The organism is Micromonospora marincola (assembly GCF_056150385.1).
This window is the reverse complement of record NZ_JAXCFT010000003.1, coordinates 332,821-560,582: the sequence shown is the minus strand read 5'-3', so window position 1 is coordinate 560,582 and position 227,762 is coordinate 332,821. Positions and strand designations below refer to the sequence as shown.

Annotated in this window: 213 protein-coding genes, 4 pseudogenes and 1 riboswitch (2 of these 218 only partly in view); of the genes and pseudogenes, 120 read left to right on the top strand and 97 right to left on the bottom strand. The window is 73.9% G+C overall.

What is annotated here, in order from left to right:
• The 6 genes in view from SM450_RS10975 to SM450_RS10950 are tightly spaced (each overlapping or abutting the next) and all read left to right on the top strand, a layout consistent with a single transcriptional unit that may run on beyond the window.
• On the top strand, positions 1–841 hold the 3' portion of the coding sequence (locus SM450_RS10975) for a carbohydrate ABC transporter permease (RefSeq protein ID WP_474619593.1). Its footprint begins 140 nt before the window's first position; only the last 841 of its 981 coding nucleotides appear in the window; the start codon falls outside the window, past its left edge; the stop codon is at positions 839–841.
• A complete protein-coding gene (locus tag SM450_RS10970; protein ID WP_474619592.1) occupies positions 838–1,710 on the top strand; it encodes a carbohydrate ABC transporter permease in 873 nt (290 codons plus the stop codon). The genes SM450_RS10975 and SM450_RS10970 overlap by 4 nt, the downstream gene beginning before the upstream one ends.
• Positions 1,707–2,351 carry a hypothetical protein gene (locus SM450_RS10965; protein WP_474619591.1) on the top strand — a complete coding sequence of 215 codons (645 nt, stop codon included), beginning with the start codon at positions 1,707–1,709 and terminating at the stop codon, positions 2,349–2,351. Before SM450_RS10970 ends, SM450_RS10965 begins: the two co-directional genes overlap by 4 nt.
• Positions 2,348–3,223, top strand: coding sequence for a DUF6807 domain-containing protein (locus SM450_RS10960; RefSeq protein ID WP_474619590.1), 876 nt, complete (start codon positions 2,348–2,350; stop codon positions 3,221–3,223). The genes SM450_RS10965 and SM450_RS10960 overlap by 4 nt, the downstream gene beginning before the upstream one ends.
• A complete protein-coding gene (locus SM450_RS10955) occupies positions 3,220–4,203 on the top strand; it encodes a sugar kinase (protein ID WP_474619589.1) in 984 nt (327 codons plus the stop codon). Before SM450_RS10960 ends, SM450_RS10955 begins: the two co-directional genes overlap by 4 nt.
• Positions 4,200–4,814: a bifunctional 4-hydroxy-2-oxoglutarate aldolase/2-dehydro-3-deoxy-phosphogluconate aldolase gene (locus tag SM450_RS10950; protein ID WP_474619588.1), complete on the top strand. Its 615-nt coding sequence runs from the start codon at positions 4,200–4,202 to the stop codon at positions 4,812–4,814. The genes SM450_RS10955 and SM450_RS10950 overlap by 4 nt, the downstream gene beginning before the upstream one ends.
• Here the strand turns inward: SM450_RS10950 and SM450_RS10945 are convergent.
• The 15 genes from SM450_RS10945 to SM450_RS10875 form a co-directional block, all read right to left on the bottom strand.
• Positions 4,807–5,571, bottom strand: a complete 765-nt coding sequence (locus SM450_RS10945; RefSeq protein ID WP_474619587.1) for a hypothetical protein — start codon at positions 5,569–5,571, stop codon at positions 4,807–4,809. The genes SM450_RS10950 and SM450_RS10945 overlap by 8 nt on opposite strands.
• 27 nt (positions 5,572–5,598) lie before the next feature.
• Complete coding sequence (locus tag SM450_RS10940) at positions 5,599–6,075, bottom strand: hypothetical protein (RefSeq protein WP_474619586.1); 477 nt, start codon at positions 6,073–6,075, stop codon at positions 5,599–5,601.
• A complete protein-coding gene (locus tag SM450_RS10935) occupies positions 6,072–6,992 on the bottom strand; it encodes a carbohydrate-binding protein (RefSeq protein WP_474619585.1) in 921 nt (306 codons plus the stop codon). Before SM450_RS10935 ends, SM450_RS10940 begins: the two co-directional genes overlap by 4 nt.
• Entirely contained in the window at positions 6,989–7,633 is a 645-nt protein-coding gene (locus tag SM450_RS10930; protein WP_474619584.1) for a phage tail protein, read from the bottom strand. Before SM450_RS10930 ends, SM450_RS10935 begins: the two co-directional genes overlap by 4 nt.
• The gene (locus SM450_RS10925) at positions 7,614–10,268 is read right to left on the bottom strand and encodes a putative baseplate assembly protein (RefSeq protein ID WP_474619583.1); all 2,655 of its coding nucleotides are present in this window, start codon (positions 10,266–10,268) and stop codon (positions 7,614–7,616) included. The genes SM450_RS10930 and SM450_RS10925 overlap by 20 nt, the downstream gene beginning before the upstream one ends.
• Positions 10,265–10,723 (bottom strand): GPW/gp25 family protein, encoded by a 459-nt coding sequence (locus tag SM450_RS10920; protein WP_474619582.1) that lies wholly within the window; start codon positions 10,721–10,723, stop codon positions 10,265–10,267. Before SM450_RS10920 ends, SM450_RS10925 begins: the two co-directional genes overlap by 4 nt.
• Positions 10,720–11,058 (bottom strand): hypothetical protein, encoded by a 339-nt coding sequence (locus tag SM450_RS10915; protein WP_474619581.1) that lies wholly within the window; start codon positions 11,056–11,058, stop codon positions 10,720–10,722. Before SM450_RS10915 ends, SM450_RS10920 begins: the two co-directional genes overlap by 4 nt.
• Positions 11,058–12,629, bottom strand: a complete 1,572-nt coding sequence (locus SM450_RS10910; RefSeq protein WP_474619580.1) for a phage baseplate assembly protein V — start codon at positions 12,627–12,629, stop codon at positions 11,058–11,060. The genes SM450_RS10915 and SM450_RS10910 overlap by 1 nt, the downstream gene beginning before the upstream one ends.
• Before the next feature lie 94 nt (positions 12,630–12,723).
• Entirely contained in the window at positions 12,724–13,482 is a 759-nt protein-coding gene (locus SM450_RS10905) for a CIS tube protein (protein ID WP_474619579.1), read from the bottom strand.
• Between the two features lie 1,755 nt (positions 13,483–15,237).
• Positions 15,238–15,720, bottom strand: a complete 483-nt coding sequence (locus SM450_RS10900) for a phage tail protein (protein WP_474619578.1) — start codon at positions 15,718–15,720, stop codon at positions 15,238–15,240.
• Between the two features lies 1 nt (position 15,721).
• Positions 15,722–16,972 carry a phage tail sheath family protein gene (locus SM450_RS10895; protein WP_474619577.1) on the bottom strand — a complete coding sequence of 417 codons (1,251 nt, stop codon included), beginning with the start codon at positions 16,970–16,972 and terminating at the stop codon, positions 15,722–15,724.
• A gap of 16 nt (positions 16,973–16,988) precedes the next feature.
• A complete protein-coding gene (locus SM450_RS10890; protein WP_474619576.1) occupies positions 16,989–17,669 on the bottom strand; it encodes a carboxypeptidase-like regulatory domain-containing protein in 681 nt (226 codons plus the stop codon).
• Positions 17,666–18,274 carry a glycine zipper family protein gene (locus SM450_RS10885; RefSeq protein ID WP_474619575.1) on the bottom strand — a complete coding sequence of 203 codons (609 nt, stop codon included), beginning with the start codon at positions 18,272–18,274 and terminating at the stop codon, positions 17,666–17,668. The genes SM450_RS10890 and SM450_RS10885 overlap by 4 nt, the downstream gene beginning before the upstream one ends.
• A gap of 15 nt (positions 18,275–18,289) precedes the next feature.
• On the bottom strand, positions 18,290–18,631 hold the full coding sequence (locus SM450_RS10880) for a hypothetical protein (RefSeq protein WP_474619574.1): 342 nt from the start codon (positions 18,629–18,631) through the stop codon (positions 18,290–18,292).
• 171 nt (positions 18,632–18,802) lie between these two features.
• On the bottom strand, positions 18,803–19,612 hold the full coding sequence (locus tag SM450_RS10875; protein WP_474619573.1) for an LppM family (lipo)protein: 810 nt from the start codon (positions 19,610–19,612) through the stop codon (positions 18,803–18,805).
• A 260-nt stretch (positions 19,613–19,872) separates the two neighbouring features.
• Between SM450_RS10875 and SM450_RS10870 the strand changes: the two genes are divergently transcribed.
• Positions 19,873–21,012, top strand: a complete 1,140-nt coding sequence (locus SM450_RS10870) for an FUSC family protein (RefSeq protein WP_474619572.1) — start codon at positions 19,873–19,875, stop codon at positions 21,010–21,012.
• A 10-nt stretch (positions 21,013–21,022) separates the two neighbouring features.
• Here the strand turns inward: SM450_RS10870 and SM450_RS10865 are convergent, their stop codons facing one another.
• Positions 21,023–22,012 (bottom strand): LacI family DNA-binding transcriptional regulator, encoded by a 990-nt coding sequence (locus tag SM450_RS10865; protein WP_474619571.1) that lies wholly within the window; start codon positions 22,010–22,012, stop codon positions 21,023–21,025.
• A 118-nt stretch (positions 22,013–22,130) separates the two neighbouring features.
• On the opposite strand from SM450_RS10865, the gene SM450_RS10860 reads away from it, so the two are divergent.
• Both SM450_RS10860 and SM450_RS10855 read left to right on the top strand, forming a co-directional pair.
• Complete coding sequence (locus SM450_RS10860; protein ID WP_474619570.1) at positions 22,131–23,366, top strand: MFS transporter; 1,236 nt, start codon at positions 22,131–22,133, stop codon at positions 23,364–23,366.
• 91 nt (positions 23,367–23,457) lie between these two features.
• Positions 23,458–23,790, top strand: coding sequence for a hypothetical protein (locus tag SM450_RS10855; protein WP_474619569.1), 333 nt, complete (start codon positions 23,458–23,460; stop codon positions 23,788–23,790).
• A 9-nt stretch (positions 23,791–23,799) separates the two neighbouring features.
• Here SM450_RS10855 and SM450_RS10850 read toward each other — a convergent pair whose 3' ends face one another.
• The 3 genes from SM450_RS10850 to SM450_RS10840 form a co-directional block, all read right to left on the bottom strand.
• Positions 23,800–24,504 carry an MBL fold metallo-hydrolase gene (locus tag SM450_RS10850; protein WP_474619568.1) on the bottom strand — a complete coding sequence of 235 codons (705 nt, stop codon included), beginning with the start codon at positions 24,502–24,504 and terminating at the stop codon, positions 23,800–23,802.
• A 72-nt stretch (positions 24,505–24,576) separates the two neighbouring features.
• Entirely contained in the window at positions 24,577–24,939 is a 363-nt protein-coding gene (crcB, locus tag SM450_RS10845) for a fluoride efflux transporter CrcB (protein ID WP_474619567.1), read from the bottom strand.
• Positions 24,936–25,427 (bottom strand): FluC/FEX family fluoride channel, encoded by a 492-nt coding sequence (locus SM450_RS10840; protein ID WP_474619652.1) that lies wholly within the window; start codon positions 25,425–25,427, stop codon positions 24,936–24,938. The genes crcB and SM450_RS10840 overlap by 4 nt, the downstream gene beginning before the upstream one ends.
• A gap of 240 nt (positions 25,428–25,667) precedes the next feature.
• On the opposite strand from SM450_RS10840, the gene paaK reads away from it, so the two are divergent.
• Complete coding sequence (gene paaK, locus SM450_RS10835) at positions 25,668–26,975, top strand: phenylacetate--CoA ligase PaaK (RefSeq protein ID WP_474619566.1); 1,308 nt, start codon at positions 25,668–25,670, stop codon at positions 26,973–26,975.
• 1 nt (position 26,976) lies between these two features.
• On the top strand, positions 26,977–27,423 hold the full coding sequence (paaI, locus tag SM450_RS10830; RefSeq protein WP_474619565.1) for a hydroxyphenylacetyl-CoA thioesterase PaaI: 447 nt from the start codon (positions 26,977–26,979) through the stop codon (positions 27,421–27,423).
• Positions 27,424–27,496: 73 nt separating this feature from the next.
• Here the strand turns inward: paaI and SM450_RS10825 are convergent, their stop codons facing one another.
• A complete protein-coding gene (locus SM450_RS10825) occupies positions 27,497–30,073 on the bottom strand; it encodes an adenylate/guanylate cyclase domain-containing protein (protein ID WP_474619564.1) in 2,577 nt (858 codons plus the stop codon).
• A 189-nt stretch (positions 30,074–30,262) separates the two neighbouring features.
• On the opposite strand from SM450_RS10825, the gene SM450_RS10820 reads away from it, so the two are divergent.
• The 3 genes from SM450_RS10820 (at position 30,263) to SM450_RS10810 (ending at position 36,303) form a co-directional block, all read left to right on the top strand.
• Positions 30,263–33,199: a helix-turn-helix transcriptional regulator gene (locus tag SM450_RS10820; RefSeq protein ID WP_474619563.1), complete on the top strand. Its 2,937-nt coding sequence runs from the start codon at positions 30,263–30,265 to the stop codon at positions 33,197–33,199.
• Positions 33,200–33,311: 112 nt separating this feature from the next.
• Positions 33,312–34,082 (top strand): DUF5995 family protein, encoded by a 771-nt coding sequence (locus SM450_RS10815; protein WP_474619562.1) that lies wholly within the window; start codon positions 33,312–33,314, stop codon positions 34,080–34,082.
• A gap of 124 nt (positions 34,083–34,206) precedes the next feature.
• Complete coding sequence (locus tag SM450_RS10810; protein WP_474619561.1) at positions 34,207–36,303, top strand: APC family permease; 2,097 nt, start codon at positions 34,207–34,209, stop codon at positions 36,301–36,303.
• Between the two features lie 188 nt (positions 36,304–36,491).
• Here the strand turns inward: SM450_RS10810 and SM450_RS10805 are convergent, their stop codons facing one another.
• From SM450_RS10805 to SM450_RS10775, 7 genes and pseudogenes are all read right to left on the bottom strand, one after another.
• The gene (locus tag SM450_RS10805) at positions 36,492–36,698 is read right to left on the bottom strand and encodes a hypothetical protein (protein WP_281588914.1); all 207 of its coding nucleotides are present in this window, start codon (positions 36,696–36,698) and stop codon (positions 36,492–36,494) included.
• A gap of 120 nt (positions 36,699–36,818) precedes the next feature.
• Complete coding sequence (locus tag SM450_RS10800; protein WP_474619658.1) at positions 36,819–37,139, bottom strand: hypothetical protein; 321 nt, start codon at positions 37,137–37,139, stop codon at positions 36,819–36,821.
• 67 nt (positions 37,140–37,206) lie between these two features.
• Positions 37,207–37,632, bottom strand: a pseudogene (locus tag SM450_RS10795) (low temperature requirement protein A); the annotation flags it as partial.
• 110 nt (positions 37,633–37,742) lie between these two features.
• Positions 37,743–37,997, bottom strand: coding sequence for a low temperature requirement protein A (locus SM450_RS10790; protein WP_474619560.1), 255 nt, complete (start codon positions 37,995–37,997; stop codon positions 37,743–37,745).
• A gap of 180 nt (positions 37,998–38,177) precedes the next feature.
• A complete protein-coding gene (locus SM450_RS10785) occupies positions 38,178–39,140 on the bottom strand; it encodes a helix-hairpin-helix domain-containing protein (RefSeq protein ID WP_474619559.1) in 963 nt (320 codons plus the stop codon).
• A 372-nt stretch (positions 39,141–39,512) separates the two neighbouring features.
• Positions 39,513–39,857, bottom strand: a complete 345-nt coding sequence (locus SM450_RS10780; RefSeq protein ID WP_474619558.1) for a TcmI family type II polyketide cyclase — start codon at positions 39,855–39,857, stop codon at positions 39,513–39,515.
• Between the two features lie 96 nt (positions 39,858–39,953).
• Complete coding sequence (locus tag SM450_RS10775; protein WP_474619557.1) at positions 39,954–40,796, bottom strand: AfsR/SARP family transcriptional regulator; 843 nt, start codon at positions 40,794–40,796, stop codon at positions 39,954–39,956.
• A gap of 352 nt (positions 40,797–41,148) precedes the next feature.
• Between SM450_RS10775 and SM450_RS10770 the strand changes: the two genes are divergently transcribed.
• From SM450_RS10770 to SM450_RS10670, 21 genes are all read left to right on the top strand, one after another.
• On the top strand, positions 41,149–41,481 hold the full coding sequence (locus tag SM450_RS10770; RefSeq protein ID WP_474619556.1) for a TcmI family type II polyketide cyclase: 333 nt from the start codon (positions 41,149–41,151) through the stop codon (positions 41,479–41,481).
• Positions 41,478–43,235, top strand: coding sequence for an acetyl-CoA carboxylase carboxyltransferase subunit alpha (locus SM450_RS10765; RefSeq protein ID WP_474619555.1), 1,758 nt, complete (start codon positions 41,478–41,480; stop codon positions 43,233–43,235). Before SM450_RS10770 ends, SM450_RS10765 begins: the two co-directional genes overlap by 4 nt.
• A complete protein-coding gene (locus SM450_RS10760; RefSeq protein ID WP_474619554.1) occupies positions 43,235–43,714 on the top strand; it encodes an acetyl-CoA carboxylase biotin carboxyl carrier protein in 480 nt (159 codons plus the stop codon). The genes SM450_RS10765 and SM450_RS10760 overlap by 1 nt, the downstream gene beginning before the upstream one ends.
• Complete coding sequence (locus tag SM450_RS10755; protein WP_474619553.1) at positions 43,714–45,231, top strand: acetyl-CoA carboxylase biotin carboxylase subunit; 1,518 nt, start codon at positions 43,714–43,716, stop codon at positions 45,229–45,231. The genes SM450_RS10760 and SM450_RS10755 overlap by 1 nt, the downstream gene beginning before the upstream one ends.
• On the top strand, positions 45,228–45,923 hold the full coding sequence (locus SM450_RS10750; RefSeq protein ID WP_474619552.1) for an SRPBCC family protein: 696 nt from the start codon (positions 45,228–45,230) through the stop codon (positions 45,921–45,923). The genes SM450_RS10755 and SM450_RS10750 overlap by 4 nt, the downstream gene beginning before the upstream one ends.
• Positions 45,920–46,330 carry a cupin domain-containing protein gene (locus tag SM450_RS10745; RefSeq protein WP_474619551.1) on the top strand — a complete coding sequence of 137 codons (411 nt, stop codon included), beginning with the start codon at positions 45,920–45,922 and terminating at the stop codon, positions 46,328–46,330. Before SM450_RS10750 ends, SM450_RS10745 begins: the two co-directional genes overlap by 4 nt.
• A complete protein-coding gene (locus SM450_RS10740) occupies positions 46,327–47,598 on the top strand; it encodes a beta-ketoacyl-[acyl-carrier-protein] synthase family protein (protein ID WP_474619550.1) in 1,272 nt (423 codons plus the stop codon). Before SM450_RS10745 ends, SM450_RS10740 begins: the two co-directional genes overlap by 4 nt.
• Positions 47,595–48,860, top strand: coding sequence for a beta-ketoacyl synthase N-terminal-like domain-containing protein (locus SM450_RS10735; protein ID WP_474619549.1), 1,266 nt, complete (start codon positions 47,595–47,597; stop codon positions 48,858–48,860). The genes SM450_RS10740 and SM450_RS10735 overlap by 4 nt, the downstream gene beginning before the upstream one ends.
• A gap of 286 nt (positions 48,861–49,146) precedes the next feature.
• A complete protein-coding gene (locus SM450_RS10730; protein ID WP_474619548.1) occupies positions 49,147–50,544 on the top strand; it encodes a class I adenylate-forming enzyme family protein in 1,398 nt (465 codons plus the stop codon).
• 213 nt (positions 50,545–50,757) lie between these two features.
• On the top strand, positions 50,758–51,021 hold the full coding sequence (locus tag SM450_RS10725; protein WP_282293718.1) for an acyl carrier protein: 264 nt from the start codon (positions 50,758–50,760) through the stop codon (positions 51,019–51,021).
• Positions 51,021–51,266, top strand: coding sequence for an acyl carrier protein (locus SM450_RS10720; protein WP_474619547.1), 246 nt, complete (start codon positions 51,021–51,023; stop codon positions 51,264–51,266). The genes SM450_RS10725 and SM450_RS10720 overlap by 1 nt, the downstream gene beginning before the upstream one ends.
• Positions 51,259–52,389 (top strand): beta-ketoacyl-[acyl-carrier-protein] synthase family protein, encoded by a 1,131-nt coding sequence (locus SM450_RS10715; RefSeq protein ID WP_474619546.1) that lies wholly within the window; start codon positions 51,259–51,261, stop codon positions 52,387–52,389. The genes SM450_RS10720 and SM450_RS10715 overlap by 8 nt, the downstream gene beginning before the upstream one ends.
• The gene (locus SM450_RS10710) at positions 52,386–52,889 is read left to right on the top strand and encodes a beta-ketoacyl synthase chain length factor (protein ID WP_474619545.1); all 504 of its coding nucleotides are present in this window, start codon (positions 52,386–52,388) and stop codon (positions 52,887–52,889) included. The genes SM450_RS10715 and SM450_RS10710 overlap by 4 nt, the downstream gene beginning before the upstream one ends.
• Entirely contained in the window at positions 52,886–54,502 is a 1,617-nt protein-coding gene (locus SM450_RS10705; protein WP_474619544.1) for a class I adenylate-forming enzyme family protein, read from the top strand. Before SM450_RS10710 ends, SM450_RS10705 begins: the two co-directional genes overlap by 4 nt.
• A complete protein-coding gene (locus SM450_RS10700) occupies positions 54,499–55,740 on the top strand; it encodes a beta-ketoacyl-[acyl-carrier-protein] synthase family protein (protein ID WP_474619543.1) in 1,242 nt (413 codons plus the stop codon). The genes SM450_RS10705 and SM450_RS10700 overlap by 4 nt, the downstream gene beginning before the upstream one ends.
• A 60-nt stretch (positions 55,741–55,800) precedes the next feature.
• Positions 55,801–56,898, top strand: a complete 1,098-nt coding sequence (gene hppD, locus SM450_RS10695; protein ID WP_474619542.1) for a 4-hydroxyphenylpyruvate dioxygenase — start codon at positions 55,801–55,803, stop codon at positions 56,896–56,898.
• A gap of 4 nt (positions 56,899–56,902) precedes the next feature.
• Positions 56,903–57,826, top strand: a complete 924-nt coding sequence (locus SM450_RS10690) for a phytanoyl-CoA dioxygenase family protein (RefSeq protein ID WP_474619541.1) — start codon at positions 56,903–56,905, stop codon at positions 57,824–57,826.
• A 3-nt stretch (positions 57,827–57,829) separates the two neighbouring features.
• Positions 57,830–58,627, top strand: coding sequence for a DUF3050 domain-containing protein (locus SM450_RS10685; protein WP_474619540.1), 798 nt, complete (start codon positions 57,830–57,832; stop codon positions 58,625–58,627).
• Entirely contained in the window at positions 58,624–59,595 is a 972-nt protein-coding gene (locus SM450_RS10680) for a thiamine pyrophosphate-dependent dehydrogenase E1 component subunit alpha (protein WP_474619539.1), read from the top strand. The genes SM450_RS10685 and SM450_RS10680 overlap by 4 nt, the downstream gene beginning before the upstream one ends.
• Positions 59,595–60,557, top strand: coding sequence for an alpha-ketoacid dehydrogenase subunit beta (locus SM450_RS10675; RefSeq protein ID WP_474619538.1), 963 nt, complete (start codon positions 59,595–59,597; stop codon positions 60,555–60,557). The genes SM450_RS10680 and SM450_RS10675 overlap by 1 nt, the downstream gene beginning before the upstream one ends.
• Positions 60,558–60,563: 6 nt before the next feature.
• Positions 60,564–61,913 (top strand): ATP-grasp domain-containing protein, encoded by a 1,350-nt coding sequence (locus SM450_RS10670; protein ID WP_474619537.1) that lies wholly within the window; start codon positions 60,564–60,566, stop codon positions 61,911–61,913.
• Here the strand turns inward: SM450_RS10670 and SM450_RS10665 are convergent.
• The gene (locus tag SM450_RS10665; protein ID WP_474619536.1) at positions 61,903–62,736 is read right to left on the bottom strand and encodes an alpha/beta fold hydrolase; all 834 of its coding nucleotides are present in this window, start codon (positions 62,734–62,736) and stop codon (positions 61,903–61,905) included. The genes SM450_RS10670 and SM450_RS10665 overlap by 11 nt on opposite strands.
• A gap of 58 nt (positions 62,737–62,794) precedes the next feature.
• Here SM450_RS10665 and SM450_RS10660 point away from each other — a divergent pair, with 58 nt between their 5' ends.
• Complete coding sequence (locus SM450_RS10660; protein ID WP_474619535.1) at positions 62,795–63,460, top strand: TetR/AcrR family transcriptional regulator; 666 nt, start codon at positions 62,795–62,797, stop codon at positions 63,458–63,460.
• A 504-nt stretch (positions 63,461–63,964) separates the two neighbouring features.
• On the opposite strand, the gene SM450_RS10655 is transcribed toward SM450_RS10660, so the two are convergent.
• The 4 genes from SM450_RS10655 to SM450_RS10640 form a co-directional block, all read right to left on the bottom strand.
• Positions 63,965–64,663, bottom strand: a complete 699-nt coding sequence (locus tag SM450_RS10655; RefSeq protein WP_474619534.1) for an SGNH/GDSL hydrolase family protein — start codon at positions 64,661–64,663, stop codon at positions 63,965–63,967.
• Between the two features lie 96 nt (positions 64,664–64,759).
• Positions 64,760–66,679, bottom strand: coding sequence for a trypsin-like serine protease (locus SM450_RS10650; RefSeq protein WP_474619533.1), 1,920 nt, complete (start codon positions 66,677–66,679; stop codon positions 64,760–64,762).
• Positions 66,680–66,940: 261 nt separating this feature from the next.
• Positions 66,941–68,164 (bottom strand): MFS transporter, encoded by a 1,224-nt coding sequence (locus tag SM450_RS10645; protein ID WP_474619532.1) that lies wholly within the window; start codon positions 68,162–68,164, stop codon positions 66,941–66,943.
• Positions 68,161–69,705 carry a class I adenylate-forming enzyme family protein gene (locus SM450_RS10640; protein WP_474619531.1) on the bottom strand — a complete coding sequence of 515 codons (1,545 nt, stop codon included), beginning with the start codon at positions 69,703–69,705 and terminating at the stop codon, positions 68,161–68,163. Before SM450_RS10640 ends, SM450_RS10645 begins: the two co-directional genes overlap by 4 nt.
• Positions 69,706–70,017: 312 nt before the next feature.
• Between SM450_RS10640 and SM450_RS10635 the strand changes: the two genes are divergently transcribed.
• The 6 genes from SM450_RS10635 (at position 70,018) to SM450_RS10610 (ending at position 76,295) form a co-directional block, all read left to right on the top strand.
• Complete coding sequence (locus SM450_RS10635) at positions 70,018–71,301, top strand: SGNH/GDSL hydrolase family protein (protein ID WP_474619651.1); 1,284 nt, start codon at positions 70,018–70,020, stop codon at positions 71,299–71,301.
• Between the two features lie 67 nt (positions 71,302–71,368).
• Positions 71,369–72,592, top strand: a complete 1,224-nt coding sequence (locus tag SM450_RS10630) for a cytochrome P450 (protein WP_474619530.1) — start codon at positions 71,369–71,371, stop codon at positions 72,590–72,592.
• Positions 72,589–73,563, top strand: a complete 975-nt coding sequence (locus tag SM450_RS10625; RefSeq protein WP_474619529.1) for an alpha/beta hydrolase — start codon at positions 72,589–72,591, stop codon at positions 73,561–73,563. The genes SM450_RS10630 and SM450_RS10625 overlap by 4 nt, the downstream gene beginning before the upstream one ends.
• Complete coding sequence (locus SM450_RS10620; protein ID WP_474619528.1) at positions 73,556–74,659, top strand: alpha-hydroxy acid oxidase; 1,104 nt, start codon at positions 73,556–73,558, stop codon at positions 74,657–74,659. Before SM450_RS10625 ends, SM450_RS10620 begins: the two co-directional genes overlap by 8 nt.
• Position 74,660: 1 nt before the next feature.
• Positions 74,661–75,974, top strand: coding sequence for an aminotransferase-like domain-containing protein (locus SM450_RS10615; protein ID WP_474619527.1), 1,314 nt, complete (start codon positions 74,661–74,663; stop codon positions 75,972–75,974).
• Between the two features lie 69 nt (positions 75,975–76,043).
• Entirely contained in the window at positions 76,044–76,295 is a 252-nt protein-coding gene (locus SM450_RS10610; RefSeq protein WP_107160278.1) for a hypothetical protein, read from the top strand.
• Between the two features lie 45 nt (positions 76,296–76,340).
• On the opposite strand, the gene SM450_RS10605 is transcribed toward SM450_RS10610, so the two are convergent.
• The 4 genes and pseudogenes from SM450_RS10605 to SM450_RS10590 all read right to left on the bottom strand — a co-directional run.
• A complete protein-coding gene (locus SM450_RS10605; protein WP_474619526.1) occupies positions 76,341–77,777 on the bottom strand; it encodes a glycine hydroxymethyltransferase in 1,437 nt (478 codons plus the stop codon).
• An 18-nt stretch (positions 77,778–77,795) separates the two neighbouring features.
• A riboswitch (ZMP/ZTP riboswitch) is annotated at positions 77,796–77,885 on the bottom strand.
• A 133-nt stretch (positions 77,886–78,018) separates the two neighbouring features.
• Positions 78,019–78,519: a hemerythrin domain-containing protein gene (locus SM450_RS10600; protein WP_474619525.1), complete on the bottom strand. Its 501-nt coding sequence runs from the start codon at positions 78,517–78,519 to the stop codon at positions 78,019–78,021.
• A gap of 68 nt (positions 78,520–78,587) precedes the next feature.
• Positions 78,588–78,941 carry an NAD(P)H-hydrate dehydratase gene (locus SM450_RS10595; RefSeq protein WP_474619524.1) on the bottom strand — a complete coding sequence of 118 codons (354 nt, stop codon included), beginning with the start codon at positions 78,939–78,941 and terminating at the stop codon, positions 78,588–78,590.
• A 41-nt stretch (positions 78,942–78,982) separates the two neighbouring features.
• Positions 78,983–79,108, bottom strand: a pseudogene (locus SM450_RS10590) (histidine phosphatase family protein); the annotation flags it as partial.
• Between the two features lie 161 nt (positions 79,109–79,269).
• Here SM450_RS10590 and SM450_RS10585 point away from each other — a divergent pair.
• The 7 genes from SM450_RS10585 (at position 79,270) to SM450_RS10555 (ending at position 90,864) form a co-directional block, all read left to right on the top strand.
• Positions 79,270–79,599: a hypothetical protein gene (locus tag SM450_RS10585; protein ID WP_474619523.1), complete on the top strand. Its 330-nt coding sequence runs from the start codon at positions 79,270–79,272 to the stop codon at positions 79,597–79,599.
• Between the two features lie 63 nt (positions 79,600–79,662).
• The gene (locus SM450_RS10580) at positions 79,663–83,271 is read left to right on the top strand and encodes a DUF4132 domain-containing protein (protein WP_474619522.1); all 3,609 of its coding nucleotides are present in this window, start codon (positions 79,663–79,665) and stop codon (positions 83,269–83,271) included.
• Positions 83,268–84,398 (top strand): ATP-binding protein, encoded by a 1,131-nt coding sequence (locus SM450_RS10575; RefSeq protein ID WP_474619521.1) that lies wholly within the window; start codon positions 83,268–83,270, stop codon positions 84,396–84,398. The genes SM450_RS10580 and SM450_RS10575 overlap by 4 nt, the downstream gene beginning before the upstream one ends.
• On the top strand, positions 84,395–86,701 hold the full coding sequence (locus SM450_RS10570; protein ID WP_474619520.1) for a DUF5682 family protein: 2,307 nt from the start codon (positions 84,395–84,397) through the stop codon (positions 86,699–86,701). Before SM450_RS10575 ends, SM450_RS10570 begins: the two co-directional genes overlap by 4 nt.
• Positions 86,698–87,810, top strand: a complete 1,113-nt coding sequence (locus tag SM450_RS10565) for a VWA domain-containing protein (RefSeq protein ID WP_474619519.1) — start codon at positions 86,698–86,700, stop codon at positions 87,808–87,810. Before SM450_RS10570 ends, SM450_RS10565 begins: the two co-directional genes overlap by 4 nt.
• Positions 87,811–87,821: 11 nt before the next feature.
• Positions 87,822–89,849 (top strand): SWIM zinc finger family protein, encoded by a 2,028-nt coding sequence (locus SM450_RS10560; RefSeq protein WP_474619518.1) that lies wholly within the window; start codon positions 87,822–87,824, stop codon positions 89,847–89,849.
• Between the two features lie 40 nt (positions 89,850–89,889).
• Positions 89,890–90,864 carry a DNA polymerase domain-containing protein gene (locus tag SM450_RS10555; RefSeq protein WP_474619517.1) on the top strand — a complete coding sequence of 325 codons (975 nt, stop codon included), beginning with the start codon at positions 89,890–89,892 and terminating at the stop codon, positions 90,862–90,864.
• A 4-nt stretch (positions 90,865–90,868) separates the two neighbouring features.
• Here SM450_RS10555 and SM450_RS10550 read toward each other — a convergent pair whose 3' ends face one another.
• Entirely contained in the window at positions 90,869–91,375 is a 507-nt protein-coding gene (locus SM450_RS10550) for an Lrp/AsnC family transcriptional regulator (protein ID WP_474619516.1), read from the bottom strand.
• A 72-nt stretch (positions 91,376–91,447) separates the two neighbouring features.
• On the opposite strand from SM450_RS10550, the gene pdhA reads away from it, so the two are divergent.
• The 5 genes from pdhA (at position 91,448) to SM450_RS10525 (ending at position 97,051) form a co-directional block, all read left to right on the top strand.
• A complete protein-coding gene (gene pdhA / locus SM450_RS10545; protein ID WP_474619650.1) occupies positions 91,448–92,653 on the top strand; it encodes a pyruvate dehydrogenase (acetyl-transferring) E1 component subunit alpha in 1,206 nt (401 codons plus the stop codon).
• Positions 92,653–93,657, top strand: coding sequence for an alpha-ketoacid dehydrogenase subunit beta (locus SM450_RS10540; protein ID WP_474619515.1), 1,005 nt, complete (start codon positions 92,653–92,655; stop codon positions 93,655–93,657). The genes pdhA and SM450_RS10540 overlap by 1 nt, the downstream gene beginning before the upstream one ends.
• A 53-nt stretch (positions 93,658–93,710) precedes the next feature.
• Positions 93,711–95,063 carry a dihydrolipoamide acetyltransferase family protein gene (locus tag SM450_RS10535; protein WP_474619649.1) on the top strand — a complete coding sequence of 451 codons (1,353 nt, stop codon included), beginning with the start codon at positions 93,711–93,713 and terminating at the stop codon, positions 95,061–95,063.
• 173 nt (positions 95,064–95,236) lie between these two features.
• Entirely contained in the window at positions 95,237–96,508 is a 1,272-nt protein-coding gene (locus tag SM450_RS10530) for a L,D-transpeptidase (protein WP_474619514.1), read from the top strand.
• A gap of 186 nt (positions 96,509–96,694) precedes the next feature.
• Positions 96,695–97,051 (top strand): anti-sigma factor antagonist, encoded by a 357-nt coding sequence (locus SM450_RS10525; protein ID WP_474619513.1) that lies wholly within the window; start codon positions 96,695–96,697, stop codon positions 97,049–97,051.
• Positions 97,052–97,102: 51 nt separating this feature from the next.
• Here SM450_RS10525 and SM450_RS10520 read toward each other — a convergent pair whose 3' ends face one another.
• The 4 genes from SM450_RS10520 to SM450_RS10505 all read right to left on the bottom strand — a co-directional run bounded on the left by SM450_RS10520 (position 97,103) and on the right by SM450_RS10505 (position 100,135).
• Entirely contained in the window at positions 97,103–97,471 is a 369-nt protein-coding gene (locus tag SM450_RS10520) for an FKBP-type peptidyl-prolyl cis-trans isomerase (protein WP_282282593.1), read from the bottom strand.
• A gap of 156 nt (positions 97,472–97,627) precedes the next feature.
• A complete protein-coding gene (locus SM450_RS10515; RefSeq protein ID WP_474619512.1) occupies positions 97,628–98,185 on the bottom strand; it encodes a DoxX family membrane protein in 558 nt (185 codons plus the stop codon).
• A 138-nt stretch (positions 98,186–98,323) separates the two neighbouring features.
• On the bottom strand, positions 98,324–99,040 hold the full coding sequence (locus tag SM450_RS10510) for a helical backbone metal receptor (RefSeq protein ID WP_474619511.1): 717 nt from the start codon (positions 99,038–99,040) through the stop codon (positions 98,324–98,326).
• A 6-nt stretch (positions 99,041–99,046) separates the two neighbouring features.
• On the bottom strand, positions 99,047–100,135 hold the full coding sequence (locus SM450_RS10505) for a DICT sensory domain-containing protein (protein WP_474619510.1): 1,089 nt from the start codon (positions 100,133–100,135) through the stop codon (positions 99,047–99,049).
• A 138-nt stretch (positions 100,136–100,273) separates the two neighbouring features.
• Between SM450_RS10505 and SM450_RS10500 the strand changes: the two genes are divergently transcribed.
• Together SM450_RS10500 and SM450_RS10495 are read left to right on the top strand one after the other, a co-directional pair.
• A complete protein-coding gene (locus tag SM450_RS10500; RefSeq protein ID WP_474619509.1) occupies positions 100,274–101,140 on the top strand; it encodes a DUF2726 domain-containing protein in 867 nt (288 codons plus the stop codon).
• Positions 101,141–101,385: 245 nt separating this feature from the next.
• Positions 101,386–102,687, top strand: coding sequence for a hypothetical protein (locus tag SM450_RS10495; protein WP_474619508.1), 1,302 nt, complete (start codon positions 101,386–101,388; stop codon positions 102,685–102,687).
• Positions 102,688–102,909: 222 nt separating this feature from the next.
• Here the strand turns inward: SM450_RS10495 and SM450_RS10490 are convergent, their stop codons facing one another.
• Positions 102,910–103,257 (bottom strand): histone-like nucleoid-structuring protein Lsr2, encoded by a 348-nt coding sequence (locus SM450_RS10490; protein WP_474619648.1) that lies wholly within the window; start codon positions 103,255–103,257, stop codon positions 102,910–102,912.
• 220 nt (positions 103,258–103,477) lie between these two features.
• Here SM450_RS10490 and lon point away from each other — a divergent pair, with 220 nt between their 5' ends.
• Positions 103,478–105,799 carry an endopeptidase La gene (gene lon / locus SM450_RS10485; RefSeq protein WP_474619507.1) on the top strand — a complete coding sequence of 774 codons (2,322 nt, stop codon included), beginning with the start codon at positions 103,478–103,480 and terminating at the stop codon, positions 105,797–105,799.
• Between the two features lie 61 nt (positions 105,800–105,860).
• On the opposite strand, the gene SM450_RS10480 is transcribed toward lon, so the two are convergent.
• Positions 105,861–107,576, bottom strand: coding sequence for a DEAD/DEAH box helicase (locus tag SM450_RS10480; RefSeq protein WP_474619506.1), 1,716 nt, complete (start codon positions 107,574–107,576; stop codon positions 105,861–105,863).
• 146 nt (positions 107,577–107,722) lie between these two features.
• Here SM450_RS10480 and SM450_RS10475 point away from each other — a divergent pair, with 146 nt between their 5' ends.
• From SM450_RS10475 to SM450_RS10460, 4 genes are all read left to right on the top strand, one after another.
• Positions 107,723–108,256 (top strand): 2'-5' RNA ligase family protein, encoded by a 534-nt coding sequence (locus SM450_RS10475; RefSeq protein ID WP_474619505.1) that lies wholly within the window; start codon positions 107,723–107,725, stop codon positions 108,254–108,256.
• Positions 108,257–108,387: 131 nt separating this feature from the next.
• A complete protein-coding gene (locus SM450_RS10470) occupies positions 108,388–109,350 on the top strand; it encodes a hypothetical protein (RefSeq protein ID WP_474619504.1) in 963 nt (320 codons plus the stop codon).
• 4 nt (positions 109,351–109,354) lie between these two features.
• Positions 109,355–110,965, top strand: a complete 1,611-nt coding sequence (locus SM450_RS10465; RefSeq protein WP_474619503.1) for an asparagine synthetase B family protein — start codon at positions 109,355–109,357, stop codon at positions 110,963–110,965.
• 118 nt (positions 110,966–111,083) lie between these two features.
• Positions 111,084–112,067: a carcinine hydrolase/isopenicillin-N N-acyltransferase family protein gene (locus SM450_RS10460; RefSeq protein ID WP_474619502.1), complete on the top strand. Its 984-nt coding sequence runs from the start codon at positions 111,084–111,086 to the stop codon at positions 112,065–112,067.
• A 34-nt stretch (positions 112,068–112,101) separates the two neighbouring features.
• Here the strand turns inward: SM450_RS10460 and SM450_RS10455 are convergent, their stop codons facing one another.
• The gene (locus tag SM450_RS10455; RefSeq protein ID WP_474619501.1) at positions 112,102–112,698 is read right to left on the bottom strand and encodes an HD domain-containing protein; all 597 of its coding nucleotides are present in this window, start codon (positions 112,696–112,698) and stop codon (positions 112,102–112,104) included.
• Positions 112,699–112,826: 128 nt separating this feature from the next.
• Positions 112,827–114,263: an LVIVD repeat-containing protein gene (locus SM450_RS10450; protein WP_474619647.1), complete on the bottom strand. Its 1,437-nt coding sequence runs from the start codon at positions 114,261–114,263 to the stop codon at positions 112,827–112,829.
• 153 nt (positions 114,264–114,416) lie between these two features.
• Here SM450_RS10450 and SM450_RS10445 point away from each other — a divergent pair, with 153 nt between their 5' ends.
• Both SM450_RS10445 and SM450_RS10440 read left to right on the top strand, forming a co-directional pair.
• On the top strand, positions 114,417–115,112 hold the full coding sequence (locus SM450_RS10445) for a DUF305 domain-containing protein (RefSeq protein ID WP_474619500.1): 696 nt from the start codon (positions 114,417–114,419) through the stop codon (positions 115,110–115,112).
• A gap of 18 nt (positions 115,113–115,130) precedes the next feature.
• Positions 115,131–116,354 carry a sensor histidine kinase gene (locus tag SM450_RS10440; protein WP_474619499.1) on the top strand — a complete coding sequence of 408 codons (1,224 nt, stop codon included), beginning with the start codon at positions 115,131–115,133 and terminating at the stop codon, positions 116,352–116,354.
• Between the two features lie 120 nt (positions 116,355–116,474).
• On the opposite strand, the gene SM450_RS10435 is transcribed toward SM450_RS10440, so the two are convergent.
• Positions 116,475–117,866 (bottom strand): serine/threonine-protein kinase, encoded by a 1,392-nt coding sequence (locus SM450_RS10435; protein ID WP_474619498.1) that lies wholly within the window; start codon positions 117,864–117,866, stop codon positions 116,475–116,477.
• A 513-nt stretch (positions 117,867–118,379) separates the two neighbouring features.
• Here SM450_RS10435 and SM450_RS10430 point away from each other — a divergent pair.
• The 8 genes from SM450_RS10430 to SM450_RS10395 all read left to right on the top strand — a co-directional run bounded on the left by SM450_RS10430 (position 118,380) and on the right by SM450_RS10395 (position 125,346).
• A complete protein-coding gene (locus SM450_RS10430) occupies positions 118,380–119,003 on the top strand; it encodes an RNA polymerase sigma factor (protein ID WP_474619497.1) in 624 nt (207 codons plus the stop codon).
• A 16-nt stretch (positions 119,004–119,019) separates the two neighbouring features.
• Positions 119,020–119,793: a hypothetical protein gene (locus SM450_RS10425; protein ID WP_474619496.1), complete on the top strand. Its 774-nt coding sequence runs from the start codon at positions 119,020–119,022 to the stop codon at positions 119,791–119,793.
• Between the two features lie 132 nt (positions 119,794–119,925).
• Positions 119,926–121,161 carry an ergothioneine biosynthesis glutamate--cysteine ligase EgtA gene (egtA, locus tag SM450_RS10420; protein WP_474619495.1) on the top strand — a complete coding sequence of 412 codons (1,236 nt, stop codon included), beginning with the start codon at positions 119,926–119,928 and terminating at the stop codon, positions 121,159–121,161.
• Positions 121,158–122,486 (top strand): ergothioneine biosynthesis protein EgtB, encoded by a 1,329-nt coding sequence (gene egtB / locus SM450_RS10415; RefSeq protein WP_474619494.1) that lies wholly within the window; start codon positions 121,158–121,160, stop codon positions 122,484–122,486. Before egtA ends, egtB begins: the two co-directional genes overlap by 4 nt.
• Before the next feature lie 9 nt (positions 122,487–122,495).
• Entirely contained in the window at positions 122,496–123,278 is a 783-nt protein-coding gene (gene egtC, locus SM450_RS10410) for an ergothioneine biosynthesis protein EgtC (protein ID WP_474619493.1), read from the top strand.
• Positions 123,278–124,243, top strand: coding sequence for an L-histidine N(alpha)-methyltransferase (gene egtD, locus SM450_RS10405; protein WP_474619492.1), 966 nt, complete (start codon positions 123,278–123,280; stop codon positions 124,241–124,243). The genes egtC and egtD overlap by 1 nt, the downstream gene beginning before the upstream one ends.
• Positions 124,244–124,471: 228 nt before the next feature.
• The gene (locus SM450_RS10400) at positions 124,472–125,059 is read left to right on the top strand and encodes a TMEM165/GDT1 family protein (protein WP_474619646.1); all 588 of its coding nucleotides are present in this window, start codon (positions 124,472–124,474) and stop codon (positions 125,057–125,059) included.
• 86 nt (positions 125,060–125,145) lie between these two features.
• On the top strand, positions 125,146–125,346 hold the full coding sequence (locus SM450_RS10395) for a hypothetical protein (RefSeq protein WP_474619491.1): 201 nt from the start codon (positions 125,146–125,148) through the stop codon (positions 125,344–125,346).
• 63 nt (positions 125,347–125,409) lie between these two features.
• Here SM450_RS10395 and nhaA read toward each other — a convergent pair whose 3' ends face one another.
• Together nhaA and SM450_RS10385 are read right to left on the bottom strand one after the other, a co-directional pair.
• Positions 125,410–126,705 (bottom strand): Na+/H+ antiporter NhaA, encoded by a 1,296-nt coding sequence (gene nhaA / locus SM450_RS10390; protein WP_474619490.1) that lies wholly within the window; start codon positions 126,703–126,705, stop codon positions 125,410–125,412.
• Between the two features lie 156 nt (positions 126,706–126,861).
• The gene (locus tag SM450_RS10385; RefSeq protein WP_474619489.1) at positions 126,862–128,715 is read right to left on the bottom strand and encodes a polysaccharide biosynthesis protein; all 1,854 of its coding nucleotides are present in this window, start codon (positions 128,713–128,715) and stop codon (positions 126,862–126,864) included.
• Positions 128,716–128,900: 185 nt separating this feature from the next.
• On the opposite strand from SM450_RS10385, the gene SM450_RS10380 reads away from it, so the two are divergent.
• Positions 128,901–130,349: a tyrosine-protein kinase domain-containing protein gene (locus SM450_RS10380; RefSeq protein WP_474619488.1), complete on the top strand. Its 1,449-nt coding sequence runs from the start codon at positions 128,901–128,903 to the stop codon at positions 130,347–130,349.
• Here the strand turns inward: SM450_RS10380 and SM450_RS10375 are convergent.
• Positions 130,330–130,875, bottom strand: a complete 546-nt coding sequence (locus SM450_RS10375) for an arsenate reductase/protein-tyrosine-phosphatase family protein (protein ID WP_474619487.1) — start codon at positions 130,873–130,875, stop codon at positions 130,330–130,332. The genes SM450_RS10380 and SM450_RS10375 overlap by 20 nt on opposite strands.
• A gap of 144 nt (positions 130,876–131,019) precedes the next feature.
• On the opposite strand from SM450_RS10375, the gene SM450_RS10370 reads away from it, so the two are divergent.
• The 8 genes from SM450_RS10370 (at position 131,020) to SM450_RS10335 (ending at position 140,143) form a co-directional block, all read left to right on the top strand.
• Positions 131,020–132,264: a glycosyltransferase family 4 protein gene (locus SM450_RS10370; RefSeq protein WP_474619486.1), complete on the top strand. Its 1,245-nt coding sequence runs from the start codon at positions 131,020–131,022 to the stop codon at positions 132,262–132,264.
• Between the two features lie 97 nt (positions 132,265–132,361).
• Positions 132,362–134,152 (top strand): DUF4012 domain-containing protein, encoded by a 1,791-nt coding sequence (locus SM450_RS10365; RefSeq protein WP_474619485.1) that lies wholly within the window; start codon positions 132,362–132,364, stop codon positions 134,150–134,152.
• A 13-nt stretch (positions 134,153–134,165) separates the two neighbouring features.
• Positions 134,166–134,798 (top strand): hypothetical protein, encoded by a 633-nt coding sequence (locus tag SM450_RS10360; RefSeq protein WP_474619484.1) that lies wholly within the window; start codon positions 134,166–134,168, stop codon positions 134,796–134,798.
• Between the two features lie 203 nt (positions 134,799–135,001).
• Complete coding sequence (locus SM450_RS10355; RefSeq protein WP_474619483.1) at positions 135,002–135,421, top strand: protein-tyrosine phosphatase family protein; 420 nt, start codon at positions 135,002–135,004, stop codon at positions 135,419–135,421.
• Between the two features lie 103 nt (positions 135,422–135,524).
• Positions 135,525–136,802, top strand: coding sequence for a D-alanyl-D-alanine carboxypeptidase family protein (locus tag SM450_RS10350; protein ID WP_474619482.1), 1,278 nt, complete (start codon positions 135,525–135,527; stop codon positions 136,800–136,802).
• A gap of 61 nt (positions 136,803–136,863) precedes the next feature.
• Positions 136,864–138,033: an MGDG synthase family glycosyltransferase gene (locus tag SM450_RS10345; RefSeq protein WP_474619481.1), complete on the top strand. Its 1,170-nt coding sequence runs from the start codon at positions 136,864–136,866 to the stop codon at positions 138,031–138,033.
• Positions 138,030–138,752, top strand: a complete 723-nt coding sequence (locus tag SM450_RS10340) for a polysaccharide deacetylase family protein (protein ID WP_474619480.1) — start codon at positions 138,030–138,032, stop codon at positions 138,750–138,752. Before SM450_RS10345 ends, SM450_RS10340 begins: the two co-directional genes overlap by 4 nt.
• 98 nt (positions 138,753–138,850) lie before the next feature.
• Positions 138,851–140,143: a D-alanyl-D-alanine carboxypeptidase family protein gene (locus SM450_RS10335; protein ID WP_474619479.1), complete on the top strand. Its 1,293-nt coding sequence runs from the start codon at positions 138,851–138,853 to the stop codon at positions 140,141–140,143.
• A gap of 15 nt (positions 140,144–140,158) precedes the next feature.
• Here the strand turns inward: SM450_RS10335 and SM450_RS10330 are convergent, their stop codons facing one another.
• The gene (locus tag SM450_RS10330) at positions 140,159–141,184 is read right to left on the bottom strand and encodes a LacI family DNA-binding transcriptional regulator (protein ID WP_474619478.1); all 1,026 of its coding nucleotides are present in this window, start codon (positions 141,182–141,184) and stop codon (positions 140,159–140,161) included.
• Between the two features lie 192 nt (positions 141,185–141,376).
• On the opposite strand from SM450_RS10330, the gene SM450_RS10325 reads away from it, so the two are divergent.
• The 5 genes and pseudogenes from SM450_RS10325 to SM450_RS10305 all read left to right on the top strand — a co-directional run bounded on the left by SM450_RS10325 (position 141,377) and on the right by SM450_RS10305 (position 144,674).
• Positions 141,377–142,342 carry an acetylxylan esterase gene (locus tag SM450_RS10325; protein WP_474619645.1) on the top strand — a complete coding sequence of 322 codons (966 nt, stop codon included), beginning with the start codon at positions 141,377–141,379 and terminating at the stop codon, positions 142,340–142,342.
• Positions 142,343–142,412: 70 nt separating this feature from the next.
• Positions 142,413–143,219 carry a M15 family metallopeptidase gene (locus SM450_RS10320; protein ID WP_474619477.1) on the top strand — a complete coding sequence of 269 codons (807 nt, stop codon included), beginning with the start codon at positions 142,413–142,415 and terminating at the stop codon, positions 143,217–143,219.
• 63 nt (positions 143,220–143,282) lie between these two features.
• Positions 143,283–143,789 carry a DinB family protein gene (locus SM450_RS10315; RefSeq protein WP_474619476.1) on the top strand — a complete coding sequence of 169 codons (507 nt, stop codon included), beginning with the start codon at positions 143,283–143,285 and terminating at the stop codon, positions 143,787–143,789.
• Between the two features lie 129 nt (positions 143,790–143,918).
• Positions 143,919–144,143 (top strand): annotated as a pseudogene (locus SM450_RS10310) (hypothetical protein); the annotation flags it as partial.
• A 183-nt stretch (positions 144,144–144,326) separates the two neighbouring features.
• Complete coding sequence (locus SM450_RS10305; RefSeq protein ID WP_474619657.1) at positions 144,327–144,674, top strand: hypothetical protein; 348 nt, start codon at positions 144,327–144,329, stop codon at positions 144,672–144,674.
• Between the two features lie 14 nt (positions 144,675–144,688).
• Here SM450_RS10305 and SM450_RS10300 read toward each other — a convergent pair whose 3' ends face one another.
• The gene (locus SM450_RS10300) at positions 144,689–145,459 is read right to left on the bottom strand and encodes an alpha/beta hydrolase (RefSeq protein WP_474619475.1); all 771 of its coding nucleotides are present in this window, start codon (positions 145,457–145,459) and stop codon (positions 144,689–144,691) included.
• Between the two features lie 153 nt (positions 145,460–145,612).
• Between SM450_RS10300 and SM450_RS10295 the strand changes: the two genes are divergently transcribed.
• A complete protein-coding gene (locus SM450_RS10295) occupies positions 145,613–146,005 on the top strand; it encodes a hypothetical protein (RefSeq protein WP_474619474.1) in 393 nt (130 codons plus the stop codon).
• On the opposite strand, the gene SM450_RS10290 is transcribed toward SM450_RS10295, so the two are convergent.
• Positions 146,002–146,310: a hypothetical protein gene (locus SM450_RS10290; RefSeq protein WP_474619473.1), complete on the bottom strand. Its 309-nt coding sequence runs from the start codon at positions 146,308–146,310 to the stop codon at positions 146,002–146,004. The genes SM450_RS10295 and SM450_RS10290 overlap by 4 nt on opposite strands.
• Before the next feature lie 179 nt (positions 146,311–146,489).
• Complete coding sequence (locus tag SM450_RS10285; protein WP_474619472.1) at positions 146,490–146,870, bottom strand: VOC family protein; 381 nt, start codon at positions 146,868–146,870, stop codon at positions 146,490–146,492.
• Positions 146,871–147,218: 348 nt separating this feature from the next.
• Here SM450_RS10285 and SM450_RS10280 point away from each other — a divergent pair, with 348 nt between their 5' ends.
• The gene (locus SM450_RS10280) at positions 147,219–148,418 is read left to right on the top strand and encodes an RtcB family protein (RefSeq protein ID WP_474619471.1); all 1,200 of its coding nucleotides are present in this window, start codon (positions 147,219–147,221) and stop codon (positions 148,416–148,418) included.
• A gap of 43 nt (positions 148,419–148,461) precedes the next feature.
• On the opposite strand, the gene SM450_RS10275 is transcribed toward SM450_RS10280, so the two are convergent.
• The 7 genes from SM450_RS10275 to SM450_RS10245 all read right to left on the bottom strand — a co-directional run bounded on the left by SM450_RS10275 (position 148,462) and on the right by SM450_RS10245 (position 154,191).
• Entirely contained in the window at positions 148,462–148,683 is a 222-nt protein-coding gene (locus SM450_RS10275) for a helix-turn-helix domain-containing protein (protein ID WP_474619470.1), read from the bottom strand.
• Positions 148,683–149,162, bottom strand: coding sequence for a DUF2975 domain-containing protein (locus tag SM450_RS10270; RefSeq protein ID WP_474619469.1), 480 nt, complete (start codon positions 149,160–149,162; stop codon positions 148,683–148,685). Before SM450_RS10270 ends, SM450_RS10275 begins: the two co-directional genes overlap by 1 nt.
• A 46-nt stretch (positions 149,163–149,208) precedes the next feature.
• Positions 149,209–150,123: a Gmad2 immunoglobulin-like domain-containing protein gene (locus SM450_RS10265; protein WP_474619468.1), complete on the bottom strand. Its 915-nt coding sequence runs from the start codon at positions 150,121–150,123 to the stop codon at positions 149,209–149,211.
• Positions 150,111–151,499, bottom strand: coding sequence for an ATP-binding protein (locus SM450_RS10260; protein WP_474619467.1), 1,389 nt, complete (start codon positions 151,497–151,499; stop codon positions 150,111–150,113). The genes SM450_RS10265 and SM450_RS10260 overlap by 13 nt, the downstream gene beginning before the upstream one ends.
• 6 nt (positions 151,500–151,505) lie before the next feature.
• On the bottom strand, positions 151,506–152,186 hold the full coding sequence (locus tag SM450_RS10255; protein WP_474619466.1) for a response regulator: 681 nt from the start codon (positions 152,184–152,186) through the stop codon (positions 151,506–151,508).
• 95 nt (positions 152,187–152,281) lie between these two features.
• Positions 152,282–152,836, bottom strand: a complete 555-nt coding sequence (locus SM450_RS10250; RefSeq protein ID WP_474619465.1) for an AMIN-like domain-containing (lipo)protein — start codon at positions 152,834–152,836, stop codon at positions 152,282–152,284.
• 113 nt (positions 152,837–152,949) lie between these two features.
• Positions 152,950–154,191 (bottom strand): MFS transporter, encoded by a 1,242-nt coding sequence (locus tag SM450_RS10245; protein ID WP_474619464.1) that lies wholly within the window; start codon positions 154,189–154,191, stop codon positions 152,950–152,952.
• A 70-nt stretch (positions 154,192–154,261) separates the two neighbouring features.
• On the opposite strand from SM450_RS10245, the gene SM450_RS10240 reads away from it, so the two are divergent.
• Positions 154,262–155,242: an ArsR/SmtB family transcription factor gene (locus tag SM450_RS10240; protein WP_474619644.1), complete on the top strand. Its 981-nt coding sequence runs from the start codon at positions 154,262–154,264 to the stop codon at positions 155,240–155,242.
• Between the two features lie 6 nt (positions 155,243–155,248).
• Here the strand turns inward: SM450_RS10240 and SM450_RS10235 are convergent, their stop codons facing one another.
• Positions 155,249–155,842 carry an HD domain-containing protein gene (locus SM450_RS10235; RefSeq protein WP_474619463.1) on the bottom strand — a complete coding sequence of 198 codons (594 nt, stop codon included), beginning with the start codon at positions 155,840–155,842 and terminating at the stop codon, positions 155,249–155,251.
• A gap of 137 nt (positions 155,843–155,979) precedes the next feature.
• Between SM450_RS10235 and SM450_RS10230 the strand changes: the two genes are divergently transcribed.
• From SM450_RS10230 to SM450_RS10210, 5 genes are all read left to right on the top strand, one after another.
• Entirely contained in the window at positions 155,980–156,936 is a 957-nt protein-coding gene (locus tag SM450_RS10230; RefSeq protein ID WP_474619462.1) for a TolB family protein, read from the top strand.
• 140 nt (positions 156,937–157,076) lie between these two features.
• Positions 157,077–157,853 (top strand): class I SAM-dependent methyltransferase, encoded by a 777-nt coding sequence (locus SM450_RS10225; protein WP_474619461.1) that lies wholly within the window; start codon positions 157,077–157,079, stop codon positions 157,851–157,853.
• A gap of 55 nt (positions 157,854–157,908) precedes the next feature.
• The gene (locus SM450_RS10220; protein ID WP_474619460.1) at positions 157,909–158,919 is read left to right on the top strand and encodes a hypothetical protein; all 1,011 of its coding nucleotides are present in this window, start codon (positions 157,909–157,911) and stop codon (positions 158,917–158,919) included.
• Positions 158,916–159,569, top strand: a complete 654-nt coding sequence (locus SM450_RS10215; protein ID WP_474619459.1) for a sulfurtransferase TusA family protein — start codon at positions 158,916–158,918, stop codon at positions 159,567–159,569. The genes SM450_RS10220 and SM450_RS10215 overlap by 4 nt, the downstream gene beginning before the upstream one ends.
• Positions 159,570–159,584: 15 nt before the next feature.
• The gene (locus SM450_RS10210; protein WP_474619458.1) at positions 159,585–160,487 is read left to right on the top strand and encodes an inositol monophosphatase family protein; all 903 of its coding nucleotides are present in this window, start codon (positions 159,585–159,587) and stop codon (positions 160,485–160,487) included.
• A gap of 31 nt (positions 160,488–160,518) precedes the next feature.
• Here the strand turns inward: SM450_RS10210 and SM450_RS10205 are convergent, their stop codons facing one another.
• A complete protein-coding gene (locus SM450_RS10205) occupies positions 160,519–161,298 on the bottom strand; it encodes an SDR family oxidoreductase (protein ID WP_474619457.1) in 780 nt (259 codons plus the stop codon).
• A gap of 135 nt (positions 161,299–161,433) precedes the next feature.
• Between SM450_RS10205 and sigJ the strand changes: the two genes are divergently transcribed.
• The gene (gene sigJ / locus SM450_RS10200) at positions 161,434–162,312 is read left to right on the top strand and encodes an RNA polymerase sigma factor SigJ (RefSeq protein WP_474619456.1); all 879 of its coding nucleotides are present in this window, start codon (positions 161,434–161,436) and stop codon (positions 162,310–162,312) included.
• 111 nt (positions 162,313–162,423) lie between these two features.
• On the opposite strand, the gene SM450_RS10195 is transcribed toward sigJ, so the two are convergent.
• The 3 genes from SM450_RS10195 to SM450_RS10185 all read right to left on the bottom strand — a co-directional run bounded on the left by SM450_RS10195 (position 162,424) and on the right by SM450_RS10185 (position 164,560).
• Positions 162,424–163,044: a methyltransferase domain-containing protein gene (locus tag SM450_RS10195; protein WP_474619455.1), complete on the bottom strand. Its 621-nt coding sequence runs from the start codon at positions 163,042–163,044 to the stop codon at positions 162,424–162,426.
• A gap of 149 nt (positions 163,045–163,193) precedes the next feature.
• Positions 163,194–163,889 (bottom strand): TIGR04282 family arsenosugar biosynthesis glycosyltransferase, encoded by a 696-nt coding sequence (locus SM450_RS10190; RefSeq protein WP_474619454.1) that lies wholly within the window; start codon positions 163,887–163,889, stop codon positions 163,194–163,196.
• Complete coding sequence (locus tag SM450_RS10185; protein WP_474619453.1) at positions 163,886–164,560, bottom strand: glycosyltransferase family 2 protein; 675 nt, start codon at positions 164,558–164,560, stop codon at positions 163,886–163,888. The genes SM450_RS10190 and SM450_RS10185 overlap by 4 nt, the downstream gene beginning before the upstream one ends.
• Before the next feature lie 145 nt (positions 164,561–164,705).
• On the opposite strand from SM450_RS10185, the gene SM450_RS10180 reads away from it, so the two are divergent.
• Positions 164,706–166,280, top strand: coding sequence for a hypothetical protein (locus tag SM450_RS10180; protein ID WP_474619452.1), 1,575 nt, complete (start codon positions 164,706–164,708; stop codon positions 166,278–166,280).
• Positions 166,281–166,377: 97 nt separating this feature from the next.
• A complete protein-coding gene (locus tag SM450_RS10175; protein WP_474619451.1) occupies positions 166,378–166,608 on the top strand; it encodes a hypothetical protein in 231 nt (76 codons plus the stop codon).
• Positions 166,609–166,802: 194 nt separating this feature from the next.
• Here the strand turns inward: SM450_RS10175 and SM450_RS10170 are convergent, their stop codons facing one another.
• Positions 166,803–167,960 carry an NAD-dependent epimerase/dehydratase family protein gene (locus SM450_RS10170; protein ID WP_474619450.1) on the bottom strand — a complete coding sequence of 386 codons (1,158 nt, stop codon included), beginning with the start codon at positions 167,958–167,960 and terminating at the stop codon, positions 166,803–166,805.
• Between the two features lie 193 nt (positions 167,961–168,153).
• Between SM450_RS10170 and SM450_RS10165 the strand changes: the two genes are divergently transcribed.
• The gene (locus SM450_RS10165) at positions 168,154–169,500 is read left to right on the top strand and encodes a molybdopterin-dependent oxidoreductase (protein ID WP_474619643.1); all 1,347 of its coding nucleotides are present in this window, start codon (positions 168,154–168,156) and stop codon (positions 169,498–169,500) included.
• Complete coding sequence (locus SM450_RS10160) at positions 169,493–169,921, top strand: hypothetical protein (RefSeq protein WP_474619449.1); 429 nt, start codon at positions 169,493–169,495, stop codon at positions 169,919–169,921. The genes SM450_RS10165 and SM450_RS10160 overlap by 8 nt, the downstream gene beginning before the upstream one ends.
• 66 nt (positions 169,922–169,987) lie before the next feature.
• On the opposite strand, the gene SM450_RS10155 is transcribed toward SM450_RS10160, so the two are convergent.
• Positions 169,988–171,316: an ArsB/NhaD family transporter gene (locus SM450_RS10155; RefSeq protein ID WP_474619448.1), complete on the bottom strand. Its 1,329-nt coding sequence runs from the start codon at positions 171,314–171,316 to the stop codon at positions 169,988–169,990.
• Between the two features lie 9 nt (positions 171,317–171,325).
• Between SM450_RS10155 and SM450_RS10150 the strand changes: the two genes are divergently transcribed.
• Entirely contained in the window at positions 171,326–177,103 is a 5,778-nt protein-coding gene (locus SM450_RS10150; RefSeq protein ID WP_474619447.1) for a WD40 domain-containing protein, read from the top strand.
• A gap of 137 nt (positions 177,104–177,240) precedes the next feature.
• Here the strand turns inward: SM450_RS10150 and SM450_RS10145 are convergent, their stop codons facing one another.
• The 3 genes from SM450_RS10145 to SM450_RS10135 are packed head-to-tail and all read right to left on the bottom strand — an operon-like array spanning position 177,241 to position 178,813.
• On the bottom strand, positions 177,241–177,858 hold the full coding sequence (locus tag SM450_RS10145) for a GNAT family N-acetyltransferase (RefSeq protein ID WP_474619446.1): 618 nt from the start codon (positions 177,856–177,858) through the stop codon (positions 177,241–177,243).
• A gap of 5 nt (positions 177,859–177,863) precedes the next feature.
• On the bottom strand, positions 177,864–178,055 hold the full coding sequence (locus tag SM450_RS10140) for a DUF397 domain-containing protein (RefSeq protein WP_474619445.1): 192 nt from the start codon (positions 178,053–178,055) through the stop codon (positions 177,864–177,866).
• Positions 178,046–178,813 (bottom strand): Scr1 family TA system antitoxin-like transcriptional regulator, encoded by a 768-nt coding sequence (locus SM450_RS10135; RefSeq protein WP_474619642.1) that lies wholly within the window; start codon positions 178,811–178,813, stop codon positions 178,046–178,048. Before SM450_RS10135 ends, SM450_RS10140 begins: the two co-directional genes overlap by 10 nt.
• Before the next feature lie 123 nt (positions 178,814–178,936).
• Here SM450_RS10135 and SM450_RS10130 point away from each other — a divergent pair, with 123 nt between their 5' ends.
• Entirely contained in the window at positions 178,937–179,284 is a 348-nt protein-coding gene (locus SM450_RS10130) for a hypothetical protein (protein WP_474619444.1), read from the top strand.
• A complete protein-coding gene (locus SM450_RS10125) occupies positions 179,281–179,532 on the top strand; it encodes a flavin reductase (protein ID WP_474619443.1) in 252 nt (83 codons plus the stop codon). Before SM450_RS10130 ends, SM450_RS10125 begins: the two co-directional genes overlap by 4 nt.
• A gap of 28 nt (positions 179,533–179,560) precedes the next feature.
• On the opposite strand, the gene SM450_RS10120 is transcribed toward SM450_RS10125, so the two are convergent.
• The 5 genes from SM450_RS10120 to smpB all read right to left on the bottom strand — a co-directional run bounded on the left by SM450_RS10120 (position 179,561) and on the right by smpB (position 183,819).
• Positions 179,561–180,796 carry an RICIN domain-containing protein gene (locus SM450_RS10120; protein WP_474619442.1) on the bottom strand — a complete coding sequence of 412 codons (1,236 nt, stop codon included), beginning with the start codon at positions 180,794–180,796 and terminating at the stop codon, positions 179,561–179,563.
• Between the two features lie 117 nt (positions 180,797–180,913).
• A complete protein-coding gene (locus SM450_RS10115; protein ID WP_474619441.1) occupies positions 180,914–182,191 on the bottom strand; it encodes an MFS transporter in 1,278 nt (425 codons plus the stop codon).
• Entirely contained in the window at positions 182,188–182,763 is a 576-nt protein-coding gene (locus SM450_RS10110) for a helix-turn-helix domain-containing protein (protein ID WP_474619440.1), read from the bottom strand. Before SM450_RS10110 ends, SM450_RS10115 begins: the two co-directional genes overlap by 4 nt.
• 48 nt (positions 182,764–182,811) lie before the next feature.
• The gene (locus SM450_RS10105; RefSeq protein ID WP_474619439.1) at positions 182,812–183,249 is read right to left on the bottom strand and encodes a VOC family protein; all 438 of its coding nucleotides are present in this window, start codon (positions 183,247–183,249) and stop codon (positions 182,812–182,814) included.
• Between the two features lie 78 nt (positions 183,250–183,327).
• Positions 183,328–183,819 (bottom strand): SsrA-binding protein SmpB, encoded by a 492-nt coding sequence (smpB, locus tag SM450_RS10100; protein WP_474619438.1) that lies wholly within the window; start codon positions 183,817–183,819, stop codon positions 183,328–183,330.
• A gap of 74 nt (positions 183,820–183,893) precedes the next feature.
• Between smpB and SM450_RS10095 the strand changes: the two genes are divergently transcribed.
• Positions 183,894–184,766 carry an NAD(P)-dependent oxidoreductase gene (locus tag SM450_RS10095; protein ID WP_474619437.1) on the top strand — a complete coding sequence of 291 codons (873 nt, stop codon included), beginning with the start codon at positions 183,894–183,896 and terminating at the stop codon, positions 184,764–184,766.
• Positions 184,767–184,842: 76 nt separating this feature from the next.
• On the opposite strand, the gene SM450_RS10090 is transcribed toward SM450_RS10095, so the two are convergent.
• Genes SM450_RS10090 through SM450_RS10080 form a run of 3 tightly spaced genes read right to left on the bottom strand, consistent with a single transcriptional unit; the run spans position 184,843 to position 187,018 of the window.
• Complete coding sequence (locus SM450_RS10090) at positions 184,843–185,478, bottom strand: lysoplasmalogenase (protein WP_474619436.1); 636 nt, start codon at positions 185,476–185,478, stop codon at positions 184,843–184,845.
• The gene (locus tag SM450_RS10085; RefSeq protein WP_474619435.1) at positions 185,475–186,302 is read right to left on the bottom strand and encodes a sterol desaturase family protein; all 828 of its coding nucleotides are present in this window, start codon (positions 186,300–186,302) and stop codon (positions 185,475–185,477) included. Before SM450_RS10085 ends, SM450_RS10090 begins: the two co-directional genes overlap by 4 nt.
• Positions 186,299–187,018 carry a FadR/GntR family transcriptional regulator gene (locus SM450_RS10080; RefSeq protein ID WP_474619434.1) on the bottom strand — a complete coding sequence of 240 codons (720 nt, stop codon included), beginning with the start codon at positions 187,016–187,018 and terminating at the stop codon, positions 186,299–186,301. The genes SM450_RS10085 and SM450_RS10080 overlap by 4 nt, the downstream gene beginning before the upstream one ends.
• Before the next feature lie 144 nt (positions 187,019–187,162).
• Here SM450_RS10080 and htpG point away from each other — a divergent pair, with 144 nt between their 5' ends.
• Positions 187,163–189,055, top strand: a complete 1,893-nt coding sequence (gene htpG, locus SM450_RS10075) for a molecular chaperone HtpG (RefSeq protein WP_474619433.1) — start codon at positions 187,163–187,165, stop codon at positions 189,053–189,055.
• A 206-nt stretch (positions 189,056–189,261) separates the two neighbouring features.
• On the opposite strand, the gene SM450_RS10070 is transcribed toward htpG, so the two are convergent.
• Complete coding sequence (locus SM450_RS10070) at positions 189,262–189,696, bottom strand: DUF6069 family protein (protein WP_474619432.1); 435 nt, start codon at positions 189,694–189,696, stop codon at positions 189,262–189,264.
• A gap of 23 nt (positions 189,697–189,719) precedes the next feature.
• On the bottom strand, positions 189,720–190,640 hold the full coding sequence (locus tag SM450_RS10065) for an NADP-dependent oxidoreductase (protein WP_474619431.1): 921 nt from the start codon (positions 190,638–190,640) through the stop codon (positions 189,720–189,722).
• A 97-nt stretch (positions 190,641–190,737) separates the two neighbouring features.
• Here SM450_RS10065 and SM450_RS10060 point away from each other — a divergent pair, with 97 nt between their 5' ends.
• Together SM450_RS10060 and SM450_RS10055 are read left to right on the top strand one after the other, a co-directional pair.
• Positions 190,738–191,736 (top strand): AraC family transcriptional regulator, encoded by a 999-nt coding sequence (locus SM450_RS10060; RefSeq protein ID WP_474619430.1) that lies wholly within the window; start codon positions 190,738–190,740, stop codon positions 191,734–191,736.
• A 42-nt stretch (positions 191,737–191,778) separates the two neighbouring features.
• A pseudogene (locus SM450_RS10055) lies at positions 191,779–191,952 on the top strand (hypothetical protein); the annotation flags it as partial.
• 53 nt (positions 191,953–192,005) lie between these two features.
• Here SM450_RS10055 and SM450_RS10050 read toward each other — a convergent pair.
• Positions 192,006–193,568 carry an LLM class flavin-dependent oxidoreductase gene (locus tag SM450_RS10050; RefSeq protein WP_474619429.1) on the bottom strand — a complete coding sequence of 521 codons (1,563 nt, stop codon included), beginning with the start codon at positions 193,566–193,568 and terminating at the stop codon, positions 192,006–192,008.
• A 196-nt stretch (positions 193,569–193,764) separates the two neighbouring features.
• Here SM450_RS10050 and SM450_RS10045 point away from each other — a divergent pair, with 196 nt between their 5' ends.
• Complete coding sequence (locus SM450_RS10045) at positions 193,765–194,205, top strand: YbaB/EbfC family nucleoid-associated protein (RefSeq protein WP_474619428.1); 441 nt, start codon at positions 193,765–193,767, stop codon at positions 194,203–194,205.
• A gap of 92 nt (positions 194,206–194,297) precedes the next feature.
• Here the strand turns inward: SM450_RS10045 and SM450_RS10040 are convergent, their stop codons facing one another.
• Both SM450_RS10040 and SM450_RS10035 read right to left on the bottom strand, forming a co-directional pair.
• Positions 194,298–196,358, bottom strand: coding sequence for a M4 family metallopeptidase (locus SM450_RS10040; protein WP_474619427.1), 2,061 nt, complete (start codon positions 196,356–196,358; stop codon positions 194,298–194,300).
• 354 nt (positions 196,359–196,712) lie between these two features.
• Positions 196,713–199,013 (bottom strand): transglycosylase domain-containing protein, encoded by a 2,301-nt coding sequence (locus tag SM450_RS10035; protein ID WP_474619426.1) that lies wholly within the window; start codon positions 199,011–199,013, stop codon positions 196,713–196,715.
• Positions 199,014–199,164: 151 nt separating this feature from the next.
• Between SM450_RS10035 and SM450_RS10030 the strand changes: the two genes are divergently transcribed.
• Together SM450_RS10030 and SM450_RS10025 are read left to right on the top strand one after the other, a co-directional pair.
• Positions 199,165–199,935: a nucleotidyltransferase domain-containing protein gene (locus SM450_RS10030; protein WP_474619425.1), complete on the top strand. Its 771-nt coding sequence runs from the start codon at positions 199,165–199,167 to the stop codon at positions 199,933–199,935.
• A 73-nt stretch (positions 199,936–200,008) separates the two neighbouring features.
• Positions 200,009–200,431 carry a glutaredoxin domain-containing protein gene (locus SM450_RS10025; protein ID WP_474619424.1) on the top strand — a complete coding sequence of 141 codons (423 nt, stop codon included), beginning with the start codon at positions 200,009–200,011 and terminating at the stop codon, positions 200,429–200,431.
• A 61-nt stretch (positions 200,432–200,492) separates the two neighbouring features.
• Here the strand turns inward: SM450_RS10025 and SM450_RS10020 are convergent, their stop codons facing one another.
• On the bottom strand, positions 200,493–203,465 hold the full coding sequence (locus tag SM450_RS10020; RefSeq protein ID WP_474619423.1) for a glycosyl hydrolase: 2,973 nt from the start codon (positions 203,463–203,465) through the stop codon (positions 200,493–200,495).
• Between the two features lie 297 nt (positions 203,466–203,762).
• Positions 203,763–204,074 (bottom strand): hypothetical protein, encoded by a 312-nt coding sequence (locus SM450_RS10015; protein ID WP_474619422.1) that lies wholly within the window; start codon positions 204,072–204,074, stop codon positions 203,763–203,765.
• Between the two features lie 96 nt (positions 204,075–204,170).
• On the opposite strand from SM450_RS10015, the gene SM450_RS10010 reads away from it, so the two are divergent.
• Together SM450_RS10010 and SM450_RS10005 are read left to right on the top strand one after the other, a co-directional pair.
• The gene (locus tag SM450_RS10010) at positions 204,171–204,791 is read left to right on the top strand and encodes an L-threonylcarbamoyladenylate synthase (RefSeq protein ID WP_474619421.1); all 621 of its coding nucleotides are present in this window, start codon (positions 204,171–204,173) and stop codon (positions 204,789–204,791) included.
• 74 nt (positions 204,792–204,865) lie between these two features.
• Positions 204,866–206,440, top strand: coding sequence for a Na+/H+ antiporter (locus tag SM450_RS10005; RefSeq protein ID WP_474619420.1), 1,575 nt, complete (start codon positions 204,866–204,868; stop codon positions 206,438–206,440).
• A gap of 98 nt (positions 206,441–206,538) precedes the next feature.
• On the opposite strand, the gene SM450_RS10000 is transcribed toward SM450_RS10005, so the two are convergent.
• Positions 206,539–207,981 (bottom strand): glycoside hydrolase family 10 protein, encoded by a 1,443-nt coding sequence (locus SM450_RS10000; protein ID WP_474619419.1) that lies wholly within the window; start codon positions 207,979–207,981, stop codon positions 206,539–206,541.
• A gap of 429 nt (positions 207,982–208,410) precedes the next feature.
• Here SM450_RS10000 and SM450_RS09995 point away from each other — a divergent pair, with 429 nt between their 5' ends.
• The 4 genes from SM450_RS09995 (at position 208,411) to SM450_RS09980 (ending at position 211,507) form a co-directional block, all read left to right on the top strand.
• Positions 208,411–209,241, top strand: coding sequence for a S1 family peptidase (locus SM450_RS09995; protein ID WP_474619418.1), 831 nt, complete (start codon positions 208,411–208,413; stop codon positions 209,239–209,241).
• 77 nt (positions 209,242–209,318) lie between these two features.
• The gene (locus SM450_RS09990; RefSeq protein ID WP_474619417.1) at positions 209,319–209,624 is read left to right on the top strand and encodes a DUF1330 domain-containing protein; all 306 of its coding nucleotides are present in this window, start codon (positions 209,319–209,321) and stop codon (positions 209,622–209,624) included.
• Positions 209,625–209,800: 176 nt separating this feature from the next.
• Entirely contained in the window at positions 209,801–210,553 is a 753-nt protein-coding gene (locus tag SM450_RS09985) for a dienelactone hydrolase family protein (protein WP_474619416.1), read from the top strand.
• A 144-nt stretch (positions 210,554–210,697) separates the two neighbouring features.
• Positions 210,698–211,507, top strand: coding sequence for a DUF981 family protein (locus tag SM450_RS09980; RefSeq protein WP_474619415.1), 810 nt, complete (start codon positions 210,698–210,700; stop codon positions 211,505–211,507).
• 15 nt (positions 211,508–211,522) lie between these two features.
• Here the strand turns inward: SM450_RS09980 and SM450_RS09975 are convergent, their stop codons facing one another.
• Positions 211,523–213,565: an amylo-alpha-1,6-glucosidase gene (locus SM450_RS09975; protein ID WP_474619414.1), complete on the bottom strand. Its 2,043-nt coding sequence runs from the start codon at positions 213,563–213,565 to the stop codon at positions 211,523–211,525.
• Positions 213,562–213,930 (bottom strand): SCP2 sterol-binding domain-containing protein, encoded by a 369-nt coding sequence (locus SM450_RS09970; RefSeq protein ID WP_474619413.1) that lies wholly within the window; start codon positions 213,928–213,930, stop codon positions 213,562–213,564. The genes SM450_RS09975 and SM450_RS09970 overlap by 4 nt, the downstream gene beginning before the upstream one ends.
• A 154-nt stretch (positions 213,931–214,084) precedes the next feature.
• Here SM450_RS09970 and SM450_RS09965 point away from each other — a divergent pair, with 154 nt between their 5' ends.
• Positions 214,085–214,798, top strand: coding sequence for an RraA family protein (locus SM450_RS09965; protein ID WP_474619412.1), 714 nt, complete (start codon positions 214,085–214,087; stop codon positions 214,796–214,798).
• Positions 214,799–214,801: 3 nt separating this feature from the next.
• Here the strand turns inward: SM450_RS09965 and SM450_RS09960 are convergent, their stop codons facing one another.
• From SM450_RS09960 to SM450_RS09920, 9 genes are all read right to left on the bottom strand, one after another.
• Entirely contained in the window at positions 214,802–215,428 is a 627-nt protein-coding gene (locus tag SM450_RS09960; RefSeq protein WP_474619411.1) for a response regulator transcription factor, read from the bottom strand.
• On the bottom strand, positions 215,425–216,609 hold the full coding sequence (locus SM450_RS09955; RefSeq protein WP_474619410.1) for a sensor histidine kinase: 1,185 nt from the start codon (positions 216,607–216,609) through the stop codon (positions 215,425–215,427). Before SM450_RS09955 ends, SM450_RS09960 begins: the two co-directional genes overlap by 4 nt.
• Before the next feature lie 9 nt (positions 216,610–216,618).
• A complete protein-coding gene (locus SM450_RS09950) occupies positions 216,619–217,101 on the bottom strand; it encodes an ABA4-like family protein (protein ID WP_474619409.1) in 483 nt (160 codons plus the stop codon).
• Positions 217,098–218,030, bottom strand: coding sequence for a hypothetical protein (locus tag SM450_RS09945; RefSeq protein WP_474619408.1), 933 nt, complete (start codon positions 218,028–218,030; stop codon positions 217,098–217,100). Before SM450_RS09945 ends, SM450_RS09950 begins: the two co-directional genes overlap by 4 nt.
• Positions 218,031–218,134: 104 nt before the next feature.
• Positions 218,135–219,322: a DNA polymerase IV gene (gene dinB, locus SM450_RS09940; protein WP_474619407.1), complete on the bottom strand. Its 1,188-nt coding sequence runs from the start codon at positions 219,320–219,322 to the stop codon at positions 218,135–218,137.
• 62 nt (positions 219,323–219,384) lie between these two features.
• Positions 219,385–222,570, bottom strand: a complete 3,186-nt coding sequence (locus SM450_RS09935; RefSeq protein WP_474619406.1) for a penicillin acylase family protein — start codon at positions 222,568–222,570, stop codon at positions 219,385–219,387.
• A gap of 202 nt (positions 222,571–222,772) precedes the next feature.
• Positions 222,773–223,288 carry a peptidoglycan-binding domain-containing protein gene (locus SM450_RS09930; RefSeq protein ID WP_474619405.1) on the bottom strand — a complete coding sequence of 172 codons (516 nt, stop codon included), beginning with the start codon at positions 223,286–223,288 and terminating at the stop codon, positions 222,773–222,775.
• Positions 223,289–223,340: 52 nt separating this feature from the next.
• Positions 223,341–224,027 carry a hypothetical protein gene (locus tag SM450_RS09925; protein WP_474619404.1) on the bottom strand — a complete coding sequence of 229 codons (687 nt, stop codon included), beginning with the start codon at positions 224,025–224,027 and terminating at the stop codon, positions 223,341–223,343.
• 92 nt (positions 224,028–224,119) lie between these two features.
• The gene (locus tag SM450_RS09920; protein ID WP_474619403.1) at positions 224,120–224,335 is read right to left on the bottom strand and encodes an Acb2/Tad1 domain-containing protein; all 216 of its coding nucleotides are present in this window, start codon (positions 224,333–224,335) and stop codon (positions 224,120–224,122) included.
• 1,171 nt (positions 224,336–225,506) lie between these two features.
• Here SM450_RS09920 and SM450_RS09915 point away from each other — a divergent pair.
• The 5 genes from SM450_RS09915 to SM450_RS09895 form a co-directional block, all read left to right on the top strand.
• Entirely contained in the window at positions 225,507–225,710 is a 204-nt protein-coding gene (locus SM450_RS09915; RefSeq protein WP_474619402.1) for a hypothetical protein, read from the top strand.
• A gap of 688 nt (positions 225,711–226,398) precedes the next feature.
• Positions 226,399–226,650, top strand: a complete 252-nt coding sequence (locus tag SM450_RS09910) for a hypothetical protein (protein ID WP_474619401.1) — start codon at positions 226,399–226,401, stop codon at positions 226,648–226,650.
• Positions 226,651–226,777: 127 nt separating this feature from the next.
• Positions 226,778–227,089, top strand: coding sequence for a hypothetical protein (locus SM450_RS09905; protein ID WP_474619400.1), 312 nt, complete (start codon positions 226,778–226,780; stop codon positions 227,087–227,089).
• A complete protein-coding gene (locus SM450_RS09900) occupies positions 227,086–227,478 on the top strand; it encodes a hypothetical protein (RefSeq protein WP_474619399.1) in 393 nt (130 codons plus the stop codon). The genes SM450_RS09905 and SM450_RS09900 overlap by 4 nt, the downstream gene beginning before the upstream one ends.
• Before the next feature lie 282 nt (positions 227,479–227,760).
• Positions 227,761–227,762: a 2-nt sliver of a hypothetical protein gene (locus tag SM450_RS09895; RefSeq protein ID WP_474619398.1), read on the top strand. Its footprint extends 322 nt past the window's final position; a 2-nt sliver of its 324-nt coding sequence is all that appears in the window; only part of the start codon is in view: it crosses the right edge, with 2 bases visible at positions 227,761–227,762; its stop codon lies beyond the right edge, outside the window.

Here is a 227,762-nt window from a genome sequence, read left to right as displayed (position 1 = left end):
GATGGGCATCACGGCGATCCCGATGCTGCTCTCGCTCTGGCTGAGCTTCACCGACTACGACATCCTCACCCCGCTGTCCGAGGTGCGCTGGGTCGGGCTGGACAACTACGAGCGGATGTTCACCGCCGACCCGTCGTACTGGCACGCGGTACGGGTCACGCTGACGTTCGCGCTGATCGCCGTACCGCTGAAGCTGGCCGCCGCGCTCGGCGTGGCGCTGCTGCTCAACCGCGCCTGGCGCGGCGTCGGGCTGTTCCGCGGCCTGTTCTACCTGCCGTCGCTGCTCGGCGGCAGCGTGGCGCTCGCCATCGTCTGGGTAAACATGTTCAACCGGGACGGCGCGTTCAACTCGTTCCTCGCGCTGTTCGGCATCGAGGGGCTGCCCTGGGTCGCCGACCCGGACTGGGCCCTGGAAACGCTCATGGTGCTTGCCATCTGGCAGTTCGGCGCGCCCATGGTGATCTTCCTGGCCGGGCTCAAGCAGGTCCCCACCGAGCTGTACGAGGCGGCGGCCGTGGACGGCGCCGGGGTGTGGCGGCGCTTCCGCGCGGTCACCCTGCCGATGCTCTCCCCGGTGATCTTCTTCAACCTGGTGCTGGAGACCATCCACGGCTTCCAGGGCTTCACCGCCGCGTTCGTGCTCAGCAACGGCACCGGCGGCCCGGTCGACTCCACCCTGATGTACACGCTCAAGCTCTACATCTCCGGCTTCACCGACCTGGAGATGGGCTACGCCTCGGCGATGGCCTGGGTGTTCCTGCTGGCCATCGCGCTCATCACGGCCGTGTTCTTCGGCACCGGCCGGTTCTGGGTGCACTACTCGGACGGAGACGACACATGACCACCGTGCCGGCCGTGACCGCCCGCCGCCGACCGGGCAACCGGCAGGCGCTGCGCCTGCTGGTGCTCGTGGCGATCGTGGCGGTGGTGCTCTACCCGCTGATCTGGATGCTCGGCACCTCGGTCAAGTCGCAGGCCGAGATCGTCAACAACATCGGCCTGCTGCCGGAGACGTTCACCCCCGGCAACTACGTCGACGGCTGGACCAACTTCGACGTCAGCTTCGGCCGGTTCTTCCTCAACAGCGCCATGGTCAGCCTGCTCACCGTGGTCGGCAACGCGCTGTCCTGCCTGCTTGCCGCGTACGCCCTCGGGCGGCTGCGGTTCCGGCTGCGCAAGGCCTGGTTCGCCGTCATGATCGGCACCCTGCTGCTGCCCGGGCACGTGCTGATCGTGCCGCAGTACATCCTGTTCCGCAGCCTCGGCCTGGTCGGCGGCGACTGGCCGTACCTGCCGCTGCTCATCCCGCACTTCCTGGCCACCGAGGCGTTCTTCGTCTTCCTCATGGTGCAGTTCATGCGCGGCATCCCGCGCGAGCTGGACGAGGCCGCCAAGATCGACGGCGCGTCACCGTACGGCGTGTTCCGGCACGTGATCCTGCCGCTGAGCCGCCCCGCGCTCGTCACCACCGCGATCTTCTCGTTCATCTGGACCTGGAACGACTTCTTCCGCCAACTGGTCTATCTGTCCACCCTGGACGACTACACCGTCCCGGTGGCGCTGACCCTGTTCATCGACTCGACGAGCCAGAGCGCGGTCGGCCCGATGTTCGCCATGTCCGTGCTGTCCCTGCTGCCGGTGTTCCTGTTCTTCCTCGCCTTCCAGCGGATGCTCGTCGAGGGCATCAACACCAGTGGGTTGAAGGGATGAGCGCCGACCGCCCCCGCCGGGACTGGCGGGACACCCTGTCCGAGGCGACAGACCTGGCGCTGCTCGGCTTCGTCGTGGCGGTGGCCGCGCTGCCGGTGCTCACGCTCGCCCCGGCCGTCGCCACCGCCGCCGCCGCGCTGCACGACCGCGCGGTCACCGGGAGCTGGCCGCCCGCGCGGACCACCCTCACCCGGTTCGGCCGCGCGCTGCCCGCCGGGCTCGCGGCGAGCGCCGTCGCGCTCACCGTCGCCGTCGCGCTCGGCGCCGACCTGCTCGCGCTCGCCACCGGCCGGGCGCCGGGCGGCGGGCCCGCCCTGGCCGTCACCGCCGTCGTGACCGCGGGCCTGCTCGGGTACGCCGGCCTGGTCGCCGTGGCGGTCGGGCGCACCGGCGGCCGGGGCTGGCGGGCCGCCGCCCGGCACGTGGCCCGCACCTGCCCGCAGCGGCCCGGCGCGTGGGCCGCCGCCGCCGGGACCTGCGGCCTGGCCGTGCTGCTCGCCACGCTCGTCACCCCGGTCGCGGTCCCGATCCTCGGCGGGTACACCCTCGCCGCGCTGCACGCGATCGACGCCCGCCGCCCGGCCGGCGGGCCGGAGCCGGCGCGGGCCCACCACCCGGCGGTCCGGCCGGAGGCGTCGTGACCGCCGATCCCCGCGCCGCCGCCGCCGGTGGTGAGGAGCGGCTGGTCGTGGCCGGGGTGGAGGTGGCCCGCTACGTGGTCCGGCCCGACGTGGACCCCCGGCACGGGCCCCGGCCCTACCTGCACCCGGTGCGGACCCGGGCCGGCGTCCCGGTCACCGACGCGCTCCCCGCCGACCACGCCTGGCACCTCGGCGCGTCCCTCGCCGTGCAGGACGTGGCCGGCGCCAACCTGTGGGGCGGCCGGACGTACGTGCGCGGCACCGGCTACACCTGGCGCGCCGACCACGGCGTCATCGCCCACGCCGGCTGGCGGGACCGGGCCGCCGACCGCCTCGACCACGACCTGGAATGGCGGGACGCCGACGGCCGGCCGCTGCTGCGCGAGCACCGCCTGCTGACCGCCGTCCCGGCCGGTGACGACGCCTGGTGGCTCGACCTGACCGCCACCCTCACGTCCGCCACCGGCGCCGACGTCCACCTGGGCAGCCCGGCCACCAACGGCCGGCCCGGCGGGGCCGGCTACGGGGGCTTCTTCTGGCGGGTCGCGGCCGGACCGGAACCCCTGGTACGGACCGTGGACGCCACCGGCGAGGAGGCGGTCAACGGCTCGGCCGCGCCCTGGCTGGCGCTGCACGGCACCGGGTCCGGCGGCGGCGCGTACACGCTCGTGTTCACCGGCCTCGGGCCGGGCGACAGGTGGTTCGTCCGGACCGCGATGTATCCGGGCGTCTGCGTCGCGTACGCCTTCGACCGGCCGGCGGTGGTCGCCGCCGGCCGTCCCCGCCGCAACCGGCACCGCGTGCTCGTCGTCGACGGTCAGCTCGACCCGGCGGACGTCCCGGCCCGGCTCGCCGCGAAGCCCACCTCGTGACCGGGCCGGAGGTCGCCTGCGTGGGCGAGACCATGGTGGTCCTCACCCCGGACGACGGCGGTCCGCTTGAACGCGCCGCCCGGCTCGCCGTCGGCGTGGGCGGCGCGGAGTCCAACGTGGCGATGGGGCTGGCCCGGCTCGGCCACCGCGCCGCCTGGCTCAGCCGGGTCGGCGACGACCCGTTCGGCCGCCGGGTGGTCGCCGAGATCGCCGCGGCCGGGGTGGACGTCTCCCTGGTCACGGTCGACCCGGCGGCGCCGACAGGCGTCTACCTCAAGGACCCCGGCCCGGCCGGCACCCGGGTCCACTACCACCGGGCCGGGTCGGCGGCCAGTCGCCTCGGCGCACCGGACCTCACCGACCCCCGGCTGGCCGGCGTCCGGCTGCTGCACCTGTCCGGGATCACCGCCGCGCTCTCCGACTCCTGCCACGGGCTGCTCGCGCACGCGCTCACCGGGCGGCCGTTGCCCGGCGCCCGGGTCGTCTTCGACGTGAACCACAGGCCCGCGCTCTGGCCCGCCGACCGGGCCGCCCCGATCCTGCGCGACCTGGCCGACCGCGCCGACGTGGTGCTCGTCGGGCTGGACGAGGCGGCGACGCTCTGGGGCAGCGCCGACCCGGCCGCCGTCCGCGACCTGCTGCCCGGACCCGACCTGGTGGTGGTCAAGGACGGGCCGGTCGGCGCGACCGCGCTGCCGCGTACCGGGCCGGCGGTCTTCGTGCCGACGCCGCAGGTGGACGTGGTGGAGCCGGTCGGCGCCGGGGACGCCTTCGCCGCCGGCTTCCTCGCCGGACTGCTGCGCGCGGTTGACCTGAGATCCTGCCTGCGGTTGGGTCACCTCACCGCGGCGCCGGTGCTCGCCGCGCCGGGCGACACCGCACCACCGCCGGACCCGGCACGGATCGCCCGGGCGCTGGCGCTGACGGACCGGGACTGGGCGACGCCGCAACGGCGACGCGACGGAGGGAGCGGCACATGAGCGCACACGACTTCGCACCGCTGTTCGGCGACGCGCGGGTGATGGTGATCCTGCGCGACCTGCCGCCGGAGGAGACGGTCCGCCTCGCCGAGCTGGCCTGGGACCTCGGCATCGACGTGGTGGAGGTGCCGATCCGTACCCCGGGGGCGGTGCCCGCGCTGCACGCCGCCGTCACGGCCGGGCGGCGCCGGGACCGGATCGTCGGCGCCGGCACGGTCCGCAGCCCGGCCCAGGTCCGCCAGGCGATGAGCGCCGGGGCGGCGTTCACCGTCGCCCCCGGCCTGGACCTGGCCGTCGCGGACACGGCCCGCGGCTACGGCATCCCGCACCTGCCCGGCGTGGCCACCCCCACCGAGGCGCAGCAGGCGCTCGACCACGGCCTGATCTGGCTCAAGGCGTTCCCGGCGGTCAGCCTGGGCCCGGCGTGGTTCCGGGCGGTCGCCGGGCCGCTGCCGGAGGCCCGGTTCGTGGCCACCGGCGGTATCGACGCCGGCAACGCGGGCGACTTCCTGGCCGCCGGGGTACGCGTGGTGGCGGTCGGCTCGGCGCTCACCGACCCGGCCCAGCTCCCGCGCCTCGCCGCGCTCGCCACCGGCGACCCGGTCAGCTGACCGTGCGGCCGGACGTGGTGGCGGTGGTGCGGACCGCCTTCACGACCGCCGGGATCGAGCCGATCAGCAGCACCAGCGCCCAGATCAGCGCCACCACGGCGAACACCACCGCGCCCAGGTCGTCGAGGATGCTGACCAGGATCACCGGCAGCAGGCCGTGCAGGAACTGCAACACCACAGTGCACAGCAGCGTGGTCAACGCCAGCAGCACCAGCCCCTTGTTGCGCAGGAACCGCGGCTGGGCGGCCAGCAGCAGCCCGAACCAGACCAGCTTGAGCAGCAGCACCAGCCCGAGCAGCACGGCCGCGTCACCGACCGGGAAGAACCCCCACACCGCCAGGTACGCGAGCGTGCCGAACGGGGGCGCCAGGAACAGCGAGACCATCACCGTCAGCTCGACGAACGCGATGATCAGCAGGACCAGCGACACCAGCAGCAACACGATCGAGAAGATGAGCGTGGCGACGCCCTGCACCCGGCCCTGCACCCGGTCCGGCAGCACCAGGCTCAACGCGAACAGCCCGGTGGTCCAGAGCGCCACCACGTCGATGAGCGCGAGATAGCCGGTGCCCCGGCCGGACGGCTCGGCCACCCCGCCCACGTCGCCCAGCTCCACGCCGAGCTGCCCGGCGCTGTCCCGCAACGCGGCACCCGCGTCGCCACCGCCGGTGAGCGCCGCCGCGCCCAGCTCCACCCCGACCACGAGCGCCACCGCCAGCAACGCCAGCAGCAGGAACGGCTTGCGTAGCTCACCCATGTCGCGCCCCCTCCCGGGCGGGCCCGGTCAGGACCGGGCGATCGTGACCGCGCACCCGCCACCTCCCGGGCACCGCAGGACCACCTCGGTCTCCCGGTCCACCGCCACCTTCGCCACCGTCGCGCCGTCCGGCCCGGGCGTGACCTCGTCGGTGACCGTGACGTCCGCGTCGCCGGGCGCGCGGGCGGTCACCTCGAACGGCGTCACGCCGCGCAGCACAAGCGTGCGCAGGGCGCCCGGGTCGGCGACCCGCAGCCGGCAGGTGGCGTCGAAGCCGACCACCACCCCGTCGGCGGTGGTGGTCGGCGCGGCAGCAGGCGGCACGCACGCCACGGTCACCGTCGCCGGGTCCACCGCGCCGGCGCCGCGCCCGAGCCGGCCCAGCGGGCCCGGCCCGGCCGCCGGATCGCCCGGACCGTCGCGCCGCCCGGCCACCGCCACCAGCCAGAGCGCCACGAGCAGCCCGGCCAGCGCGACGAGCAGCACCTTCTGCCGCCCGGTCATGGCCGGTCGACCGGGGTGAACCGGATCAGGTCCACCCCGGCGAAGTAGCCGTCGGTGCCCTGGGTCTTGCTCACCGCCACGAGCGTCAGCTTGTGCGGCCCCCGGGTCAGCTCAAGCGTGTCCACGTCCAGCTCGTCGGTGCGTACCACGGTCGGGGTGAAGCCGAAGAACGTGTCCCCGACCTGCCGCCCGTCCACGAGCCAGATGGTGTTCGCGTAGTCGTACGACGTGACGCGCACGGTGGAGAACCGCCACCTGCCGTCCGCCGGCAGGTCCACCGACACGGTCACCCGGTCGCCGACCGCCCGGCCCAGGAAGAACAGCTGCTTGTCACCGGAGAAGACCACGCCGCAGCAGTTGTCCTGCGCCACCACCTCCGCCTTCGTGGCGCTCTTCGACGTGACCTCGGCGCCGGCGACGAGCGTCTCCGCCTCCACCGCCACCGGCTGCACCCGCGGCGTGGGTGGCGTGTCCGGGCCGCGGGTCACCAGCCACACCACCACGCCCGTCACCACGAGCAGCAGCACCGCCGCGGCGGCCACCCACGGCCACGGCGAGCGCTTCGGCCGCTCGACCGCCCGCACGTCGTACGTCACCCGGCCGCTGGAGCGGGAACTCTCCTCCGGCGCGGTGTTGGCCGAGTACGCGAACCCGGTCATGTCGTAGCGCCGGGGCGGGGTGCCGGCCGGCACGGCGAGCCGCACCAGGACCGACACCGACCCCTGCCCGGGCACCACGCGCTGCGGCTCGGCCACCGTGAACCAGGCGCGTTGGCTGCCCTCGCCGGGCGCCACGTCGAACACCACGGTGTCCGGCGCCGCCCCCGGGTTCGACACGGTGAAGGTCAGTTCGCCGGCGTTGCGGGCGTCCAGGGTGAACTGTTCGGCGGCGGCGGCGACTGTCCATTCGGTGGTCATGACGGCTCCTCGGGCGGGTCGTGGGGCGGGGGAGGGGGCACGTGCGCCCGGCCGACCGCGCGCACCGGGTCGGGCGGCGCCGGTTCGGCGGACGGCGCCGGTTCGGCGGACGGCGCCGGTTCGGCGGGTGGGCCGGCCGGCGCGGCGACCACCTCGACGGTGACCGCGGCCGGCTTCTCCGCCTCGACGATCCGGGTGACGAGCGCCAGCCGGTCCGCGGCGGCCGGCGGCACCCGCACCACCAGGTGGAACGGCCGCTCCGCCGGCTCGTCGAGCACGAACCCGGTCACCCCGGTGGCCAGCTCCAACGCGGTGCGCATCCCGTACGGGGTGCCCCGCCAGCGGGCCAGCAGCGCGCCGTGCGCCACCAGGTCGCGCAGCCGGCCCAGCGGCAACGGCAGCGGCGCGTCCGCGCGCGGCGCGGCGACCACGTGGTCCATCGCCACCCACCGGGTCAGGTACGCCACGAACCCGTCCGCCGTCCGGTACGGCCCGAACAACGCGTCGACGTCCGCGAGCACCGCCTCGTCCGGGGCGTGCAGCGCCTCCATCACGTCCAGCAGCGCGCCGAGCACGCTGCCCGGGCCGGCGGCCCGCTGGTACGCGGCCGGCAGCAGCCGCTCAATCGCCGCTCGACGCATCCTGCCGCACCACCTCGATGTCGTGCTCGCCGGAGCAGAGCAGCCAGGTGCCGGGAACGGTGACCACGTCGGCGGTGGCCTGGTTGGCGCTGGCCACCCAGTCCTCGCCGTCGCCGCTGCGGTACACGCCGCGCTCGCCGCCGGCCAGGACCAGCCGCCCGGCGCCCCCGGACGGCGCGGTGGCGGCGATCGCGTCCACCGGGGAGAACCGGGTCCGGTCCCGCAGCGGCAGGCCGCAGTTGACCATCACCGGCCGCCACTGCGGCTGCCCGGCGAGGGTGTCCAGCCGGACCACGCCGCCGCTCTGCGTGGCGGCAAGCGCCAGCGGACCGCTGAACGCCAGATCCCGGCAGGTGCCGCCGATCCAGCCGGCGGACATCGACTGCCACTGCACGTCGGACTCGAACAGCCGGGTGCGGTGGGCGCCCTGGCCGGGCTTCTTTGGGTCCGGCTCGCCCGCGCCGCACCACAGCAGCGTGGCCGGTCCGTCGTACTGCACGGCGAGGACCCGGTTGTCCACGTTGGCCAGGCCCACGTGGGTGAACGTGCCGGGGCGGCCGGCCGCGGTGGACAGGTAGACCCCGAACCCGGCCTGCGCGGCGACCGCCACCCCGGGCGCGCCGCGCTCGGAGACGAACGACCGCACCGCGTAGAAACCGCGGTCGGCGTCGGCCGGATCGACCAGGATCTGCAACGGCACCGCGCCTGGCAGCAGCGGCACCTCGTAGAGGCCCGCGTCGGTGGCCAGCAGCAACGCCCCGGTGCCGTCCCGGTCGATCCAGGCCAGGTCCCGCACCCCGGCCTCCAGGTCGGTGAGCAGCGTCCAGCTCTCGCCCAGGTCGGTGCTCAGCCGCACCCGGGAGCCACCGGCGTCGCGGGCGGTCACCACCGCCACCGAGCCGGCCCGGGGCACCACGCCGGGGCGGACCGGGGCGGGCGCCGGCGCCACCCGCACCACCGTCTCGTCGTCGAACCGGCCGGCCGGCTCCCAGCCCGCGCCCGCGTCGGTCGAGCGGAACAGCACCGGGCCGCGCCCGGCGTACCAGGTGTCCGGCTGGTACTGGTCCACCGCGACGGTGCGGACCTGCGCGTCCGGCGCCTCGTCCACCACGAACCGCACCGACTCGACGTAGCGCACACCCGGCTCGGCGTGCTCAAGCATCCGGTAGACGTTCGAGGCCCGCAGCGGCTCGCCGAACGCCCAGCCGGCGGGGTTGAGCGGCGTCGGCAGCGGGCTGAGCGTCTGGTGCAGCCGGTCGTGGATGCGGCGGCGGACCGCGTCGACGTCCTCCTCGCGGCGCACCACCACCCGGGCCCGGACCGAGACCGCCTTGTAGCGCGCCCAGCCGGCGCGTACCGCCGTACCGAGCGCCCGGCGTCGCTCCAGGTCCGCCTCGACCCGCCGCCGGGCCTCCTCGACCTCGTGCTCGCGGAGCACCGCCACCGGCAGCCGGCCGCCGGGGCGGGCCGCCTCCGGCACGTACGGCACCAGCACCACCTCCACCTCGCCCGGCCGGGCGAAGCTGTAGACGGCGGCCCGGGTGAACGCGCGGGCCCGCGCCACCGCGCCGGAGCCGGTGGCGAGGATCTCGAAGTCCCGCGCGGTCACCGCGCGCTGCTGGGCGAAGAACTCGTACGGCCCGCGGGCCAGCACCGACTCCAGCGACTCCAGTTCCCGCCCGCCGGTGGCCGGCGCCGGGTTGTCCGCCCGGAGCCCCGGCAGCGGGTCCCGCAGGCTGGTCAGCACCCCGGCGGCCACGTTGCCGGCCGGCCCGCCGCCGCACCGGTACCAGAGCCGCACCTGCCGCCCGGCCGGCGGCACCGCCGCCACAGTCGTCACCCCGGCCGTCCCCTCGGCGGCCGGGACGCTCCCCGCGCCGGTCCCGGCGTCCGGTCCGGGTCCGGCGGGCGTGACCGGGCGCAGGTCCAGCGCCGGCGCGAACGTGACCACCCCGGAGGCCCGGTCGACCAGGTAGACCTTGGCCTGCGGGCCGAGGCCGGCGAAGCTGTCCACCGGCCGCCAGATCTCGTACGTGCGGCCCTCGTGCTCCCGGGCGGCGGCGCCCAGCTCCACCGAACCGGTCGGCACCTCCACCCCGAGCAGCAGGTCCAGCGCCTCGGTGGTGCGGGTAAGCGGCGCGCGGGCGGCCCGGAACGTCTGCCCGGGCTGACCGGTGCCGGTGCCCAGCAGCTCCGCCTCGACCGGCTCGCAGTGGTGTACCCGTACCGTCACCTCGGCCTCACCGGCGTTCAGCAGGGCCGGCTCGGTGGTCACGAAGACGACCGGCCGGGGGTCGGCGCCGCGGGCGGCGGCGACCCGGGTGCCGGCCGGCACCCGGACCGGGCCGCGGTCGGCGCCGGTGCGGGTGAGGCGCACGTCGGCCCAGGCCGCCGCCGGCGGGTGCCGGGTCGCGCCGAGCAGGTTCAAAAACGCGACGTACGCCTTCTCCGGCAACTGGTTCAGCCGGTAGATCATCACCTCGGTCAGGTAGGCGAACGCCTCGAGCAGCGCCATCCCCGGATCGTGCGCGGACAGGTCCGTCCAGTCCGGGCAGGAGCGGCGGATCCGCTCCCGGGCCTCGGTGACCAGGTCGAGGAAGGCGCGATCGTCCAGGTGCGGCACCGGCAGCGTCATGAGGTGGCCTCCGCACCGGTCGGGTCGGTGAGGTTGTCGAGGTCGGTGTCGGGCGGCAGCAGGTCCACGGAGAACACCAACTGGCCGGGGGAGAGGCTGGCCCGCACCCGGTAGTCCAGCCGGATCACCAGCCGCCACGGGTCGTCCGGGTCCGGCCCCGCGTCCACGTCCAGCACCTCGACCCGCGGCTCCCACCGCCGGATCGCCTGCCGGACATAGTGGATGGCCAGGCCGGCGGTGGTGTCGTCGTTCGGCGCGAAGATCAGCCGGTGCAGCCGCGACCCGTACCCCGGACGCATCAGCCGCTCGCCCGGGGTGGTGGACAGCAGCAGGCACAGCGCCTGGCGTACCGTCTCGTCCCCCTCGGTCATGGCGAGCCCGCCGGCGGCGGTGAGCGCGAGACCACCGGCGCGGCCCGCGTCGAAGCCGGCGCCCACGAAGCGGAAGGCCCTCATGCGTCCGCCCCCAGGAAACTCTGCCGCGGGTCGCGGACCTGGTGGTGCACGGCTCCCGGCGGGGTCCCGTCGGTGAGGCCGTCCAGGTTCGACAACACCACGGGTTGCCGGTCCACCCGCAGCCAGGTGCTGTAGCCGACGGTCACGGTCATGGTGTGCAGGCACGGTTTGATCGTCGGGCCGTAGTTCGGGCAGGCGGTGATGTCGCGCTCCTCGGGGTCGGGCCGCACCAGCACCGGGACGCCCCGCACGCGCACCCACTGCTGCGACGGGCGGTTCGCCACCCGCCCGTCGTGCCCGCAGGTGATCAACGAGTCGCGGTGGATCCAACGCATCAGCCACCTCCGGCGGAACGGGCGAGGGTACGGGCCTGGGCGGCGGCGGTCTCGGCGTCCTCGGCCGCCGGGGCGTGCAGGAAGTCGACCGTCTTCGCGCGCACCACCACGGCCCGACCCGGCGCGGACAGCACCAGGTCACCGGCCGCGTGCACGGTGGTCAGCTCGGGGCGCAGCTCGACGAAACTGCCCGCGTCGGTGGCCAGCCGCAGCGTGCGCCCGTCGTCGTCGATCACGATCGACTGGCCGGTGCCGGTCCGCACCGACCACCGCCGGGACCGCCCGGAGACGATCCCCGCGTCGTACGGCTCGACCGCGCCGAACAGCGAGCCGAGCACCACGCCCGACGCCGGCTCGCCACCGGGCAGTGCCACAAGCACGGTGTCGTCCGGGTCGGGCAGCGCGACGATCCCCTTGCCCCGGCCCGCCCCCGGGCAGGCCACCGCCAGCCAGCCGGCGTCCAGATCCCCGTACGCGGGCAGCGTCACCCGGGCCCGGCCCAGCCCGTCCGGATCGTCGACGTCGGTGACCGTGCCGAGGGTGACCGTCGCCGCCGGGGGCGCGGCCACCGGGAGCGGCTCCGGTGGGGCGGTGGAGAACCGGGTCAGGTGGCCGTCGGCGTCCACCGTGTGCACCACCTCGGTCAGCACGTACACGCCGGCCACCGGCTCCGGCACCCCGGCCAGCGCGATCCGCCGGCCCGGCCGCAACGCCGGATCGCCCTCGGCCGTGCCCTCGGCGGTGACAAGCGCGGCGACCCGGGCGTCCAGCCCGGCCTGGGCCAGCGCGGCCAGCTCGTCGTCGCTGCGCCCGGGCTGGTCCACCGCGGTACGCACCCCGTCCGCCCCGACGTCGCCCGGCGCGGGACGCAACGCGATCCGCCGCCCGCTGCGCGCCTCGCCGGCCGACTGGCCCAGCGGCTCGGCGCGCTGCGGATGCCAGCCCAGCGCGGCGCACTGGGCGCCGGCCCGGTCCAGGTTCTCGCTGATCCGCACCGCGTGCACGGTCTCGCCGAGGGTCAACGCCACCGGCTCGCCGTGACCGTCCAGGGTGAGCAGTCGCAGCAGGTCACCGTCCACGCTCAGGTGCAGCCCGGCCCGGCCGGCCACCTCGCACAGCAGCTCCAGATCGGTGTGCCGGTGCTGGAGCAGCCGGTCCAGGCGCGGCCCGTCCGCCTCGGCGACCACCCGCAGACCCAGCCCGGCGCACAGCTCCCCGGCCAGCTCGGCGGCGGTCACCGACTCGAACACCCGCAGCTCCTGACGCTTGCGCAGCCGGTGCAGCGGGTCGTACGCCCGGATCCGCAGCAGCGCGGCGCCGTCCCCCGCGTACTCCACCTCCACGGCTGTCACCTCGCCGGTGAACAGGGCCTCCGCTGCGCCGTCCAGGCGCACGTCGAGGGCGGCGCCGGGGCGTACCGGCGGGTCCAGGGCGCCGGCGCCGGGCGCGGCGGCCAGGGTCACCTCGCACTGCGTCGGCCGGTCCAGCCGGGCGGCGACCCGGATTCCGCGCAGCCGGGCCGGGTCGGCCGGCGGCCGGCCGTCCACGGTCACCGTCGCGGCCCGGTTCACGGCGTGCCTCCCGTCTTCCTGGCCCGGTTCACGGCGTGGCGCGCCGTCTTCCTGGCCCGGTTTACGGCGTGGCGCGCCGTCTTCCTGGCCCGGTTCACGGCGTGGCTCCGGTGGTGGTGGCGTCCGGCGGTGGTGCGGTGAGGCTGGTCGCGGGCACCGCGAGGGCGGTGCCGGCGGGCACCGCGAGCGGGTCGGTGATCCGGTTGTGCTCGGCGAGCAGCCGCCAGCGCAGCGGCGAGCCCAACGCGTCGTGGGCGAGCAGGTCGAAGCGCACCCCGGACCAGCCCGGCTCGGCCGCGCCGTCCGCGGCGGCGACCACCGCGGAACCGGGCGCCACGGTGGGCGTGCTCGCCGCCGCCAGCTCCTCCTCGAAGCCGGCGCGGGCCGCCTCGGCGGTCTCCGCCACCCGGACCAGCCGCAGGCGCAGCCAGGACCGGCGTGGCGTGCCGGCGAGCGTGAACGCGTCGAAGCGCTCCGCGATGGCCGCGATCACGCCCGGCACGTTCCAGGTCTTGCCCCACACCAGCCGGACCAACGGCGGGCGGGGCCAGCCGTGCTCGACCGCCGAGTTCTCGGCGAGCATCCAGAGCGGGCGGGTGAGCGCGCGGACGTCCTCGGGTCGGGTCGGGGACTCCACGAAGTCGATGTCGAAGAGCAGGTCCAGCACCAACTCGGTGCGCCCGCCGCCGGTGAACACCAGCGGGTCGTCGGCCAGGCCGGCGCCGGTCAGCGGCCCGCCCGGCCCGCCCCGCGGGCGTACCCCGGCCAGCCGGGTGACCTGCACGGTCTCCGGGTTGAGCAGGCAGTCGACCCGGGTGCCGGAGTCGTCCACGAGGAAGGCGACGCGCTCCATCAGCCACCCGCCTGTTCCCGGTCCAGCCGGGCCGCGTCACCCCACGGCGTCGTCGCGGTCCAGGGCGCCGACGGTGCCGCCGCGGTCCAGGGCGCCGACCGTGCCGCCGCGGTCCAGGGCGCCGGGTCGTCCGGAAGGGTCGGCCACGGATCCCGGCGTACCGCGCCGGCCGCTGTCGTCCGGCTCGCGCCGGTCGGTCCGCCCGTCGATCGGAACGTGCCGGGCTCGTCCGGCAGGGCCGGCCACGGCCGGACCCCGCCGTCCTCCGTCGGCCGTCGCTGCCACGCCGACGACGGCACCGCAAGCTCACGGGTCGCCGGGTCTGCGTGAGGCGGGCCGCCGGTCCGTCCCCGACGTGACTCGGCCGGCCACCCGGAGCCGCCGTGCCCGTCCGGCACGGCCGACCCCTGCCGTACGGCCGGGTGAACAGCCGCGAACGACAGCGGGAGTACGCCTCCCGGCGCCGTCGGCCAGTCCGCGCCAGCGGCGTCAGCTCGCCCTCGTGCGCGGCCACTGCGACGTGCGTCGATCGAAGTGCGGAGCCGTGGTACGGCCACCCGATCCGTGTTCCGGTCCAGCCACCCCTCGCGGAGCGACAACCGTCCCGGGCGGCCTGATCCGGTTGTGCCGGTCGGTCCGGTTCTGATGTTTGACCCTGTTGTGCTGCTCGAACTTGTTGTGCTGTCTGACCCGGTTGTCTCGTGCGACCCGATGGTGTGGAGTGATTCCGCTGTGCCGCCCGGCCCGGTTGAGCCGTGGCCCGCAAGCGAGGCGTCGTATGCCGTCCGACCGCCCGGTCCCGCCGAGCCGTCCGACCCTGTCGGCCCGTGGCCGGCAGCCGAACCGTCGAATATGGCCTGACCAGCCATTCCCGCCGAGCCGCCGGATCCCGTTGCGTCGAGGCGTGCCGCCGAGCCACCAGGTCCGGCCGAGCCGCCCGATCCCGTTGCGCCGAGGGGTGCCGCCGAGCCGCCAGGTCGTGTCGAGCCGCCCGATCCCGTTGCGCCGAGGCGTGCCGCCGAGCCGCCAGGTCCGGCCGAGCCACCCCGTCCTGCCGAGTTACCAGGCCCTGCCGAGCCATGCGGTCCTGCCGAGTTACCAGGCCCTGCCGAGCCTTCCGGCCTCGCCGAGCCATGCGGTCCCGTCGATGCGGAAGCACCTGCAACTCCCGAGCCGCCGTCGGCCCGCCCCCGATCCCTGCTCCGACCGAAATACGAGATCCCCATCCCATCAATCAGGAATCGGCGTAGATCTTGGTATGAAATGGCCCCCCTGGGGGCCATTTCATACCAAGATCTGAACGGCCTGCCCCGCCACACTGGCGCGATCCCGCCCCGCATCGCCCCGGCCTCTGCGGACCGTCCGGTATTCAAGGAGTTGGTGTCGGAAGGGGCGTCGGATCCGACGCCAACTCCATGATCGACGGGCCGGGGCAGGTCGTGGAGGAGGCCGGGGGCGTGGGTGGCCACCAGGCGCAGCCAGTGCTCCGGGGGCGCGCCGGGGCGGCGCGGGAGCGGTTCGGGCGGGAGCGGGTCGGCCAGGAGTGGGTCGATGGAGGCCGGGTTGGCCGGGAGCGGGGCGATGGAGAGTGGACCGGTCGGGAGCGGATTGGCCGGGAGCGGGGCGATGGAGAGCGGGCTGGTCGGGAGCGGGTCGGGCGGGAGCGGGCTGGTCGGGAGCGGGGCGGGCGGGAGCGGGGCGTTTGTGGGGGTGGCGAGGCGGTCGGCGGTGGCCCGCAGGGCGCGGGCCAGCCGGTCACGCGGTCGCCGGGGCGCCCGCACTGCCGGACTCCAGCTCCAATCCCTCGTACGCCAGGGTCAGCGCCTCGATGGCGATCTCCTGGGAGAGGGTGTTCAGGTGGGCGCCCCGCCACCGCGTGGGCCAGGCGTTGATCATGTTCCAGCGCAGCACCTCGGCGGTGCCGGCCGGGTCGAGCAGCACCACCGAGACGTTGCGCCGGTTGACCGTGCCCTTCGCCGCGGCGTTCACCCAGTCCCACAGCTCGCGGGCGTTGGTCAGGCCGAAGTGGAGGGTGACGGGGGCGTACTCGACCTGCCCGGGTACGGCGCGGATGCGCTCGTTGCCGGCCTCCCGGTAGGAGAGCGACGGTATCGCCACCTCGAATCCGCTGACCTCGGTGAAGTGCCCGTTGGTGACGCCGTTGATGAGCAGCTTGAAGTGGTACGCCCGGTACGGGTCGACGGGTGCGCCCGGCTGCGGCGTGGCCGTGGTCGGCATGTCAGCCTCCGATCGTCTCGGTCTCGGTGCCGCCGGCCCACTGGCTCAGCTTGAACACCACGAACTCCGCGGGCTTGACCACCGCGATGCCGATGTGCGCCACCACCATCCCGGCGTCGCGTACGTCGGCCGGGTTGGTCTCCTCGTCGCACTTGACGAAGAACGCCTCCTCCGGCGTGCGGCCCAGCAGCGCGCCGTCGCGCCACACCCGGGTCAGGAACGCGCCGATGTCGCGCCGGATCGAGCGCCACAGTGTGAAGTCGTTCGGCTCGAACACCATCCAGCGGGTGCCGGCCGCGATGGCCTGCTCGATGGAGATGGAGAGCCGCCGTACGTTCAGGTAGCGCCACTCGCTGGCCTCGGCGGCGAGCGTACGGGCGCCCCAGAGCCGGATGCCCTCGCCGGCGAAGAACCGGATCACGTTGACGCCCTTGGGGTTGAGCACGTCGTGCTCCGGGCGGGTGACCCGGTACGCGAGGTCGACGGCGCCGCGTACCGGCTCGTTGGCCGGCGCCTTGTGCACGCCGCGCAGCGCGTCGGTGCGGGCCCAGATGCCGGCGACGTGCCCGCTCGGCGGGGTGAGCACGAGGTCGCCGCCGAGCGGGTCGCGGACCCGGATCCAGGGGAAGTAGAAGGTGGCGAAGTCGGACTGCCGGGGCCGGTCGCCGCCGGTGCCGGGCGCGTCGTCGTCGGCGTCCTTCGGCGTACCCTCGGCGGATTTTCCGGACGACGACCCGGACGACGACCCGGACGACGGCTTGCCGGGCGTGGCGACCCGGGTGAGCCGGGAGACGTCGGCCACCTCGGGCGGTGGGTCGCAGATCGCCACCATGGTGCGCAGCCGTTCGGCGGTGCTGATCAGGGCCTCGTGCGAGACCGGGTCGTGGTAGCCGGGCGCGGCCAGGATGGAGATCTCGTCGATCGCCTCAAGCATCTGGAGGCCGCCGCGTCGCCCGCCGGTGCCGGTGAGCTGGCCGCCCTCGCCGACGTTCACCACCCAGCAGCGGGTGCCGCCGTTGTCCAGGAAGCCGAACACGGCCCGGGCCAGTGGCGTGCTCTCCAGGTGCTCGCCGTCGGCGTAGAGGCGTAGGAAGTCGGTCCAGCTGTTGACCGCCTGCGGCCGGTCGACGTGGGCGGTCCGGTTCGGTGCGACCCCGACGAAGGCGGCGGTGCTCGTGCCGACCGGCCCGATCGGGCGGGCCCCGGAGGGCACCTCCTCGACGTAGATGCCGGGGGAGAAGTAGGTGGGCATCGGTCCTCCTGGTGGGTCAGTCGGGGGCGCGGACGACGACCAGGTCGTCGCCGGCCGGGTCCAGTTCGGCGGTGTGGACCCGGCCCCGGCCGATCAGCCGGATCCGCACCGGACGGTCCGGCGCGTCGGGGTCGTGCGGCACGCCGACCAGCCGGAACCGGCCGGCGGCGTCGGTCTCGGTGGCCTGGGCGGTGCCGACCAACTCCACCCGCATCGCGGCGAGCGGCTGGTCCTGCGGCCCGACCACCCGGCCGTCGAGGGTGCGCATGTCGAGGTGGCGGAGTTGAAGCGGCTGCCGTACCGGTGGCGCGGTCGGCGCGGGCCGGTCGATCCGGACCGGCACGTCGAGCAGCAACGCCGGCCGGGGCGCCACGCCGAGCGCCCGCCACAGCGCCGGGTCGCCGGCGGCGAGCACCAGCTCCGCGCGTCCGTCCGCGGCGGCGGCGGCGAGCACCCGGTCCAGCGCCGGCAGCGCCGCCGGCCCGCCGCCGCTGACCAGCAGCCGGACCACGAACCGGTACGGCTCGCGTGCCGGGCCGCCGGACGCGGTCTGCCGGGCCGGCCGCAGGTCCAGCGGCCATACGGTGAGGCCGCCGTCCGGGTCGTCGCGCGGCGGGCCGACCGGGACGGACTCGCCCGCCGTCCCGGTAAGCCAGGTCGCGACGTCCGTGACGGCCGTCTCGATCGCGCCGGTCATCGCGGTGGCGTCCCCTGGATCCGGTACGCGATGGCCTCGTTCCAGACGTGCGGGTAGACGCCGATCTCGAAGTAGCGGGTGAACCTGTTGATCGGCGCGTTCGTGTGGTCGTGCCAGAGCAGCCACACCGGGGCGATGGTGAACAGCGCGTAGTTGAGCGCGACGAGCGGCAGGTAGAGCGGCCCGAGCAGCCGTGCCTGGAACACGTGCACGTCCTCGTGCCGCTGGATGCCGGGGCTGGACCCGGCGCAGACCGTGCCGATGGTGGTGGCGTACCGGGGCGAGACGCCCTGGACCACGTTGACCCGGCCGCTGCCGGCCGAGACGACCCGGTCGAGCTGGTGGCCGAAGACCAGGTGCAGGGCCAGGTAGAGCGCCCCGGCGAACGTGTTGAGCAGGCTCCACGTGTGGTCGACCACGAAGAGGAAGATCCCCTTGGGGCTGGTGTCGTAGGTGCCGGCGGAGACGGCCGCCCAGCCGAAGGGCGCGCCGATGAGCAGTCCGACGACGGCGCCGGCAAGCAGGCCGACGGTGCCGGCGGCGGCCTGCCCGAGCACGGCGCCGAAGACGATCTGGACGGCGGCGCTGAGGATGCCGAAGGTCATGTCCGGTCACCTCTCTCAGACCCAGGAGCGGACGAAGCGGGGCTCGTTCCCCTGGGCGAGCTGGGTGGGCGACGCCTGTGTCGCCTTCCGGTTGCCCGGGGGGAGCTGGTTGACGCCGAGCGCGGCGGAGAAGATGACCAGCCCGTTGAAGAACGCGATGATCCACTTCTCCGGGCCCGCGTCGGCGAACGCGGCGGTCAGGTAGGAGAGCAGGAGCGCGAAGCCCAGCGCGATCCACTTGCGGGCCTTGTCGCCGCCCGGTCCGATCAGGCCGCCGATGACGTTCGTGGCGAGCAGGGTGGCGGCGCTGGCTCCGGTGAGGCCGCCCAGGGCGGCCCAGGTGAAGAGATCGTTCATGACGATCCCCCTTTTCGACGGTGCGGTGGTGCGGTCGGGTGAGGTGGTGCGGCGGCCCGTGGCTGTCACCACGGTCCGCCCGGTCGGCGGTGGGGGCCGGCGGGCTGTCGCCGGTGATCGGGGGCCGGCCCGGCGACCTCCGACGGTGGTCGGGAGCCGGGCCGGCGGGACTCAGACAGGTGGGCCGGTGGGTGGCGTCGGTGCGGCCGGTGCGGCGGGGGTGGCCGGTCCGGTGGTGGGCGCGGCCGGTGTCGCGGCCGGACTGCCGCCCCGGGAGCGGCGCAGCAGCAGGACGACCACCACGGCGACGACGAGCAGCAGCACGACCACTGCGCCGACGACCGGCAGCCAGGGGAAGGAGCCACCGCTGACCACGGCGGCGGCCGGGCTGGTGGCGGGCGGTAGCGGCGCTTCGGCGACGGCCCGCAGCTCGGCCGGCTTGGGCTGGTTGGCGATCACCTTCCAGCTCACCGAGCGTCCGGTGACCGTGCCGTTGGTGTCGAGCACCCGGCCGGGGAACGTCACGGATATCTCGAACGCCATCAAGGTCATGAAAGCCGCCTGGTTCCGTGGATCCTGCTCGGCCACCTTTCCGCCGTATTTCTTCGGATCGAGCGGAAGCGTGAAACGATAGAGATCGTCATCCCGGACAAGATTCACACTCTCGCTTGTGAATTGCGCCAGCGGTGTTTTCCGGTACGTGATCTGAATGCCGTAGAAGGTGGCGTCCTCGTACCGGGTCTCGGTGCCGGCGGGAAGCGTGGGAATGTTCTGTCGCAGTTCGGCGAAGGCTACCGCGACGTCCGGGTTGCGCTGCTTGAGCACGGACTTCTGTGCGGTCAGCAGCAGTTGGCCGGAGATCGTGTCGTCGGGGTTCACGGTCAACCCGAGGTTGAGCTGCATGCAGCCGCTCAGTGCCGCCACGAGGGCGAGACACACCGCTAGGCCAACGGCCCGGCTGCGGCGGAGTCTCGTATTCATGCGCTCAGTGTGGGCGGTCGCGCCGGGCTCGGCAGTCAGCGATCGGCCGCCGCTCTGTCGCCGATCTTACCGGTTACCTATCCCATTCGGACGACCCCGGAAACGCTTTGCGTCGATATCCTGAAAGGTTGTCGCAACTCTTTTCCGGCGCCTGCCGATCCACGGTGATCCACAAGGCCGGGAGCCAGGTGCCGCCGATCACTGCCGGCCGGACCGCGAGGCCGCAGGATGGGTGCGGGCGGAAACAGGAAGGTCAGGGGATGGCGCGAACCAGGGCACGGGCCGCGACGGCCGTACGCGAGGCGGCCGGGCGGCTGCGGCGCGGCTGGCTGCCGGTGGTCGAGGCGACCCTCGCCGCCACCGTCGCCTGGACGCTCGCCACCCGCCTCGTCGGTCACCCGCAACCGTTCTTCGCCCCCGCCGCCGCGCTGATCGTGCTCGGCCAGGCGCGGGGCCAGCGGATCCGCCGGGCGGTGGAGGTGGTGCTCGGCGTGGCCGCCGGCGTGCTCGTCGCCGACCTGGTGGTGCAGGCGCTCGGCCCGCGTACCACCTGGACCGTGCTCGCCGTCATCCTGCTCACCGTCTCGCTGGCGGTGGCGGTCGGGGCCAGCTCGGTCACCGTGGTGCAGGCCGCCGTCTCCGCGCTCTACCTCGTGGTGGTGTCGCCGCCGACCGAGTCGCTGATCCCGTTCCGGTTCGTCGACGCGCTGATCGGCGGCGCGGTTGCGGTGGTCGCCAGCCAGCTCGTCGACGCCCGCCGGCCGCTCGCCCCGCTTGTCGACGAGTTCCGGCACACGTTCGCGGAGCTGGCCGAGGTGCTCGACGAGATCGCCGAGGCGCTCGACCGCGCCGACGACACCGCCGCCCTCGCCGCGCTGGACCGGGCCCGGCACGCCGACGCCGGGGTGGAGCGGCTGCGCGACGCGGTCCAGGCCGCCGGCGAGGCGCTGCGGCTCAACGTCCGCCGCCGCCGGCACCTCGGCCGGCTGCGCTCGGTGGAGGGCTCGATCCGGCAGATCGACTACGCCGTGCGCAACGTCCGCGTGCTGGCCCGGGCCGCGGTCACGTTCACCCGCAGCGCGGCGCCCGTCCCGGCCGACCTGGGCGCGACGGTACGCACGCTGGCCGGGGCCGTGCGCTCGGCCGGCGACGCGCTCGCCGCCGACCTGGGCGGGCAGGAGGAGGTCGCCGACGGCCACGCCGCCCGGGTCGACTCCGCGGCGCTGGAGGCGGTACGCGCGGCCGGGCGCCTCTTCACCGCCGGCCCGAACCTCCCGCTCGCGATGATCATCGGTCAGGTCCGGGCCACCGCCATCGACCTGCTGCGCGGCGTCGGCGTGGATGACGACGCCACAGTGCTCAGCCGGGTCGACGCCGCGGTCACCGGGCCGGAGCGCTGAGCACCGCCGCTCAGGCGCTCTCCCGGGTCACAAGCGTGGACCCGAACGCGGTCTCCGGCGCGACAGGCGCCTGCGCCAGCACCGCCGAGGCCGCGGCGGCGGCGATCCGGTCGACCGGGTGGGTCGCGGTGGTGAGTGCCGGGCTGCTCACCGCCGCGTACGGCAGGTCGTCGAAACCGGCCACCGCCACGTCGTGCGGCACCCGCAGGCCGTGCCCGCGCAGCGCGGCGATCACCCCGAACGCGGTGGCGTCGCTCGCCGCGTAGACCGCGTCCACGTCCGGCCACCGGCGTAGCGCCTCGACCGCCGCCGCGCCACCCCGGGCCGCGGTGAAGTCGCCGGTCACCAGCCGCTCCGGCGCACCCGCCGCGCGCATCAGCTCCCGGTAGGCGGTCACCGACCGTTCCGCGCAGGTCAGCCACCGCGGCCCGGTCACCATGACGATGCGGCGGCGGCCGGTGGCGTACAGGTGGCGCAGCACCGCGCCGGCGCCGGCGGCGTTGTCCACGTCGAACGAGGGCACCGTCGGCGAACCCCGGCCGATCGAGGCGACCCGGCCGTGCAACCGGGCGGGCACCGCGTCCAGCGCCGCCTGCGTGGTGTTGACCAGGATCACCCCGTGCACGCCCCGGTCCGCGCCGAGCCGGACCAGGCCGGACGGATCGTCGAGCGGCAACCACTCCAGCGCCACCCCGACCCCGTGCGGCGCGCACACCCGGGACGCGGCGCTCACCACCCGGTGCACGTACGGGTCGTCGAAGACCGAGTCGTCCCGGCCCACCACGGCCACCACCAGGCGCACCCCGGCGCCGCGCACGAGCGCCCGGGCCGTGGTGTCCGGCACGTAGCCGAGGTGATCGGCGGCGGCGCTCACCCGGGCGCGGGCGTCGGCCGAGGCGAAGCCGTAGCCGCCGAGCACCCGCGAGGCGGTGGCCCGGGACACCCCGGCTGCCCGGGCCACGTCGTCGAGCGTGGCCGGTCGTGCGGTCGGCGTACCCATGTGAAGCATCATGCCCGCTCCGGGGCGGGTGAGGTAAGGCGTGGGCGCGCTTGTGGTGATAGCGCTCTCAGGTGTGCGATGGTCGTCGGGAACCATTCGGGGAAGGGACTACCGCACCGTGAGCGACACCCTCGACGCGCCGGCCGCGCCACGGCCACCGGCGCCGCGGCCGGTGCTGGCCGCCCGCACCGGCGTCGCCGTCGTCTTCGCCCTCAACGGGCTCGCGGTGGCCAGCTGGTTCTCCCGGGTGCCGGCGGTCCGCGAGGCGCTCGGCCTCAACCCGGGTCGGCTCGGCCTGCTGCTGCTCTGCATGTCGGTGGGCGCGCTGCTGGCCATGCCCGCCGCCGGCCTGGTCACCCAGCGTCTCGGCCCGGCCCGCACGGTGGTCGTGGCGACCGTGCTCGTCGCGCTCGGCATGACGGTGGCCGGCCTGGCCACCGGCCTGGCCGGCGTGGCGGTGGGCGTCGGGCTCGGCGTCGCCGCGTTCGGCTTCGGCTCCGGCCTGTGCGACGTGGCGATGAACGTCGAGGGCGCGGCGGTGGAGAGGCGGCTCGGGCGCACCATCATGCCCCGGTTCCACGCCGCCTGGAGTCTCGGCTCGGTGGCCGGGGCGGGGCTCGGCGCCGGCGCCGCCCGGCTCGGCGTACCCATCGAGGTGCACCTGCCGGTCCTGGCGGTGTGGACCGGGGCGGGCGGGGGGGGGGGCGCCGGGGGGCTCGGGGGGGCGCGGGCGGGGGGGCCGGGCCCCGACGAGCCGGCGGCCCGCCGGCGGGCGCTGCTGGCCGCCTGGCGGGAGCCGCGCACCCTGCTTGTCGGCCTGCTGGTGCTGGTCATGGCGTTCACCGAGGGCAGCGCCAACGACTGGCTGGCGGTGGCGTTCGTGGACGGGTACGGGGTCGACGAGGCGGTCGGCGCCGCCGTGTTCGGCGTGTTCGTGGTCGGCATGACGCTCGGTCGCACCGCAGGCACGGTCGCCATCGACCGCTGGGGCCGGGTGCCGGTGCTGTTCGGCACCATCGGGATCGCCGTCGTCGGCACCGCGCTGACCGTGCTTGCCGGCTCCGGCCCGCTGGCCGTGGCCGGCGTGGCGCTGTGGGGGATCGGCGCGTCGCTCGGGTTCCCGGTCGGGATGAGCGCCGCCGCCGACGACGAGGACAAGGCCCCGGCCCGGGTCAGCGTGGTCGCGGTGATCGGCTACACCGCGTTCCTCGCCGGGCCACCGCTGCTGGGCTTCCTCGGCGACCACCTCGGGGTGCTGAACGCGCTCGGCCTGGTGCCGCTGCTCCTGCTGCCCACGCTCGCGCTGGTGCCGGTGCTCCGGCCGCCCGCGGTCGCGGAGCCGTCGGCCCGCTGAGCGCGGCCCAGCCGACTCCCACGATGCTCCCAGGCACCTGTCAGGCGGGCGTGCTGCACTGGAACTCCCACGCCGAGGAGAGGAGGCGGGCATGCGTTGGTTCAGCCGCCGGGCCGCCGACCCGACGACCCCGACGAAGCTCGACCGCGAGGCGAACCGCGAGGACCTGGCCCAGCTGGAGGCGTTCGTGACCAGCCGGAGCGGGGTCGAGTTCTATCTGGAGCCGGAGACCACCGCCACCGACACCACTGTGGTCGCCATCGCCCACGACGGGGAGTGGATCCGCCGCCGCACCGGCTCGCCCCGGGTCGCCGGCACGATCGCCAGGCGACACGCGGTGCCGCTCTACGAGGCGGCCCGCACCGGCTACCCGGAGCGGATGCGGGCCTGGAACCGGGCGCACCCGGAACGCCGCAAACGCTGAAAGGCGCGCTCAGTCGCCGAGCGCGGCGCGGGCCTCCTCGCGGCGCAACGGCTCGTCGTGCGCGGAGACGTACCACTCGACGTGGTCGTCGAGCAGGCCGCGGGCCAGCGCCAGATCCGGCCCGTCGGTGGGCGTGCGCTCGTGCAGCGGGGGCGGATACCAGCAGTCGCCGAGCAGCAGCACCCGGGAGTCCGGCACCAGCACCACAGTCGAGTCGGGGGCGTGCCGGCCACCGACGTGCCGCAGCACCACACCCGTGGGCAGCATCAGCTCGTCGGTGAACGTGCGGGTCGGCGGCAGCACCGCGAAGCCGTCCCAGTCGTCCACCGCGAGCGCCCGGGCCCGGTAGCTGGGCCCGAGCCGGGGCTCGGCGCGGGCCTGCTCCCGCAGGTGCCGGTGACTCCACGGGCGGGCCGCCTCGGCACGCAGCGGTTCGACGCCTGCCTCATGCCCGACGATCTCCACGTCCGGCCAGGCCGCGGCACCCCAGACGTGGTCCCAGTGGTGGTGGGTGTAGACCAGCCAGCGGGGCTCCGGCAGCCGGGCGGCGGCGAGCGCGGCGCGGATCTCCCGGGCGTGCGCCGGACTGTGACCGGCGTCGACGAGCACGCTGCCCCGGTCGTCGGCCACGATCGCCACGGCGGGCCGGATCGCCCCGGGGTCGGGGTCGCCGGGAGCCAACCAGACCCGGTCGGCCAGGTGGCGCAGCTCCATGACGGGCTCCTTCTCCGCGGGCGGACGAGGTCGGCCGGATGTTACCCCCGGCACACCGGAGCGGCTGCCCCGTCAGCCGGCGACCGCGGTGGCAAGCGCGTACCCGACGAAGGCCGCGCCGAGCCCCGCGACCACGCTGACCAGCACATTCGCGTACGCGTGCAGGCGCGGGCCGGTGCGCGCCAGCTTCAGCGTCTCGTAGCTGAGCGTGGACCAGGTGGTGAGCGCGCCGCAGAAACCGGTGCCGACGAGCGCCGTCACCCCCGGACCGGCCGGCACCGCCAGCACCGCGCCGAGCAGCAGCGAACCGGCCACGTTGACGGTGAGCGTGCCCCACGGGAACGCCGAGTCGTGCCGGGCCTGCACCGCCCGGTCGGTGAGGTAGCGCAGCGGGGCGCCGAGCGCCGCGCCGAGCGCGATCAGCAGGACGGTCACCGGGCCGCCCCCGGCCGGGCGGCCAGCAGCCGGCCGGTCACCACGTCCCCGGCGGCGACCGCCAGCAGCGCGCCGAGCACGGTCGCCGCCAGGTAGGCGAGCGCGGTGCCCGGCGCGCCGCCGGTCACCAGGCGCTGCGCGTCGACCACGTACGCGGAGAACGTGGTGAACCCGCCGAGCATGCCGACACCGAGGAACGGCCGCGCCAGCGGGCCGGCCGGGCGGGTGGTGAGCACCGCCATCAGCACGCCGATCAGCAGGCAACCGGTGACGTTGACGCCGAACGTGGCCCACGGGAAGCCGGTGGGCGTCCGCGGGACGACGACCTGCGCGCCGGCGCGGGCCAGCGCGCCGAGCACACCGCCGGCGGCGATCACGCCGAGCACCGCCGCCGGGTGCGCGGCCAGCTCCGCCCGGTCGGCGGGTACGCGGAGATCGACGTCGGGATCGACGCGGGACTCGGGGGGTCGTGCCACGGTGCCTCCCACCAGGACGGGCATCACTGGCAGGGACCGTTGGCGATGTCGCGGTTCTCCCGGCGTGCCCCGGGACGGCGGGCCCCACCGCCGGTCTCACCCGAGCATAACTCCGCCCCGTCCGCGTCGCCCGAGGCGGGCCCCGGCGACCGGCCGAACGGCGCTGACCTGGCAGGTCCACCGGTACGGGCGTACGGTGATCGGCATCCCGCCCGGCGCGGCGGCGTCGGGCCCGTCGCGCAGGAGGCACCCGTGCAGGACCGCACCCCTCGGCCGGACGAGTTGGATCCCGTCGAGCGGATCGCCGTGGACGAGCTGCGCGCCCTGCAACTGGACCGGCTACGCCGCTCGCTGCGCCACGCGTACGACCACGTGCCGCACTACCGCCGCGCGTTCGACGCCGCCGGCGCGCACCCCGACGACGTACGCGACCTGGCCGACCTGGCCCGCTTCCCGTTCACCGCCAAGGCCGAGCTGCGGGAGAACTACCCGTTCGGCATGTTCGCCGTGCCCCGCGAGCGGATCGCCCGGCTGCACGCCTCCTCCGGCACCACCGGACGCCCCACCGTGGTCGGCTACACCCGCGCCGACCTGGACACCTGGGCTACGCTGATGGCCCGCTCGATCCGGGCCGCCGGCGGCCGGCGCGGCGACCGGGTGCACGTCGCGTACGGCTACGGGCTGTTCACCGGCGGGCTCGGCGCGCACTACGGCGCCGAGGAACTGGGCTGCACCGTGATCCCGGTGTCCGGCGGCATGACCGAGCGCCAGGTCATGCTGATCCGCGACCTCGAACCGGAGGTCGTCATGGTCACCCCCAGCTACATGCTCGCCATCGTGGACGAGATGGAACGCCAGGGCGTCGACCCGCGCGCCACCTCGCTGCGGGTGGGCGTCTTCGGCGCCGAGCCGTGGACCGAGGACATGCGCCGGGAGTTGGAACAACGCCTCGACCTGCACGCGCTCGACATCTACGGGCTGTCCGAGGTGATGGGCCCCGGCGTGGCCGTCGAGTGCGTGGAGACCAAGGACGGCCTGCACCTGTGGGAGGACCACTTCTACCCGGAGATCATCGACCCGGTCAGCGGCGCGGTGCTGCCCGACGGCGAACGGGGCGAGCTGGTGCTGACCTCGCTCACCAAGGAGGCCACGCCGGTCATCCGCTACCGCACCCGGGACCTCACCCGGCTGCTGCCCGGCACGGCCCGCCCGATGCGGCGGATCCAGAGGATCACCGGACGCACCGACGACATGATGATCGTCCGGGGGGTGAACGTGTTCCCGACCCAGATCGAGGAGCTGATCCTGCGTACCCCCGCCCTGTCCCCGCACTTCCAGTGCGTCCTCGACCGGCAGGGGCGGCTGGACACGCTCACCGTCCTGGTGGAGCGGCGGGCCGACGCCGCAGTGGCCGACGCCGAGCGTGCCGGCGCGGCCCTGGTCGAGCAGGTCAAGAACACCATCGGGGTCTCCGTGGCGGTCCGGGTGATCGAGCCGGACGGGGTGGAACGCTCGATGGGCAAGATGCGCCGCATCGTCGACGAGCGGCGGGAGCGCTGAGATGGCGGCCGACGGCGGTCGCACCGCGGCGCACGACATGTTCGACGCCGACGTCGCCTCGAAAGGGCTCGGCATCGAGCTCGTCTCGGCCGGCGGCGGTGCGGCGGTGGCCCGGATGCGGGTCACCCCGGCCATGCTCAACGGGCACGCGATCGGCCACGGCGGCTTCGTGTTCCTGCTCGCGGACACCGCGTTCGCGCTTGCCTGCAACAGTCACGGCCCGGTCACCGTGGCCGCCGGCGGCGAGATCAGCTTCCTGCGCCCGGTGCGCGAGGGCGACGTGCTGGAGGCGTACGCCACCGAGCGGGTCCGGCACGGCCGCAGCGGCATCTACGACGTCACCGTCCGGCGCGGCGACGAGGTGGTGGCCGAGTTCCGCGGGCGCAGCCGCGTGGTTAAGGAGGGGCCCCCGCTTAACGCCTCCGGTAGAGGAGGGGCCCCCGCTTAACACCCGCACCCCGTGGCGCGGTCCCGTCCGGGTCGGAGCGGCCCCGTGCCCTCTCCGACCCGGAACCCGGCGCCTAGGCGGCGACGCCGAGCGCGACGCCGGTGGGCGTCGCGGCTCCCCGCCGGGTCCGGCCCACCCGTTCAAGCGGGCCGGTCGTCCACCCGAGCGACGCCGGGACGCTCGAATCGACCCCTGCCGGGACGCCCGGCGTCACCTGGGCCGGCCCGCTCCGCCCCCCGGTGTCGGGCGCGTCCCTTCCGGCCACGGCCATCGGCGGAGGCCCGGCCCGGGCGATGCCGGACCCGGCGTACCCCGGTCGGTCCGGCAGCGCCCGGCCCTCGCCGGACCCGGCGTACCCCCGTCGGTCCGGCAGCGCCCGGCCCTCGCCGGACCCGTCCGACCGGGACGGCGGGACGGGCGCCGGTCGGGCCCCTCCTCCCGACCGGCGCGACCGTCCCGCCCCGAGCGGGCAGGTCACCCGCTCGTCGGCGTCCCGCGAGGGGACACCGATCCCGGCGCCCGCCGCGGCCAAAGGGCGCGCGACGGGAGCATCAGCCGGCCGTCCGGCCGACCGTCGCACCACGGCGGCGGGGCCGGCCCCGCCGCCGGCTCCGGCACCTGTCCGGACGCCGGTGCCCATGCCGATGCCGGCGGCGGCACCGGCACCAATGCCGGCGCCCGGACCAATGCCGGCAGCCGCATCGATGCCGATGCCCGGTCCCGCCGCCGCGCCCGGCCCGGCGACCCGGTCGGCCACACCGGGACCCGTACCGGCGCCCGCCCGGACGGTGGCGCCCGGTCCGGCGTTGGCGCCCGCCCGGGTGCCGGCACCCCGGCGGACGAGCGCACCCGGTCCGGCGTTGACGCCGGCGCGGGCCACGGCGGGCACACCCACGCGGTCGGGGCGGACCGCCGGGACCGGCCCGACGCCGCTGAGCCGGCGGGCGAAGTCCGCCCGTACCGCGCGGGTCAGCCGGTGGGCGGCCACCCGGACCACCACCGGCTCGACGATGGTCCAGCCACGTGCGTCCGGCCCGCCCGTACCCGTGCCAGCCCCCTGGTCGGCGCGGCGGAGCAGGCCGGTCGCGGCCAGGGCGCGCAGCGCCGGCCCGGACCGTCCGGCCGGCCATCCGAGCATCCGCTCGACGCTGCCGGCGGCGAGCGTGCCGCCCAGCACGGCGCCGGCCATCAGCACCGCGCGCTGCGTGCCGTCCAGCCGGTCCAGCCGGGCGTCCACCAGCCGGCGTACCGGGGCGGGCACCCCGGCCGGCTCGTCCGCGGGGTCGATGGCGGCGTACGCGGCCGCGACGGCCGGGTTGCCGGCGACAAGCGGCAGCAGCCGGGTGGTCAACGCGGCGGGCCGGCCGGCCCGGTCGAGCAGGTGCCGCAGCAGGCGTCCGGTGTCCCGCGCGCCGAGCGGCGGCAGCCACACCCGGCGGCGGCCGGCCGGACCGGGCCCCGGGTCGGCCCAGCCGGCGCCGTGGGTGACGACCACCGCGAGCGCCAGCCGCCGGTCGCCGGCCGCGACCTGCAACTGGCGCAGGAACCGGTGCAGTGCCGGCGCGGCCCGGTCCACGTCGTCCACGGCCACCACGAGCGGGCTGCCCGCGGCGCGGTCGAGCAGGAGATCCCGGCAGGCCGCGGCGGCCCGGGCCCCCGCCGTCGCGTCGCGCGGCGCGGCGAGGAACGTGGCAAGCGCGCCGCCGCCCGTCGTCGTGCCGGACAGCGGGCGTACGGTGGCCGCCCGGCCGGTGGAGTGCGGCACGAGCAGCGCGCGTACCAGGTCGGCAAGGGGCGCCAGGTCCCCGTCGGGGTACGGCGGGCAGTGCGCCACGCACCAGCGCACCGCCGCGCCGTCCACCGTCGGCACGGCGCGGGTCAGCTCGTGCAGGAGGCGGCTGCGTCCGCTGCCCGGCGGCCCGGTCAGGGAGATCCACCGTGGCCGGCGTTCCCGCAGCGCCCGGACCACCTCGTCGGCCGCGCCGGCCAGTTCCCGCCGCCGGCCCACGAGCGGCCCGCGGTGCCGGGCCGGCGGGCGCCGGGACACCCCGGTGACCCGCCACACGTCAAGCGGCAGCGCCTTGCCGGCGATCGTCATGGTGGCGAGTGGACGCTGTTCCACAAGCCCGGCGACCGCTCGCCTGGTGGTCGGGCAGACCACCACGCCGCCGGGCGGCGCGTACTCCTGAAGTCGGGCCGCGGTGGTGATGATCGCGCCGCTTGCCGCGCCGTGCCCGCCGTCGCGGGCGCCGACCAGGTCGACGAGCACCTCGCCGGTCGCCACGCCGACCCGGACCCGCAGCCGGGCCTCGTCCGCCGTCCGGCGGTCCAGCGACGCCTGGATCTCCAGTCCGGCCCGCACCGCCCGGTACGCGTCGAAGCCGTCGCAGTCGTGCGCGCCGAACAGCGCCATCACCGCGTCGCCCACGTATTTCTCCACCACGCCCCGCCACCGGCGCAGCACCCCGGACACGGTGCCGAAGTAGACCCGTTGCAGCGTCCGGACGTCCTCCGGGTCGAGTCGTTCCATCAGACCTGTCGAGCCGACGATGTCGACGAAGAGCACGGTGACGGTGCGGCGTTCCTCCGGCACCGGCCAGCGCGCCGCACTGACGGCTTCCCGACTCCCCACGGGCGTGGTGATCAACATCGCACCCACCCTTTCCCTGGTCCGGTGCCCGACGACCTCCGGACACTTTCACCACCGGGCCCTCGGGGGATCGGTAGGACGACGTATGTCGACCACGCGCAACCGTTAGTCGTGTTGTCGACGCGAGAGGTACGAGTGGAGCCATAAGGCCGTAGAACGGTCCGGGACCCTGTGACTAGGCTGCGTTCCATGGCCAGCGACGTGGACACCGCACCGCTCGTCGGCCGGGCCGGGACCGTGGCGACGCTGCGGTCGGCGCTGCTCGACGACGTCGCGCCCGGGCACACCGCGGCGGTGTTCCTCACCGGCGAGAGCGGGGTGGGCAAGACCCGGCTGCTCACCGAGGTCGGCGACCGCTTGCGGCAGGCCGGCGCGCTCGTGCTCACCGGCACCTGCCTCGACATCGGCGACGCCTCGCCGCTGCACCCGGTGCGGCAGGCGTTGCGCCGGCTCGACGCCGACCAGGCCGAGGCGCGCACCACCTCGGCGGTCCGTGGCCTGCTCCAGGTCTTCGACGAGGAGAGCCCCGGCCCGGACGGCGCCGGCGCGCTGCTGGAACGCGTCGCCCAGGGCCTGCACCTGGTGGCCGGCGGTCGGCCGCTGGTGCTCGTCCTCGACGACCTCCAGTGGGTCGACCGGAGCACCCGCCAGCTCCTGCTCTATCTGCTCGCCGGCCTGGGCGACCTCCAACTGTCGGTGTTCGCCGCGATCCGCGCCGAGGCGCTGCGGGGCGCGCACCCGCTGCGCCGGGTGCTCACCGAGCTGCGCCGGTTGCGCTCGGTCCGGGTGGTCGACCTGCTGCCGCTGGACCGGGCCGGCACGGACGAGCTGGCCGCCGCGATCGCCGGCGCGCCCCTGCCCCCGGACGCCGCCGACCTGGTGTGGCAGCGCAGCGGCGGCAACCCGTTCGTGGTGGAGGAGCTGGCCCGCGACCGGCGCGACGGCCGCGACGGTCTCTCCGACACGCTGCGCGAGGTCTTCCTGGACCGGGTCGACGCGCTGCCCCAGCCGGCGCACGCGGTGGTGCAGGCGGTCGCCGCGGGCGTCGAACCGGTCGAGCACTGGCTGCTGGGTCAGGTGGTCCGGCTGCCCGAGGACGAGCTGCTCGACGCGGTGCGCGAGGCGGTGGCGCACCGCCTGCTTGTCGGCGCCGACGAGGGCTACCGGCTGCGGCACCGGCTGGTCGCCGAGATCCTCGCCGGTGAGCTGCTGCCCGCCGAGCGGGCCGCGCTGCACCGCCGCTACGCCGAGGCGCTCACCGCCGTACCGGCCGAGCTGCACCAGGCCCGGCTGGCCCACCACTGGCGGCAGGCCGGCGAGCCGGCCCGGGCGCTGCCGGCGGCGATGGCCGCCGCCCGTGAGGCGGAACGACTGCACGGGTACGCCGAGGCGCACCGCCACTGGTCCGCCGCGCTGACCCTGGCGGCCACCCCACCTCCGGTGCCGCCGGACGGCAGCCGCCCCGAGCCGGTCGAGGTGGACCGCGCCGAGCTGCTCAGCAACGCCGCCGAGGCCGCGCACCACAGTGGCGAGCACGCTCGGGCGCTGACCCTGCTGGCGGAGCTGTCCGCCGAGCCGACCGGCCCGCCGGCCTGCGCGCTGCACATCCGGCGGGCCCGCTACCTGGCCGCCGCCGGCCGCTCCGCCCCGGCCGAGGAGGAATACCGCCGGGTGCTCGACTCGGCCGACTGCACGCCGCGCGAGCGCTGCACCGCCGCGGCCCGGCTGGCCGAGCTGCTGTTGCACCTGGGTCGTTACGCCGAGGCCGGTGACCAGGCGCGGGAGGCGCTCGACCTCGCCGCCGGGGTGCCCGGCTCCACCTCGGAGGTGGTGCTTGCGAGCGCCGCGCTGGGCTTCAGCGAGGCGTTCCTGGAGGACCCGGCGGCGGGGTTGGCGGTGATGCGCCGGGCGCTTGGGACCGCCGAGCGTTCCGGCCGGCCGGAGGACGTGGCCTGCGCCTACCTGCACCTGGCCGAGTTGCTCACCGGGCCGCTCAACCTCTGCGAGGAGGGGGTGGTGGTGGCCCGCCGGGGCGCCGAGCGCGTTGCCGAGCTGGGGCTCGGCCGCACCTGGGAGACGCGGCTGCTGGCGGTGGCGACGAACGGGCTGTTCCGGGTGGGGCAGTGGGCGGAGGCGGAGAAGGTCGTCGCCGCCGCGCTGCGGCACCGCCCGTCCGGCGCGGACGCGGTCGAGCTGCTGCTGGCCCGGTGCCGGCTCTCCGTCGGGTACGGCGACGTCGAGGCCTCCGACCGTGACCTGGAGGCCGTCGCCACGGTGCTGGCCGGCGGCGGCGCCCGGCACGTGTTGCCGATGCTCATCCTGCGCGCCGGGCTGGCCATGTGGCAGGGCCGGCACGACCTGGCCCGGCAGGCCGTCCAGCGCGGCCTGACCGAGAGCCGCTCCGACGACGTGATCGTGCTTGCCACGCTGGCCTGGCACGGGTTGCGCGCCGAGGCCGAGGCGGCGGCCAGCCGTACGGTCGAGGTGGATCCGACGGCGGTGCGCCGGCTGCGCGAGGTGGTCGACCGGGTGGCCCGCAAGAGCGAGAAGGCGGGCGCGCCGGTGCGCTACGTCGCCGACGGTTTCCTGGCGCTCTGCGCCGCCGAGCTGAGCCGGCTGGACGACGGCCGGGGCGACCCCGAGCTGTGGGGCCGTTCCGCCACCGAGTGGGACCGGCGCAACCATCCCTACCCGGCGGCATACTCCCGCCTGCGGCAGGCCGAGGCGCTGCTGTCCCGACGCAGTCGGGTGGCCACCGCCGGCAAGCTGCTCCGCCAGGCGCACGCGACGGCGCAGTCACTCGGCGCGGTGCCGTTGAGCGCGGAGATCCGTACGATGGCCGGCCGGGCCCGGATCACCCTGGAGGACGTGCCGACCCTCGCGCCGGCGCCCCGGCAGCGGGTGGCGCCGGCGGCGCCGGCGGTGGCCGAGTTGGCGGACCTGACCGCGCGGGAGCGGGAGGTGCTCGCCGCGGTGGCCGAGGGGCTGACGAACAAGGAGATCGGCCAGCGGCTGTTCATCAGCGAGCGGACCATCGGCGTGCACGTGTCGCACATCTTCGACAAGCTCCACGTCCGTACGCGGGTGCAGGCCAGCGCGATCTTCCTGCGTAACCGGCCGGTGTAGACGTACGTCGGCAATACGTCGTTCTACTGATCCGGCGCGTGTCCGGCGGCTGGCAGGCTGTCCGACGGAATCGGGTGGCGTCGTGGGGGGCGCCGACCATCGTGGAGGAGAGATGACCGAACCGGTCTGGGGTCCCGTGCACCAGGACATCGTCGGGCTGCTCGCCGACCACCCCGCCGACGTGCCGGCGGTCGTCGACCATCTCACCAAGTTGCAGGATCTGCTGGTCCGGCTCCCGCCGTTGGAGGCGAGCTGCCCGCTTGCCGACTTCAACCGGCTCTATCTCGTCATCACCAGCACCGTGCTCGACGGCCTTTACGAGGACCGGTTCGTCGACCCGGCGTTCCTGGCCCGGCTCGACGTGGAGTTCGCCGCCCGCTACTTCGAGGCGCTGCGGTTCTGGACCGACTCCAGCCCGAGCACCCCGCGAGCCTGGTCGTGCCTGTTCAAGCGGATGCGCGGCCCGGACGCCCGGCCGCTGCCGTCGGCCGCCGCCGGGGTGAACGCGCACATCAACTACGACCTGCCGTTCGCGCTGGTGACCACGCTGGAGAGCCTGGAGTCCGAGCCGGTCGACGGCAGCGACCAGCACCGCGACTACCTCGAGATCAACAAGATCTTCGCCGAGCGGATCCCGGACCTGCGCCGCGGCTACCTGGACCACTGGCAACTCATGATCGACATGGTGAACGGCGACATCGACGACTGGTACCAGGGCGAGCTTGTGGAATACACCCGCAACGTGGCCTGGCGCAACGCGCAGAAGATCTGGCACTGCCGCCACGACCCGCACGCCCGCGAGTGTGAGCGGACGCGGCTGGACGACAACGCCGCGCTGCTCGGCCGGCTGCTGCTGTCGCCCCTCGGGGCGTTCCTGCAATAGCCGGGACGGGGGGTCCCCGCGTCCCGCCGTCCGGGCGCGGGACGCGGGGACGCCGTCTGACTCGTCCCTTTCCCGATCCGGCATTCCGGCGGGGCGTGACCCGGGCACCGCCTACCGTCGGGTCATGGCGCAGGCACGGGACGGGGAGCAGCCCCGGCGTACGCGGGACCGGCGCCGCGAGGCGCACGCCGCCGCCGCGGCCCGGGCCGGTCAGCACGCCGAGCCCGGTGAGCGGGCCGGCCGTGCCCCGGGCGCCCTGCCGGAGCGGGTGGACACGCCGGCCCGGCCCGCGGCGCCGGCCGACCGGCTGCACCGGTGGCTGTTCCAGCACCGGGTCGAGCCGGTCGGCCCGGAGGTACGGGAACACCAGGCCCGGGCCCACCCCTGGTGGCAGGTGATGTGCCTGACCGGCGTCGACTACTTCTCCACCCTGTCCTACCTGCCCGGCATCGCCGCCGTCGCGGCCGGCGCGCTCAGCCCGCTGGCGACCCTGCTGATCGTGGCGCTCACCCTCTTCGGGATGCTGCCGATGTATCGGCGGGTGGCCCGGGAGAGCCCGCACGGGCAGGGCTCGGTGGCCATGCTGGAACGGCTGCTGCCGTTCTGGCGCGGCAAGGTATTCGTGCTTGTGCTGCTCGGCTTCGTGGCCACCTCGTGGATCATCACGATCACGCTCTCCGCCGCCGACGCCACCGTGCACCTGCTGGAGAACCCGGTCCTGCCCGCGTCGTTCCCGCACGGCGCCACCGCCGCAGTGCTGGTGACCGTGGTGTTGCTGCTGGTCCTCGGCGGCGTGTTCCTGCTCGGGTTCAGCGAGGCCGTGCAGGTCGCCATCCCGCTTGTGGTGGTCTTCCTCGGGTTGAACGCGGTGGTGGTGGTCGCCGGTCTCGCCGAGATCGCCGCGGCCCCCGGGCTGCTCGCCGACTGGACCGGCCGGCTGACCCGGGTCGGCGGCGCCGGCGACGTGCTTGCCACGAGCGTGCTCGCCTTCCCGCTGCTGGTGCTGGGCCTGTCCGGCTTCGAGACCGGGGTGAGCATGATGCCGCTGGTGCGGGGCCACGGCGAGGACCCGGAGCGCCGGCTGGCCGCCCGGATCCGGAGCACCCGGCGGCTGCTCACCACCGCCGCGCTGATCATGTCGGTGTACCTGGTCACCACCACGTTCGTCACCACCGTGCTGATCCCGCCCGCGGCGTTCGCTCCCGGTGGGGCGGCGAACGGACGGGCGCTGGCGTTCCTCGCGCACCAGCACCTGGGCGAGGCGTTCGGCACCGTCTACGACATCAGCAGCGTGCTCATCCTCTGGTTCGCCGGCGCCTCGGCGATGGCCGGTCTGATCAACATCGTGCCGCGCTACCTGCCCGCGTACGGGATGGCGCCGGAGTGGGGACGCGCGGTCCGCCCGGTCGTGCTCGTCTACACCGCGATCAGCATCGCCATCACTGTCGCGTTCTCCGCCGACGTGAACGCCCAGGCCGGCGCGTACGCCACAGGCATCCTGGCGATGATGGTGTCCGGCGCGATCGCGGTGACCATCTCGGCGCTGCGCGGCCGGCACCGGGCCGCCGCGACCGGGTTCGCGGTGCTCACCGTCGTGCTGTTGTACGCGCTCGCGGAGAACGTCGTGGCGAAGCCCGACGGCATCACCATCTCCGGCTTCTTCATCGCCGGGATCATCGCGGTCTCGCTGATCTCCCGGGTCACCCGGACCACCGAGCTGCGCGCCGAGCGGATCGAGTTCGACGGGCCGGCCCGGCGGTTCGTCGACGAGTCCGTCGCCCGGGACGGGCGGCTGCACCTGATCGCCAACAAGCGGCAGGGCGGATCGGTGAAGGAGTACCGGGTCAAGGAGCGGGCGCAGCGGTCGATGAATCCGGTGCCCGGCGCCGCCGACGTGATCTTCCTGGAGATCGACGTGAGCGACCCGTCGCAGTTCAGCCAGGTGCTGCGGGTGCACGGGGTGGAGGTCGGCGGGCACCGCATCCTGCGTGCCGGCAGCCCGGCCGCGCCGAACGCGATCGCCGCCATCCTGCTCGCGCTGCGCGACGCCACCGGAGTGCGCCCGCACTGCCACTTCGAGTGGTCGGAGGGCAACCCGATCGCGCACCTGCTGCGCTACCTGATCCTGGGCCGCGGCGACACCCCGCCGGTGGTCCGCGAGATCATCCGCAAGTCCGAGCCCGATCGCACCCGGCGGCCCGGCATCCACGTCGGCGGCTGAGGTGCAAGGCGGGGGCCCCGGTTAACGCATTCGGTAGAGGAGGGGGCCCCGCTTAACACCCGGCCCACACCCGTAACCCAGCCTCCTAGGATGGCGTAGGGATGGTGACGGTGGGTGCCACAGACACAAACCGGTCCGCGCCCGCCGGGGAGGGCGGGCGCGGACCGGGGGAGCGCGGCTGAGGCGGCCTACTTGGACGGCTCGGGAAGCTTGCAGTCGATCTTCGGGTTGGCGCCGATGTAGTTGAGCGGGCCGGCCACGATGGTGACCAGGATCGTGCCGGCCTCCGCGCAGTTGGTCTCGTCATTGCCGTAGTAGCCGCGCTGCCCGGCGGCGATGGCGCCGATGATGAGCCAGATGACGACCAGGACGCCGAGTATCGAGGTGCCGCGCATCAGTTGCCTCCACTGGGGTTGTGGTGGATTCGAGGTGCAGGCCATGTACCCCGCGGGGGTTGTCCGTCAAACGGCGCGCGCCCGTGCCGCGCGGCCGATTCCGATTACCGGCGCGGTGGCTCAGTGCGGCGGCGCCGGCACCTCCGGTGGCCGGCCCCGGCTGCGCCTGTGGTCGGCGACGGCCACCCCGGCCAGCACCAGCAGGGCGCCGACGGCGGCGTACACCGGGGCGAGCCACGCCAGCGCCGGCGCGATGGTGAGCAGCGCCAGCACGCCGCCGGGGCGCGACCACGACACCCGGCTGAACACCTCGTACTCGAATGCGGCCCGACCGGCCAGGAACAGCGCCGGGCCCCCGAGGATGACCGCCAGCCAGGCCGGCGGGGTCTGCCCGGTCGGTGCCAGCAGCACCAGGTCGACGCCGGCCGCCGTGGTCACCACGCCGGCCCACCATCAGCAGATGGGTGTACGGCGCGGTGTTCAGGAACCGGCTCGGCTGGTTCGACCGCGCGATGGCGTCCGGCAGCAGTTCCCCGGACCGGTGACCGTAGATACGCCAGAGCAGCAGCGTGATGCCGAACGCGGTGGTGAACGCGGCGATGTTCTCCACCTCGGAGTGATGCGGGCTGAACACGGTGCCGGAGACCAGCACGGCGTCGCCGAGCGCGATGATGAAGAACTGCTGGTACCGCTCGGACAGATGCTCGGCGGTGACGTTGCGCTGGGCGTCCGGCACCGAGCCCAGCCCGGGCGCCGGATACGCCAGCCGGAAGCCCAGGTAGTCGATCGCCAGCGCCGCTGCCCAGAACCACATCCGGGCGATTCCGTGCGCGGCGACCGCCCCGACCAGCCAAGGCGCCGCCGACACCGCGAACCAGACGAAGATCCGGATGGCCCGGCGGCGGGTCTGCGGCTCGCGACGGACCGCCGGCATGAGGAACAGCCCGCGTCCGAGATGGATCGCGACGTAGCACCGAACGCCTCCGGGATGGCGGTGGTCATCAGCAGCGCGCCGAACATCGCCGACACCACAAGCAGCTTGATCTAGGCGCGCTGCGGATCGTAGAGGTCGGTGACCAGGGTGGTGATCGCCCAGGTCCACCAGATGGCCATCAGCATGATCAGGGACTGCGCGGCCCGTTCCCAGCCGACCTCGCCGACCAGGTAACGCGAGATCAGGGCGAGCGCCACCACGTAGACCAGGTCGAAGAAGAGTTCCAGCAGCGTCACCCGGCGTGGCGCCTCGGGATCGCGGACCGGCGGTCGCCGGCCGGCGGGCTCCGGCGTCGCGGTGGGCACGAGCTGCTCCTGCGGTGGCGGGATTCGGGCCGTCCCACCCCTTCAGCGACCGTAGCGACGCCCGTCCGCGTCCGTCGGCTTTCCGGTATTCCGCCGCGCCCGCCCTCTCGGTCGTGCCGCCTGGGAAAAGCGCCGGGCCGGTGGCGACCCCTGTCGCCACCGGCCCGGAGGCGGTACGGGCTACTCGGCGCTGGTCGGGAGCACCCGGTCGGCCTCGGATCGGGCGCCGGCCAGCACCCGCGCCTGCTGCGGCCAGGTGGCCAGGCCGGGCGCGGCGCGCAGGCCGGCGGCCTTCACGGTCTCCCGCAGCGCGGCCTCGTCCAGCTCGGCGAGCTGGTGGTAGGTGCGGATGCCGGCCTCCTGGAGGGCGGCGGCGAGCTTCGGCCCGACGCCCTGGATGCGGCGGAAGTCGTCCGGCGCGTCGTTCTCGGCCGAGGCCCGGGGCGCCGGCACGATCGGCGCGGCGGCCGGCGCGACGGCGGCCACGGTGGCCGGTGCCGGATCCGCGACCGCCGGAGACTGCGCCGGCTCGTCGACGACAGGTGCGGGCACGGCGTCCGCGGTGGCGGGCTCCGGCTCCGCGACGGCAGCGGGCTCCGGCGTGGCGGCGGCGGGCGCGGGAACGGTCTCCGGCTCCGAGGGCGTCGGCGCACCGCTGGTGCTGGCCGGATCCGCGGTCACGTCGGTCCGGCCCGGCTCCGCCGCCGCGATCGGTTCGTCCGCCAGGACCGGCTCGTTCGCCGCGATCGGTTCGTCCGCCAGCACCGGCTCGTTCGCCGCGACCGGCTCGTCCGCCGCGACCGGCTCCGTGGCGGGCGCCGGCTCGGGCTCGGCGGTGACGACGACCGGCTCGGTGTCGGCCGGGGTGGCGATGGCCGGCTCGCTGCCGGTGGCCGGGGCGGTGTCATCAGCGGTCGGGGCCGACTGGTCGGTGACGGCGGCCGGGGCCGGCGTCTCGTCGACCACCGCGGCCGGCTGCGGTTCGTCTACGGTGGCGGTTACCGCGGGGGCCGGGGCGGCGGCACCGTCCACAGTGGGGGCGGTGCCGGCGTCGGTCCGGCGTCCGCTCACCACCCAGCCGACACCCAGTCCGATGAGCAGGGCCAGGATCAAGAGCAGCCACTGCCCGAAGCTCGACGGCATGGCCAACCTCCTTCTATGTACGCGCACGACGGTCACGAGAAAGCTCGGGGCAGCTTCGCACACGTGCGCGCGGGACGACAGGCAGGTCGGCGGTGGGGCGGCGACGGTGGGACGGGCCGTGCCGGCCGGTGGTCGGAGGATGACCGTGGGTGGGGAGGGCGCCCCGGGACCTGGTCCCGTACACATTCCACCCACGCTGCCCCCAAGCCCACGACTGGAACGCCATGGGTGCATCAGCGCGCCGGAGACCCACCACGGCCGGACCAGACATCCGGCACAAGAGGCCGCCGTCGCACCAGAGGCCGCCGTCGCACCAGAGGCCGCCACTGCGCCAGAGGCCGCCGCCGCCCCGTCAGGTGACCGGGTCCCGGCTCAGCGGATCCGGTCGGGTGTGGGGGTGTCGGCGGAGTCCCAGCTGTAGAAGCAGCCGGCCACGGCGTCCCGGGGGGAGTGCCAGGTCGGCAGGTACGGCGAGGTGTGCGCGGACAGCCGCTCGTTGACACGTTCGTAGAGCGGATGGTCGCGCAGCTCGGCCGGATCGGGTACGACGTCGACGGTTTCCATCAGGTGGACACACAGGTCGTGCAGGTAGTAGAGCGACCGGTGCCGGATCCCGGTGAGCCGGGGCAACTCGGTCGCGTCGGACTCGGCGAAGATCTGCGCCACCCGGCCCTGCGCTCCCGGGACGATCCGGCTGACCACCAACAGTCGACTCATCGGAACCCCTTCCGCCGCGCTGCTGCCGCGTCGATCCCGGCCGGAGGGCGGCTGTCGTCGTGTGTCCACCGTGCCGGCGCGGGTGTCACCTCGCCGTCACGGCGTACCCCTGGGCATTGATGACGGCGGTGACGGCCGTGTCCCGCCGCGCGGGCGGGGGGTGGCGGCGGGCCGTGCGACGGGTTGCGGCGGGTCCGGGCGGCTGGCCCGGCGGATCGGCGCGAGCGTGTCGTCGAGCAGCGCGGTCATGGCCGGGGACGGTTCCAGGCGCAGCTCGCGCAGGAGGAGGTCCCGGTAGACGTAGAACGAGTGGACCGCCTCGAAGGCGTTGCCCTCGGCCAGGTGGATGCGGACGACCAGGCGGTGTGGCGTCTCGCGCAGCGGCTCGGCGGCCATCGCCTCCAGCGCGGCTTCGAGCGCCTCGCCGTGGCGGCCGGCGGCGAGGTGGTTGGCGGCGAGTTCCTCAAGCATGTGCAGGCGTAGCTGGCGCAGCCGTTCCCGTTCCAGCAGCACCCAGTCCTCGTACCAACCGGGGAGCAGGTCGTGCCGGCCGGCGCCGGTGGCGCCGCGGGGGGCCGCGCCGGCGCGGACCCGGGTGGCGGTCTCGACCAGCTCGTCGGTGTCGAGGTGGACGGTGGGGCCGAGGCGGATGGTGTCGCCGTCGGCGCGCAACGGGCAGCACGGGTCCTGGCGGAGTCGCCACAGCGCGGTACGCAGGGAGGACAGCGCCCGTTCCTCGGGCGTCTCGGGCCAGAGCAGGCCGGCGAGGTGACTGCGGGTGGCGGCCGGGCGCAGTCCGATGAGCGCGATGACCCGTTGCAGGCCGCGGGGCACCACCACCGGCACGCCGTCGTGCAGCAGTTGGAAACCGCCGAGCAGGCGTAGCGCCACCCGGGGGGCGGGATCTCCCGCCGTCGGCATTCCCGGTCCACCGGACACGGCGCACCCCCCTACGCCCCCGCCACGCCTCGCCGGACCTGCGCCGCGGTGGGGCCTACCGGAACGGAGAATATCAACGTCTGTTACTCTCAGTCAACGATCGATGACGCCGTTGGCCTTCCGTAACGGACTCGTAAGTCGCCCGTGATCTGCGAATAAGTGTCGTCAACCGGGCCGGCGGACGTGAGCCCTCACATAGCTCACGCACAGTTTGCGTCAACGCAGCGTCACCATTTTTGTGGGCCCATGGGCCCCGGTTGACGCCCGGGTGACGCCGCGAACGGCACCGTGACGTGATCCGCGCGGCGTGACCGGTCCGCCGCGCACCGGGACGTACCAGGGGAGGCCGCGGATGGACCGCTCGCTCATCGTCGCCAAGGTGGTGCCCACCGCCGAGGACCGGGTCGCCGAGATCTTCGCCGAGTCCGACGCGACCGAGCTGCCCGGCCTGGTCGGCGTGCGGCACCGGTCCCTCTACCGGCTGCACGACCTCTACGTGCACCTGCTGGAGACGGAGACGCCGGCCGAGGGCGCGGTGGAGGAGGCCCGCGGGCACCCCGAGTTCGTCCGGGTCAGCGAGCGGCTGCGCCCGTACATCTCGCCGTACCTGCCGACCTGGCGTTCGCCCCGCGACGCCATGGCCCGGTGCTTCTACCGGTACGACGCCTCCGGGCGGCGGCCATGACCACCACCGCGCCCCGGGACGAGCAACTCTGGTCGCGGTGCGACGGCTGCGCCTCGCTGCTCTACCGCAAGCGGCTGCGCCGCAACCTGGACGTCTGCCCGGAGTGCGGGGCACACGCCCGGCTGGACGCGCCGGACCGGGTGGCCCAACTTGTCGACCCGGACTCGTTCACCCCGCTGCCGGACCGGGCGGTCCGGGTCGACCCGATCGAGTTCGTCGACGCGCTGCCGTACCCGCACCGGCTCGGCGCGGCCCGTGCGAGCACCGGCCTGGACGAGGCGGTGGTCTGCGGCACCGCCCGGCTGGGCGGGCACCCGGTCGCGCTTGCGGTGATGGACTTCCGCTTCCTCGGCGGCAGCCTCGGCTGCGCGGTCGGTGAGCTGATCACCCGGACCGCCGAGCGGGCGCTCGCCGACGGCACCCCGCTGGTGCTTGTCACCGCCTCCGGCGGGGCACGGATGCAGGAGGGCGCGCTGTCGCTCATGCAGATGGCCACCGTCAGCCAGGCCCTGGCCGGGCTGCGCGAGGCGGGCCTGCTCACGGTCAGCGTGGTCACCGACCCCACGTACGGCGGGGTGGCCGCCTCGTTCGCCACCAACACCGACGTGGTGCTCGCCGAGAGCGGCGCCCGGCTGGGCTTCGCCGGCCCCCGGGTGATCCGCCAGGTCACCGGCGCGGCGTTGCCGGACGGTTTCCAGACCGCGGAGTACCTGCTCCGGCACGGGCAGGTCGACATGGTGGTGCCCCGGCACGCGTTGCGGGGGCGGTTGACCGCGCTGCTCGCCGCCGCCGAGGCCGGCCGGGCCCGGTCCACGGCCCGCCCGGCGCCGCGCCCGGCCGCCCCGCCGCCGGCCGGCCGGCCGGCAGGTGACCCCTGGGAGACGGTACGCACGGCCCGGCACCCGGGCCGACCGACCACGCTCGACTACCTGGAGACCGCGTTCGACGGCTTCGTCGAGCTGCACGGCGACCGGCTCGGCGCGGACTGTCCCGCGATCGTCGGCGGCGTCGCCCGGCTCGACGGCCGGCCGGTGATGGTGATCGGCCACCAGAAGGGCCACACCACCGCCGAGCTGGTGGCCCGCAACTTCGGCATGGCCAGCCCGGCCGGGCACCGCAAGGCGTTGCGGCTGATGCGGCTCGCGGCCCGGCTCCGGCTGCCAGTGGTGACGCTCGTGGACACGCCCGGCGCGGACCCGGGGGTGACCGCCGAGCAGCAGGGCCAGGCGACGGCGATCGCCGAGAACATCCTCGCGCTGAGCGTGCTGCCCACCCCGGTGGTCGCGGTGGTGACAGGCGAGGGCGGCAGCGGCGGCGCGCTCGCGCTCGCGGTCGCCGACCGGGTGCTCATGTTGGAGCACGCCGTCTACTCGGTGATCAGCCCGGAGGGCTGCGCCGCGATCCTCTGGCCGGACAGCTCCGCCGCCCCGCAGGCCGCCCGGGCGCTGCGGCTCACCGGCGCCGACCTGTGCCGGCTCGGCGTGGTCGACGAGCTGGTGCCGGAGCCGTACCCGGCCGCGCACGGCGACCCGGCGGGCGCGGCCGAACTGCTCGGCCGGGCGGTCGCGGCGAACCTCGCCCCGCTGCTCACGGTGCCGCCGGCCACGCTTGTGCGACGCCGCCGGCAGCGCTTCCGCCGCTTCGGCGCGGCCCGCGCCGCCGGCCCGTCCGGTGGGACCGCGCCGACCCGCGCCGCCGGCCCGTCGGGCGGGACCGATCAGGGCCGCGCCGACGGCCGGCCGGAGGTGGCGTGATGGCGGACGACGGGGCCGAACAGGTGCTGGACGGGCTGCGCCGGCAGGCCCACCAACTGGTCGCCGATCTGGCCGGGCCGGTACGCCGGCTGCGGCTGCGCAGTGGCGACGCGGCGCTGGAGGTGGAGTGGCACGACCCGGTGCCGCCCGCGCCGCGTACCGGGTCGGAACCGGCCGGCGAGCCGGTGGTGCCCGGCGGCGCGCAGGCGACGTCCACGGCGGACCGGCCGACGGTCCGGGCGCCCGTGGTGGGCACGTTCTACCGGGCCGCCGAGCCCGGGGCCGAGCCGTTCGTCTCCGTCGGTGACCTGGTCCGGCCGGGCCAGGTGATCGGCATCGTCGAGGCGATGAAGCTGATGAACGAGGTGACCGCCGGCCAGGCCGGTCGGGTGGTCGAGGTGCTGGTCTCCGACGGCAAGCCGGTCGAGTACGACCAGCCGCTGATCACCCTGGACCCGGTCACGGGACAGGACGGCTGATGTTCGACAAGGTGTTGATCGCCAACCGGGGTGAGATCGCGCTGCGGGTGCTGCGGGCGTGCCGGGAACTTGGCGTACGGACGGTGGTGGTGCACTCCAGCGCCGACGCCGACTCGCTGCCGGTGCGGCTCGCCGACGAGGCGGTGCGGATCGGCCCGGCGGCCAGCCGGCGCAGCTATCTCAACGCCGCGGCGATCGTCGAGGCGGCCCGGCAGACCGGCGCCCAGGCCGTGCACCCCGGTTACGGCTTCCTCTCCGAGGACGCCGACTTCGCCGAGATCTGCGCCGAGAACGGGCTTGTCTTCGTCGGCCCGCCGCCGCAGGTGATGGCCGCGCTCGCGGACAAGTCCACGGCCCGGGCGCTGATGAGCCGCGCCGGCCTGCCGCTGCCGCCGGGGAGCGTGCGGACGCTGCCGACCGTCACCGAGGCCCAGGAGGTGGCCGCCGAGGTCGGCTACCCGGTGATCGTCAAGGCCGCGGCCGGCGGGGGCGGGCGCGGGATGACTGTGGTGCGCTCCGCCGCCGAGCTGCCCCGCGCGTACGCCCGGACCCGTGCCGCCGCGCAGGTCGCCTTCGGCGACGACCGGGTGTACGTCGAGCGCTACCTCGCCGACGCCCGCCACGTGGAGGTGCAGGTGCTCTGCGACGGCGCGGGCAACGGCGTGCACCTGGGCACCCGGGACTGCTCGGTGCAGCGCCGGCACCAGAAGCTGGTCGAGGAGGCGCCGGCGCCCGCGCTGCGACAGGCCACCCTGGACACGCTCGCCGAGGTCGCCCTGCGCGGCGCGCTGTCGGTCGGCTTCACCGGCGTCGGCACCGTCGAGTTCCTTGTCGACGACGCGGAACGCGCCCACTTCCTGGAGATCAACTGCCGGATCCAGGTGGAGCACCCGGTCACCGAGATGGTCACCGGCGTCGACCTGGTGCGGGAGCAGTTGTACGTGGCCGCCGGCGTCCCGCTGCGCCTGCGGCAGTCCGACGTACGGCTGCACGGGGTGGCGATCGAGTGCCGGGTCAACGTGGAGGACCCGGACCGGGACTTCGCGCCCGCGCCCGGCCGGCTGGACCGGTTCCGGCCGCCCGGCGGCCCGTTCACCCGGGTCGACACGCACGGCCACGTCGGCTACCTGGTCAGCCCGCACTACGACTCCCTGCTCGCCAAGGTGGTGGCCTGGGCGCCGGACCGGGACGCCGCGCTGGACCGGCTCGACCGGGCGCTTGCCGAGTTCGACGTGGCCGGACCCGGGGTGCGCACCACCATCCCGTTCGCCCGGCGGGTGCTGCGTGACCCGGCGTTCCGGGCCGCCCGGCACACCACCGCCCTGGTCGAGCGCCTGCTCGCCCCACCCGCCGGAGCCGCCCCACCCGCCGGAGCCGCCCCGCCCGCCGACGCCGCCCCGCCCGCCGTGACGGTCCCGCCCGTGGTGCCCGATCCGCGCGCCGCGGCCGACCCGACCGGCCGTACCCCCGTTCCCGCCGTGCCCACCGCCGGCCCGACCACCTGGAGGAACCGATGACCCTCGCCCCCGACCGACCGCTTACCACCGAGATCACCGAGATCCTGGTGACGCGCTGCGGCCTGGACCCGGACGCCGCCGCCACCGCGCCGGCGGCCAGCCTGGAGGAACTGGGCATGGACTCGCTGGCGCTGCTGGAACTCGCCGCGGTGGTCGCCGACAGGTGGCGGGTGAAGATCCCCGAGCAGGCCGGCGCGCTCAGCATCGCCGGCGTCGCCGACCTGGTCGCCCGCCGCGCCGACCCGCCCGGCCACACCGAGAACGCGGTGGACATCGCCGCGCCGCTGCCGCTGGTCTGGGAGATCACCAACGACGTGGCCGGGTGGACCGACCTGTTCACCGAGTACGCGGTGGCCGAGATCCTGCACCGCGACGGCGACACGGTCCGCTTCCGGCTCACCATGCACCCGGACGAGAACGGGGTGGCGTGGAGCTGGGTCAGCGAACGCACCGCCGACCCGGTCACCCGGGAGGTGCACGCCCGGCGGGTGGAGACCGGGCCGTTCGAGTACATGCGCATCCACTGGCGCTACGAGGAGATCCCCGGCGGCACCCGGATGACCTGGACCCAGGACTTCGCCATGAAGCCCACCGCGCCGCTCGACAACGCCGGCATGACCGCGCGGATCAACACCAACAGCGCGATCCAGCTCGCCGTGATCAAGGAGAAGATCGAGGGGATCGCGCGATGACCGACACCACCACGGCCCGGGTCTCCGTCCACGACGTCCCGGCCGACCGGCGGCGCGGCGGCGAGCTGCGGGTGCTGCTCGGCCCGAAGACCGTGGGCAGCACCTCCGGCTTCATGGGGGTGGCCACGCTCGGCCCGGGGGAGCGGATCGCCGAGCACTACCACCCGTACAGCGAGGAGTTCCTCTACGTCGCCCGCGGCGCGATCACCGTGGACCTGGACGACAAGCCGGTGCCGGTGGCCGCCGGCGAGGCGCTCTACGTGCCGAAGGACGTGCGGCACCGGCTGCGCAATACCGGCGACGAGCCGGCCGAGGTGGTGTTCCACCTCGGGCCGCTGGCGCCGCGCCCGGAACTCGGCCACGTCGACACCGAGAGCGCCGCCCCACCGCCACGGGAGCCGTCGTGACCGGCCGGCGCACGGTGGTCACAGGCGTCGGCGTGGTGGCGCCCGGCGGCGCCACCCGGGACCGGTTCTGGAAGACGATCACCGAGGGGCGCACGGCCACCCGCCGGATCAGCTTCTTCGACCCGTCGCCGTTCCGCTCGCAGATCGCCGCCGAGTGCGACTTCGACCCCGACGCCGCCGGGATCACGCTCGCCGAACGGCAGCGCGCCGACAGGTACGTGCAGTTCGCGCTCGCCTGCTCCGCCGAGGCGCTCGCCGACAGCGGGCTGACCCTCACCGACGCCGAGCGGGAGCGGGCCGGCGTGGTGCTCGGCACCGCCGTCGGCGGCACCATGGCGCTGGAGCAGGAGTACGTCCGGGTCAGCGACTCCGGCCGGCACTGGCTTGTCGACCACACCCTCGGCGGGCCGTACCTCTACCAGGCGCTGGTGCCCAGCAGCCTGGCCGCGGACGTGGCCTGCCGGCACGGCCTGCACGGCCCGGCCCAGGTCGTCTCCACCGGCTGCACCTCCGGCATCGACGCGATCGGGTACGCCCACCAGCTCGTCGCCGACGGCGAGGCCGACATCGTGCTGGCCGGTGCCGCCGACTCGCCGATCTCCCCGGTCACCGTCGCCTCGTTCGACGCGATCGGGGCCACCAGCCCGGACAACGACGACCCGGAGCACGCCTCCCGGCCGTTCGACGCCGACCGGCACGGCTTCGTGCTCGCCGAGGGCGCCGCGGTGCTGGTGCTTGAGGAGGCCGAACACGCCCGCCGCCGGGGCGCGCACGTCTACTGCGAGGTCGCCGGCTACGCCAGCCGCAGCAACGGCTTCCACATGACCGGGTTGCGCCCGGACGGCGCCGAGATGGCGGTGGCCATCACCGACGCGCTGCGCCAGGCCCGGCTCGCCCCGTCGGCCGTGTCGTACGTCAGCGCGCACGGCTCCGGCACCCGGCAGAACGACAGGCACGAGACCGCGGCGTTCAAGCGTGCGCTCGGCCCGGCCGCGTACCGGGTGCCGATCAGCTCGATCAAGTCGATGGTGGGGCACTCGCTCGGCGCCATCGGCTCGATCGAGATGGCCGCCTGCGCCATGGCCATCGAGTACGGCGTCGTCCCGCCCACGGCCAACTGGGCCACCCGGGACCCGGAGTGCGACCTGGACTACGTGCCGAACGAGGCGCGGGAGGTGCCGGTGGACGTGGCGCTCTCGGTGGGCAGCGGGTTCGGCGGCTTCCAGTCCGCGATGGTGTTCCGCCGGCTGGCGGTGGCACCGGCATGACGGCGCGGGCGGTGGTGACCGGCATCGGCGTGGTCGCGCCGAGCGGCGTCGGCGCGGACGCGCACTGGGCGACAGTGCTCGCCGGCGCCCGGCGCACCGGCCCGATCACGCTGTTCGACCCGGCGTCCTACCCGACCGGGGTGGCCGGCGAGGTGGCCGACTTCGACCCGGCCGGGTTCGTCGGCGCGCGGCAGCGGGTGCAGACCGACCGCTGGACCCACCTCGGGTTCGCCGCCACCCGGCTGGCGCTCGCCGATGCCGGCCTGCCGGAGGAGTCGCCCGACCCGTACCGCTGGGCGGTGACGCTCGCCAGTTCCTCAGGTGGCAACCTGTTCGGGCAGCGGGAGCTGCAACGGCTGTGGGGCGGGCCGACCCGCACCGTCGGGGCGTACCAGTCGATCGCCTGGTTCTACGCCGCGAGCGTCGGGCAGTTGTCGATCCGCCACCAGTTCAAGGGCCCGTCCGGGGTCACCGTGTCCGAGTCGGCCGGCGGGTTGGACAGCCTCGCGCACGCGGTGCGTACCGTCCGGCGGGGCACTCCGGTGGTGGTCGCCGGGGCCACCGAGTGCCCGCTGAGCCCGTACGCGCTTGCCTGCCAGCTCCGCTCCGGGCTGCTCAGCGACGTCGCCGACCCGGCCCGCGCGTACCTGCCGTTCGACGCCGCGGCCAGCGGTTACGTGCCGGCCGAGGGCGGCGCGGTGTTCGTGGTGGAGGAGCTGGGGCACGCGCTCACGCGGGGCGCCCGGATCTACGGGGAGATCACCGGCTGGGCGGCCACCCACGACGCCGCCCCCACCGATCCGGAGGAGGGGCCGGACCCGACCCACTACGCCCGCGCGCTGCGGTTGGCCCTGGACCGGGCCGCGGTCCGCCCGCACGACGTGGACGTGATCTGGCCGGACGCGCTCGGCGTGCCGGCGTACGACCGGGCCGAGGCGACCGCGTTGCGGGCGGTGTTCGGCGACCGGACCCCGCCGGTGACCACGCAGAAGCCGCTTACCGGCCGGGCCCACCAGGGCGGGTCGGCGTTGGACGCGGCCACCGCGCTGCTCGCGTTCCAGCGGGACGTGCTGCCGGTCTCCGCCGGCCCGGACGTCCCGGCGCCCGGGTGCGAGCTGACGTTCCTGCGGGAACCCCGCCGGCCGCGCAGCCGGATCGCGCTTGTCGGGGCGCGTGGCTTCGACGGGTTCAACAGCGCGCTTGTGCTGCGCGGCGCCGCGCCCCCGCCAGCCGTCGCGCCCCCGCCGTCCGCCGAACGCTGAGTCGGCCGGCCGAAACGCCGAGCGGGGCAGCCGAAACGCCATGCCGGGCGGCCCGGCTGAACGCACCGGCGCTCGCGCAGGGCGGCGCGGCCGGCGGGCCACCAAGCCGGCGTGCGCCCGATCCTTCCTGTCCGATCGATCCTGGGCAATCCACCCAGCCGCTGTTTTGGATCTAGCCATTTGCATCTGGCGATGCTGGTGGGCCCGTCGTAGGGTTCCGTCAGCACTGCGAAGGGCGGACCTCCGGGCGGATCTCGCCCACTTCTAGGCTGGGCGGTGGCGGGTCGTGGCTGCACATCCCGTGGCGGACAATGCTGCGTCGACGACGGCGGACTGGGTGGACGACATCCTGTTGGCCGGGCGCGACACGGACGTCTGCCTGCGCCTGCCCGAACCGGTCGACCGGGGCACGCTGCGCCGGCTGGTCGGCGAGGCGCAGGACCGGCTGACCGACGCCGGGCTGCGTCGCGGCGGAGCCGCCGCGCTGCGCCTGCCGCCGTCGGTCGCGTACGTGGCGCACCTGCTTGCGACCTGGCGCGCCGGCGCGCAGGCGGTGCTGCTCGACCACCGGCTCACCGACCACGAGGTCGACCGGGCGCTGCACCGGCTCACCCCGCAGGTGGTGGTCGCGCCGGTGCGCACCGGCGGCGGCGCGCTGCGCGTCTTCGTCGACGTCACCGCCGGGGTCAGCGCCTGGTCCGACCGGCCGGCCGGCAGCCCGCACGCGGTGATCCAGCTCAGCTCCGGCTCCACCGGGCCGTCCAAGGTGATCGGCCGCACCGCCGAGGACCTGGTCGCCGAGGTGCGCCGCTACACCGAGATCGACGGGGTGGCCCGGCCCGGCGAGCGGATCATCCTGCTACCCAGCATGGTGCACGTGCTCGGCCTGGTCGGCGGCCTGCTCTACGGGCTGCACGCCGGGGTCGAGCTGTGCCCGCCGGAACGACTCACCGGCGACGCGGTGCTCGCCGCCGTGGCCGCGCAGGACACCCCGGCCACCGTGCTCGGCGTGCCGTTCCACATCGGGCTGCTCGCCTCCACCGCGCCCACCGGGCCGCTGCCCCAGCTCACGCGCATGACCACCGGCGGTGAGCTGGTGCCCGCCGCGGTCGCCCGGGCGTTCACCGACCGCTACGGCGTTCCGCTGGGAAACATGTACGGGATGACCGAGGTCGGCGTCATCGGCACCGACCTGCACGGGCGGCACCGGCCCGCCATCGCCCCCGCCCCCGGCATCCGGGTCCGGGCCCAGGACGGCGAGCTGTGGGTGAGCTGCCCGGCCAACCCGTACGTCGGGCTCGCCGACCCGACCCGCTGGGCCGACGGCTGGCTGCACACCCGCGACGCCGGCCGGGTCGACACGGACACCGGGCTGGTGACCATCGCCGGCCGGCTCGACTCGCAGGTGTCGGTGGGCGGCCTGAAGGTCGACCTGACCGAGGTGGAGGCAACCGTCGCCGGGCTGTCCGGGGTCACCGCCGCGGTGGTGGTCTGGGACGACGGGATCAGCGCCTACGTGCAGACCGACGGCACGCTCACCGAGGACACGCTTGACGCGCTGATCGCCGAGCGGCTGGCCGGTTTCAAACGGCCCCGCACGCTGCGCCTGCTCGACCGGTTGCCGCGCACCACCACCGGCAAGCTGGTCCGCTCCGCCCCGGCGCTGCGGGACGCGGCATCGTGACCGGCCCGCTGCGCGAGCACGACCGCCACCGGGCGCCCGCCGGGCGTCCGGCCCACCCCGACCCCCACCCCGGGCCGGCCGGGCGGCGCGCCACCCGCGCGCCGGATCCGCCGCCGCGTCAGCTCCCGCCGCACGCCGCGGGCACGGCCGGTCCGGAAGGACACGGTGTCCCGACCGGGCACCGGTAACTGGTACCGAAATGAGGTCACACCCATGCGCGACGAGGTCCGCACCTTCGTCATCGAGCAGCTCACCGACATGAACTACGACGTCGACGGGGTCGACGACGGCACCACCCTCGGTCCCTCCGGCGTCGACCTGGAGTCGCTGGCCCTGGCCGACCTCGCCGTCCGGGTCGAGGACCGCTACGGGCTGAAGTTCGCCGACGACGAGTCGGAGAAGCTGGCGTTGATGACGGTCGGCGAGTTCACCACGATGGTGGCCGACCGGGCGGCCACGAACAGCGACCCCTCCTGATGCCCGGTCAGCCCGACCTGGGGCGAGCTGACCTGGTGACCATGCTCGCCGAACTGACCGCGAAGCCTGTCGACGCGGTGCCGGACCGGCTCGGCTCGATGGAGCTGGCCTGGCTGGTGCACCTCGTCGAGCAACGCTACGACCGCCGGCTGGACCTGACCGACGACCAACTCGCCGGCATCCGCACCGTCGACGACGCGTTGACGGTGTTCCAGACCTCGCTCACCGCTCCCGCAGATGGCTGAGCGGGAGACCGTACGGATCACCGGCACGCACGCGGCAAGCGCCCTGGGCAGGGGCGCCGACGCGCTGCTGGCCGGGGTGCTCACCGGCGCCCCGGCGTTCAGCCCGGTGCGCCGTTTCGACACCACCGGCCGCCGGGTCACCGTGGCCGCCACCCTGCCGGAGACCGACACGCTCGCCGGGGAACTGGCCGACGCCGTCGACCACGCCGGCCGGGACGCCGGGCTGAACCGGGCCGACCGGGCGGGCACGGCGCTGTTCCTGGCCACCCACGGCGGGCCGCGCTCGCTGCCCGTACCGTCGGGGGTGGACGAGCCGACGGTGCCGGCGCTCGCCTGTCACCTGGCCGCGCGCTGCGGCCTCGGCGGGCCCACCCGGGTCTACACCACCGCCTGCGTCTCGGCGAGCACCGCCGTGGCCGACGCCGCCGCGCTGATCCGCCGGGGTGACACCGAGCGGGTCGTGGTCGCGGCCGGCTACCTGGTCGAACCCGACCAGTACGCGCTCTTCGACGCCGGCCGGGCGCTCGCCGCCGACGGCGCGGTACGCCCGTTCAGCGCCGGCCGCAAGGGTCTGCTGCTCGGCGACGGGGTCGCCGCGGTGGTGCTGGAGTCGGCAGGCGTCGCCGCCCGACGGGGCGCGGAGCCGGTGGCCACGGTCGCCGGCTGGGGCCGGGCCGGGGACGCCTACCATCCGTGCCAGCCGCACCCGGGCGGGGACGGGCTGGCCCGGGCGGTCGATGCGGCGCTGCGCCGCGCCGGGCTGCCCCCGGCCGCGGTCGGCTACGTCAACGCCAACGCCACCGGCACCCCGTTCAGCGACGCCGCCGAGGCGAAGGCGTTGACCCGGGTCTTCGGCGACCTCGCCGGGCGGCTGCCGGTCAGCTCCACCAAGTCGGTGCACGGGCACGCGCTTGAGGCGTCCGGCCTGCTCGAACTGGTGGTCACCGTGCTGGCGCTGCGGCACGGCAAGCTGCCGCCCACCGCCGGCTGGCTGGCCCCCGACCCGGACTGCCCGGTGGACGTGATCCGCGACGCCCCCCGCCCGGTGGCCACCGGCCACGCGCTGACGCTCAACGCCGCCTTCGGCGGCGCGAACACCGCACTCCTGGTCGGTGCCCCGTGACCCCGTCAGTGCTGGCCGAGGCGCGGTGGCCCGAGGACGGGGACGCGGCGGCGCCGGCCCTGCCGGGGTTCGTGCACTCGGCGTTCGCGCCGCTGGTGGCGGCCGTCGCCGAGCGGTGCCTCACCCGGCGGTACGGCGGCGGGCCGCTGCCGGCCGGCAACCGGACGGCGGTGGTGCTGGTAAGCGCGGGCGGGGACACGGCCGGCGCGGCACACGTCCGGGCCACAGTGGCGGCCGGTGGGCGGGTCGGCCCGCTGTTCTTCTTCCAGTCGGTGCCGAACAGCGTGGCCGGGCACGTCGCGGCGCGCTGGGGACTGGACGGGCCGGTGGTGTGCCTGAGCCCGACCGGCGAGCCGCGGGCCGAGGGGGAGGCCGAGGCGGACCTGCTGTGCCACGACGGCGACGCCGCGCAGGCGTTGCTGATCCTGATCGATCTGGCACCGGACGGCACGTCGGGCGAGGCGAGCGCGGTGCTGCTGGGGGAGGAGACACGTCAATGAGGACGAGGGGACTACGCGGCGCGCTTGCCGCCGACACCGAACTGGGCGCGGGCAACGTGCTCGCCCGGGTGCTGGCCCACGGCGTCGACCCGGACGGGCCGGGGATCACGTTCGACACCGAGGTCGACGGCCACCCGGCCGAGACCCCGCTGACCCTGGGCGCGCTCGACCGGATGGTCGCCGCCCGGGCGGCCTGGCTGCACGAACGGGGGGTGAAGCCGCGCGACCCGGTGGCCGTGTGGGCCGGCTCGGCCGCCGACATGGTGCTGTCGTTCCTGGCGCTGACCCGTCTCGGCGCCATCCCCGCGCTGATGAACGGCAGGCTGCGCCCGGAGATCGCCGCCGAGTACATCCGCCGGCTGCGCGCCGTCGGGGTGCTCGCCGACGCGGCGCACGCCGCCGCGCTCGCCGGGCACGACCCGGGCGCCCCGCTGCTCGGCGAGCCGGCGGCGGCCGGCGCCGGGGACCCGGCCGCCGCGCCCGCGCACTACCGGCACCACCCGGACGACCCGATCGTCATCACCCACACCTCCGGCACCACCGGCGTGCCGAAGGCGGTGCTGCACTCGCACGCCAGCCTCTTCGCCGCCACCCGGCACCTGCTGTCCATGCCGCAGGCGCAGGGCACCAGCCGGATCCTCAACGCGCTGCCCGCCCCGCACACCGCCACCGTTCTCATGGTCAACCAGGCGCTCGGCAACCGGGCGGAGATCTACCTGCTCTCCGAGCAGGGCGGCGAACGGGTGCTCGACGCGATCCAGCGGTGGCGCCCGGACGGCGTCTTCGGTTTCTCGGTGACCTGGGCCGAGCTGGCCCGCTTCGACCTGTCCGGCTACGACCTGGACTCGGTGCGGCTGTGGTTCAACACCGGCGACTGCTCGCACGAGCCGCACGTGCGTCGGCTGGTCGCGGCCGGCTCGCGGGACGTGGTGACCCGCGGCGGCGTGACCCGGGTGCCCGGCTCGGTCTTCATCGACGGGCTCGGCTCCAGCGAGATGGGGCACTCGATGTTCCACATCACGCACACCGTCGACACCTCCCGCTACGGCCGCTGCGTCGGCCGCCCGTACCGGTTCGCGACGGTCGCGGTCCTCGACGCCGAGTGCAACGAGCTGCCGGCCGGGCAGGTCGGCTGGCTGGGCATCGACTCGCCGTCGCTGTTCCGCGGCTACTGGAACGACTCGGTCACCACCTACCGGTACCGGCTGCGCGGCTGGTACCTCACCGGCGACCTGGTGTACGCCGACGACGACGGCCGTTACTACCACCTGGACCGGGCGGTCGACTCGGTCGAGGTCGGCGGCGGGAAGCGTTTCTTCACCGCGTTGTCCGAGGAGCGGATCCTCGCCGCCTGCGCCGACGTGACCGACTGCACGGTGGTGATCGTCAAGGAGCGCGACACGGTGACCACAGACGTGCTGCTGGAACTGGCCGCCGGTGCCGACCCGGCCGAGGACCGCACCGCGCGCATCCGCGCCGCGCTCGGCCCGGACGTGGCCGCCACGCTGCGCCGGGTGGTGCCGGTACGCGCCGACGACATCCCGGTCACCGTGACCGGCAAGGTCCGCAAGGTGGCGCTGCGCGAGCGCTACCTGTCCGAGGCGCCGTCATGACCGCGCTGATCACCGGCATGGGCCTGTTCACGCCGGCCGGTCGGGGCGTCACGGCGACATTCGACGCGTTGCTCACCGGCCGCTCCGGGCTCAGCCGTCCCCCGGAGGGGCACCCGGCGCGGGACAGCCTGGAGGTGGCCGGGGTGCTGCCGGAGATCGACCCGCGCAGCGTCGCCTCCGGACCGGAGACCAAGGTGCTCGACCGGGTCGTGCTGCTCGCCCTGCTCACCGCCGCCGAGGCGCTCGCCGACGCCGGCATCCAGGTGGGGCGCGACGTCGACCCGGAGCGGATCGCGGTGATCGTCGGCGGGGTCGGCGGGATGTCGACGCTTGAACGCCAGATCGTGGCCCGCGCCGACCGGGGCCGGGCGGCGGTCAGCCCGTACCTGCTCACCGGGATCCTGCCGAACATGCCCTCGGCGCGCATCGCCATCGCGCACGGCATCCGCGGCTACAGCTCGGCGGTCGGCACGGCCTGCGCCTCCGGCGCCCAGGCGGTCGCCGACGGGGTACGCCTCATCCGCGCCGGCGAGGCCGACGTGGTGGTCTGCGGGGCGAGCGAGGCGCCGCTGTTCGGCACGTTCGCCGACACCTTCACCAACGCCCGGGCGCTGGCCCGGGGCTGGGACGAACCCACCGAGGCGAGCCGCCCGTTCGACAAGCGGCGCAACGGGTTCGTGCTCTCCGAGGGCGCGGCGCTGCTGGTGCTGGAACGGGACGGGCACGCCGCCGCCCGGGGCGTGACCGGCTACGCCGCGGTCGCCGGCTACGGGACGAACTCCGACGCGTACCACCCGACCGCGCCGCGCCCCGACGGCGCCGGCGCCGCCGCGTGCATGCGCAAGGCCCTCGCGGCCGGCGGGATCGGACCGGCCGACGTCGGCTACGTGAACGCGCACGGCACCGGCACCAAGCTCGGCGACGTCGCCGAGACCACCGCGCTGGCCGAGGTGTTCGGCGTCGGCGGGGTGCCGGTCAGCTCCACCAAGGCGCTCACCGGGCACCTGCTCGGCGCGTCCGGGGTGCTGGAGGCCGCGGCCACCGCGCTGGCGCTGCGCCGCGGCCTGCTCCCGCCCACGTACCACCTGGACGACCCGGACCCGGAGTGCGAGGCGGACCACGTCCGCGCCGTGCCCCGGCCCACCCGGACCGACCACGCGCTGACGAACTCGTTCGGGTTCGGCGGCCAGAACGTCAGCCTGCTGCTGCGCCGGGTCGCCACCCCGGCGCCGGGCTGACCGGACTCCACCACCGGGCGAGGTGCCCGGTCCGCGATCACGGGGGAAGAGGGGAAGCCCATGCACGTCAACGGCATAGACCATCTGGAGCTGTACGTGGGGGACGCCCGGCAGGCGGCCTTCTACTTCGACACCGCGGTCGGCTTCCGGCTGCACGGCCAGGGCGGACCGGAGACCGGGCTGGCCGGGCAGCGGTCGTTGCTGCTGGCCCAGGCCGGCATCCGGCTGCTGCTGACCACCGGGCTGTCGGCCGAGCACCCGGCCGCCACCTATGTGCACCGGCACGGTGACGGCATCGCCGTGGTCGCGCTCGCGGTGGACGACGCCGCCGGGGCGTACGCGGAGCTTGTCGAACGGGGCGCGACGGAGGTGACGCCGCCGCGCGCCTACACCGGCGCGGACGCCGAGGTGGTGGTCGCCGAGGTCGGCGGCTTCGGCGACGTGCTGCACCGCCTCGTCGAGCGGCGCGGCGACCCGAGCGTGTTCCTGCCCGGCGCGATCGAGCCGGTGCCGGTCGCGGACGGTGACGCGCTGCTGGCCGAGGTGGACCACCTGGCCGTGTGCGTGCCGCCCGGGCAGCTCGACGCCACCGTGGCGCACTACGAGAAGGTGTTCGGCTTCGCCGAGATCTTCGCCGAGCACATCGAGGTCGCCGGGCAGGCGATGAACTCCAAGGTGGTGCAGAACTCGTCCGGTCAGGTCACCCTGGTGCTGCTGGAGCCGGACACCGGCGCCCGACCCGGGCAGATCGAGGACTTCCTGCGCTGGCACGCCGGGGCCGGCGTGCAGCACCTCGGGCTGCGCACCGACGACATCGTCACCACGGTCGGCGCGCTCACCGGCCGGGGGGTGCGGTTCGCCCGCACGCCCGGCGCCTACTACGACGACCTGGAGCAACGGGTCGGGCGACTGGACGCGCCTGTGGACCGGCTGCGCGAGCTGAGCATCCTGGTCGACTCCGACCACGACGGCCAGCTCCTGCAGATCTTCACCGAGTCGATGCACGTGCGCCGCACGCTCTTCCTCGAGGTGATCGAGCGGCGCGGGGCGCGCACCTTCGGCAGCGGCAACATCAAGGCCCTCTACGAGGCCAAGGAACGCGAGCTGGCCGCGGCGGGGGCGACCCCCGCCGTCGCGGCCGGAGGGTTGGAGGGGTAGGCCCATGACCACCATCGATCCCGGGCTGACCGCCGAGGAGGAGGCGCTGCTGCCCTCCGACGACGACGTCCGGCACTACGCCGAACACGGCTGGTACCTGTCGAAGAAGCTACTCACCGACGACGAGGTGGACGACCTCGTCGCCGCGACCGACAGCTACTACGCCGGGGAACGCGACAGGCGGCTGCCGGCGCGCCCACCGAAGCTCGCCTACTGGGAGCCGTCGAAGGGCGACGTGCAGCGGCACAACGACTACGTCCACCACGAGCACGACGGCATCGCCCGGATCCTGCGCAAGCCGCTTATCGGCGCGGTCGCCGCCCGGCTCGCCCGGGCCACCGAGATCCGGATCTTCCAGTCCACGCTGATCTGGAAGCCGCCGATCGCCGGGGAACCGTCGAACATCGTGCCCTGGCACTTCGACAAGCACTACTGGGCGTCCTCGTCGTCGGAGGACATGCTCACCGCGTTCATCCCGTTCCACGACTGCGGCACGGAGATGGGCACCATCACCATGGTGGACGGCTCGCACCGGTGGCGGGAGATCGGCGCGGACGACACGGTGGTGCGGCACTTCGCCGACCGGGACCGCGACCAGCTCGAGGCGATGCTTGCCGAGAACGCGGCGTACAACCACGCCGAGATCCGCAAGGTCCCGATGGTGATCCCGAAGGGGCACATGAGTTTCCACCACTGCCGCACCTACCACGGCAGCGGCGCGAACGTCAGCGGGCGGCCCCGCCGGGCGATCTCGCTGCACCTGCAGGACGGCGCGAACGCCTGGCGGGAGTATCCGCTCTCCGACGGCACGCGCGCCGCGTACAACCACGACGTGCTGGTCCGCCGCACCCACGAGGGCCGGCCGGACTACGCGGACCCCGACTACTGCCCGGTCATCTGGCGCGACCGCGCCCAGCAGGGAGGCTGACAAATGTCACGGTACGACTGGGGAAAGACGCACCCGGGCATCGAGCGGCTGGAGCGGGCGGTGACCGAGCGCCGCGACGTGGTGGTCAAGCACCCGCTCTACGCCAATCTGGACACGCACGAGGCGCTCGTCACCTTCATGGAGCATCACGTCTTCGCGGTCTGGGACTTCATGTCCCTGCTGAAGTCGTTGCAACGCCAGCTCACCTGCGTCACCGTGCCGTGGATCCCGACCGGCCCGACCGGCAGCCGCCGCCTGATCAACGACATCGTGATGGTGGAGGAGAGCGACGAGCTGGGCGCCGGCTACATCAGCCACTTCGAGCTGTACGTCAACGGCATGACCGAGGCCGGCGCCGACACCACCGCTGTGAACAGCCTGGTCGACCTGCTGCGCGCCGGCCGGCCGGTCACCGAGGCGCTCGGCGCGGCCGGCGTGCCGGCGGCCTCGGCGGCCTTCGCCGGCACCACCTGGCGGATCATCGAGACCACCCCGGTGCACTGCCAGGCGGCGGCGTTCGCGTTCGGCCGGGAGGACCTCATCCCGGAGATGTTCACCCAGGTCGTCGCCGTCAACGAGCGCAGCAACCGGTTGAACACGTTCGTCGACTACCTGGAGCGGCACATCGAGGTCGACGGCGAGCAGCACACCCCGATGGCCATGCAGATGCTCGCCGACCTGTGCGGCGACGACGACACGAAGTGGCAGGAGTGCGCGGACACGGTGAACGACGCGCTCGCCGCCCGCGCCCGGCTCTGGGACGACATCCTCGCCGCGATCAAGGAGGGTCGTCCGGCGTGACCGGATCCGACCCGGTCGCGCTCTACCGGACGGTCCGGCTGATCCGCCGCTTCGAGGAGCGCGCGATCGAGCTTGTCGACGCCGGGGAGATCGTCGGCGGCATCCACCCCTACCTCGGCCAGGAGGGGATCGCCGCCGGGGTCTGCGCGGCGCTGCGCGCCGACGACCTGGTCACCGGCACCCACCGGGGGCACGGCCACGTGCTCGCCAAGGGCGCCGACCCGGCCCGGATGCTCGCCGAGCTGTGCGGCCGGGTCACCGGGCTCAACCGGGGCCGGGGCGGGTCGATGCACGCCGCCGACTTCGGCGTCGGGGTGCTCGGCGCCAACGCCATCGTCGGGGCCGCCGGCGCGATCCTCACCGGTGCGGTGTGGGAGCGCCGGCGGCGCGGCGCCGACGTGGTCGGCGCGACGTTCTTCGGCGACGGCGCGGTCAACGAGGGAATGTTGCTGGAGGCGTTCAACCTGGCCGCGCTCTGGCGGGTACCGGTGCTGTTCGTCTGCGAGAACAACGGCTACGCCACCACCATGCCGGTCGCCGGCGCGGTCGCCGGCACCATCGCTGGGCGGGCCGCCGCGTTCGGCCTGCCGGCGACCGCCGTCGACGGTCAGGACCCGGAGACGGTACGCGCGGCGAGCGCCGCCGCCGTCGCGCGGATGCGCGCCGGCGGCGGCCCGGAGCTGATCGAGGCGCACACCTACCGGTTCGACGCCCACCACACCTTCGAACACCGGGTACGCCTCGACTACCGGCCGCCGGAGGAGGTGGCCGCCGGGCGGTCCCGGGACCCGGTCGACATCCAGGGCGCGCGGCTCGATCCGGCGGTGCGGGCCGAGGTCGACGCCACCGTCGAGGCGGTGCTGTCCGCCGCCGTCGACTTCGCGCTCGCCGGCCCGCACCCGGACCCGGCGACCGCCCTGGACCACCTGTACGCCAGCGGGCTGACCGCCCGGACCGGAGGTGGCTGATGCCCCGGCTCTCCTACCGCCGGGCGTTGACCCGGGCGCTCGCCGACGAGATGACCCGCGACGAGTCGGTCCTGGTGCTCGGCGAGGACATCCGGGTGGCCGCGGCGAACGTCACCACCGGCCTGCTGAAGAAGTTCGGCCCGGAGCGGGTCCGGGACACCCCGCTGTCGGAGCAGGCGTTCACCAGCTTCGCCACCGGCGCGGCGCTGGCCGGAGCCCGTCCGGTGGTGGAGTTCCAGATCCCGTCGCTGCTGTTCCTGGTCTTCGAGCAGATCGTCAACCACGCGCACAAGTTCCCGCTGATGACCGGCGGCCAGTGCGCGGTGCCGGTCACCTACCTGGTGCCCGGCTCCGGCTCCCGCACCGGCTGGGCCGGGCAGCACTCCGATCACCCGTACGCGCTGTTCGCCCACGCCGGGGTGACCACAGTGGTGCCGGCCACCCCGGCCGACGCGTACGGGCTGCTGGTCTCCGCGATCCGCTGCGACGACCCGGTGGTGGTCTTCGCCCCGGCCGGGGCGCTGGACCTGCGGGAGGACGTGACCGACCCGGCGCCGGTGCCGCTGGGCCGGGGCGTGGTGCGCCGGACGGGCGACGACGTGACAGTGGTCGCCGTCGGGCACCTGGTGCACGACGCGCTCGCGGTCGCCGACGAACTGGCCGGCCAGGCGGCGGTGGAGGTCTTCGACCCCCGCACGCTCTACCCGTTCGACTGGGACGGGCTTGTCGACTCGGTGCGCCGCACCGGGCGACTCGTCGTGGTCGACGACGGCAACCGCTCCTGCGGGATCGCCGGGGAGATCATCGCGACCGTGGTGGAGCGGGTCCGGCTGGCTGCCCCGCCCCGGCGCGTCACCCGGCCCGACGGCGCGGTGCTGCCCTTCGCGCCGGCCCTGGACCGGGCCGTGCAACCCGGCCGGGACCAGCTCACCGCCGCCATCCAACTGACCCTCAAGGACTGATGAACGATGGACCCGAACTATCCGTGGCCGCCGCTGCACCAGGCGTGGACGGACCTGCCCGAGCCCACCCGCGCGGCGATGGTGACGGCCGGCGCCGGCGCCTGGGAGGAGATCTTCCACGGCCGGGCCACCTACAACAAGCAGTGGCGGCTGGCCCGCCCACCGGTGCTCACCGGGGACGCGTTCCGCGAGCTGAACGAGGTCTGCGACCGGATCGTCCAGCTCATCCTGGAGGCCTGCCAGCGGCGGGCCCGCACCGCCGGTGAGCTGCGCCGGCTGCTGGACGTGCCGGAGGGCGAGACCCGGCTGCTGGATCCGGACGAGGTGCTGCACGACGGGCTGCTCGCCGCGTACCGACCGGACGTGCTGTTCTCCGGCGGCGTGCCGTGCATCGTGGAGTACAACATCGACAGCAGCCTCGGCGGCGGCTTCGACGCCGACACCGTGGTCCAGCGGTACGCGGACCTGTACCGCGCCCACGGCCTGCTCGACCGGGCCCGGCCCGCGCCGTCCCTGCTGGACCAGCGGTTCGTCGCCATCCGGGACACCCTCGGCCTGGCCGACGGCGCGCGGGTGGCGCTGCTGATGGACTTCGAGGCGGAATATCCGGGGCTGGACGACCCGGAGACGTTCATCCGGATCCTGTCCCCGCTGGCGGACCAGGCCCGTCGGTTCGGCATCGACCTGGTCATCGCGCCGGTCGCCACCGCCACGCTCGACGGGAACAGCCGGCTCGTCGTCGGTGGCGCCCCGGTGGACGCGCTGTTCCGGCTCTTCGTGCCGAACCGGGTCACACCGAGCGCGGGCCTGGACGCGGTGGCCGGCGCGCTCGCCGCCGGCACGCTGCCGATGTTCGTCAGCAGCGCGGCCTGGCTGCTCAGCAACAAGCTGAACTACGCCTGGCTCTGGGCCGACCTGGACCTGCTGCCGGAGCCCGACCGGGCGCTGATCCGCCGGTACGTGCCGCACACCGTCGCGCTCACCGCCGACCAGCTCGACCGGGCGCTTGCCGAGCAGGCCGACCTGGTGGCGAAGCCGGCCGGCGGGTCGGCCGGGCACGGGGTGCTGATCGGGCCGGAGTGCGGCGCGGTGGCCTGGGCGGACGGGATACGCGCCGCGATCGACGAGGGCGGTCACATCCTGCAGCGCTATCACGAGGCGGACCGGGTGGCGATGGACTTCGTGCAGATCGAGACCGGCGAGACGGTCACCGCCGAGGTTCCCTACAGCCTGGCTCCCTACCTCTTCGGCCGCACCGGCTCCGGCGCCCTGGCACGGGTCGGCTACCCCGGTTGCGAGGGCGTCCTGAACCTGGCGAGAGGCGTCCTCATGACAGGCGTCCTCCTCACCGACTGACCTCGCCCGCGGTCGGGGTGGTGAAGAAGGCGGTCAGGGGGTCGATCAGGGCCGGGGGCGCGACGGCGATGCCGTTGTGGGCGCTGCCGGGGACGCGCAGGGTGCGCGCGTGGGGCAGGACGGCGGCAAGCATGTCGTTGGTCTCGGTGAAGAACGGCGCGGCCTTGGCGCCACTGATCAGCAGCGCCTCGGCGGTGATGCCGGCGTACTGCTCGGCCGGCCCCTCGTGCGCCTCGATCTGTCGCGACTCGGCGAGCGTCATCCCCACCAGCGCGCCCATCGTCCGCCCGACCTCGGTGCGCAGGAAGAGCCGGGTGATCGCCGTACGGACCGCCAGCGGCAGCCGTGACGCGGGGTTCCGTGGGTCGACGGCCGCGCCCACGACGGCCAGCGCCCGGGCGCTGTCGCCGGCCCGCACGGCGGCCTCGGCCGGGTCGAGGAACGCCGTCGGCATGCCGTGCCCGGCCAGCCGCAGCGGGGCGTCGTAGACCGCGATCCGCTCCAGCGGCAGCCGCAGCGCGGCCCGCAGCACGACGAACGCGCCGTAGCTGTGCCCGACCGCCCACCGGGCGCCGGTGTGCGCGAGCACCGCGCCGAGATCGTCGATCTCCTGCTCCACCGTGTACGGCTCGCGGCGCGGCGCGGCGTCGGCCCGTCCCCGCCGGTTGTAGGCGTGCACGGTGAACCGGTCGGCCAGCCGGGCGACCAACCGGCGGTATTCCGCGATCGTCACCCCGCCGCCGTGCACCACCACGATGCCCGGCCCGGTGCCTGTGGTGTGCAGGACGATCCCCGCGCCGTCCGGTGCCGTGATCCGTTGCATGACCGCTCCCATCGACCCCACAAAACCGCGAACGATGTTTGCAGTTTACAGTGGGACGGTGAGCGGCGCATCCACGAATTCGATCTGGAGCCGGCCGGGACGCGGCACCCGCGGCCCCACCCCGACGCACAGCCGGGACGAGATCGCCGCCGCCGGGGTGGCGCTTGCCGACGCCGACGGGTTGACCGCCGTGTCCATGCGGGCGGTGGCAGGCGCGCTCGGCATGGCCGCCGGCTCCCTCTACCGGCACCTGTCCTCCCGGGACGACCTGCTGGAGCTGATGGTCGACAGGTGCGTGGGCGAACTGCGGCCGTACCCGGCCGACAGCGGGAGCTGGCAGGAGCAGTTCCTCCTGCTGGCCCGCCGTCAGCTCGCGCTGCACCGGCGGCACCCGTGGCTTGTCGACGCGCTCGCCCCGCGCGCCGTTCCCGGGCCGAACACGCTCGCCTACTTCGACGCCTGCCTGCGCATCCTGCAACCGGTCCGGGCCGGGGTCGCCGCCAAGTTCGAGGCGATCGCCATGGTCACCGGCGTGGTCACGCTCTTCGCCCGCACCGCGACAGCCGCCGGCCCGGTGACGTTCGACCACGTCGACCTGGCGGCCTACCCACACCTGGCGGCGGCGTTCGCCGCCCCCGCGCCCACCCCGCCACCCGGGGATGGCCTGTTCGACCGCACCCTGCGCGCCCTGCTCACCGGCCTCCTGACCGCCGACCGGCCGTAACTTCTTCGACCGGCGCTGGGCCTCGACCGGCAGTTGCGGACGGGGCGGTCGGGCCCGCGGGTAGCCTCTCTGGCCATCGGCCGGCGGTCTCCGATGCGCCCTGCATCGAGAACAGAGGCAGGTCCGTGTTGCCTACAACTTGATGTCGAGAACGACTCACCGACACCTCGGCCGGTCGCCTGGTGCCGAGGGGAGCCCGCCTCGGCGCGTCCCGCACCGTCCCGCACCGTCCCGCACCGGCATCACGGTAATCACGGTGGGCCGGTGGCAGCTGTTCCGGCCGAGTCGTTCTCGACATCAAGTTTCTAGGCACTCGCGAGCCGGAAGGACAGCGGTGAGGGTCGCCTCGACCGGGTTTGCCCGGCGCGGCCGGTCCGGTAACGGGCAGGCTTCGTTTGAGCGGCGGGGCCGGTTCGAGCGGCGGGACCGGTTCGGACGACTGGGCCGTTCTGGGTGGAGCCGGACGCTGCGCGGCGGAGCGGGCGACTGTCGCGCGGCGCGCGTCTACCGGCTGCCGTCGCGCTGGACGGCGCGGACGCGGGCGGCGAGGACGCGGAGGGTCTCGGCGGTGGCGACCGCGTCGCTGCGGGCGCTGCCGTGCCGGCCGTCGCTGCTGTAGAGCGACGGGTCCGCGACAAGCGGATGGTCGGTGAGGTGCACGTGCAGCGTGTCCAGGCGTTCGGCCACCGCGCGGGTGTGGCGGGACAGCCGCCGCATTCGCTCGCCGAGGCCGGCCCGCAGCGTGTCCGGCACGGCCGGGCTGTGCGAGACGTCGAACATGCCGACGGTGAGCACGTCCGCCCCGGCGGCGCGCAGCGCGGTGATGACGGCGGTCAGTTCGGCGTCGACCGCGTCCGGGTCGTACCCGGGACGGAACGCGTCGTTGCCGCCGCACACCACGAGCGCCAGGTCGGGCCGGAACGCAAGCGCGTCGGCCAGTTGGGTGGCCCGGACCTCGTGTGCGCGCAGCCCCCGCCGGCCCAGGTTGAGGTAGGCCAGATCGGGCCGCACCGCCCGCAGTTCGGTGGCGATCCGGTCGGCCCACTGGAGGTCGGAGTAGCCCTCGACAGGTTCGCACAGCCCTTCGGCGACGCTGTCCCCCAGCACCACGAACCGGTGCCAGGGATGGTCGCGCAGCAGCTCACCGGCTTCGCCGGCGCGCAGGCACCACGGATCCGTCGCCTCGGTCACCGTCGATGACATGTTCCGCAGGCTAGCCGAGCCACCGGGTGGGGAAAAGCGGTCCGCCGCCCCGACCGGTCGTCCGGTCGAGGCGGCGGAGGCCGGTGTGCCGTGGGTTCAGTTGCTCGACCCGGGCGGCGGGTTGAACCAGCCGTGCAGGGTCACGATGACGCGGACCGTGCCGCCACTGACGTTCATAATCCGAAGGCTCCCGGTCACGCGGTTCTGGCCGGTTTTGTCCACCTTGACCATCACCATCGTGGTCCGGGCGACCTGGCCGGCGGTGAAGTTCGCCACGGACTGGCTCGTGACGATCGGCCCGTTCTGGTCACGGGGGAAGGGGCCGACGCCGGACTCCACGGTGAGATAGCCCGAGGTGGTCGGCCCGGCGACGGTCACGGAGAGGATCGCGCCGCCCATCGCCTCCGGTGAGACGCCGAGCGGGTCGGCCAGCTTCACGAACAGCTCGCCCCGGGCCGCGAGCGGCTGGCCGCCGTCGGCCGCGGTGTCGGCCAGGAGGACCGCCGGGGCGGGCCGCAGGTCCGCGCCGGCCGCCGGGTCGGCGGTCACGTAGCCCTGCACGGAGATCACCAGGTCGATCGCCGGTCCCTTGTTGACGAACGTGGCCTTACCGGCGGACGAGAGCTTGACCGTGACGCCCTGCGAGGTGACTCCGCTGGCGTAGTCGAGCACGCTCGTGGTGTCGGCGCCGCCCTCCGGATAGGCGCGCAGGTAGCTGGCGCCGGTCGAGCCGACCACTGCGACGTCCAGGAACACGCTCGTCGCGCCGCTCGGGACGGGGCCACCGGTGAACGTGAACGTCCTGGACCCGTTGGTCGGGATCTTGCCCACGGTGGTGCCGGTGCCGGTGCGGGTGTCCACGACGCGGGTGTGCGGCACGGCGACCAGCCCGCCGCCTGCCCCGGTGGTGAAGTAGCCGTGCACCTCGACGACGATGTGGACGTTGCCGGCGCGGTTGTGGACCGAGACGCGGCCGTCCGGTCCCGGCCGGACGACCTGGGTGGTCGAGATGACCTCACCCGTCGACGCGTTGAGGGACGACGAGGACGGTCGGGTGGAGCCCTTGGGGAACACCGTCAGGAAGGTGTTGGCGGTCGGGCTGACCGCGGTCACGTCGACCAGGACCGCGGACACACCAGTCGAGGGAACACCGCCGACGCCGATGGCCGGGAAGTCGGTGGTGCTGTCCGCGCCGCGCAGCCCGGCCGTGGCGCCGGTGCCGTTGCGGGTGTCCAGCAGGAGCGCGCCGGGGGAGAGCGCCACATAGTTGGTGTGGGTGCTCGCAGCGATCCACGACGCCAGGCCGTCCACCCGCACCTCGGTCGCGGTGCGCCGGGTGTCGGTCTCGGCGAGGCAACCGCCCTGCCAGGAACGGTCGTGCAGGGCGACCAACTGCGGCGCCCCGGAGCCGGTCCGCAGCAGCGGCCCACCGGCGTCGCCCCGGCACAGGCTGGCGGCGGAGGCGCTGCCGTCGACGGTGAGTGCGTCGGCCGTGACGCCGGTGACCGTGAACGTCCCGGCGTGCAGGTTGTCCGGAACCCACTCGGTGGCGGTGCGGCCGAAGCCCGCGGCGAGCAGCGCTTCGCCCTGGGCGGCGGCGCCGCCGATGGTCACCGGCGTCACCCCGGCCGCCGGTTTCTCGAGTTGGGCGAGCGCGACGTTGCGGGTCGGGTGGGGAATCACGGCGGTGACGGCGAGAACGTGCCCCGTCGTGGTCCGCAGATCCGTCCGGCCGACCGTGACGGTCGTCCGCCGGGTGGGCGGACCGGCGACGAGCTGCTGGCCGGGTTCGGCCAGGCAGCTCGCGGTGGTCATCACCCAGGTCGGGTCGACGAGCACCGCGGAGCAGGACCGCAGGTCACTCTGGATCTTGGCGGTGAACGAGTAGGTGCCGGACGGCACCGGGCTGACGCCGCTGACCGCCAGCGCGGAACCGCCGCTTATCGTGCTTGCCGCCACGACGACGGCGAGTAACGCCGCCATTCTGCGGGTGCGGTGATTTCGGATGAGTCTCATGTTCCTCTTTCCGGTCGTTCGAGCAGGCAACGCCGCCGGAAACCCCGGCGAACCGAGAGAGAGGTCGATCAGTGGACGGCAACCGCCGCCTGTTTGCGACAGGGTGCGACGCCGAACGCGCCGAGGCGCGTTCGGTGCCGGTGCTGTCGACTTCCCCCGTGTAGCTGTCGCGGGCATGGCCCGCGGACCCAGAGAGTAGCGAAACGGCATGCGTCGTGCTGCCCCGCCGTGTCGGCGTGACGCCGGGTCCGACCGGGCAGGTCAGGCCGGGGTCGGGGTGACCTGCCGCACGGCCGGACGGTCGGTCGGCGACCGGAAGAGCAGCAGCGGCGCCACGGTGAGCACCAGGCAGGCCACCGACATCACCAGCAGCGCCGGGGTCAGGTCGAGCAGCGCCACCGACCAGCCGCCGAGCAACGCGCCCACCGGCAGGCCGAGGAAGGCCACCGAGCCGGAGATGCCAAGCACCCGCGTCTGCAACGCCTCCGGCACCCGCTGGTAGAGCGCGGCACCGAGCAGCGGGTTCACCGCCGCGATGCCGATGCCGGACAGGAACGTCACCACCAGCACCACCACCAGATCGTCGCTGAGCGCCAGCGCGAGCAGCCGCGGCGCGCCGCTGAGCGCCAGCCCGACGGCGAACGTGGCCCGGCTCGGCAACCGTGTCCCGAACAGCGTGAACAGCAGGTTTCCCAGCAGCGCGCCGGCCGAGAACACGCCGAGCAGCAGGCCGAATCCGGCCGGGTCGCCGAGCACCTGGTTCACCCAGAGCGGGATCCAGACCGCGACGCTTGCGTTGGCGAACATGTTTGACGCGGACACCACGATCAGCATGGTCAGCAGCGTCCGATCGGTGCGCAGGTAGGCGAAACCGCCGCGCAGCGCCCGCAGGTAGCGTTCCCGGGGGGCCGGCTGCGCGAGCGCGGGCGGCCGGACCAGCACCCCGATCAGCAGCGCGCAGACCGCGAACGTGGCGGCGTCGATCCAGATCGCCCGGGTCAGCCCCACCCAGTCGATCAGCAGCCCGCCCAGCACCGCCCCGAACAACGTCATGCCCCGGGCCAGCCCGTCGTAGGCCGAGGTGAGCCGGATCAACGGCACGCCGGCCCGCTCGGCGGCCGGTTTGAACAGTACGTGCTTGACCCGGTCGCCGATGCCACGCAGCCCACCGGCGACCGCCACCAGCACCAGCAGCGTGCCGAACCCGAGCCACGGCGCGAGCGCCACCACCGCCATCGCGGCGGCGCTCGCCGCGTCCACGAAGACCGAGGTGCGGCGTACCCCGAACCGGTCCGCCCACGGCGTGGCAAGCGCGCTGGAGAGCATGTACGGCAGCGTCTCCGCGGCGGCGACCAGGCCCATCCGGGTCGGGCTGCCGGTGGTCTCCAGCACCAGCCAGGGAATGGCGACCACCGAGATCCGGGTACCGAGGTTGGACAGCAGGTCGGCGCCGACCAGGGTGTACAACTCCCGGCGCGGGTTCATGTCGGGCTGCCGATCGGGTGCGTGGCGGCGTAGCGGTCCCGCAGCGCCAGCTTGTCGACCTTGGCGGAGCGGTTCAGCGGCAGCGCGTCGACGAACTCCACCGCGCCGGGCGCCCAGGTCTCGCTCAGCTCCCGGGTCACGAGCGCGATCAGGTCGTCGGCGGTGACCGGCGAGCCCGGCGCCGGCACCACGTACGCGTACGGGAGTTCCCCGGCCACCGGGTCCGGCACCCCGATCACCGCGGCGGCACGAACCTCCGGGTGGCCGGCGAGCACGTCCTCGATCGGCCGGGAGTAGATCGGCCAGCTCCGCTGCCGGGTGAGGATGCGGTCCTGTAACCGGTCGACCAGGTAGAGGTAGCCGTCGTCGTCGAGGTGGCCGATGTCGCGGGTGCGGACCCAGCCGTCGACGAGTGTCTCGGCGGTCAGCTCCGGCTGGCCGTGGTAGCCGGCGAAGCTCAACCTGGTGCGGGCCCACACCTCGCCGTCGACGCCGGCCGGCAGCACCCGGCCGTCGGCGTCGCGGATCTCGACCGTCACGTCCCCGTACGGCCGGCCGCAGGAGCGCAGCCGCTCCGGGTGCTCCGGGTCCTCGGTGAGGCCCGGTTGCGCGCAGATGACCACGGCCTCGCTGAGCCCGTAGACGATGCGCAGGCAGGGGCCGAACCGGTGGATCGCCTGGCGCAGCCGGGCCGGCGCGGCGGGGCCGGCGCCGACGTTGAACATGAACATCGCGGAGAAGTCGGCGCCCGGCAGGTCGGGGTGGTCGAGCACCTCGTAGAGCATCGGCGGGGTGACGAACGTGGAGGTGATCCGCTCGGCGTCCACGGTGGCGACGAACGCCGCCGGGTCCCACCGCTCGCGCAGGAACAGCACCCCGCCGCTGAACAGGTTGACGAGCGTGGTGATCTGGCCGCTTGCGAGCCACATCGGCGAGTGCGACAGGTGCCGCAGCGGCGGGAACCCGGCGGCCCGGAAGTCGGCCGCGAGCGCGAGCACCTGGCGGTAGAAGCTCTCCCGGTGGTGCACCAGCTTGGGTGTGCCGGTGGTGCCGCTGGTCTGCAGGAACGACTCCGGTGCGGGCCCGGAGGCCGGCAGGTCCGCGTCGGCGTCGCCGGGCGCGGTGAGGTCCGGTCCGGCGCCGCCGGGGCCGAGGCAGAGCACCGGTACGCCGGGCAGCCCGGCCGCGAGCTGCCCGCCCGTCGGGTCGCGCGGGTCGTGGACGAACACCTCCGGCGCGGCGAGCGCGACGAACTCGTCGATCTCCCGCCGGGAGGTGACCGGGGCGACCCACATGCTCCGGCAGCCGAGCAGGTGCAGCGCCAGGTGCAGCAGCGGCCCCTCGACCGTGTTGCCGAGCATCACCAGCACCGCCGCGCCGGGGCGTACGCCCTGCCTGCGCAGCGCCGCGGCCAGGCCGCGCACCTCGGCGGCGACCTGTCGGTAGGTGAGCCGGCGACCGTCGCCGACAAGCGCCTCCCGGTCGCCGAATCCGGCGAACAGCTCCAGCGCCTCGTGCACGTAGTTCGGCCGATCGGTCATCGGGCAGCCCCCATCGTGGTCCGCGAGCGGCGTCCGGCCAGGTCAGGGCCGGGAAGGGACGGCGGGTGCCGGAGTCGGCGACCGCACCGCCGCCGGTTCCGAGCCTAGGCAGCGGTGGTCCACCGGGGACAGAGCCGAACGTCGGTGCCGGGCATCCCGTGGGCATTTGATCATGTCGATGAGGTTGATTGACGCTCGTCACCGGCGGCGGCTAGTTTCCGGTCCATCGCCCGGGCCGGTGGCGCCGACCGCGTCACGCCCGGGGCTGCCGAACATGGAGGATCGATGCCGACCCCGAAGAGATGGCACGTCATAGCTTCCGCCGCCACGCTGCTGCTCGCCGGCACCCCGGCGGTCACCGCGAGCGCCGGCCCCACCGACACCGATCGCGCCGGGCACGGGCGCGCCGAGTGGGCGGGGAGCTGGGCCGCGGCGGTGACCCGTGGGAACACCGTGGGTCTGACCAACACCGGCCTCAACGACCAGAGCATCCGGATGACGGTGCAGACCACGGTGGGCGGGCCGCGCCTGCGGGTCCGGCTCACCAACCTGTACGGCGAGCAGGCCGTCAAGGTGGGTCACGCCACCATCGCCCGGCCGAACACCGCCACCGCCGACGACCGCTCCGACGTCGACCCGGCGAGCGTCCGGGAGCTGAAGTTCTCCGGTGGCGCCTCGGCCACCATCAACAAGGGCGCCGAGCTGCTCAGCGACCCGCTGTCCTATCCGGTGGGCGAGCAGGAGGACCTGGTGGTCACCCTGTACTTCCCGGTGCTCACCGGCCCGGTCACGTTCCACGGCCAGTCCCGGGTCACGAACTTCATCGGGGCGACCGACCTGACCACCGCGGCCGGCGGCGCCGGCTTCACCACCAGGCCCGACTGCTGCTGGATGTTCCTCTCCGGCATCGACGTGGAGCGCAAGGCCGCGCCGGGCGCGGTGGTGGTGCTCGGCGACTCCATCGGCGACGGCAACGGCAGCACTGTCAACACCGACCGGCGGTGGCCGGACCTGCTCGCCAAGCGGCTCGTCGACGCCCGCCCGGAGGTCCGCACGCCGGGTGTGCTCAACCTCAGCCTGGCCGGCAACCGGCTCAACCACGAGGGCACCGAGCCCGGTGCGGGTGGCTTCCCCGGCTACTACGAGTTGGGCCCGAACGCGCTGGCCCGGCTCAACGAGGATGTGTTCCCGCAGACCGGCGTCCGGACCGTCGTGACCCACCTGGGCATCAACGACATCTGGATGAACGGCGACAGCAGCGAGGCGATCATCGCCTCGCTGCGGCAGCTCAACCGGCAGGTGCAGGCGCGCGGGCTGACCAGCCTGGTCGGCACGATCACCCCGTACGAGGGCAACGGCGGGCCGGGGGTGTGGACCGAGGAGAAGGACGCCACCCGCAACGCGGTGAACGCGTGGCTGCGCGGCGCCGGGCGGGTCGAGTTCGACGGCGTGCTCGACTTCGACGCCGTGCTGCGCGACCCGGCGCGGCCGAGCCGGCTGCTGCCGGCGTACGACGCCGGGGACCACATCCACCCGAACGACGCGGGCGCGCAGGCGATGGCGAACGCCGTCCCGCTGCGGCTGCTCGGGCTGTGACACCGGGCGGGGGCGGCGTCGGCACGGCGGCCGCCCCCGCCGCCTTTTCCTGGGGAGGAAGAACGCCGTGGACGTCAGCGAGATCCTGACCGGCCTGTACAGCGAGCAGGGCCGGCAGAACCCCTATCCCTTCTACGCGGCCCTGCACGAGCACGGGCCGATAAGTGCCGTTCCCACCCGCGCCGAGCACAGCACCGTAACCGCCGTCGCCGGCGGATACGACGTGGTGGACCGGATCCTGCGTGATCCCGGGTGGTACAAGGGCTTCCCGCCGGGCTGGCAGGAGCAGGAGATCCTGCGGACGTTCCTCACCTCGATGATGTTCGTCAACCCGCCGGACCACACCCGGATGCGCGCGGTGTTCGCGAAGACGTTCACCCCACGCCGGCTCGGCGCGCTGGAGCCGGTGGTGGTGCGGATCGTCGCCGAACGGCTCGACGCGATGGCCGAGGCCGGCGCGGGCGGCGCCGAGGTGGACTTCGTGGCCGACTTCGCGTACCCGGTCCCGGCGCTGGTGATGGCCGAGTTCATCGGCCTGCCCGCGGCGGACCTGGCCTGGTACCGGCAGCGGGTCGACTGGATCGACGAGTACATGGACGTCTCCGGCAAGACGCCGGAGCGGCTGGCCCGGGCCAACCAGGCCGCCGAGGAGCTGCGGGCCTACTACCACGACCTGATCGCCCACCGGCGCCGCTCGCCCGGTGCCGACCTGATCAGTGGCCTGGTCGAGGTGCTCGACGCCGGTGACGTCGACCTCACCGAGGACGAGCTGGTCAGCAACCTGATCGTGCTGTTCAACGCCAGCTTCGTCACCACCGTCTACATGTTCAGCAACGGCCTGCCGCTGCTGCTCGACCACCCGGAGGTGACCGCCGCGCTGCCAGGCGACGACGCGCTGGCCCGGGGCTGCGTGGACGAGGTGCTGCGGATGGAGAGTCCGGTGCACTTCCTGGCCCGCTCCGCGCCGGCCGACACCGAGCTGGACGGCGTCCCGGTGGGCCGGGACGAGAACGTGCTGCTGCTGATCGCCGCCGCCAACCGGGACCCGGCCCGCTTCCCCGACCCGGACCGGTTCGACCCGCGTCGCGACGGGCCGCCGTCGCTCGCCTTCGGCGTCGGGCTGCACTTCTGCCTCGGCTCGGCGGTGTCGAAGTTGGAGGGGCGGCTCGCGCTGCCCCGGCTGTTCGCCCGTTTCCCCCGGTTGGCCGTCACCCAGCCGTACACCTACAGCGGTAGCCTCTTCCTGCGCGGCATCGACAAGCTCTTCGTCACCACCGGGGAGGCCGGATGACGCTCGATCCGCAGGTGGTCGCGTGGCGGGCCGCGCGCGCGGCAGCCGGCGTCACGCCGCTCTACGCCCAGACCCTGGCCGAGGCCCGCGCCGCCGACCTCGCCGCGATCCGCGCCGGCGCCGGCGCGGTCGAGCCGGTCGAGGAGGTACGCGACACCGAGGTGCCCGGCCCGGCCGGGCCGCTGCCGGTGCGGATCCACCGGCCGGCCGGCGACGGTCCGCTGCCCACGCTCGTCTGGTTCTTCGGCGGTGGGTGGACGCTCGGCAGCGTGGACACCGCCGACGGGATCTGTCGCCGGCTGGTCAACCTGGCCGGCTGTCAGACCGTGACGGTCGGCTACCGGCTCGCCCCGGAGCACCGGTTCCCGGCGGCGGTGGAGGACTGCCACGCCGCGCTGCGCCACGTGGCCGCCCGGGCCGCCGAGTTCCGGGTCGACCCGGGGCGGCTGGCGGTGGGCGGGGACAGCGCCGGCGGCAACCTGGCCGCCGCGGTGACGCTGCTGGCCCGCGCCGACGGTGGCCCCCGGCTCGCCGCCCAGGTGCTTGTCTATCCGAACACCGACCAGCGTGCCGGGCAGCGGCCGGCCGACGACGAGGACCCGCTGCTGTTCAACCGGCACTCGGTGGCGTGGTACCGCGGCCACTACCTCGCCGACCCGGGCGACGCCGCTCACCCGCTCGCCTCGCCGCTGGTCGCCGAGGACCTGTCCGGCCTGCCGTCGGCGCTCGTCGTCACCGCCGGGCACGACCCGCTGCACGCCGAGGGCGAGCGGTACGCGGCCCGGCTGCGCGAGGCCGGCGTGCCCACCGAGACGGCCCACTACCCGGGCATGGTGCACGGCTTCTTCGCCATGCCCGGCGTGTTCGACGACGGCCGCGAGGCCCAGCGGCGGGCCGCCGCGTTCCTGCGCCGACACCTCGGCCTCGACCCGGCGACACCGCGGGCGACAGTCGGGACCGAACATGGCTGAACCTGGGACGGGCTTCGCGCCGCCGGCCTGCCTGGACGACTTCGCCGCGCTGGCCCGGGCGGTGCTCCCGGCCGACGTGTGGGACTACGTCGACGGCGGCAGCGGCGCCGAGACCGCGCTTGCCGCCAACCGGGCCGCGCTGGACCGGGTGGCGGTGCTGCCCCGGATGCTCGCCGGCGTCGACGAGCCGTCCACCTCCGCGCCGCTTCCCGGCGGGCGGTACGCGCTGCCGGTGGCGGTCGCGCCGATGGCGTACCAGCGGTTGCTGCACCCCGACGGTGAGCCGGCGCTCGCCGCGGCGGCCGGCGCGGCGGGCGTGCCCTACGCGGCAAGCACGCTGTCCAGCACGCCGATCGAGGAGATCGCCACGGCCGGCGCGACGGTGTGGTTCCAGCTCTACTGGTTGCGCGACCGGGCGCTCGTGGCCGACCTGCTCGACCGGGCGCTGGCCGCCGGCTGCGCCGCGGTGATCGTCACCGTGGACGTGCCGGTGCTCGGCCGGCGCCTGCGCGACGCGCGCAACGGGTTCGTGTTGCCGCCGCACGTCACCGCCGCGAACCTGCCCGGCGGCCGGGACGACCTGGCCCACCAGGGCACACCAGGCGTCTCGGCCGTGGCGGCGCACACCGGCGCGGTCTTCGCCCCGGCGCTGAGCTGGGCTGACCTGGCCTGGCTGCGGGCGCGTACCCCGGTGCCGCTGCTGGTCAAGGGCATCCTGGACGCGCGCGACGCGGTCCGGGCGGCGGACGCCGGCGTGGACGCGGTGGTGGTCTCCAACCACGGCGGCCGGCAGCTCGACGCTGCCCCGGCCAGCGCGAGCGTGCTGCCGGAGGTGGTCGAGGCGGTGGGGGAGCGGTGTGCGGTGCTGCTGGACAGCGGCGTGCGCGGGGGCGTCGACGTGCTGCGCGCGCTGGCCCTGGGCGCGTCAGGAGTGCTCGTCGGCCGGCCGCTGCTCTGGGCCCTCGCGGCCGGCGGCCGGGCCGGCGCCGAGGCCGCCCTGGCGTTGCTCGCGGCCGAGTTGCGCGACGCTCTCATCCTCAGCGGCTGCCCCGACCCGGAGTCGGCCCGGCGGCTGCGCACCCGGATCGGAGGCTGACGTGGAACCGGTGGACCTGGCCGTCGAGGCGCTGCACGGCAGCGTCGGCGACCCGGCGTTGAACTCGATGAACTTCCTCAACGAGGTGGCGCAGCACTACCCGGAGGCGGTGTCGCTTGCCGCCGGCCGGCCGTACGAGGAGTTCTTCGACTCGACGCTGCTGCACGCCCACCTGGACCGCTTCCGCCGACACCTCGCCGACGACCTCGGGCTCGGGCCGGCGCAGGTCGACCGGACGCTGTTGCAGTACGGCCGGACCAAGGGGATCGTGCACCACCTGATCGCCCGCAACCTCGCCGTCGACGAGGGGCTCACCGTCGACCCGGAGTCGATCGTGGTGACCGTCGGCTGCCAGGAGGCCATGTTCCTGGTGCTGCGCGCGTTGCGGGCCGGCCCGGCCGACGTGCTGTTCGCGGTGGCGCCCACGTACGTGGGGCTAACCGGCGCGGCCCGCCTGGTCGACCTGCCGGTGCGGCCGGTGGCCGGCGGTCCGGACGGCGTCGACCTGGCCGACCTGCGCGCCGGGGTGCGGCGGGCCCGCGCCGAGGGGCTGCGACCGCGGGCCTGCTACGTGATGCCGGACTTCGCCAACCCGGCCGGGGTCAGCATGGACACCGCCCACCGGCGTCGGCTGCTCGACCTGGCCGCCGAGGAGGAACTGCTGCTGATCGAGGACAACCCGTACGGACTCTTCCCGGCCACCGGCACGGACCGCCGCCGCACGCTCAAGGCGCTGGACACGGCCCGGCGGGTGGTCTATCTCGGTTCGTTCGCCAAGACGGTGCTGCCCGGCGCCCGGGTCGGCTATGTCGTGGCCGACCAGCGGGTGGGTGGCGCGGACGGCACGGTCGGCCCGCTGGCCGACCAGCTCGCGAAGATCAAGAGCATGGTCACGGTGAACACCTCCCCGATCAGCCAGGCGGTGATCGGCGGTGCGCTGCTGGCGCACGACTGCTCGCTCGTGGCCGCGAACGTCCGGGAGCGGGCCGCGTACGCCCGCAACCTGGGTCATCTGGTCGACGGCCTGGCCCGGCGTTTCCCGGCCGGCGGCCAGGTGCGATGGACGGTGCCGGCCGGCGGCTTCTTCGTGGTGGTCACCGTGCCGTTCGCGGTCGACGACGCGCTGCTGCACCGTTCGGCCCGGGAGTACGGCGTGCTCTGGACCCCGATGGCGCACTTCTACGACGCCGGCACGCCGGTGCGCGCGCTGCGGCTGTCGGTGAGCGCGGTCACCCCGGCGCAGATCGACCTGGGCCTGGACCGGCTGGCCGCGCTTGTCGCCGACACCACGGCCGCGGTGGGCGCGCCGGCCTGACGCCGCACCGTTGTCGTGCCGGCACCACACGTGTTCCCGCGCGCCCGGGTATCCGTTGATAATGGACGGATGGTTGCCTGGGAGTACGCGCTGCTGGTCCGCCGCTATCAGGGGCAGGGCCGGAATTTCCATGTCTCGTTCGTCTGGTACGGCCCGGACGGGTCCCGCACCGACGTCACCGCGTACGGCGACACCGCGGTCGCGCATCTCAACCGCGTCGGCCGGGAGGGGTGGGAACTGGTCACCGCAGCCGAGGACGTGAACAACGTGCAGGGCAGCACCGAGGTGCACCGCTACCACCTCAAGCGTCCGCTGCGCTGAGGGTCCGCGCCCCTGCCGCTCGCGGGGCAGGGGCGCGGACCGTCCTCAGCCCAGGTCCACCTCGGGATAGAGCGGGAACGGGGTGAGCAGGTCGGCGGCCTGCTTGCCGACCTGCTCGGCGGTCGCCGGGTCCAGGACGTACTTCGCCTTCGACGGGGCGCCGTCCGGGCCGGTGCCGGCGGTGGTCTGGGTGAGCACGGTGTGGATCAGCTCGGCGGTGGCGTCCATCTCGGCGGCGCCGAGGCCACGGGTGGTAAGCGCGGGCGTGCCGATCCGGATGCCTGAGGTGTACCACGCGCCGTTCGGGTCCTGCGGCACCGCGTTGCGGTTGGTCACGATGCCGGAGTCGAGCAGCGCCTGCTCGGCCTGGCGGCCGGTCAGGCCGTACCCGGAGACGTCGATGAGCACCAGGTGGTTGTCGGTGCCGCCGGTGACGAGCGTCGCGCCGCGGCGCAGCAGCCCGTCGGCGAGCGCCTGCGCGTTGTCGACGATCCGCTGGGCGTAGTCGGCGAAGTCGGGGCGGCGGGCCTCGGCAAGCGCCACCGCCTTCGCGGCCATCACGTGCGGCAGCGGGCCACCGAGCACCATCGGGCAGCCCCGGTCGACCTGGTCGGCCAGCTCCGGGCCGCAGAGCACCATGCCGCCGCGCGGGCCGCGCAGCGACTTGTGGGTGGTGGTGGTGACGATGTGCGCGTGCGGCACCGGGTCGAAGTCGCCGGTGAAGACCTTGCCGGCGACCAGTCCGGCGAAGTGCGCCATGTCGACCATGAAGGTGGCGCCGACCGAGTCGGCGATCTCCCGCATGATCCGGAAGTTGACCTTCCGCGGGTACGCCGAGTAGCCGGCGACCAGGATCAGCGGCTTGAACTCCCGGGCCGCCTCGGCCACCCGGTCGTAGTCGATCAGGCCGGTGGTCGGGTCGGTGCCGTAGCTGCGCTGGTCGAACATCTTGCCGGAGATGTTCGGCCGGAAGCCGTGGGTGAGGTGGCCGCCGGCATCGAGCGACATGCCGAGCATCCGCTGGTTGCCCAGCTCCCGGCGCAGCGCGAACCAGTCCGCCTCGGTGAGGTCGTTCACGTGGCGCACCTGCGCCTTCCGCAGCGCGGGGGACTCGACCCGGTCGGCGAGGATCGCCCAGAACGCGACCAGGTTGGCGTCGATGCCGGAGTGCGGCTGCGCGTACGCGTGGGCGGCCCCGAACAGCTCCTTGGCGTGCTCGGCGGCGAGCGCCTCGACGGTGTCCACGTTCTGGCAGCCGGCGTAGAAGCGGCGCCCGACCGTGCCCTCGGCGTACTTGTCGCTGAACCAGTTCCCCATGGCCAGCAGCGTCGCGGGGGAGGCGTAGTTCTCGCTGGCGATGAACTTCAGCGACTCGCGCTGGTCGGCCAGCTCCGCCCCGATGGCGTCCGCCACCCGCGGCTCCACGGCGCGGATCACCTCGAGCGCGCTGCGGAAGGCGGTGGATTCGGCGTTGTGCGACATGCGACCTCCTGGTGACGTGCGGAAGGCCCAGGCGCTCGGCATGCGTCCTCGTGACGAGGCCGCTCCCCGATGGTGCTCCATCTCCACGCGCCAGTCACGGCCTGTGGAGATCCTAGCGGTCCACCCCGGTCCGGGCCCGCGGGGAGGTGCAAGGCGGGGGCCCCTATTAACGCATTCTGCATAGGCGGGGGCCCCGCTTAACATCCACGTGTTAAGCGGGGCCCCCGCCTTACCTCCGGGTTCAGGCGGTCACGGCGTCGCGCGCCTTCTTCAGCGCCTTCGGGGCGGTCGGCGTCTTCGGCGCCTTCGGGCGCAGGTCGAGCATGCGCTGGCCGATCTCCTGGAGCTGGTTACGGCCGAGCGCGTCGCGCACCTTCGGGAACCACTCCTGCTCCTCCTCCTCGACGTGGTGCAGCACGTTCTCGATCAGCACCGTCGTCTTGGCGACGTACCGCTCGTCGTCGGGGTCCATCGCGTGCAGTTCGAGGCAGAGCACGTCCGCGACGTGGTGCTCCTCGTACGACTCGAGGATGTCGTCCTCGACGTCGGGCACCAGCTTGCGGACCTCCGGGTACATCACCTCGTTCTCCAGGTAGGTGTGCACCGTCAGCGCCTCGAGGATCTGCCCGACGATCTTCCCGCGCCGGCTCGCCGGCCCGTCCTCGGCGTCCTGGAAGGCCTTGAACAGTCGGCGGATCTCTTTGTGGTCCTCCTTGAGCAGGACGATCGCGTCGGTGGACACCTGTTACCTCCCATGTCGGCTGATAACGCCCCCTGTACCCCCGCCCCGATCGCCACAAACCGCGCGGATCAGACGGTAGCCAGCGTGTACGGGATCTCGTCCAGCAGCTCCCGGGCGAGGAAGCCGATCCGGCCGTACCGGGGCACCAGCCGCTGCCCGCTCACCGCGTGCGCGAACGCCGCCCAGCAGGCCGCCTGCGCCGGGTCGGCGCCACGGGAGAGCAGTCCGGCGAGCAGCCCGGCCCGCACGTCGCCGCTGCCGGACGTGCCCAGCCCGGCGTCGCCGCTCTCCTCCCGCCACGCCCGGCCGTCCGGGGTGGCGATGTGGCCGTACAGCGAGACCACCGCCTCGTACCGGCCGGCCAGCTCCACCGCCTCGGCGTCCAGGTCGTCGCCGGTTCCTCGGGCAGGCCGGCGAGCCACCGCCCGGTGGCCCGGGCCTGCTCCTCGCCGGTGGGCGACAGCGGCACGTCCGCGTCCTGGTGGGTGAGGTCGATCAGCTCGGCACCGGACGTCTCGGCCGCGGTGGCCGCGACGTTCGCGGTGCTCTCGCCGTGCCGGACGATCCAGAGCGCTGCCAACTCCGCCATGCGGCTCCCGGTACCCGGGGTCCGCGCCCGGTAACCGCGCCGGCCCGGTGGGTGTGCGCGGCCCCCTCGTCGCCGGGTTCCCTGGTTCGGGGCTGCGCCGGCCAGCATCGACACGGCGCAATGTCCGCCGGGCGGATCCGGTCCGCCGGGGGGAGGTGGGCATGTCGACGGTGGTGCGGGGGCTGCGCGAGGCGCTTGTGCTCTTCGTGATCGCGGTGACGGTGATCGCCGTGGCGGTCGGCATCTGGGTCATGATCAGCGGGGGCGGCTTCGTGCACCGGTTGGGTGTGGCGTTCATGCTTGTCGGTGGCCTGATCGGGATGACCGGCGACCTGACGTTGAGCCGGATCGGCATGCTGCCGGCCCGGTCCACGTTCGGCCTGGCGCCGGAGCGGGAGGACGGCGGCGGTGGCCGGGTGCTCACCGGCGTCGGCATCTTCCTGTTCGTCCCGATTCCGTTGATCGTGGTGGGGATCCTGCTGGTCTCCTGATCTCCGCGCTGTCGGTGGGGCCGGTTATGGTCCCCGCACACTGCGGGCGATCAAGGAGACGGTGTGCGCAGATTCGAGTTCGTGGGCGGCAGCTCGGCCAAGTTCTGGGAGGTCGGGCAGCGCGACGCGACAGTCACGGTCCGCTATGGGTCCATCGGCGCGCCGGGCCGCACCCAGGTCAAGGAGCTGGGCTCGCAGGCCGAGGCCGCCGCGCACGCCGACCGGCTGGTCGCGGAGAAACTGCGCAAGGGGTACGCCGAGACGACCGCCGCGCCCTCCGCCGGGCACCCCGGATCGCCCGGCGCCGACCGGGCCGGAGTGCCGTCGGCCACCGCGCTCGCGCCGCCCGCCAGAGCCGAACTGCCGGACGAGGACGTGTTCGAGGTTCCGGCCGCCTGGCGGCGGATGCTGATCCCGCGCCCCGGCGGCACGCCCGGACCGGCGCTCCCCACCGCCGCGAAGGGGCGCGCCGCCGGCCGGAAGGTGCTGGACTCGGTGGCCGTGGCGCTCGCCGCGACCGCGACGGCCACCGAGGACCCGGAGCTGGGCCCCGCGCTGCGCGGCTACCTCGACGGCGAGTCCAGCCCGCTGGGCGGGGCCGCGCTTGTGGTGGGCGTATCCGCGGCGCTCGGCTATCGCGCGCGCGGCCAGCAGGGGCAGGCGCTCGCCGACCTGCTGGTCGCTGATCTCGGCCCGGCCGGCGCGGCGGTCGCCGTGACCGAGCGGGCCACCGTGGCGGCCACCGGGTCGGGTTCCGCGCTGCGCCGCGGCGGGGCGAACGGTCACGGCCAGTGGCGCCTGAGCCAGTCGGTGCTGCGCCGGGTCCGGGCGCACCTCGCGGCGGCCGGCGACGACGACTACGCCGCGGCCCGCGCGGCGTTGGCTCCGTACCGTTCCGGGCCGCTTGCGGTGCGGGCGGTCACCTCGTTCCTGCTGGCCACCGAACGGGAGTGGGTGGCCCAGGACGTCGCCGACGTGGCGCGCGACGGGGGTCAGTCGCTCGCCGAGTTGCTGCTCGGCGCGGTCGACGACGTCGACGCGATCCACGCCCTCGCCGGGCACCTGCCGGTCTACCTGCTGATGTACGACCAGATGCCGGTGGTCACCGCCACCGCGGCCGTCGGGTCGCCGATCGCGCCGGTGCTGGCCGGCTGGTTCGACCACGAGCACACCGGCGCGGAGGGGCAGCAGCGGCTGGTGTCGCTCATGTCGGCCCTGCCCGGCGACGAGCCGATGGCGGCGCTGCTCGACCGGCTGGACCGCAAGTACGTGTCGCCCGCGGTGACGGAGATGCTGCGCCGCTTCCCGGTGCGCGGGGTGCGCCTGCTGTCCGCTGCCGCCGACGGGCGGGCCGCTGCCGCGCGGGACGCCGCGACACTGTTGCGCGCGCACGTACTGGCCAATCCGGAAGCCGTGGAGGCGGCGCTGCCGGCGCTCACCCCGACGCAGCGGGAGCGGGTCGAGCGGGTCCGCGACAGCGCCTCGGCGCTGCCGGTCGCCGGTCCGGACCGCCTGCCGGAGCTCCTGACGACGCCGCCCTGGTCGGTCCGCCGGGCACGATCCGCCCCGCCGGTGCTGAACGGGCTGGACCGGCCCACCGGGTCCGCGACGGCCTGGCTGCCGGGGGAGCGGGAGCGGTGGGCCGCGATCGTGCCCGCCTGGTCCGGCTACTGGCGGGGCGACGACCTGACGGTGCTCGCCGCCGAGGTCGCCGCCGGCCGGGCCGGGTCCTACGCCGCGATCTACTTCTTCGTCCGGGCCGGCGAGAAACTGGCCAGGTCGCTGCTGCCCGGCTGGCGGCCCGACGAGTCCTGGGGCGCCGACCGGTGGATGCTCCGCCTCGCCGGCCGGTACGAGCTGGACGCGCTGCCCGCCGCGCTGCACCTGGCCCGCACCGCGCCGAAGAGCGTCGGCGAGGTCCTGCTGCCGTACACCGACGGCGAGGTCGCCGCCCTGATGGCCGACTGGCTGGACCGGCTCAAGTCGGTCCGCCCGCTCGCCCGGGCCTGGCTGCGCCGGCACCCCGGGTACGCCGCGCGGGCGCTGCTGCCCGCCGCCCTCGGCGAGACCGGGCCGAGCCGCCGCGCCGCCGAGCGGGCCCTGCGCCTGGTCGCCGCGGAGCACCGGGACGCGGTCCTGGGCGCGGCCCGGGAGCACGGCGAACAGGCGCTCGCCGCCGCCACGGCGATGCTCGACGCCGACCCGCTCGCCCAGCTCCCGGCCCGGATGCCGGCGACGCCGGCGTGGCTGGACCCGGTGGTGCTGCCGCCGGTGCTGCTGCGGGACCGGTCGGCGGCGCTGCCGGCCGAGGCGGTCCGCCACCTCTGCACCATGCTCGCCGTCTCCGCCCCGGGCGAGCCGTACCCGGGCCTGGAGATCGTCCGCGCGGCGTGCGACGGGGACTCCCTGGCGGAGTTCTCCTGGGCGCTGTTCGAGTGTTGGCAGGGCGCCGGCGCGCCGTCGAAGGACGGCTGGGCGTTCACCGGGCTCGGGCTGCTCGGCGACGACTCGACCGCGCGGCGGCTCGCGCCGCTGATCCGGGCCTGGCCGGGCGAGGGCGGGCACACGCGGGCGGTCACCGGCCTGGAGGTGCTGGCGCAGATCGGCAGCGACGTGGCGCTGATGCACCTCTACGGCATCTCGCAGAAGGTGAAGTTCCGGGGCCTGCGGGAGCAGGCGGCACGCAAGGTCACCGAGGTCGCCGACGGGCTGGGCCTGACGCCCGAGCAGCTCGGCGACCGGCTGGTGCCCGACCTCGGGCTGGACGCCGACGGCAGCCTGGTCCTCGACTACGGGCCGCGCCGGTTCACCGTCGGCTTCGACGAGCAGCTCAAGCCGTACGTGATGGACGCCGCCGGCACCCGTCGCAAGGACCTACCCAAGCCCGGCGCCCGGGACGACGCGACGCTGGCGCCCGACGCGCACAAGCGTTTCGCCGGGCTGAAGAAGGACGTGCGCACGCTCGCCGCCGACCAGATCCGCCGGTTCGAGGCGGCCATGGTGACCGGGCGGCGCTGGCCGGCCGCCGACTTCCGCCGCTACTTCCTGTCCCACCCGTTGCTCTGGCACGTCGTGCGCCGGCTGGTCTGGGCCACCGTGGACGACACGGGCGAGGTGCGCACCGCGTTCCGGGTCGCCGAGGACCGCACGCTCGCCGACGCCGACGACGAGACGTACGCGCTGCCGGACGACGCCACGGTCACCGTCGTGCACCCGCTGCGGCTCGGCGCGGCCGTCGCGGCCTGGGCGGAGGTCTTTGCCGACTACGAGATCCTCCAGCCCTTCCCGCAGCTCGGCCGCGAGGTGCACCGGCTGGACGCGGCCGAGCGCGAGGAGGCGCTGCTGCGCCGGCACATGGGCGTCACCGTCCCGGCCGGGCGGCTGCTCAGCCTGGAGCGGCGGGGCTGGCGGCGCGGCATGCCGCAGGACGCCGGTATGCAGTCCTGGCTGGAGCGGACGGCGCCCGGCGGCCGGGCCGTGGTGATCGACCTCGACCCGGGCATCGCGGTCGGGGTGGTGGACATGTTCCCCGACCAGAAGATCGAGGCGATCTGGGTGAACGACGTGCCGCGCGGTGACTGGTTCCAGCGCGGCGGCAAGGTCCGCCTCGGCGAGCTGGACGACGTCACCGTCTCCGAGGTGCTGCGCGACCTGGCGGAGGTGACCAGGTGACCGCGGTCGACCCGGCCGCCGAGCAGGCCCAGCGGCCCCCGGCCGTCGAGCGGGCCCAGCGGCCCCCGGCCGAGGTGCGGTACGCCGACGAGCTGGCGGTGCTGGCCGCCGACGACCGCGACCCCCGCCCGCCCGGCTGGCGGTTGAGCCTGCGCGCCGCGCGCCGGTTCATCCTCGGCGACCCGGCGGCCGGCATCCGGCGCAAGTTCGTCGGCGACCCGTCGCTCATCGACCGGGCCCTGGTGGCGCTGGCGACCAGCCGCGGACTGATGCTCGTGGGCGAGCCCGGCACCGCGAAGTCGCTGCTGTCGGAGCTGCTGGCCGCCGCCGTCAGCGGTGACTCGACGCTCACCATCCAGGGCGGCGCGGCCACCACCGAGGACCAGATCCGCTACTCGTGGAACTACGCGCTGCTTGTCGCGGACGGCCCGTCGCCGCGCGCGCTGGTGCCGGCGCCACTGCTGCGCGGCATGGCCGAGGGGCGGGTGGTCCGCTTCGAGGAGATCACCCGCTGCCCCCTGGAGGTGCAGGACTGCCTGCTCTCCCCGTTGTCCGACCGGGTGCTCGCCATTCCGGAACTGCCGGGCGCCGACGCCATGGTGTTCGCGCGCGAGGGGTTCAACGTGATCGCCACCGCGAACACCCGGGACCGGGGCGTCAACGAGATGAGCGCCGCGCTGAAGCGGCGGTTCAACTTCGAGACCGTCTTCCCCATCCCCGACCTCGGCACCGAACTGGAGCTGGTCGAGGCGGAGGCGGGCGAGCTGCTGCGCCGCTCCGGCGTGACCGCGCCGCCCCGGCGGGACCTGCTGGAGGTGCTCGTCACCACGTTCCGCGAACTGCGGACCGGGATCACCGAGCGGGGCGACGCGATGGAACGGCTGTCCGCGGTGATGAGCACCGCGGAGGCGGTCTCGGTGGCGCACGCGGTCGGGCTGCGCGGCTGGTTCCTGCGCGGCGAGCCCGGCGACGCCGCCGACCTGGTGGCCAGCCTGGCCGGCACCGCCGCCAAGGACGACGCGGAGGACCTGGCCCGGCTGCGGCGCTACCTGGAACAGCAGGTGCCCCGCCGTGCGGGCGCGCAGTGGCGGGCGGTGCACGACGCCCGGCACCTGCTGCCCGGGTGAGCGCCGCCGAGGCGCCGGACGGCGTCACGATCCTCGGGGTCCGGCACCACAGCCCGGCCTGCGCCCGGCTGGTCGCCGCCACCGTGACCGCGCTGCGTCCGGCGTACGTGCTTGTCGAGGGGCCGGCGGACCTGAACGGGCGGATGGACGAGCTGCTGCTCGACCACGAGCTGCCGATCGCCGTGTTCACCGCCCACCGGGACGGCACGCGGCGGCACGCCTCCTGGAGCCCGTTCTGCGCGTACTCCCCGGAGTGGGTGGCGCTCACCGCCGGGCGGGACATGGGCGCGCACCTGCGCTTCATCGACCTGCCCGCGTGGCATCCCGCGCTGTCCGGTCGCGCCAACCGGTACGCCGACGCGGACCAGCGGTACGCCGAGGCGGTGCGCCGGCTCTGCGCCACGCTCGCCGTGGACAACGTGGACGCGCTCTGGGACCACCTGTTCGAGATCGGCGGCGACGACGGGCTGGCCGAGCGGCTGGACACGTACTTCGACGTGCTGCGCGGCGAGTCGGCGGCCGGGGCGGAGGACACCGCCCGGGAGGCGTACATGGCCCGCTGGGTGCGCGCCGCCCGGCGCCGCGCCGCCGGCCGGCCGGTGCTTGTGGTGACCGGCGGGTTCCACCGTCCCGCCCTGGTCCGGCTGACCGCCGAACCGGGCGAGGACGAACCAGACGAGGACTGGCCGGAGGTGCCTGCCCCGGCGCCGGACGCGGTGGCCGGCAGCTACCTGGTGCCGTACTCGTTCCGGCGGCTCGACGCGTTCGTCGGCTACCAGTCCGGCATGCCGTCCCCGGCGTTCTACCAGCGGGTCTGGGAAGACGGCCCGCGCCGGGCCGCGGAGGCGCTCACCGAGGCGGTGACGGCCCGGCTGCGCGCCCGGCGGCAGCCCGTCTCGACCGCCGACCTGATCGCCGCCCGGACCGTGGCCGGGGGCCTGGCCCGGCTGCGCGGCCACGCCCACCCGGCCCGGGTCGACGTGCTCGACGCCCTGGTGTCCGCGCTCGTCACCGACGCGCTCGACCAGCCGCTGCCGTGGGCGTCGCGGGGCAGGCTGGCGCCCGGGGCCCACCCGGTGGTGGTGGAGATGGTGGCCGCGCTCAGCGGCGACCGGGTGGGCCGGCTGCACCCGGACACGCCGCTGCCGCCGCTCGTGCACGACGTCGACGCCGAGCTGGAACGGCATCTGATCGACCCGCGCGAGGCGGTCGAGCTGGACCTGACCGACCCGGACGACCTGGCCCGCAGCCGCCTGCTGCACCGGCTGCGGCTGCTCGACGTGCCCGGCCACACCCGCGAGCGCGGCCCGCGCGTGGGCGCCGACGCGCTGCTCACCGAACGCTGGTCGCCCGCGCCGTCGGCGGACCGGCTCGCCCGGGTGATCGAGGCCGGTGGGTACGGCCCCACCGTCCTCGACGCGGTCACCGCCCGGATCGAGGAGCGGGTGACGCTGCTCGGCGGCGACGTGGACGCGCTCGCCACCACGCTGTTCGACACCGCGCTGGCCGGGCTGCCCGAGCACTCCACCCGGACGCTCACCGCGATCGCCCGCGCCACCGGCTCGGTCACCGACCTGCGGGCCCTGGGCCGGGCGTTGGCCGTGGCGCTGGCCCTGTGGCGGCACGACCGGCTGCTCGGCAGCGCCGGGACGGCCCCGCTCGGCGCGCTCATCACCGCCGCCGTACGCCGGGCGCTCTGGCTTGTCGAGGGCGTGCGCGCCACGGCCGTGCCGGCCGATCCGGGACGGCTCGCCGCGCTGGTCGCGGTCCGTGACGCGGTCCGCCACGCCGGCCCGGCGCTGGGCCTCGATCCGGCCGCCGTGCTGGCGGTGGCCGGGCGGGTCGCGGCCGACGCGGCGGCCCCGCCGGACCTGCGCGGCGCGGCCCTCGGCCTGGCCTGGTCGCTGGGGGCCGCGCCGGACGCCGCCCGCGCGGTCCGGGCGGTGGCCGCGCCGGACACGCTCGGTGACTGGCTGTCCGGGCTGTTCGCGCTGGCCCGGGAGGAGGTGGTGGCCGGCGACGCCGCGCTGCTCCCGGTCGTCGACGAGCTGCTGGCCGGGATGGGCGCGCACGACTTCCTGGTGGCGCTGCCGGCGCTGCGGCAGGCGTTCGGCTGGTTCCCGCCACGCGAGCGGGCTGCGGTGGCCCGGCACGTCCTGGCGTTGCACGGCGGCGACGCGGCGGCCGGTGACGTGCTGCGCCTGGACGTCGATCCGCTGCTGGTGGCCGCCGCCCGCGCGGTGGAGGAGCGGGTCGACGCGGTGCTGGCTCGGGAAGGGCTGTGGGAGGGGGACCTGACGTGACGGATCCGATGCGGGAACGCTGGCGGCTGGTGCTCGGCGACGCCGCGCAGGACAGCCTGGGTGGGCTGTCGGCGGAGGCGGCCGGCCGGGACGCGGCGCTGGACTGGCTCTATGGCCGCGACGCCGATCTCGGCCGCCGCGACGTGCGGCGCGGCGGCGCCGGCCCGTCCGCGCTGACCACCGTGGACTGGCTGGACGGGATCGGCCGGCTGTTCCCGAAGGAGACGGTGGAGCGGCTGGAGCGGGACGCGGTCGAGCGGTACGGCATCCACGACGTGGTCACCGACCCGGCGGTGCTGGCCCGGGTCGAGCCGAACCCGGCGTTGCTGCGCGCGGTGCTGCGCACCAAGCACCTGATGAACCCGGAGGTGCTGCGGCTGGCCCGGAAGCTTGTCGAGGCGGTGGTTCGGCAACTTGTCGAGCGGCTGGCCGGGGAGGTGCGGCAGTCGTTCTCCGGGCCCCGGGCGCGACGGCCCAGCCGGTTCCGGCAGGCACGCAACTTCGATGTGCGGCGCACCATCAGGTCGAACCTGGCGCACTGGCAGCCGGGCGAGCGCCGACTGCACGTACGGCAGCCGCACTTTTTCTCCCGCACCCGCCGCCACCTCGACAGGTGGCAGGTGATCCTGTTGGTGGACCAGTCCGGCTCGATGCTCGGCTCGGTGATCCACGCCGCGGTGACCGCCGCCTGCCTGTGGGGGCTGCCAGGCGTGCGGACGCACCTGGTCGCCTTCGACACCGAGGTGGTCGACCTCACCGCCGACGTGGACGACCCGGTGGAGCTGCTGATGAAGGTGCAGCTCGGCGGCGGCACCGACATCGCCCGCGCGGTGGCGTACGGCGCTCAGCTTGTGGAGAACCCGCGCCGCGCCATCGTCGCGCTGGTGTCCGACTTCTACGAGGGCGGGGACGCCGGGCGGCTGGTGCGGTCGGTGCGGCAGCTCGTCGAGCAGGGCACGCAGGTGCTGGCCCTCGCCGCGCTGGACGAGGAGGCCGACCCGGCGTACGACCGGGCGACCGGGCAGCGGCTCGCCGACGTCGGCGCGGCGGTCGGCGCGATGACGCCGGGTGAGCTGGCCGCGTTCGTGGCCGAGCACGTGGGCCGGTAGGGAGACGAGGCATGACCCGCGCCGACCTGATCGCGCTCACCCCGGACGTGCTGACCGCGCTCAGTAACCGGGGCCTGGTGAGGCGCGCCACGAAGGACGTCGACGCCGGCGGGTGGCCCACGCTCACCGAGGACGCCGACGGCGCGGTGCGCGCCGCGTACCCGGACGGGGTGACAGTCGAGCTGCCCGGGGACGGCGTCGGTCTGGACGCCGGTCGCTGCTCCTGCCCCGCGCCGGGCCTGTGCCGGCACCTGCTCGCCGCCGTGCTGACCTACCAGCGCACACACGCCGACGCCACACCGAACCGGGACGCCACGCCGGACCGGGACGCCCCGCCGGGCCGGGAGGCCGTGCCGGACCGGCACAGCCCGGCCGGCGGTGGCGAGCCGTGGCGCTGGTCGCCGGGGGACGTCACCGACGACGAGCTGGCCGCCGTGGTCGGCGCGCCCGCGCTCGCCGCCGCCGGGCGACGGCGGCGGCGCGGCTATCCGGCCGTGGTCCGGCGACCGGACGCCGCCGACCCGGTCCCGCGGGTGGAGCTGCCCACCGGCACGGTCCGCTTCCTGGTGCCCCACCAGATCGGGTACGCGCGCGGCGACGCGGCCGACGACGGTGGCGAGGCGATCGCGCTCGCCGTGTGGGCGTGCCGGGCGGCCGACCGGGAGCACCCGGACCGGCCCGAGGTCCAGGTGCGCGTCGGCGGGCCGGCCACCGTGGCGGACCTGCCGGCGCTGGACGCGGCGGTGGCGCTGGCCGGCGACGTGCTGCTGACCGGTGCCGCGCACCTGGGCGCCGGCGTGGACACCCGGCTGGCGGCGGTCCGGCGGGACCTCGACGCGGCCGGGCTGCGCTGGCCACTGCTGGCGGTGGAGGACCTGGCCGGGCAACTGCGGGCGTACGCCACCCGCGGCGCCCGGTACCGCCCGGAGACCCTGGCCGAGCTGCTCGCCGAACTGCCCGCACGGCGGCGCGCGGTGGTGAACGCGGGCGCGACACCGCCGGAGCGGGTGCTCGGCGCGCACGAACCGGCGGAGACGCCGCTGCGACGGCTGCGGCTGACCGGTCTCGGCGCCCGGGTCCGGGAGAGCGCCGGGGAGGTCGCCGTGGACGTGGTGCTCGCCCATCCGGCGGCCGTCTCGGTGCTGGTGCTGCGGCGCACCTTCCCGGCGGCCGACGGCTCGCCCACCGGGCACGAGCTGGCCGGGCGGCGGGTCGCCGGAGCCACGCTCGGCACGCTCGCCACCGGCAACGTGGTCTCCGAGTCGGCGGTACGCAGCGCCGCGCACCGGCTCCGGTTCGCCGCCGGACGGCTGGCCCGCACCACGGTCACCCCCGGCGCCGGGGAGTGGTCCGGGCTGCCGCCCGGCCTGCTGGCCGGTAACCCGGACGCGCTCGCCGCCGAACTGGCGGCGCGACCGCCCCGGCTGCTGCGTCCCCGCGCCGCCGCCGAGTCCGTCCGTGTGCTCGCGCTCGGCGAGGTGCGCGCCATCGGGTACGCGGCCGGTGAGCAGCGCTTTGACGCCACGGTGACCGGGGCCGACGGCGGCACGGCGACGGTGACCGCGACGCACCACGGTGCCGCGCCGGGCGCGCTGGACGCGCTCGCGGCGGCGCTCGACGGCACGCACGGGCCGCCGCGCTACGTCAGCGGCACGGTGCGCCGCGGCCCCGACGGGCTCGTGGTCGAGCCGCTGGCGGTGGTCGCCGACGCGGTGGTCGTACCCGACTTGGCGCCCGGCGCCGGGGACGGGCGGCTGGCCGGCGCGGTCGCCGCCCGCCCCGATCCGGTGGCGGCGGCACTGGGTACGGCGTCGGCGCTGCTCGCCGAGGCCGCGCACACGGGCCTGCGGCACCTGCCGGCCGGCTTCCCCGGGCGGCTGGGCGCGAGCGCCGGCACCCTGGCCGAGGTCGGCCTGGACCGCTGCGGCGCGGCGCTTGCCGAGCTGGCCGGGACGCTCGGCGTCGACCCCGGCGAACCGGCGGTCCGGGCCTGGGTGGACGCCTGGATCCGGTTGGGGGTGACGGCGGAGTCCCGGTGAGCGGGTCCGCACGACCGGGCAGGGTCGCTACCGTGGTGCGGTGGCGACCACGGCGGCGCAGGAGATCCGGGTGGGGGAGCGGCTGGTCCGCGTCTCCAGCCCCGACAAGCCCTACTTCCCGGAGCGCGGGCTGACCAAGCTGGACGTGGTCCGCTACTTCCTCTCCGTCGGCGACGGGGTCCTGCGCGCGCTGCGGGACCGGCCGACGATGCTGGAGCGCTGGCCGCGCGGGGTGTTCGAGGGCGCGAAGGTGGCCACCCGGCAGACCAACAAGGGCGACGCGTTCTATCAGAAACGGCTGCCGGCGGGCGCGCCCGACTGGGTGCGCACCGCGCACATCACGTTTCCCAGCGGCCGGACCGCCGACGAGGTCGCCCCGAGCGAACTGGCCGTGGTGATCTGGGCGGCCAACCTCGGCACGCTGCGGTTCCACCCGTGGCCGGTGTCGAAGGCCGACGTGGAGCATCCCGACCAGCTGCGCATCGACCTCGACCCGATGCCGGGGGTGGAGTTCGCCCGGGTGGTGCCGGTGGCCCACGAGGTGCGGGCGTTCCTCGCCGAGCTGGGCCTGGCGGGGTTCCCGAAGACCACCGGCGGCCGGGGCATCCATGTCTACGTGTCGATCGAGCCGCGGTGGAGTTTCGGCGAGTGCCGGCGGGCGGTGCTGGCGCTGGGCCGGGAGATGCAACGCCGGCTGCCCGAGGTGGTCACCACCACGTGGTGGCGGGAGCAGCGCGACCGGCCGGTGTTCGTCGACTACAACCAGATGGCCCGCGACCACACGATGACCTCGGCGTACTCGATCCGGCCCACCCCGCGTGCGCTGGTCTCCGCGCCGCTTGACTGGGCCGAGCTTGACGACGCCCGGCCGGAGGACTTCGACGTGCTCAGCATGCCGGCCCGGTTCGCCGAACGCGGCGATCCGCACGCCGGCCTGGACGGGCGCCGGTTCTCCCTGGAGCCGCTGCTGGAGCTGGCCGACTCCGAGGGCCTGGAGCCGCCGCCGGAGCGGTAGCGGGTCAGGCCCAGGGGCTCTGCGTCCCGTCGAACTCCTCGAACACCAGCCAGGTGCGGGTGGAGAGCACCCCGGCGATGCTCTGCACCCGGTCCAGCACCACGTCCCGCAGCGTGGCGTTGTCCGGCGCGCGGACCAGCGCCAGCACGTCGTGCTCGCCGCTGAGCAGCGCCGCGTGCTCGATGTAGCGCACCTGGGCCAGCTCGGCCGAGACCTCCCGCCAGGTGTTCTGCTGGATGGTCAACGCGATGTACGCCGACGTGCCCAGCCCGGCCGGCTCCGGCGCCACCCGCGCGGTGAAGCCGGTGAGCACCCCGTCGCGCAGCAGCCGCTCCACCCGGGCGTACGCGTTGGTACGCGAGACGTGCACCCGTTCGGCGAGCGTCCGGATCGAGAGGCGGGCGTCGGCGACCAGCTCCCGCAGGATCTTCCGGTCCACCTCGTCGAGCGGCCCGGCCGAACGTCCCGTTCCGCCCGCCGCGCCCGCTGTGGTCCCGGTCTCCTGGCTCACTTCGCTCACCCTTCCGTGCCAGTCGTCCCGCGTTCGTCGCGGATGTTGAGTCAATCATCCATCCGCAGGAGCATAGGCCCACCACACGTCCAGGAGGTCCCCGCCGTGACGACCACACCCCAGGCGGTCCGCAGGGCATCCCCGCGCACCCGCCGGCCGGCCACCCCGGCCGCCGAAGACCCGTCGGCCGGCCTGCTCCCGCAGTCCGAGCCGGTCCGGCTGCTCGACCCCGACGGCACCCCGCTGCCACCCCGCGACGACTACCCCGAACCGCCGGTGGAGACGTTGCGCGAGATGTACCGCCGGATGGTCGTCGGACGTCGCTTCGACACGCAGGCCACCGCCCTGACCAAGCAGGGCCGGCTCGCCGTCTACCCGTCCGCCCGGGGCCAGGAGGCATGCCAGATCGGCGGCGTGCTCGCGCTGCGCGACACCGACTGGGTCTTCCCCACCTACCGGGAGTCGATGGCGCTCACCGCCCGCGGCCTGGACCCGGTCGAGGTGCTCACGCTGCTGCGCGGCGACTGGCACTGCGGGTACGACCCGGCCGCCACCCGCACCGCGCCGCAGTGCACCCCGCTCGCCACCCAGTGCGTGCACGCCGCCGGCCTGGCCTACGGCGAGTCGTACCAGGGGCGGGACACCGTGGCGCTCACGTTCATCGGCGACGGCGCCACGAGTGAGGGCGACTTCCACGAGGGCGTCAACTTCGCCGCCGTGTTCAAAGCGCCTGTGGTCTTCCTGGTGCAGAACAACAAGTACGCGATCAGTGTGCCGCTGTCCCGGCAGACCGCCGCGCCGAGCCTGGCCTACAAGGGCGTCGGCTACGGCGTGCCGAGCGAGCAGGTCGACGGCAACGACCCGGTGGCCGTGCTGGCGGTGCTGAACCGCGCGTTCGCGCACGCCCGGTCCGGCCGGGGCCCCTACCTGATCGAGGCACACACCTACCGGATGGAGCCGCACACAAACGCCGACGACCAGACCCGCTACCGCGACGCCGACGAGGTCGAGGCGTGGCGCGACCGCGACCCGATCGCCCGGCTGGAGGCGTACCTGCGGGCCCGGGGCGTGCTCGACGACGCCGCGGTGGCGGCCGTCGCCGAAGAGGCCGAGGCGTACGCCGCGACGCTGCGCCGCCGGATGGACGAGCAGCCGACCGTGGACCCGCTGAGCCTCTTCGACCACGTCTACGCCGAGCCGACGCCGCAGCTCATCGAGCAGCGTGAACTGGTCCGGGCCGAGCTGGCCGCGGCCGACGACGAGGAGGGGGACGCCTGATGGCCACCACGACCATGGCGAAGGCGCTCAACGCCGCGCTCGCCGACGCGATGCTCGACGACGAACGGGTGGTCGTCTTCGGCGAGGACGTCGGCCAGCTCGGCGGCGTCTTCCGGATCACCGACGGGTTGCAGGCCCGCTTCGGCGACAAGCGCTGCTTCGACACGCCGCTCGCCGAGGCGGGCATCGTCGGCTTCGCGGTCGGCCTGGCCATGTCCGGGCTGCGGCCGGTGGTCGAGATGCAGTTCGACGCGTTCGCGTACCCGGCGTTCGAGCAGATCGCCTCGCACGTGGCGAAGCTGCGCAACCGCACCCGCGGCGCGCTCAGCGTGCCGATCGTCATCCGGGTGCCGTACGCCGGGGGCATCGGCGGCGTGGAGCACCACTGCGACTCGTCCGAGGCGTACTACGCGCACACCCCCGGGCTGAAGGTGGTCACCCCGGCCACCGTCGACGACGCGTACTCGCTGTTGCGGGCCGCGATCGACGACCCGGACCCGGTGGTGTTCCTGGAGCCGAAGAAGCTCTACTTCGGCAGCGCCGAGGCGGAGCTGCCGGCGCGCACCGCGCCGATCGGCACCGCCGTGGTGCGCCGCCCCGGCACCGACGCCACGCTCGTCGCGTACGGCCCGGCGGTGCCGGTGGCGCTGGCCGCGGCGGAGGCGGCCCGCGAGGAGGGCTGGGACCTGGAGGTGGTCGACGTGCGCAGCATCGTGCCGTTCGACGACGTCACCGTCACCGAGTCGGTGCGCCGCACCGGCCGCTGCGTGGTGATCCAGGAGGCGCAGGGCTTCGCCGGTGTCGGCGCCGAGATCGCGGCCCGGGTCCAGGAGCGTTGCTTCCACGCGCTGCACGCGCCGGTGCTGCGGGTGTCCGGGCTGGACATCCCCTATCCGGCGCCGATGCTTGAGCACACCCACCTGCCCTCGGTGGACCGGGTGCTCGACACCGTGGCCCGGTTGCAGTGGGACGACCGGCCCGACACCCGGTGGGTGGCGGCATGACCGAACGCACCGAGCGCAGCGAGGGCCGTGAGGGCATGCCCGGTCGGCACGGCATGACCAGCACTGTCGGAACCCGTGACTTCCTCCTGCCGGACCTGGGCGAGGGGCTGAGCGAGGCGGAGATCGTGCAGTGGCGGGTCGCCGTCGGCGACGTGGTGACCGTGGACCAGAGCGTGGTCGAGGTGGAGACCGCCAAGGCCGTGGTCGACGTGCCCTGCCCGTACCCCGGCCGGGTCGTCGCCCTGCACGGCGCGGAGGGTGAGGTCCGTCCGGTCGGCCAGCCGCTGGTCACCATCGCCCCGCTCGACGGCGGCGACGCGCCGGACCCGCACGCCACCTACCGCGAGGAGGAGCGGGCCGGCTCCGGCAACGTCCTGATCGGGTACGGCACCGGGCACGGCGGCCCGGGCCGGCGGCGACGCCGCCCGCGCCTGACGGTCGCCCCGGAGCCCGGCCCGCCGGAACGGCCGGACCCGCCCGCCGCGGCGGGGTCCGGTCCCTCGGCGCCGGTCGCTGCGCCGCTTGTCATCTCGCCCATCGTGCGACGGCTGGCGAAGGAACGCGGGGTCGATCTGGCGTCGCTGCGCGGCACCGGTCCGGGCGGCGTGATCCGCCGGTGCGACGTGGAGTTCGCCGCGGACGCCCCGGCGGCCCGGCTGGCGGCGGTGCCGGACGCGCCGGCCGCGCATGTCGGGCTGGCCCCGGCCGCCGACGGCGATGTGGTCATCCCGCTCACCGGCATCCGCAAGGTGATCGCCGACAAGCTCTCCCGCAGTCGCCGGGAGATCCCCGAGGTGACCATCTGGGTGGACGTGGACGCCACCGGGCTCCTGGAGACCCGGGCCGCGATCAACGCCGCCACGCCTGACGCGCCGGTGAGCATCCTGGCCCTGCTGGCCCGGATCTGCCTCAGCGGCCTTCGGAAGTATCCGCAGCTCAACGCGCGTGTCGACACCGAGGGGCAGCGGATCGTCCAGTCCGCCGGGGTGCATCTGGGCATCGCCGCGCAGACCGACCGGGGGCTCGTCGTGCCGGTGCTGCGCGACGCCCAGCGGCTCACCACCGGGGAGCTTGCCGCCGCGCTCGGCGAGACCACCGCGGCGGCCCGAGCCGGTACGCTGCCCCCGGCGCGGCTGACCGGCGGGACGTTCACGCTCAACAACTACGGCGTGTTCGGGGTGGACGGCTCCACGCCGATCATCAACCACCCGGAGGCGGCGCTGCTTGGCGTCGGCCGGATCGTGGACAAGCCGTGGGTGGTGGACGGGCAGCTCGCCGTCCGGAAGGTGACCCAACTCAGCCTCACCTTCGACCACCGGGTCTGCGACGGCGGGGTGGCCGGCGGCTTCCTGCGTCACGTGGCCGACTGTGTGGAACGGCCCGCGCTGCTGGTGGCCAACGTCTGACCGCCCGCCCCGCAACGGATCTTGGTACGAAATGGCCCCTCCAGGGGCCATTTCGTACCAAGATCTAAGTTGAATCCCGAGCTCTTTTCCGAGCAATTCCGCCGAAGGCGCCACTCGGTGACGCCGGGCCTACAGAATGTGGGCGAGGGGGTTCCGGAAATGGGGGGCGACATATGTTTGTGAGGCGGCGTCTGACGCTTTTCGCGGTGACTGTCGCGATCGCGCCACTCGCGGTCGGCGCGTGCACCGCCGGCCCGAAGTCGGTGGTCCGGAAGGCCGAGGCGACGCCGCCGTCGGTCACGGTGACGCCTGCCGACCGGGCCCGCGACGTGCCGATCAGCGCGGAGGTGGGCACGAAGGTCAGCAACGGCAAGGTGACCGGCGTGAAGCTGACCGACGACAAGGGCCGCCCGGTGGCGGCGCAGCCGCGCGAGGACGGATCGGGCTGGGTGCCGGACCGTCCGTTGGCGAATTCCCGGACGTACACGGCGGAGGTGACCGTGACCGGCGATTCCGGGAAGACCGCGACGCGGAAGACGACGTTCACGACGATGGCCAAATCCACCAAACCGGCCGTCACCAGCGAATTGTATTTCCAGGACAAACAGACGTACGGGACGGCGATGCCGGTGGTGCTCGGTTTCGACCCGCCGATTCCGGAACAGGCGCGGGCGGACGTGCAGCGGCGGTTGTTCGTGAAGACCGACCCGCCGCAGCCGGGCGCCTGGTCGTGGATGTCCGACGGCAAGCAGGCCGAGTACCGGGCCCCCGACCAGTGGAAGCCCGGCACGAAGATCAGCGTGCGCAGCGCGCTGGAGGGGCTGCCGATCGGCAGGGAGGCGGTCGGCGACGCCGATCACGTGGCGACCGCCAGGGTGGGCCGGCGGGTGTCGCTTGACATCGACAACACCACCAAGCAGCTGACGGTCTACCAGGACGGCAAGGTGCTCAAGAAGCTGCCGGTCAGCCTCGGCAAGCCCAGCACGCCGAGCTCCAGCGGCACCATGGTGATCATGGAGAAGCACGAGCACACCACGTTCGACACGCGTGGCGAACCGGACGGCGGCTACGTGGTCGACGTGGACGACGCACAGCGGCTGACCTGGGGTGGCGAGTTCATCCACTCGGCGCCGTGGTCCGAGGGGGAGCAGGGCTACAACAACACCTCGCACGGCTGCACGAACGTCTCGGCCGCCGGCGCGGACTGGCTGATGGGCGTCACCCAGGTCGGCGACCTGGTGACCGTCAAGGGCACCGAGGTGAAGCTCCAGCAGGGCAACGGCTTCACCGCCTGGAACGTCAGCTGGGACGAGTTCGCCAAGGGCAGCGCGCTGCCCGTACCGGCGAGCCTGAAGCCCACGCCGAGCGCGACGCCGCACCCGGGCGCGGTGGCCGGGGGGTCGTCGCCCGCGCCCACGCCGACCAGGAGCAACAGCGGCGGCTGAACCGGGGGAGGAACGACCGGGGCCGGCCCGCGCCCGCGGGCCGGCCCCCGCGCGGGCGGGCCGGCCCACCCGGGCGAGCGGCTGCGGGATGACCCTGAGACGGCTCCGGGTCGACACCCGGGCGCTACCCGGAACCCCGTCCGCGAGCAGCGGAAACTGTCGGTGGGCGGGGGTAGGTTTGACGGTATGAGAGACAGCGGCGACCGCTTCGCGGTGGCGATGGACGTGCGCGACCAGGTGGTCGAGCTGCGCCCGGTCGGCGAGATCGACATCGCCACCGTGTCGGCGTTCCGGGCCGCGCTGTGGGCGGCGCCGGCGCGGCCGGTGCTGCGGGTCGACCTGTCCGGCGTGCGCCTGCTCTCCGCCGCCGGGGTGCGCGCGTTGGCCGCCGCCCACCTGCGGGTGCGGGCCCGCGGCGGGGAGCTGGTGCTTGTCGACCCCGAGCCGGTCGTGGCCCGGGTGCTGCGGGTGACCGGCCTGCACCGGGTCGTCCCGGTGCGCGAGTCGGGCCGTGGTCCGGAGCTGCTCCGCGCGGCGGCCTGAACGCCGACGGGCCGCCGGCGCCACGCCGACGGCCCGCTGGTCGAACGGCGCTCAGCGCACGCCGAGCAGGTCCACCACGAAGACAAGCGTCTCGTTCGGCTTGATGACGCCGCCGGCGCCCCGGGCGCCGTAGCCCAGGTGCGGCGGGATGGTGAGCCGGCGCCGGCCGCCCACCTTCATGCCGATGACGCCCTGGTCCCATCCGGCGATGACCTGGCCGCCGCCGAGCGGGAACTCGAACGTCTCGCCCCGGTTCCACGAGGCGTCGAACTCGCGGCCGGTGGAGTGGGCCACGCCCACGTAGTGCACGCTTGCGAGCTGGCCGGCCTGGGCCTGCGGGCCGTCGCCGACAGTGATGTCCTCGACGACGAGATCGGCGGGCGGCGCGCCCTCGATCGGGCCAACCTCGGGCTTCTCCATGAGCGGGTCTCCTCGGTGCTGACGGGGTAATCACCGTCGATCCTGCCCGATCGTGACCGACCGATACGCGCCGGTACCCGCCTCACCGCCGACGTCGGGGACGCGCGGCGGGGCGGGCGTCGCCGACCGGCGACGCCCGCCCCGGGCGACCTGCCCTCACCTCAGCCAGGGGAAGCGCTGGACGAGGGGGAGCGTCGCCCAGGTCCGGCCGAGGCCGAGGGTGTTGCCGGCGCCGACGAGCGCCAGGCCGGCGAGCAGGCCCGCGTAGATGAGGTGGTCGTCCATGACGGGGTTGTTCTCCGGGGGCAGCACGGCCGTCCACATCAGGACCAGCAGCAGCCCGCCGGCGACGGCGGCGATCCGGGTGCCGATGCCGAGCAGCAGGGCCACGCCGATGCCGAGCAGGCCGAGCATGAACAGCCAGTCCGCCCAGGCGGCGCCGGCGATGTCGTGGTAGACGCCCTCGAACGGGCCGGCCACGCCGAAGCCGAGGAAACCCTTGGTCGGGCTGCCGCCGTTGATCCAGGCGTTCTTCGCCGGGGTCTCGTGCCCCAGGCCGAACATCTTGTCGAGGAAGGCCCAGAGGAACACCCAGCCCAGGGCGATGCGCAGCCCGGCCCAGACGTACCGGGTGGCCTTCTGGCGGGGGGTCTCAGCCGCCGGAGCGGTGGTGGTGGCGGGGATCCGCTCGCGTGTCGCGGTCATGGTGTCCACGTCCCTTCTGTGCCTGACACCGCGCTTCGGTGGCATCTCCATTCCACCGCCGGGCGCCGGCCGGGAGCAGGGCCGTCGGTGCCGGGTGACCGGGTCCTTGGTCCCGTCCCGGGCCGGTCCGGTCGGCCCGCGACCGGGTCAGACCGGGGCGGCGAGCTGGGCGGCGAGCAGCGCGGGCGCCTCGGCCAGCGAGGGGCCGTACCAGGTGAGGTGCCGGCCGGAGACAAGCACCGAGGGCACCTGCGGGAACGCCTCCGGCCCGTCGTCGGCGGTGAACCGGTACGGCTCGTCCGGCAGCACCACCAACTCCGGCGCCCGGGACCGCAGCTCGTCGAGCGTCGGGCGGGGATAGCGTTCCGGATCGCCGGCCCAGCCGTTGACCACCCCGAGCCGGCGCAGCACGTCCCCGGCGAACGTGTCGTGGCCCAGGACCACCCACGGGCGCCGCCACACCGGCACCACCGCGGTCCGGACGCGCGGTGGCTCGGGCGGCGCGGCCCAGGCCCGGCGGGCCGCGCGCAGCCACGGCGGCTCGGCCGGGGCCCCGAGCGCGGCGACCAGCTCACCGAGCTGGTCGAGGGCCTCCGGCACGGTACGCGGGAAGGTGACCCGGACCGGTACGCCGGCCGCGCGCAGCGTCTCCGCGTCGGCCAGCCGGTTCTCCTCCTCGTTGAGCAGCACCAGGTCGGGGGCCAGAGCCAGCACCCGGTCCAGGTCGGGATATTTCGTGCCACCGACCCGGGAGACGTCAAGCCCGGCCGGGTGCGTGCACCAGTCGGTCGCGCCGACGAGCACCTCCGGCCGCGTCGCCGCGACCGCCTCGGTAAGCGACGGCACCAGCGACACCACTCGCACGGCCGGTCAGCGGGCCCCGGCCGGGGCGGGTGCGGGCTCCGGCGGCAGGCCCGCCACCGGCACGCCCTCGCGTACCGCCCACTCCACCGCGGCCCGCAGGTCCGCCGTCGGCAGTGGCCGCCGGGTGGTCACCGCGACGGCCGCGTGCACGGTGTACGCGACGAACGGAAACGCCCGGGCCAGCGCGCCGATGCTCTCGTGCAGCCGGCCCACCACGGCCAGCGCCTCCGGTTCGCCGAGCGCCGGCAGCACGAGCTGGAACTCGTTGTCGGCGACCCGGACCGCCCGGTCCACCGGCCGCAGCACGCTTGTGACCGCGGCGAGCACGGCCTGACTCTCCCGGGCGGCGCTGCGTCGCCCGAAGCGCTCCGGCGCGCCTGCCGGTTCGGCCACCCGCAGGCCCACGAGCGCCACCGGCAGGGTGCCGGAGGCGGTCACCCCGTCCGCACCTGACCACCGCCGCAGGCCGGGCTCGTCGAGCATCCCGTCCGCCGTCTCGACAGGTGGCGCGCCCCGGTCGCCGCGCCGGGCCAGCAACCGCAGCGCCGCGTCGGCCCGGGACTCGCCCGCGCCGGCCGGAATGTCCCGGACCCGGGCGACCGCCTCGTCAAGCGCCGCCCGGGCCGGACCGGGCAGCCGCTCGGCGAGCCGCTCGCGCAGCCGGATCACCTCGTGCAACGCGGCGTCCCGGCGGAACCCCCAGCGACCGTCGAAGAGCCGGCCCGTCTCAAGCGTCGCGGCCGGCGTGACCTCACCCCGGTCGTACGCCACCAGGCTGGCGCCGAAGCGTGGGGTAAGCGCCACCACGCTCCACTCCCGGGCCAGCTCCTCCGTCTCGTCCAGCACCACCGGGTGGACCCCGTCGGGCAGGTCGGGTGGGGGACCGCCGACCATGCCGACCACTGTGGCGGTGGCCCGGCCGGCGATCCGCCGGTAGATGTCCCGCTCCCGATCGAAGTACGGCAGCCGCTGGAAGAGCGCGAGCACGACGAGCGGACCGTCCTCGGCCTCCGCCAGCGCGGCCCGTTCGATGGCGTGGGACACGGCCACGAGACTGCGTTTGGTGAACCGCTCCGGGGTCCGTCCGCTGTGCACCCGCCGAGCCTAGATCGTCCGACCCGGCGGCGCACCGCCCGACGGTGGCCCGGATTCTCCCCGGACCGCCGAGGCGGCTCCCATGATCGACGCCCTAGACTCGGGCGTCGACGAGGACGACGGACGGACTGTGGCGAGATGACGAGCACCGGCGGCGTGACCGCCTCCTGGCTGCGGCCGGTCCCGCCGGAGGCCGCGCCGCGGCTCACCCGCGCCGGTCACCTCGGCTTCGCCGACCGGCGCCTCGCCGAGCTGGTGCAGGGCCGTCCGCCCGGGGTCACCGGCAGCCAGTGGAGCACCGCCGGGCGGGCCGCTCTCGACCTGGTGGTGTGCGCCGCCGACACCCGCCTCCCGGTGTTCGCCGTGCGGTTCGGCCCGCCCGCGCCCGACGGTTCACCCGCCCGCCGCGCCGACCGGCTGACCGACGCGGTCTGCGCCGCGGTGGGCCTGCCGCTGCTGCGGGTCGAGTCGTCGACGCTCGGCGGGGGCGAGCAGGTCCGCCGGTTCGTCGCGTACGTGCTCGACGCCCGTTCCTACGCCGAGGGCACCGACCCGGACGGTGGGGACACGATCGGGTTCCGGGACATCGTGGGCCGGCTGCCCGACGGCCGGCGTGGTCCGGTCAACGACCTCGGCGCGCTGGCCCGGGCCGACGCGGTCGAGGCGTACGTAGCCGGTCGGCTGGCCGACCCGATCGTGCGTGGCCTGCACGTGCGGTGGACCGACGGCCCCGCGGAGGGCTGGAGCTGGGTCGAGGCGCGGCCCGGGCGCTGCCTGCTGGAGCGGGTGCGGTTGACGTCCCGGGGCTTCGGCTGCGGGGTGGAACCGGGCCGGCTCGCCGAGGACCTGGCCGCGATGGCGCTGGGGGAGCGGCTCCGCGCCCCGGACCCCGCCGCGGCGTCCCTGGTGGACCGCGACGACCTCCGCGAACGGGTGCGGCGGCTCGCCGACAGGCGCGATTCCCTCGACGGCGGCTTCGCCTTCGACCATCTCTGCGCCGACTGATCCGCCGATCCGGTCACCGTCCGGTCACGCAATTTTTTTCCGATCTCCGGTTGAACCTTCGCCGACGGCACTCCGTACCTAAGCGGGAATGGACGCAGATCCCCCGCCGCGCCACCGACGGCGCGGAGACGGTGCGGAAGGGCATCGTCGGCCATTGACGCGCGACCGCAACGTCGCAGTGGTCCCACCCCGAGTTTCCGCCGGGATCACGAGTCAGCTACCGGATCGAGAAGGAGAGCAATTCGATGCGCAGGTCCACACGGGCGCGCCGGTCATCCGGTAACGCGCGGAGCAAGCGGATGCTGGCCGTGGTCGGCACGCTCGCGGTCTTCGGCGGCATCGTCGCCGTCACCCAGATCTCGTCCGCCCAGGACCAGCGGAGGACCACCCGTGTCGCCTCGGCGTCCTGCGTGGCCTCGAGCCCGGGGGCGACCGCTCCGGGTGGTCAGGGCAGCACCACCCGGACCTGGCAGAACGGCCGCTGGGTCCGCAACCACTGGGGTGACGGCCAGATGTCGTCGGCCGAGTGCCAGCAGACCAAGGCGGGCGGCGCCGGCGCGGGCAACCCGACCGTGGCCTGCCCGGACGTCAAGAGCAAGCTGCCGCAGGTGCCCGCCCGGGCGCGCGCCGAGGTGGACCGCAACCTGGCCCTGCTGGACACCCAGATCGCCGAGGCGAACCGGCGGCTCGCGGCCGAGGGACGTAACGGCGGCGACTTCATCAACAACGCCATTCTCCGTCCGCTCGCCGACAAGCGGACCGCGACGCTCAACCGGATCGCCACGGCGATCGGGCGTGGCGGCCAGCGTCCGCAGGGCCTGGACAAGCTCGCTCCGTGCGCCCTCACCGACAACGCGCCGAACGGCGGCCAGAACGGCGGCGGCAACAACGGTGGGAACAACGGCGGCCAGAACGGCGGCAACAACAACGGCGGCCAGAACGGTGGCAACAACGGCGGCAACAACGGTGGCAACAACGGTGGCAATAACGGCGGGAACAACGGCCTCGAGGTGCTGGCGAAGGACTGCGCCAACAGCAAGCTTCAGGGCCACGACGGCTTCCAGAACGGCAACCGGTGCGTGAGCACCGCCTTCGGCGAGGTCGGTGCCGCGGCGAGCAACCCGTCGCTGCTGATCACCCAGTTCCCGAACCAGGTGCAGCGCAACCAGCCGTTCACGCTCCGGGTCACCACCAAGAACCTGGTGCGGGACCGCTTCCTCGCCGCCGGTCAGGGTGGCTACTACCTGGAGAGCTCGCTGCTCAACGACCAGGGCCTGGTGCGCGGCCACTTCCACACCGCGTGCCGGATGCTCGGCAGCACCCGGCAGCCCCCGAACCCGCAGGACGTGCCCGCCTTCTTCGTCGCCACCGAGGACGGCAAGGGTGGCAACCAGCCGGACGACGTGCTGATCCAGATCCCCGGCCTGCCGGACTCGGGCCTGGCCCAGTGCTCGGTCTGGGCCGGTGACGGCTCGCACCGCATCCCGATGATGGAGCGGGCCAACCAGACCCCCGCCATCGACGTGGTGCGCATCCAGGTCAACTGAGTTCGAACACCGACGGCCGGAGCCGCCCGGGACATCCCCGGGCGGCTCCGGCCGCTTCGCGTGCGACCTCGCCCCGGTCCCGGCTCGGCGCGGGTCGGCCGGAGAAGAAGTTTCATGCCGTGGTGATCCTGCCGGATGAAAATTGGCGACCGGCAAAAGCAATCCGGGGCCACGCTGATTTCTCAGCGTGACCCCGGGGTGCCCGACGGTGAACCGGGAGGCTCAGCGGTTCTTGTACGCCTCCACCACCGAGACCGGGATGCGCCCCCGCTCGGAAATCTCGTGGCCGTTCTTGGCGGCCCATTCCCGGATGGCGCGGTTCTGCTCGCGATCCATTCCCGAGGTGCTCGGCCGGGTGGCGCGGCGCGGCGCGCGGCCGGCGTCGGCCGGACCACGGCCGATACGCCGGCCAGCGCTGATGTACGGGTCGAGCGCCTTGCGCAGGACGCCCGCGTTCTCGTCGGAGACGTCGATCGTGTATGCCACGCCGTCCAGGCTGAACTCGACGGTCCGATCGGCCTTTCCGCCGTCGAGGTCGTCGGTCAGAACGGTGATTACTTTCCTTGCCATCGCCATTACTCCCTGTGTCGGGCGGGGTGTGGCTAAGAGTTTGACCTACCTGGCGGTAATTCCGCAACAATACCCGCCCCTTTCCATTCGGCGGGTCGCGAAATCGGTGGTCCGGCAAATGGCCGGGCGCGGACCCGTGGCGTGGGTCACACTCCGGAACAAGGGGCACGGTTTGTTACTTGAGTCAGACACGCTCAACCAACGTGATGGCAGGTGTTCGATGGCAACTCTTCCGGTACTTCCCCTGACCGACGCCGTCCTGCTGCCCGGGATGGTCATCCCGGTGACCCTCGACCCCACCACCCAGGCCGCGGTCGACGCGGCCCGCGCGACAGGCGACAAGGAACTGCTGGCCGTGCCCCGCATCGACGGCGAGTACGGGTCGGTGGGCGTGGTCGCCACCATCGAGAAGGTGGGCCGGCTGCCAAGCGGTGAGCCGGCGGCAGTGGTCCGCGGTCTCGCCCGCGCCCGGATCGGCTCCGGCGTGCCCGGCCCCGGCGCCGCCCTCTGGGTCGAGGCGACCGCCCTCGACGAGCCCGCCCCGGCCGGCCGGGCCCGGGAACTCGCCCGCGAGTATCGGGCGCTGACGACCTCGGTGCTCCAGCAGCGCGGGGCCTGGCAGGTCATCGACGCCATGGAACGGATGACCGACCTCTCCGAGCTGGCCGACTCGGCCGGCTACGCGCCCTGGCTCAGCCTGGCGCAGAAGACCGAACTGCTCGCCGCGCCGGACGTCACCGCCCGGCTGGAACTGCTTGTCGGCTGGGTGAAGGAACACCTGGCCGAGCAGGAGGTCACCGAGCAGATCAACACCGACGTCCGGGAGGGGCTGGAGAAGTCCCAGCGGGAGTTCCTGCTCCGGCAGCAGCTCGCCGCGATCCGCAAGGAACTCGGCGAGGACGAGCCGGACGGCTCCGCCGACTACCGGGCCCGGGTCGAGTCCGCCGACCTGCCGGACAACGTCCGCGACGCGGCCCTGCGCGAGGTCGGCAAGCTGGAGCGGGCCAGCGACGCCTCACCCGAGGCGGGCTGGATCCGCACCTGGCTCGACACGGTGCTCGAAATGCCGTGGAGCACGCGTACCGACGACAACACCGACCTGGCCGCGGCGCGGGCGGTGCTCGACGCCGACCACGCCGGCCTGGCCGACGTGAAGGACCGCATCCTGGAGTACCTCGCGGTGCGCAACCGCCGCGCGGAGCGCAACCTGGGTGTGGTCGGCGGGCGCGGCTCCGGCGCGGTGCTCGCCCTGGCCGGCCCGCCCGGCGTCGGCAAGACCAGCCTCGGCGAGTCGGTCGCCCGGGCGCTCGGGCGCAACTTCGTCCGGGTCTCCCTCGGCGGGGTACGCGACGAGGCGGAGATCCGTGGCCACCGGCGCACCTACGTCGGCGCGCTGCCCGGCCGGATCGTGCGGGCCCTGCGCGAGGCCGGCTCGATGAACCCGGTCGTGCTCCTCGACGAGGTCGACAAGCTGGCCGTCGGTTACGCCGGCGATCCGGCGGCGGCCCTGCTGGAGGTGCTCGACCCGGCGCAGAACCACACCTTCCGCGACCACTACCTCGAGGTCGACCTCGACCTGTCCGACGTGCTGTTCCTGGCCACCGCAAACGTGGTGGAGACCGTGCCCGGCCCGTTGCTGGACCGGATGGAGCTGGTCACCCTGGACGGCTACACCGAGGACGAGAAGGTGGCCATCGCCCGGGACCACCTGCTGCCCCGGCAGCGGGAACGGGCCGGGCTGACCGCCGAGGAGGTGACAGTCGCCGACGAGGCGCTGGCGCTGATCGCCGGCGAGTACACCCGGGAGGCCGGGGTCCGGCAGCTCGAACGGGCGCTGGCGAAGATCCTGCGCAAGGTGGCCGTCGCGCTTGCCACCGACCCGGCGCCGGTCCGCGTGGACGCCGGCAACCTGGCCCGCTACCTGGGCCGGCCGAAGTTCACCCCGGAGTCGGCCGAGCGGACGGCGGTGCCCGGCGTGGCCACCGGCCTGGCCGTCACCGGGGCCGGCGGCGACGTGCTGTTCATCGAGGCCACCGGCATGGAGGGCGAGCCGGGGCTGACCCTGACCGGCCAGCTCGGCGACGTGATGAAGGAGTCGGCGCACATCGCGTGGTCGTACCTGCGCTCCAACGGGCGGCGGTACGGGCTGGACCCGAACGCCCTCGCCGGGCGGCGGATCCACCTGCACGTGCCGGCGGGCGCGGTGCCCAAGGACGGCCCGAGCGCCGGCATCACCATGGTGACCGCGCTGGCGTCCCTGGTCACCGGTCGGCCGGTCCGGCCCGAGTTCGGGATGACCGGCGAGGTGACCCTCTCCGGCCGGGTGCTGCCGATCGGTGGCGTGAAGCAGAAGCTGCTCGCCGCGCACCGGGCCGGCCTGACCGAGGTGATCATCCCGAAGCGCAACGAGCCGGACCTGGACGACCTGCCGGCCGAGGTCCGCGCGGCGCTTACCGTGCACACCCTCGCCGACGTCGCGGACGTGCTCGCTCTGGCGCTGCGCCCCGCCGAGGTGGACGCGCAGACCCTCGCCACCGTCTGAGGTGCAAGGAGGGGCCCCCGCTTAACGCATTCTGCATAAGCGGGGGCCCCGCTTAACACCATCAGTGGCGGTCGGTGCCGTCGCGGTCGCGCCGGACGGTCGCCTTACGGCCCTTGATGGTGCTCCCGCGCAGCCCCTGGATCACCTCGTCGGCCAGCGCCTGGGGCACCTCGACAAGCGAGAACCGGTCCGCGATCTCGATCGAGCCGATGTCCCGCCCGCTGGCCCGGGTCTCGCCGGTGATCGCGCCGACCAGGTCCTGCGGCCGTACCCCGGCCCGCCGGCCCAGTCCGATGAAGACCTGCGTGGTGCCGGCGGCGCGGGAGCGTACGCTGCCGCGCCGGTCCCGGCTCTCGGGCCCGGTCCGCCCGTCGCGGGCCGGGCGGACGGCGACCTGCGGGATCTCCTCCTCGTCGGCCGTGCCGGGCAGGGTGGCCTCGTGCGCCAGCCGTACCGCGGCGAGCGCGACCTCCATCAGGTCGAACTCGTCGGTGAGCGACTCGACGACCGCCCGGAACGGCTCCAGGTCGTCTTCGAGCACCGACTCGCGCACCGCGGCCTGGGTCAGCTCGAACCGCCGGGTCCGCAGGTCGGCGACCGTCGGGATCTTCTCGACCACGATCCGCTGGCCGGTCACGCGCTCGATCGTCTTCAGCATCCGGTGCTCGCGCGGCTCGGCGAGGGTGATCGCCACGCCCTCCCGGCCGGCCCGGCCCACCCGGCCGATCCGGTGCACGTACGACTCCGGCGCGGACGGGACGTCGTAGTTCACCACGTGGGTGAGCTGCTCGACGTCCAGCCCCCGGGCCGCCACGTCGGTGGCGACGAGCAGGTCGGCGGTGCCGGAGCGCAGCCGGCCCATCACCCGGTCCCGCTGCTCCTGGCTCATCCCGCCGTGCAGCGCCTCGGCCCGGTAGCCGCGGCCGTTCATCGTCTCGGTGAGCCGGTCCACCTCCTCGCGGCTGCGGCAGAACACGATCGCCGCGGTGGGGGACTCGACGTCCAGCACCCGGCCCAGCGCGGCCGGCTTGTGCGCCCGGGCCACCAGGTAGGCGCTCTGCCGCACCCGGGGCGCCGCGCCGGCCACCTGTCGCTCGCGCTCGATCCGGATGCGGACCGGATCGGTCAGGTGCTGGCGGGCCAGCCCGTCGATCCGCGCCGGCATGGTGGCCGAGAAGAGCACCGTCTGCCGGCCGGCGGGGGCGTGCTCCAGGATCGCCTCGATGTCCTCGGCGAAGCCCATGTCGAGCATCTCGTCCGCCTCGTCCAGCACCACCGTCGTCAGCGAGGACAACCGCAGCGTGCCCCGGGCGATGTGGTCGAGCGCCCGGCCGGGAGTGGCCACCACCACGTCCACGCCGTGGTCGAGGGCGCGCAGCTGGCGGCCGATCGGCTGCCCGCCGTAGATCGGCAGCACCCGGGCGCCCAGGTCCTTGCCGTAGCGGTGGAACGCCTCGGAGACCTGCACGGCCAACTCCCGCGTCGGCACCAGCACCAGCGACACCGGGTCGCCGTCCGGCCGCGTGGTCGGCATCCGCTGCAACAGCGGCAGGGCGAACGCGGCGGTCTTGCCGGTGCCGGTCGCCGCCTGGCCCAGCAGGTCCTGACCGGCCAGCAGCGGCGGGATGGCCTCGCGCTGGATCGGGGTCGGCTCCTCGTAGCCCAGGGCGGCCAGCGCCCCCAGCAGCTCGGTGCGCAGCCCGAGATCCGCGAAGGCGGTGGCGTCCTCGGCGTCGGCGGGGGTGGCGGGGTCGGTCGGGGTCGGTGCGGCGCTCATGTGACAAGCTTTTCATCACCGCCCGACGCGGGTCGCGGCGACCGGCGCAAACGTTCGCCACGCCACCCGGGCCGGCCCCCGTGGGCGGCTCGGCGGACCCGGCCCACGGGACGTCGTGGCGCGTCGCCGGGGTCTAGCCTGATCTGGTGCGGACGGTGGAACTGCTCTGCTCGCCGGAGCTGGACGCGACCGTGCGGGCGGCCTGGAGCCGGCTCGCCGCCGCCGGCCTGCCCAGCATGGCCCGCAACACGCACCCGACGAACCGGCCGCACCTGACGCTGGCCTCGGTCGACGTGTTCCCGCCCGGCGCCGAGCAGCGCCTGGCCGATCTCTGCGACGCCGCGCTGCCGCTGCCCGTGCGGCTGGACCGGCTGGCGGTCCTCGACGGCAGCGCCCCGCTTGTCTGGTTGGTCCACCCGACGCCGCAGCTTGTCGCGCTGCACGGCGCGGTCTGGGACGTGCTGGCCGAGGCGACCGGCGCGCACCCGTGGCACCTGCCGGGCCGGTGGGTTCCGCACCTGAGCCTGGCGTTGCGCTTCCGGGGCGCGGACCGTCGCCGGGCCCGGGCGGTCGCCGGGGCACACCGTCCGGCCGGCGAGTTCGTGGCGGCCCGCAGCTACGACGGCGACACCCGTACGGTGAGCGAGCTGGCCGCCGCCTGCCCCCGCCCGGGCGGCTGAGCCGGAGTCGACGGTGTAAAGAGAAACTGTTCGGAGGATATCCGGGCATTACGCGCGGCGACACCCTCTCGGCTCATTACCGTGTGTTATGGCTTGATTACACCGTGTCCTGCCGAGAGGGGACGGAGACCATGCGAGTGCCCAGCCGAAGCCCCGGCCGCCAACCCGGCTCCGCCGTCGCGTCCACCACCCCCGCCCGTCGACTGCCGCCCGGTGCGCCGCCCACCGGCGACGCGGGCCCCGACCTGGCCGCGTACCGGGCCGCGGTGACGGAGCTGCTTGTCGAGGTGGGGGCGCTGACGGACGCGCCGTCGACGGGCGCCCGGCAGGTGCTGCTCGACCAACGGCTCCGCGAGCCGGCCATCGCCGCGGTGCTCGACGGGACCCCGCAGGGGGTGGTCGGCGCCCGGGAGACGCTGCTGCTGGAGATGGCCCGCTACCGGCCCAACTCCCGCACCTCGGCGCAGGACCTGACCGCCCTGGTCCGGATCTATCTGCTGTCCCGCGTCGACGTGCTGTGGTGGCGGGACAGCCCGACCTTCCTCACCGACGAGCAGGTGCGCGGCAGCGTCGACCTGGTCGACCTGGAATGGCCGCGTCGCCGGGGACTTCTCGAGTTCCGCTACCGGGAGCAGCCCGCCACCGTGCTCGGGCGCGGGTTGCGGGCGTTCGGGCGGCGGGTGCGCCCGGGCGCCACGCCGCACACCGCCGGCCTGCTGTTCCCCCGGGCCCGACGCGAGATGATCGCCTTCCTCAACGACCTGGCCCGGGAGTTCGCCGCGGTGACCCGGCCCGGCACGCCACCGCTCTGGGTGACAAGCCTGGCCCGCAGCGCCGAGCACCAGCACCGGCTGCGCCGGCTGGGCTACGCCGCCATGGTGCCCAGCGGACACTGCCTGGGCTGGGCGGCCGACGTGGAGCTGGAATGGTACGAGCGGTTCGGCTCCCGCGCCGCCCTCGCCGGCCTGCTGCTGGCCCGGCAGGACGCCGGTGAGATCAACGTGGTCGACGAGGGACAGGCCTGGCACCTCTGCCTCGCGCCCGGCGCCCGCCGCAGGTTCCGGCGGGCGTACGAGGCCGAGATGGGGGTGTGAGGCGGTGTGCGGGATCGCGTTGAGCATCGGCCCCGAGGCCGACCCGGCCACCTTCCGTCGGATGCTTGCCGCGCTCGCCCCGCGCGGCGAGGTGACCGAGACCCGGCAGGAGAACGGCCTGCTCGCCGGCGTGCGCCGGCTGCGGATCGTGGACCGCGACCGGGCCGTGCAACCCTGGGTCTCGCCCGACGAGCGGCACCTGCTCTGCTTCAACGGTGAGGTCTTCAACCACCACGAGCTGCGCGCCGAGCTGACCCGGCTCGGGCACGACTTCCGCACCGCCGGCGACACCGAGGTGGTGCTCGCCGCGTTCCGCCAGTGGGGCGAGGAGGCGGTACGCCGGCTGCGCGGCGAGTACGCCTTCGCGGTGGTCGAACGGGACAGCGGCCGGGCGTACCTGGCCCGGGACCCGCTCGGGGTGAAACCGCTCTACTGGTCCCGCGGCCCGTCCTGCCTGCACGTCGCCTCCGAGGTCAAGGCGCTTGTGGGGCACGGCGCCCCGATCAACGAGGTGCCGCCGGGACATCACGGCTGGGCCGGGACGGACGCGGTCCGGTTGCGCCCGCACGTCGACCTGCTCACGGTCGGCGCCGGGCTGCCGGTGATCGACGACCCGGACGAGGCCGCCCTGCTCGTCCGGGTCGCGCTCACCGACGCCATGCGGGTCCGCCTGGACACCGACCTCCCCGTCGGCGTGGTGCTCTCCGGCGGCCTGGACAGCACGCTCGCGCTGCTGCACGCCCGGGAGCTGCACCCCGACTGCGTCGCGGTGACCGTCGGCGCGCCGGGTAGCCCCGACGTGGCGTACGCGCGACGCCTCGCCGCCGACCTCGACGTGCCGCACGAGGTGATCGAGCTGCGCCCGCGCGACATCCGGCTGGCCGACGTGCGCGAGGCCATCCGGATCTCGGAGCTGACCGAGTACGGCGACATCATCAACGCGGTGGTCTCGGTGCCGATCTTCCGCCGGCTGGGCGAGCTGGGCGTGCGGGTGGTGCTCACCGGCGACGGCTCGGACGAGCTGTTCGGCGGTTACCCGATGTATCACCAGGTGGGGCCGGAGCGGTCCCGCCGGTTGTTCCTGCACCGGATCCGCAACCTGTGCCGGACCGAGTTGCAGCGGGTGGACCGGGCCAGCATGGGCCACGGGGTGGAGGCCCGGGTGCCGTTCCTCGACCTCAGCGTGGTGGAGCTGGCCATGCGGCTGCCGCTGGACCTGAAGCTGCGGGGCGGGCAGGAGAAGTGGATCGTCCGGCAGGCCTTCGCCGACCTGCTGCCCGACTATGTCCGGCGGCGGCCGAAGAACCCGATGTCGTACTCGTCTGGGCTGCACGAGCGGGCCCGGCTCTACAAGCCGCTCTTCGCCCGGTTGCACCGCTCCTTCGGCTACGACCTGCTGGAACCGGTCCGGCGGGACTTCGACAGCGTGCTCACCCGCTGCGGCAACGACCTCGACCGGGCCATCGCCGACGGCCTGGCCCGGCCCGACTACACCGTGCTGGAGCACGCCCGCGACCTGGTCGGCGCGGCCCGGTGGAACGCCGCGCCGGTGGTCCGTCGGCTGGTCACCCCGCGTCGCACCCGGGGCGGTGACGAGGCGCCCCTGCCGGGTTGAGCCGGACGCGGCCCGACGGCGGCGGCCCGATCGCGGCGGCCCGACGGCCGGCCAGTGGAGCCGCCGGCCTCCGGTCGCCCGATGGACAGCGACCGTCGTCTCTTCTAGCGTCGCGGGCATGCGGAGGACCGTCGTCGCCACCGTGCTCGCGCTGCTGCTCGTCGGCACCGGATGCGGGGAGAGCCGCGCGCCGGCCGGCGCCGGCTCGCCGACCGCCTCCCGGCAGGACGCCGGCCAGGTGGAGCGCACCCTCGCGAGCCTGCGCAAGGTCGACGACCTGCCGCTGTACGAGATGACGTACGTCGGCGACTACGACCCGAGCGCCGGGGTGGCCGACGCCACCCCGCCGAGCCCGTTCGGCTGCTCGCTCTTCGCCGCCCTCGGCGACCGCGACCGTCCGCTGTTCGCCCGCAACTTCGACTGGGAGCCCAACCCGGCGCTCGTGCTGCGCACCGACCCGCCGGACGGGTACGCCTCGATCTCCCTGGTGGACATCTCCTACCTGGGCGTCACCGCCGACCCGGCCGGGGACCGGCGGTTGCTCGACGCGCCGCTGCTGCCCTTCGACGGGATGAACGAGCGGGGCCTCGCGGTCGGGCTGGCCGCCGACGACGGCGCGCGGGCCGAGCCGGTGCCCGGGCGGCCCACGGTGGGCTCGGTACGCATCCTGCGCCTGGTGCTCGACGCGGCGGCCACGGTGGACGAGGCGGTCACCGTGTTCGAGCGGTACAACCTGGACTTCGACGGCGGGCCGCCGCTGCACTACCTGCTCGCCGACGCCACCGGGGCCTCCGCCGTGGTGGAGTTCGTCGACGGGAAGCTGACGGTGGACCGGCGACGGGGTCCCTGGCAGGCGCTGACGAACGTGCCCGCCGCCGGCGTGCCGGACCGGGACCTGCGGCGGGACCACCGGTACGAGGTGCTGGCGAAGGAACTGGACCGGGTCGGCGGCGTGCTTGACGCGGCCGGGGCGCTGCGCCTGCTCGACGGCGTGCGCCAGGCGCACACCCGCTGGTCGGTGACGTACGCGCTGCGCGGTGGCGAGGTGCGACTGGTCACGGCCGGCGGCGCCACCCGGGACTACCGACTGCCGACGAGCTGACCCGGCCCGGTCCACCCGCATTCCGGCGCCCCGGTCAGACGATCGGCTGCCGGTAGGCGCGGGCGAGGGCACGCAGATCCGGTTCGCCGAACCGCTCGACGAGCGCCGCGAACCGGACGACCTTGTCCGCTCCGAAGCGACGGACGGCGGCGGCGTAGGAGGCGGCGGAGACGAACGTGGGCGGCGTGGTCTTGCTGTGGAACTTGTCCGCGTACATGACAAGTTGCTCCTCGCCCGTGGTCGCCGTGTAGTCGGCGACCGGGAGCGGGAGACGCTGCCGGAGCACGTCCTCGCGGCTGATCCCCACCCCGGTGTGCCGGGAGCAGAAGCGGCCGAGCGACTCGGGCAGGCCCGCGTCCCGCAGCAGCGCGTGTCCCAGCACCCCGTGCCGGACGTAGTTCTCCTCGTCGAGCCGGCCGGCGGCGCCGTAGAGGCGGTAGACGCCGATGTCGTGCAGCAGGCTGCCGGCCCGCACCAGGGCGGCGTCCAGGCCCGCGCCGTGCCGGGCGAGCAGGTGCTCCGCCACCTCGCACACGATCCGGCAGTGCGTCCAGACCAGGTGGAACGCCTCCGGCGTGGGCGCGACCCACTCGTGCAGCGCCCGGATCTGCTCATCCGTCGGCACCGCCACCCTCCCCCCTCCCACCCCTCCCACCCCCGGAGCGCGCTGTTTCACGGAAAGAGTGGCTTCCGGCCCGGGAATGGGCCCTCTTTCCGGGAAACAGCGGCGCCCGGGGTGGGGGAGGGGGTGGGGGTGGGTCACCAGCTCAGGTAACCCGCCTGGGTCTGCACGTTCAACTCGGGCACCCGGATCAGTTGGGCCAGCCAGGTACGCGGGTCGCGCAGTTCCAGCACGTCCAGGCCCTTCTGGATGTCACTTGAGTAGATGTGGCCGTTGTACCAGTAGGCGGACCAGGAGCCGCCGGTACGCAACTGGGTGTCGTCGAGCGGCCCGCGCTCCCAGTAGGCGATCTCCTTCGGCTTGCGGGAGTCGGTGAAGTCCCACACCGAGATGCCGCCCTGGTACCACGCCTGGACCATGATGTCGCGGCCGGGCACCGGGATGAGCGAGCCGTTGTGCGCCACGCAGTTCTCGGTGTCGGCGTTGGCCCGGGGGATCTTGTAGTAGCTGCGGAACGCCAGCTTGCGGGCGTTCCCGCGACCGGTGATGTCGTAGATGGCGTCCGCGCCGCGGTTCGGCCCGACCGCCTCGTTGCAGGTCGCCGCGCCGCCGCCGCCGAGTTCGTCGGTGAAGACGACCTTGGTGCCGGAGTTGTTGAACGTGGCCGAGTGCCAGAACGCGAAGTTCTCGGTGTCGGTGACCCGTTCGATCACCCGCGGCGCCTCCCGGTTGGCGATGTCCAACAGGATCCCGTCGCCCATGCACGCGCCGGCGGCCAGGTCCTTCGACGGGTACGCGGTGATGTCGTGGCATCCGGTGGTGGCGGACTTCTCACCCGGCACGCCCGGGTAGCCGCCGTCGGGGAAGAGGTTCGGGGTGGCGACCACCGCGGCCGAGGTGGGGCTCTTCACCGGCACCTTGACGATGGAGATGGAGTCGTGCGGCGGCTGGCAGTCCGGGAAGTCGTCACGTGGGCTGTACGACGAGACGTAGAGGTAGACGTCGCGCCGGTCCTTGCCCGGCACCAGCGTGTGGGTGTGCGAGCCGCACGCCGTCTCCACGGACTTGATGTAGCGCGGGTTGCGCTTGTCGCGGATGTCGAAGATCTTGATGCCCTCCCAGGACTCCTTCACCGAGGCGGGCTGGGAGGTGCTGGCGCAGGAGTCGTCGCTGCGGGACGAGTCGGTCGACAGGAACAGCAGGTCGCCGCTGACGGAGATGTCGTTCTGCGAGCCGGGGCAGAGCACCTGCGCCACGATCGTCGGCCGGCTCGGCCGCGACACGTCGTAGGTGACGAATCCCTCGTAGTTGCCGACGAACGCGTACCGGCCCTGGAAGGCGATGTCGGTGCCGAGCGCGGACGTGGTGTCGAACGGGCCCTGCTTCGGCAGGTTGGCCACCTGGCGCAGGTTGGGGCTGCTGGAGATCTCGTCGACACCGGGGACGGCGCGGTCCACGGTGGCCGGCGCCGCCTGGGCGCGGGGGATCTCCTGGGCGCTGCTCGGCGGCGCGGCGACCACGCCGGCCAGCAGCAGGCCGGCGGCGGCGAGGCTGACGATCCGGGTACGGGACATGTGGAGGTCGATCATCGGCAACACCCTTCGAAAGGGGATGATGATTCGCCACACCTTACCGAGATGTGACCGTCATCAATGTGATGCCGGTCACATCAGGGAACTTTCGTCTATGGATAGGATCGCTGTCACCTCGACCGGAGGGAGGGTCGTATGACCGTCCGGCAGGCTCGCGTGTGGCTCCCCGTCACAGCGCTGGCGGCGCTCCTGGCCACCGGCGGCGTGGCGCTCGCCGGGTGCGACGACACCGGTCCGGCGGCGGCCCCGCCGAGCCCGGCCACCACCGCCCCGGCCACCACCGCCACCGTCTCGGCGCCACCGGTGCTGGTCCCCGGCCGACCGGGGGAGCCGGCCGCCACCCGCGCCGCCGGGCAGGTCCGCGCCGCCGCGACGCCGCGGTGGAACAGCCTCGACGTCTGGTACGTCCGGATGATGATCCCGCACCACGAGCAGGCCCTGGCGATGGCGACGCTGGCCCCCGGCCGGGCCGCCGACCCCCGGGTACGCGCCGTCGCCAACCGGATCCGGGCCGCCCAGGGGCCGGAGGTCGGCGTGCTGCGGGCCTGGCTCCGCACCCGCGACCTGCCCGTCGAAGTCACCGGCCACGACCACGGCACCATGCGCGGGATGCAGTCCGCCGAGTCGATGCGGCAGCTCGCCGACGCCCACGGCGCGGCGTTCGACAGGCTCTTCGTGCGGATGATGACCGCCCACCACCAGGGCGCGGTGGTGATGTCCACCGACCTGCTCAAGGTCGGCGCCGACCAGGCCATGCAGGAGTTCGCCAACGGGGTGGCCGTCGAGCAGTCCACCGAGATCGGCCGGATGCGCGCCCTGCTCACCCCCTGAGCCCACCCCGTACGCTGGGTGACCGTGGACCGCCTGATCCTCGGCCGCCCGCTGCGCGGCGTCGCGTTCGACGTCGCCGTCTCCGGGCTGGTCGTCCTCGTCGCCGTGCTGGGCCTCGCCGCCGAGCAGGGCGGCCTGCCGGCGTTCGCGGTCGGTATGGCGATGGCGGTGGCGCTGCTGTTCCGGCGTACCCACCCGTCCGCGGTCGCCGTCGCGGTGGCCGCGTTGGCGCTGCTCCAGGTGATCGTCGGCTGGGGCCCGCTGGGCTACGACATCGGCGTGCTGATCGCCCTCTACAGCGTGGTCAAGTACGCCCACCGCGCGCGGGACGGCATCCTGGCCGGGATCGGCGCCGCGATCGGCGTGCTGCTCTCCGCGTTGTCCTGGCCCGGGCCGGCGCCCTGGTGGGCGGGCGCGCTCTACTACGGCCTGATCACCGGTGCGGTGTGGCTGGTCGGGCTGAACGTGCGGACCCGCCGCCTCTACGTGCTCAGCCTTGAGGAACGCGCCGCGACGGCGGACCGGGAGCGGGAGGCGGAGTCCCGGGCGGCGGTCGCCGAGGAACGCACCCGCATCGCCCGTGAGCTGCACGACGTGGTCGCGCACAGCCTGGCCGTGATGATCGTGCAGGCGGACGGGGTGCGGTTCACACTCGACCGGGACCCGGCGACCGCGCGGGAGGCGGCCAAGGTGGTGGCGGACACCGGCCGCCAGGCGCTGGAGGACATGCGGCGGCTGGTCGGCGTACTCCGGGAACCCAGCCGGCCGGAGCCGGCCGCGGTGGCGGACGAGCCCACCGGCGAGCTGGCGCACCGGCGTCCGGCGCTCGTGGAGCTGCCCGCGTTGCTCGACCGGTTCCGCGCCGCCGGGCTGCGGATCGACTGCGACGGCGCCGGCACGCCGGCGCCCCTGCCGCCCGGCCTGGAGCTGACCGTCTACCGGGTGGTGCAGGAGAGCCTGACCAACGCGCTCAAGCACGCCGGCGTGGGCGCGTCGGTGGAGCTGACGCTCGACTGGGACGCCGACACCGTCGCGGTCCGGGCGGTCGACGACGGGCGCGGCCGTCCGGTGGTCCGGCCGGCCCCGTCCGGCGGGCACGGCCTGGTCGGCATGCGGGAGCGGGTCGGGGTGTACGACGGCAGCCTCGCCGCCGGCCCCACGCTTGCCGGCGGGTGGCGGATCGAGGTGCGGCTGCCGCTGCCCGCCGCGGCCGGCGCCGAGGAAGGGAGCGCGGCGGCGTGACCGTGCGGGTGATGATCGTCGACGACCAGGCGCTCGTGCGCGCCGGCTTCCGGATGGTGCTCGACTCGCTGGCCTACGAGAGTGGGCTGGTCACCCCCGGCGGCTGACCCGGCGTACGCCTCAGGGGCGGGTGACCGGCGCTCCGCCGGCCTCGCCCCCGTCGCCCCCGGCCGGAGCGGTAGTGGTGGTGGTCGTCTCGGTCGGGGCGCTGGTCTGGGACGGGGCCGGGCTGGTCGCCGGCGCGCTGCTCGGCGCGGTCGGCGCCGTCGACGGCGTGTTCGACGGGCTCGGCTTGCCGGACGGGCTCGGCGAGGCGCTCGGCGAGACGGACGTCGTGGTCGACGGCCGGCCGCCCGGACCCGCCGGACGATAGGTGTAGTCGTCGTCGCCCGACGGCCCGTCGGTGACCGCGGTGTCCGCGACCGAGTCGCTCGGCGCGACCGCGGGCCGGGTGCCGTCGATCTGGGTGGCCGGCGCGTTGGCATCCTTGCTGGCGGCCAGCAGCGCGCCCAACGCGGTCACCGCCACCAGCACCGCGCCCAGCGCGCCCACGAGCGCGCCGCGCCGGCCCCCGCGCCGCGGCCGGGCGACGGTGGCCGCCGTCCGGACCACCGGCTGCTCGTCGCGGGTCCGCCCCGGACCGGCCGCGCCACGCAGCGCCGCCGGCACCGTCGCGGTCGGCGAGCCGGCGCCGGCGGCCCGGGCCGCGTCGGCCATCGCCGCGGCGCTCGGGTAGCGGTCCGCCGGGTCCTTGGCCAGGGCACGGGCCACCAGCTCGCGGACCGGCGCCGGGATCTGCGCCGGCAGCTCCGGCGGCTCGTCGTCGAGATGGCGCACGGCGACCTGGAGCGGGTTGTCGCCGGTGAACGGCGGGCTCCCGGTCAGGCAGCAGTAGGCCACCGCGCCCAGCGCGTAGACGTCTGTGGCACCCGAGACCGGGCGCCCCGCGGCCTGCTCGGGCGCCATGTAGAGGGCGGTGCCGGGCACCGCGTTCGCGCTGGTGATGCTCGTGACGTTCGTCGACCTGGCGACCCCGAAGTCGACCAGGACCACGGTGCCGTCCTCCTGCACGAGCAGGTTGCTCGGCTTGACGTCGCGGTGGACGATGCCCCGCCCGTGTGCCCCGTGCAGCGCCTGCGCCGTCTGGGCCACGATCGACATGGTCTCGGCGACCTCGAGTTGCCCGGCCTCCTCGATCCGCCGGGACAGCGGCTCCCCGGCGACGAACTCCATGACCAGGTAGTCGGCCCGGCTGCCGTCGGGCAGCTCGTCCTCGCCGCAGTCGAAGACCTGGACCACGCCGGGGTGGCGCAGCGACGCCATGATCCGCGCCTCGGAGCGGAACCGGGCGATGAAGTCGGGGTCGGAGACCAGCGCGGGAAGGAGCACCTTCACCGCCACCTGACGGCCGAGCACCAGGTCCTTCGCCCTCCAGACGTCGCCCATGCCGCCGGTGGCGACACGGTCATCCAGGCGGTACCGACCGCTGAGTACGACGTCCGAGGAGAGCATCCCCATACCGTACCCACAGCGGTCCCGAAGTATTTCCGGCGATCTCTCCCGTCGCTGCCGGCGAGCGGCTCCGCACCTGTCAGCCGAACGGTCGGCGGCCGTGCGGTAGGTGCGCTCACCGTGACCGAGCGGGTACGATCGGCCAGAAAGTGCCGATCTCCCGGCGGGCATCCCTCATTTCCGTCTCTTCTCCGCGACGCATGGCGGCCCGGTGGTGGTCTTCGTTACATCGACACGCCGACGCCGGCGGTAGACATTTCTCTCCTCTTTTCGTCCGTCCGTGCCTTGCCGGCCCCGCCGAGGCCTCCTAGCGTTGGCCCGGCTCCCGGTCGCCGCGGGACGCCGGTACGGTATGACCCGCCCCGGCCGTACCGGCGGCAGTGTCCAGGTGCGCACCGGGTTCCGTGCCGGTGCCGAGCAGCTCAGCGGGGGGCCGAGGGTGCGGATGGCGGTGTGCTCTCCCGCGTCGGCGAACACCCGGCCCCGGGCACGTGCCCCGCGCGGGCGGCGACCGTGACCGTGGAACTGAACGAGGCCGTCGCCGAGGCACAGGCCGGTGACGAGGAGGCGTTCCGCTTCCTCTACCGCAACCTGCAGCCGGCCCTGCTCCGTTACCTGACCACGCTCGTGGGCGCCGACGCCGAGGACGTGGCCTCGGAGACCTGGCTGCAGATCTCCCGGGACCTCCCGTCGTTCACCGGCGGCGAGTTCCGCGCCTGGTCGGTCACCATCGCCCGCAACCGGGCCATGGACCACCTGCGTCGGCAGCGCCGGCGTCCCGCGGTCCCCGTCCCGGTCCAGGAGCTGAGCGATCTGGCGGCGGACGTCGACACCGCAGACCGGGCCGGCGAGGCCCTCGGCACGGCGAGCGCGCTGGCGCTGATCCGTACGCTGCCGCCGGCCGAGGCCGAAGCGGTGATGCTGCGCGCCGTCATCGGCCTCGACGCGGAGACCGCCGGACGGGTGCTCGGCCGGCGGGCCGGCGCGGTACGTACGGCGGCGCACCGTGGGTTGCGTCGGCTGGCCGTGCTGCTGGAGCGGACCGCTCCGGAGAACGCCCCGGGCGCGGTCGCTCCCCGTCCCCGCACCGACCGCCCGGCGCCGCACGCGTCCGAGGCCGAGCCGGCGGAGGGCTGACGTGAGGGGAATCGGCATGAACTCGTCCCGGCCCGGAGGGCCGGCCGACCGGTCCGAATCCGACCGGCTCCTCGACGCCGCGCACGCCGCGACGCCGCCGGAGGCCGGCGCCGACGCGCTGACCCGGCTGCTCGCCGCCGCGGTCGCCCCGGCCACCGGTGACGAACTCGACGGGGAGGAGCGGGCGCTCGCCGCCTTCCGGGCCGCCCGCGCGGCGCCGGCGGCCCCCGCCCCGGTCGCCGCCTCGCGTCCGCGTCGCCGCCTGCGGGTCGCCGCCGCGTTGTCCGGGCTCGCCGCCACCACCGTCGCCGGGGTGGCGTTCGCCGCCGTCCGCCTGGACCGTGCCCCGGAGCCGGTGAGCCCGTCGGTGTCGACCTCGACCGGCGCCGGCACGTCGGGTGCCGGGCCCTCCGGCGCCGGGCCGTCGCGGCCGACGCCCAGCGGTCCGCCCGGCGAGGCGTCCGGCGCGGTGCCGTCGCCCGCCCCGTCGGTCCCCGCCGCGCCCTCCGGCGCCCCGTCCGTCCGGCCGCCGGTCGAGGGCAAGCTCGCCGGCCACTGCCGCGCCTATCTGGCCAAGTCGGAGCAGCAGCGGGCGAAGGCCCTGACCAAGCCCGGTTTCGCCGACCTGGTGGCCGCGGCCGGCGGCCCGGACCGGGTGGAGAGCTACTGCCGGGGGATGGCGCCGACACCGACGGGACCGGCGCAGAAGGAGTCCGCGCCGAAGGGGCCGACGCCGAAGGAGACGCCGGACGAGGGCGACGGCAAGCCCGGACCCGGCGACGACGACTGAGCCATCCGCGCCTCCCCGATTCCGGACAAAAATTCATCTCCCCGGGAGCGTCACATCCTTCTGCTAGACAGATGATGGTGGGACGCGCGGGCCGACGGTGCGGTCGCCCGTCTCCGGGAGAGGAGCCGTCACGTGGTGATGTCGCCGGAGCTGGATCGGGGCACCGTCCTGGGAGACGAGGCCGCGGCCCGTGGACACCTGGCCAGGATCTGCTTCAAGACCGGTCCACCCACCCTCACCGGCGTCGAACTGGAATGGACGGTGCACGACGCCGCGGACCCGACCCGCCCGGTCGACCGCGAGCGACTGTGCGAGGCGTTGGGGCGGCACCGCCCCGTCACCCTCGACCCCACCAGCCCGGCCGACGAGCTCCGGCACGGCGGCGCCGTGACCGTGGAGCCCGGCGGGCAGGTGGAGATCTCGGCCCCGCCGCGACCGTCGGTCGCCGCGCTGCTCGCGGCCACCGAGGCCGACGTCGCCGAGCTGCGGACCCGGCTGCACACCGCCGGCCTCGTGCTGGGCCGCACCGGCATCGACCCGTGGCGACCGCCGCGACCGGTGGTGCAGACCCCTCGCTACCGGGCCATGCGCGGCGTCTTCGACCGACACGGCCCGGCCGGCCGGACGATGATGTACAGCACGGCCGGGCTCCAGGTCTGTCTCGACGCCGGTGAGCCGGACCAGGTGGCGCAGCGCTGGGCCGCCGCGCACGCCGTCGGCCCGCCGCTGCTGGCCGCCTTCGCCACCGCCGGCCGGCACGCGGGCCGGCGGACCGGTTGGGCGTCCGCCCGGATGGCCGCCTGGCTGGCCATCGAGCCGGCGCGGACCCGCCCGGTGTGGTCGCCGGGGCGGGCCGACCGCGACCCGGCGGCGGCCTGGGCCGGCTACGCGCTCGCCGCGCCACTGCTCTGCGTCCGCGGCGACGGTCCCGACTGGACCCCGCCGGTGGGCGTTACCTTCGCCGACTGGCTGGCCGGGGCGCTGCCCCGCCCACCCACCACCGACGACCTGGAATACCACGTCAGCACGCTGTTCCCGCCGGTCCGCCCGCGCGGCTACCTGGAGTTGCGCTATCTGGACGCCCAGCCGGGCCGGGAGTGGACCGTGCCGGTGGCGGTGCTCGCCGCGCTGTTCGCCGACCCGTCGACCACCCGCGACGCGCTTGCCGCCGCCGCGCCGGTCGCCGACCGCTGGCACGCGGCGGCCCGGCACGGGCTGGCCGAGCGTGCGCTGGCGACCACCGCGGCGACCCTGTTCGACCTGGCGCTTGCCGCCCTGCCCGGGCTGGGCCTGCCGGCCGGTCGGCACGACCAGACCCACCGAGCGATCCGGCGGCGCCGTGCCGCCGCGGAGAGGGGACACCGGTGACCACCATCGAGCGGCCGGGCGCCGACGCCGAGCGGCTGCGCGCGCGGATCGCGGCCGAGTTGGAGCGCACCCGCGCCCGCACCGCATCGCTCACCGACGCGGTGGACGACGACGACCTGGTCCGGCAGCACTCCACGCTGATGTCGCCACTGGTCTGGGACCTGGCGCACGTCGGCAACCAGGAGGAGCTGTGGCTGGTGCGCGACGTGGGCGGGCGGGAGCCGGTGCGTCGCGACATCGACGACCTCTACGACGCCTTCAAACAGCCCCGCAAGGACCGGCCGGCACTGCCGCTGCTGCCCCCGGCGGAGGCCCGCGCGTACGTGCGCACGGTGCGGGACAAGGTCTACGACCTGCTGGACGGGATCCGGTTCACCGACCGCAGGCTGGTCGAGGACGGCTTCGCGTTCGGCATGATCGTGCAGCACGAGCAGCAGCACGACGAGACCATGCTCGCCACCCACCAGTTGCGCGCCGGCGGTCCGGTGCTTCCCGCCCCGCCTCCGCCCGAGCCCCGGGTGCGCGTCGGCGGCGAGGTGCTGGTGCCGGCCGGGCCGTTCACCATGGGCACCTCCACCGACCCGTGGGCGCTTGACAACGAGCGTCCGGCGCACACCGTCGACCTGCCGGCGTACCGCATCGACGCGGCGCCGGTGACGAACGGCGACTACCGCGCGTTCATCGCCGACGGCGGCTACGACGAGCCGCGGTGGTGGAGCGGGGCCGGCTGGCGGCACCGGGTCGAGGCCGGCCTGAGCGCGCCGCTGCACTGGCGGCGCGACGGCGACGGCTGGGCGTACCACCGGTTCGGCCGCTGGTCCGCGGTGCGTGACGACGAGCCGGTGGTGCACGTCTGCTGGTACGAGGCACAGGCGTACGCGGCCTGGGCCGGCAAGCGGCTGCCCACCGAGGCGGAGTGGGAGAAGGCGGCCCGCTGGGACCCGGCGACCGGCCGCTCCCGCCGCTATCCGTGGGGCGACGAGGACCCCTGCGTCGCGCACGCGAACCTCGGGCAGCGGCACCTGTGGCCGGCGCCGGTCGGCGCGTACCCGCGGGGCGCCTCACCGCTCGGCGTGCACCAGCTCGTCGGCGACGTCTGGGAGTGGACCGCCAGCCCGTTCCGCGGGCATCCGGGGTTCACCGCGTTCCCCTACCGGGAATACTCAGAGGTCTTCTTCGGCGACGACCACCGGGTGCTGCGGGGCGGCTCGTTCGGCACCGACCGGTCGGCGTGCCGGGGCACGTTCCGCAACTGGGACTACCCGATCCGGCGGCAGATCTTCAGCGGTTTCCGCTGCGCCCGCGACGCCTACCCCGGGGAGTGACGCGGCCCGATGTGCCGGCACCTCGCATACCTCGGCCCCCCGGTCACCCTGCGGAGCCTGCTGCACGACCCGCCGTACGGGCTGCTGCGGCAGTCCTGGGCGCCGCGCGACATGCGCGGCGGCGGCACCATCAACGCCGACGGCTTCGGCGTCGGCTGGTATCCGGCCGGCGCCGACCCGGTCCGCTACCGGCGGGCCCAGCCGATGTGGAGCGACACGACGTTGCCGGAACTGGCCGCGGTGACGTCCGCCGGGGCGGTGCTGGCGGCCGTCCGCTCGGCGACGGTCGGCATGCCGCTGCACGAGACCGCCGCCGCGCCGTTCGCCGAGGGGCGCTGGCTGTTCAGCCACAACGGCGTGGTCCGGGGCTGGCCGGACAGCCTCGTCCCGCTCGCCGCCGGGCTGCCCGTCCGCGACCTGCTCACCCTCGACGTGCCGACCGACTCGGCACTGGTCTGGGCGCTTGTGCGGCACCGGCTGCGGGCCGGCGTGGGGCTCGGCGAGGCGGTGGCCGCCACGGTCGCGGCGGTCGGCGCGGCGGCGCCCGGCTCGCGGCTGAACCTGCTGCTGACCGACGGCGTGACGGTCGCGGCAAGCGTGGTCGGGCACGCGCTGTCGGTGCGGCGCGGCCGGGGTTCGGTGCTGCTGGCCTCCGAACCGTTCGACGACGACCCCGGCTGGCGGGCGGTGCCGGACGGGCGGCTGGTGCTGGCCACCGCGGCCGGGCTGGACATCCGGGAGTTGACCGCCGCCGAGCCATCCATTTCGACCGGGAGCAGAGAGGACGCCTGATGAGCGCGGAGCCGCTGGAGATCCACCTGGAGGAGCAGGACCTCGACCGTGCGTTGCGGGAGGACGTGCGGGTCGGGCTGACCGCGTCGCCGAAGTGGCTGCCGCCGAAGTGGTTCTACGACGCCCGGGGCAGCGAACTGTTCGAGGAGATCACCCGCCTGCCGGAATATTATCCGACCCGGGCCGAGCGGGCGGTGCTTGCCGCGCACGCCGACGACGTCGCGGCGATGACGGGTGCGAAGACGTTGATCGAGCTGGGGTCGGGCTCGTCGGACAAGACCCGGCTGCTGCTTGACGCGTTCACCCGCCACGGCGACCTGGGCACGTTCGTGCCGCTCGACGTCTCGGTGAGCGCGTTGCGCTCCTCCACCGAACGGATCGCCGCCGCGTACCCGGGGCTGCGGGTGCGGGGCATCGTGGGTGACTTCACCCGGCACCTGGATCGGCTGCCCACCGGCGGCCGGCGTCTGGTGGCGTTCCTCGGCGGCACCATCGGCAACCTGCTGCCGGTGGAGCGGGCCGGGTTCCTCGCCGCGATGCGCGCGGCGCTGGAGCCCGGCGACTGGCTGCTCATCGGCACGGACCTGGTGAAGGACCCGGGCGTGATCGTGCCCGCCTACGACGACGCGGCCGGGGTGACCGCCGAGTTCAACCGCAACGTGCTGCGGGTGATCAACCGGGAGTTGGGCGCGGACTTCGACGTGCCGGCGTTCCGTCACGTGGCGGTCTGGGATCCGGAGCGGGAGTGGATCGAGATGCGGTTGCGCGCCGAGCGCCCGACCCGGGCGCGGGTGCTTGACCTCGACGTCGCGTTCGCCGCGGGGGAGGAGCTGCGGACCGAGGTGTCGGCCAAGTTCCGGCCGGCGGGGATCGCGGGGGAGCTGGCCGGCGCGGGTTTCGCGCGGCAGGCGTTCTGGACCGACCCGGCCGGGCTGTTCGGGGTGAGCCTGGCCCGGGCCGACTGACCGCCGCCGTGGTTCCGGCCACACCGGGCGACCGGGTGCGGCCGGGATCGGCTAGGCTGGCCGGCGCGAAGGGGAGTAGCCCCCAATGTCGTGGTCGACACACTGGTGCGTTCCGCACCCGGCCACGCGGCCCCGGTCCCCGGGGCGGGCGAGACCTTCGACCCAGGCTGTCGCAGCCGGGTCGAGGGCACCCCTGTCTCTCCTCCCGGCTTGATCGGGAAGGTTCACATGGAGGGTTTCCTCGTCGCGCTGGTGGTCAGCTTCGGCGTCATCTTCGTCGCCGAGCTGGGGGACAAGTCCCAGCTCATGGCCCTGACGTTCGCCACCCGCTTCCGCCCGCTGCCGGTGCTCATCGGCATCACCGTCGCCACCGCGATCGTCCACCTGGCCTCGGTGGCGATCGGTGTCGGCCTCAACGCGGCCCTGCCCACGGGCTGGATCTCGCTCGTCGCCGGCCTGGCGTTCCTCGGCTTCGGCGCCTGGACGCTGCGCGGCGACAAGCTGACCGAGGAGGAGAAACGCAAGGCCGAACGCAGCACGAAGTCGGCGATCGTCGCGGTCGGCGTCGCGTTCTTCCTGGCCGAGCTGGGCGACAAGACCATGCTCGCGACCATCACGCTCGCCACCAAGTACGGCTGGTTCGGCACCTGGCTCGGCTCGACGCTGGGCATGGTCGCGGCGGACGCGCTTGCGATCCTGGTGGGCCGGATGCTCGGCCGGCACCTGCCGGAGCGGGCCATCCGCTACGGCGCGGCCGTGCTCTTCGCCATCTGCGGCCTCTGGCTGATCTTCGAGGCGATCCGGGAGCTGAGCTGAATCCGGCTCGGATGATCGGGAAAGAGCTCGGTGGGTAAGACCAGACGTGACGGTGGACGAGATCGGACGACCGGGAGGTTCCGCGGATGAGCAGGCATGACGAGCCCAACGAGTACGGCTTCGCCGGGGGCGCCACGGCGCCGGAGCCGCCGGCCGGCGGTCGGGCGGACGAGCAGGACCGCGCGGAGCAGGTCGCGGTGCCGGGTGACGACCTCACCGAGCCGGTCGCCGACGCGCTGGAGGAGACCGAGGACGGCGACGGGGCCCGTCGCGCCGGGCAGCGCTGACCCGCCCGCGGCGCCGGCCGCCGTCCCCCGGCATCGGGGGCACGGCGGCCGGCGCAGCGCAGGTCAGACCGGCTGCTCCTGGTAGACGTCCGGGATGCCGTCGCCGTCGGCGTCCCGCCGCTCCCGCTCACTGATCCGCCGGTAGACCCGGTTGCGCCGGACCAGCACCGCCGCGGCCAGGGCGGCGGAGATCAGCGAGCCGAGCAGCACCGCCACCTTGACGCCGTCCTCCTCCGGGCTGCCCACGCCGAACGCCAGCTCACCGATGAGCAGCGACACCGTGAAGCCGATTCCGGCCAGCAGCGCCAACCCGAGCAGGTCCGTCCAGGTGATCTCCTCGTCCAGCTCGGCGCGGGTGAACCGGGCGAGCAGGTACGTCGACCCGAACACCCCGATCACCTTGCCCAGCACGAGCCCGGCGGCCACGGCGAGCACCACCGGGTTGGTGAGGACGTCGCCCAGGCCCACGCCGACGACTGTCACGCCGGCGGCGAAGAACGCGAAGACAGGTACGGCGAAACCGGCGGAGATCGGCCGCCAGCGGTGCTCCAGCCGCTCGGCGAGCCCCGCCTCGCCCCGGCGGTTGCGGATCACCGGCACGGTGAAACCGAGCAGCACCCCGGCGACCGTGGCGTGCACCCCGGAGGCGTGCACGAGCGTCCAGGCCGTCACCGCGAGCGGGATCAGCGCCCACCACCAGGTGCGCCGACGCTGCACCAGCAGCGCGAACGCGGCGATCGGCAGGAGCGCGCCGAGCAGCGGCAGCGGGTGGAAATCGGCGGTGTAGAACACCGCGATGATGGTGATGGCGAAGAGGTCGTCGACCACCGCGAGGGTGAGCAGGAAGGCCCGCAGCCCCTGCGGCAGGTGCGAGCTGACGACGGCGAGCACGGCGAGCGCGAAGGCGATGTCGGTGGCGGTGGGGATCGCCCAGCCGCGTGACCCGGTGCCGCCGGCGCTCGCGGTCACCGCCAGGTAGACGAGGGCCGGCGCCACCATGCCGCCGAGCGCGGCGACCACAGGCAACGCGGCGCGTCGGGGATCGCGGAGGTCACCGGCGACGAACTCGCGCTTGAGCTCCAGACCGACCACGAAGAAGAAGATCGCCAGCAGCCCGTCGGCGGCCCAGCCGCCGAGGCTGAGGTCGAGGTGCAGCGGCGCGCCGTCGGGCCAGGGCACCCAACGGCCCAGCGCCGCGTACGCCGCGCGCCACGGCGAGTTGGCCCAGATCAGGCCGAGGACCGCGCCGAGCAGCAGCAACCCGCCGCCGACCGTCTCGGCGCGCAGCACCTCGGCCAGGAAGCGGGCCTCCGGCCAGGAGCGGCGGGACAGCAGGCGGGGCGGGGCGTGATCGGGCATGCGGCATCCGTTTCGGGAGCAGGGGTCGACGATGTGGACGCCGACCAGGCTTCCCGGCACACCGGGATCAACCCTAACGGCTGCTCCCGGTGGCGGCGAGCGGAGCCGGTGGGACGCACCTCTCACCACCCGGATGCGGTCCCACCGGCCGGCGGCTCACCGCTGCCCGGGCAACGCCGGCAGGGACGCGCCGCTCTCGCAGAACACCGCCAACCGCTTGATCAGCTCGTCCGGGTCGGCGTAGGGGTCCAGTCCGCGTACCTCCTCCGGGTCGAGCGGGGGCACCGGAACGTGGGAGATCAGCGGGTGCAGGGGGCGGGTGTCCGACTCGTCGGTGCCGAAGAGGTGCTCGTGCAGCTTCTCGCCCGGCCTCAGCCCGGTGTAGACGATGTCCACCGGGTGGTCCGCCTCGGCGGCCAGCCGGCGTGCCACGTCGGCGATCCGGACCGGCTCGCCCATGTCGAGCACCAGCGCCTCGCCGCCGCGACCGATCGTGGCGGCCTGGAGGACCAGGTGCACGGCCTCCTGCACGGTCATGAAGTAGCGGGTGACGTCCGGGTGGGTGACGGTGATCGGCACGCCGGCGCGGATCTGCGCCTGGAACGCGGTGAGCACCGACCCGCGGCTGCTGAGCACGTTGCCGAACCGCACGCTGAGGTAGGTGCCGCCCAGCCGCTGCGCCTGGTGGGCGGTGAGCCGTTCGGTGATCCGCTTGGTGTAGCCGAGCACGCTCGTCGGGTTGGCCGCCTTGTCGGTGGAGATGTTGACGAACTCCGCCACGTCCCGGCACGCCTCCAGCACGTTCAGGGTGCCCCGGATGTTGGTCTGGATGGCCTCGCCGGGGTGCCGCTGGAGCATGGTCAGGTGTTTCAGCGCGGCGGCGTGGAACACCACGTCGGGCTGCCGGTCGGCGATCACCCGGGTGATGCCCTCGGCGTCGCGGATGTCGGCCAGGATCAGTTCGGGTCCGTCCAGCAGCGCCCGGCCGTGCAGCGACATCTGGAGCGCGTGCAGCGCCGACTCGTCCCGGTCGAGCATCATCAGCTCGTCCGGCTCACACCTGGCGATCTGCCGGCACAGCTCCGAGCCGATCGATCCGCCCGCGCCTGTGACAAGCACCCGGCGTCCGGCCAGCCCGCCGCGTTCGACCGGTAGCTCGGCCACCCGGTGGGCGCGGCCGAGCAGGTCGGTGAGCTGGAGGTCGCGTACGTCGGTGGCGGCGACCGGACGGTCGAGCAGCTCGCGTACCGGTGGCAGCACCTTGAACGCGGCCCCGGCCTCCAGCGTGCGGGCCCGCACGTCGCGCAGCAGCCGCGGGTCCGAGCCGCTCATCGAGAAGATGACGGTCTTGGCCCCGGTGGCGCGGACCGCGACGCCGAGCTGCTCCCGGCCGCCGAGGACCCGCAGCCCTTCCAGCCGGAGTCCGCGGCTGTCCGGGGCGTCGTCGAGCAGGCCCGTCGGCCGGTAGTTGCTGTCCGGGTCGTGCAGCAGCACCCGGACCAGTCGTTCACTTGCCGCGTCGACGCCGTAGACCAGGCAGCGTTCGGCGTGCCGGGGGGTCGGGTGGCGCCGGTCGGCGTGCGCCCGCCACAGTCCTCGACCGGCCGCCATCAGGACGAGCGCGACGGCGCCGCCGACAAGCGGCGTGGTCGCCGGGACCGGCCGCTGCGCCCAGGGCAGCACGCCGGCGAGGGTGACGACGGCGGCGATCCCGACGGTGGCGGCCAGCCCGCGGGCGTCGCCGGCGCTGCCGATCGGGTAACGGCCGTAGACGCGGGACCGCAGCGATGCGAGGAGCGCGTAGAGCGCGGCGCAGGCGAGCGCGACGCCGAGGGTACGGGCGCTGCGGGCGCCGGTGAGCGCGAACTCGTACCGGGTCCAGGCGGCGCCGAGAAATCCTCCGCACCACGCGGCCGTATCAAGCGTTAACAGGGAGAGGGTGGCGGCGCGGTGGGTGGTTCGGCTGCGGGGTCGCACGGCGTGCTCGGCGGCGATGGCTTCACGATCCATGGTTGCCCTCTGTAATCCATCCATATTAAGTGGATTTGCGTAGTCCGTGCATGTCTGGTCGTTTATATTCATCCGGTCACCTGACGTGGTGAATGGGTGATTCGATCCTGGCATGGCTACTGGTGCTTTTAGGGGGCTTTCGTGCAGTTTCATCGGCAGACCGGCGTGTCGCGAGGGGGAGCCTGATGGATGTCTTCGGCTACCTGCGCCTGGTCCGACGCCACTGGTGGATCGTGCTGGTCACGGTGATGCTGACCGTGGGCGCCGCCGCTCTGGTGACGGTCCGTACCACGCCTCGCTACCAGGCCTCGGTGACCTTCTTCGTGAACACTCCGAGCCAGGGCGTCACCGCTGCCTACCAGGGCAGCCTCTTCCTCCAGCAGCGGGTGAAGTCCTACGCCGACCTGCTCACCAGCGACCGGCTGGCGCAGAGCGTGGTCGCCGACGCCCCGCTCGGGCTCACCGCCGACCAGGTGCGCGGCCGGATCGCCACCTCCACCAAGCCGGACACGGTGCTGCTCACGGCCACCGTCACCGACACCGACCAGAACCGGGCGCTCAAGACCACCGAGGCGCTCTCGGCCAAGTTCACCGACCTGGTCAAGAAGGTGGAGACCCCGGGGGACAACGAGCCGTCACCGATCAAGATCGAGGTGGTGAGCGGCCCGCGGGTGACGTCCAGCCCGGTCTCGCCCCAACCCGTGCGCAACCTGGTCCTGGGCGGGCTGCTCGGCCTGCTGGCGGGCGCCGCGCTCGCGGTGCTGCGCGGCCTGGCCGACGTCCGGATGCGGGACGCCGCCGCGCTCCAACGGGTGACCGGCAGCCCGCTGCTCGGTGAGATCCCGTTCGAGACCTCCGCGCGGACGGCGCCGCTGATCGTCGGCGACGCGGCCACGTCGGCCCGCGCCGAGGCGGTCCGGAAACTGCGGACCAACCTGCGCTTCGTGGACGTGCACGAGCCGGCCCGGGTCATCGCGGTCACCAGCGCGCTCCAGGGTGAGGGGAAGACCACGATGGCCTGCAACACGGCCATCGCGCTGGCCGAGGCGGGCTGGCGGGTCCTGCTGATCGACGCCGACCTGCGCCGCCCCAAGGCCGCCGACTATCTCGGCCTCGACGGCGGGGTCGGTCTCACCGACGTGCTTGTCGGTGACGTCCAGGTCGGTGACGTGGTGCAGCGGTGGGGCGAGAAGTCCCTGCTGGTGCTGCCCAGCGGCGCGACCCCGCCGAACCCCAGCGAACTGCTCGGGTCCAAGGCGATGGCGGACCTGCTGGTGGCGCTGCGCGAGTCGGCGGACATCGTGATCATCGACACCGCGCCGCTGTTGGCGGTCACCGACGGCGTGGTGGTGGCGGTGCAGGCCGACGGCGCGCTCCTCGTCACCCAGCAGGGGCGGACCTCGCGCAGCCAGGTGGCCGCGGCGGCACGGGCGCTCAGCTCGGTGTCGGTGCGCCTGCTCGGCTGCGTGCTCAACATGTCCAAGGTGGGCAAGGCGGACGCCTACCAGTACGAGACGTACAAGGTGGTCGTGCCCGCGCCGCCGGTGCCGACCGACCGGGCCGAGACGACCCGGCGGGATGGGCAGGCGCCCGTGGGCGACCGGACGCAGGAACTCACCCGGCTTTCGCGATGAGCGCGAGCACGGGCCGGATCGACCGTTCGATCTCCTCGGCGCAGCGCCGGAAGTCGGCCGGCGAGCCTCCGATCGGGTCCCGCAGATCGTCCGCGCCGGGGGCGGCAGGTTGCAGCCGCCCCCGGGCGCGGACGGCCGCGGCCACGGCCGCCCGCAGCGGGGTGTCCCCGTCCGCGCGGGCCGGCCTCGCCGCGGCGGCGAGCCGGGCGAACTGGTGCAGCGTGAACGTGCGGCCCAGCGCGGCCGGCGCCAGCGCGGTGCAGGCCGAGCGCTGCCGCCGGGTCGCGGTCAGCACCAGCGCGGCGCCGGTCAGGTGCTCCGGGCGCAACCGGCGGGTGCGGAAGGCGGTGACGTCCGCGCCTGTCATCTCGACGGCGTACGGGTGCATGCCGCCGCCGTCGGCCGCGTCGGTGCCGGCGCTGGCGGCCACCACCGGGAGGTCGGCAAGCAGCCGGCGGGCGATGAACTCGGCCATCGGCGACCGACACATGTTGGCCTGGCACACGAAGAGCAACCCGTCGAGCATTCGTACCCCTCTGGTCGGTGTGGCGGCCGGCAACGGCGCCGCGACGGCGTACGTCCGGCGGTCGCGGCCGGTCGGAGAGGGGTTGTCGGCATCGTACGCGGCGCGGACGCGGATGGTCCGGCGGGCCGCGCCGGGGGCGTGACCATGAGAATCGGCATCCTGTCGTACCACTTCCCGCCGGAACCGGCGTTCATCCCGGGCAGTCTGGCCGAGGAGTTGGCCGCCCGTGGCCACGAGGTGCGGGTGCTGACCGGCTTTCCGGACTATCCCGGCGGCCAGGTCTACCCGGGCTGGCGGCAGCGGTGGCGGCACCAGACGCACAGCGAGCGGCTGACTGTCCGCCGGGTGCCCCGCTATACCAGCGGTGACGATTCACCCCGGGCGCGTGCGGCCGGCTGGCTCTCCTTCGCCGGCAGCGCGTCGCTCGTCGGCCGGCGCTACCTGAGGGATCTCGACGCGCTGTACGTCTTCCAGCTCCCCGCGGTGACCTTCGCCGCAGCCGGACTGCTCCGGCTGCTGGGCCGGGTGCCGACCGTGCTGCACGTGCAGGACGTGTGGACGGAGGAGGACCCGGCGCGGCCGGGCGGGGCGCGTCGGTGGACCCGGCGGCTGGACGCCGGCCTGCGCCGGCTGTACCGGGAGGCGGGTGTGGTCGCGGTCAGCGCGCCGTCCATGCGGGACGCGGTGCTCGCCGGTGGGGCCCGGCCGGACCGGGTGCGCACGGTGCTCAACTGGACCGACGAGCGCCTGTTCCGCCCCGCCGAGGCCGGCCCGGTGGCACGCCGGCTGATCCGCCGGGACGACAGGTGCGTGGTGATGCACGCCGGCACCATCGGCGTACGGCAGGGTCTGGAGACCGCCGTCCGTGCGGCGGCGGCGCTCGGCGACCGGACGGACCTGGTCCTGGTCGGCTCGGGGAGCGAGGAACGGCGGGTGCGGGGACTCGCCACCGAGCTCGGCGCCGACAACGTCCGGTTCGTCGAGCGGCGCTCGCCGGCGGACATGCCGCAGTTGTACGCGGCTGCGGACTACCAGTTGGTCATGCAGCGCGACCTGCCGGAGTTGCGCGGCGCCGTGCCGGGCAAGTTGCAGGCCGCGCTCTCCTGCGCCGCCCCGGTGGTCGCCTCGGCCGGCGGCGACACCGCGGAGTTGGTGGAGCGGGCCCGAGCCGGGCTGTCCTGCCCGCCCGGGGACTGGACCGCGCTTGCCGACCGGTTGTGGCTGGCCGCCGCGATCCCGCCGGCCGCCCGGGCCGAGATGGGCCGCCGGGGCCGGGAGGCGTACCTGCGCCAGATGTCCCTGCGGGCCGGCGTCGAGCGGATCGAGGGCCTGCTGAACGAGGTCGCCACCGTTGGGCGAAACGAACAAAGCTCGCTTAAGCCTTTCTAGCTGTTTCATTACCGTAAAACCCGACAAATGCCTGCGTTTCTCTGCTAGAAAACAGTCAAACGTGCTCAACGCCCGATTCGCGCGTGGGGAGAGTGGTGTGACGGAATCCGGTGTCCTGCCTCGCCGACGAGGGCGCGGGCGCGCCCGGCGACGCCGTCGGGCCCGGATCCGCCGGGCCCTGCTCGTCGGGCTGGTCGTGGCGTCGGTGCTGCTGAGCGCCGGTGGCTGGGTCACGTTCCGGGGGTGGCAGGCCCGCGCGCACCTGGTGAACGCGGCCGGGCTCGCCAAGGACCTCAGCTCCCAGGTGCGGGGCGGTGACGTGGCGCGGGCCCAGCGAACCCTGTCCGCGTTGCAGGAACAGGCCACCGCGGCGCGCGGGGCGACCGGCGGCGTGCTCTGGCGGCTCGGCCAGTGGACCCCGTACGCCGGGGACGACCTGAGCGCGGTGCGCCAGATCTCGGTGTCGGTGGACGACCTGGCCCGGCTCGCCTTTCCCACACTGCTCCGGGTCGACCTCACCTCGTTCGTGCCGAAGCAGGGACGACTCGACCTGGGGCGCCTGCGCGCGGTCACGGCCGAGGTGTCCGCCGCCGACCAGGCGGTCCGGCGGACCGCGGACCGCCTGCGCGCGGTGCCGACCGGTGGCCTGGTCGCCCAGGTGCGGGACGCGGTCACCGCGCTGCGCGAGGAACTGGACCGGTTGGGCGAGCTGACCTCGGCCGCCGAGCGTGGCGTCCGGTTGCTGCCGCCGCTGCTCGGCGGCGACGGGCCGCGCAGCTATCTGGTCGTGTCGCAGAATCCGGCCGAGCTGCGCGCCACCGGCGGCATGTTCGGCGCGTACGCCGTGCTGCGCGCCGACGACGGCCGGATCAGGCTGGCGGGGCAGGGCTCCGCGACGGACCTCAAGTCCTTCGATCCGCCGCTCACGGTGGATCCGGAGATGCGCCGGCTCTGGTCAGATCTGCCGGGAATGTTCCCGGCGGACGTCAATCTCAGTCCGGACTTTCCGACCGCTGCCGCGCTCTACCGCGAGATGGTGCGCCGCCGCACCGGAACCGTGGTGGACGGCGTCATGGCGGTGGATCCGGTGATGCTGTCGTACCTGCTCGGCGCCATCGGCCCGGTGGCCGTGCCGGACGGGCCGGAGCTGTCCGGCCGCACCGCCGTGCGAACGCTGCTCAGCGACTCGTACCGGGACTTCGACGTCAGCGGGCAGGACGACTTCTACGCGCGGGCCACCTCGGGCGTGTTCGACGCGCTGTTCACCAGAACGGTCGACCCTAAAGGGCTTTTATCCGTTATCGACCGCTCAATACAAGAACGTCGGATATTGTTCTGGAGTGTCCGATCCGAGGAACAGCGCGCACTGGCCGGCAGCCGGCTGGCCGGGCAGCTTCCGGAGAAGGACACGGTGCCGACGGTCGGCGTGTTCCTCAACGACGGCAGCGGCGCGAAGCTCGGCTACTACCTCAGGTTCTCGGCCACCCTGACGGTCGGCGAATGCCAGCCGGACGGACGCCGCGAACTGCGGTTGCGGGTCACGGTGCACTCCACCGCCCCGCGGTCGGGTCTGACCAAGTCGGTCACGGGCCTCGCCCTGTCCGGCGACAAGTACACCGCCCGGACCTTCGTCTCAGTGCACACGCCGAGCGGAGGCGCGGTCCTGGCCGGCCGGTTGGACGGGCGGGACGCCGCGATGGGCAGCGGAACCGACGGCCGCCGCCAGGTGGCGGTCGCGAACGTGGAGGTCGCGCCGGGACAGACCCGGACGCTCGACGTCACGCTGCTCACCGGTCAGAACGGCTCGGGCACGGCCGAGCTTGTGCTCACTCCCACCGTCACCCCGTGGACCACCCAGATAGTCAACGCACCCAGATGTGAACAGTAGGAGGGAAACCATCATGCGGCTATCCCGCATCATCATGGCGCTCACGGTGGGCCTGGCCGTCGCGGCTGCGCCGACCGCGGCCGGGGCGGCGCAGCCGCAGCCACCGGTCTACCCGCCCGCACAACCGTCACTGACGCTCGTCGACCCGACCATCTTCCTCGGCGAGACCTTCACCCTGGTCGGCTCGGGCTTCGGGCCGAACGAGACGGTGTCGATCGACGTCGCCATCACCGGACTCCCGGCCGCCGCTCCGGCCGAGGGGACCGCGCGGCGCAGCGACGGCAGCACGGTGGCGATGGCCGCGGTGGCGTACACGCCGAACCGTGCCGCGCCGCAGCCGGCGCCGACGCACTTCACCGTGCAGGCCGACGCGAACGGCAGCTTCCGCGTCACGTACCGTCCGACCCGCGTCGGCCGCTACACCTTCACCGCCACAGGTGAGACGACGGGCCGGACCGCGAGCACGACCGGCACCGTGCTCCCGGTGCGGCCGACCCACAAGCCGCGTCCGCCGCACCACGACGGGCACCTGCCCGTCACCGGCGGCAGCATCGGCACGCCGCTGAAGCTCGGTGGTGGCCTGGCCGCCGCCGGCGCGGTGCTGCTGCTGGCCTCGCTGGCCTGGCGTCGCCGTCGCCTCGGCTGACCGAGGCGCCCCGGGGATCGAATCCCCGGGCGAGGCATGGGGGTGGCCCCCCCCCCCCCGGCCCCGGGCGCCCCCCCACACCCGGGGGCGCCCCCCCCCGCCCGCCGGCGGGCCCCCCCCCGGGGGGGCGGGGGGGGGGCCCCCGCCCCCCCCCCGGCGCCCCGCCCCCCCCCCATGTCCGGGGTACGCGCCAGAATGACGAGATGGACACGACGACACCATGGACGGATCCGACAGGTCTGCTCACGCTGCCACGCGGCGCCACCGTGCGCGGGCGTCGGGTCGCCGCACCGGCCTCGCCCGCCGACTTCGCCCTGGTGCTGGCGGCCGGACCCGACCCGGACTGGCCGGCCCGGCGGATCCGCTGGCCCGACTTCTGGGTGCCGCTGGAGCGGGCCGACGCCCTCGACGCGCTGCGCGAGGCGTGGCGGCGCGCGTACGCGGGCGAGCGGGTCGAGGCGGCCTGCCACGGCGGCGTCGGCCGGACCGGCACCGCGCTCGCCGCGCTCGCCGTCCTGGACGGGCTCGACCCCGGCCGGGCGGTGGCGTGGGTGCGCGCCCACTACCACCCCCGCGCGGTGGAGACGCCGTGGCAGCGGTGGTGGCTGCGCGGGGTCCGCTGACTCCCCGTGCCCGGCCACGGCGCGGGACCGGCGCGTCGGCGTAGCGTCACCGGTCCGGTGAGGCGCGCCGGCCCGGAGGCCGCGGTGGGTAAGGTGCCTCTTCGTGAGAGCCCGGGTCCTGGCCGCCGTCCCCGCCGTCACCCTGCTCGTCGCCGGGGCGCCCGCCCCCGCGCCGGCAGCTCCCGCGGTGACCGCCGCGCCCGCGGCCACGGCCCCGTGTCCGCGCCCACCCGCCCCCAAGGTGTCCCGACCGCCGCGCCCCACCCCGCCGGAGTCGGTGCCCGAGCAGCAGGTCGTGGGCGGCGAGGCGCTGGCCGGGCCGGGCCTCGTCACCCCGCCGGGCAGTCCCGCGCCACCGGCCGTCACCGCCACCAGTTGGCTGGTCGCCGACCTGGACAGCGGCGCCGTGCTCGGCGGATGCGGCCCGCACGCGTACGGCACGCCGGCGAGCACGCAGAAGCTGCTGCTCGCCGCCACCATGCTGAACCGGCTCGACCCGAAGCAGGTGGCGGTGGCCACCCGCGCCGACCTGGACATCGAACCGGGCAGCTCGGCCGTGGGGCTGCTGGTCGGCGGACGCTACCCGGTCGAGACGCTCTGGCTGGGCCTGCTGCTCCAGTCCGGCAACGACGCGGCGAACATGCTGGCCCGGCTGGGCGCCGGTAGCGCCCGGGCCGGGGTCGCCGAGATGAACGCCGAGGCCCGTCGACTCAGCGCGTTGCAGACCCGGGCCGTCACCCCCTCCGGGCTGGACGGTCCGGGGCAGTTCACAAGCGCGTACGACCTGGCGCTGATCGCCCGGGCCTGCTTCGCCGACCCGACGTTCGGCAGGTACGCGTTGACCGAGCGGACCCAGATCCCGGCCCAGCCGGCGCTGAAGAAGGGCGGGTTCCAGATCCAGAACGAGAACCAGTTGATCTACCGCTATCCGGGGGCGCTCGGCGGCAAGACCGGTTTCACCGAGCTGGCCCGGCACAGCTACGTCGGCGCCGCCCGGCGCGACGGCCGGCGGCTGGTGGTCACGCTGCTCGGCGCCGAGGCCCGGCCGGTACGCGGCTGGCAGCAGGGCGCGCAGTTGCTCGACTGGGGTTTCGCCCTGCCCCGGGACGCCTCGGTCGGCCGGCTCGTCGCGCCGGGCGAGCTGGACGCCGCGAAGCCGGGGCCGGCGGAGAAGGCCGCCCCGGTCGCCGCCCCGCCCCGCCCGACGACCGAGCCGTGGCGCGGGCCGGCCGGGACCGCGCTACGCCGGATGGCCGACGGGGACTGGCAGCTCATCGTGCCCGTGGCCGGGCTCCTGGCCCTTGCCGTCGGCGGTGCGGTGGCGGTGCTCGCCGCCCGCCGGGGCCGGGCCCGCCGCCGGCCCGGCCGTCGCCGCGCCTGACCTCTCCGATCCCCGTCCGCCCGGGCCGCGTGGACGCCGCAGGTGTGGGTATGCGTCCGGGGTGGCGCACCCGGGACGCATCGTGGTGGTCTCCGCGGACATCGGCGCCGGACACGACCGGGCCGCCGACGAGCTGGCGGAGCGACTGCGCGGCCAGGGCTTCGAGGTGGACCGGCTGAACCTCCTCCACCTGCTGCCCGGCCCGGTGCACCGGGCGGTCCGCGAGACCTACCGGGGGGTCCTGAACAGGTTCCCCTGGGGCTACCACCTGCTCTTCCGGCTCACCAGCCGGTCACGTGCGTCGGTGCGGGCCATCCGCGCCCTGACGCGCCCGTTCCGGGCCCGGATCCGCCGGCGCATCCCGCCGGACACGAGGGCGGTGGTGACCACCTACCCGTTCGCCAACCAGATCCTCGGGCCGCTGCGCCGTCACGGGTGGCTGGGCGTCCCGGTCCTCACCTACGTGACCGATCTGGTGGTGCACCCGACCTGGCTCGCGCCGGGCGTCGACGTGTACTGCACGGTGCGGCACGCCGAGCTGACACGCGACTGCGAGGGCGACGTCGCCGTGGTCCATCCGTTGGTGTCGCGGGCGTTCGCCGACGACGGCGGGCTCGACCGGCGGCGGGCCCGGCAGCGCTTCGGCCTGCCGCCGGACGGCGCGCTCGCCCTGATCGTGGCCGGCTCGTGGGGCGCCGGCGAGGTGGCGGCCACGACCGCGGAGGTCGGGTCGACCGGGGTCCGGCCGGTGGTGGTGTGCGGACGGAACCGGGCGCTGCTCCGCCGCCTGAGCGGCGACGGCCGGCACGTGCTGGGATGGGTGGACGACATGCCGTCGCTGATGCGGGCCGTCGACGTGGTGGTGGAGAACGCCGGCGGGCTGACCTGCCAGGAGGCGCTCGCGGCCGGCGTACCGGTGGTCACCTACCGTCCCCTTCCCGGGCACGGGCGGGCGAACGCCGCGATCCTGGCCCGGTCCGGTCTCACGCGCTGGGCCAGCACGCCCGAACAGCTCGGACCGGTGCTCGCGGCGGTGGTCGGCGCCCGCCCGCCGGCCCCGGCACCCGACAGCGCGGCAGCCGAGGACCCGGCCGGGTTGGTCGCCGAGGCCGCCCGCCGGGCCGCCCCCGCCGGACCGGCCGATCGGGCGCGACGGCCGCTGCTCGACCCGGTCGGTGACGCGGTGGCCGTCGTCGCCGCGCTGCTCCAGTCCGCGGGCGGCCTGCGGTGAGGGTCGCCGCCCTCGCCCGGGTCGCGGCGGTGGCGCTGCCGGCGATCCAGGTCGCGCCGGCGGTGACCGCGCTGCCGGCCCTGCGCCGGCGGCTGCTGCCCGGCCTGCACGGCCTCGGGTCGCCCGACCGGGTCGCGCTCACCTTCGACGACGGCCCGGACCCGGAGTCGACGCCCCACTTCCTGGACGTGCTCGCGGAGCACCGGGTCCGGGCCACGTTCTTCGTGCTCGGCGAGATGCTGCGCCGCCGGCCGGACCTGGGTCGCCGGCTGGTCGCCGCCGGCCACGAGGTGGCCCTGCACGGGTGGGCGCACGACAACCTGTTGCGGCGCGGGCCGGCCGGCACCGTCCGTGACCTGACCCGGGCGTACGACCTGGTCGCGGACGTGACCGGCCGGCCGCCGGAGTTCCTGCGCCCGCCGTACGGGGTGCTCACCGGCGCGGCCCTGGTGGCCGCCCGGCGGTTGCGCCTGCGCCCGGTGCTGTGGAGCTGCTGGGGGCGGGACTGGACCGCCGCGGCGACCGCCGACACCGTCTCGCGCCGCGTGCTGGCCGGGCTGCGCGGCGGGGGCACGGTCCTGCTGCACGACTCCTCCTGCGCCGCCGCTCCGGGCGCCTGGCGGGCCGCGCTCGCCGCGCTGCCCGGCCTGCTCGCGGAGTGCCGCCGTCGCGGGTGGCGCGTCGGGCCGCTCGCCACCCACGGGCTCGTCGCGCGCTGACCCGGGGGAGCGCGGCAGCCTACCGTCCGGCACCGGTCCCGGGACGCGAATCCCCGAGCCGGCGACCCGTTCGGGTCGGCGTGGCTAGCGTGCGGGTAATGAGGACCTGGGGACCGCCCGTGGCGCTCGCCGCCGCACTGCTCCTGCCGCTGTCGACGCCGGTGACGCCCGCCGTGGCGGCGCGGGCCGCCGCCGCGCCGGCCCGCCGGCTGCCGGGCGGGGCGCCGCCGTGCCCGAACGTGCCGGCCCCGGCGACCCGCCCGCCGCAGGCCCCGCCACCGCCCGATCCGGCCGCCCGGTCGGTCGGCGGCGCCGCGCTCGACACCGCAGGTCTCGTCGTCCCACCGGCGGCGACCGCGCCGCCGCCGGTGACCGCGACCTCGTGGCTGGTGGCGGACCTGGACACCGGCGCGGTGCTCGGCGGCTGCGGCCCGCACGAGTACGCCGCCCCGGCCAGTGTGCAGAAGCTGCTGCTGGCCGCCACCATGCTGCCCCGGCTGGACCCGAACCGGGAGGTCACCATGACCGCCGGGGACCTGGCGATCGAGCCCGGCAGCTCGGCGGTTGGGCTGGCCGAGGGCGGGCACTACCGGATCGAGACGATCTGGCTGGGCCTGCTGCTGAAGTCGGGCAACGAGGCGGCCAACGCGCTGGCCCGGCTCGGTGGCGGCCCGGACGGGCTGGCCGGTGGAATCCGGGCGATGAACGCCGAGGCCCACCATCTGGGCGCCCGGCAGACACACGCGGTCACTCCGTCCGGCCTGGACGGTCCGGGGCAGTTCACGAGCGCGTACGACCTGGCGCTGATCGCCCGCGCGTGCTTCGCCGATCCGTCGTTCCGCCGCTACACCGCCACCCGCGCCGCGCAGGTGCCCGCCCAGCCGGCGCTGCGGGAGAAGAGCTTCCAGATTCAGAACGACAACATGCTGCTGGACCACTACCCGGGCGCGATCGGCGGCAAGACCGGCTTCACCGACGTGGCCCGGCACACGTACGTCGGCGCGGCCGAGCGCGGTGGCCGCCGGTTGGTGGTCACCCTCCTCGGTGCGGAGATTCCCACCCAGCGCGGCTGGCAGCAGGGCGCGGCGCTGCTGGACTGGGGTTTCGGGCTGCCCCGCGACGCGGCGGTCGGGCGGCTGGTGGAGCCCGGCGAGCTGGACCGGTCCGCAACGCCCGCGACCGGGGCGGCGTCGGCCCTGGCCGGCCACGCCGACCTGGGTGGCCGCACGGCGGCCCCCGGCAACCGGCCGGGCACGGGCCTGTCGGTCGCGGTGGGCGCGGTGCTGGTGGCCGGGGGAGCGGTGCTGCTGGCCCGCCGTCGTCGGCACGCCGCGGCGGTGGCGTCGACAGGCGCCGCCCTGCGGGAGACGAACCTTCCGGAAGGTGACTGAAACGACCGCTTCGGGCTACCCCTCGGCGGGGCTCGCGGTGCTGTCCCGCACCACCAGCTCGGTGGCCAACTCGATCCGGGGTGACTCGATCTCCTCGCCCTGGGCCAGGCGCAGGACGGTGCGGGCGGCGAGCCGCCCCATCTCCACAAGCGGCTGACGGACCGTGGTCAGCGGCGGTGAGGCCCACCGGGCCTCCGGCAGGTCGTCGAAGCCCACCACGGAAACGTCGTCCGCGACCCGCAACCCGCGCCGGCGTACCGCCTCGTAGACCCCGAACGCCATCTGGTCGCTGGCCGCGAAGATGGCGGTGGGCGGGTCGTCGAGGTCGAGCAGCGCGCTGCCGGCCGTGTAGCCGGAGGCGTGGTAGAAGTCGCCGGGGTGGACCAGCCGGTCGTCGGCCGCCACGCCGCCGGCGGCCAGCGCGGCCCGGTAGCCGTCCAGCCGGGCCCGGCTGCACAGCAGGTGCGGCGGGCCGGCGACGAAGCCGATCCGCCGGTGCCCCTGCTTCAGCAGGTGCTCGGTGGCGGACAGGCCGCCGGTCCAGTTGGTGGCGCCGATCGCCGGCACGTCCGTCCCGGCCACCCCGGCGTCCGGGTCGACCACCACCACCGGCACGTTGAGCCGGCGCAGTTGCGCCTGCACCGCCGCGCTCAGGTGCGAGGTCACCACGATCACCCCGTCGGAGGCGCGGGCCCGCAGGTTGTGCAACCACTGCCGGGTGGAACTGGTCTCGCGGTGGACGGCCGAGACGACCACACCCACCCCGGCGGCGTGGCCGACGTCCTCCACCCCGCGGATGATCTCCACGGCCCAGGGGCTGTCCAGGTCGTTGAAGACGAGGTCGACCAGGTCCGCCCGGCGCACCGTGCGGCTGCCCCGACGCCGGTAGCCGTGGTGGCGCAGCAGCTCCTCGACCCGCTCCCGGGTGTCCGGGGCGACGTCGGAGCGCCCGTTGAGGACCCGCGACACGGTGGGCACCGAGACGCCGGCCTCCCGTGCGATCGCGGTGATGGTCACCCTGCGCTCGTCGTCCCCGCTCACCCGTGTTCCCTTCGCCGGCAGCCGGAACCCGACCGGAAAGCCGTTCCGCCCCACCGACATCTTGCCGTAGGCGAGGGCTTGACGACAGATCGACCCGGTCCTAGCGTTCGCACAAGTTGCGGAAACCTTCCGGAAATGCGTCGACCGCCCTGCGGCGGCGTGCCGCCGCCGACCGACGAGGAACCTCCAGGCGTGTTCACCGACCTGTCCGAGGCGGAACTCCGCCAACACCGCAGCGACCTGCGCGAACCGCCGGACTTCGACGCCTTCTGGGCCGACACGCTTGCCGAGGCGCGCTCCTGCGGCGACCCGGTGACGGCGACCCCGGTGTCCACCCCGCTGGCCGGGGTGGACGTCTTCGACGTGACGTTCCCCGGGTTCGCCGGCCAGCCGGTCCGGGCGTGGCTGCGGGTGCCCCGCGGCGTGTCCGAGCCGCTGCCGACAGTCGTGCAGTACGTGGGCTACGGCGGCGGGCGCGGCCACCCGCTGGAGAACCTGCTCTGGTCGGCCGCCGGCTTCGCCCACCTCCAGATGGACACCCGTGGCCAGGGCTCGGGATGGAGCCGTGGCGACACGCCCGACGTCGCGGCGGCCGGGCCGCAGGCGCCCGGGATGGCCACCCGGGGCGTGGAGGACCCGCGCCGCTACTACTACAGGCGTTTCCTCACCGACGCCGTCCGGGCCGTCGACGCCACCCGCGACCTGCCGGCCGTCGACCCGGACCGGGTCGCCGTGCTCGGCCACAGCCAGGGCGGAGCCGCCGCGCTCGCCGCCGCCGCGCTGGCGACGCAGGTGCGGGCGGCGGTGGCGCACGTGCCGTTCCTCTGCGACATCCCGCGCGCCGTGACGCTCACCGACTCGGCCCCGTTCCGGGAGATCCGGGACTACCTGGCCGTGCACCGGGACCGGGAGGAGCAGGTGTGGCGCACGCTCTCCTACGTCGACGGCGTCGCCTTCGCCCGGCGCGCCACGGTGCCGGCCCGCTTCTCCGTCGCGTTGATGGACGAGATCGTCCCGCCGTCGACCGTCTACGCCGCCTACCACGACTATCGCGGGGAGAAGGACCTGACGGTGTGGCGGTTCAACGGCCACGAGGCGGGCGGCATCGACGACGACGCCGCCGCGGTCGACTTCCTCCGCGCCACGCTGGAGGTGTAAGGCGGGGGCCCTTGTTAACAGACGTCTATTAACAAGGGCCCCCGCCTCACCCCGTGGTAGACACGGCAGCGTGCGCGGACGTACGGCAGTGGTCCTGGTCGTGGTGGTCGCGGCCCTGGCGACCGCCTGCCAGCGGCCGGCGCCGCGGCCGGCGCCGACGCCGACCCCGACCGGCCCCCACGCCCCGGCGGATGTCATCGACCTGGCCACCGTCGACCCGAGCGTCCGCACCGACATCCGGTACGCCACCGCGCACAACTTCGTCGGCCGGCCGATCGACGGCTACCCGGAGCCGCTCTGCCTGCTCACCCGCCGGGCCGCCGAGGCGCTGCACCGAGTGCAGGCCGCCGCGCTCGCCCGGGGCCGCAGCCTGAAGGTGTACGACTGCTACCGCCCGCGCCGGGCGGTGGACGAGTTCGTCGCCTGGGCGAAGCGCCCCGACGCGCAGGAGATGAAGGCGGAGTTCTATCCCGACCTGCCGAAGGACCGGCTCTTCGCCGACGGCTACATCGGCGCGCCCACGGCGCACAGCCGGGCCAGCACGCTCGACCTGACGCTGGTGCCGGTGCCCACCCCCGGGCAACCCGGGTTCACCCTGGGCCAGCCCCTGCGGCCCTGCACCGCCCCGGCCGGCGACCGCTTCGCCGACAACTCGATCGACATGGGCACCGGGTTCGACTGCTTCGACCCCCGGGCGCACACCGCCGACGTGCGGATCACCGGCGCCGCCCGGGCGAACCGCGAGCTGCTCCGCGAACTGATGGCCGGGGAGGGGTTCGAGAACTACCCGCGCGAGTGGTGGCACTACCGGTACGTGGACGAGCCGTACCCGGACACCTGGTTCGACTTCCCGGTGGCCCGCTCGTCGCTGCGGTGACCCGGGTAACCTCATGATCCACCCCGGCCGGGCGGCCGGTGACCCCCGCGCGAGAGGATGCCCGTGGAGACCGAACGGATCGGCCCGCCGCTGCTGGCCGGCGAGCGGGAGACGCTGCGCGCGTTCCTCGACTTCCACCGGGCCACCCTGGCCCTCAAGTGCGAGGGGCTGACCGACGAGCAGTTGCGCCGGCTGTCCTCGCCGCCGTCGACGCTGTCCCTGCTCGGCCTGGTCCGGCACATGGCCGAGGTGGAACGCACCTGGTTCCGGCGCGTCATCAACGCCGAGGACATCCCGCTGGTCTGGTCGGACACCGGCGACTTCCAGGCCGCGTACGACGCGCGTGACGCCGACCCGGCGGAGGCGTTCGCGGCGTGGCGGCGGGAGGTCGAGCACGCCCGGCGGATCGAGCGGGAGGCCGAGTCGCTCGACGTGACCGGCCACCAGGCCCGCTGGGGCGAGGACGTCTCGCTGCGCCTGGTGATGCTGCACATGCTGCACGAGTACGCCCGGCACAACGGCCACGCCGACCTCCTCCGCGAAGCCACCGACGGCACCGTGGGGGTGTAAGGCGGGGGCCCCGCTTAACGCTTCCGGTATAGGCGGGGCCCCCTATTAACGCGTCGATCGTGGGGTGCGGGGGCCGTCGGGCCCGCCGCCTGCCTCCCGCCGTGGGAAGCGTGGGCGTACAACGGCGTGATGAGGAGCGCGTACGGCGGGCCGGGCGAGAAGCCCTGGTCCGAGATCCCGATCCCACCATCGTCGGCCGCCGGGAAGCGATCGTCCGGGTCGACGCGGTCGTCATCTGTGAGACCGACCTGCTCATCGTCGGCCGAGACGTGCCCGAAGCGCAGGCCGGGACGGGTGCTCGGCCATGAGGCGGTCGGCACGGTCGTGGCGGTCGGTGACGGCGTCGCCAACCTCGTCGCGGGTGACCGGGTTCTGACCTCCTGCATCCCGTGTGCGGCGTATGCCGCTACTGCCGCGACGGCGTCTACGGGCAGTGCCTCGGCGAGGGCGGGTGGATCCGCGGGCACACCGTCGACGGCGTGCAGGCCGAGTACGCCCGGCCCGACGCGGCGAAGCGGTTCGTCGCCGACCCTGACCGTGCTCGCCGACGACCCCCTCGACGCGGTCCGCTCGATCACCGGCGGGCTCGGTGCGGACGTGGCGGCCGGCGTGCCGGCCAGCCTTGAGTTGTGCGCCACGCTGGTCCGCTCCGGCGGCCGGGTCGCCGACGTCGGCGTGCACGGAGCTCCGGCGACGCTGCACCTGGAACAGTCGTGGATCCGCATGCTGGTCGCCGGCCAGCTCTACATCGCGCACATGGTGACCACCGGTACGCGTTGGCTCAGATCATCGAGGCGTACGACGTGTTCGCTCGGCCGGCCGATACCGACACGCTCACCCGTTGAAGGTGTTAAGCGGGGCCCCCTCCTCTACCGGAGGCGTTAACAGGGGCCCCCGCCTTACCCGCGCAGCGGCAGCCAGGCCAGCACGTCGGCGATACGCGCGTCCCAGTACGCCCAGTCGTGGTCGCCCGGACCGAAGTCGACGGTGACCGGCAGGTCGCGCCGCCGCGCCGTGTCGACGAAGCGCACGTTGTCCTCGTACAGGAAGTCCTCGGTGCCGCAGGCGACGTAGAGCGCCGGCAGGTCGTCGCCGGCCCGCTCCAGCAGCGCCACGGTGTCGTCCTCGTCCGGCGGGGGCCGGTCGCCCCAGACGGTGTGCCACACCGCCGGGTCGAGCGGGCTGGTCGGGTGGTGGCGTCGACGCACCACGTCGAGCGCGCCGGAGAGGCTTGCCGCCGCCGCGAACCGGTCCGGGTGGCGCAGCGCCCACTTCATCGCGCCGTAGCCGCCCATCGACAGGCCGGCGACGAACGTGTCCTCCCGGCGGGTGGAGAGGCGGAAGAACGACAGGCACACCTCGGGCAGTTCCTCGCTGAGGAACTTCCAGTACCTGTTGCCGTGCTCCTCGTCGCGATAGAAGCTCCGCTGCACCTGCGGCATCACCACGGCCAGCCCGAGCGGGGCGACGTAGCGTTCGACCGACGAGCGCCGCGTCCACGCCGTGTCGTCGTCGGTCAGGCCGTGCAGCAGGTAGAGCACCTGCGGGTCGCCGTCACCGGCGGCGCCGGCCATGCCGATCCCGGCCGTGCCGCGATCGGGCAGCAGCACGGTCATCGAGGTGCCCATGCCGAGCGCCTCGGAGAAGAAGTCACAGCGGATCCGGGCCATGAGCCGGCAGCGTACCCCGGTCCCGATGGAGGTCGGATGCACCGTTCCTATTGCCGCGGGCCGTCCCGGCGGGACAGGATGGCCTTGCGTGCCGGAAACGTGTTCGTAACCTGCGCGCTGCTGGTCTCTGTCACGAGGAAGTGGGAGTCAGGCATGAGCGACGTCTCGGCGGCACTGGGTGTGCGCCTCTACCCGGATCTGGTCGAGCCCGGCGGCCTGGCCCCCGCGCTCGCGCAGACTGCGACCGCGCACCAGTTCGACGTCGGCCAGGTAAGCGCTCCCGAGCAGGGCCGAAGCCGGTTCACCTGCGCCGAGCTGACCTCCGACCGGGGGGTGGTCTGCGTCAGCCTCGGCGCCCAGGCCCGCTACTTCATGATCGACCTGCGGATCGACGGCGAGGTCCAGGCCCGTGGCGACGCCACCGACCTGCTCCAGGTCGCGCAGGTGGCGGACGCCTGGCGGGCCGGCACCACGCTCGCCGAGCTCACCGCGCGTTTCCCGTTCATGGAGCAGATGAAGCGCCACCCGGTCGCCCAGGCCGGCTAGGGACGCGGAGCACCCGGCCCCCGGGTGAGGCCGACCGCCGTCGTCAGGCGCGCCACGCCGGCGGATGCCGGTCCGCCGCGGGCCACCTCGCCGATCACGGTACGCACCAACGGCCGCACCCGGATCTCCTCCGGCGCGATCCGGTCCGCGTCGGTCCGGGCGCGGCCCGCCCGGAGCAGGTCACCGATCTGGAGGTACGCCCGCGCGGCGTCGACGAGGTGCGCGGCCCGGTGCTCGACGGGCAGCCGCAGCAAGCCTGCCGCGCAGGCCCGATCGGCGGCGCCACGCGTGCGGAGAGCGGCCATCCGGCGCGCCGACTCCCGCTTCTGCGTCGATCTTGGACTTGTGGTGCCAAGGTATGTCCCGGTCGGCCGGTTCTGCGAGGTGCCACAAGTCCAAGATCGACGGAGCTGTGGCGGAGGCCCGTCACGGTCTTGGGGGTGCCCCGGGTGGTGGTATCCGAGGAACGGTGAATCGATCCGGACTACGCGGTCTTCGTGCGTTCGGCATCGCTGCGTAGCACGCAGAACTCGTTACCCTCCGGATCCGCCATCACGACCCAGCCGCTGCCGTCCGGATCTCGCCGGTCGGTGACGATGGTGGCGCCGAGGGCGCCGACGCGCGCCACCTCCTGATCGCGTGGTCTCTCGGGCTGCAGGCAGACGTGCACCCGGTTCTTGACGGTCTTCGGCTCGGGCACCCGCTGGAAGTACAGCCGGCTGCCCGCGGCGGGCTCGATGACCACATCCTCGTCGTCGGGCCCGAACTCGCTGTCGACCGAACACTCGAAGACCTCGGCCCAGAAGCGCGCCAGCGCGTACGGGTCGGCGCAGTCGAACGCGATGTTGCGGATGACGGTTCCCATCCGGGCAGCGTGATGCCTGCCTCACCCGAAGGTCAACTCCACGGCGATATCGCGTTGCCGTCCCCCGCACGGCGGTCGTACCGTGAACGGGCCACGTCAACCAGGGAGCACACCGTGTCGCAGCAGAATCGCACCCGAGCCGAGCGGCTCGCGCCGCGCGCCGGTGCCCTGCTGCCCGCACCGGGCCCGGGCTGCCGGGGGCAGTGGTCGAAACCAGGGTGGTGGCGCGTCTAGCGCCGACGCGACGATCCGCGCGAACCGCCCGCCCCCAGACCGGAGCCGGGCGGTTTTCCGTGTCCGGGGCCCAGACACGCACAGACACGCACACCCACGAGCAGGGAGACGACGATGGGTTTCACCCCGCTGGCCGGTACCCGGGCGCCGGTCCGGGTCTGGACCGACCCGTACGCGATCGAGGCGCAGGCGGCCCGGCAGCTCCGCAACATCGGCGCGCTGCCCTGGGTGCAGGGCGTCGCGGTGATGCCGGACGTGCACTTCGGCAAGGGCGCGACGGTCGGCTCGGTGATCGCCATGCGGCAGGCCGTGTCGCCGGCCGCGGTGGGCGTCGACATCGGCTGCGGCATGTCCGCGGTGCGTACCTCGCTCACCGCCGCCGACCTGCCCGACGACCTCGGGCCGCTGCGGTCGGCGATCGAGGCCGCCATCCCGGTGGGCTTCGCGATGCGCGACGATGCGGTCGACCCGCGTCGGGTGCGCGGGCTGGAGCAGGCCGGTTGGGACGAGTTCTGGCGGCGGTTCGGCACGCTCGACCGGAGGGTGGCGCAGCTCCAGACGCGGGCGCAGCGGCAGCTCGGCACGCTCGGCGGCGGCAACCACTTCATCGAGGTCTGCCTCGAACAGGGTGGCCCGGACGACGGTCGGGTCTGGTTGATGCTGCACTCCGGCTCCCGCAACATCGGCAAGGAGCTGGCTGAGCGGCACATGGCGGTGGCCCGTGGGCTGCCGCACAACACCGACCTGCCCGACCGTGATCTCGCGGTGTTCCTCGCCGGCACGCCGGAGATGGACGCCTACCGGCGGGACCTGTGGTGGGCGCAGGAGTACGCGCGGCGCAACCGGGCGGTCATGCTGGCCCTGCTCGGCCAGGTGGTCCGGGACGCGTTCCCGCAGGTCGGCTACGACGAGCCGATCTCCTGCCACCACAACTACGTGGCCGAGGAGCGCTACGACGGCGTGGACGTGCTGGTGACCCGGAAGGGCGCGATCCGGGCCGGCGCGGGCGACCTGGGCATCATCCCCGGCTCGATGGGCACCGGCTCGTACATCGTGCGGGGCCGGGGAAACGTCGACGCGTACTGCTCGGCGTCGCACGGCGCGGGGCGGCGGATGTCGCGGGGGCAGGCGAAGCGGACGTTCAGCACGGCCGATCTGGCCGCGCAGACGGCCGGCGTGGAGTGCCGCAAGGACGCCGGGGTGGTCGACGAGATCCCCGGCGCCTACAAGGACATCACCGAGGTGATGGCCCGGCAGGAGGACCTGGTCGAGGTGGTCGCCCACCTCAAGCAGGTGGTCTGCGTGAAGGGCTGAGGCGGGGCCGGCGTCGAGGGGGCGCCGGCCCCACCGTGCGGTCTCACCTGTCCGCCGCCTCGTCGTCGACCCATTCGAGCAGGTCGCCGGGTTGGCAGTCGAGGACCCGGCACATCGCCTCCAGGGTGCTGAAGCGGACGGCCTTGGCGCGGCCGTTCTTCAGCACGGCGACGTTGGCCGGGGTGAGCCCGACGCGCTCGGCGAACTCACCGACGCTCATCTTGCGCCTGGCCAGCTCGACGTCGATGCGCACGACGATGGGCATCAGATCACCGCTTCCATGTCGGTGCGCAGCGTGGTGGCCTGCCGCAGCAGGGCGCGCATCACGACCATCAGCAGGCCGAGCACGCTGACCCCGGTGGTGAGCAGGAACAGCAGCAGCGGCAGGCCGGGGTCGTTCGCGTTGAAGCCGACCCAGAGGAAGACGCCGACGAGCGTCACCCAGGCGGCGGCGACGGCCCAGACGATGCCGTCGACCCAGGCCAGGGACGCCTCGGTGAAGATGCGGTCGGTGCGGACCAGGGTGAGCAGTTGCCAGGTGCACACGATCACCACCTGGACGCAGAGCACCCAGAACACCGTGACCGCGGTGGCCGGCCAGCGCAGGTACGCGTCGTCCGGGTTCTCCCGGGCCATGTGCGCGAACTGGCCGGGCAGCGACATGGTCTGGAACAGCAGCAGGATGCCGAACAGCAGGACGAGGAAGGCGCGGAGTGCCGTCACCGCGCGCTCGGTAGTCACCATGCATCGACTATCGCTCGTAAGCTATCGAAAGTCAATCGATTCGCTGTCACCCGGACGGGACCAGTTCGACCGGGACGCGCACCACGTCGACCCGGGAGCCGTCGCGCGCGGACACCTGGAACACCTCGACGACGCCGGCTCCCGCCTGCGCCCGCCGGTAGCGGACCGTCAGCCGGTAGGCGCCCCGGCAGCCGGAGCCGCAGGAAGCCGTGGTGAAGGCGGTACCGATCTCCCGGCCCGCCGCGTCCAGCACCCGCACGCTCACCGTGGCCTCGAAGACGTCGGCGGTCCCGGTCACGGTGACCGGACTGGCGACGCGCTCGCCGGTCACCGGGGCGGTCACCACGATCGGTGGTAGCAGGTCGGCGTACTCGTCCCGCCCGGTCGCCGCGCCGCCGTCGGCGAAGGCGACCCGCCGGACGGTGGGGAACTGGGTGAGCGTCCAGACCACCTGGGCGCGGCGGGTCCGGACGGCGGTCGCCCCGCCGGCGTCGAACCCGGCCGGTGGCAGCAGGGTCGCGACCCCGCCGGCGATGCGTGTCACCTCCGTGCCGGCCGGCACCAGTGTGGTCAGGCCGGCGACGCGCTCCGCCGGGGACGGGCCGGCGGCCAGTTCGGCGAGCGCCAGGCGGGACGTGGCCACGGTGGCGGGAACCGTACGCCGGGTGGGCGCGAGTTTCCCGGCCCGGACGAACCAGAGCTGGACGCCGAGCGTCCCGTCCGGTCCGCCGCCCGACGCGCGGACGGTGGGCGTACCCGAACCGGCCGGCGGACCGGCGGTGCGGGCGCGGGTCGCGGGCGTGCCGATCGGCGCGGCGGCGGTGGTCGGCGCGGCGGCGGTGGTCGGCGGGGCGACCGGCGCCGGCCCGAGAGCGCCGGTACGCGGCGGGGCGCAACCGGCGGCGAGCAGCAGCGCGGCGAGCGGCAGCAGCGCGGCGAGCGGCGGGCTCAGGCGTTGCATGGGCCGTCCCCGTCCCCGAGGGGGAGGGTGAGGCGGAAGCGGCTGCCCCGGCCCACCTCGCTGCGCACGTCGAGCCGGCCGCCGAGCAGCCGGGCGTTCTCCCGGGCGATGGCCAGCCCGAGCCCGCTGCCCGGTCCGGTGCGGGCCGGGTCGACCTTGTGGAACCGGTCGAAGATGTGGGGAAGGTGCGCGGCGGGGATGCCCGGCCCGTGGTCGGCGACCTCGACCACCAGTTCGGCGCCGGTGCGCCGGATCTCGGCGCGCAGGCGGCCCCCGCCGTGTTCGACGCCGTTCGTCACCAGGTTCGCCAGGATCCGTTCCAGCCGGCGCGGATCGGTCACCACCTGCGGCACCTCGCCGACCACCCGGACCCGGGCGCCCGGGGCGCCGGCGGCGATGTGCCGCAGCAGCGCCACCACGTCCACCTGACGGACGGCGAGCGCCTCCCGCCCGGCGTCCAGGCGAGAGATCTCCAGCAGGTCCTCGACCAGCCGGCGCAGCCGGACCACGTCGGCCACCAGCAGTTCGGCGGCACGCCGCGTGCCGGCGGGGAGGGTCTCGATGTCGTCGGCGAGCAGCGAGGCCGCCGCCACCAGGGCGGTGACCGGGGTACGCAGCTCGTGCGCCACGTCGGCGGTGAACCGCCGCTCCCGGGCCTGGGCCTGGGACAGCGCCTCGATCTTGGCCTCCAGCGCCTCGGCCATCTCGTTGAACGAGACGGCCCAGTCGTCGAACTCGTCGTGCCCGTGCACCGGCAGTCGGGTGCGCAGCAGCCCCTCGGCCACGGCCCGGGCGGCCCGGCTGGCCCGGCCGACGGGTTCCAGGGTGCGGCGCGCGACGGCGTCGCCCACGCCGGCGGCGACAAGCACCACCGTCGCCCAACCCAGCACCGAGGCGGTACGGAGCTGGTCGAGGGCGTCGACGATGTCGTCCTCGACGGTCACCACGTACAGCTCGGCGCTGGAGCCGGGGATCCGGCCCCCGACGACGAGCAGGTGGGGCCGGCCGGGGGTGCGCTGAAAGCCGAGCTGCCCGGCGGCGACGGTGGCCCGCAGGTCCCTGCCGGGGGTGGGCGCGTACCGGGGGTTCGACGCCCGGGTCTCGCCGTCGACGAGCAGCACGTGCCGGCCGGATGCCTCGAAGCTTGCCAGCAGGTCGGCGCGGCGGGCCTCGGTGAGCGGCAGGAACTGGGCGGCTACCACCAGGTGGTAGCGGGCGTCGGCGGCGGCGCGTTGCAGCGAACCGTCGAACCGGGCCTGACCCAGCATCAGGGCGGAGGCGACGGCGAGCGTCCCGGCGGACAGGCCGGCCACGAGCACGAACGCGACGACCAGCCGGCGCCGCAGCCGCCCGGGCGCGACCCTGCCGGCCGCCACCGCGCGTCATCCCGTCGACAGTTTGTAGCCGGCGCCGCGAACGGTCCGGATCAGGGCCGGCGCGTGCGGGTCGTCCTCCACCTTGGCGCGCAGGCGCTGCACCGCCACGTCGACCAACCGGGAGTCGCCGAGGTGGTCGTACCCCCAGACCCGGTGCAGCAGCAGTTCGCGGGTGAACACCTGGCCGGGACGCCGGGCCAGCTCCAGCAGCAGCCGGAACTCGGTGGCGGTGAGGGTGAGTTCGCGTCCCCGTACGCGGGCCTCGAAGCGGGCCGGGTCGATCTCCAGCGGCCCGGCCGCCACGGTGGCCCCGGGCGCCGGGGCGGCGGCGCGGCGGAGCACGGCGCGGACCCGGGCGACCAGCTCCGGCAGGTCGAACGGCTTGCGGAGGTAGTCGTCGGCGCCGCACTCCAGACCGACCACCACGTCGATGGTGGCGGTGCGGGCGGTGAGCATGAGGATCGGCACCTGGCTGGTGCGCCTGATCTCCCGGCACACCTCGAACCCGTCCAGCCGGGGGAGCATCACGTCGAGCACGATGAGGTCGACCGTCCCGGCCCGCCACGCGGCGAGGGCGGCCGGCCCGTCGGCGGCGGTGATCACCCGGAACCCGGCCCGGCGCAGGCCGAGAGCCGCCACCTCCCGGATGGAGGCGTCGTCCTCGACGACAAGCACACGGCCCTCCACGGTCACCGAGGGTAGTCCGGTGTAACACCTGATCGCGTGGGCGGATCGGGCGGTGACGAGGGGCCGACCGGCCCCTCGTCACCTCGGGAACCGGGTCATGCCTGCCACTGGTGGGCGACGTCGAGCACGATCCGGCTGTGCGTGCCGGGACCGCTGAGCACGAGGACGCGGAACGGCAGTTGGGCGCGGACTCCCACCGCGAACGTGGTGTAGCCCTCGAAGCTGCCGCCGAAGACGACGTCGCGCAGCGTCCGGCGGCCCAGCACGGTCGCGGCGTGCTCACCGACGCGGTAGGGCACGGTGGCGACGTGCGCGCTGTCGTACGCCGGGGCCCGCAGCGACACCGACAGCAGCGCCCCACCGGCGGTGTACGGGCTCAGGGCGAGCCCCTGCCCCTCCGTGTACGTCTCGCCGTAGGCGACGGAGTAGCCGTTCACCGGCCCGGCGAACTCGAAGACGACCCGGTCCCAGCAGTCCTGCGTCTCGGTTCCGACGCCGATCAACGGGGACGTGCTCAGGGCGCCGCCCGTCTTGGCCGTGCTTCCCCAGGTGATCCCGCAGTACGGCGCCGCGGCGGTGGCGCCGCTGACGCCGACGACCAGGCCGCCGAGCACGACCACGAGCGCCAGCAGTGTTCTCCTCAGTCTCATGGTGACCTCCCGTGTGCCGGGACCCCCCTGCGGTGTCCCTGCCCCGACGGTCGGCCGGCCCGGCAACAGCACCTTCGCCATGGCGTAACCGTCGGGTAACAGCCGGGACGGTTTCATCGTTCGTCCTCGTCGGAGAGCCACGCGCGGGAGCGGTAGAGCGGCAGCCAGGTCAGCGCGACGCCGATCGCGCCGGCCCAGAGCGAGGCGCGTGGCCCGGCATACTGCCCCAGCAGGCCGGCGAGCCCCGCGCCGACCGCGATCGCGCCGGTCAGCAGGAACCGGAAGGTGGCGTTCATCCGACCGAGCAGCCGGTCCGGAGTCACCCGCTGCCGCAGGCTCACCCCGATCACGTTGCCGATGCCGGTCCGCCACGCCAGGGCCAGCCAGCCCAGACCGGCCAACCACAGCCAGGGCCCGCGGTCGATCAGCGCCACAAGCGCGCCAGCCGGCGCGACAAGCAGCCCGGGCAGCCACAGCGCGCGTCCGGTGCCGATCCGGGCCGCCAGCGGGCGGGCGGTCACCGCGCCCAGCAGCGCCCCGACCCCGCCGACGCCGAGGAAGAGGCCGAGCGCGCCGGCGCCCAGCCGCAGCTCACGCAGGAAGACGAGCGGCAGCATGGTGGTCATCAGGTTCACCGTGAGGTTGACGCCGGCCAGGGAGACCGCGAGCGGACGCAACACGCCCCCGCCGAGCACGTGCCGCACCCCCTCGCCCAGCTCCCGGCCGAAGCCACCGGCCGACCGCGTCCGGCCGGCGGCCACCACGGGACGGATCCGGGTCAGCACCAGCGCGGCGAGCAGGTGGGTGACCGCGTTCAGGGTCAACGCGACGGGCGCGCCGATCGCCTGCACGAGCAGGCCGCCGAGCCCCCGACCGCCGATCTGGACGGTGGCGTTCGTGGTCATCAGCAGCGAGTTCGCCGCGACCAGGCGCTCCCGGCCGATCACCTCCGGCAGGACGCTCTGCGCCGCCACGTCACCGAGGACGGTGGCGACGCCGACGAGCAGCACCACCGCGTAGAGCTGGCCGAGCGTCAACGCGCCCGCCCACCAGGCGAGCGGCACCGAGGCGTAGAGCGCCGCCCGGGTCAGGCCGGCGGCCACCAGCACGGTCCGTCGGGGCGTCCGGTCGACCCACACCCCGGCGGGCAGCCCGATCAGCAGGAAGGCGGCGGTGCCGAGCACCGACAGCAGGCCGACCTGGCCGGGCGTCGCGGCCAGCACCGACACGGCCAGCACCGGTACGGCCAGATAACCCACCTGGAAGCCCAGGCTCTCGGTGAGGCTGGCGGCGTAGACGTAGCGGAACGCGCGGGGCCAGCGGGCGGGCGGGACGGCGGTGGTGGTGGCGGTCATGGGAGCACCCTGTTCCGTACGGCCGGTGGCGGTCGATAAGTTTGAGCCAGGTCGAATCCGGGGGGTGCCGATGCTGAGCGTCGCGCTGGGGGTGCGGGACCTCGCCGGTGTGCGTTTCGCGATCTCGCCGCTGTGGGAGGTGATCGCGAGCGTCCGGGCGCTGCGCCTGCCCGAACACTTCCCCGCCCACCAGCTCTGGCGTAGCCAGGTCACGCCTCGTCTGACCGGAGTGGACTGGCGGCTGGTCGCGGACCTGGTGCCGGTGCCCACGGTGGTGATCCCCGGCTTCGTCTGTCCTGCGCCGCCGGCCGGGCTGCCGACCCTGGCGGCGGAGCTGGCCGCGCTTGTGGTCACCCCGCCGGACGTGGTCCGGGCCGGGCTGGACGAGCTGCCGGGCACTCGGTCGCCCCGGCTGGCCGCCCTCTATGCCGACCCGCCGGCCGGCTTGGCCCGCCTCGCGTCGGTGATCGACGGGTACGCCGCGGTGGCGGTCGCGCCGTACTGGCCCCGGATGCGGACGTTGCTGGAGCGGGAGATCCTGGTCGCCGCCCGGCGGATGGCCGCCGACGGGTTGCGCGGCCTGCTCGACCGGATCGACCCCCACGTGTCCTGGGACGACGGCACGCTGCACGTCGACCACCTGACCCGCGCCGGCACGGTCGACCTCGGTGGTCGCGGCCTGGTGCTGGTCCCGTCCGTCTTCGCCGGCGCCCGGGTCTGGTCCAACCTGACCGAGCGGTCGGCCCAGCCGCTGCTGCGCTACCCGGCCGGCGCCGTCGGCACGCTCTGGGAGCGCAGCGCCGCCCCGGCCGCCCCCGCGCTCGCCGGCGTGCTGGGCCGCACCCGCGCCACCCTGCTGCACGAGCTGGCGGTGCCGGCGTCCACCACCGAGCTGGCCCGGCGGTGCGGGTTGACGCCGGGCACGGTCTCCCACCACCTCACCGCGCTGCGCGACGCCGGACTTGTCGGCGCCCACCGCGCGGGACGGTTCCTGCTGTACGCCCGGACCGGTTCGGGCGAGGCGCTCGTCGAGGGCGCCGGGGCGCGGTGACCCGGCTCAGCCGTACACCGGATGCTCGGCCTGGAAGGCCAGTCGGCGGTCCGCGCCGGCGGCCAGGTCGGCGAGCACGTCGTCGAGGTCCAGGAAGGTCTGCCACGGCTCCTGCCCGGTGATGCCGGCGAGCCGGTCCACCACGAGCTGCTCCAGGTCGGTGACCCGCCGCCCCTTCCACACCTTGTCGGCGAGGCTGACCAGGAGGTCCTCCAACTGCACGCCGGGGGAGTGCCAGGCGGCGTGGGTGGCGGCGAAGCGGGCCCGCTCCTCGGGCACGCCGAAGCGCAGCAGCAGTTGGTAGCCGGCCTCCTCGTGCGCGGAACCGGGGCCGGTCAGCTCGGCCGGGTGCTCGACCTTGCCGAGGTCGTGCACGGCGGCGCCGAACAGCACCGCCTGCCTGTCGAACGGCACCGCGCCGAAGCGGTCGGCGAACGCGGCGGTGAGGTGCCAGGCGACGTCGTGCACCAGCCGCAGGTGCGCGCCGAGCCGGGGTGGCGCGTCCAGGGCGGCCAGCAGCTCGACCGCCACGCCGGGCAGCGGCAGCAGCGGCGGGTCACCCGGCTCGGTCAGGGCCCGATGCAGCGCGTCGGAGGTCACCGGGGCGAGGGTACCCGGCGGCGCGCGGCCCACCACCTGTGGTGACCGAGTGGCCGACGGTGAATGGTCCACTCATCCGATTCCGCCGCGATCGTCCGGTCAGGAGGGTGAAGCGACGCCTACCACGGGGAGACCGGATGACCGCAATGAATCGTCGTACGCTGCTGCGCGCCGCCACGCTCACCGGCGCCGCCGCCGCGACCGGGCTGGCCGGCGGGCTCGTCGCCGCCACGTCCGCCGCCGCCGCCGAGGGCGTCAACGGGCCGTGGCTGGTGAGCGTCGGCTGGGGCGTGCTCCAGATCGACCCGGGCCGCACCACCCCACGTGGGTTGCTCGACGACGGCAACCATGCCAAGACGTCACCGGACGGCCGGTACGTGGCCTGGGTGAACACGGCCTGGTCGGGCGACGGCACGCTGCTGCCCTACGTGGCGGTGTACGACCGGGTCACCGGCCAGCGGCGTACGCTGCTCGCCGACCCGCCCGGCGTCCTCTACGGCGCCCCGACGTGGTCGCCTGACGGTCGGGAGATCGCCCTGGTCACCGGGGCGCAGGAGGACACGCTGATCGCCGTCGACGTGGCCACCGGCGCCACCCGGGTGCTGGCCCAGGGGCACGCCATGCGGGATCCGGACTGGTCCCGCGACGGCTCGATGATCGTCATGCAGTGGCACAGCCGGTCCGAGGGCCTGCAGCTGCGCGTGCTGGAGGTGGCGACCGGCACCGTGCGGCGGCTCTACGCGCCGCAGGCGGGGGAGCGGATCAACAGCCCGGTGTTCACCCCCGACTCCCAGCGCGTGGTGTTCTGCACCACCCGCTGGTATCCGGAGCTGACCACGCTGAACCAGTCGCTGGCGTCGGTGCGGATCGGCGGCACCGGGCTGAAGAAACTCACCGACGAACCGCGGTTCTACCTGTCGCCGGTGTTCTCCCCGGACGGGCGCTACTGCGCGGCATTGTCTATCCCGGACAGCAACGACGCGCCGGACGGCGGCAACATCATCGTCTTCACCAGCGGCTTCGGCACGCCGTGGTGGGTGCCCGGCGACGAGTACGACGACAGCAGCCGGCTGGACTGGGCGCGGGCGATCTGACGTACCCCATCGACGCGGCGGCCGGACGACCGGCCGCCGCGTCGGCGTGCACCCGGGGTGGTGCGCACGCCATCGGCGGCGGTGGTGCGAGGCTTGGGCGGACGCCGCCGACGGGGCCGGCGACCGCCGTGGGAGGTGCGATGGCCGAGCCGCCGACCGGGGCGTCCGCGCACCGCGCGCAGGCGCACGGGCGGCACGCCAACCACCGCAGCTACCACGACGGCGCGCGGGTCGACGGGTACGTCGACGACCCGTACCACCGGGTGCGCCGGGCCGTCGCGGCCCGGCTGGTGGCCGACGGGGTGACCGGCGGCGGGCCGGTGCTGGAACTGGGCTGCGGGCCGCGCGGCATGCTCGACCCGGCCGCGCTGCCCGGCCCGCTCGTGCTCGCCGACATGGCCGAGACGGCGCTGGGCACGGCCCGGCGGGCGGCCGGCGGCCGGGCGGTGCCGGTCTGTCTGGACGCCACCCGCGGGCTGCCGTTCCGGGCGGGCAGCTTCGCCGGGTTGCTCGCCGGTGAGCTGATCGAGCACGTCTACGACCCGCTGGCGCTGCTGCGGGAGTGCCACCGCGTGCTGGCCCCGGACGGCCTGCTGGTGCTCACCACGCCGAACCTGGCCCCGGCGCAGGACCGGCTGGCGTTCCTCGCCGGGCGGGCGCCGCGCCAGGTCGACCCGCTGCACCCCTACCTGTGGCTGCACATCCGTCCGTTCACCGCGTCGCTGCTGCGGCGGGCGTTGCGCCGGGCCGGGTTCACCCCGCTGGCGTTGCGCTCCAACGAGGTCGGCTGGCGGCTGCCGGGTGGACGGTGGGTCTCCTCGCGGTGGCTGGCCCGGGCGGCCCCGGGGCTCGGCGGATCGCTCATCTGCGCGGCCCGGCGGCGTGCCGCCCCGCCACCGCCCGGAAACAGCGCGTGATTGCGACATTGACAAAGGGCTATCATGGAGGCTCTGTCGTCGACCGGGGGATGTCATGGCGCGCCTGCTCGGTTGGGTCGTCAGCAGTCTCGACGCGTTCATCGGTCTGGTGCTGGCGGTCACGGTGGCCGTCCTCGGCCTGACCAACACGGTCGGCCAGGACGTGGTCAACAGCGCCATCCTGCTGGTCCTCGCCCTGCTCGCGCAGGCGGTGCTGCGTGACCGGCTGCGCCGCCGGACCGCCGAGCAGGAGGTCCGTCAGGTCATCGTGGACACCCGGGAGCGGCTCACCGCCCTGGCGCCGCCGATGCGGGAGCTGACCGGTCCGGAGGGCACCCTCAGCCGGGCCCGGGAGGCGATCCACAGTTCCTCGATGGTGCGGGTGCTGCACGGCAGCGAGGTCGGCCAGGCGCTCGACGAGGCCCGGCAGCACACCGACAGGTGGGACTTCAAGGGCGGCACCGGCACCTACCTCCGCGCGGTCACGCTGCCGGAGTGCCTGAAACACGCCCGCCGCCGCAACGCCACCCTCACCCTCGCCGTCGAGATCATCGACCCGACCGACGAGGAGGTCTGCGAGCGGTACGCGCGGTTCCGGCGCAGCCTGGAGTCGGACGAGTCGACGAAACCGGCCGAGCCGTGGACTGTCGACCGCACCCGCAAGGAGTCGTACGCGACGGTGCTCGCCGCCTGCTGGCACCTGCAACGGTCCGGCCTGCTCACGGTCGACATCCGGCTCTCCGCGCAGATGACCACGTTCCGCTACGACCTCTCCTCCTCCTGCGTGGTCATCACTCAGGAGAACCCGCAGACGCCGGCGCTGCGCATCGACCGCGGCGAGGTCTACTACAACCGGTTCAACATCGAGCTTGACTACAGCCGCCGGCAGAGCCGGCGGGTGCCGGTCGAGTCGGCCGGCCAGGTCAGGCTCGACGACGAGCCGTCGGTCGAGCAGGTCCGCCGGCTGTTCACCGCGCTCGGGCTGACGCTGCCCCGGTCCTTCGGCGACCGGGAGGTGGCCGACATCGTGCGCAAGGCCCTCCAGGCGAGGAACCCGTACGCATGACCAGCTACGCCGAACTGGAACGGGAGATCGACCGGGGCACCCGGCCGGAGCTGCTGCGCGGCTGGGTGCTGGAGGTGCTCGGCGACGTCGCCGACGGGCGGCGGCCGTTGCGCGCGGTCCGGCACCCGCTCGGCTTCACCTGCCTGCCGGTGGAGCGCGACGGCCCGGACGGGATCTGCGTGCACGCCTGGCCGGCCGACCCGCCGCCGGTGCGCCCCACCACCTCGGCCATGCACTCGCACAGCTGGGACCTGCTCAGCCACGTGCTGCACGGCTCGGTCCGCAACGAGCTGATCGACGTCACCGACGCGCCCGCCGACCCGTCCTGGCGGGTCTACGAGGTGCACAGCCTCGGCGAGGTGGACGAGGTGGCGGCCACCGACCGGCTGGTCACCGCCCTGACCGCGACCGTGGAGACACACTCGGCCGGCGACTCGTACGCGCTGCGCGCCGGCGGTTTCCACACCTCGGAGGTCACCCCCGGCGTGCCGGCGGTGACCGTGGCGCTCGGCCGGACCACTCCCGGCGCGTGCGACCTGAGCCTCGGCGCGGTGGACGGGCGCAGCCACCGCGTACACCGGGACCGCTGCGACGCGGCGGAGACCGCGCGGATGGCGCGGCAGATCGCGCGACTTGTGGCACGGGGCTGACTGGCTGGAGGAGCCATGGACGTGGAGCCGAACAGAGGCGGACCCGACCTGCGCGACGCGCACCGGTTCGCGGTGCGGGCGGCCCGGGCGGCCGGCCGGTTACTGCGCGGGGGCCTGCGCGGGGAGGTGCACGCCCGGGCCAAGGACGACTCCGGTGACCTGGTCACCGACCTCGACCTGGCCGCCGAGCGGCTGATCGTCGACCGGATCCGCGCCCGCTGGCCGGAACACGGGGTGATCGCCGAGGAGGGCGGCGAGTACGCCCCGGACACCGCCTGGGCGTGGCTCGTGGATCCGCTCGACGGCACCAACAACGTGGCGATCGGGCTTCCGGCGTACGTGGTGGGCATCGCCCTGTGCCAGCACGGCTCACCGGTGCTCGGCGTGGTGCACGACCCGGTCACCGGCCGGACCTGGTCCGCGGTCCGTGGCCGGGGCGCGTTCGTGCACGACTCCGACGCGGTGGGCCGACCGCTGCGCGCCCCGCGCCGGGAGGTGCCGGCCGCGCCGGTGCTCGCCTGGACCCAGGGGCACGGGGTACGCCGGGACGACAGCACCGCCCGGGCGTTGAAGGTCGTCCTCGACACCACCGCCCGCCGGGTGCTGCAACTGTGGGCGCCGCTGCTGTCCTGGGTGATGCTGGCCCGGGGCGACATCGACGGCATCGTCGGCTACCGCCCCGAGGCGGTCGACCTGCCGGCCGGGATGCTGCTGGCCGCCGAGGCCGGCATGGCCGTGCGCGCGTTGGACGGCGGCACGTTCGACGACAGGTACGGCAGCCCGGCGGACCGGCGCAGCTTCGTGGCCGGGCCGCCGGAGACGATCGACCGGCTGGTCAAGCTGGTCACCGCGGCGCAGTGGATCGAGCCGCAGGTGCGCCGCCTCACCCCGGTCAGTCTCGGCTCGGTCGGCTGGTGAGCTGACCGCGAGCGTGGCCCCCGCCGGCCGGTCAGCGCTGACCGACGCCGTGCCCGAGCCGCTCGGCCAGGAAGTCGTCCCAGGTCCGTGCGCCCCGGGTCGCGCCCGGTCGGGCCAGGTTCGCGCCCTCGCGGTAGGCCCGTCCGGCCTTGCCGGGCAGGCGCACCGGCAGCCGCAGCCGGTGCCGCCCGGTGGCCGCCAGATAGCCGGTGAGCAGCTCACCGAGGCCGTGCGTTCCCGGCCCGGCCACGTCGGGCACCAGCCCGGCCGGCGCGCCGAGCGTCAGCTCCGCCAGCCGCGCCGCCACCTCGGCGGCATCTACCGGTTGCAGCCGCAGGCCGCCGGGGACCGGCACCACAGGCAGCTTCGCCATCGCCGTCAGCATGGTAAGCACCAGGTCGTGGACCTGCGCGGCCCGCAGCACCGTCCACGGCAGGCCCGAGTCGACGACCGCCCGCTCGGCGTCGAGCTTGGCGCGCAGCCAGGCCAGCGGCACCCGGTCGACGCCGGTCACCGAGATGTGCACCAGGTGCGTCACCCCGGCCCGCCGCGCGGCACGGACCAGGTTGGCGGCGACCCGGTCGTCGCCCTTCGCGGCGCCGGCCAGGTGCAGCACGGTGGTCACGCCGCGCAGCGCCGGTTCGAGGCCGGTGTCGGTGAGCAGGTCGCCGGTGACGTGGGTGACGCCGTCGCCGGGGGTGCCGCCGCGTCGGCTGAGCACGCGGACCGGGCGGCCGGCCGCGCGCAGCAGCGGTACGACGTGCCGGCCGAGCGTGCCGGTGCCGCCGGTGACCAGGATGGGTGCGTTCATGTCGTCCTCCGGGATCGGTTGCCGTACCCGGTCGACCCGCGGCGCCCCGCCCGTGTGACCGATGTGATCCGGGTCACCCGTCGTCACACGGCTTGGACGCCGCGGGTCGGGAACGGTGAGCACGAGGAGGCTGCGATGGACGGCGACACCTGGCTGGCGGAACGGTTCGAGCGGGAGCGCCCGCGCCTGCGCGCGGTGGCCTACCGGCTGCTCGGCTCACTGACCGAGGCCGAGGACGCCGTGCAGGAGACGTGGCTGCGGCTCGCCCGCACCGACGCCGACGCGGTCGACAACCTGGACGCCTGGCTGACCACGGTGGTGGCCCGGGTCAGCCTGAACACGCTGCGCTCCCGCGCCGCCCGCCGGGAGGATCCCCTCGACGTACGCCTGCCCGACCCGGTGATCGAGACGCCGCAGCCGGACGCGGACCCCGCGCACGCCGCGGTCCTCGCCGACTCGGTGGGCCTCGCACTGCTTGTGGTGCTGGACACGCTCAACCCCACCGAGCGGCTCGCGTTCGTGCTGCACGACATGTTCGGGGTGCCGTTCGACGAGATCGGCCCGCTCGTCGACCGCTCGCCGGCGGCGGCCCGGCAGCTCGCCAGCCGGGCCCGCCGCCGGGTACGCGGGCAGGCGCCCGCGCCGGACCCGGACCTGGCACGCCAGCGGGCGGTGGTGGACGCGTTCCTGACCGCCGCCCGCGAGGGCGACTTCGACGCGCTGATCGAGGTGCTGCACCCGGACGTGGTGCTGCGCTCCGACGGCGGGACCGCCCGCGCCCGGCACACCACGGTCATCACCGGCGCGCGGGAGGTGGCCGCGCAGGCCGCCACGTTCGGCCGGCTCTTCCCGTTCGCCCGGCCGGTGCTCGTCAACGGCGCCGCCGGGGTGCTTGTCAGCGCCGGTGGCCGGCCGCTGTCGGTGATGGCGTTCACGGTCACCGCCGGGCGGATCGCCGCCGTGGACGTGATCGCCGACCCGCATCGCCTGGCCGCCCTCGGCCTCACCGACTAAGCCGTCCGCCACCCCGACGAGTGCGCGCAGATTCCCGGAAAGCGTGGCCATTCCGCCCCGAATAGCCACGCTTTCCGGGAATCTGCCAGGCTCGGGTGGGGGGTCTGGACGTCAGGAGGTGGACAGCTCGGCGAACCAGCGGGCGCCCGCCTTGTGCAGGTCCCGTACGGTCAGCCCGGCCGCCGTGGCCGGCCCGTGCACCGCCCGGGTGTCCAGCCGCGCCCAGCCGAAGCTGGGCCCCCGCCGCCGGCCGGATACCACGTGCGCCTCGCCCTGCCAGGCGCCGCTGCCGGGCGGGTCCAGCTCCACAAGCACCGCGCCGTCCGGGCGCAGCAGGTCCCGGCACCGGCGCAGCAGCCGGGCCGGGTCGCCGCCGATGCCGATGTTGCCGTCCAACAGCACCACGTGCCGCCACCGGCCCTCCGCGGGCAGCGGCCCGAACAGGTCGGCCCGCACCGCGACCGCGCCCCGAGCCCGGGTCAACGCCACCGCCCGCGCGCAGACGTCCACCCCGACGGTGGTGACGCCGGCCCGGGTCAACGCCGCCGCGACCCGGCCCGGCCCACAACCCAGGTCCAGCGTCGGACCGTGGCAGCGGGCCACCACCGCGACGGTCGCCGCCTCCGCCGGCCCGTGCCACCGCTCCACCGGCAGCCGCCGGCGGACCCCGTCGGCATGCACCAGCCAGTGGACGCCGACTCGCCGCCGCAACGCGCCACCGAACCCGTCCACGGCTCGCAACCCCGGCTCACTCCTCGCGCTCGCGGGGCTGGTGTCCGTTCGCGACTGCGGGGCTCGCAACCCCGGCTCGCTCCTCGCGCTCGCGGGGTCGGTCTTCGTTCGCGACTGCGGGGCTCGCAACCCCGGCTCACTCCTAGCGCTCACCGGGCACCGCCGGCCAGCACCGTCGGCCGCACCGCGGCCACCGCGCGGGCGAACCGGCTGCCGCGCGTGGACCGGGCCACCGCCAGCGCGTCGGCCCAGTCGTCCACGTCGCGCAGCGTGGGGAGAGCGTCGACCCGCAGGCCGTCGCCGGCAAGCGCCGCGTAGGTGAGCCGGCAGGTTTCGGCGGTGGACATCGGCACGGCGCGCAGCGCCGCCGCCCGCCGCGGGTCGCGCAGGCCCAGGCCCCACCAACCACCGTCCGCGGCCGGGCCGAGCACCGCGTCCACGCCGGGCTCGGACAACCGGTGTACGGCGTCAGCGAGCCGTGCCGGCGTCACCTGCGGCGTGTCCATGCCGATCTGCACCACCGGCCGCCCCGGGTACGCGTCGGCGACGTCGGCGTGCGCGTACGCCAGCCGGTCGGCCAGGCCCTCGCCCCGCTGCGCCAGCACCGGCCAGCCCGTGACGGCGGCGGCCAGGCCGGCGCCGTTCTCGCCGTCGGCGAAGCGCCCGGCAAGCGCCAGCACCGGCGCCACACCCTCGGTGGCGGCAACCGCGGCCACCGCGTCCACCGTGTCGCGCAACGCGGCGGCGGCGACCCGGGCCGCCTGCGCCGGGGTGGCCGGCGGGCAGAGCCGGGTCTTCACCGCGCCCGGCACCGGGGCCTTCGCCACCACCAGCAGCACGGTCACCGGGGGCCGTCCACACTGCGCAGCACCGCGAGGAAGTCGCGGGTGGCCCGCACCGTGCCGCGTACCGAGCCGGACACCTTGGACTTCGTGCCGGCGGCGCGCGGGGCGTACCGTACGTCCCGCTCGTGGATCCGCCAGCCGGCCGCCGCGGCCCGGATCATCAGCTCCAGGGGATAGCCGAACGCCCGGTCGGTGACCCCGAGCCCCAGCAGCGCCTCGCGCCGGGCGACCCGGATCGGGCTGAGGTCGCGCAGTGGCACCCCGCGTTGCCGCAGCAGCGCGGCGACAAGCGCGGTGCCGGCCCGCGCATGCCACGGCCAGGCCCCGGTGGACACCGGCCGGCGGCGGCCCACCGCCAGGTCGGCCGTGCCGGCGGCCACCGGGGCGACGAGCGCCGGCAGCTCACCCGGGTCGAATGAGCCGTCCGCGTCAAGCACGCAGACCAACTCGGTCTCGGCGTGCGTTAACCCGGTGTGCACGGCCGCGCCGTAGCCGCGCCGGGGCTCACGTACCACCCGGGCGCCGTGCCGGGCCGCCACCTCGGGCGAGCCGTCCCGGGAACCGTTGTCCACCACGATCGCCCGGTAGCCCGGCGGCAGCGCGGTCAACACCCCGGGAAGGGCGGCGGCTTCGTCCAGGCACGGCAGCACCACGTCGATCTGTGTCCGCATGCCGCCGACGCTAGGCCGGCAGTCGCCCGGCCGAGCCCCGATCGTGCTTACGGAACCCTTACCGAGCAGGCATTTCTTACCATCTCGTGACGAGCCGGCGATTGCCGTCCCGGCCGGCGCCGGCGGGCCGTACCGTGCGGTCGTCATGAGATCCGCACCCACGCTGCGCCGCGCCCCCGCCCCGGACCGCACCGGCCCCGGACACCGGGGCGACCTGGCCGCGGTCGCCGTCGAGGCGGCGCTGCTCGCCGCCGCCGTCGTGGTCGGGCTGGTGCTCAACCGGCGCGGCGTCGGCCTGCACGCCGACGCCGCGCCGCTGTACGCGAGCTGGCGGCCACACGTCGGCTGGGGTACGCCGATCGCGGCGCTCGTCGCGCTGACCGTGCTCGGGCCGGGGCTGCGGTGGGCGCGTACCGCGCGGTGGGGGCCGCTGCTGGCCGCCGGCTGGCTGGCGGCGGTGGCCTGGACGCTGGCGTTGGCCCTGGTGGACGGGTGGACAGTCGGGCTGGCCCGGCGGTTGACGCCGCAGGCGGAATACCTGCACGAGGTGCCCGGGGTGACCGACATTCCCCGGATGCTGGCCGGGTTCACCGACCGGATCCTCGACTTCCAGCCCGATTCCTGGTCCACCCACACCGCCGGGCACCCGCCCGGCGCGCTGCTGGTCTTCGTATGGCTCGACCGGGTCGGGCTCGGCGGTGGCGCCGCCGCCGGGCTCTGCTGCGTACTGGTCGGGGCGACAGTCGCGGTCACCGTGCCGGCCACGCTGCGTGCGCTGGGCGCCGCCGACGCGGCCCGGGCGGTGCTGCCGTTCCTGGTGCTGCTGCCCGGGGCGGTGTGGCTGGGCGCCTCCGCCGACGCGGTGTTCACCGGCGTAGTCGCCGCCGGCCTGGCCCTGCTGGCGGTACGCGGCCCGCTCGCCGCGCTCGCCGGCGGGCTGCTGCTCGGCTTCGCGCTGCACCTGTCCTACGGGTTCGTGCTCGTCGGCGTGCTGGCGGCGACCGTGCTGGCGCTGCGGCCGGACCGCCGCCGTGCCGCCCTGGTCGCCGCCGTTGCCGGCGTCGCGGCGGTCACGGCGCTCTTCGTGCTCGGCGGTTTCCGCTGGTGGGAGGGGTACGAGCGGGTCGTCGAGCGCTACTACCAGGGCTGGGCGGCCGACCGCCCGTACGCGTACTGGGTCTGGGCGAACCTGGCCGCGCTGCTGCTCTCCGCCGGGCCGGTGCTCGGGCCGGCGCTGCGCCGTACCGCAGTCGCCACCCGAGCGATCTGGCCCACAGCCGGCGGGCCCGGGGTCGTCGGGCCGGGAGCTGTCGGGCCCGGAGCTGTCGGGCACACAGCCGCCGGGCTTACCGCGACGGGGCATACCGCCGTCGGGCTGGTGAGGCCGGGCGCTGTGGAGGCGGCGCCGGCTGTCGGTCGCCTCCAGGGCTCCATGGGCGACGTGCCGTCATCCGTCGGCTGGTCGGCCTGGGTCCTCCGGGCTCGACGATTCGTCGGGCTCGGGCCGACGGTGCTGCTGCCGGCCGCCGCCGCGCTCGTGGTGGCCGCCGCCGACGTGTCCGGGATGAGCAAGGCCGAGGTGGAGCGGATCTGGCTGCCGTTCGTGGTCTGGTTGCTCGTCGCCGCGGCGCACCTGCCCCCGCCGGCCCGACGCTGGTGGCTCGCCGCCCAGGCGCTTACCGCCCTGCTCGTCAACCACCTGCTGCTGACCGTCTCCTGACCTGGTCCCTCGGCCCTGACCGAGCCGGCTGGGTCGGCCGGCTTCAGCCGACGACCAGACCTTGCGTCCCACGGCCCGGCCGGGCAGGAGTCGGCAGGTGATCAAGGAGTTCGCGTTCCCCACGGAGATCAACTCCGGCGCAAACTCCTTGATCAACCCCAGGAGGCCTCCGGGAGGCGGGCGAGGAGCGGGAAGTGGAATGATCATGAACTTGACGGCACCCAGAGAGATCGACATCGCCGTCAACCTCATGATCGCCCGCTGTCGTCTGATGTGCGGGCGGGTTGGGTGGGGTCGTTTCTTCGATCTTGGACTTGTGGTGCCATGAAATGTCGGTTTGGGGATGATATTGGAGGTGTCACAAGTCCAAGATCTGTGACCGTCTTGGAGGGTGACGGGGCGGTGGGAGGGCGCTTTTCTGCCGAGGGCTCTCCGGCACCCGGGTATGCGAGAGGGTTTGTCCGTCGCGTGGGAGCAGCGCGGTGGATGGGCGGCGGCGGATCACGCGTCCGGTTACTGCCGTCATGTCGGCACGGCCCGGCGTCCATGAAGTGGCGGTGCAGGGCGTTCGCTTGTCGCCGCCAACGTGATGAACCCCTTGACAGCCCCCACGCACAGATCAGGGGTGAGGGTGGCGGGGGAGCGGAGAGGGTCCGTGGCGAAGGCGGTTACTCCCTCGGTGAAGGTGACCCTGGCGGTGTAGCCGAGCAGTTCCCGGGCGCGGGCGGGGTCGGCCACCACGTGCCGGACGTCGGCCGCCCGCGCGCCGCCGGCGATCTCCGGTTCGGGGCCGTCCATCGCCCGGGCCAGCGCCGTCGCCAGGTCGCCCACGGTATGCGGTTCGCCGGAGCAGACGTTCACCGGCACCAGGCCCTCGGGCGGCGGCGCGGTCAGCGCCAGCAGGTTCGCCCGCGCCACGTCGGTCACGTGCACGAAGTCCCGGCGCTGCCGGCCGTCCTCAAGCACCGTCGGGGCCCGGCCGGCGGCAAGCGCGGAACGGAACAGCGAGGCCACCCCGGCGTACGGGGTGTCGCGGGGCATCCGGGGGCCGTAGACGTTGTGGTAACGCATCGCCCACACCCCGCCGCCGGTCTGCCGGGCCCACGCCGCGGCGTAGTGTTCCTGGGCGAGCTTGCTTGCCGCGTACGTGCTGCGCGGCTCCAGCGGCGCGTCCTCGGGCACCAGCGCCGGGGCGAGCGTGCCGCCGCAGTCGGGGCAGGTCGGGTCGTACCGGCCGGCGGTCAGGTCGGCGGCGCGGCGCGGGGCGGGCCGGACCACGCCGTGCCTGGTGCAGGTGTAGCGGCCCTCGCCGTAGACCACCATCGAACTCGCGAGCACCAGCCGGCGTACCCCGGCCCGGTGCATGGCGGCCAGCAGCACCGCGGTGCCGAGGTCGTTGTGCGCGGCGTAGTCGGGCGCGTCGGACGGGTCGAGTCCGTGCCCGACCATGGCCGCCTGGTGGCAGACCGCGTCCACGCCGGACAGCAGCCGGTCCAGCAGCGCGGCGTCGCGTACGTCCCCGACCACCGGGTCGTGCCGCCGGGACCACTCCGGCAGCGTGCCGCCGTGCGCCTGCGGCAGCAGGGCGTCCAGGCAGACCGGCTCGTGGCCCTCGGCCGCCAGCAGGTCGGCGATCTGCGATCCGATGAAGCCGGCCGCGCCGGTGACCAGTACCCGCATACCGGCCCACGCTAGGGCACCCAGGTCGGGTCGGAGGCCGCTTCACGCAGGACGTCAGCGGTCCGTAAGAACGGTGGCGGTAAGGCTTCGGTAATGCGGCAAAAGCCGTCGCGGGCCGCCGATGGCGTCTAGCGTCCCATCCCGGAAGCGCCGCCCGACCGGTCGGCCCGCCGCCGGAGGAGGTGCCGTGCCCATCGACGTCCCGCCGCCCGACGGCCCCACGCCCGCCGAGGTCGGGCCGCCGGGCGGACCGGGGTACGCCGCGCCGGCCCGGTTCTGGCGCGCCCTGGACCGGAGTCGTCCACCGGGCGTCGACGCGGTCGACCGGGCCTGGCGCAGCCCGGTACGCGGGCCGTGGCTGACCTCCGTGCTGGGCGCCGTGCTGCTGGCCACCCTGCCGCTTGTGGTGGTCACCGGGCTGCTCGACTGGATCGCCTACGGTCCCCGCCTCGACCAGGCGTTCCCCCGGGACGTGGGCTGGCTGCACCCGCCGGTGTTCGACTGGCCGACGCGGCCGGCCTGGCTGTTCCGGGTCACCCAGGGGCTGCACGTGACGCTCGGCATCGTGCTGGTGCCGGTGGTGCTGGCGAAGCTCTGGTCGGTGGTGCCGAAGCTGTTCGCGTGGCCGCCGGCCCGCTCGGCCGCGCAGGCGCTGGAGCGGCTGTCGTTGCTGCTACTTGTCGGCGGCATCCTGTTCCAGAGCGCGACCGGCCTGCTCAACGTCCAGTACGCGTACCTGTTCGGTTTCGACTTCTACACCGCCCACTGGTACGGCGCGTGGGTCTTCACGGTGGCGCTCGTGGTTCACGTGGCGATCAAGCTGCCCCGGATGGTGACCGCGCTGCGCGGGCCGGGCTTCGCGCGTACCCCGGTGGAACGGACCCGGCCCGAGCCGGCGGATCCGGACGGCCTGGTGGCCCGGGACCCCGGGCCGGCGACGATGAGCCGCCGCGGGGTGCTGGCGCTGGCCGGGGGCGGCGCGTTGCTGCTGGCCGCGCTGACCGTGGGGCAGAGCGTGGACGCGCTGCGGCGTACCGCGTTGCTGTTGCCCCGGGGCCGGCGGGCCGACGACGGGCCGACCGGCTTCCCGGTCAACCGCACCGCCGCCGCGGCCGGCGTCACCGCCGACCGGGTGGGGCCGGGCTGGCGGCTGGCGCTGCGCGCCGGCGCCCGCACGGTCACGCTGGACCGGGCCGGGCTGCTCGCGCTGCCCCAGCACACCGCCACGCTGCCGATCGCCTGCGTGGAGGGCTGGTCCACGTCGCAGACCTGGACCGGGGTACGCCTGCGCGACCTCGCCGCGCTCGTCGACGCCGCCGACGCCGGCGCGGCGCGGGTCCGGTCGCTTGAGCGCGGCGGGCTGTTCAGCCGGGCCACCCTGCACGGCGGCCAGGTGTCCGACCCGGACGCGTTGCTGGCGCTGCGGGTCAACGGTGTGGACCTGAGCCCCGACCACGGCTTCCCGGCGCGGGTCGTGGTGCCCGCGCTACCAGGCGTGCACTGCACCAAGTGGGTGGAGGAGATCGTGTTCGATGGCTGAGTTCCGGCGGGCGTACGGCGCGGCGGCCTGGCACCTGCTGCTCCTGGTCGGCTGCTTCGCGATGACCGGGTGGATCGCGTTGCGGCTGGCCGGCGAGCCGACCGCCGGCCGGATGCTGCTCTGGTTCGTCGGCGCGGTGGTCGCCCACGACCTGGTGCTCTTCCCCGTGTACGCGGCGCTCGACCGGGCGCTGCGACGCGCCGGCCCGTCGCTGCGCAACCACGTCCGGGTGCCGGCGTACCTGTCGGCGCTGCTGTTCGGGGTCTGCCTGCCGACCGTGCTGGGCCTCGGCGACGGCACGTACGCGGCGGCCACCGGCCTGTCGCCCCGACCCCTGATCGGCCGCTGGCTGGCGGTCACCGCCGTGCTGTTCGCCGCGAGCGCGGCGCACTACGCCACCCGCCGGGTGCGCCGACGCTGACGCCCGCCGCCTGCGCGACCCCGCCCGGTGCGCGAGCGCCGACGCTTACCGCCTTCCGGGCGGCGGTCAGGCGCCCGGACCGACCAGCAGGGCGAGCACCGTGACGGCCGTGGCCAGGGCGGCAAGCGCGGCGCTCGTCGCCACGAACCGGCCCAGCGGCACCGCCACGCCGGCGGCCCGGCAACGCTCGTACCAGATCAGCGTGGCAAGCGACGCCCACGGCGTGGCGAGCGGGCCGACGTTCGTGCCGACAAGCAGCGCCAGCAGTTGGGTGTGCCGGTCGGCGGCGATCACCGCCTCCCCGGCCAGGTACGCGGGCAGGTTGTTCACCACGTTGCTGAACAGCGCGCCGACGGCGCCCGCCCGCAGCGCGCCCTCCGCCCCCGGGTCGGTGCCGATGAGCGCGCCCATCACGTGGTCCAGGCCGTGCCGGCCGATGGTCTGCACCACCAGGAACAGCCCGGTCACGAACACCAGCAGCCGCCACGGCACCAACGCCGGGCGAAGCCGGTGCCGGGCCCGCACCGCGAAACCGGCCACCAGGATCGCGGCGGCCACCCCGGAGGCGACGCCGATCTCCACCCCGGCCAGCACCCCGGCGACGAAGAGCAGGCAGGCGACGAGCGCGGTGCGGAAGACCACCCGGTCCGGCGGCAGGTAGGGCGGCGGCGGGACGAACGGGTCGGCGTCGGCGCGGGCCGGCCGCCAGTACCACCACCACAGCAGCAGCATGGTGATGGCGACGGCGACCAGTTGCGGCCACCACATCCGCGCCGCCCACGGCAGCGGGTCCAGGCCGATCCGGTTGCTGGCCAGGATGTTCGTCAGGTTGGACACCGGCAGCAGCAGGCTCGCCGTGTTGGCCAGCCACACCGTGGTCATGGCCAGCGGCGTCGGCGGCACGTTGAGCGTCCGGGCCAGGGCGATCATCACCGGCGTGAGCAGTACCGCAGTGGTGTCCAGGTTGAGCGCGATGGTGGTCACCGACGCGACGACGACGCAGAGCCAGAACAGCGCCCGGAAGCTGCCCCGCGCGGTGATCGCCACCCGGGCGGCGAGCGCGTCGAAGACGCCTGCGACAGCGGTCAGCTCGGCCAGCACCACCACCGTGCCGAGGAAGATCAGGATGGGGCCGATCCGGCGCATCGTCGCCTCGGCGTCGGCGCGCGGCAGCAGCCCGGTGAGCACGCAGAGCACGCCGGCCACGGCCAGCCCGATCGCGATCCAGTCCAACGGGTGCAGCCGCCGACGGGGCCGGTCCGGCGCGGCGGACGGCGGCTCGCCGACGGTCTCCACGAACGACGATCCTCGCACATCCCGCCCCGGCCGGTCCGGCCCGCCGCGACCCCACGCCGAACTGCCGTGGGTGTCGATCTGTTGACCGTCGGTGGTCATAATGACCACGTGGCTGTAGGCGCGCATCCCACCCGGTCCGACCGCCCCATCGACTTCTTCATCAGCTACTCGCCCGCCGACGAGCGCTGGGCGACGTGGCTGGCCTGGGAGTTCGAGGAGGCGGGCTACCGCACGCTGCTCCAGGCGTGGGACTTCGTCGCCGGCACCAACTTCATCGACTTCATGGACCGCGGGGTCCGCGAGGCCGAGGTGGTGGTGGCGGTGCTGTCCGAACGCTACCTGCACTCGACGTACGGCAAGCTGGAGTGGCAGGCGGCGCTGCGCGCCGACCCGGACGGCACCGGCAACAAGCTGGTCACGGTACGGGTGGAGGACTGCCCGATCGACGGCCTGCTCGCCACCATCACCTACGTCGACCTGGTCGGGGTGGACGACCCGGCGCGGGCCCGCGCCCGGGTGCTGGACCGGATCCGGGAGGCCCTCGACGGCCGGGCCAAACCGATGCGCCAGCCGGTGTTCCCGCGCCACCTCGACGCCCCCGCGGGCGTGCTCGCCGCGCCGGTCGCCGGTACGCCCGCGCAGCGCCGGCCACGGCGTACCCCGATCAACCCGCCGCCGTTCCCGCCGGCCGCGGCGGCGCCGCCGGCCGCCCGCGACACCATCACCGTGCTTCAGGTGGGTGGGCCGCGGTTCGGCCGTGGCGTCATCTCCCCGGGCGCCCCGGTCACCCCCGGCGAGGTGCAGGAACACCTGATGGGTGACCTGACGCTGCTGATGAACGACGGGGTGCCCCGGCCGGACCTGCTGGTAGTGGCCGGCAACCTGACCGAGTCGGGCAGCGCGCGGGAGTTCTCCGACGCGCTGAGTTTCCTCACCGGGCTGCGGGTGCTGCTCGGCCTGGAGCCGCACCGTCTCGTCGTGGTGCCCGGCCCGCGCGACGTGACGATGGCCGCCTCCCGGGCCTACTTCGCCACCTGCGAGGCCGACGACGTCGATCCGCAGCCGCCCTACTGGCCCAAGTGGCGGCACTACGCGCGTCTCTTCGACGACCTCTACCAGGGCCTCGACGACCGGATCTTCGACAGCGAGCAGCCCTGGACGCTGTTCGCGGTGCCCGACCTGCGGGTGGTGGTGGCCGGGTTGAACTCCACCATCGCCATCACCCACCGCGAGGAGGACCGGTACGGCTTCCTCGGCGAGGCGCAGTCCACCTGGTTCGCCCAGCGGCTTCGGCACTACCAGCAGTCCGGTTGGCTGCGGCTGGGCGCGATGGCGCACGCCCCCGGCCCCCGCAGCCCGTACGCCGACGAGGTCCCGCCGGACCGGGTGTCGCTGCGCGACCGCGGCTCGGTCAACCGGCTGGTCGGCCCGATGCTCAACCTGCTGCTCTCCGACGCCGCGCCGACCGGGCGGGCCGACCCGGCGGTGCCGCTCGTGGCCGCCCCGCGCGACGGCCGGGCCCAGGTGCTGCGGCTCGGCGCGGACGGGATGACGCGCTGGGTGCTCGGCCGCGACGACCGCCGGGACGCCGGCGAGTCGACCGCGGTGGGATGGCCCCGGGCCGAGGCGACGTTCGGCGCGTCCGGCCCGGCCCAGGTGCCCGACCCGCGGCGTCCGGCCACCGGGGAGGGTCCGACCCAGGGTGGGGCCGCCCCGGCGGTGACGCCGACGACCCCGGTGGAGCGGCTGCTGGACCGGCTCGCCGAGGTGTGCGAGGCCCGCTACGACCGGGTGCTGGTGCGCCGGGTCGACGCCGACCCGCCGCACCTCTACATCAGCTACCGCTCCGACGGTGTGGTCCGGCAGCAGCGGGTCGGCGCGCACGTGGGTTCGCCCGCGCCGGCCGACGTGGACCGGTTCGCCCGCCTGGTGCACGCCACCGACCCGGACATCGGGTCCGAGCTGGTCTACGACGGCGACCGGGTGCCGCGCGGGCTGGCCGAGGAGGCGCAGCGGCGCGGCGTGCGCGTGCTGCACCTGACCGAGTTCCAGGGCCTGCTCGACCTGCGCGACTACGTCGCCGCGCAGACCGCCCGGCTCCAGGCCGACCGGCTCTACCCGCCGGGTCAGTACGTGCCGCAGCGCTACCGCCACCTGGTCGGCGCCGACCAGCGGGTCCGCGAGGACGTGGTGGACGAGCTGCTGGAGACCGTCTCCGCGCCGGACGGCCGGTTCGTGCTGGTGCTCGGCGACTTCGGCCGGGGCAAGACGTTCGCGTTGCGCGAGGTGGCCCGCCGGCTGCCCACCGCCGCGCCGGACCTGATCCCGATCCTGGTCGAGCTGCGCGCGCTGGACAAGGCGCACTCCGTCGACGGCCTGGTCGCCGCGCACCTGGCCAACCACGGCGAGCAGGTGATCGACCTGAAGGCGTTCCGCTACATGCTGCGCCAGGGCCGCATCGTGCTGCTCTTCGACGGGTTCGACGAGCTGGTGGCCCGGGTGACCTACGACCGGGCGGCCGACCACCTGGAGACGCTGCTCCAGGCGGCCGAGGGCGCGGCGAAGATCGTGGTGAGCAGCCGTACCCAGCACTTCAAGACCAACTCGCAGGTGCTTACCGCGTTGGGCGAGCGGGTCGGCCTGCTGCCGCACCGCCGCGTGCTCGCGGTGGAAGACTTCACCTCGGGCCAGATCGAGTCGTTCCTGCGCAACCGCTACGGCGGCGACGAGGCGGCGGCCCGCGAGCGGATGAGCCTGCTCGCCGGCGTGAACGACCTGCTCGGGCTCTCCCGCAACCCGCGCATGCTCGGGTTCATCGCCAACCTGGACGAGGGGCGGCTGGCCGCGGTGGCCGGGGCCGGTGGCACGTTCAGCGCCGCCGCGCTCTACCGGGAGATCCTGGCCGCCTGGCTGGACTTTGAGGAGCGACGCACCCAGGGCATTCCGGGCGCGCCGGTGAACCTGCGTCGGCCCGAGCTGTGGCAGGCGGTGAGCCGGCTGGCGTTCCAGCTCTGGGAGAGCGGCGAGTCCTACCTGCGGCTGGCCGAGCTGACCGAGGCCACCGGCCAGCTCGCCGGGCGGGCCGAGTCGCGGCTGTCCGGGCCGCAGGCCGCGCACGCGGTGGGCGCCGGCAGCCTGCTGGTCCGCACCGACGACGGGCTGTTCGGGTTCATCCACACGTCGGTGATGGAGTGGCTTGTCGCCGACGGGGTCGCGGATCAGCTCAACCGGGGTGAGGAGCCGACCGCGCTCGCGGTACGGTCGCTGTCCGCGCTTGCCGTGGAGTTCCTCGGCGACCTCGCCGACCCGGCCGCCTGCACCGCGTGGACGGCCCGCGTGCTCGGCGACGAGTCGGCCGGCGAGACGTTGCGCGCCAACGCGTTGCGGCTCAGCGCCCGGCTGCGCCTGCCCGACCGGGCCGACCTGCGCGGCGCGGTGCTGCGCGGCGAGGACCTGTCCCACCGGGAGCTGGCCGGGGCCGACCTGACCGGCGCGGACCTGACCGACGCCCGGCTGGTCGCCACGAACCTGACCGAGGCCCGGCTGGAGCACGCCCGGCTGCGGGGCGCGCGGCTCGACCAGGCCCGCCTCGCCGGGGCGGACCTGCGCGACGCGGACCTGGCGGGCGCCCGGCTGTTCCGGGCCGACCTGCGCGGGGCGCGGATCGGTGGCAGCAGTTGGCACCGCACGGCGTTGATCGACGTCAACGCCGACCCGGGGTTGCTGCGCGCTCCGGAGCTGCGCGGCGCCGTGGTCGCGCCGGGCCGGCCGGTGACGCCGGGCCTGGCCCCGCCCGCGGTGGGCGTCGGATACGGCTTCGAGGTGGGACGGCTGCCGGTGCCTGTCGCGTACAGCCCGGACGGCGCGGTGCTGGCGGTGGGCAGCGACGACGGTGGCGTGCTGCTCTGCGACACGGCCACCGGGCTGGCGGTGCGCACCCTTTCGGGGCACCGGTCCCGGGTCTACGCGGTCCGCTACGACGCCGCCTCGCACCAGTTGGTCACCGGCGCGGCGGACCTCACCGTACGGCTGTGGGACGCCGACCACGGCGACGTGCGGCACGTCATCGAGGACGTCTTCACCGGCTGGGTGTGGCCGCTGCTCACCGACGGGCGCCGGGGCCGGCTGGTGGTGGGTGACGCCGCCGGCGTGGTCCGGCTCTACGACACCCGCACCGCGCGGCTGCGCCACACGTGGCGGGGGCACGAGGCGCCGATCTGGGGCACCTCGTTCAGCCCGGACGGCCGGCGGGTCGTGGTGGCGGACAGCGCCGGCACGGTCCGCGGCTGGGACATCCACACCGGCCGGCTGGCGTTCGAGGTGCGCGAGCCGGAGGTGGTCTACCGGGTGGTGCACTCACCGGACGGCCGGCTGCTGGCCGCCGTCGGGCAGCACGGACGGGTCTGGATCCGCCGGGCCACCGACGGTGAGCTGCTGCGTCAGCCCCGCGGCCACGAGGCCGACGTGTACGCCCTCGACATCAGTCCGGACGGCACGCTGATGGCCACCGGCGACACGCACGGCGCGCTGCGGCTGTGGGAGACGGAGACCGGCCGCCCGGTGCGGGTGCTCGGCCGGCAGCGCGGGGCCATCTACAGCGTCCGGTTCAACGGCGCCGGCAGCCTGCTCGCCACCTCCGCCAGTGACGGCGGGATCCAGCTCTGGGACACCGACGACGGCCAGGTGCGGCACGAACTGACCCGGCACCGCGGCTCGGTCTGGCCGGTGGTGTGGCGGCCGGACGACAGCCAGGTCGCGACCAGCAGCAACGACGGCACCACCCGGCTGTGGGACGTGCGCACCGGGCAGCTCCAGCACACGCTGCGCGGGCACGGCCGGCGGGTCACCGCGCTGTCCTTCCGCGCCGACGGGGAGGTGCTGGCGGCCTGCGGCAACGACGGCGTGATCCGGCTGTGGGAGCCGCGTACCGGCCGCCTGCTGCGCCAGCTCGCCACCCCGGCCGACCGCCTGCTCTCGGTGGTCTTCTGCCCGGACGAGCCGATGGTGGCCACGCCCAGCGGCGACGGCGGCGTGCACCTGTGGAACACCGAAACCGGCGCCGACGAGCGGGAACTCAACGTGGACACCGACCACGTCTGGGCGGTCGCGTTCAGCCCGGACGGCGACGCGCTCGCGACCGCGAACGACGACGACACCGTACGCCTGTGGTACCGCCGCACCGGCCGGCACTTCGCCACGCTCGCCCCGCACCGGGGGCGGGTGCGCACGGTGGCGTTCAGCCCCGACGGCGAGACCATCGCGACCGGCGGCGACGACCAGATGGTACGCCTGTGGGACGCGGCCACCGCCACCTGCCGGTTGACTCTGGAGCACCACACCGACCGGGTCTACTCGGTAGGTTTCAACGGCGAGGGGACGCTGCTGGCGAGCGCCGGCAACGACGGCACGGCGGTGATCTGGGACGTGTCCACCGGCGAGCGGCGCACCGTGCTCACCGAGCACGTCGGGCGGCTCTGGTCGTGCGCGTTCAGCCCGGACGGCAACCTGCTCGCCACCGCCGGGGACGACCTGGTGATCCGGCTGTGGGATCCGGGCACCGGGCGGCTGCACGGCACCCTGGCCGCGCACACCCGGCGGGTCTGGTCGGTGCACTTCAGCCCGGACAGCAGCCTGCTCGCCAGCGCCGGCGACGACGGGACGGTCCGGCTGTGGGACGTGGCGGATCCGGAGCACGCGCAGTTGCGGACGACGCTCATCGGCCTGCCGGACGGCTGGGCGGCGGTCAGCCCCGACGGCCGCTACAAGCTGGACGGCGATTCGGGCGGCCAGTTCTGGCACGTCATCGGCACCTGCCGCTTCGAGGTCGGCGAGCTGGACCCCTACCTCACCCACGTCCGCCGCCTGCCCGTCGACGCCCCCTTCTGACCGCGGCATCACCGATCCTGGCCGCGCCGCCTCGGCGGCTTGATCCACTCCACCTCGGCGTAGTGGTGTGGTCCGAGCGCGTTCGATACCGCCATCTCGCCGAGCTGGTGTCGATCATGCTGTCCGATAGCGCCACCTCACCGAGCTGGTGTCGATGTCCGCCCGCCGGCCGGCCCCGTCCAGCGAACCTCGCCGTCGTGCCATACCTCCGTCGGGACCAGGCCGCACGCGCTGGCCACCGCCGCCGACGCGCGGTGGTCGGGATGGATGTGGGCCACTAGGGTACGCACACCGCGTCGCCCCAACCAGCCGGCCATCCCCCGTGCGGCCTCGGTGGCGATGCCGCGCCCCTGACAGCGTGTGCCGACCACCCAGGCGATCTCCGCGACCGGCCCGCCGTCGACCGGATCCGCCTCGTCGAGGTGCGGGTGCCCGACCGCCCGCGCGCCCGCCGTCGCCTCGTGCCGGGTCGGACCGTCGGGTGCGGTGACGGTGGCCTGGATGGTGCCGGCCAGCCGGCCGTCGGCGCGGAGCTGGACGACCCAGTTGCACCACGCCTCCGCCGGGTCGGGAGAGCCAGCGACCAGCCGTTCGTAGCGGGCCCGCAACGACGCCGGATCGGCCGGGCTGCCGCCGGTGAAGGTGTGCAGCGCCGGGTCGGCGAGCACGGCGGCCATCTCCTCGGCGTACGCGACGCTCAACGGCAGCAGAACCAGCCGGTCGGTGTGGATGGTTTCCGCCGCGAACCCGCTCATCGGCGTCAGCGTCGGGGCGCCAGGTGGGCGACGAACGCCCGCCACGCCTGTGGCGCGAAGACGAGGACCGGGCCGGTCGGATCCTTCGAGTCCCGTACGCCGACCAGAGCGGCCAGGTTGTCGGCCACCTCGACGCAGTCGCCGCCGTTGTTGCCGCTCTTCGTGCTCTTGCGCCACCGCGCACCGGTCAGGCCCATGAACGTGCCGCTTCTCTGATGACGTCGAGGGAGTGTGCCCTGGACAGCGACTCGCCGCGCAGCCGCTCCCAGCGCCGCTCCAGGGTAGCAATCCCCTCGGCTTTTTCGATGATCTGCGCCTGGGCCTGACTGTCGACGTGCGCGACCCGTCCGCCGTCAGGTAGCTCCGCCAGAGTGAAGGGCCCGCCGAGCCCCGGATACATGCCGGCCGACAGCGGCACGATGTAGACCTGAACCGCGGACAGCGCGGCACATTCAGCCAGGTGGGTGAGCTGCTCAGCCATCATCGTCCGGTCATCGCCGGCGGTACGCCTGAGGACGGACTCGTCGATGACGGCGATCAGGAGCGGAGGGCGATCTCGGCGCAGGATGGCGTGCCGGGCGATGCGGGCGGAGGCCAGGCCGGCGATCTCGGCCTCCGACAACGCCTCTCCGGCGAGAGTCGCCCGCGCATAGGACTCTGTCTGAAACAGACCCGGGATCCAGGCCAGTTGGAAGGTGCGCAGTGCCGTCGCTTCGCGTTCGATGTCGGCCCACGGGCGGAACCAGGCCGGCTCCCGGCGCTTGAGCGCGTCCGGCCACAACTCGACGGCGTCCTTGCCGAGCAGTTCGGCGACCTGGGCGCGGTGCCGGGTCTGCGGAATCCGCCCCTGACTCGCCCACCGGGCGGCGGTCTTCGGGTCGACGCCGACCCGCTCGGCCAGGCTCTCGGCGGTGTGCCCCGCCTCGGACATCGCGGCCACCACGGCACGGTTCATCCCTGTGTCCTCCTCGAACATCCCGGCTATCCCGATGCCATCCTGCAACGCAGTGTGACTGTCCCGCAACGCTCGGCAGGGTTCTGGTGGACGGTGTGTCGAATCGACGGAGAGGGACGCCAGATGCCGGAGGAGCGGGCGCGCGGTGAGCGGCCGGACGTACCGACCGGTGAGCCGGACGAATCGCGGACGGGGGCGGCGATGACCGCCCTGCACTCGACGGCGGCCCCGACCTGGGTCTGTGACGACTGCGGTACGGACTGGCCGTGTCCGGCGTGGACGTCGCCGCCGACCGACGCGGCACGCCGGGCGGAGCTGTTGCCGGAGTTCGTCCGGTTGGCCCGGCGGGCAATCCGCGACCTGCGGGGCCGTCCCGGCGGCCCGCAGCCGCCGGAGATCGTCCGGCGGTTCCTGTGGTTCCTGGCGCTGAGCGACGAGGAGGCGCGGGCGGTCGCGCGGCGGTTGCGATGAGCCGGGGTCGCCGGGAGCACACCCCGTCGCGGCCGACCTGGCGGTGCCGGGCCTGCGGCATCGCCTGGCCCTGCTCACCGGCGAAGCTGCGGCTGCTGGCCGCCTACCGGGAGGCCCGGCCCGCGCTGCTGATTCACCTGGCCACGCTCTATGCGGAGGCCGAGGCGGAGCGGCCCGCGCCGGACGGTGGGGCCGCGGACCGCTACCAGCGCTTCGTCGGCTGGGCGAGGCGCCGGGGCGGGCGGTGAGCGCCACCCGCCCCGGCTCACGAGCGGGTCAGCGTCGCCACTTCTGGTTGGCGGTGCCGCCGCACTCCCAGATCTGCAACCGGGTGCCGTCGGCCGAGCTGTTCCCGGTGGCGTCCAGGCACTTGTTGGCCTGCGGGTTGACGATGTCGCCTGCGGCGCTGAACACCCATTTCTGCGCGCCGGAGCCGTTGCAGTCGTAGAGCTGCACCTTGGCGCCGTTCGCGGTCGAACCGGAGGCCACGTCGAGGCATTTGCCGAGCGCGCGCACCGAGCCGTCGGCGTTCCACGTCCAGCGCTGGGCGGCGGTGCCGTTGCAGGTCCAGAGCTGCACGGCGGTGCCGTTGGCGGTGGCGGCGCTGGCCACGTCGACGCACTTGTTGCCGTATCCGACGATCTGTCCGCCGGTGCCCCCGCCGCCGTTGTCCCAGGCCTGCACCCGGACGTAGTCGACGGTCATGGTCTGCGGGAACGTGGTGGCGCCGTCCGGCGAGCCGGGCCAGTTGCCGCCGACCGCGACGTTCATGATCATGAAGAACGGGTGGTCGAAGACCCAGCGGTTGCCGCCCGCGTCGGCGGGCGTCTTGCGGGAGTACGCCACACCGTCGAGATACCAGGTGATCGAGTCCGGGGCCCAGTCGACGGCGAACGTGTGGAAGGCGTCGGCGAGCGCCTGGCCGTTCGGCAGCGAGGTGGACGCGCCGATGCCGTTGCCGCCGGAGTAGCCGGGACCGTGCAGCGTGCCCCACACCGTGGACGGCGCGTAGCCGACGTTCTCCATGATGTCGATCTCGCCGCTGTTGGGCCACGGGTTGCTGCCGATGTCGTTGCCGAGCATCCAGAACGCCGGCCACAGCCCCTGCCCGCGCGGGATCTTGATGCGGGCCTCGAACCGGCCGTACGCCTGGGCGAACGTGCCGTTGGTGAGCAGCCGGGCCGAGGTGTACTGGCAGCTTCCGTACCAGCAGGAATAGCCGGACGGGTTCTCCTTGCGGGCGGTGATGACCAGGTTGCCGTTGCCGTCGAGCGCGGCGTTGCGGGTGCTGTTGGTGTAGTACTGCAACTCGTTGTTGCCCCAACCGCCGCCGCCGATGTCGTAGCGCCACTTGCTCGCGTCGGGGGCGGCGCCGGCCGGGCCGTTGAAGTCGTCGGACCAGGTGACCGCGCCGGGGGCGGCCACCGCTGGGGTGCTCGGGACGGTGGTGAGGGCGGCCGTGAGGCCGACCGCCGCCATCGCCAGGGCGGCGACGGTACGGATGCTGCGCACAGGGTGCCTCCTGCGGTGGTGGGGGTCGTCCACCGTCCGGTCGGCCGGCCCCGCACCGAACGGTAAACAAACTTCAAAGATAGCCTTCGATGAAGGTATGAACGAAGTCGTCAACTGTCAAGAGAGCGCTTCCCGCCGTTCCCGCTCCGGCTCGCGCTGACGCGCCTGCGGCGGTGGCGGCCGGCGCATCGCGCGCCACGGCCCGCCCAGCAGCGGCGTGAGCACCACCAGCAGGTAGCAGGCGCCGATGGTGACAAGGGTGGACGTGGTGCCGAACCGGTCGGCGGCCAGCCCGGCGCCCAACGCGCCCACGGGCATGGCGGCCCAGGCGCCCGCGCCGATCACCCCGTATACCCGTGCCCGCATCGCGGCCGGCACCCGCTCCAGCTCGACCGCGCCGATCAGCGGGTTGATCGCGCCGGCGGCCAGCCCGGCCATCGCGACGACCGCGACCATCACCGGCAGCGGCGGCGCGGCGGCCAGCGCCCACAGCGGCGGCGCGCCGCACACCGCGAACGCGGTGACGAACGTGGCCCGGCGGGGCAGCCGGTGCCCGATCGCGCTGAACACAAGCGAACCGACAAGCGCGCCACCGCCCATGACGCCGACGAGCAGGCCGAACGCGGCCGGCCCGCCGAGGTCGCGGTTGGCCACGACCGGCAGGAGCACGTTGCTCTTGGCCGCGTCGAAGAGGTTCGTCACCAGCACCAGCAGCACCATGGCGCGCAACAGCGGCTCCCGGACCAGGAAGCGCAGCCCGGCGGCGAACTGACGCCAGTAGCCGCCGGCCTCCGCCGCGGCGTCCTCGGTGGACGGACGCAGGCCACGCGGCACCAGCAGCATCACCGCCACCGCCGAGACGGCGAACGTCGCCGCGTCCACGGCCAGCACCGGCAGCGCGCCGAGCAGGCCGACAAGCAGCCCGGCCACCGGCGCGCCGATCATGCGGGCGCCGCGTGAGGTGGCCTCCGCCCAGCCGATCGCCCGCTCGATCGGCACCCCGGCCTCGGCCGCCGCCTCCGGCAGCAACGCGGTGCGGGCGGTCTGACCCGGCGTGTCCAGCAGGCCGCTGACGAAGACCAGCGCCAGCAACGCCGGGAACGGCAGGCCGACCGTGGCGTGCAACAGGGGTACGGCGGCGACCGTCACGCCGGAGACCACGTCGGCAAGCACGCTCGACCGGCGGTAGCCGATCCGGTCGACGAGCACACCGCCGAACGCGCCGCCGAGCACCACAGGCGCGGTGGCGAACGCGCCGGCAAGCCCGGTGGCCGCCGGTGAACCGGTCTCGGCCAGCACGTAGAGCGGCAACGCGATGAGCGTCAGCACGTTGCCGATAAGCGAGACGGCGTGCCCGATCAACAACCCGGCCAGCGGCCGGCGGTCGCGGGTCACTGCGGGCCCCGGTAGGCCTGCCAGATCAGCGTGACCATCTCCGCGCCGGGCCGGCCGGGCGCCCCGCGCCGGTGCCAACGCCGGCCCAGCTCGGACAGCTCGTCGCGCAGCTCACCCAGCTCGTCGGGGGTCAGGTGCAGCACCGTGTCGCTGCTTGTGGTGCCACGCACCCAGGCCAGGTCGAGGCTGGCCTCGGACTCCAGATAGGCCTGGTAGCGAGCCACGTAGCGCTCCATCGCGGCCCGCCGCAGCAGGCTGCCGGCGAGTCGCTGCTCCGGGTCGTCGAGCAGCTCGACCGGATCCCAGTCGGTGGTGGCGTGCGCGGCCCGCCACCACCGCTCACGGCGGTTGCGGGCCAGGTCGGGGGCCTCGGTCACGAAGCCGTGCTCGGCCAGCTTGCCGATGTGCCAGCTCACCGAGCCGACCGCTTCGCCGACGCGCTCGCTCAGCATGCCCACCGTCTGCGGGCCGCGCAGCCGCAGCTCGCCCAGCAGTCGCAGCCGGGTGGGGTGGGCAAGCGCCCGCATGGCGCGTGGGTCGGTCAGGTGCACGTGGTTCGGCTCGTCCGCCATGCCGCCAGGCTAGACCGACAAGATGTGAAGTACAAGGCTCCTTGTGGGTCAGTCGAGGCAGAACTCGTTGCCCTCGGGGTCGGCCATCAGCAGGTGTCCGGCGTCGAGCGGGGGAGCGGGCTCGTGGCGTCCGAGCCGGGCGGCGCCACGCGCGACGAGCCGGTCGGCCGCCGCCTCCAGCGCCGCCATCCGGGCGTCGCCGGCCAACCCGGGCGCGGCCCGGACGTCGAGGTGCACCCGGTTCTTGACCCGCTTGGGCTCGGGCACCCGCTGGAAGAACAGCCGTGGCCCGGCGCCCTCGGGGTCGACCACGGCCGAGGCGTCGTTGTGCCGCTCCGGTGGCACGCCCAACGCGGTAAGCGCCTGCTCCCACGAGTCGAAACCCTCGGGTGGGCCCTGGACCTGGTAGCCGAGGGCCTCGGCCCAGAACGCCGCCAGCTTGGCCGGGTCGGCGCAGTCGAAGGTGAATTGCACGGCGCGGGCCATCTCAGCACTCCTTCGGTCGAGGTCCCGGTCAGCCTTCCGCAGATAGCGGTCAGCCGCTGTCCGCGACTCGCGGGAAGGTCAGGCCCGGCGCGCCGCCGACCGCCCCTTGAGCCGGCGGCCCATCTCCCGGGCGATCTCGCGCTTGGCGTCGCGCTCGGCGAGCGCCTGGCGCTTGTCGTACGACCGGCGACCCCGGGCCAGGCCCAACTCCACCTTGGCCCAGCCGTCGGCGAAATACATCGACAGCGGCACACGCGTGACCCCGCCGTCGCGCAGCTTCTCCAGGATCCGGGCGATCTCCACTCGGTGCAGCAGCAGCTTCCGGGTGCGCCGGGGCGCGTGGTTGGTCCAGGTGCCGAAGCCGTACTCGGCGATGTGCAGCCCGTACAACCAGATCTCGCCGTCGCGTTCCTGGGCGAACGCGTCGACGAGCGACACCCGCCCCTCGCGCAGCGACTTCACCTCGGTGCCGGCCAGCACGATGCCGGACTCGTAGGTCTTGAGGATCTCGTAGTCGTGCCGTGCCTTCTTGTTCGAGGCGATCAGCTTGCGCCCGTTCTCCCTGGCCACCCCCGCACGATACCCACCCCACCCGGGCGGGGGCCGTAGGCTGACGGTTCGGACGGCGACGAGGGGAGCGGCGGATGACGCGGGTGGCGGTGCTCGGGCTCGGTGGCATGGGTACGCCGATGGCGGCGAACCTGATCCGGGCCGGGCTGGACACGGTGGTGTGGAACCGGCGTCCCGACCCGGCCCGCGCGCTCGGCGACCGGGGCGCCGAGGTCGCCGCCGACCCGGCCGAGGCGGTGCGCCGGGCGGACGTGGTGGTGACCATGGTGACCGACGCGTCCGCGGTCCGCGCCGTCGCGGTCGACCAGGGCATGCTCGCCGCCCTGCCGGACGGCGCGGTGTGGGCGCAGATGAGCACCATCGGCGTCGCCGAGACGCAGCGCCTGGTCGAGCTGGTCGCCGCCGAGCGCCCCGACGTCACGCTCGTGGACGCGCCGGTGGCCGGCAGCCGAGGTCCGGCCGAGCAGGGAAAGCTGACCGTCCTCGCGTCCGGGCCGGAGCAGGCCCGCGGCCGGGTCGCCCCGGTCTTCGACGCGGTCGGGCAGCGGACGCTCTGGCTGGGCCCGGCCGGCGCCGGTTCGCGGCTCAAACTCGTCAACAACCTGCTGCTCGCGTTCGTCAACGAGGGCGTCGCCGCCGCGATGGCGCTCGCCGACACGCTCGGCCTGGACCGCGACACCGTCCGGCAGGCGTTCGACGGCAGTCCGCTCGTCTCACCCTGGGCGGCGGAGAAACTGGCGCGGGTCGCCCGCGACGAGCACGGCACGCAATACTCGCTCGCGCTGGCGCTCAAGGACGTGGAGCTGGCGCTGCGCGAGGCGCCGGTGGGCAGCTTCCCGGCCGCCGAGGCCCTGGCCGCCGAGTGGCGTGACGCGGTGGGCCGGGGGCTCGGCGGCGACGACCTGACCGTGGTCACCCGGCTGCTGGGGCCCGGCGCGGCCCGCTGACCACCCGGCTTCCGACGGTGGCCGGACCGGGACCCGTCGACGCGCGGGCGGCGGCGCGCACCGCTGCCCGCGCCGGTCAGGCTGGCACCGCCGCCGGCTCCCGGTCCGCGTCGGCGCGGTCGGCCACCCAGCCGGTGGTGATCAGCAGCAGTGCGGCGCAGTAGGTGGTCATCACCAGCAGGTCCGCGCCGGGCAACTCGACGCCGGCCGCGCCCACCCCGATGAGCAGGTCCGAGGCGAGAAAGAACGCCCCGCCCGCCCCGGCCCGCGCCGACACGCCGGTCGCGGCGGCGGCCATCAGGCACAGCGCCAGGCTGTAGCCGAGCACCGGCAGCCGCAACGGCCCCAGCGCGCCCCACAGCAACGCGTTCCCGACGGCCCAGGCGAGCAGGTAGCCGGCCCACGCCACGGCCGTCGGTCGCCCGCGACGCAGGAAACCGGTGAGGAACGCGAGCTGCGCGAGCAGGAAGAACCCCATGCCGAGCAGGAACGCGGCCCGTCCGGGCACGAGCAGGGCCACGTCCCCGGCGGTGGCGGCGACCAGGCCGGCGGCCACCGCGTCCAGCCGGCGTCGGTGCGCGATGAGGTACGCCAGCAGCACCGGCGCCAGCAGCGGCTTGGCCAGCCACTGGAGCACTGTCGAGTCGAGCGCGACCGCGATCAGCTCGACGGCGGCGACGAGCCCGAACAGGGCGAGCCAGGACCGCCTCACCGGGCCGGCTGCCAGCCGGGCCGGCCGAGCAGGTAGCCCAGCCGGTGCCGCCAGCGGGTGGCCCGGCGGACGTCGGACCAGATCGCGGCGAACTCGTGGGTGGCCACCCGCAGCGGGTTGTGGGTCCCGATGTTCCTGGTCAGCCCGTAGCGCACCGGGGCCCGTTCGGGCTCGAAGCTGCCGAACAGCCGGTCCCAGACGATCAGGATGCCGCCGTAGTTGCGGTCCAGGTATTCGGTGTTCGAGCCGTGGTGCACCCGGTGGTGCGACGGGGTGTTGAACACCCACTCGATCGGCCGGGGCAGCGTGCCCACCCGCTCGGTGTGCAGGAAGAACTGGTAGAGCAGGCTGATCGACTGCTGGAGGAAGATCATCCACGGCGGAATGCCGAGCAGTGCCAGCGGCAGCCAGAACGGCAGCGAGGTCATCGGCGTCCAGCTCTGCCGCAGCGCGGTGGAGAGGTTGTAGTGGACGCTTGAGTGGTGCACCACGTGGCTGGCCCAGAGCACGCGTACCTCGTGGTGCGACCTGTGGAACCAGTAGTAGGCCAGGTCGTCGGCGAAGAAGACGATCGCCCAGGTCCACCAGTCACCGGGGGACAGGTGCACCGGCGCGAGGGCCCACAGCGCCGCGTACAGGCCGACGGTGAGCAGCTTCCACGGGAAGCCGATCAGTTGGCTGCCCAGCCCCATCGACAGGCTGGTGGTGGTGTCGCGCAGTTCGTAGCCGCGTTCGTCGTCGTCGGGCAGGAAGCGGTAGGAGACCGCCTCGATGACGATCAGCAGCAGGAACGCCGGGACGGCGTACAACACGGCGGGGATCATGCGGGCGCTTCCCTTCCGGTGGTGGGGGTGGTGAGCGGGGCCGTCAGCAGCGCCCGGGCGTGCCGGGCGGCGGCCGTGCCCTGGCCGGAGGCGATCGCCGCGGCGAGTCGACGGTGGCCGGCCACGTCGAGCAACTCGGCGGTGCGGGCGTCCGGGGGGACGTCGCCGACCGCGAACGTGCCGGCCACCAGGCTGTTGAACGCGAGCTGGTAGGCCGTGTTGCCGCTGCCGCGCACGACAAGCCGCCAGATGTCGATGTTCGCCTCGGCCATCCGGTGCAGGTCCGGCGCGAGCGCTCCGTACTCCTCGGCGGCCCGGACCAGCGCGGCGACGGTCACCGCGTCGCCGCGCTCGGCGCAGAGCTGGGCCGCGTCGATGCCGACACAGGCCCGCATCTCCAACATGTCGCGGACAAGCGTCTCGACCGGGAGCACGTCGCCGGAGCGGGCCAGCGACAACGCCAGGTCGAGCCCGGCGTGCACCCGCCAGTCGAGCACCCGGGTCGCGCCGCCCTGGCTGACCCGGACCAGGCCGAGCTGTTGCAACCGGCGTAGCGCCTCCCGGACCGCGTGCCGGTTCACCGCGAACGTGGCGGCCAGCTCGCGTTCGCCGGGCAGCGTCTCGTCCGGCCGGTGACGGCCGGACACGATCGCGTCACGGAGCTGCCCGAAGACGTGGTCGGAGACCGAGGCGCGGGGGGCGGGGACGAAAGCCATGGCCAGCAGTGTGGTCCCGCACACATCAACCCGTCAACTGGTTGGACCAGTATTCGCCACCCGCGTACGCCGGCCGGTGCGTGCCGTCGCCGTCACCCCTCGTATCCTTTCCGCCGTAGGCCCGCCACGAGGAAGGGAGCCGGTGTGAGCGACCGGGTCGAGACGTTGGAGTTCCAAGCCGAGGCGCGTCAGCTCTTGCAGCTGATGGTGCACTCGATCTACTCGAACAAGGACGTCTTCCTGCGTGAACTGATCTCCAACGCGTCCGACGCGCTGGACAAGCTGCGGCTTGAGTCCCTCGTCGACAAGGAGTTGCCGGCCGACACGTCCGACCTGCACATCGAACTCGACGTCGACCCGGACGCCCGCACGCTCACCGTTCGGGACAACGGCATCGGCATGTCCCGCGACGAGGTCGTCGCGCTGATCGGCACCATTGCCAAGTCCGGCACCGCCGAACTGCTGCGCACGCTCCGCGAGACGCAGGACGCCGCCGCCTCGCAGGAGCTGATCGGCCAGTTCGGCGTCGGCTTCTACGCCACCTTCATGGTCGCCGACAAGGTGACCCTGCTGACCCGCCGCGCCGGGCAGACCGCCGCGACCCGGTGGGAGTCCAGCGGCGAGGGCACCTACTCGATCGAGGAGGTCGAGGACGCGCCGCAGGGCACCTCCGTCACCCTGCACCTCAAGCCCGTCGACGCCGAGGACAACCTCCACGACTACACCGCCGAGTGGACGATCCGGGAGATCGTCAAGCGCTACTCCGACTTCATCTCCTGGCCGATCCGGATGACCGTCGACAAGCCCGGCGAGGACGGCGAGACCACCCGCGAGGAGCAGACGCTCAACTCGATGAAGGCGCTCTGGGCGCGCTCGCGGGACGAGGTCGACGAGGCCGAATACAAGGAGTTCTACCGGCACGTCGCGCACGACTGGGCCGACCCGCTGGAAACCATCCACATGCGCGGCGAGGGCACCTTCGAGTACGAGGCGCTGCTCTTCCTGCCCGCACACGCCCCGCTCGACCTGTTCTCCCCGCAGGGCCGCCGCGGCGTGCAGCTCTACGTCAAGCGCGTGTTCATCATGGACGACTGCGAGGCGCTGATCCCCAACTACCTGCGCTTCGTCAAGGGCGTGGTGGACGCGCACGACCTGTCGCTGAACATCTCCCGGGAGATCCTCCAGCAGGACCGGCAGATCCGCGCGGTGCGCCGGCGACTGGTCAAGAAGGTGCTCGGCACGCTCAAGGACATGTCGGCCGAGTCGTACCGCACGTTCTGGACCGAGTTCGGGCCGGTGGTCAAGGAGGGTCTGCTGGAGGACCCGGACAACACCGAGGCGCTGCTCGACCTGGTCCGCGCCGCCTCCACCCACGACCCGGCCGAGCCGACCACGCTGCGCGACTACGTCGAGCGGATGAAGGACGGACAGACCGAGATCTACTACGCCACCGGCGACAACCGGGCCACCATCGAGAACTCGCCGCACCTGGAGGCGTTCCGGGCCAAGGGGTACGAGGTGCTGATCCTCACCGACCCGGTGGACGAGGTGTGGGTCGAGCGGGTCGGCGCGTACGACGGGAAGACGCTGCGCTCGGTGGCCAAGGGCCAGGTCGACCTGGAGACCGAGGAGGAGAAGGAGAAGGCCGAGGCGGAGCGGCAGGAGTACGCCGACCTGCTCACCTTCCTCGGCGGCGCGCTCGCCGACAGCGTCAAGGAGGTCCGCCTGTCCACCCGGCTGACCACGTCGCCGGCCTGCGTGGTGGGCGACGCGCACGACATGACGCCGACGCTGGAGAAGATGTACCGCGCGATGGGCCAGGAGGTGCCCCGGGTCAAGCGGATCCTGGAGCTGAACCCGACCCACCCGCTCGTCACCGGGCTGCGCAAGGCCCACGGGGAGGGCGGCGACACCGCCGCGCTCACCGAGACCGCCGAGCTGCTCTACGGCATGGCGCTGCTGGCCGAGGGGGGCGAGCTGACCGACCCGGCCCGCTTCACCCGCGTCCTCGCCGACCGTCTCGCCCGCGCCCTCTAGCCGCCGCCTCGGCGGACGCCCGGCACGGCGGTGCGTTCGGTGGCAAGCGTCGCCCATCACGGCACACCGCGCAGCGACTGCGCGGTGTGCCGCTCGTCGTCGGTGCACGGGTCGACCAGCGGGCCGGCGGCTGGCTTCCAGGCTGCTCCGGAGACCGTCGAGTTCTTCGCCGCGGTTCCGTGCGGCGGCCCCGGCGAGGCTGTCTGCTACCCGAGCATTCCCCTGACTGGAGGACGCTGCCGTTGATCGTGTGACCAGCGCCGCCGGCAGCTGAAGACCGGGATCAACGCGGCGGCGACAGCGAGGTGCATCAGACCGAGGATGACCTTGGCCGCGCCGGTCGCCTCGACGTATAGCAGGGGCTGGAACGACGCCAGTAGCACGATGACGGCAAGCACGGTCCAGACGATTGCGGCTCGGCCGGTCAACCGTTCCAGCAGGGCACGCGCGCCCCAGGCGAGAAGGGAGATGGCGAGCGTGACGGTGGCGGCGAACGGCAGGCTGATGACCTGGGGCGGCTGACCATTGCCGGGGTCAACCCGCAGCTCGACACCCAGGATCTGAGCGGTGGTCCACAGTAGCGCCGTCGCGAGGACTGCGCCGCCGCCTGCAAGTGCGCCGGCCTGGAGCCTCGTGGCCATCGGGGAAGCGGAAGTGGTGGGCATCATGGGTTCCTTCGCGGGATGAGGATGATTTTGCCGCGGGTACGGCCAGACTCTGCGTCGCGGTGCACCAGGGCCAGGTCGGTGAGGGGATGAGACGCGGCGATGTCGACCCGGACCGTGCCGGCGTCGATGAGCTTGACCAATGCGGCGAGGTGACTGGTGTCGTTGCGGGCCACGAAGTGCACGGCAGTCAGCGGGGATCCAGCGGGCGCCTTGATCGGGATGGTGGCGGACACGACAACGCCGGCTGGCCGAATCAGCGGAAGCATCGTTAGGGCCTGCCGCGCGCTGACCGGGACGAGGTTGAGGATCGCATCGACGGGCTCGTCGAGCGCATCGGCGAGCGGCGTAGCCGTGTAGTCGACGATCTCGTCGGCGCCGTGTTGGCGAACCATGTCGGTGCTACGGGGGCTGGCGGTGGCGATCACGTGCGCTCCGGCGTGCTTGGCAAGCTGAACGGCGAACCCGCCGACGCCACCGCCGGCGCCGTTGACCAACACCCGTTGCCCGGCCGCGATGTTCGCGTGCTCGAACACCGCCTGCCAGGCGGTGACGCCCGCGATCGGGATGGCGGCGGCGTGGGCGAGAGGGATGGCGCTGGGCGCCGCAACAAGCGTGTCGGCAGCGGCGGTGACGTACTCGGCTGCGGCGCCGTCGACGCGGCCGATGACCGGGTCGCCGATGGCGAGGGTGTGCACGCGATCACCGACCTCAACAACGGTGCCGGCGACATCCCCGCCGAGCGTGTGTGGCAGGTCCAGCGCAAAGACCGAACGCAGGAGCCCGCGGCGCAGCCCAATATCGGACGGATTGAACGAGGTCGCGGCGACCTGGATCAGCACATCATCGGGGCCGGGCGCCGGCCGTGGAATGTTGTCGTCGCGAATGACGGACGCGTCGCCGTACTGGTGAATTCGCATTGCTCTCACGCCTCGAACCTATGGTGAGTTTCGAGGACGAACCATGCTTAGGGAGCCTCACTTCATACTCGATCGTCCTACGGGATACCCTCGGTCGGTGGACGTACTCAGCGACGTGATCGCGGTAATGCGAACTGGGCAACCAAGCTCGGCACGGGTGGCGTGGCACGCCCCGTGGGCGCAGCAGTTCGGGTCCGTACCGGGGTCCGCCGGCTTTCACGTGATCCTGCAGGGACCTTGCTGGCTCATCCGGCCGGACGGCGAGTCTGTTCCGCTGTCCGCCGGGGATGTGGTGTTCCGGCCGCACGGGCGTGGGCACACGCTGGCCGACAGCCCATCGACGCCACCGACGGCGCCCGTATGCGATCCGAACGACCCGCAGGTCCTCCAACGCTATGCCAGCGACACGTGGGGCAGCCCGGCCGGCGCCGACGTCCCGGCTACGGTCACCCTCTGCGGCGGGTACCAACTCGATTCCACGCGCGCCCATCCGTTCCTGAACGATCTACCCGAACTCATCTACCTCCCCGCACACCTCGCGCGACATCCTGAACTGCGCGCCACCGTGGACCTGCTCGCCACCGAACTGGAACGACCTCGCCTCGGCACGGACGCCATCGTTCCCGCGTTACTCGACACACTGCTGCTGCACATCTTGCGTGCCTGGCTCGACCAGCAATCGGTACGCGGAACCACCACCGGATGGGCCGTGGCGCTCAATGATCCGCCCACCGCCGCCGCCCTGCAGGCCATGCACCGTGACCCCGCGCGCCCATGGACCGTCGCCACGCTGGCCGCCGAGGCGGGGCTGTCCCGGACACCGTTCGCCCGCCGCTTCACCGCCCTGCTCGGTCAACCGCCGCTGACCTACTTGACATGGTGGCGGATGACCACCGCCGCACGGCTTCTCCAAGAATCCGACGCACCGCTCAGTGCCGTCGCCGCCAAAGTCGGCTACACATCAGAGTTCGCCTTCGCCAACGCGTTCAAGCGCCAATACGGAGCCGCTCCCGGCAGATACCGCCGCGCCAGTAGCGACAACTCCGGCACTGGAGAACGACGCGTCGTTCGGCGTGCGGCGACGTCTCGCCCCTGAGACACCTCGAAATCTCTGGAGAACCGTCTCACTCCCGTACGGGTGTGCGCGGTGGGGCAGACGGCGCCCTGCACCAGATACCTGAGCGGAGTTCTGTCCATCGCGGCCGGCGACTACCACAGCTTGGCGCTTCAGCCTGACCACACGGTGGTCGCCTGGGGCTCCAACGGCCAGGGCCAACTCGGGGACGGCAGTAACGAGCCCCGCCTCACCCCGGTACAGGTTCTCGCGCCCCGCGGGGTAGCGCGGAACTTGACGAGGGTCTCCTGTCACAGTTGGCCGGGGAAGAAGCCGTGGCGGGCCAGGGGCTCGACGATCTGGTGCTCCTCGTACGACAGGTGCGACAGCAGCGTGTCGGTGAGCAGGTCCACCGCCTCCTGCAACCCGGTGACGTCACCGGGTCGGCGGATCAGCTCCACGAGCGCCCGGTCGACGCTCTCCACCACCCCGTGGATCACCACGTGCTCCTGCTCGAGACGGTCCAGCACCGGTCCCAGCCCGGCGTCTGAGCGCCGCAGGTGCGGGAAGATCGAGGCGTCCTCCAGGCCGTGGTGCTGGGTCACCACCGTGCAGTACGCCGCGCAGTACGCGCCGAGCGTCCAGTTGTTCTGCCGCATCGTCATCTCGTTCAGTACGGCTCGGGCCCCACCCGGCGAGACCGTTCCGCGCTTGACCTGGTCCAGCAGGTCACGCACCTGGGCCAGCTCCTGGCGCAGGTGGTCGTGCACGTCCACCAGGTGCTGCCCGGCGGCCTGCGCGCGGGCCGGGTAGACGTGCCCGGCCGGCGCCGGCGGCGCGCTGGGGCGGTCCGCCTCGTCCCAGAGGCGGCGCGTGCTCAGGCGTACCCCCGGGTCGGGGGTGGGGGTGACCGCGAGCGCGGTCGGGCCGCCGGCGGCGGCCTGCTCGTCGGCGACGGCGCGGGCGCCGCTGCCCGGCGTGGTGCGTTCGGCGGCGACCAGTTCCCGCACGGCCGGCGCCACCTCCTGGGCGAAGAGCTGGATCGCGCGCGGCTCGTCGCTGCCGAGGATGAAGGTGGTGATGCCGTGCTCCAGCGTGAGCCCGGCCAACTCCTCCACCCACTGCTCCGGCGGGCCGGAGAGGAAGCCGGTGGACGAGCGGGCGAACGTGCCGGTGACGTTGAGCATGCGGCGGATCGCGCCCGGGTCCCGTCCGGCGGCCCGCGCGCCGTCGTCGACGAGCGCGTTGAGCGCCGGCAGCTCGTCCGGCCCCTTCGGCAGGTACGCAAGCGACGGCAGCCAGCCGTCCGCGGCGCGTCCCACCAGCCGCAGCATGCGCGGCTTGTACGCGCCCACCCAGATGCCCACCGGATGCGCCGGGGCCGGCCCGCGTTTCGCGCCGACCACGCGGTAGTGCTCGCCGGCCACCCGGATCATCCCGCGTCGGCCGGTGTCCCAGACCTCGCGGACGATCTGGATCGCCTCGTCGAGCGCGTCGACCGCCGCGCCGGGGGAGAGCCGCCGGCCGCCGGTCGCCTCGATGGCGTCCCAGAACGCGCCCGCGCCCAGTCCGAGTTCGATCCGGCCGCCGGTGAGCAGGTCGAGGCTGGCCACGCTGCGGGCCAGCACCACCGGTTGGCGCAGCGGCAGGTTGAGCACGTTGCCGGCCAGGCCGATCCGGTCGGTGGCGGCGGCCACGTACGACATGAGCGTCCACGTGTCCAGGAAGCCGGGCTGGTACGGGTGGTCCTGGAACGTGACCAGGTCCAGCCCGGCCTGCTCGCAGAGGGTCGCCAGCGCCACCACCTGCTCGGGGCGCCCGGCGGCGGGGGTGAGGAAGCCGCCGAAGGTCAGCTCGTGTCCGTATTCGGTCATCCGCCCCGCTCCTCGCGTGATCTTGCCCGGTCCCGCCCACGGTAGCTCCGTCGCCGTGCCGCGCGACACGCCGAGCCACCGGCGTCGGTCCTGCTCCCGGCGTCGGAACCCGGGCGGGGACGGCGGGTGACCGGGATACGTGGCCATCGGTTGCTATGGTCACAAGGCTTGGCTAAGACGTGAAGAAGGCGCGGATATGACCAACGATGCGTTCTCGGCCGCCGCGAGCCTCGACGAGCTGCTGACCCGCACCCAGCAGGCGCTGGCCGCGATGCGGTCCCGGGCCACCGTGCACGCCGACGGCGAGCCGGGCGAACTGCTCCGGGCCGAGGGCGCGGCGGCCGGCGGCCGGGTGCGCGCGGTCGCCGTCCAGGGCGGCCGGTTGGACTCCGTCGCCGTCGACCCGGCGTTGGCCGGTGAGCCGCTGGACGTTCTCTGCGGGCATCTCGTCGTCGCCGTCAACGCCGCGCTGTCCGAGTTGGACGCGCAGGTCAGCGCCTCGGCCCGGGCGGACACCGACGCTCTCGCCGCCCGGCTCGGCGGCCTGCCCGACCAGGCGGAGATGTTCAGTCGGACGATGCACGAGGTGGCCGCGCGCATCCGCCGCGACCGTGCCGCCGCGTCCCGCCCCGCCTGACCGGCCGCCTGCCCCCGGGCGCCGGGAGTCGGGGCCGGGGATGCGGAACGGCCGGCCGTCGGGAGGACGACGACCGGCCGCTCGCATCGCGGTCAGCTCAGCGTGACCGCGGTGTCGTCGACGACGAAGGACGTCTGGAGAGAGGCATCCTCCACGCCGCTGAACGAGATGGTCGCCGTGGTGCCGGCCAACGACGAGACGTCGAAGGACCGCTGCACGTAGCCGGTGGCCTTGTTCAGGTTGGAGTAGGTGGCAAGCGTGGTGCTGCCGGCCTTGACGGTCAGCTTGTCGTAGGCGGTGGTCGTGGTCGACTCCGCGCTGTCGATGTGCAGCCAGAAGCTCAGCGTCGCCCGGCAACCGGCCGGGATGCTCACCGACTGGCTGAGCGTGTCGGTGTGCGAGGAGCCGTAGCCGTCGAGCCACGCCTTGTACGAGCCGCCGTGGGCCGCCTGGCCGCTGTCGGTGGTGATGACGCCGGACGAGGCGGTCCAGTTCACGTTGCCCGACTCGAAGCCGGGGTTGGCGAGCTTGTTGCCGGAGCAGCCGCCCGACGGCGGGGTGGTGGTGGCGGTCGGGGACGGCGTGCCGCCGCCGCTGCAGGTCGGGTCGCCGGACTGGGCCGGCACGCTCACCGCGTCCCAGGCCGCCTTGACCGAGTTGAACTCGGTGCAGCCGCTCGGGTAGAGGTTCTTCGCCGCCTGTAGCGTCCAGGTGCGGTACTTCAGGTACGACGAGGACGTGGTCTTCAGCAGCATCGCGTTGTACATGATCTTGATGGCCTTCTGGATGCCCAGGCCGGTCACGCTGCTGCCGTTGCAGGTCGAGCTGCTGGGCTGCCCGTTGGTCGGGCTGTTGCCGTTTGCCAGCAGGTAGAACCAGTGGTTGCCCGGTCCGGCGGAGGCGTGCACCTCGCCTGACGGCACGCTGCTGGAGTAGCAGTTCGGGTCGCCGAGCGCCGACGGGTTGTACATGTTGCGGATCGGGCCGGAGCCGACCAGATTGATCTTCTCGCCGACCAGGAAGTCCGGGGCGTCATAGCTGGACGGCTCGTTGGCGAACCACTCGGTGGCCGCGCCGAACGTGTCCGCCACGAACTCCTGGGTGCCGCCGCGGGAGATGCCGCCCGGGGTGTGGTCGTCGATGCCGTGGCCGATCTCGTGGGCCACCACGTCGAGCGAGCCGATCCACTGGTTGGCGGTGTTCTTGCCGATCTGGACCTGGGAGCCGTCGTAGTAGGCGTTCTGGTCGTTCAGGCCGACCCGGATCGGCCAGTAGCCGCCGTTGCCGTCGGCGCCGTTGCGGCCCAGCCACTGGTCGAGCATCTTGTGCTCGGTCTGCGCGGAGAACAAGGCGTCGACGCAGCCGGTTTCCTTGTTGGTGGCGGTGCCGTTGCCCCAGGCGTCGTCGGTGCCGCTGAACGTGGTGTTGTTCGCGGCGTCCTGACAGCTCAGGTTGGTGACGCTCGGGTCCTTCATGGTGTAGGTGCTGCCCGACTTGGTGGTGTTCAGGGTGAGCGGGCTCGGCCCGTTCCAGGCGCCGGTGCCGGTGCCGTTCACGACGTGCTCGAGGGTGCCCAGGACCGCGCCGGTGTGGGCGTCGACGTCGACGGTGAGCCGACTCGGCCCCTCGGCGCCGGTGCCGCGCACCGTCGTCTCCCAGGCCAGCGCGGGGCTGGCGCCGAGCGTGTAGACCACGAGCGTGGTGCCCTCGACCGCGCTGACGGTCTTGAGCTTGGCGCGTGCCGTCTTCACGGCGGCGGCCGAGGTCACCTTGGGGGTGGTGGCGAGGGCGCCGATGGGCCGCTGCTGCGCGACGGAGGCGTACTTCAGGTTGCCGGCGGAGTCGGTCGCGAGCACGAAGTCGCCGCCGACCACCGGCAGGCCCTTGAAGGTGCGCTCGTAGGGCACGTACTGGGTGCCCTCGGAGGAGATGACGGGCTTCTGCACGAACGCGTCGTCGGAACCGGCCTGCAGGTAGGCGGGGCGGTTCGCGACGAGCGTGCGGGCCGACTCGGCGGCCGTGGCGCGGGCCTGGGCGAGGCTGGGTGCGGCGGGCCCGGGCGGCGCGGCCTGCACCGCCGCGGCGGTGCCGGCGGCGAGCACGCCGGCCGCGGCCGCGCCGGTGAGCGCGGCGAGGCGAGGTGAGAGCTTCAAGAGGGTTCGCTCCTGTTCCTAGGCGCGCCGCCGGAGCCCGGTGGGGTCGGGCGGCGCGATGGTGCGAGGCAGGTGACGGCCGGTCTCCGGAGCTGCCGGCGTGGCTCCGGGTCGACGGATCGACCGTCCGAGCCGCCGGGGGTTGGCGGCTCGGAGAGCACGATCACACGCCGCCGGATCCCGGAGCAATGGGTGACCTGGGCAACCGACAGTCGTCGGACACCCCGCCGTAGCGGCGAATTCAGGAAGCCATGATCTTCAATAGCCCCTGATCAGGGTGAACATTGTCGACCATGGACCGGATCGTGTCCGACCTGCGTGCAATGCCGCTGTTCGCCGATGGCGCACATAGATTCAGCGCGGCCCACGGGTCCGCGTCGGCGGCCCGGTCGGCACCGGCGGCAGCGAGGCAGACCCGGTCGGCACCGGGAGGCTCGGCCCGCTCGGGCTCGGCGTCGGGCTCGACGGCGTGGGGCTTGGCGTCGGCGCGGCAGACCGGCTCGGTGCCACGGTGCTGGGCGCCGGCGCCGGGCGGGTCGGCTCCGGAGCGTCGCGGGGGAAGGCCGGGTCGTGGAAGCGGTAGCGGTCCGGATCGAGCTTCATCGCCTCGGTGGCCCGGGTCATGAACTGGCGCCAGATCGGCGCGGCCCCGGTCGAGCCGTACACCTCGTAGCTGCCGCCGGTGGTCCGCAGCGGCTTGCCGTCGGTGGTGCCCAACCAGACCGCCGAGGCGAGCGCGCCGGTCCACCCCACCATCCAGGTGTGCACGTTCTTCGTGGTGCTCTGCCCGGCCTGCCAGGTGCCGGTCTTGCCGGCGGAGTCCCAGCCGTTGTCCAGCCGGGCCGCCCGCACCCGGCGCAGCGTCCAGTCGAGTTGGTTCACCGCCTCGGCGTCGAGACCGAGATCGGTCTGCCGCAACCGCTCGGTCCACACCTTGTCGTCACCCTTGGTCACCGACCGGACGAAGTGCGCGTCCGCCCGCTTGCCACCGGCCGCGAAGGTGGCCATCCCGTTGGCGTGGTCCTGCACGGTGATGCCGTACTGGCCGATGCCCACCTCCGGGGAGAAGTGCTCCGCCAACTGGTCGGCGGGGTCGTCGCGCAGGTCTACCCGCTGCGGACGCGGGTTGCCCCGGACCGTCTCCCACATCGACTCCACGCCCGCCTGCCGGGCCATCTCGACCACCTTGGCGGTGCCCAGCTTCTCGGTCAGCTCGAAGTAGGTGACGTTCAGCGAGGCGACCGTGGCCTCCCAGAGCGCGCAGTCCGGCTGGCACGGCGCGTGCTCGGCGTTGCGGATCGGCCCGGCCGCGCTGCCCCGGGTACGCCCGGACGCGGGGAACTCCTTGGTGTCCGGAGAGTCGAAGCGCTGCTTCACCGAGATGTCGTCGCGCACGGCGGCGGCCAGGTCGTACACCTTGAACGAGGACCCCGGCGGATGCTGGCCGAAGCCGCGCGCCTGACCCTGCTCGTCGGTGTACCAGCCGGCGTAGTCGGCGCCGGAGCCACGGTCGCCGCCGTAGTAGCCGAGCACCCGGCCGGTGCCCGGCTCCACCGCGACGAGCGCCGCCTGCCAGTTCTTCGGCTGGCCGCGGACCGCCGACGGCGCGCTGTCCCGGCGGATGTCCGCCGCGGCCTCGGCCGCGTCCTGCACCCGCTTGTCGATCGTGGTGACGATCCGGTAGCCGCCGTCGCGGATCACCTCGTCCGGCTTGCCGCGGAACGGCTCGGCGGCCCGCAGCTCCGCCAGCACGTGGTTGACCACCAGCCCGGTCGGCCGGTCCAGGTCGGAGCGGCCGGCGTCGCGGTCGATCGGCCGCACCGTGTCCGGGTACGCCAGGTCCGCCGCCTGCTGCGGGGTGAGATAGCCGAGCTTCACCATGCCGTCGCGGATGTAGTTCCAGCGGTCGATCGAGTTCTGCTTCGCGAGGGCGTTGCGGCGCGGGTCGTAACCGGGTGTGCCCTGCGGGTCGGCCGGATCCGCCTCCGGCTGCTTCACCATGGCGCACAGCACCATCGCCTCGGCCGGGGTGAGCTGCTGCGCCGCCGGCGCGTCGCGGCGTACGGTCTTGCCGAAGAACGTCTGCGCGGCGGCCTCGATCCCGTACGCGCCCCGGCCGAACGGGACCGTGTTCAGATAGAAACCGAGGATCTCCTCCTTGCTGTACTTGTCGTCAAGCTTCCAGGCGATGACCGCCTCGCGCAGCTTGCGCGAGTAGGTGACGCCACGCAGGTCCGCGGCGACCCGCGCGTACTGCTGGGTGAGCGTCGAGGCGCCCTGCCGCTGCCCGCCGCTGACGTTCGCCCACGCCGCCCGCAGCACGCCCTTGACGTCGATGCCGCGGTTGGTCCAGAAGGTCCGGTCCTCGGCCGCCACGATGGCCTGCTTCGCCGAGTCGTTCATCGCCTCGTACGGGACGATGGTGCGGTTCTGCGCGCCGAGTTTCGCCATCGGGGTGCGACCGTCGGCGTAGTAGACAGTGGTCGACTCGGGCAGCTTCAGGTCGGTGGGTGTCGGCACGCTGTCGAAGTAGTACCCGCCGGCCACCAGCCCGCCCCCGGCCAGCAGCGCGACGACCGCCAGGATGACGAGCAGCCGCCGGCCCCGGCGTCGCGGTCGCGCCGCGACCGCGCCGATCTCTCCGCTGTGCCGCACGCGATGCCTCCGACTGCTCGGCCGAATCGTCCATGCCCGGCTCGCAGGCTAACCGACAGGCGCCGACGTCACCGGCCTGCGGCGCGCGACCGGATCACCTCGGCGTCGACCCGGCCGGACGCCCCGGACCCCCGCCGGGCAGGATGCGGGCATGCGTGACGACGTACGCGACTACCTCGCCGAGCTGGTCCGGCGCGCCCGGGAGGTGCTCGGCGCGGACCTGGTCGGCGCGTACGCGGCCGGCTCGCTCGGGCTTGGCGCGTACCAGCCCGGGCGCAGCGACGTGGACGTGGCGCTGCTTGTCGCCGCGTCGCCGGCCGCCGCGGCGAAGCGGACGCTCGTGGACCGGCTGCGGCACGAGTCGCTGCCCTGCCCGGCACGCGGCCTGGAACTTGTCGTCTACCGGCGGGACGTGGCCGCCTCCGGCGCCCCCGGGCCGGGCTTCGAGGTCGAGCTGAACACCGGCGCGACGATGCCGTTCCGGGCCACCTACGACCCGGCCGAGCGGCCCGCCGCCGACGGGCGGTTCTGGTACGCGCTTGACCGCAGCATCCTGCGCCAGTCCGGCCTGAGGCTGTGCGGCCCGAGCGCCGCCGACGCCTTCGCCGACCCGGCGCCGGCCGCGCTGCGGGCGCTGCTCGTGGACGCGCTGCGCTGGTGGCTGGCGCTGCCCACGCCGCCCGGCGACGAGCCGGCGCCGGGCGCCGAGGACGCGGTGCTCGGGGCCTGCCGCGCGCTTGTGCGCTCCCGCGACGGCGTCTGGTTGGGCAAGGTCGACGCCGGGCGGCGGGTGGCCGCCGGCGACCCGGACGCCGCGCTGATCCACCGCGCCATCGCCGCCCGCCGGGGCGGCCCGCCGCCGTCCGGGCCCGAGGCCCGCGCGTTCCAGCGGCGGGTGCTGGCCCGGCTCACCGCCGGTTGAGCCGCCGCTAGGGTGGGCCCGGGAGGGACCATGACGGAGCGGAGCGCGTCGGGCGGGAAGAGGTGAGCGGCTGATGATGCGGAGTTGGTGGTTCGCCGGCCTGATGCTTGTCGCGGGTGTGGTGACCGGCGCAAGAGGGTCGGGACCGGCGTCGATCGCGCTCGGTTTCCTGCCCTTCGCGGTGCTGGGGGTGCTGTTCTCGCCGCTCGCCTTTCCCCGTTCGCTGACCGCGGCCCAGGCGCGCCGGCGCAGCGCCGACGACGGCCGGCCGGTCGTCTACTGGCGGCCCGGTTGCACCTACTGCCTGCGGTTGCGGTGGCGGCTGGGCCGGCGCGCCGGGCGGGCGTACTGGGTGAACATCTGGCGGGACCCGGAGGCCGCGGCGGCGGTCCGGGCGGTCACCGGCGGCGACGAGACCGTGCCGACCGTGGTGCTGCCGGACGGCGCGGTGGTGAACCCCGACCCGGCGTGGGTGCGCGACCGGCTCCCGGCCTGACCCGGTCCGGGCCGCCGCCGGCCGTGTGCCCGGCGCCCCGGACCGGGGCGCCGGGCATCGGTCACCCGGTGTACGGCAGGGTGACGGTGGAGCCGGCACCGGTGCCGACCGTGGTGGCGGCGTTGCCGATGGCGTTCCACACCTCGACCCGCACCGTGCCGCCGTTCAGGTTGCCGAGCGTTCCGGTGGCCGAGGCCAGGCCCTGGGTCTGCCGGTAGCGCTCCATCCCGACGAGCGGGTCGGTGGCGAAGTACCTGTAGGTCTCCACCCGGTCGACGCTGCCGTCGCCGGTCAGGTCGTACGACACCCGGGCCTGGACGCCGTTGCCGACCGCGATGCCCGCGTCGACGCCCAGGTCGAAGGCGGTGCTCCCGCCGGTCCAGGTGCCGGTCAGCCCGGTGGCGGTGAAGACCTGCGGGTTGGTCGGCGTGCCGTCGTGGTTGCCGTTGGCGGCAACCACCGTGACCGTGCCGGACGGGCCGGCGGCGGCGCCCAGCTCCCCGCCGGAACGCAGGTAGCGGGTCGGGTTCAGCGGCGCCGGGGTGCTCGGAGTGGGGCTCGGGCTGGTCGGGGTCGGGCTCGCCGTGGTCGGGGTCGGGCTGGGCGTCGAGGTCGGCGGGGGACCGGTGGGCACCGCCACGCCGCCGGTGGCGCTGCCACCGCTCCAGGTGTACGCCCCGGAGGTGGCGGTCCTCCCGGCCGGCACGGCGAGCGTGGTGCCGTCGGAGAACGTGACGGTCAGCGGGCGGGCGGTGATGTTCGACGCCACGTACGTGCGCGCGGTGCCCTTGCGGAACACCTTCGCCAGCGGGTGGTTCGCGGTGACCGAGGTGTCGACCGGGCCGAGCGCGGCGAGGTTGCGGATCCAGTGGAACGTGTGCGCCTTGCTCTCGCCCTCCTCGCTCGTGAAGCCGCTGTTGGCCCGGAAGTTCCGCAGCGCCTGGTCGCCGTCGCCGAGCGCGAGGAACTCCCAGAGGATGTCCTGCCACACGGTCGGCGGGCCGCCCTTGTTGGCGACCAGCTCGGCGTAGTTTGCCTTGACGTAGTCGGGATAGTCGCCCAGGTAGAGGTGACCGCCGGTGATGGGCAGCATGTTGATGCCCTGGATCATCTCGGGGGCCGCGGAGAACCAGGTCGAGTACGAGGCGCCGTCGCCCCACACCATGCCGACCGTTTTGTGCCCGAAGGCGGCCGGGAAGTTCTCGTCGTGCACGTCGAACCAGTATTCCGAGATGGCCGCCGACTGCGTGGTCCACAGGTAGACGCCGGCGTCGCGGACGGCGGTGTCGCCGGTGGCCTGCCCCCACTGGATCAGCGCGTTGGCGAAGTTCATCCCCTCGGAGGACGACTCCTGGTTGTTGCCGGCGAAGAACGGCGCCAGGCCGGAGGCCCAGTCGTGACCGGCGTAGATGTCGAAGTCCCGCAGGTAGGGGAAGCGGTTGTCGGCGCGGTCGTAGTTGTTGGCGTCGCGGATGAGCAGGTCGACCATGCCGCCGTAGCGGGTGTCGTCGGCCCAGCCCGGGTCGAACTTGGCCACCGTGGCCGCCGCGGCGACGAAGTAGCCGTAGTGGAAGTGGTGGTCGTTGAGGTCCTCGTCGGAGCCGTACGAGGCGGGGTAGCCGATGAGCGTGCCCCAGTTGCGGTCGTAGTAGAAGAGCTGGCCGGTCTCCCCGGAACCGGCGGTGAGCCAGTTGGTGAGCCGGGTCTTCATGGCCGTCACGGCCTTGTCGCGGACGCTCGTGAGCCCGAGCTGGTCGGCGATCTCGGCGATCCGGGCGGCCCGGCCGAGCCCCTTGCCGGCCCAGTAGGTGTCGGTGCCGCTGATCCCCTCCGGGTTGGCCAGCTCGGCGTTCAGGTAGCCGGTGACGGTGCTCAGGTCCGCGCCGGCGGCGTCACCGACGGCCGGCACCTCCGGCAGCACGCCGGTGAAGCGCATCGAGGTGGTGAACGACGGCACGCCGGCGAGCACCCGCATGGCGCCGCGCGCCGAGACGTACGTCGGGGTGATCGGGGTGGCGCCGGTGAGGCTGCGCCACTGGTGCGGGTAGAGCGCCACCACCGTCTTCGTCTCGGTGCCCTCCCGGCGGGTGGTGGTGAACGTGTAGGTGGTGCGCACCGTGCCCGCCGCCGGGTCGTACGCGTAGCTCATCTTCGTGCCGGTGACGTGCGCGTGGGCGTACCGGCCGTAGGTGTCGGCCAGGGCGGCCCGGTCCGCGCCGCCGGGCAGCACGGCGACCGAGAAGTAGCCCTTGCCGGCAAGCGTCGAGCTGATGCCCGCGCCGTCGACGGTCCAGGTCGCGCCGGTCGGCGCGTACGCGACGTAGTCGTGGCCGTGGACGGTGAAGCCGATGGTGGCGCCGGAGTTGCGCCACACGGTGGGCGTCGCGGCGGCGGTGAGCTGCGCCGCGCCGCCACCGCTGACGGTGTAGTAGCTGAACGGAAGCCCGTGGCCGATGGTGGCCCGCATGCCGCGGCTGCCGTCGCTCCAGTCGGCGGTGACCGTCCAGTCCGTCCAGTCGGCGGCCTTGACCACCGGCGCGGACAGCCCGGCCACCCCGACCCGGACGTCCTCGGTGTAGGGGTAGTGGTATTCGCCGACTCCGGTGGCGGTGCCGCTGATCGCCGGCGTGGTGGTGTAGGACAGCCCGAGCCCGTTGTTCTCGGCGTGGAACGCCAGCGGGTGGGCCTGGAGGTTCTCGCTCGTCCCGCAACTGTTGCGCTTCCAGATCAACGAGGACCACCAGTCGTTCGTGGGGATCGCGCCGGCCGGCGCGTCCGACGTGGCGAAGGTCCGTGGGTTGGTGCTGACGGCGCCGCAGCCCTTGGGCAACGCGGCGCCGGGCGGCAGCGTCTCGGTGTAGCTGCCCGCGCCGACGGTGCCGGCGGTGGCGGTGCCACCACCGCCGACCACGACGCCGAGGAGGCCGGCCACCAGTGTGGACGCGGCGGCGAGGGCGGTTGCCCGCCGACGGCGCCGGCGGGCGGGGGACGGGACGGGGGTCGCCGGGGAGACGTCCCGCAGGGGGAGTGTCATGGAGGTCCCCTTCAGGAGAAGGTGGTGTTCGGATGGTGATCCGACAGGCGAGAGAGCGCTCTCTTGAGAAGCGAGGTTAGGTTCCGGTTACGTGCGCGTCAATGTTCTGTTGCCCGAGAGAGCGCTCTCCGGCAGTTGGGGCGGCTGCCTCCCCCGGGCCGCTGGACGCACGGGTGGAACGCCACGGGTGTCAAAAGGGGCCTGAGACACCCCTGGCGTTCCACTCACGGCCGATGCCGCGCCGGGGGTGGTCGACGCCCGCCGTCAGACGGGTCGGGCGGTGGTCGGGCGGTGGTGTCAGGCGGCGGTGGCGACGAGACGGTCCTCGCCGGCCGCCGGTTCCGAGGCGGCGTCCGGAGCGACACGGCCGGCTGCGGGCCGTACCCCGGGGTATGCCCCCGCGCCCGGCGTGCGGGCGGCGCTCAGCCCGACCTGCGCGGTGTCCCAGGCGGCGCACGGCCAGGCCGCGCCGGCGCAGCTCGGGCTGGCGCACCTCCGCTCGGCGTCGGGCTGGTGCGCGTCGGCGACCGCGGTGGACAGGTCCCACAGCAGTGGGTCGGTCACCTCCGCCGGCCGGTCGGCGGCGCGGTCGGTGCTGGATTCGGACATGGTCGGTCCCCCCTGTGGTGAACGGCCCCCACCTGTTTCCGGAACCGGTCCCGGGCAAACCTGCGGATGATCGGGAGCGGGCATAGGCTGGCCGGCGTGGCGAGGTACTACGACCTGCATCCGGACAATCCTCAACCGCGGGTGATCCGGCAGGTGGTGAACCTGTTACGCGAGGACGGCGTGATCGTCTACCCGACCGACTCGTGCTATGCCCTCGGCTGCCGGCTCGGCAACCGCGACGGCGTGGAACGGATCCGGGAGATCCGCCGGCTCGACGAACGGCACCCGTTCACGCTCGTGTGCGCCGACTTCGCCCAGCTCGGCCAGTTCGTCAAACTCAGCAACGCGGTCTTCCGGCAGGTCAAGGCCGTGATCCCGGGCAGCTACACCTTCATCCTGCCGGCCACCTCGGAGGTGCCCCGCCGGCTCCAGGACCCGCGCCGGCGGGTGGTCGGCGCGCGGGTGCCGAAGCACACCGTGACCCAGGCGCTGCTTGCCGAGTTGGGCGAGCCGCTGCTCTCCAGCACCCTGCTGCTGCCGGGTGAACCGGAGCCGATGACCCAGGGCTGGGAGATCAAGGAACGGCTCGACCACCAGGTCGACGCCGTGGTCGACGCCGGGGACTGCGGGCTCGAACCCACCACCGTGGTCGACCTGTCCGGCCCGGAGCCGGAGATCCTGCGCCGGGGTGTCGGCGACCCCTCCCGCTTCGAGTAGGGATCGGGCCGTTCCGCTCCACCGGGCCGCCCGGTGCGGCACGGTGGATCCGGCGGACGGCGACGGGGGGCGGCATGAACGCACTTGTGCTGATCTCGGTGCTCGGCCTCACCGTGCTCGTCGGCACCACCATCGGCGGCCGGTACAGCGTCGCGCCGCCGGTGCTGCTCATCGCCATGGGCGCGCTGCTCGGCCTGCTGCCGCCGTTCGAGAACGTGGTCCTCGAACCCGAGGTGGTGCTGGTGCTGTTCCTCCCGGCCATCCTCTACCGGGAGAGCCTGGTGATCAGCCTCCGCGAGATCCGCGCCAACCTCGCGGTGATCGTGCTGCTGGCCGTCGCGCTGGTGATCATCACGATGGTCGCGGTCGCGTACGTGACCCAGGCCCTCGGGGTGGAACCGCACGCCGCCTGGGTGCTCGGCGCGGTGCTGGCGCCCACCGACGCCGCCGCCGTCGCCGGCCTGGCCAAGCGGATGCCCCGTGGCATCCTCACCACGCTGCGTGCGGAGAGCCTGGTCAACGACGGTACGGCGCTCGTGCTCTTCGCGGTGGCGGCCGGTGTGATCGCGGGTGGGAAGGTGCCCGGCGCGTTCGCGCTCACCGGCCAGTTCGTCGGCAAGTCGTTGGGCGGGGTGGTCGCCGGGCTGCTCGTCGGCGGGCTGGTGATCCTGATCCGCAAGCACGTCGACGACGCGATGCGCGAGGGCGGGCTGAGCATCCTCACCCCGTTCGTCGCGTTCCTGCTCGCCGACGCGGTGCACGCCAGCGGGGTGCTCGCGGTCGTCGTCTCCGGGCTGCTGCTGTCGTACGCGGGACCGCGGGTGATCCGGGCCCGTTCCCGGCTCACCGCGTACGCGTTCTGGGACCTGTCCACCTTCATGATCAACGGCAGCCTGTTCGTGCTGCTCGGCATGCAGGTGCCCGGCTCGCTGCGAAACATCACCAGCCACTCGCCGGCGGCGTCGTTCGGCATCGCGGTGCTCGTCGCGCTCGTGGTGGTGGCCACCCGACTGGGGTGGGTGCACCTGGCGGTGTCGGTGTTGCAGGGCGTCGACCGGCGGGACTCGCGGCGGTCGACGTACTTCGACGCGCGGATGCGTACCGCCGCCGGCTGGGCCGGTTTCCGGGGCGCGGTCTCGCTCGCCGCGGCGCTTGCCGTGCCGGTCACCATGCACGACGGCACCCGGGTGCACGAGCGGGATCTGATCATCTTCGTCACCGTGGTGGTGATCGTGCTGATCATGGTGGTGCAGGGCACCACGCTGCCGGCCGTCGTCGGCTGGGCCGGCCTGACCGGCGACCGGCAACGCGACGACGAGGTGCGCTGGGCGCGGATCCGAGCCACCGAGGTGGTCCTGGAGGCGTTGCCGGGGGTCGCCGCCGACCTGGGTGCCGCGCCGGACACGGTGGACCGGCTCCGCGCCGGCTACCAGGACCACCTCGCGGACGTCCGCGACCCGCGCAGCGAGGAGTCGGAGCGGGAGCGGGAGTTGGCCCGCCGGTTGCAGTTGGCGATGTTGGACCGTAAGCGTCGGGAGGTCACCCGGCTGCGCAACAGCAACCAGATCGACGACGCGGTGCTGCGGGAACTCCAGGCGGCCACGGACATCGAGGAGATCCGCCTGCTGGGCCCCGAAATCGAGGACTAACCCCGTCACCCCCCGCCGGGGCCGCGCCCGCATTCACGGAAAGAGTGGCTATCCGGCTCTGGATAGCCACTCTTTCCGTGAAACAGGGGCGAGGGGGATCAGCCGGCCGTGCAGGTTGCGGTGCCGGAGGGGGCGGTGCCGGTGCCCTGGAAGCCGAACTCGGTGCTGCCACCGGCGGCGACCTGGCGGTTGTAGTCGACGTTACGGAACGTCACCTGACCGGTGGAGCCGCTGGTCTGCGCGCTCCACGCGTTGGTGACCGACGAGCCGGAGGGCACCGTCAGCGACACCGACCATCCGTTGAGCGGGCTGCCGCCGGCGGTGACCCGCACGTTTGTGACGAAGCCGCCCGGCCACTGGTTGGTGGAGAGCGTCGCGGTGCAGGCGCCGGCCGGCGGGGGCGACGACGGCGGCTCGGAGGTGGGCGGCGTGGAGGTGGGGGGCGTGCTCGTCGGCGGCGTGCTCGTGGGCGGGGTGCTGGTCGGCGGCGTGGTGCCGCCGGCGTTCAGCGCGTTGAGCGTCGAGGTGTACGCCGCCTTCTTGTTGCCGCTGCCGTCGAAGAGCAGCGGCGTCCCGCTGGCCCGCCAGGAGTCGCTGTCGCGGATGCCCCAGACCGTGATGCCGTTGCAGCGCGCCACGGCCAGGCAGTCCTTGACCACGTTGCCGTACGCGGTGGCCTGGGAGCTGCCCGAGCCCTCGATGTCCAGCTCGGTGATCTGCACGTCGACGCCGAGGTCGGCGAAGCTCTGCAACGTGGTGCGGTAGTTGCCCGGGTACGGCGAGCCGCTGTTGAAGTGCGACTGGAAGCCGACGCAGTCGATCGGCACGCCCCGCGCCTTGAAGTCCTTGACCATGTTGTAGACGCCCTGCGTCTTGGCCCAGCTCCAGTTGTCGGTGTTGTAGTCGTTGTAGCAGAGCTTGGCGCCCGGGTCGGCGGCGCGTGCGGTGCGGAAGGCGACCTCGATCCAGTCGTTGCCGGTCCGCTGGAGGTTCGAGTCACGCCGGCCGCCGTTGCCGTCGTCGAACGCCTCGTTCACCACGTCCCAGGAGTAGATCTTGCCCTTGAAGTGGGTGGCGACCTGGGTGATGTGGTTGATCATGGCGTTGCGCAGCGCGCTGCCCGACATGTTCTGCGCCCAGCCCGGCTGCTGCTGGTGCCAGGCCAGCGCGTGACCACGGACCCGCATGCCGTTGGCCTGGGCGTGCGCGACGATCCGGTCGGAGCTGCTGTAGTTGAACTGGTTCTGGGACGGCTCGGTGGCGTCCCACTTCATCTCGTTCTCGGGCGTGACCATGTTGAACTCGCGGTTCAGGATGCCGACGTACGTGCCGTCCGACAGCTTGTTCGCGGCCACCGCGGTGCCGAAGTAGCGGCCCTGTTCCGCCGCCGACGCGCCGAGCGTCGTGCCGGCGCTGGCGCTTGTCGCGACCGCGACCGTCGCGGCGACCGCCGCGGCCCCGGCCAGCATCGATACCACCGCGGCACGCGGGCGCGACCGGGCTGCCCCGCTCCCGCTGTCGCGGGCGAGCACCTTGTCCATCTGAAAGCCTCTCCTAGCCTGGTGAATAGGATCGTCCACGTCGACCACCGCCCGTCACGGTGTCGGCTCGGCGCGACCGCCCGGAGGTCGCGCGGGGCGGGGAGACGACTCCCCGGCACCATGGGTTGATCGATGTGAATATCTGCCCCCGAGCCTACCGGAACCGTTCCGAAAACTTAACGCTCTCGATGTGCTGATTCCCCGCCGGGTATCGCCGGCCCGGGACGGCGAACGGGCCGGCTGGAGGCGGTCGGCGAGCGGTGCCCGGCCCGGTGCGCCGGGTCCGGAAGTTTCGGCGGCACCCGACCGGCGGCTCCGGCCGGCCCGGCCCACTGTCCGCGACCGGACGGTGCCCGGCGCTTGAACCCGGGGGGTCCGGGGGCGATCCTGTTCTTTCATCGACATTAAACGATGGAGGAGGTTCTCCCGATGCGCCGACCGTCGTTCGTCGTCCTCGTCCTCGCCGCCCTGCTCGCGGCCACCCCCGCCGCGGCCGGCGCCGCCCCGCGACCCGCGCCGCTCACCGAGCTGCGCACCGCCGGCACCGCCTGGGGGCACGACCCGGCCACCGGCCGCCTGACCGTCACCGTCGACGACACGGTACGCGGAACGGAGCTGGCCGCGCTGCGCCGGGCCGCCACCCGCTCCGGCGCGGTGCTGCGGCACGAACCGGGCCGGCTGCGCACGCTCATCGCCGGCGGCCAGGCGATCTACGGCGGCGGTGGACGATGCTCGCTCGGGGTCAACGCGCACAGCGGCAGCACCTGGTACTTCGTGACCGCCGGGCACTGCACGAACCTCGCCGCCACCTGGTACGCCGACAGCGCCCGCACCAGCGTGCTCGGCAGCCGCACCGGAAGCAGCTTCCCCGGCAACGACTACGGTGCGGTCCGCTACACCGGCACGGTGGCGCACCCCAGCGCGGTGTACACCTACCCGGGCCAGGTGACGATCTCCGGGGCCGGCAGCGCGTACGTCGGGCAGGCGGTCTGCCGCAGCGGCGCCACCACAGGCGTACGGTGCGGCGTGGTCACCGGGTTGAACCAGACCGTCAACTATGCCGAGGGCAGCGTCACCGGCCTGATCCGCACCAACATCTGCGCCGAGCCGGGGGACAGCGGCGGGCCGCTCTACGTGGCCGCGACCGGCACCGTCCTCGGGATCCTCTCCGGGGGCAGCGGCACCTGCGCCAGCGGCGGCACCAGCTACTACCAGCCGATCCTGAAGATCCTCGCCGCGTACGGCCTGAGCATCCCGTGACCCGCGCCGGGCCCGGCGGCGCCGCCGGGCCGGCCCGGGGACGGACGCGGCCACCGGCGGCTCGCTAGCCTGGCCCGGTGACCGTCTACGCCCTCGCGCAGCTCACCGTCCACGACCGGGCGCGCTATGACAGGTACGTCGCCGCCTTCCTGCCGGTGCTGGCCCGGCACGGCGGCCGGCTGCTCGCCGCCGACCCCGCCCCCCGGGTGGTCGAGGGCGACTGGCCGCACGACAAGGTGGTCCTGGTGTCCTTCGATCACCGGGAGGACTTCGAGCGCTGGTCCACCTCGCCGGAATACCGGGAGATCTCCCGGGACCGGGAGGCGGCGACCGAAGGGGTGGTCCTGCTGCTCGACGGCATCGGCCACGCCTGGCCGGCCTGACCGCCCACCCGGGCGGAGGGGATCGAGCTGGGCGACCGGGTGGACGTCCGGCTGACGGTGGACGTGTGACCGCCGACGCCGCGATGGCCCGGCTGCCGCCGGAAGGCCCGAGGTGCCGCCCGGCGCGGCCGGGAGTAGCGTGCGTCGCGGAAGCCCGCAGCGAGGAGGACCGGACAGTGCAGCCGACGATCGTGGACGTAGCCACCCCCGACGGGACGGCGGACGCCTACCTGGCCCGGCCGGACTCCGGCGGCCCGTTCCCGGGCGTCCTGCTGTTCATGGACGCCTTCGGGCTGCGGCCCCGGCTGGTCGAGATGGCCGCGACGATCGCCGACCGCGGGTACGTCGTGCTGGTGCCCAACCTGTTCCACCGTTCCGGCCCCACCCGACCGGTCGACATGTCCGCCCTGGCCGACGAGAGCCGGCGCGCCGAGCTGTTCGGGCGGGTCGGGCCGATGATGGCCGCGCTGACGCCGGACACGGTGGCCCGGGACACCGCCGCCTACCTCGACTTCCTGGCCGCCCAGCCGGACGTCGCGCCGGGCCCGGCGGCGATCACCGGCTACTGCATGGGCGGCACCAACGCGCTGCGGGCGATCGAGGCGCTTCCGGACCGGATCGCCGCGGTGGCCGCGTTCCACGCCGGCCACGTGGTCAGCGACGCGCCGGACAGCCCGCACCGGAGCGTCGGCGCGGTGACCGGCGAGCTCTACTTCGGCCACGCCGACCAGGACGGGTCGATGACCGCCGACCAGATCGCCGTGCTGGAGAAGGCGCTCGACGCCGCCGGCGTCACCTACCGCTCCGAGGTCTATGCGGGCGCCCGCCACGGCTACACCCAGGCGGACACCCCGATGTACGACGAGCGGGCCACCGAGCGGCACTGGGCCGCGCTGTTCGATCTGCTCGACCGCACGTTCCGGGGCTGAACCAGCAGGCCGCCGGGTGGGCGGCGCGATCGAGGAGTGAGCGTCGGCCGCCGCGGGCCACAACGCCGGGCGACCCGGAGTCCCGATCGGGGGATGCGAAGCGGTAACGGACTGGATCGCCCCGTCACTCCATACCCTCCACATGTGGGATATCTGACGAGGATCGCCTCCGGCGCGCTCGTGGGCCTGCACGTCGCGCGGAACTGGTGGGCGCTGCGGGAGCAGCCCCGTCCGGCGCCGCCGGCCCCGAGTCGCGAGGATCCGGATGGGCCCCGGCCTCCGCTTGTCTACACCGGACTCATGGCCCTCGCGGCGGGAACCGCGCTCGTGCTGGTGCCCATGCTCGGCAATGCTCTGTATCGGGGATCGGTGCGGACCCTGACCGGTTGGTCCCTGGCGTTCGCGTCGACCGGCTCGGTCCTCACCGCGCTCGGCCTGCACACGACCACGACCTGGCCCATCCGCCGACCTGCCACCGAGATGCGCAAGAACCCCATGTTCGGCGAGCCCGCGACCGGGTTCGGCGTGCTTCTGCTGTCCGCGGCGCTGTTTCTGTGGCGCGATGGCGATGAACTGCTCTCCAGGCCGGCGTCGGACCGGGTTGCCCACCTGTACGCCGTGAGCCGTCCGCCGGCCGTGCCGGTGTTCGGTCTCGGCCTCGGCCTGATCGCCATCACCGCGGCAGCCGTTCGGAATCGGCTGTTCACCACCGCGCCGGCCGAGGAGGCGATTTACGGCCCCAGGCCCACGCTCACCCAGGTCACATTCGCCGGCCTGTACGGTCTGACAGGTGTCGCGGCGACGCTCGGACCGCTCGGAGTGTGGCGGGGTGACCGGCGGATGCTGGCGGTCTCGGGTGGCCTCTGTGCCGCGTCCGGTGTCGGTTGGACGTTGGTCGGCGCGCTGTCCTACTACACCCACCTCGGTCTGTGGTCAGCGCGCGACTCTGGCTGAACCGCTACCGCTCTTTCATCTCTTGCGGCTGGTGTCGGGGCGTCCGAAGGCGTCCATCCGCCCCCACCGGCCGGGTATGTCGAGCAGCTCGATCCGGCCGATCTCAACGGGGATGGCCGGATCCGTGATCAGATGGTCACCGTGGGGTTCGAGGCCCAGGAGAGTGCGGATGAGGAGCATGGGCGTCGCGGCTGACCATGCTTGGGGGCTGCACGCGGTGGGGTATTCGACGGGGTGGACGGTCAGTTCGCGCTCGTAGCCGGCGAACGCTTCGGGCAGGCGGTGGTCGAAGAACGGTGCCGCGGCGATGATGCTGCGGGCGATGAGGCCGGCCTCCTCGCGGTAGCCGTAACGCCACAGGCCCCAGGCGATGAGCGAGTTGTCGAACGGCCACACGGTGCCGACGTGGTAGCCGACCGGGTTATAACGACCCTGGTTGGTGGCCAGGGTGCGGACACCCCAGCCGGAGAACAGGCGGGGGGAGACGAGGTGCCTGACGACCTGGTCGGCGCGGTCGTCGTCGACGATGCCGCTCCACAGCAGGTGTCCCACGTTCGAGGCGAGTGCGTCGACCTGGTTGCCGTCGCGGTCGAGGGCGAGGGCGTAGTACCCGCCGGCGGCCACCCAGAAGTCGCGATTGAAGCGGGCTTTGAGGTCGGCCGCCTCGCGTTCGAGCTGGTCGGCGTAGGCCGGGTCGTGCCAGATTTCGCGGGCGAGCCGCGCGGTGCGGATCTTCGCGTCGTAGGCGTAGCCCTGTTGTTCGCACGTGGCTCGAGGGGCGGCGGGGATCTTGCCGCTGGCGTCGGAGATGCCGTCCCATGAGTCCTTCCAGCAGTGGTTCTCCAGGCCGGTCTCGGGGTTGCGGGTCCGGTACCAGATGTAGCCCGTGCCGAGCAGGTCGGCGTAGGTGTCGATCCAGTGCATGGCCTGCCGGGCGTCGTGCTCCAACTCGCGGACCAGGCCGACGTCGCCGCTCCAGCGTTCGTACTCGTCGAGCAGGATGAGGAACAACGGTGTCGCGTCGGCCGCGCCGAAATACGAGGTGTGGGGCTGAGCCTCGAACGCGGCCAGTTCCCCGTACCGGACCTCGTGAACGATCTTCCCGGGTTCCTCGTCACGGAAATCGTCGAACTTCGCGCCCTGAGCGAGCGCCATCGCCCGTAGCGCCGTCGCGGTCATGTGCGGCAGGAACGGCAGGGTCTGGAGGCAGACAATGATGCTGTCCCGGCCGAACAGGGTCATGAACCAAGGCAACCCGGCGGCCGGAAGCGTCATCCCCTCGGTGATGAGCGGGGTGTACTGAAGCGCGGCCAGGTCCACCAGCCCCTGTCGGTACGTGCGGGTGAGCGCCTCGGAGTCACAGACGAGCGTCGGGGCCTGGTCGATCCACCGGTCGAGGTAGTCACGCGTGTCGGCCCTGACCTGGTGCGTGTGCTGCTGGATGCTGACCTCACCGGGCTGGCCCGATGGCGCCTCCACCAGGGTCTCCACCAGCACATGAGTGGACCATTGGCCCCGGGCCGGGATCTCGATCGCCCAGGCGATGCCGTGACGGTCCAGTTTCGCGGGTTCGCTGCTGGAGATGACCGTGGAGCGGCGGAAGTTCTCCCGCTGATAGGTCAGCCGCAGCTCTCCGTCCTGGACGTAGACCTCTGAGGTGCCGGGCTTGTAGATGGCCGCGTTCTTGATCTCGAACAGGTCGGCGAAGTCCGCGTCGACATCCAACTGGACGTGGAACTCCATCGCCTCTCCCGAGTGGTTGAGCACGGTGAGCTGCTCCTGGAAGGAACCGCCGATGACGCGGTGCCGGATGACGGACACCTTGGCGTCCACGTAGTGGGTGGGCTCGCCGGGCACGAGGTAGAAGCGGGACTCGTAATATTGCAGATCGTCGGTGGACAGGGCATGCATGCGCTGCCCATTGACGGTCAGCACCCAGGTGGAGACGAATCGGGTGTCAAAGGCGAACACCCCACTGGGCTGCGACGGCGAAGCGGTGATGTCGCCGTTGTCGTCGGAGACGACGAACGTGTTCCCGTGCAGGATTCTGACCGTCATGACTGGGGCCCCTGGTAGGGCTCGCGGGGGTCCCGGGAGGTCGGCGGTCCCGGGATGAGCTTGCGGAGAACCGCGAACAACCGCATGTCGCCGCTGACGGTGAGGTCGTTGCGGATCAGTGCCGCGAAGACACTGCCGTGGGTGCGGGCCAGGTGTTCGACCGCCGGGGCGGAAGCGCGGATGACGCAGTCGGCGTCCCGGCTGTCGCGAGAGACACCCACCACGCCGTGGCGGATCTCGAGATACCAGTGCTCGGTGTGCTTGTCGGCGGACAGGTCGACCCGGATGGTCGCGTCGGTGGTCGGAGGCAGTTGGCGATGTCGCCCCGAGAGGGCGTCGAAGAACGCCGCGGTCGCACTGGTCATGTTCTCCCCTCCTGCTGGACCCGGATCCAGGGTGGTCGGCGGGTGGGTGAACGTTCCTCACCCGTATCGGGTGATTAGCTGCGTGGGCCGCCAGCAGGCCACCGGGGCGCGACTGGCACCTGTCATCGCCGGCCCGGCTGGCTAGCGTCGGCCCATGGACACCGCGCACCGTACGCCGGCCGGCTTGTTCGCCGCACTCACCACCGCCCACGTCGCCGACGCCTGCCTGCGGGCCGGCGTCCCGGTGCGCTGCGCCCCGGCCGCCGTCCGGCCGGTGCTGGCCGGGCGGGCACCGGCCGGGCGGGTCCGGCCGGCCCGGCACGTCGGCAGCGTCGACGTGTTCCTGGAGGCCATCGACCGGGCGTCGCCGGGGGACGTGCTCGTGGTCGACGACGGCGGGCGCACCGACCGGGCCTGCGTCGGTGACCTGGTGGTGCGGGAGGCGCAGGCCGCGGGACTGGCCGGCCTGGTGGTGTGGGGCGCGCACCGGGACACCGCGGACCTGACGGCCGTCGGGCTGCCCGTGTTCAGCCTCGGCGCCACCCCGACCGGGCCGCTGGCGCTCGATCCGCGACCGGCGGGGGCGCTGGACTCGGCGCGTGTCGGACCGTGGACCGTCGACGCCGGTGACCTGGTCCTGGCCGACGACGACGGGGTGCTGTTCGTGCCCGGCGGGCGGGCCGCTGAGCTGGTCGAGCTGGCCGGGTCGATCCGGGACACCGAGCGGCGGCAGGCCGACCGGGTCGCCGCCGGCGAGTCGCTGCGGGCGCAGCTCGGGTTCGGCGACTACCTGGCTGCCCGTGCGGTGGAGCCGACGCTGACGTTCCGGGCGCACCTGCGCCGGGTGGGCGGCGCGATCGAGGAGTGAGCGTCAGCCGCCGCGGCCCCACAACGCCAGGCGGACCCGGTTGGGGCTGCCGGTCTTGGCCATCAGGCTGGTGATGTGGGTCTTCACGGTGGTCACGCCGATGTGCAGCCGGTCGCCGATCTCGGTGTTGGACAGGCCCTCGGCGACCAGGTCCAGCACGTCCCGCTCGCGGGCGGTCAGGTCGGCCGCCCGCCGGGGCGCGCCGGCCCGGGCATGCACCGCCCGTCGGACCAGCCGGCGCAGCACCTCCGGGCTGAACGGGCTGTCCCCGGTGGCGGCCCGCCGGACGCCGTCGAGCAGCTCGGCCGGCGGCGCGTCCTTGAGCAGGAACCCGCAGGCGCCCGCGGTCAGGGCCGGATAGAGGTGGTCGTCGTCGCCGAACGTGGTGAGCACCATGATCCGGGTGGCCGGCCGGTCGGCGAGGATCCGGCTGGTCGCGGTGATCCCGTCCACCCCGGGCATCCGCAGGTCCATCACCACCACGTCCGGCCGCAGCCGGGCGGCCAGGGCGACCGCGTCGCGGCCGTTGTCGGCCTCGCCGACGACCTCCAGGTCGGGTTGGGCGTCGCAGAGCATCCGTAGCCCGGCCCGGATGAGGTGCTGGTCGTCGACAAGCAGCACGCGGATCATGTCGGCTCCGGCGCGTTCCCCGCCGGCAGCACCGTGCGCACCCGCCAACCGTCGCCGGTCGGCCCGGCCTCCAGCCGGCCACCGAGCACCTCGACCCGCTCCCGCATCCCGACGATGCCGTGCCCACCGCCGGCGGGCACCACGGCCGGCGCCGCGCCCCGCCCGTCGTCGACGACCGCCCAGTGCACCGCGCCGTCCACCACGGACACGGTAAGCCGGGCCCGGGCCGCCGCGCCCGCGTGTTTCGCCACGTTCGTCAACGCCTCCTGAGTCAGCCGCAGCACCGCCTGACCGCGTACCGCGTCGAGCGTGCCGACCGCCGGGTCCACGTCGGCCTCCACGGTGATCCCCGCCTGCCGGGCCCGGTCCACAGTCGCGCCGAGCGCCGCCGGCAGCGCCGCCGGCTCGATCGCGGTCAGCGCGGCATCGCCGCGTACGCCGTCCGGCTGGCGGAGCACCGCGACCAGCCGGCGCAGGTCGGTGAGCGCCGCCGTGCCGGTGCCGTGCACGTCGTCGAAGACCTCGCCGACCCGGGGATCGAGGTCGGGCAGCACGTGCCGGGCCACCCCGACCCGCAGCACCATCGACGCGACGTGGTGGGCGAGCACGTCGTGCAACTCGCGGGCGATGGCGCTGCGCTCGTCGGCGCGTGCGGCCCGGCTCTCCGACTCGCGCCGCCGCTGCTCCGCCACCGCCCGTTCCTCGGCCTGCCGACCCAGCTCGCGGGTGGTCCGGACGACCAGGCCGAGCAGCAGCGGCAGGCCGACGGTGACGGCCAGCCCGAACACGCCGGCGAGCGCCTGCCGGACCGGGTCGCGGACCAGGTCGCTCACGTCGATCGCGGCCAGCAGCCCGGCCGCCAGCCAGAACGTCCGGGGCCGGCTGGCCCGTATGGTCAGCTCCAGCAGCGCCCAGCTCGCGCCGACCTGGTTGATCAGTGAGTCGTCGACGAGCGACAGGGACGCCACCAGCAGGGCGCACTGGAGGAGCAGGTTCAGCAGCGGCCGGCGGTGGCAGAGCAACGCCACCGCGAACGCGGCGAGCGCGAGCGCCCACTGCGTCGCCGTCGGCCCGGGCCGGCCGTGCGCGCCGACGACCAGGTAGCCGACGCCGCTGACATTCAGCAGCAGCATCCGCGCGAGCGTGTCCCGCGCGTCGAACAGCCGCCCCACCCAGCTCACCGCGCCAGCCTAGGCAACCGGCGCGGCCGGGGCCACCGCGCCGGTCCCACCGTCCCGCCGGGTCCTGCCGCCCGCCGTCCGCCGCCACCCGGCCCGGAGCCCGAGGTGGACGGCCAGGCCGAGCGGACCCAGCAGGATGGTGAGCGCCAGCACCGGCGCGGTGAGCGGGGCCGGGATGCCCCGTTCCCGGGCGTCGGACCAGATCCACCGCCCGACGAACAGGTCGAAGCCGATCATGTGGGCCCAGGCCGCCGCCGCGCCGTCGGCCGTCCCGAGCAGGTCCCGCAGGCCGTCGAGCGTGGGCGCGGTGACCACCGGCAGCACCGCGCCGAGCGCCGGCAGCACCAGAATCGCGTAGACAACCAGGACCGGCGCCACGATAAGCGGCGAGCCGACCACCCGCGCGGTCCACGACCAGCGGGTAGCCAGGATCATCAGCGCCCAGAACGGGGCGGCGAGGGCGAACGTCAGGCCGAACAGCGTGCCGCTCATCCGACAAGCACCACCGGGGTACGCCGGGACCGGCGGGCCAGGACCAGCCCGGTGGCCGCCGCGGTGGCGAGCACGAGCGCCGCCGCCACGGCCAGGGTGAGCCCGTCCGGGCGGGACAGCGGCTGCCCGCGCAGCGCCTGCCAGGTGAGCAGCAGCGTGAGCGCGGCGTACGCGACGCCGCCGACGAGCACCAGCCGGGCCCGGGTCAGCTCGTCCAGCCGGGCGCCGAGGAGCCGGTCGAGCAGGATCGCCAGCAGTGGCAGCGCCTGCAACGCGTGCAGCCCGACGAAGTGCCCGACTCGCAGGTCACCGCCGGTGGTGCTCCACCCGACCAGCGGCAGCCCCGGACCGCCGTCCGGCACGCCGACGCTGTGCGCCCCGCTGACCCCGGCCGGCGCGCCGGCCGGGCGCTGCGCCACCATCAGGACGGCGACGAGCATGCCGAGCAGCGACACCCCGAGGCCGAGCCGGACCGCGTACCCGCCGGCCCGGTCCGGCGTGGGCCGGCGCATCAGCACGACGGCGAGCACGACCTGGGCCAGGAAGAGCACCAGGATCGCCGCGCCCATCACGTCGAACAGCGCCGCGTTCAGCCCGGTGGTGCCGTTGAAGTGGCTTGTGGTGCCACGGACCACCTGGACGACGATGACGGCGATCTCCACCACCGCCACGCCCACGATCACGGTGGCCGCCCGTTCGGCGAGCCGGCTGCGCCTCGGCAGCAGGGAGAGCATCCAGGCGAGGGTGACGGCATAGATCACGAACGAGATCGCGAACTTCAACGGCTTGAGCCAGGCGGGCGCGCCGGTGAGCACCCGGGGATCGGCGACCACGCCGACCGCGGCGACGACGGTGAGCACCGCCATCGCGGCCACGAGGAGCATCAGGGGGCGGTGCCATCCGGCCGCCCGGTTCCACACGGTAGTCATGCCTGTAGATGCTCGTGACCGGCCGGGCCGTCCGCGCCCGACCGGGAGCCGCGGTCGCGGCCACCGGTCCGACAGCCGTCTCCTACCCCGGGAGGAGGAGACGCTCAGTCGGGCAGCCGGGGCATCTCGACGCCGGGGTCGCGGCCGAGCAGCACGCCACGGGTCAGCGCCCGCGACCCGAAACGGTCCCGCACGGCGTCGACGGCGGCGTCGAGCGCCGGCCCCGGCTCGGCGGTGAACGGCAGGGTGAGCTGCGTGTGCGCGCCGGCCAGGTTGCCCACCGAGACGCCGAGCAGGGTGACGCCACGCAGCTCGATCTGCGGCAGCGCGGCGCGCAGCAGCATCCGGGCGGCGGCCCGCAGTGGGGCGGTCTGCGCGGTCGGCTTGTCGAGCGTGTGCGAACGGGTGGCCCGGGTGTAGTCGGCGAAGCGCAGCCGCAGCGTCACCGTGCGGCCGGTGCGCCCGGCGTCGCGCATCCGCCCGGTGACGCGGTCGACCAACCCGGCCAGCACCGCGTCCAGCTCGGCGGGGGAGTGCGGCTCGCGGCCCAGCGCGTGCTGCGCGCCCATCGAGGACCGGCGGCGACCGACCCGCACCGCGCGCGGGTCGTGGTTGTGCGCGAGGGCGTGCAGGTGCCGCCCGGCGCCGCCGCCGAGCAGCGACACCAGGGCCGGCTCGTCGAGGCGGGCCACCTGGCCGACGGTACGCAGACCGCGTTCGCGCAGCCTGGCGGCGGTGACCGGGCCGACGCCCCACAGCCGCTCCACCGGCAGCGGGTGCAGGAACGCCAGCTCCCGGCCCGGCTCGACGACGAGCAGCCCGTCCGGCTTGGCCACGCCGCTTGCCACCTTGGCGAGGAACTTCGTGCGGGCCACGCCGACCGTGATCGGCAGGCCGACCTGCCGGCGGACCCGGTCGCGCAGCTCGGCCGCGATGTCGGCCGGTGGCCCGACCAGTCGCCGCAGCCCGCCCACGTCGAGGAACGCCTCGTCGATACTGAGGCCCTCGACGAGCGGGGTGGTGTGCCGGAAGATCTCGAAGACCGCCCGGCTGGCGGTCGTGTACGCGGCCATCCGGGGCGGCACCACGACCGCGTCCGGGCAGAGCCGTCGCGCCTGCCGGCCGCCCATGGCGCTGCGCACGCCCCGGGCCTTCGCCTCGTAGCTGCACGCGAGCACCACGCCGCCGCCGACGATCACCGGCCGGCCGCGCAGCCGGGGGTCGTCGCGTTGCTCGACCGAGGCGTAGAACGCGTCCAGGTCGGCATGCAGGATGGTGGCCTCGCCCGACACCCGCCCATCTTCGCACACATGTTCGACCGATGCGGGTTGACCTGCCCGGCCGGCCGTCGGTGTCACCGCCCGTACAGCTCGAACTCGTAGAGCGAGAAGCCGTACGAGGTGGCCCGCTTGACCCCGTACACCCGCACGTAGCGGGCGCTGACCGGGGCGAAGGTGGCGTTGTCGACGCCGCCGTTGCCGGTGGTGGTGGCGAACACGGGCGTCCAGGAGTTGCCGTCGGTGGAGACCTCGATCCGGTACGAGGTGGCGTACCCGGCCTCCCACCGCAGCACCGCCCGGCCCACGGTGCGGGCCGCGCCGAGGTCGACCCGCAGCCACTGGTTGTCGTTGTAGCTGCTGGCCCAGCGGCTGGATAGGCTGCCGTCGACCGCCTTGTCCGGGGTGTAGCTGGTCAGGAACTGGGTGCTCGACGCGCTCGCCGGGCGGCCCTGGGCCAGGTTGGTGACGTCGTCGCCCCGGCGGGCCGGGAACGAGACGACCTGCTGGTAGGTGGGGCGGTTCTGCCAGGCGATCAGCGGGTGGGTGATGCCGCCGAGCCCGGACTGGGCGATCGAGTCGGCGCACCACTGGTCGCCGGCGGAGCAGGACTTGTCGCCCGGGTAGACCGTGGTGGCCGGCGCGGCGGCGGCTTGGCCGAGCGCGCCGAGCAACGCCTGCCGGCAGGCGCCGAGGTCGCCGTTGCCGCAGTACGCGCGCCCGAGCCCGCCGGCCACCGGGTCGCCGAGCACGGTGCGCACGTCCTTGTCGACGTAGCCCCACCAGCCGTACTGGAACGACGAGCCCTTGTGCGCCTGGCCCTGGAGAGCCCAACTGACCGCGCCGTCACGCCCGCCGTTCTGCCCGCCCGACGGCGCCTCGTTCACCTCGATGGCGTCGACGAGCGCGGCGTAGAGGTCGGGGCCGAGCCCGGGGCGGAACTCCGCCGAGGCCAGCAGCGGCCACCAGGCGTCGAAGATCCGGATGGCGTCGGCGTGCTGGTAGACCTTGGAACCGGGGGAGGTCTCCACCCGCCGGGTGCCGGCCTGCTGCCAGGCCCGCAGCTTGGTGACCGCGTCGGCGAGCGCCGGGTCGGTGACCGGCGCGCTGTCCAGCACCCGCAGCAGGTCGCCGAGGACCTGCTGGCCGCGCAGGTCGGTCACGGCGGCGTCGGCCATGATCTTGACGACGTCGGCCCGGCCCAGCTTGCGCTGGGCGATCGCCGCGCGCACCGGCCCGTCGAGCAACTGACCACGGTGTACGGAGCCGAAGCTGAAGTTGCCGTCGGCCGCCCCGAAGTCCCGCGCCTGCTTGTTGTTCCAACTGACGTAGTAGTCCTGGTTGACCGACTGCGGGTGGGCCGACGCCGGGGTGTAGGTGGCGTCGTTGGTGTCCGGGTTCCAGCCGGCCCACTCGTACGCCGGCTCGGCCTTCGTGGGCAGGTTCGGGTCGGCGGTGGACGGCCGGACCGGGTTCGATCCGGAGTTGAAGTACGCCGCCTCGGTCGAGTTGACGTAGAACCAGTTGAACGCGTATCCGACGCTTGCCGCGGACGCCTGGAACGCCGCCGCGCTGCCCATCGCCGCCGGGTCGTTGTACGCCTGGAAGCCGATCGCCGAGTCGGCCTCGTGCCGGTAGGTGGACCGCAGCTTGGTGAACGCGGTCGGCTGCCCGTTCACCAGCCCCCGGTAGGCGACCAGGCCGTACTTGGTGCGCAGGGCGCGCAGCGTGTACGAGCCGGCCGGGGTGGAGTCGGCGAGCGTCGGCGACCAGGAGTTGCGCTGTTCCAGGGCCTCCATCGCGAGGCACTGGCCGTGGTAGAGGTAGCGGTTGCTGCTCAGCGTCGGCGCGCTGCCGTCGGTGGTGCACAGTGGCACCGCGTACGTGTCGGTCAGGTCCTGGGCGGACGAGGTGGCGCTCCACGCGTAGTCCTGGCCGCGGCCGAGCAGCACGTAGAGGTTGAGCCCGGAGAACGCGGCGCCGCGCGCGCTGATCCCCGGCCCCTGCAACTCCTGGAGCATGAGCAGTTGCGGGGCGAAGTAGCCGGTCTGCGGGCCGAACACGGCGACCGGGTTGCCGGTGGTGGTGTGCCGGCCGGAGACCACCACAGCGTTGGACATGCCGTGGGCGCGCAGGTTGGACAGGCCGCCGAGCAGGTCCTTGGTGGCGGTGCTGGCGCCGGTGCGGGCGGTGGCCCCGCCGCGCTTGTCGTAGGCGAGCGGCTCGGCGGTCACCGTGCCGGCGTCGGGGAGCACCGCGCTCGTCGCGCCGGGCGGCGTCGCGCCGTACGGGAAGCTCTGCCCGTCGTGCAGGGTGAGCACGGTCTCCGGGTCGTTCTGCGAGCGGAACGCCGCCCACACCCGGTCGCCTTCGGTGGCGCCGTACTTGGCTCGGGCGGCCACCCGGACCAGCGCGGACTGTATCTCGCTGCCACCGCCGCCGCCGAACAGGCCGCCGATCACGCCGGCGGTGGCGATCAGGTCGGTCATGGTGAAGTGCTTCGGCTTGCCGGCGCCGGCGAGCACGTACTCGCCGGGGTAGTTGTCGTCGGCGATGGACTTGTCGATGTAGGCGTTGATGCCGGCGATGTAGTCGACGACGTCGGTGTAGAGCTGCTGGCCCCGGGTGCCCTTGGTGCGCAGCGCGTCCACCTGGGCCTGGAGGTCCGCCTCGGTGTAGGGCGAGTTGGCCCAGACGCTCTGCTCCAGCTCCCGGTTGCCGGGGGCGCCGCCGGCGAACGAGGTGACGTTGCCGCGGCCGACGTGCCGCAGCAGGTCCATCACCCAGAGGCGGTCCTGCGCCCCGGCGTAGCCGGCGCCGAACATGGTGCCGCCGCGGGTGGTGCCGGTGACGTGCGGGACGCCGGTGGCCTTGTCCCGCACGATGGTGACGTCCGAGCGGGGCGAGATGGTGCTCTCGACCTGCGCGGCGGGGACGCCGAAGGAGGAGTCGTTGTAGAAGCTGGCGATCTGCTCGTCGGTCAGCCCGGCGTAGTTGTAGACCAGGTTCGCGTACTCGTCGAGCTGGTCGCTTGAGTGCGCCGGGCGGGTGCCGAGCGTCTGGTGGGCCAGGATGGCGACGAGCGTGGCGTTGCCGTTCTCGCCCGGGGGCAGGATGTCGGCGCACTGGCCGAGGCAGTAGTCGTTGGCGGCGAACGTGCTGGCCGCGAGCGCCGGGGACGGCGGGGTGACGGTCAGGACGCTCGCGGTCAGGGCGGCGGCGGTGAGTGCCGCGAGCCGGGCGCGGAGTGGGGGACGGGGCATGGCGATCCTCCGGGGACGCGGAGTCGGGCCTTCGGTGCGCCCGGCTGCCGTGCCGACGTCTCGCCCTCCGCGCCCGGGCGTTCCACCCGGAGGTGAGAATGACTCATATCTATCTCCGGGCAATGATCGGCGGCGGACCGTCGCTCCGGATAGCCGTCGTTCACCAGCCGTGAATGCCGACGTTTCGCCCCCGGGTGCGCCGTCAGTGCCCGCGGAACGACTGGCGGACCACACCCCCCACCAGGGCGCACCAGGTGGTGGTGCTGAGCTTGCCGGTGGGCGGCAGCCCGTGCAGGCGCTGGAGATCCTTCACCGCGGTCCGGGTCGCGTGGTCGTACTCGCCGGTCGGGACGACCTCCGCCCAGCCCTTGGACGCGAGCATGAACTGGGCCGCGGTCACCGGGATGCCGGTGTCACGCTGGTCCAGCTCGGGGGCGAGCGTCTCCCAGGTGGGCGCCGTCAGGGTGGCGTCGACATCGACCGGGATGCCGTTGCGGGCCTGCCAGTCCTGCACCGCCGCGACGGTGGCCGCGTCGAACACGCCGGTGACCGGCACGGCGTAACCGCGGAAGGCCAGCAGGTACTGCGCGACCCGCACCACCGGGCCGCCGACGAAGCGCCAGATGTCCGGCCAGCGCCGCGCCGGCACGTCGCCCATGCGGGTGCCGAGCGTGCGGAACACCCGACGGCGCAGCGCCGGGAACTCCCGGTAGAACATCGCGCCCGGGCACTCGGTCTCCCGGAAGTCCCAGTGGCCGAAGATTACAGATTTACGCCTGCATCCGCCGGGCAACCTCATCGGCCACTTGAGCTGCAACAGCGTTGATGAACTCCGGGCTGGTCAGGACAGCAGCCAGGGTGGCGGGGTCCACGGTCACCGGCTGAGGAGCGTTGGTCTTCGCGCTCAGCTCGTCGACTCGCTTACGCAGATCGATGACCGAGTTCCGCACGGTGAGCACGTAGTAGTTGGTGCTAGCGAGGATATGGCTCACGGTCGTCGTGGGCGAGCTGTACTTGACGTCCTTGTCAGTAACAAGACTGATCTTGTCGGTAAGTTCCATCTTCTTTACCTCCGGCTTCGGGAGCCACGGCTTCGTAGAGTCCTCGTGGCTCTCTCGGGTGTTGAAGTGCACGTGATGGTCATGAGGGTTTGGCCCCGTGTAGGTACGCCAGGTACCAAGGCCCCACGTCCGAGACGTGATGCGACGGTTGTAGATGACATACTGGATTGACTCGTGCTTCAGAGCAGCATTGATGACAGCCCAGACATCGACTCCATCGACATCCATGTCCCAGGCGTCTACTGAGCCGTCCTTGTCCGGATTATGATCCGAAGGCGTCTGCTGGTGCTTATAGTCACCAACCGTTCCGTCTGAGGTCTTATCCCTGTTGGGCCAACGAGCGTTCACTTCCTTGCGGAAGTTCGTCAGAGCTAGGTTGAGGTACCAATCAGTCATGGTCACCTCCTCTCATAATTACTGGTCAGATGGTGTTGACATCCCTCAAGCGATCTGTATCGTGAGGATTTACATATGCGATCTTGAGAGGGCTACTGATGGCGTGCAACAGCCGCGTTGGCGTACATGCACACCTCATCCAGCTTTGTCAAGGCCAAAGAGAGTTCTCGGGATTCGGGACAGGCAGAGCACAGGATCGCGGCCAGCCGGCCGCACTCCTCCCGAATCCATTCATGCCGACGAACAACGTCCTCATTGGACGGCTTGTGATAGCTGAACCTCGATGCGACCTCGGCAGGGTCGATCATTCGATCGATCTCCTTCGATGAAGCCACCGTATAAGCCCTGGTCAGAGCCGTATACAAGCGGGGACTTATATACAGGGAGTCACCTGTATCGATTAATGGGACCGAGCGGAGCGAGGTCCCTTAGAGCGATGAATGTGAATGCGATGAATTTAGATATTCGAGTTCGTCAATTGGTACGAAAGATCGATAATCATGACATCGACGTGCCCGAATTGATCCCGTATTTTGGGAATCGGACAAAAGCTGGAAACCGTACAGAGCGGCACTCAAGGACCGCGACGATGCCCTGGCTGGCAGGTTTTGGGGTATCCCCCCGCCCGCATAACTATGCACTCACAACCATAGATGTCTCACACACTGCTACTGAGACAAGGATCTATGGATGAACAGCAACAACATAGACAAGCATCAAACAAAGCCATTGAGCAGTAAGAACGTAGCTTACTTCAAGGCATGCACGAACATGACTCATGAGCATAGCTAAGTACATAGCACACAGTGATATGCACACACGTGCATGCGGTGCATAACTATGCCATAGACATGCATGGATGAGTGATGATCTTCTATGTGATGGAAGAACAAAGCGGAAATGTAGATGGGCATGAACGTACATACCCTATAGGCCCTATGGGATATCTACCTGGGTAAGATATGGACAGGGATCACTACGACGGGCATCGATATAGAGACGCTTGAATATCAAAGACCTTAGATAAAGAAGGTCATCTATGGCTTGTCTCATGTGGACGGTTGGAAGAACGAACCGTAGAGCGTCAGGCATGCATAAGTATGCAGTATGCAGGATAGCACTATCTGAAACACAGGCGGGAATGTTACTGCTCAGTACGGCTCGCATAAGTAGAGATATGCAAGTCTGAGGAGTAGACTCATGGTTGTAAGGCAGCACGGAACGGGATCGGGTTAGGGGTCGCTGCAACACCACCTAACTAGCGTTCATTGAGAACTACATACCCGCCAGTCAGAACGCCTCTTGTAGGTGCGCCGCTGCATGCAAGCGCATCGATCCGAGGATGCCACGTCGTGAGGCGTTGCTAGGGGAGTGAAATGGGATGGCTGAGCGGGAGGCGTCTTTAGACGCCGGATAGAGGGCATCGAAAGGTGCTCTGTACCGTCGCCTAATGGAGGAAAGCAAGTGAAGCGTCTCGTCATGACTCTGTTCGTCGTCATGAACATCCTGCCCAACGGACACATCCCAGATGCCCTGAAGCCTGTTGCTTCGGTCATCTTTCCTGCGTGCGAACTCGAAGATTCATCTTGGTGCATGTGGGATGCCGGAGAGAGCGGCAACGGAGTGGGCCTCAGCTTCGTCGACATCAACGGGGAGGCCATCTACTTCGAGAACGGCAAGTGAGCTAGGGATTGCCACGGGGAAAGGGGCTACGGTCCCTTTCCCCCTCTGTCCCTATCTACCGTCGCCAACGGAACGAGAAAGGCTCAGCGATGCTGATCGTTCAGTACGTGCTCAAGGGTGAGGGTGTCGTCAGAGAGATTCAGTCTGAGAGTGGGGGAAGTGCGGCAGACACGCTGAGCTTGCACGCTGAGGAGGTTACTCGGCTGACGCTCTCTGGTACTGCCTCTGCTCAGCAAGCGTTCTGGCGTCGCCTCAGCGACCGTAAGGCAGGCTGAGGTGCCTCTCCTCAGGATACTTTGGGAATGGCTTGGCAACCCCATGGTAGGGGCTACGCCTACGCTTTCCATTCTCATGCTCGCCACGCTGATTCTCGCCTATTGCTAGGTGGTCAGAAATGCTTACCGTCGCCACTGTGTACGCACTCGGAATCGGATTGCTGATCGCAATCCTCGGGGCAATGGAGGGGAAGTGATGCAGATAACCGCGAGGGATTTCATCTACTGCTACAACGGGAGCGAATTCAGCAATACGGAAATTGCTTGGAGTCGCACCATCAACGACACGGTTTACTACTTCACGTTGAATATCTACCCGAATGGGGAGCGCACCTACTACGTGGACAAGGAGTTGACTGGAGACAACAGCACTGAAATTCACTGCATCTCAACTAAATGAGGGGTGAGCAGTAATGGAAAAGAACTGGCAGGAAATGCGCTTCCTGTTCAACTACCCGACTCACGCCGTTGTGTGGGTGCTCTCGGAATTCCAGCGTGAGGGAAACGTCATGTTCGCTCACATGGAAGACAAACTCATTCAGGACGAAAGCGGTATGTACTGGCATCCGATGGTGCGTTACTTCTACACCGTTGATGACGCGCGGGACTACTTCGCCATTCCGGCGGAAAGCTACACGGATGTTACCCGAATCGACCTCAGCTAAATGACAATCGAGAGGGCAGGGACTACGGTCCCTGCCCTGTCATAGCCATCTAGAAGAGGGAGCATTGAGACTCGGCTCTGAATTCACCTTTCACCGTTCCATCAACAAAAAGGCAAAGGAGCAGCACGTGACCGGAGAGTTGCAGTATCAATTGTTGGACGGTACCGAGTGGCGTACCCGTGGCACCTTCAACGCTGAGAGCGCCGAGAAGATTCGCCAGGTGCAGATCACGCTGTTCAACAACGGGGAGAACGAGGGGAAGACGTGGCGCTTCATCGACCTCAGCAAGCCTCAGCCTGCCAAGCGTGCCAGCAGGGCACGCAAGCCTGCCGACAAGCCCTCCGTGGCGACGGACAAGCCGGCTGTGAAGGCACGGGCACCCCGTGCTAAGAAGGTCGCTCAGGATGGCGCTGAGAGCGCGGGAGAGGGTACCAAGTGAGTGGCGAGGGATTCATGGTTACCGGTGAGATCGGAACGCGGGTCTTCGATTTCGTCCGAATCAGGAACGCTCTTAAGAGCGAACTCAGAGGATTGCGATTCGGTGCCGTAAGCGTTCTGAACGCAGCAAAAGACAAGAGATATGTACCGGCTGAGATTGCTGGCACTCGCACAAGCGATAAGCGCAAGCAGGACGCTATCGCTTACATGGATTACGTAGTTACCCTGCTCACCTCAGGAGGTGATGCCAGGCAATTCGGGGAAGAGATTGTGATGGGAATTCTCACCTACGACTCAACCGAGAAATGCGGTTGCCCAACCTACAGGGGGAGCGACAAAAGCGCTTTCATTCAGAGCCCTAATGTCGGCACCATGTGTATTCACCAGTAACCCCTAATGCTCAATCGGGAGGGTTCAGGCGACAGTCTGAGCCCTGCCATAGACCATTAGAGGAGGTGAGATGCCAGGCAAGCGCCATATGCGATACGACAGGTGCCAGAAGTGCGGCGGATGCGCCGCCGGTAAGATCAGGTGTTCTCACGGGCATGTCTACTGCTGGTGTGTCAAGGTGATCCCGCTGTTGCGGGTACCGGAGTAGGCGTCGCCTAGCAGATTCGGAAGGGCATTTCGCGAGAGGTGCCCTTCAGTGTCCCCTAGACGAAAGGTAAAGGAAT

Coding starts and splice junctions, on each gene's coding strand:
- SM450_RS10665 (WP_474619536.1), bottom strand. CDS start 62,736: ATGCAACGGATCACGGCACCGGACGGCGCGGGGATCGTCCTGCACACC.
- SM450_RS10480 (WP_474619506.1), bottom strand. CDS start 107,576: ATGAGCGCCGCACCGACCCCGACCGACCCCGCCACCCCCGCCGACGCC.
- egtD (WP_474619492.1), top strand. CDS start 123,278: ATGAGCGCGGAGCCGCTGGAGATCCACCTGGAGGAGCAGGACCTCGAC.
- SM450_RS10280 (WP_474619471.1), top strand. CDS start 147,219: ATGGGTTTCACCCCGCTGGCCGGTACCCGGGCGCCGGTCCGGGTCTGG.
- SM450_RS10145 (WP_474619446.1), bottom strand. CDS start 177,858: ATGAGCGGGTTCGCGGCGGAAACCATCCACACCGACCGGCTGGTTCTG.
- SM450_RS10020 (WP_474619423.1), bottom strand. CDS start 203,465: ATGACACTCCCCCTGCGGGACGTCTCCCCGGCGACCCCCGTCCCGTCC.
- SM450_RS10825 (WP_474619564.1), bottom strand. CDS start 30,073: ATGTTGATCACCACGCCCGTGGGGAGTCGGGAAGCCGTCAGTGCGGCG.
- SM450_RS10015 (WP_474619422.1), bottom strand. CDS start 204,074: ATGTCCGAATCCAGCACCGACCGCGCCGCCGACCGGCCGGCGGAGGTG.
- SM450_RS10750 (WP_474619552.1), top strand. CDS start 45,228: ATGACCCTCGCCCCCGACCGACCGCTTACCACCGAGATCACCGAGATC.
- SM450_RS10605 (WP_474619526.1), bottom strand. CDS start 77,777: ATGTCGCACAACGCCGAATCCACCGCCTTCCGCAGCGCGCTCGAGGTG.
- SM450_RS10880 (WP_474619574.1), bottom strand. CDS start 18,631: ATGAACGATCTCTTCACCTGGGCCGCCCTGGGCGGCCTCACCGGAGCC.
- SM450_RS10705 (WP_474619544.1), top strand. CDS start 52,886: ATGAGGACGAGGGGACTACGCGGCGCGCTTGCCGCCGACACCGAACTG.
- SM450_RS10820 (WP_474619563.1), top strand. CDS start 30,263: ATGGCCAGCGACGTGGACACCGCACCGCTCGTCGGCCGGGCCGGGACC.
- SM450_RS10210 (WP_474619458.1), top strand. CDS start 159,585: ATGGACGTGGAGCCGAACAGAGGCGGACCCGACCTGCGCGACGCGCAC.
- SM450_RS10085 (WP_474619435.1), bottom strand. CDS start 186,302: ATGATCCCCGCCGTGTTGTACGCCGTCCCGGCGTTCCTGCTGCTGATC.
- SM450_RS10610 (WP_107160278.1), top strand. CDS start 76,044: ATGGTTGCCTGGGAGTACGCGCTGCTGGTCCGCCGCTATCAGGGGCAG.
- SM450_RS10295 (WP_474619474.1), top strand. CDS start 145,613: ATGAGCGACGTCTCGGCGGCACTGGGTGTGCGCCTCTACCCGGATCTG.
- SM450_RS10270 (WP_474619469.1), bottom strand. CDS start 149,162: ATGGTGACTACCGAGCGCGCGGTGACGGCACTCCGCGCCTTCCTCGTC.
- SM450_RS10170 (WP_474619450.1), bottom strand. CDS start 167,960: ATGCGGGTACTGGTCACCGGCGCGGCCGGCTTCATCGGATCGCAGATC.
- SM450_RS09950 (WP_474619409.1), bottom strand. CDS start 217,101: ATGAGCGGCACGCTGTTCGGCCTGACGTTCGCCCTCGCCGCCCCGTTC.
- SM450_RS10650 (WP_474619533.1), bottom strand. CDS start 66,679: ATGAGACTCATCCGAAATCACCGCACCCGCAGAATGGCGGCGTTACTC.
- SM450_RS10155 (WP_474619448.1), bottom strand. CDS start 171,316: ATGACCACCGACGGTCAACAGATCGACACCCACGGCAGTTCGGCGTGG.
- SM450_RS10805 (WP_281588914.1), bottom strand. CDS start 36,698: ATGCGCGGCACCTCGATACTCGGCGTCCTGGTCGTCATCTGGCTCATC.
- lon (WP_474619507.1), top strand. CDS start 103,478: ATGGCAACTCTTCCGGTACTTCCCCTGACCGACGCCGTCCTGCTGCCC.
- SM450_RS10945 (WP_474619587.1), bottom strand. CDS start 5,571: ATGGGTGAGCTACGCAAGCCGTTCCTGCTGCTGGCGTTGCTGGCGGTG.
- SM450_RS10970 (WP_474619592.1), top strand. CDS start 838: ATGACCACCGTGCCGGCCGTGACCGCCCGCCGCCGACCGGGCAACCGG.
- SM450_RS10925 (WP_474619583.1), bottom strand. CDS start 10,268: ATGACGCTGCCGGTGCCGCACCTGGACGATCGCGCCTTCCTCGACCTG.
- SM450_RS09925 (WP_474619404.1), bottom strand. CDS start 224,027: ATGACTGATTGGTACCTCAACCTAGCTCTGACGAACTTCCGCAAGGAA.
- SM450_RS10335 (WP_474619479.1), top strand. CDS start 138,851: ATGAGGACCTGGGGACCGCCCGTGGCGCTCGCCGCCGCACTGCTCCTG.
- SM450_RS10935 (WP_474619585.1), bottom strand. CDS start 6,992: ATGACCACCGAATGGACAGTCGCCGCCGCCGCCGAACAGTTCACCCTG.
- SM450_RS10760 (WP_474619554.1), top strand. CDS start 43,235: ATGGCGGACGACGGGGCCGAACAGGTGCTGGACGGGCTGCGCCGGCAG.
- SM450_RS10470 (WP_474619504.1), top strand. CDS start 108,388: ATGCGAGTGCCCAGCCGAAGCCCCGGCCGCCAACCCGGCTCCGCCGTC.
- egtC (WP_474619493.1), top strand. CDS start 122,496: ATGTGCCGGCACCTCGCATACCTCGGCCCCCCGGTCACCCTGCGGAGC.
- SM450_RS10215 (WP_474619459.1), top strand. CDS start 158,916: ATGACCAGCTACGCCGAACTGGAACGGGAGATCGACCGGGGCACCCGG.
- SM450_RS10560 (WP_474619518.1), top strand. CDS start 87,822: ATGACCCGCGCCGACCTGATCGCGCTCACCCCGGACGTGCTGACCGCG.
- SM450_RS10810 (WP_474619561.1), top strand. CDS start 34,207: ATGGCGCAGGCACGGGACGGGGAGCAGCCCCGGCGTACGCGGGACCGG.
- SM450_RS10685 (WP_474619540.1), top strand. CDS start 57,830: ATGTCACGGTACGACTGGGGAAAGACGCACCCGGGCATCGAGCGGCTG.
- SM450_RS10435 (WP_474619498.1), bottom strand. CDS start 117,866: ATGCTCTCCTCGGACGTCGTACTCAGCGGTCGGTACCGCCTGGATGAC.
- SM450_RS10290 (WP_474619473.1), bottom strand. CDS start 146,310: ATGGCCGCTCTCCGCACGCGTGGCGCCGCCGATCGGGCCTGCGCGGCA.
- SM450_RS10815 (WP_474619562.1), top strand. CDS start 33,312: ATGACCGAACCGGTCTGGGGTCCCGTGCACCAGGACATCGTCGGGCTG.
- SM450_RS09995 (WP_474619418.1), top strand. CDS start 208,411: ATGCGCCGACCGTCGTTCGTCGTCCTCGTCCTCGCCGCCCTGCTCGCG.
- SM450_RS10915 (WP_474619581.1), bottom strand. CDS start 11,058: ATGCGTTGGATCCACCGCGACTCGTTGATCACCTGCGGGCACGACGGG.
- SM450_RS10855 (WP_474619569.1), top strand. CDS start 23,458: ATGCGTTGGTTCAGCCGCCGGGCCGCCGACCCGACGACCCCGACGAAG.
- SM450_RS10540 (WP_474619515.1), top strand. CDS start 92,653: ATGGCCACCACGACCATGGCGAAGGCGCTCAACGCCGCGCTCGCCGAC.
- SM450_RS10450 (WP_474619647.1), bottom strand. CDS start 114,263: ATGTCCCGTACCCGGATCGTCAGCCTCGCCGCCGCCGGCCTGCTGCTG.
- SM450_RS10025 (WP_474619424.1), top strand. CDS start 200,009: ATGATGCGGAGTTGGTGGTTCGCCGGCCTGATGCTTGTCGCGGGTGTG.
- SM450_RS10525 (WP_474619513.1), top strand. CDS start 96,695: ATGAGAGACAGCGGCGACCGCTTCGCGGTGGCGATGGACGTGCGCGAC.
- SM450_RS10940 (WP_474619586.1), bottom strand. CDS start 6,075: ATGACCGGGCGGCAGAAGGTGCTGCTCGTCGCGCTGGCCGGGCTGCTC.
- SM450_RS10380 (WP_474619488.1), top strand. CDS start 128,901: ATGGATGTCTTCGGCTACCTGCGCCTGGTCCGACGCCACTGGTGGATC.
- SM450_RS10285 (WP_474619472.1), bottom strand. CDS start 146,870: ATGGGAACCGTCATCCGCAACATCGCGTTCGACTGCGCCGACCCGTAC.
- SM450_RS10240 (WP_474619644.1), top strand. CDS start 154,262: ATGCTGAGCGTCGCGCTGGGGGTGCGGGACCTCGCCGGTGTGCGTTTC.
- SM450_RS10000 (WP_474619419.1), bottom strand. CDS start 207,981: ATGGACAAGGTGCTCGCCCGCGACAGCGGGAGCGGGGCAGCCCGGTCG.
- SM450_RS10930 (WP_474619584.1), bottom strand. CDS start 7,633: ATGCGTCGAGCGGCGATTGAGCGGCTGCTGCCGGCCGCGTACCAGCGG.
- SM450_RS10110 (WP_474619440.1), bottom strand. CDS start 182,763: ATGGCGGACGAGCCGAACCACGTGCACCTGACCGACCCACGCGCCATG.
- SM450_RS09920 (WP_474619403.1), bottom strand. CDS start 224,335: ATGATCGACCCTGCCGAGGTCGCATCGAGGTTCAGCTATCACAAGCCG.
- SM450_RS09960 (WP_474619411.1), bottom strand. CDS start 215,428: ATGATCCGCGTGCTGCTTGTCGACGACCAGCACCTCATCCGGGCCGGG.
- SM450_RS10220 (WP_474619460.1), top strand. CDS start 157,909: ATGGCGCGCCTGCTCGGTTGGGTCGTCAGCAGTCTCGACGCGTTCATC.
- SM450_RS10675 (WP_474619538.1), top strand. CDS start 59,595: ATGCCCCGGCTCTCCTACCGCCGGGCGTTGACCCGGGCGCTCGCCGAC.
- SM450_RS10425 (WP_474619496.1), top strand. CDS start 119,020: ATGAACTCGTCCCGGCCCGGAGGGCCGGCCGACCGGTCCGAATCCGAC.
- SM450_RS10130 (WP_474619444.1), top strand. CDS start 178,937: ATGCCGGAGGAGCGGGCGCGCGGTGAGCGGCCGGACGTACCGACCGGT.
- SM450_RS10520 (WP_282282593.1), bottom strand. CDS start 97,471: ATGGAGAAGCCCGAGGTTGGCCCGATCGAGGGCGCGCCGCCCGCCGAT.
- SM450_RS09975 (WP_474619414.1), bottom strand. CDS start 213,565: ATGACGGTCAGAATCCTGCACGGGAACACGTTCGTCGTCTCCGACGAC.
- SM450_RS10095 (WP_474619437.1), top strand. CDS start 183,894: ATGACGCGGGTGGCGGTGCTCGGGCTCGGTGGCATGGGTACGCCGATG.
- SM450_RS10065 (WP_474619431.1), bottom strand. CDS start 190,640: ATGCGAATTCACCAGTACGGCGACGCGTCCGTCATTCGCGACGACAAC.
- SM450_RS10030 (WP_474619425.1), top strand. CDS start 199,165: ATGCGTGACGACGTACGCGACTACCTCGCCGAGCTGGTCCGGCGCGCC.
- SM450_RS09930 (WP_474619405.1), bottom strand. CDS start 223,288: ATGTTCTACCGGGAGTTCCCGGCGCTGCGCCGTCGGGTGTTCCGCACG.
- SM450_RS10640 (WP_474619531.1), bottom strand. CDS start 69,705: ATGACCGATCGGCCGAACTACGTGCACGAGGCGCTGGAGCTGTTCGCC.
- SM450_RS10715 (WP_474619546.1), top strand. CDS start 51,259: ATGGCTGAGCGGGAGACCGTACGGATCACCGGCACGCACGCGGCAAGC.
- SM450_RS10920 (WP_474619582.1), bottom strand. CDS start 10,723: ATGAGGGCCTTCCGCTTCGTGGGCGCCGGCTTCGACGCGGGCCGCGCC.
- SM450_RS10535 (WP_474619649.1), top strand. CDS start 93,711: ATGACCAGCACTGTCGGAACCCGTGACTTCCTCCTGCCGGACCTGGGC.
- SM450_RS10160 (WP_474619449.1), top strand. CDS start 169,493: ATGGCTGAGTTCCGGCGGGCGTACGGCGCGGCGGCCTGGCACCTGCTG.
- SM450_RS10895 (WP_474619577.1), bottom strand. CDS start 16,972: ATGCCCACCTACTTCTCCCCCGGCATCTACGTCGAGGAGGTGCCCTCC.
- SM450_RS10965 (WP_474619591.1), top strand. CDS start 1,707: ATGAGCGCCGACCGCCCCCGCCGGGACTGGCGGGACACCCTGTCCGAG.
- SM450_RS10625 (WP_474619529.1), top strand. CDS start 72,589: ATGACGCTCGATCCGCAGGTGGTCGCGTGGCGGGCCGCGCGCGCGGCA.
- SM450_RS10645 (WP_474619532.1), bottom strand. CDS start 68,164: ATGAACCCGCGCCGGGAGTTGTACACCCTGGTCGGCGCCGACCTGCTG.
- SM450_RS09910 (WP_474619401.1), top strand. CDS start 226,399: ATGGAAAAGAACTGGCAGGAAATGCGCTTCCTGTTCAACTACCCGACT.
- hppD (WP_474619542.1), top strand. CDS start 55,801: ATGCACGTCAACGGCATAGACCATCTGGAGCTGTACGTGGGGGACGCC.
- SM450_RS09915 (WP_474619402.1), top strand. CDS start 225,507: ATGACTCTGTTCGTCGTCATGAACATCCTGCCCAACGGACACATCCCA.
- SM450_RS10850 (WP_474619568.1), bottom strand. CDS start 24,504: ATGGAGCTGCGCCACCTGGCCGACCGGGTCTGGTTGGCTCCCGGCGAC.
- SM450_RS10745 (WP_474619551.1), top strand. CDS start 45,920: ATGACCGACACCACCACGGCCCGGGTCTCCGTCCACGACGTCCCGGCC.
- SM450_RS10395 (WP_474619491.1), top strand. CDS start 125,146: ATGAGCAGGCATGACGAGCCCAACGAGTACGGCTTCGCCGGGGGCGCC.
- SM450_RS10045 (WP_474619428.1), top strand. CDS start 193,765: ATGACCAACGATGCGTTCTCGGCCGCCGCGAGCCTCGACGAGCTGCTG.
- SM450_RS10250 (WP_474619465.1), bottom strand. CDS start 152,836: ATGAGACTGAGGAGAACACTGCTGGCGCTCGTGGTCGTGCTCGGCGGC.
- nhaA (WP_474619490.1), bottom strand. CDS start 126,705: ATGCCCGATCACGCCCCGCCCCGCCTGCTGTCCCGCCGCTCCTGGCCG.
- SM450_RS10905 (WP_474619579.1), bottom strand. CDS start 13,482: ATGGAGCGCGTCGCCTTCCTCGTGGACGACTCCGGCACCCGGGTCGAC.
- SM450_RS10370 (WP_474619486.1), top strand. CDS start 131,020: ATGAGAATCGGCATCCTGTCGTACCACTTCCCGCCGGAACCGGCGTTC.
- SM450_RS10875 (WP_474619573.1), bottom strand. CDS start 19,612: ATGAATACGAGACTCCGCCGCAGCCGGGCCGTTGGCCTAGCGGTGTGT.
- SM450_RS10140 (WP_474619445.1), bottom strand. CDS start 178,055: ATGGGCCTGACCGGTGCGCGGTGGCGCAAGAGCACGAAGAGCGGCAAC.
- SM450_RS09970 (WP_474619413.1), bottom strand. CDS start 213,930: ATGACCAGTGCGACCGCGGCGTTCTTCGACGCCCTCTCGGGGCGACAT.
- SM450_RS10105 (WP_474619439.1), bottom strand. CDS start 183,249: ATGGCCCGCGCCGTGCAATTCACCTTCGACTGCGCCGACCCGGCCAAG.
- SM450_RS10655 (WP_474619534.1), bottom strand. CDS start 64,663: ATGTCATCGACGGTGACCGAGGCGACGGATCCGTGGTGCCTGCGCGCC.
- SM450_RS10180 (WP_474619452.1), top strand. CDS start 164,706: ATGAGATCCGCACCCACGCTGCGCCGCGCCCCCGCCCCGGACCGCACC.
- SM450_RS10620 (WP_474619528.1), top strand. CDS start 73,556: ATGGCTGAACCTGGGACGGGCTTCGCGCCGCCGGCCTGCCTGGACGAC.
- SM450_RS10950 (WP_474619588.1), top strand. CDS start 4,200: ATGAGCGCACACGACTTCGCACCGCTGTTCGGCGACGCGCGGGTGATG.
- SM450_RS10460 (WP_474619502.1), top strand. CDS start 111,084: ATGCGGAGGACCGTCGTCGCCACCGTGCTCGCGCTGCTGCTCGTCGGC.
- SM450_RS10720 (WP_474619547.1), top strand. CDS start 51,021: ATGCCCGGTCAGCCCGACCTGGGGCGAGCTGACCTGGTGACCATGCTC.
- SM450_RS10185 (WP_474619453.1), bottom strand. CDS start 164,560: ATGCGGACACAGATCGACGTGGTGCTGCCGTGCCTGGACGAAGCCGCC.
- SM450_RS10900 (WP_474619578.1), bottom strand. CDS start 15,720: ATGCCGACCACGGCCACGCCGCAGCCGGGCGCACCCGTCGACCCGTAC.
- SM450_RS10070 (WP_474619432.1), bottom strand. CDS start 189,696: ATGGCCACGAGGCTCCAGGCCGGCGCACTTGCAGGCGGCGGCGCAGTC.
- SM450_RS10670 (WP_474619537.1), top strand. CDS start 60,564: ATGGACCCGAACTATCCGTGGCCGCCGCTGCACCAGGCGTGGACGGAC.
- SM450_RS10585 (WP_474619523.1), top strand. CDS start 79,270: ATGTCGACGGTGGTGCGGGGGCTGCGCGAGGCGCTTGTGCTCTTCGTG.
- SM450_RS10225 (WP_474619461.1), top strand. CDS start 157,077: ATGGCCGAGCCGCCGACCGGGGCGTCCGCGCACCGCGCGCAGGCGCAC.
- SM450_RS10735 (WP_474619549.1), top strand. CDS start 47,595: ATGACGGCGCGGGCGGTGGTGACCGGCATCGGCGTGGTCGCGCCGAGC.
- SM450_RS10780 (WP_474619558.1), bottom strand. CDS start 39,857: ATGAGTCGACTGTTGGTGGTCAGCCGGATCGTCCCGGGAGCGCAGGGC.
- SM450_RS10785 (WP_474619559.1), bottom strand. CDS start 39,140: ATGCCGTCGAGCTTCGGGCAGTGGCTGCTCTTGATCCTGGCCCTGCTC.
- SM450_RS09965 (WP_474619412.1), top strand. CDS start 214,085: ATGGACACCGCGCACCGTACGCCGGCCGGCTTGTTCGCCGCACTCACC.
- SM450_RS10725 (WP_282293718.1), top strand. CDS start 50,758: ATGCGCGACGAGGTCCGCACCTTCGTCATCGAGCAGCTCACCGACATG.
- SM450_RS10865 (WP_474619571.1), bottom strand. CDS start 22,012: ATGGGTACGCCGACCGCACGACCGGCCACGCTCGACGACGTGGCCCGG.
- SM450_RS10400 (WP_474619646.1), top strand. CDS start 124,472: ATGGAGGGTTTCCTCGTCGCGCTGGTGGTCAGCTTCGGCGTCATCTTC.
- SM450_RS10135 (WP_474619642.1), bottom strand. CDS start 178,813: ATGAACCGTGCCGTGGTGGCCGCGATGTCCGAGGCGGGGCACACCGCC.
- SM450_RS10205 (WP_474619457.1), bottom strand. CDS start 161,298: ATGAACGCACCCATCCTGGTCACCGGCGGCACCGGCACGCTCGGCCGG.
- SM450_RS10300 (WP_474619475.1), bottom strand. CDS start 145,459: ATGGCCCGGATCCGCTGTGACTTCTTCTCCGAGGCGCTCGGCATGGGC.
- SM450_RS10885 (WP_474619575.1), bottom strand. CDS start 18,274: ATGACCTTCGGCATCCTCAGCGCCGCCGTCCAGATCGTCTTCGGCGCC.
- SM450_RS10530 (WP_474619514.1), top strand. CDS start 95,237: ATGTTTGTGAGGCGGCGTCTGACGCTTTTCGCGGTGACTGTCGCGATC.
- SM450_RS10245 (WP_474619464.1), bottom strand. CDS start 154,191: ATGACCGCCACCACCACCGCCGTCCCGCCCGCCCGCTGGCCCCGCGCG.
- SM450_RS10385 (WP_474619489.1), bottom strand. CDS start 128,715: ATGGATCGTGAAGCCATCGCCGCCGAGCACGCCGTGCGACCCCGCAGC.
- SM450_RS10500 (WP_474619509.1), top strand. CDS start 100,274: ATGACGAGCACCGGCGGCGTGACCGCCTCCTGGCTGCGGCCGGTCCCG.
- SM450_RS10005 (WP_474619420.1), top strand. CDS start 204,866: ATGAACGCACTTGTGCTGATCTCGGTGCTCGGCCTCACCGTGCTCGTC.
- SM450_RS10445 (WP_474619500.1), top strand. CDS start 114,417: ATGACCGTCCGGCAGGCTCGCGTGTGGCTCCCCGTCACAGCGCTGGCG.
- sigJ (WP_474619456.1), top strand. CDS start 161,434: ATGGACGGCGACACCTGGCTGGCGGAACGGTTCGAGCGGGAGCGCCCG.
- SM450_RS09945 (WP_474619408.1), bottom strand. CDS start 218,030: ATGACTACCGTGTGGAACCGGGCGGCCGGATGGCACCGCCCCCTGATG.
- SM450_RS10230 (WP_474619462.1), top strand. CDS start 155,980: ATGACCGCAATGAATCGTCGTACGCTGCTGCGCGCCGCCACGCTCACC.
- SM450_RS09935 (WP_474619406.1), bottom strand. CDS start 222,570: ATGCCCCGTCCCCCACTCCGCGCCCGGCTCGCGGCACTCACCGCCGCC.
- SM450_RS10870 (WP_474619572.1), top strand. CDS start 19,873: ATGGCGCGAACCAGGGCACGGGCCGCGACGGCCGTACGCGAGGCGGCC.
- SM450_RS10050 (WP_474619429.1), bottom strand. CDS start 193,568: ATGACCGAATACGGACACGAGCTGACCTTCGGCGGCTTCCTCACCCCC.
- SM450_RS10495 (WP_474619508.1), top strand. CDS start 101,386: ATGCGCAGGTCCACACGGGCGCGCCGGTCATCCGGTAACGCGCGGAGC.
- SM450_RS10375 (WP_474619487.1), bottom strand. CDS start 130,875: ATGCTCGACGGGTTGCTCTTCGTGTGCCAGGCCAACATGTGTCGGTCG.
- SM450_RS10080 (WP_474619434.1), bottom strand. CDS start 187,018: ATGGCTTTCGTCCCCGCCCCCCGCGCCTCGGTCTCCGACCACGTCTTC.
- SM450_RS10125 (WP_474619443.1), top strand. CDS start 179,281: ATGAGCCGGGGTCGCCGGGAGCACACCCCGTCGCGGCCGACCTGGCGG.
- SM450_RS10755 (WP_474619553.1), top strand. CDS start 43,714: ATGTTCGACAAGGTGTTGATCGCCAACCGGGGTGAGATCGCGCTGCGG.
- paaI (WP_474619565.1), top strand. CDS start 26,977: ATGGCGGCCGACGGCGGTCGCACCGCGGCGCACGACATGTTCGACGCC.
- SM450_RS10355 (WP_474619483.1), top strand. CDS start 135,002: ATGGACACGACGACACCATGGACGGATCCGACAGGTCTGCTCACGCTG.
- SM450_RS10360 (WP_474619484.1), top strand. CDS start 134,166: ATGCGGCTATCCCGCATCATCATGGCGCTCACGGTGGGCCTGGCCGTC.
- SM450_RS10765 (WP_474619555.1), top strand. CDS start 41,478: ATGACCACCACCGCGCCCCGGGACGAGCAACTCTGGTCGCGGTGCGAC.
- SM450_RS10770 (WP_474619556.1), top strand. CDS start 41,149: ATGGACCGCTCGCTCATCGTCGCCAAGGTGGTGCCCACCGCCGAGGAC.
- SM450_RS10700 (WP_474619543.1), top strand. CDS start 54,499: ATGACCGCGCTGATCACCGGCATGGGCCTGTTCACGCCGGCCGGTCGG.
- SM450_RS10265 (WP_474619468.1), bottom strand. CDS start 150,123: ATGCAACGCCTGAGCCCGCCGCTCGCCGCGCTGCTGCCGCTCGCCGCG.
- SM450_RS10890 (WP_474619576.1), bottom strand. CDS start 17,669: ATGACCGGCGCGATCGAGACGGCCGTCACGGACGTCGCGACCTGGCTT.
- SM450_RS10490 (WP_474619648.1), bottom strand. CDS start 103,257: ATGGCAAGGAAAGTAATCACCGTTCTGACCGACGACCTCGACGGCGGA.
- SM450_RS10275 (WP_474619470.1), bottom strand. CDS start 148,683: ATGCCCATCGTCGTGCGCATCGACGTCGAGCTGGCCAGGCGCAAGATG.
- SM450_RS10690 (WP_474619541.1), top strand. CDS start 56,903: ATGACCACCATCGATCCCGGGCTGACCGCCGAGGAGGAGGCGCTGCTG.